This window comes from Actinacidiphila sp. bgisy145, from assembly GCF_057708125.1.
The window spans coordinates 57,672-227,646 of sequence record NZ_JBYIRL010000007.1; the positions used below are offsets into that span (position 1 = coordinate 57,672).

94 protein-coding genes (1 of these 94 running past the window's edge) are annotated in these 169,975 nt (G+C 73.4%); 43 read left to right on the forward strand and 51 right to left on the reverse strand.

The annotated features are described in order from the left end of the window. Positions 1-72: the 3' portion of a response regulator gene (locus AC3ERT_RS08555; protein WP_435173479.1), read on the forward strand. Its footprint begins 597 nt before the window's first position; 72 of the gene's 669 nt are visible here — the last part of the coding sequence; its start codon lies beyond the left edge, outside the window; its stop codon occupies positions 70-72. A 59-nt stretch (positions 73-131) separates the two neighbouring features. Here the strand turns inward: AC3ERT_RS08555 and AC3ERT_RS08560 are convergent, their stop codons facing one another. The 5 genes from AC3ERT_RS08560 to AC3ERT_RS08580 form a co-directional block, all read right to left on the reverse strand. Continuing rightward, positions 132-1,511, reverse strand: coding sequence for a sensor histidine kinase (locus AC3ERT_RS08560; RefSeq protein ID WP_435131058.1), 1,380 nt, complete (start codon positions 1,509-1,511; stop codon positions 132-134). Next, the gene (locus AC3ERT_RS08565; RefSeq protein WP_435131056.1) at positions 1,508-2,185 is read right to left on the reverse strand and encodes a response regulator transcription factor; all 678 of its coding nucleotides are present in this window, start codon (positions 2,183-2,185) and stop codon (positions 1,508-1,510) included. The genes AC3ERT_RS08560 and AC3ERT_RS08565 overlap by 4 nt, the downstream gene beginning before the upstream one ends. Then, positions 2,186-4,345 carry an MMPL family transporter gene (locus AC3ERT_RS08570; protein ID WP_435173481.1) on the reverse strand — a complete coding sequence of 720 codons (2,160 nt, stop codon included), beginning with the start codon at positions 4,343-4,345 and terminating at the stop codon, positions 2,186-2,188. It abuts the gene before it with no gap. A 114-nt stretch (positions 4,346-4,459) separates the two neighbouring features. Continuing rightward, on the reverse strand, positions 4,460-5,419 hold the full coding sequence (locus tag AC3ERT_RS08575; RefSeq protein WP_435173483.1) for an amidohydrolase family protein: 960 nt from the start codon (positions 5,417-5,419) through the stop codon (positions 4,460-4,462). Further along, on the reverse strand, positions 5,416-6,159 hold the full coding sequence (locus tag AC3ERT_RS08580; protein ID WP_435131053.1) for an SDR family NAD(P)-dependent oxidoreductase: 744 nt from the start codon (positions 6,157-6,159) through the stop codon (positions 5,416-5,418). The genes AC3ERT_RS08575 and AC3ERT_RS08580 overlap by 4 nt, the downstream gene beginning before the upstream one ends. A 293-nt stretch (positions 6,160-6,452) precedes the next feature. On the opposite strand from AC3ERT_RS08580, the gene AC3ERT_RS08585 reads away from it, so the two are divergent. Together AC3ERT_RS08585 and ssuE are read left to right on the forward strand one after the other, a co-directional pair. Continuing rightward, positions 6,453-6,542, forward strand: coding sequence for a putative leader peptide (locus tag AC3ERT_RS08585; protein WP_435131052.1), 90 nt, complete (start codon positions 6,453-6,455; stop codon positions 6,540-6,542). A gap of 192 nt (positions 6,543-6,734) precedes the next feature. Continuing rightward, positions 6,735-7,289 carry an NADPH-dependent FMN reductase gene (gene ssuE / locus AC3ERT_RS08590; protein ID WP_435173485.1) on the forward strand — a complete coding sequence of 185 codons (555 nt, stop codon included), beginning with the start codon at positions 6,735-6,737 and terminating at the stop codon, positions 7,287-7,289. Positions 7,290-7,359: 70 nt separating this feature from the next. Here ssuE and AC3ERT_RS08595 read toward each other — a convergent pair whose 3' ends face one another. The 16 genes from AC3ERT_RS08595 to AC3ERT_RS08670 all read right to left on the reverse strand — a co-directional run bounded on the left by AC3ERT_RS08595 (position 7,360) and on the right by AC3ERT_RS08670 (position 27,541). Further along, the gene (locus tag AC3ERT_RS08595; protein ID WP_435131048.1) at positions 7,360-8,463 is read right to left on the reverse strand and encodes an LLM class flavin-dependent oxidoreductase; all 1,104 of its coding nucleotides are present in this window, start codon (positions 8,461-8,463) and stop codon (positions 7,360-7,362) included. A 219-nt stretch (positions 8,464-8,682) separates the two neighbouring features. Then, entirely contained in the window at positions 8,683-9,720 is a 1,038-nt protein-coding gene (locus AC3ERT_RS08600; RefSeq protein ID WP_335976826.1) for an aldo/keto reductase, read from the reverse strand. Between the two features lie 95 nt (positions 9,721-9,815). Then, a complete protein-coding gene (locus AC3ERT_RS08605) occupies positions 9,816-10,838 on the reverse strand; it encodes an aldo/keto reductase (RefSeq protein WP_435173487.1) in 1,023 nt (340 codons plus the stop codon). A gap of 103 nt (positions 10,839-10,941) precedes the next feature. Continuing rightward, positions 10,942-12,177 (reverse strand): acyl-CoA dehydrogenase family protein, encoded by a 1,236-nt coding sequence (locus tag AC3ERT_RS08610; protein ID WP_435173488.1) that lies wholly within the window; start codon positions 12,175-12,177, stop codon positions 10,942-10,944. A 73-nt stretch (positions 12,178-12,250) separates the two neighbouring features. Next, positions 12,251-13,609 carry an NtaA/DmoA family FMN-dependent monooxygenase gene (locus tag AC3ERT_RS08615; RefSeq protein ID WP_435173490.1) on the reverse strand — a complete coding sequence of 453 codons (1,359 nt, stop codon included), beginning with the start codon at positions 13,607-13,609 and terminating at the stop codon, positions 12,251-12,253. Between the two features lie 95 nt (positions 13,610-13,704). Further along, complete coding sequence (locus AC3ERT_RS08620; RefSeq protein WP_435173492.1) at positions 13,705-14,529, reverse strand: NADPH-dependent oxidoreductase; 825 nt, start codon at positions 14,527-14,529, stop codon at positions 13,705-13,707. A gap of 95 nt (positions 14,530-14,624) precedes the next feature. Next, positions 14,625-15,713, reverse strand: coding sequence for an LLM class flavin-dependent oxidoreductase (locus AC3ERT_RS08625; RefSeq protein ID WP_435173494.1), 1,089 nt, complete (start codon positions 15,711-15,713; stop codon positions 14,625-14,627). Between the two features lie 79 nt (positions 15,714-15,792). Then, positions 15,793-16,968 carry an acyl-CoA dehydrogenase family protein gene (locus AC3ERT_RS08630; RefSeq protein WP_435173496.1) on the reverse strand — a complete coding sequence of 392 codons (1,176 nt, stop codon included), beginning with the start codon at positions 16,966-16,968 and terminating at the stop codon, positions 15,793-15,795. Positions 16,969-17,110: 142 nt separating this feature from the next. Continuing rightward, on the reverse strand, positions 17,111-18,025 hold the full coding sequence (locus tag AC3ERT_RS08635; protein WP_435173498.1) for an LLM class flavin-dependent oxidoreductase: 915 nt from the start codon (positions 18,023-18,025) through the stop codon (positions 17,111-17,113). An 18-nt stretch (positions 18,026-18,043) separates the two neighbouring features. Beyond that, on the reverse strand, positions 18,044-19,291 hold the full coding sequence (locus AC3ERT_RS08640) for an LLM class flavin-dependent oxidoreductase (protein ID WP_435173499.1): 1,248 nt from the start codon (positions 19,289-19,291) through the stop codon (positions 18,044-18,046). Between the two features lie 9 nt (positions 19,292-19,300). Beyond that, on the reverse strand, positions 19,301-20,503 hold the full coding sequence (locus AC3ERT_RS08645; protein WP_435173500.1) for an acyl-CoA dehydrogenase family protein: 1,203 nt from the start codon (positions 20,501-20,503) through the stop codon (positions 19,301-19,303). Positions 20,504-20,515: 12 nt separating this feature from the next. Then, positions 20,516-22,168 carry a dipeptide ABC transporter ATP-binding protein gene (locus tag AC3ERT_RS08650; protein WP_435173502.1) on the reverse strand — a complete coding sequence of 551 codons (1,653 nt, stop codon included), beginning with the start codon at positions 22,166-22,168 and terminating at the stop codon, positions 20,516-20,518. After that, the gene (locus tag AC3ERT_RS08655; RefSeq protein WP_335976853.1) at positions 22,165-23,064 is read right to left on the reverse strand and encodes an ABC transporter permease; all 900 of its coding nucleotides are present in this window, start codon (positions 23,062-23,064) and stop codon (positions 22,165-22,167) included. The genes AC3ERT_RS08650 and AC3ERT_RS08655 overlap by 4 nt, the downstream gene beginning before the upstream one ends. Beyond that, on the reverse strand, positions 23,061-24,110 hold the full coding sequence (locus AC3ERT_RS08660; protein WP_435173503.1) for an ABC transporter permease: 1,050 nt from the start codon (positions 24,108-24,110) through the stop codon (positions 23,061-23,063). Before AC3ERT_RS08660 ends, AC3ERT_RS08655 begins: the two co-directional genes overlap by 4 nt. A 36-nt stretch (positions 24,111-24,146) precedes the next feature. Further along, the gene (locus tag AC3ERT_RS08665; RefSeq protein WP_435173504.1) at positions 24,147-25,811 is read right to left on the reverse strand and encodes an ABC transporter substrate-binding protein; all 1,665 of its coding nucleotides are present in this window, start codon (positions 25,809-25,811) and stop codon (positions 24,147-24,149) included. A 620-nt stretch (positions 25,812-26,431) separates the two neighbouring features. Next, entirely contained in the window at positions 26,432-27,541 is a 1,110-nt protein-coding gene (locus tag AC3ERT_RS08670; protein ID WP_435173506.1) for a glycoside hydrolase family 18 protein, read from the reverse strand. A gap of 262 nt (positions 27,542-27,803) precedes the next feature. Here AC3ERT_RS08670 and AC3ERT_RS08675 point away from each other — a divergent pair, with 262 nt between their 5' ends. The 3 genes from AC3ERT_RS08675 to AC3ERT_RS08685 all read left to right on the forward strand — a co-directional run bounded on the left by AC3ERT_RS08675 (position 27,804) and on the right by AC3ERT_RS08685 (position 29,859). Beyond that, positions 27,804-28,238: a hypothetical protein gene (locus tag AC3ERT_RS08675; protein WP_335976859.1), complete on the forward strand. Its 435-nt coding sequence runs from the start codon at positions 27,804-27,806 to the stop codon at positions 28,236-28,238. Positions 28,239-28,336: 98 nt separating this feature from the next. Next, positions 28,337-28,915 (forward strand): RNA polymerase sigma factor, encoded by a 579-nt coding sequence (locus AC3ERT_RS08680; RefSeq protein WP_435173508.1) that lies wholly within the window; start codon positions 28,337-28,339, stop codon positions 28,913-28,915. 5 nt (positions 28,916-28,920) lie between these two features. Continuing rightward, positions 28,921-29,859, forward strand: a complete 939-nt coding sequence (locus AC3ERT_RS08685; protein ID WP_435173509.1) for a hypothetical protein — start codon at positions 28,921-28,923, stop codon at positions 29,857-29,859. A 64-nt stretch (positions 29,860-29,923) separates the two neighbouring features. Here AC3ERT_RS08685 and AC3ERT_RS08690 read toward each other — a convergent pair whose 3' ends face one another. Together AC3ERT_RS08690 and AC3ERT_RS08695 are read right to left on the reverse strand one after the other, a co-directional pair. Then, the gene (locus AC3ERT_RS08690; RefSeq protein ID WP_435131019.1) at positions 29,924-31,126 is read right to left on the reverse strand and encodes a S53 family peptidase; all 1,203 of its coding nucleotides are present in this window, start codon (positions 31,124-31,126) and stop codon (positions 29,924-29,926) included. An 805-nt stretch (positions 31,127-31,931) separates the two neighbouring features. Further along, positions 31,932-32,264: a helix-turn-helix domain-containing protein gene (locus AC3ERT_RS08695; RefSeq protein ID WP_335976865.1), complete on the reverse strand. Its 333-nt coding sequence runs from the start codon at positions 32,262-32,264 to the stop codon at positions 31,932-31,934. A gap of 964 nt (positions 32,265-33,228) precedes the next feature. On the opposite strand from AC3ERT_RS08695, the gene AC3ERT_RS08700 reads away from it, so the two are divergent. The 3 genes from AC3ERT_RS08700 (at position 33,229) to AC3ERT_RS08710 (ending at position 35,678) form a co-directional block, all read left to right on the forward strand. Then, a complete protein-coding gene (locus AC3ERT_RS08700) occupies positions 33,229-33,432 on the forward strand; it encodes a cold-shock protein (RefSeq protein ID WP_435131017.1) in 204 nt (67 codons plus the stop codon). Positions 33,433-33,770: 338 nt separating this feature from the next. After that, complete coding sequence (locus AC3ERT_RS08705; protein WP_435173510.1) at positions 33,771-35,303, forward strand: DEAD/DEAH box helicase; 1,533 nt, start codon at positions 33,771-33,773, stop codon at positions 35,301-35,303. An 81-nt stretch (positions 35,304-35,384) separates the two neighbouring features. Next, positions 35,385-35,678, forward strand: coding sequence for an SCO5918 family protein (locus AC3ERT_RS08710; RefSeq protein ID WP_435131015.1), 294 nt, complete (start codon positions 35,385-35,387; stop codon positions 35,676-35,678). A gap of 153 nt (positions 35,679-35,831) precedes the next feature. Here AC3ERT_RS08710 and AC3ERT_RS08715 read toward each other — a convergent pair whose 3' ends face one another. The 5 genes from AC3ERT_RS08715 to AC3ERT_RS08735 form a co-directional block, all read right to left on the reverse strand. Next, complete coding sequence (locus AC3ERT_RS08715; RefSeq protein ID WP_435131013.1) at positions 35,832-36,269, reverse strand: PASTA domain-containing protein; 438 nt, start codon at positions 36,267-36,269, stop codon at positions 35,832-35,834. Between the two features lie 62 nt (positions 36,270-36,331). Beyond that, the gene (locus AC3ERT_RS08720; RefSeq protein WP_335976874.1) at positions 36,332-36,919 is read right to left on the reverse strand and encodes a SigE family RNA polymerase sigma factor; all 588 of its coding nucleotides are present in this window, start codon (positions 36,917-36,919) and stop codon (positions 36,332-36,334) included. Between the two features lie 131 nt (positions 36,920-37,050). Next, positions 37,051-38,634: a CYTH and CHAD domain-containing protein gene (locus AC3ERT_RS08725; RefSeq protein ID WP_435173511.1), complete on the reverse strand. Its 1,584-nt coding sequence runs from the start codon at positions 38,632-38,634 to the stop codon at positions 37,051-37,053. A 121-nt stretch (positions 38,635-38,755) separates the two neighbouring features. Then, a complete protein-coding gene (locus AC3ERT_RS08730; protein WP_335976878.1) occupies positions 38,756-40,243 on the reverse strand; it encodes an amino acid permease in 1,488 nt (495 codons plus the stop codon). Between the two features lie 634 nt (positions 40,244-40,877). Further along, complete coding sequence (locus tag AC3ERT_RS08735) at positions 40,878-41,369, reverse strand: hypothetical protein (RefSeq protein ID WP_435131009.1); 492 nt, start codon at positions 41,367-41,369, stop codon at positions 40,878-40,880. Between the two features lie 93 nt (positions 41,370-41,462). Between AC3ERT_RS08735 and AC3ERT_RS08740 the strand changes: the two genes are divergently transcribed. Then, on the forward strand, positions 41,463-41,696 hold the full coding sequence (locus AC3ERT_RS08740) for a hypothetical protein (RefSeq protein ID WP_435131008.1): 234 nt from the start codon (positions 41,463-41,465) through the stop codon (positions 41,694-41,696). Positions 41,697-41,739: 43 nt separating this feature from the next. On the opposite strand, the gene AC3ERT_RS08745 is transcribed toward AC3ERT_RS08740, so the two are convergent. Beyond that, positions 41,740-42,684 carry an SDR family NAD(P)-dependent oxidoreductase gene (locus AC3ERT_RS08745; RefSeq protein ID WP_435173512.1) on the reverse strand — a complete coding sequence of 315 codons (945 nt, stop codon included), beginning with the start codon at positions 42,682-42,684 and terminating at the stop codon, positions 41,740-41,742. A 100-nt stretch (positions 42,685-42,784) separates the two neighbouring features. On the opposite strand from AC3ERT_RS08745, the gene AC3ERT_RS08750 reads away from it, so the two are divergent. After that, on the forward strand, positions 42,785-43,450 hold the full coding sequence (locus AC3ERT_RS08750; RefSeq protein ID WP_435131004.1) for a TetR/AcrR family transcriptional regulator: 666 nt from the start codon (positions 42,785-42,787) through the stop codon (positions 43,448-43,450). Positions 43,451-43,517: 67 nt separating this feature from the next. On the opposite strand, the gene AC3ERT_RS08755 is transcribed toward AC3ERT_RS08750, so the two are convergent. Both AC3ERT_RS08755 and AC3ERT_RS08760 read right to left on the reverse strand, forming a co-directional pair. After that, positions 43,518-44,111 carry a GNAT family N-acetyltransferase gene (locus AC3ERT_RS08755; RefSeq protein WP_435173514.1) on the reverse strand — a complete coding sequence of 198 codons (594 nt, stop codon included), beginning with the start codon at positions 44,109-44,111 and terminating at the stop codon, positions 43,518-43,520. A gap of 33 nt (positions 44,112-44,144) precedes the next feature. Beyond that, positions 44,145-44,798, reverse strand: a complete 654-nt coding sequence (locus AC3ERT_RS08760) for a type III effector protein (RefSeq protein WP_435130999.1) — start codon at positions 44,796-44,798, stop codon at positions 44,145-44,147. Positions 44,799-44,943: 145 nt separating this feature from the next. Here AC3ERT_RS08760 and AC3ERT_RS08765 point away from each other — a divergent pair, with 145 nt between their 5' ends. Further along, positions 44,944-45,372, forward strand: a complete 429-nt coding sequence (locus tag AC3ERT_RS08765; protein WP_335976890.1) for an Hsp20/alpha crystallin family protein — start codon at positions 44,944-44,946, stop codon at positions 45,370-45,372. 174 nt (positions 45,373-45,546) lie between these two features. Further along, positions 45,547-45,996: a DUF2267 domain-containing protein gene (locus AC3ERT_RS08770; protein ID WP_435130996.1), complete on the forward strand. Its 450-nt coding sequence runs from the start codon at positions 45,547-45,549 to the stop codon at positions 45,994-45,996. A 211-nt stretch (positions 45,997-46,207) separates the two neighbouring features. On the opposite strand, the gene AC3ERT_RS08775 is transcribed toward AC3ERT_RS08770, so the two are convergent. Continuing rightward, the gene (locus tag AC3ERT_RS08775) at positions 46,208-46,885 is read right to left on the reverse strand and encodes a Type 1 glutamine amidotransferase-like domain-containing protein (RefSeq protein ID WP_435131157.1); all 678 of its coding nucleotides are present in this window, start codon (positions 46,883-46,885) and stop codon (positions 46,208-46,210) included. 363 nt (positions 46,886-47,248) lie between these two features. Here AC3ERT_RS08775 and AC3ERT_RS08780 point away from each other — a divergent pair, with 363 nt between their 5' ends. From AC3ERT_RS08780 to AC3ERT_RS08810, 7 genes are all read left to right on the forward strand, one after another. Then, a complete protein-coding gene (locus tag AC3ERT_RS08780) occupies positions 47,249-48,538 on the forward strand; it encodes an ABC transporter substrate-binding protein (RefSeq protein ID WP_435130994.1) in 1,290 nt (429 codons plus the stop codon). A 109-nt stretch (positions 48,539-48,647) separates the two neighbouring features. Further along, a complete protein-coding gene (locus AC3ERT_RS08785) occupies positions 48,648-49,595 on the forward strand; it encodes a carbohydrate ABC transporter permease (protein WP_435173515.1) in 948 nt (315 codons plus the stop codon). Between the two features lie 13 nt (positions 49,596-49,608). Further along, on the forward strand, positions 49,609-50,436 hold the full coding sequence (locus AC3ERT_RS08790) for a carbohydrate ABC transporter permease (protein WP_435173517.1): 828 nt from the start codon (positions 49,609-49,611) through the stop codon (positions 50,434-50,436). Next, positions 50,433-51,485 carry a LacI family DNA-binding transcriptional regulator gene (locus AC3ERT_RS08795; RefSeq protein ID WP_435173518.1) on the forward strand — a complete coding sequence of 351 codons (1,053 nt, stop codon included), beginning with the start codon at positions 50,433-50,435 and terminating at the stop codon, positions 51,483-51,485. The genes AC3ERT_RS08790 and AC3ERT_RS08795 overlap by 4 nt, the downstream gene beginning before the upstream one ends. 70 nt (positions 51,486-51,555) lie before the next feature. Next, on the forward strand, positions 51,556-53,490 hold the full coding sequence (locus AC3ERT_RS08800; RefSeq protein ID WP_435173520.1) for a glycoside hydrolase 5 family protein: 1,935 nt from the start codon (positions 51,556-51,558) through the stop codon (positions 53,488-53,490). Positions 53,491-53,561: 71 nt separating this feature from the next. Continuing rightward, positions 53,562-55,796 carry a glycoside hydrolase family 3 N-terminal domain-containing protein gene (locus AC3ERT_RS08805; protein ID WP_435173559.1) on the forward strand — a complete coding sequence of 745 codons (2,235 nt, stop codon included), beginning with the start codon at positions 53,562-53,564 and terminating at the stop codon, positions 55,794-55,796. A 268-nt stretch (positions 55,797-56,064) separates the two neighbouring features. After that, positions 56,065-57,726 (forward strand): ricin-type beta-trefoil lectin domain protein, encoded by a 1,662-nt coding sequence (locus tag AC3ERT_RS08810; RefSeq protein WP_435173522.1) that lies wholly within the window; start codon positions 56,065-56,067, stop codon positions 57,724-57,726. Positions 57,727-57,807: 81 nt separating this feature from the next. Here AC3ERT_RS08810 and AC3ERT_RS08815 read toward each other — a convergent pair whose 3' ends face one another. The 3 genes from AC3ERT_RS08815 to AC3ERT_RS08825 all read right to left on the reverse strand — a co-directional run bounded on the left by AC3ERT_RS08815 (position 57,808) and on the right by AC3ERT_RS08825 (position 100,561). After that, the gene (locus AC3ERT_RS08815) at positions 57,808-60,711 is read right to left on the reverse strand and encodes a helix-turn-helix transcriptional regulator (RefSeq protein WP_435173524.1); all 2,904 of its coding nucleotides are present in this window, start codon (positions 60,709-60,711) and stop codon (positions 57,808-57,810) included. A gap of 243 nt (positions 60,712-60,954) precedes the next feature. Further along, positions 60,955-81,852, reverse strand: a complete 20,898-nt coding sequence (locus tag AC3ERT_RS08820; protein ID WP_435173525.1) for a type I polyketide synthase — start codon at positions 81,850-81,852, stop codon at positions 60,955-60,957. Positions 81,853-81,928: 76 nt separating this feature from the next. Beyond that, on the reverse strand, positions 81,929-100,561 hold the full coding sequence (locus tag AC3ERT_RS08825) for an SDR family NAD(P)-dependent oxidoreductase (protein ID WP_435173526.1): 18,633 nt from the start codon (positions 100,559-100,561) through the stop codon (positions 81,929-81,931). A 173-nt stretch (positions 100,562-100,734) separates the two neighbouring features. Here AC3ERT_RS08825 and AC3ERT_RS08830 point away from each other — a divergent pair, with 173 nt between their 5' ends. Beyond that, entirely contained in the window at positions 100,735-100,881 is a 147-nt protein-coding gene (locus AC3ERT_RS08830) for a hypothetical protein (protein WP_435130978.1), read from the forward strand. Positions 100,882-101,018: 137 nt separating this feature from the next. Here the strand turns inward: AC3ERT_RS08830 and AC3ERT_RS08835 are convergent, their stop codons facing one another. From AC3ERT_RS08835 to AC3ERT_RS08850, 4 genes are all read right to left on the reverse strand, one after another. Continuing rightward, entirely contained in the window at positions 101,019-101,927 is a 909-nt protein-coding gene (locus AC3ERT_RS08835; protein WP_335984213.1) for an alpha/beta hydrolase, read from the reverse strand. A gap of 192 nt (positions 101,928-102,119) precedes the next feature. Next, complete coding sequence (locus AC3ERT_RS08840; RefSeq protein WP_435130976.1) at positions 102,120-103,082, reverse strand: NAD(P)H-quinone oxidoreductase; 963 nt, start codon at positions 103,080-103,082, stop codon at positions 102,120-102,122. Between the two features lie 175 nt (positions 103,083-103,257). Further along, a complete protein-coding gene (locus tag AC3ERT_RS08845; RefSeq protein WP_335984215.1) occupies positions 103,258-104,331 on the reverse strand; it encodes an arylcarboxylate reductase in 1,074 nt (357 codons plus the stop codon). 31 nt (positions 104,332-104,362) lie between these two features. Continuing rightward, the gene (locus AC3ERT_RS08850; RefSeq protein WP_335984216.1) at positions 104,363-105,295 is read right to left on the reverse strand and encodes a hypothetical protein; all 933 of its coding nucleotides are present in this window, start codon (positions 105,293-105,295) and stop codon (positions 104,363-104,365) included. 446 nt (positions 105,296-105,741) lie between these two features. Here AC3ERT_RS08850 and AC3ERT_RS08855 point away from each other — a divergent pair, with 446 nt between their 5' ends. The 3 genes from AC3ERT_RS08855 to AC3ERT_RS08865 all read left to right on the forward strand — a co-directional run bounded on the left by AC3ERT_RS08855 (position 105,742) and on the right by AC3ERT_RS08865 (position 109,506). After that, positions 105,742-106,752 carry a choice-of-anchor I domain-containing protein gene (locus tag AC3ERT_RS08855; protein ID WP_435130972.1) on the forward strand — a complete coding sequence of 337 codons (1,011 nt, stop codon included), beginning with the start codon at positions 105,742-105,744 and terminating at the stop codon, positions 106,750-106,752. Positions 106,753-106,779: 27 nt separating this feature from the next. Then, complete coding sequence (locus AC3ERT_RS08860) at positions 106,780-107,973, forward strand: cytochrome P450 (RefSeq protein WP_335984218.1); 1,194 nt, start codon at positions 106,780-106,782, stop codon at positions 107,971-107,973. Positions 107,974-108,042: 69 nt separating this feature from the next. Beyond that, on the forward strand, positions 108,043-109,506 hold the full coding sequence (locus AC3ERT_RS08865; RefSeq protein WP_435130969.1) for a flavin-containing monooxygenase: 1,464 nt from the start codon (positions 108,043-108,045) through the stop codon (positions 109,504-109,506). A gap of 117 nt (positions 109,507-109,623) precedes the next feature. Here the strand turns inward: AC3ERT_RS08865 and AC3ERT_RS08870 are convergent, their stop codons facing one another. The 5 genes from AC3ERT_RS08870 to AC3ERT_RS08890 form a co-directional block, all read right to left on the reverse strand. Further along, the gene (locus AC3ERT_RS08870; RefSeq protein WP_335984220.1) at positions 109,624-110,445 is read right to left on the reverse strand and encodes a mycofactocin-coupled SDR family oxidoreductase; all 822 of its coding nucleotides are present in this window, start codon (positions 110,443-110,445) and stop codon (positions 109,624-109,626) included. A gap of 103 nt (positions 110,446-110,548) precedes the next feature. After that, entirely contained in the window at positions 110,549-112,000 is a 1,452-nt protein-coding gene (locus AC3ERT_RS08875; protein ID WP_435173527.1) for an aldehyde dehydrogenase, read from the reverse strand. Between the two features lie 97 nt (positions 112,001-112,097). Continuing rightward, positions 112,098-113,201: an NAD(P)-dependent alcohol dehydrogenase gene (locus tag AC3ERT_RS08880; protein WP_435173529.1), complete on the reverse strand. Its 1,104-nt coding sequence runs from the start codon at positions 113,199-113,201 to the stop codon at positions 112,098-112,100. A gap of 18 nt (positions 113,202-113,219) precedes the next feature. After that, positions 113,220-124,319: a type I polyketide synthase gene (locus AC3ERT_RS08885; RefSeq protein WP_435173531.1), complete on the reverse strand. Its 11,100-nt coding sequence runs from the start codon at positions 124,317-124,319 to the stop codon at positions 113,220-113,222. 27 nt (positions 124,320-124,346) lie between these two features. Then, complete coding sequence (locus AC3ERT_RS08890) at positions 124,347-139,979, reverse strand: type I polyketide synthase (protein WP_435173533.1); 15,633 nt, start codon at positions 139,977-139,979, stop codon at positions 124,347-124,349. Between the two features lie 664 nt (positions 139,980-140,643). Here AC3ERT_RS08890 and ccrA point away from each other — a divergent pair. From ccrA to AC3ERT_RS08915, 5 genes are all read left to right on the forward strand, one after another. Next, a complete protein-coding gene (gene ccrA / locus AC3ERT_RS08895) occupies positions 140,644-141,975 on the forward strand; it encodes a crotonyl-CoA carboxylase/reductase (protein WP_335984064.1) in 1,332 nt (443 codons plus the stop codon). Between the two features lie 39 nt (positions 141,976-142,014). Further along, positions 142,015-143,838, forward strand: a complete 1,824-nt coding sequence (locus AC3ERT_RS08900; protein ID WP_435173561.1) for a fatty acyl-AMP ligase — start codon at positions 142,015-142,017, stop codon at positions 143,836-143,838. Continuing rightward, on the forward strand, positions 143,838-144,848 hold the full coding sequence (locus tag AC3ERT_RS08905; RefSeq protein WP_435173535.1) for a beta-ketoacyl-ACP synthase III: 1,011 nt from the start codon (positions 143,838-143,840) through the stop codon (positions 144,846-144,848). The genes AC3ERT_RS08900 and AC3ERT_RS08905 overlap by 1 nt, the downstream gene beginning before the upstream one ends. Before the next feature lie 470 nt (positions 144,849-145,318). Next, on the forward strand, positions 145,319-146,149 hold the full coding sequence (locus tag AC3ERT_RS08910) for an AfsR/SARP family transcriptional regulator (protein WP_435173537.1): 831 nt from the start codon (positions 145,319-145,321) through the stop codon (positions 146,147-146,149). Positions 146,150-146,332: 183 nt separating this feature from the next. Continuing rightward, positions 146,333-147,004, forward strand: coding sequence for a GntR family transcriptional regulator (locus AC3ERT_RS08915; protein ID WP_335984070.1), 672 nt, complete (start codon positions 146,333-146,335; stop codon positions 147,002-147,004). 66 nt (positions 147,005-147,070) lie between these two features. On the opposite strand, the gene AC3ERT_RS08920 is transcribed toward AC3ERT_RS08915, so the two are convergent. Together AC3ERT_RS08920 and AC3ERT_RS08925 are read right to left on the reverse strand one after the other, a co-directional pair. Further along, entirely contained in the window at positions 147,071-148,372 is a 1,302-nt protein-coding gene (locus tag AC3ERT_RS08920; RefSeq protein WP_435173538.1) for a cation:dicarboxylate symporter family transporter, read from the reverse strand. Between the two features lie 182 nt (positions 148,373-148,554). Further along, a complete protein-coding gene (locus AC3ERT_RS08925) occupies positions 148,555-149,214 on the reverse strand; it encodes a GntR family transcriptional regulator (RefSeq protein ID WP_335984109.1) in 660 nt (219 codons plus the stop codon). A 187-nt stretch (positions 149,215-149,401) separates the two neighbouring features. Between AC3ERT_RS08925 and AC3ERT_RS08930 the strand changes: the two genes are divergently transcribed. The 4 genes from AC3ERT_RS08930 to AC3ERT_RS08945 all read left to right on the forward strand — a co-directional run bounded on the left by AC3ERT_RS08930 (position 149,402) and on the right by AC3ERT_RS08945 (position 153,011). Next, complete coding sequence (locus tag AC3ERT_RS08930; RefSeq protein ID WP_435173540.1) at positions 149,402-150,427, forward strand: amidohydrolase family protein; 1,026 nt, start codon at positions 149,402-149,404, stop codon at positions 150,425-150,427. Positions 150,428-150,515: 88 nt separating this feature from the next. Then, positions 150,516-151,199: a 4-carboxy-4-hydroxy-2-oxoadipate aldolase/oxaloacetate decarboxylase gene (gene ligK / locus AC3ERT_RS08935; protein ID WP_335984076.1), complete on the forward strand. Its 684-nt coding sequence runs from the start codon at positions 150,516-150,518 to the stop codon at positions 151,197-151,199. Positions 151,200-151,252: 53 nt separating this feature from the next. Continuing rightward, positions 151,253-152,119: an amidohydrolase family protein gene (locus AC3ERT_RS08940; RefSeq protein ID WP_435173542.1), complete on the forward strand. Its 867-nt coding sequence runs from the start codon at positions 151,253-151,255 to the stop codon at positions 152,117-152,119. Continuing rightward, entirely contained in the window at positions 152,112-153,011 is a 900-nt protein-coding gene (locus AC3ERT_RS08945; RefSeq protein WP_435173544.1) for a substrate-binding domain-containing protein, read from the forward strand. Before AC3ERT_RS08940 ends, AC3ERT_RS08945 begins: the two co-directional genes overlap by 8 nt. A gap of 70 nt (positions 153,012-153,081) precedes the next feature. On the opposite strand, the gene AC3ERT_RS08950 is transcribed toward AC3ERT_RS08945, so the two are convergent. Next, on the reverse strand, positions 153,082-154,125 hold the full coding sequence (locus AC3ERT_RS08950; protein WP_435173546.1) for a LacI family DNA-binding transcriptional regulator: 1,044 nt from the start codon (positions 154,123-154,125) through the stop codon (positions 153,082-153,084). 229 nt (positions 154,126-154,354) lie between these two features. On the opposite strand from AC3ERT_RS08950, the gene AC3ERT_RS08955 reads away from it, so the two are divergent. From AC3ERT_RS08955 to AC3ERT_RS08985, 7 genes are all read left to right on the forward strand, one after another. Continuing rightward, positions 154,355-155,521: a Gfo/Idh/MocA family protein gene (locus tag AC3ERT_RS08955; RefSeq protein ID WP_435136198.1), complete on the forward strand. Its 1,167-nt coding sequence runs from the start codon at positions 154,355-154,357 to the stop codon at positions 155,519-155,521. Beyond that, on the forward strand, positions 155,518-156,444 hold the full coding sequence (locus AC3ERT_RS08960) for a DUF6807 domain-containing protein (protein ID WP_435173547.1): 927 nt from the start codon (positions 155,518-155,520) through the stop codon (positions 156,442-156,444). The genes AC3ERT_RS08955 and AC3ERT_RS08960 overlap by 4 nt, the downstream gene beginning before the upstream one ends. After that, positions 156,441-157,163 carry a cupin domain-containing protein gene (locus AC3ERT_RS08965; RefSeq protein ID WP_335984089.1) on the forward strand — a complete coding sequence of 241 codons (723 nt, stop codon included), beginning with the start codon at positions 156,441-156,443 and terminating at the stop codon, positions 157,161-157,163. Before AC3ERT_RS08960 ends, AC3ERT_RS08965 begins: the two co-directional genes overlap by 4 nt. Positions 157,164-157,381: 218 nt before the next feature. Further along, a complete protein-coding gene (locus AC3ERT_RS08970) occupies positions 157,382-158,713 on the forward strand; it encodes an ABC transporter substrate-binding protein (protein WP_435173548.1) in 1,332 nt (443 codons plus the stop codon). After that, positions 158,710-159,675 carry a carbohydrate ABC transporter permease gene (locus AC3ERT_RS08975; protein ID WP_435136210.1) on the forward strand — a complete coding sequence of 322 codons (966 nt, stop codon included), beginning with the start codon at positions 158,710-158,712 and terminating at the stop codon, positions 159,673-159,675. Before AC3ERT_RS08970 ends, AC3ERT_RS08975 begins: the two co-directional genes overlap by 4 nt. Beyond that, the gene (locus AC3ERT_RS08980) at positions 159,672-160,511 is read left to right on the forward strand and encodes a carbohydrate ABC transporter permease (protein WP_435136213.1); all 840 of its coding nucleotides are present in this window, start codon (positions 159,672-159,674) and stop codon (positions 160,509-160,511) included. The genes AC3ERT_RS08975 and AC3ERT_RS08980 overlap by 4 nt, the downstream gene beginning before the upstream one ends. A gap of 9 nt (positions 160,512-160,520) precedes the next feature. Continuing rightward, positions 160,521-161,201, forward strand: coding sequence for a hypothetical protein (locus AC3ERT_RS08985; RefSeq protein ID WP_435173550.1), 681 nt, complete (start codon positions 160,521-160,523; stop codon positions 161,199-161,201). Positions 161,202-161,229: 28 nt separating this feature from the next. Here the strand turns inward: AC3ERT_RS08985 and AC3ERT_RS08990 are convergent, their stop codons facing one another. Beyond that, positions 161,230-162,261, reverse strand: a complete 1,032-nt coding sequence (locus AC3ERT_RS08990) for an ABC transporter substrate-binding protein (protein ID WP_435173552.1) — start codon at positions 162,259-162,261, stop codon at positions 161,230-161,232. Between the two features lie 361 nt (positions 162,262-162,622). On the opposite strand from AC3ERT_RS08990, the gene AC3ERT_RS08995 reads away from it, so the two are divergent. From AC3ERT_RS08995 to AC3ERT_RS09005, 3 genes are read left to right on the forward strand one after another with little or no spacing between them, the layout of a single operon-like run. Continuing rightward, positions 162,623-163,609 carry an ABC transporter substrate-binding protein gene (locus AC3ERT_RS08995; protein WP_435136222.1) on the forward strand — a complete coding sequence of 329 codons (987 nt, stop codon included), beginning with the start codon at positions 162,623-162,625 and terminating at the stop codon, positions 163,607-163,609. Beyond that, complete coding sequence (locus AC3ERT_RS09000) at positions 163,606-164,391, forward strand: ABC transporter permease (RefSeq protein ID WP_435136225.1); 786 nt, start codon at positions 163,606-163,608, stop codon at positions 164,389-164,391. The genes AC3ERT_RS08995 and AC3ERT_RS09000 overlap by 4 nt, the downstream gene beginning before the upstream one ends. Beyond that, positions 164,379-165,203, forward strand: coding sequence for an ABC transporter ATP-binding protein (locus AC3ERT_RS09005; protein ID WP_335984100.1), 825 nt, complete (start codon positions 164,379-164,381; stop codon positions 165,201-165,203). The genes AC3ERT_RS09000 and AC3ERT_RS09005 overlap by 13 nt, the downstream gene beginning before the upstream one ends. Positions 165,204-165,287: 84 nt before the next feature. Here the strand turns inward: AC3ERT_RS09005 and AC3ERT_RS09010 are convergent, their stop codons facing one another. From AC3ERT_RS09010 to AC3ERT_RS09020, 3 genes are all read right to left on the reverse strand, one after another. After that, complete coding sequence (locus AC3ERT_RS09010; RefSeq protein ID WP_435173553.1) at positions 165,288-167,234, reverse strand: hypothetical protein; 1,947 nt, start codon at positions 167,232-167,234, stop codon at positions 165,288-165,290. A gap of 377 nt (positions 167,235-167,611) precedes the next feature. Further along, positions 167,612-168,865 (reverse strand): lactonase family protein, encoded by a 1,254-nt coding sequence (locus AC3ERT_RS09015; protein WP_435173554.1) that lies wholly within the window; start codon positions 168,863-168,865, stop codon positions 167,612-167,614. Positions 168,866-168,926: 61 nt separating this feature from the next. Then, a complete protein-coding gene (locus AC3ERT_RS09020; protein WP_335984105.1) occupies positions 168,927-169,799 on the reverse strand; it encodes an ABC transporter permease in 873 nt (290 codons plus the stop codon). Positions 169,800-169,975: the final 176 nt, after the last annotated feature.

Sequence of the window (169,975 nt, forward strand, 5' to 3'; positions counted from 1 at the left end):
GGCGCCCGCGACCGCGTCCAGGCGGTGATCTTCGCCTACGACCAGGGGCTCGCCCGCCCCGGCAGCGGCTGAGCCGGGGCAACCGAACCGGGGGCGGCGGCGGGTCTGCGCGGCGCCGGCGCCGGCGGAGTTCAGCCGGCCGTGCGCGGGAGGGTGATGCGCACCAGCACGCCGCCGGCGGGCGCGTCGCCGATCGCGATCCGCCCGCCGTGCGCGGTGGCGATCTCCTGTGCGATGGCCAGCCCGAGACCGCTCGTTCCGCTCCCCCGTTCCCGGCTCGCGTCGAGGCGGACGAAGCGGCCGAACACGCGCTCGCGGTCCTCGACCGGGATGCCCGGGCCGTCGTCGGCGACCTCGATGAGGACCGCCTCCGGTGCCGAGACGTCGACGGACAACTCGACGCCCTTCCGGGCATGGCGGATCGCGTTGTCCAGGACGTTGCGCACCATCCGGTCCAACTGCTCCGCGTCGCCGAGCACGCACGCGTCCCCGTTACCGCCCCCGGCCGTGCTCGCGGCCGCACGGAACCCGACCGGTACCCGCGGCGCGGGCACCGCCGCCCGCACGTCCTGCACGAGCGCCGCGATCGGGACGGGGCTCCGTCGGTGCAGCAGGTGCCGGTCGTCGCTGCGAGCGAGCAGGAGCAGGTCGTGCACCAGGGTTTCCAGGCGCGCGGACTGGCGTACGGCGCGTTCGGCGATCTGCGTCCACGGGGCGTGGTCGGGATGGGCGAGGCCGACCTCCAGCGCCGTGCGGACCGTCCCCAGCGGGCTGCGCAACTCGTGCGAGGCGTCCGCGACGAACCGGCGCTGCCGCGCGGCCGAGTCCTCGAGACGGGCGAGCATCCCGTTCATGGTGCGGGCCAGTTCGCCGATCTCGTCACGGGCGGCGGGTTCGGGCACCCGCCGGGAGAGATCGGCGGCGCTGATTTCGGTGACGGTACGGCGAATCCGCTCCACCGGCCGAAGCGCCCGGCCCACGACGAGCCACACCGTGACGCAGGCCAGCAGCAGGATGCCGGGCACTCCGACCAGGAGCAGGCGGCTGAAGGTCTCGTTGATCTGGCTGAGCGCCCTGGTGTCCGTCCACGTGACGATGCTCACCGTCCGCCCGCCGACGACGGCATGGGTGCCGACCACACGCACCTCACCGTCGAGTGCGGGGTCGACTCCGGCCTGCCGGATCGGCGAGGCCGCGCCCGCCGGCAGCGTGTAGACGGCGGCGAACCCATCCAGCGCGGGGGTCCAGGCCAGGACGCGCGCGCTGCCGGCCTCCGTGACCTGGGCCTGGGCGTTCGCGTCCAGCGGGAAGGCCGGCAGCGGGCGGGGCCAGCCGCCGGGCCGGGTAGACCGCGCGGACTGCTCGATCTGCGCGGCGTAGGTGCGCAACTGGTCGTCGGCGGTGCGGTGCGCCGAGCCGACCTGCATCAGGTACATGATGACGAGGCCGAGCGAGACCGCGGCGGTCAGTGCCACGCCCGCCACGGCCGTCACCCGCGTCCGGACGGTCATCGCTCCTCCTCCCGGATCGTGTAACCCTCGCCGCGCACCGTTCTGATCACCTGCGGCCCGCCGCGGGTCTCGATCTTCCGCCGAAGCCGGTGGACGTGGACCTCGACCACGGACAGGCTGCCTTCGTAGGCCACGTCCCAGCAGTGTGCGAGCAGCTCCGCCTTGGATACGACACGGCCCTTGCGCCGCAGCAGGTGTTCGAGGACGGCGACGTCCCGCGCGCTCAGATCCAGCTCCCGGCCGCCGCGGGTGACCGTCCGGCTCGCCGGATCGAGGGCCAGGCCGGCGGTTTCGAGCACCGCCGGCCTGGCACCGAGCCCGCGCCGGGTCAGCGCGCGCAGGTGGGCGAGGAGCACCGGGTAGGAGAACGGCTTGGCGAGGTAGTCGTCGGCCCCGGAGTCGAGCCCCTCGGCGTGGTCGAGATCCTCGTCCATCGCGGTGAGCATCAGAACCGGGGTCCACCGGCCCTGCTCGCGCAGCGCGCGGCACAGCCGGTAGCCGTCCATCCCGGGCAGCCGCACGTCGAGGATGATCACGTCGGGGGAGGTCTCCTGCGCTTTCCAGAGGCCCTCCACACCGTCGGCCGCCACGTCGACCACATAGCCCTCGGCCGCCAGGCCCCAGGCCAGCGACTCCGCCATGTCCTGCTCGTCCTCGACCACCAGTACCCGCATCTAGCCAGCATCTCCGATCGGCATCGGCTCACGTTCCTGCCCGATGCCCTCCTGCGGGGCGTCGGGACTGATCCGCAGCAGTCGGGCCACCCGCTCGGGCATCCACCAGTTGAGAGGGCCGAACAGGGAGACCAGTGCCGGAAGCAGCAGCATCCGCACGACGACGGCGTCGAGCAGGACGCCCGCGGCCAGACCCGCCGCGATCTGCCGCACCGTGACGTCGTTCGCCGTCGACAGCGAAGCCAGGGCGAGGAACAGGATCAACGCGGCGCTGGTCACCAGCCGGCCGGTGCGCGAGATGCCCTCGATGACTCCCGCGGTGGTCGAGCGGGTGCGCTCGTAGCCCTCGCGTACGCGGGAGAGGATGAAGACCTCGTAGTCCATCGAGACACCGAACAGGAACCCGAAGATCAGCACGGGCGCGAGCGTGTCGACCGCCCCGTAGCTGCGTACGCCCCACAGCGCCTGCATGCCGAACCCGTGCTGGAACACCAGTACGAGCAGGCCGTAGGAGGCAGCCACCGACAGGATGTTGAGCAGCACGGCCTTCGCCGGGAGCACGATCGACTTCAGGCCCCGCACGAGCAGCAGGAAGGTCACGATCGCCACGACCGCGAACAGGATCGGGAACGCCCCGTACGTGGAGTGGGTCAGATCGATGTTGAGCGCGCCCTCGCCCCCGACGAGGACCCCGGAGGGCACCGTGTGCTGGATGTCCCGCAGGGAGCCGCCGCCCTGGGACGTGCCCACCTCGAAGCGCGGGATCGCGAGGACCATCGCGGAACCGTTCTGCCGCCACGTCGGGACGGACGGGGCGACGGCGCCGTGCAGGCTCGCCAGCGAGGAGAGCGTGGAGGCCACCGCGCCCGCGTCGGCGGCATGCGGGACGTAGACGGGTACGGTGGTGAGCGTGCCCGAGGGGAACCCGTCGGCCTCCAGCGCATGCAGACCGTCGGTGGGGCCGCCGCCACTGGCGAGGTGGCCCGTGGTCGGCAGCCCGACATCGATCGTCGCGGCGAACGACGCAAGCAGGCCGAGGATACCCAGACCCAGCGCAGCCGCGATCACCCGGCGACGGATCACCAGCTTCGCCCAGCGGGTCCAGAACCGGCCGACCGTGCCGGCCGACCTGCGGCGCGGCCAGTCCACCCGCGGCCCGATCTTCGACAGCAGCGCCGGCAGCAGAGTGAGCGCGACCAGCGTCGCGGTCGAGGGGATGAACAGGCCGGCGACCCCGATACCGCGCACCAGCGAGTTCGGCACCACGATCAGCGCGAACAGACCCAGTGACGCGACGACCCCGCTGAACCACACCGAATGCCCGGCACGCTGGACCGCGAGGCGGACCGCGTCAGCGTTGTCGTGCCCCGCCGCACGTTCCTCGCGCCAGCGGGTGACCACCAGCAGTGAGTAGTCGATGGACAGGCCGAGACCCAGGAGCGCCACGATGTACTGCACCGCCGGGTTCAGCGGCGAGGACGACGGCATCACGTAGGTCAGGGCCCAGATGAACAGTTGCATCGTCAGCACCGAGATCAGCGCCATGATGATCGGCAGAGCCGCCAGCAGCGAGCCGAACACCCAGACGAGCACGATCAACGCGCCCAGAGCGCCGAAGACCAGCTCACCGGTCACGGTCGAACTGCCGCCGCTGGTGCTTCCGGCCTCGAGCGCCGCCACGCTCGTGCCAGCCACCCGCAACGACGGGGCCGCCGCCTTCGCGGCATGGGTGAGGGCGCTGACCTGATCGTCCGTCATGTCGTCGTTGTCGTGCGGGGGATAGACGAGCACGACGGTGCTGGCACTCCCCCGCCCCACCAGCGCATGCGAGCCGGTCGAGGCGTAGGACACCAGCCGCAGCTGCGGACCGGTCTTCTCGATGGCCGCGTCGACCGACCGCAGTTGGGTCGCGGCAGCCGGCGCGGACACCGTCTGGCCGGCCGGCAGGCCGAGCGTGAGCACAGCGGGGTCCGAGGTCGCGCCCCCGTAGTGGGCGGCGATCCGAACGTCAGCCGTGTAGGCCGCGCTGCTCAGATGCTTCCCGCTCACCAGCCGGCTCGACACGGTCGGTGCGACGACGACGCCGACCACCGTGACTGCCAGCCAGGCGATCAGCACCGGCAACCGGTGCCTGACCACCCAGGCGCTGAGTTTTTCCACCGTCTCCTCCTCGGGTCGTTCGGTTCACCCGGGAGGCTAGAAAGCCGTGCCTTGCATGCCGCTTACATCCCACCGAAGCCCACGAGGCCCCCGCCTCCGGCCGAGCCGGCCGGGTCACGGCTCCAGACGCAGCAGCCGCTCCGCGTTGCCGTGGCTGATCTTGGCCCGGTCGGCGTCGCTGACCGGCGCCTGCTCGAGGAACCGGACGGCCTCGGCGGTGTCTTCGAAGGGGTAGTCGACGGCGAACATCACGGCGTCGGCGCCGATGGCGAGAACCGCGCCGGCGAGCGCGGCCGGGGAGCAGACCCCGCTGGTGGTGATCAGGATGTTGCCGCCGAAGTACGCCGACGGCTTCCGGGCGAGCGGCCGGTGTTCCTGCCGGGTGTAGCGGGAGTCGAGGCGTGCGAGCTGGAAGGGCAGGAACTCCCCCATGTGGCCGAGGATGAGCCGGGCGCGCGGATGCCGGTCGAAGACCCCGCCGAGGACGATCCGCAGGGCGTGTCCGCCGGTCTCCGCGCCCCAGCTCCACAAGGGCCCCTGGAGCTCGGGGCGGCCCTGGAGCACGCGCCACGGCTCGGCCGGGGGTGCGCCCGGGTGCAGGTAGAGCGGCACGTCCAGCTCCTCGAGTGCCGCCCACACCGGTTCGTGGCGCGGATCGTCGAGGTACGTGCCCGCGGTGTGGTCGTTGACGAGGGCCCCGCTGAGCCCGAGTCCGGCCACGGCGCGGTGGAGTTCGGCCACCGCCGCCTCGGGTTCCTGCAAGGGCAGGGCGGCCAGGCCGCGGAAGCGGTCGGGGTGTCCGGCGATCACCTCGGCCAAATGGTCGTTGGCCGCCTGGGCATCGGCGACCGCCTGCCGGGTGTCCGTCAGGCCCTGGATGCCGGGGGCGGTCAGGGACAGCACCTGGATGTCGATGCCGTGCTCGTCCATGTCGGGCAGCCGGTAGGCGGTGAAGTCGGCCAGCCGCTGTCCCCAGTCCTTGATCCAGCCCGCGGCGGTCCCGGTCCTGGGCACCGGGAACCTGGCCTGGAGCCGGGGGATGGCGAACGCCTCCTCCATCGCGATGACCCTCACGCGCGCCGCCCTCCGTCGACCGACAAGGCGATCCCGGTGACGTAGGACGCGGCGTCCGAGCACAGCCAGACCGCCGCCGCGGCGACCTCGTCCGGCGTCGCCAGCCGGCCGAGCGGCGTGATCGCCTCCTGACGCGCGATCATGTCGGTGTCGCCCGCGAACTGCTCGAACCCCGGCGTGCGGGTCGGCCCGGGGCAGACGGCGTTGACGCGGATGCCCTCGTTCGCGTAGTCGACCGCGGCGACCTTGGTGAGGCCGACGATGCCGTGCTTGGCAGCCACGTAGGCGGTGGCCTGCGGGATCGCGTACAGGCCGCCGTTGGAGGCGATGTTGACGACCGACCCTCCGCCGCCGAGTGCGGGCAGCTCGTACTTCATGCACAGGAAGGTGCCCGCCAGGTTGACGCGGACCACCCGCTCGAACTCGGCCAGGCTCGTCCGGTCGAGCTTCTGGTGCGAGGACATGCCGGCGTTGTTCACGGCGAAGTCGAGACCGCCGAACGCGGCGGTCGTGCGCTCGACGGCTGCCCGTACGGAGTCCTCGTCGGCGATGTCGACGCTGGCGGCGAACGCGGTCCCGCCCTCGGCGGCGATCATCTCGGCGGTCTCGGCCGCGGTGTTCTCGTCGATGTCGAGTACGGCGACCGACGCGCCGCACCGGGCCAGCTCGATCGCCGTCGCACGGCCGATCCCGCTGCCCGCGCCGGTGACCAGCCCGACCTTCCCGGACATGCCGCTCACCACGACGCCCCCGTCGTTTCGATGCCCACAGGGTACTGGTCGGCGTGGCCGGCCGATGCGGATGATTCGATGAGGTCGTGACAACCGACCTGTGGATCAAGGTTCATGGGTCCATGCTCGCGCCGTACGACGCCGGCGTCCAAGACCGGTTCGGCACCCAACGATAACCTGGAGGCATGATCGCTCCAGAGCCTCGCGAACCCGGGTACGTCCCCGCGGTCGGCGGCGACGTGGTCGAGATCACGGCGGGGGCGCACTCGACCGATGGCCCGCTAGCTGATTGAATCCTGTACATGAACCAGCGCAAGGGCCTCACGCGTCGACGCCACGTCGATCTCGTGCGTGTGTCCAGCGGTCTCTGTTCGTCCCGCGCCGCCCGCTGAGCGGGCCTTCCTCCGCGCGTTCTCCTTCGTCGCGACCCGTCGTGAGTGACTTTCAGGTGCCGGCTGCCCGGCTCTCCTCCTGACGTCCCGCCGGTCCGGCCTTCCTCCTCCGCTCAATCGCCATCGCCCGTGTCCGGCGTTCCGGCGCGGGCCGCCGCCCTGCCCTGCCCTGCCCGCTGTGAAGGAGCTCCCATGCCCACCGTGCTCTCCGTCTCGGGAAGCCCGTCCCCGACCTCGCGCACCGGCCGCCTGCTGCGCCACCTCGACGCGCGCCTGACCCGGCAGGGCCACCACGTGGTCCCGCTCGACGTGCGCACGCTGCCCGCCGAGGCGCTGTTGGGCGCCGACCCCTTGCACCCCGCGATCCAGGACGCGGCCCGGCTGTTCGAAGAGGCCGACGGCGTGCTGATCGGCACGCCCATCTACAAGTCCGCGTACTCCGGTCTGCTCAAGACCCTCCTGGACCTGCTGCCCCAGTACGCGCTCGCCGGCAAGGCGGTGCTTCCGCTGGCCACCGGCGGCAGCCCCGCCCACGTCCTGTCCCTGGACTACGCCCTGCGGCCGGTGCTCACCTCCATGGGCGCCGACCATGTGCTGCCCGGCTGGTTCGTGGTCGACAAGCACATCACCGTCGCGGCGGACGGCACCGTCACCGTGCAGGAGGACACCGCCGGCGAGGTCTACCGGGTCGCCGACGCCTTCTCCGTAGCGCTGACCGCACGTCAGCACACCGTCGTCGCCGCCTGATTCGGCGACGGGCGGCGGCAACCTGCGCTCCCGGGACCGGGTCCGTCGCGACAGTGCCGGCCACCGCCGTTCACCTCCGGGGGCGCCAGCCGAGCAGCGGCGCGACCTCCCGGGCGGTGGCGGCGAGCAGGCGGAGGTGCTCGCCGTACTCGGGCACGCCGGGGACGAAACTGACGAGCAGTTCGGTGGTCCCGGCGAGGGACGGGTCCGCGGCGAGGGACTCGGCGACGGCCTCGGACGGCCCGAGCAGTGACCGGTCGCGCTCCAGGTACTCCTCGATACCGAGTTCGGCGACGCCACCGCCCGGGGATGCCCAGGACTGCCAGCGGCGCACGCCGGGTGCGACGGCGCGGATCGCCGCGGCGCGGTCGGGATGCGGGTAGACCGCGCGCGAGATCTGCACGCGCGGCTCGTACCCCGCCTCGGCGGCAGCCCCGCGGTACGCGGCGACGATCTCCGCCTGCCGCTGGACGCTCTGCCGTCCGGGCCCGTCGCCGGCCCGGGACAGCTGCAAGCCGTCGCCGGCCCGCGCGGCGGCGACGGCCGCGCCGACGGCCCGCGTCGGCTCGCTCGTGGTCGCCTGCCACAGCCGCCGCCGCACACCGGCCCCCGGTGGGTGCAGCACCTCTCCGGCACTGTTGACCGGATGCCCTTCGAGGACCCCGTGCAGCCTCGCCACGCTCTCCTCGAACAGCCGGTACCGGTCCTCCAGGTCGCGGCCGAACGCCTCCCAGGCGGTCGGGAACGGACCCGAGCCGACCCCGAGTTCGAGCCGTCCGCCGCTGAGCTCGTCGACCACGGCGGCGTCCTCGGCGACGGTCAAGGGGTCCGCGAGCGGCAGGACCAGCACGCCGGTGCCGAGCCTGATCCGGGTGGTGTGCTCGGCGATCGCGGCCAGCAGGACGAGCGGGGCGGAGACATGCTCGTTCCCCTGCCGGAAGTGGCGGTGGATGACCCAGCCCGAGTCGTACCCGAGCCGTTCGGCGGCGACGAACAGGTCGATGGCCTGGCGGTACGCCGCGGCGGGGGCGAGATCGGAGTCGAGGTGGAGCAGGAAGCCGAGCCGGAAGGGCCGGCCGTCCGCCGCTCCGGCTCCCACCGCGCCCGCTGTCTCGGCCGCGGGCGCCGGTCCTGTGCTCGCTGGGCCGGGGAATGCCTCAGTCGGAGATGTCATGGATCGCTGTCCGTTCCGTTCGTGGGCGTTCGTGGGTGAAGGAAGCCGGCTCGGGAGTTCGGGAGGGAGGCCGTCGGCCGTCTCGTCCGCGCACCCCGTGGGCGGGCTTGCGCGAACTGGGCGGGCGGGTACGGGCCTGCGGGTGCCCCGGGCCGGGGCGCCCCGGGCCGCCCGTGGGGGCGGCCCGGAGCGCCGGGGTGCGGCGGGGTCCCGGCGGGGTCAGCTCCGCCGGCCCGTTCCGTGCACGCCGTACTCGTCGATGACGGCGAGCTCCTCGTCGGTGAACTCCGGGCCGTTCAACGCCCCCAGGTTGTGGTCGAGCTGCTCCTTGGAGCTGGCTCCTGTCAGCGCCGACGTCACGGCGGGGTTGCGCAGCACCCACTGGAGGGCGAGTTGGGCGAGCGACTGGCCGCGGCCCTCGGCAAGCTTGTTGAGCTGCGCCGTGCGCCTGCGGTAGGTCTCGTCGATCTGGTCGGGCGTGAGGAAGTCGCTGTTGCGGGCGCGGGCACCGTCCGGGATGCCCTCCAGGTACTTGTCGGTGAGCAGGCCCTGCGCCAGCGGCGAGTAGACGATGAGGCCGAAGCCCTCCTCGACAGCCAGGTCGGCGAGGCCGTTCCGCTCGATACTGCGGTCGTAGAGGGAGTAGCGCGGCTGGTGGATGAGCAGCGGCACGCCCTCGGCCCGAAGCAGCCGGGCGATGGCCTCCGCGCGGTCGGGCTGGTAGTTGGAGATGCCGACGTACAGCGCCTTGCCCGTCCTGACGGCCGTGGCGAGGGCACTCGCGGTCTCCTCCAGCGGCGTCGTCTCGTCCGGGGTGTGGTGGTAGAAGATGTCGACGTAGTCGGTGCCGAGGTCGCGCAGGCTCAGCTCCAGCGAGGACAGCAGCGCCTTGCGGCCGCCGCCGCGCAGGTTCGGGTTGGGCCCGAACACGCCGCCCGCCTTGGTGGACAGGACCAACTCGTGGCGGTAGGGCGCCAGTTCCCGGCGCAGCAGGCGGCCGAGGGTCCGCTCGGCGGCGCGGTGCGGCGGGCCGTAGCGGTTGGCGTTGTCGATGTGGGAGATGCCCAGGTCGAAGGCGTGCAGGATGATGTCGCGCTGGGTGTCGTAGGCGTAGTCGGCGCCGAACTTCTGCCACAGGCCCAGGGAGAGGGCCGGCAGGTCGAGTCCGGACCGGCCGGTGCGGCGGTAGGGCAGGGACGCGTAGCGGTCGTCGGCCGCCTTGAAGACGTCCTCGTAGTTCGGGTACTGCTCACTCATCGGGTGCTCCGTAAGTCGCCTGTCGGGCTTGTCGGTTGGGCCGGGCCTGTAGTGCCTGGTGGTCGGAACTCGCGTGCCGGGAGGGGCGGGAACGCTCAGCGGCGCAGCGCGGCCGGCAGCAGCGAGGGGGTGTCGCGACCGGTGTCGCGCTCCAGGAACTGGGTGCCGGGTTCGACGATCTCGTCGATGGCGTCCAGGATCTCCGGGCCCAACTCGACCGTGGCGGCCTTGAGGTAGGTCTCCAGGTGGGCGTGGGTGCGCGGCCCGATGATCACGCTGCTGACCGCCGGGTGGTTGAGGGCGAAGGCGACCGCCAGCTCCGGCAGCGTCAGCCCGTTGTCCTCGGCCAGCCCGGCGAGCGCGTCGGCGGCGGCGAGCTTGCGCCGGTTGCGCGCGAGGGAGATGTCGAAGCGGCCCGGGATCAGCTCGGCGCGGGCCGACCGGGGCTGCTCGCCGCCGAGGCGGTAGGTGCCCGACAGCCAGCCGGCGGCCAGCGGGCCGTAGGACAGGACGCCCTCGCCGTACTTCCGGACGGTGGGGAAGACCTCGCGCTCGGCGCCGCGGACGAGGAGCGAGTACGGCACCTGTTCGGTGTGCGGGGCGATCAGGCCGTGCTTCTCGGCCAGCCAGTGCGCCTCGACCTTCTGGTGGGCCGGGAAGACCGAGGTGCCGTAGTAGCGGATCTTGCCCTGCCGGATCAGGTCGTCGAGCGTGCGGAGGGTCTCCAGCAGGTCGGTGTGCTCGTCGGGCCGGTGCGCCTGGTAGAGGTCGAGGTGGTCGGTGCCGAGGCGGCGCAGGCTGTTCTCGACGGCCTGGACGATCCAGCGGCGGCTGTTGCCGGCGTGCTGGGGGTTGTCACCGACCTGGCCGTGGAACTTGGTGGCCAGGAAGAGGTCGTCGCGGCGGTGCCTGATGGCCTTGCCGACGATCTCCTCGCTGCTGCCGTGGCCGTAGACGTCGGCGGTGTCGATGACGGTGATCCCCGCGTCGAGCGCGGCGCCGATGACCTCCAGGCTCTCCTTCTCCTCGGCGTAGCGGCCGAAGTTCATGGTGCCGAGGGTGAGCGGTGTGACGCGGACGCCGGTGCGGCCGAGGTGGCGGGTCAGCCCGATGGGCATGGGTATCGCGGTTCCTTCCGGGGGCGGTCGTTCGTGGGGCGGTCGTTCGTGGGGCGGTCGTTCGTGGGGCGGTCGTTCGCGGGCGGGCAGTCGTTCGGAGCGGTCAGAAGAGGCCGCTGGTGGGGGGTTCGGCGGCACCGAGCCGGTAGGCGCCGGCGACGGCGAGCTTCCAGTCGCGCGGGTTGTGGTTGGCGACGACGCGGGCGTTGCGCCAGTGCCGGTCGTATCCCCACTCGCGGTCGGTGAGGCTGCCGCCTCCCACGTCGAAGAGGAGCGGCGCGGCCGACAGCGCCGCGTCGATGGCGACGACCGCGGCCTCCGCTACGGCGACCGCGGCGCGGGCGCCGGCACGGTGGGCTTCCTCGCCGTGCAGGCCGCGCACCTCGTCGAGTTCCTCCGCGGCGAGCACGACGGCCGAGCGCGCCGCGCGGGCATGCGCCGCGATCTCGCCGACGCGGCGCCGGATGTACGGGTCGTCGACGCTCCGGTCGGCCGAACTGTGCTTGATCGGCCGGGCCTTCTCCCGCACCCACCACAGCGCGTCGTCCAGGACCCGGGCGGCGATGCCCGCCTCGATCGCCGCGAGGTGCAGTTGGGGGTAGCTGCCCTGCCACGGGTTGTCGGGGACGGGCGTGTCCTGGTCGATCAGGACCGCCTCGTCGTCGCCGACGAGGACGTCGGTCAGGCGGGTGGTGCCGCTGGCGGTGAGCCGCTGGCCGACCGCGTCGAAGTCGTCAAGGCGTTCGACGCCCGCGCGGTCGACCGGCACCGTGAACCGCAGGACGGCGCCCTCGGGGGTCTTCGCGGTGCCGCCGAACCAGTCGGCGTACAGCCCGCCGGTGGAGTAGTACTTCTCGCCGTTCAGCACCCAGTGGTCGCCGCTGCGCACGGCGGTGGTGTGCACCGAACCGCTGGCGCCGCCGCTCCGCTCGTTCCCGGTGCCGGCCAGGATGTGCCCGCGCCGCAGCCGCCTCAGCGTCTGGTCGCGGTGCGGGGCGTCCGGGCGGGACACCACGGCCCAGGCGGACATGAAGGTGCCGCGCAGCGCCTGGGCGACGTTGGAGTCGGCGCGCGCGATGTCGATGACGACCTCCACGGCGTCGCGCAGCGAGCCGCCCGCGCCGCCCTCCTCGCGCGGCACCACGGCCAGGGCAGCGCCCGCGCGGGCCAGGGCGCGCACGTCGTCGAGGGGGTGTTCGCGGGTCTGCTCGCGCCGCGCGGCGGAGGCGGCCAGCCGCGCGAGGACCGGCGCGATCGCGGGACGCAGCCGGGCCACGGTCAGCGGCTCGGCGGGAGTCGACGGACTTTCCGGCACGGCGTCTGCCACATCCAGAGTCATGAGAGCCTTCCGAGGGGTGTGCGACGGACTTCGTCGAGCGGTATGCGGGGCGGATGCCCGTCGTGGGTCGCGGTCACTTTCCGGCCGTACTCGCGACAGGGCGGCGGGCCGAACGGGCCGCGGGCAGCGGCAGTCCCAGGCGGTCGCGCAGGGTGCCCTGCGGGTACTCCCGGTGGAACAGGCCGCGCTCCTTGAGGATCGGCACCACGAGGGTGGCGAAGCGTTCGAGGTCGACGCGCGTGTCGGCGAACATCACCGTGAAGCCGTCGGCGGCTCCCTGGCGCCACCACGACTCCAGGTCGTCGGCGATGTGCTCCGGCGAGCCGGCGACCAGCCGGTGGGTGCCGATGCCCGCGGTGTGGGCCACCAGTTCGCGCAGCGTGCGGGGGCCCTCGGCCAGCACCGCGCGCGTGTTGTTGTACGTACCGACCGAGAAGGCCCCGAGGTTCGGCTCGGCCGGCAGGTCCGCCGACCGGATCACGTCGTCGGGGCCGAAGGCGCCGGCCGGCAGGCCGAGCGAGGACAGCAGCGCCGAGACGAGGTGCTCGATCGGGGGCAGCGTCGCGTCGAGTTCGGCGTGCCGGCGCTCGGCGTCCTCCTGATCGGTGCCGACCAGCACGATGACGCCGAGCGAGTACTTGATGCTGTCGGCGTCCCGGCCGTGGGCCCGCGCGCGGGCGCGGACGTCGTCCCGCGAGGCCCTGGCCTTGGCGACGGTGTGGCCGGCGGCGAAGACCACGTCGGCGTACTCGGCGGCGAGTTCCAGGCCGGCGGGCGTCTCGCCCGCCTGGGAGACGACCGGGCGTACCTGCGGCGAGGCGGGCACCGGCAGCGGGCCGGCGACGTCGAAGAACTCGCCGTGGTGGTCGACGGCGTGGATGCGGCCGCGGTCGCCGAACCGGCCGGTGGCCTTGTCCGCGACGATCGCGTCGGGTTCCCACGACTCCCACAGCCGTGTGATGACGTCGAGGAACTCGTGCGCGCGGCGGTAGCGGACGTCGCGGTCGGGGTGGGCGGACGCCCCGAAGTTCGCGGCTGCCGCGGGGTTGCCCGTGGTCACCACGTTGAGCGCGGCGCGGCCCCTGGTGAGGTGGTCGAGGGTCTGGAAGCGCCGGGCCAGGCTGTAGGGCGTGCTGTAGGTCGTCGAGACGGTCGGCAGCAGGCCGATCCGCTCGGTGGCGCCGGCGATCACCGCCAGCAGGGTGAACCCGTCGAGGCCGCCGGAGGTTCCGGTCGCGATGTCGGGTCCGAGCGCGGGGCTGTCGCCCTGGAACACGGCGTCGATGCCGGCCTCTTCGGCGATCCTCGCCAGGCGCACGTAGTGGTCGACGTCCAGGTAGGCGTACGGGTCGGCGTCGGCCAGCCGCCAGGCGGCGCGGTAGTGGCCGGGCGACATCAGGGAGAAGTTGAGGTGGAACTGGTCGCTGCTCATGGAAGGCTCCGGATGGTTGCCCCGGGAACGGGCGCGGACTGGCGGAGTGGCGGGCGGACGGGCGGACGGGCCGACGTACGGCCCGGGACGGTGGTTCAGCGGGAGGGCAGCCTGCGGCGTTCGAGGCTGTCGCGCAGCGTGTCGCGGCCGGCCAGGTCGGCGGCGCCGGCGAGCCGGCCGAGGACGCGTTCCGACCACGCGCCGGTGAGCCCGTGGGCACGGTTGTAGGCGGCCAGGCGCTCGTCGTACGCCGGCAGGTCGGTGTCGGCCCGGCCGGCGTCGTAGGTCTCGCGGTGCAGTACGGCGCTCTGCGGCAGGCGGGGTTTGGTGTCGGCGTCCTCGGCGGGGTCGGGGTGCCCGACGGCGAGGCCGAAGACGGCCGCGGTGTGCGGCGGCAGGCCCAGTTCGGCGGCGAACTCCTCGGGGTGGTTGCGGACCGCGCCCACGAAGACCGACCCCAGGCCGAGTGACTCCAGCGCCACGACCGCGTTCTGGGCGGCCAGCGCGGTGTCGATGACGGCGAGCAGCGTGGACTCCAGGTAGACCGTGGCGTCCAGCGGCTTGCCGTGGCGCTCCGCCAGGCGGTGGTTGCGGTCGAGGTCGGCCACCCATACCAGGAACAGCGGCGCCTGGACGATGAACTGCTGCCGCGCCGCCAGGTCCGACAGCCGCCGCTTGCGCTCGGGGTCGGTCACCGCGACGACGCTCCAGGCCTGGAGGTTGGAGGACGTCGACGCGGACGACGCCGCCGCCACGACGGCCCGCAGCTCCTCCTCGGTGACGGGGGCGGGCAGGAACGCGCGCACCGAGCGGTGCCGCAGCTGGTGCTCGATGACGGGCGAGGTCGCGTGGAGGACGAAGCCGGGGTCGCCGTAGCGGGCGCCTGCCCGGCTGGTCGTCGCGGCGTCGGTGGGGGTCATGGAGCTCGGGGCCTCTTCCGCCGGGGGCATCGGGACAGCAGTCGGAACGGGGATCGGCGCGGGGATCGGCGCGGAGATCGGCGCGGGTCGGGCGCTCACCGGGTGCCCTCCTGTGCGCGGAGCTTGGGCAGCAGCTCGTCGCCGACGCGGATGATCTCCCGCTTGTAGGGCGTGTCCGACAGGATGAAGTGCGAGATGCCCAGCTCGCGGTAGCGCTGGAGCGCCTGCGCGACATCGTCGGCCGAGCCGACCAGCCAGGTGGTGCCCGCTCCGCCGCCGCCCACCGTGCCCGGCGTGGTGTAGAGGCAGCTGTCGAGCACCTCGCCGCGCTCGGCGAGTTCGAGCAGGCGCCGCTGGCCCACCGCGGTCCCGCGGTTGCCGACGGCGGCGTCACCGGGGCGGCCCGCCCCGGGCTTCCGGGCCATGACGGCGACCTTGGCCTCGGCGTCGCGCCACGCCTCCTCGGTGGTGTCGCGGACGAGCGTGGTGATGCGCAGGCCGAACTCCAGCGGCTTGTGCCGGCGTTCGACGCGGGCCGCCAGCTTGTTCAGCCGCTCGATGCGCCCGGCCAGCCCCTCCAGCGGTTCGCCCCAGAAGAGCTGCACGTCCGCCTCGGCGGCCGACACCCGCTCGGCGGGCTCGGACGCGCCGCCGAAGTAGAGGGTGGGGTGCCGGTCGGGGTAGCCGTCAGGGTGCGGCAGCACGGTGGAGCCGTCGACGGCGAAGTGCTCGCCCTTGTAGGTGACGTGCTCCTCCGTCCACAGGCGCCGGACCAGCTGGACGAACTCCCGGGTGCGCTCGTAGCGGTTGGCCGGGTCGGTGGTGTAGTCGCCGTAGGCCGCGAGGTTGTCGAGGCCGCTGACGATGTTGACGAGCACGCGGCCGCCGCTGAGGTGGTCGAGCGTGGCGGCGGAGCTGGCGAAGTGCGCGGGCTGCCAGTAGCCGGGCCGCACCGCGATCAGCGGTTTGAAGGTCGTGGTCCGGGCGGCGAGCGCGGCGCCCAGCGTGAAGGTGTCGGGGCGGCCCCAGCCGGTGCCCAGCAGCGCGCCCTCCCAACCGTGGTCCTCGGCGGTACGGGCCAGGTCGGTGGAGTGGTCGAGCGTGCCCCAGCCCTCGCGCTCGCTCGTGTCGTCGCCGCGGTGGCCGGGTTCGATCTGGTTGGGTATGTACCACAGGTAGCTCATGTCGGTGTCCTGTTTCGCCGGGTGCTGGTGGACGGGCTCGGGCGGCTGCTCGAGTGGCTGCTCAGGTGGCTGCTCAGGCTCAGGGGAGCCGTGGAACGCTGTCGGCGATCGAGTCGAGCTGCGCGGCGCGCTCGGTCCTGGTCTGGCCCTGTACCTGGAGGAACAGCGCGGCGCGGGCGTGCAGTTGCGCGGTGTCGTCCGCGGGCAGTCCGCGGCCGGCGCGTGCCACCACGAGTGCGCGGCTGAGCGTGGTCAGGGCCTCCCGGGCGCGGACCTTGAGCGAGAGCCGTGCCGTAAGCGAGGCACCCGGGTCGCCGCCGTCGAGCGCCGCGTCGGCCAGCTCGTACGCCCGGGCGCGCAGGCTGCGCAGGTACGGCAGCCAGGCGTCGGCGACGCCGCCACCGTGCGGTTCGTCGGCGATCTCGTCGAGGATGCGCCTGCCCAGCCCGAAGAACTGCGGGCCGGCGTTGCCGGCGGTGGAGATGTCGTCGTGCCGCCAGTCGGCCAGGGGCTTCACGGCGAGCACAGAGGCGTCCGGGACGACCGCGTCGAGGACGCGGACGCGCTCGGTGCGGCTGCCGGTCACCGCCTGGAGTTCGAGCGGCGTCGCACGGAAGTGCTCGTCGATCGGGATGAGGGCCAGGACGACGTCCTCGGACTCCGGGTCGACCGCGGCGAGGATCGCGGCCTCGCTGAGGCCCCAGCCGCTGAACCACGAGACCGTGCCGTTCAGCGCCCAACCGTCGCGGGTGCGCCGCGCGGTCAGGTGGCCGGTCGGATAGCGGCGCACGTCGCTGAGCGCCGCGCCGATCAGCACCTCGCCCCGCAGCACGGGTTCGACCAGGGGGTGGGTGCCGCCGGCCCCGGTAGGCGGTGTGCCGGCGATCCGTGCGACGGCCGGGGCGTGCTGGGCCCAGATCAGCCAGACGTTGAGATCGGCGTAGGCGAGCACCTCGTGCAGCCGGCGGTCGGCGTGGCGGTCGAGGCCGGCGCCGCCGAACCGGGGCGGCGCCAGGTGGTTGAGCAGCCCCAGGCCGCGGAGGTCCTCGACGGTGTCCCGTGAGACGCCTTCGCGGTCGGTCCGCAGTGCCGCGGGGGCCAGATGCTCCAGGGCGTACTTCTTCGTGCGCGCCACCAGTGGCTGCCCGTCGGCGGCGTCGACCGCGGCCGCGGCGGCGGTCGTGGTCCCGGTCGTCGTGGTCTCGGTCGTCGTGGCGTCGGCGGTCGTGGCGTCGGCGGCTGGTTGGGCCGGCATCAGCCGCACCTCCTGAACTGTGCGTCGGGTCCTGGTCGGACGGGTGGGGATCGAGGGGTGCGGGTCGCGACGCCTCAGGCGGGCGGCGTCCGGCGGCCAGCGGCCAGCGGCCGGCGAACGTCGTGGGCGATCCGTGGACCGGTCAGGCCGGATACGGCAGCGAGAAGGCGCCCCGCAGCGTCTCGCCGGTGCTGGGCCCGAGCGCCGGCACGGCATCGGCGATCAGGGCGAGCACGTCGTCCTTGCCGCCTGCAGGGGCGAACTCGACGCCGTCCAGGCCGTGTTCGGCCACGAAACCCGGCAGGTCGGCCGGCACCCCCCGTGCCCCGGCCACGTCGACGCGGACCACCAGCGCGACGTCCCCACGCTCCCGGCCCGCCCGTGCCAGCGCGGCGGACAGGTCGGCGCCGGCCGTCGGCGCCGCCTCCGGGCCGACCACGACGACATCGGCGTTGCGGGCGACGGCGTCCCACCCGAGGGTGTCCGGATCGTCGGCGACGAGCAGCGGGCCGCCCTGGGGCGAGGCGGGTCCGTCCAGCGGCCCGGCCACCCGGTAGTAGTCGCCCTCGAAGTCGATCGGTTTGATGAGGGTGTGCTCGGCGAAGACCTCGCCGTCCTGGTCGCCGACGAGCGCGGCGGGCGGGAAGGACGCCCACAGGCCCTTGAGTATCCGCGCGTACTCGTCCCAGCGGGCCGACCGGTCGCCGCCCGGCCGCGGCGCGACCGGGTCGCTGACCTCGTCGCCGTCGCCGGCCCGCAGCGCGAGCGCCGTACGTCCGCCGGTGGCACGGTCGAGCGAGTTCGAGCGGCGCGCGAGGTTCGTCGGCGCGTTGCCGTCCGTCCGGGCCTCGAGAATCCACCCGGGGCCCGGCCGCGGCGCGGCCTGCGTACCGGCGAGGTAGGAGGCGACGACGGAGGCGTCCAGGGTGCGGCCGGGCGCGCCGTCCCGTACGCGGATCGCGGTGACCCCGGCGTCCGCGGCGGCCTTGGTGATGTCGGCGGCCTCGGAGAGCGGAATGGTGCTGCCGATCGCGAGACCGACGATGACGATGCTCATCAGGTGTTCTCTCCTGGCTCAGCGTGCGGTGGCGAGCGCCTGCTCGGGCACGTCGAAGGCGATGGGGGCCGGCGGGATCGGGAAGCCGAGGTGGCCGCGCAGCGTGTCCGCCTGGTACTCCGTGCGGAACAGGCCGCGGCGCCGGAGTTCGGGGAGCACACCGTCGACGAAGTGGTCGAAGCCGGACGGCAGGACGTCGGGCATGACGTTGAAGCCGTCGGCGGCGCCGTGGCGGAACCAGTGCTCGATGTCGTCGGCGATCTGCTCGGGTGTGCCGACGACGATGCGGTGGCCGCTGCTGCCCGAGAGCCGGCGCAGCAGCCGGCGCAGCGTCGGGTTCTCCTTCTCGATGATCGCGCGCACGATCTTGTAGAAGCTCTGCGAGCCGCCGGCCTCGTCCGGGTCGGTCAGCAGTTCTCGCGGGATCGGCCGGTCGAGGTCGAGGTCGTCGAGCGGGAAGCCGAGCTGGCCCGCGAGCCGGGTCCGGCCGTACGCCAGCGGCAGCAGGTCGTCGAGCAGTTCGCGGCGCTCGCGTGCCTCCTGCTCGGTGCTGCCGACCACGGTGGAGAGGCCGGGCAGGATCACGACGTCCTCCGGGCGGCGTCCGAACTCGGCGGTGCCGGCGCGGATCTCGTCGCGGAAGGCCTTGGCCTCGTCGATGTCCTGGGCGGCGGAGAAGACGACCTCGCCGACCCGGGAGGCGAGCCGCCGGCCGTCGCGCGACCCGCCGGCCTGCACCACCACGGGTCGGCCCTGGGGTGAGGTGAACTCCTCGCGGTCGGCCCACTGGCGCACGACGCGCTCGGTGAAGTCGCCGGCGCGGCGGTAGCGCAGCGCGTGCTCGGGCTCCTCGTCGCGGCCGAAGTTGCGGGCGGCGGCGGCGCCGGCCGTGGTCACGACGTTCCACCCGACCCGGCCGCCGCTGACGTGGTCGAGGTCCCCGATCCGGCGGGCCAGTTCGGCGGGGTCGTTGTAGCTGGAGGAGAGGGTGCCGATGAGGCCGATGCGCTCGGTCCGGGCGGCGATGCGGGCCAGCACGGTGGAGGGCTCGAAGCTGTTGCCGGGACGGTGGCGGATGATCGGTTCGATGACCGGGCCGTCGGCCAGGAACACCGCGTCGAGGGCGGCCTCCTCGGCCTTCTTGGCGATCGAGGTGTAGTGGTCGATCGAGTAGGCGGCGAGCGGGTCGCTGCCGGGCAGGCGCCAGGTGCCGCCGAAGACACCGGAGTTGAGGATGTTGACGTTGATGTGGAGCTGCTTGGCCATGCGGACCTCTCAGTTGTCGGCGGCCGCGGACGCGCGGCCCCGGTCGTAGCCGTTGACGGGGCCGGCTCCGTTGACGACGAAGTCGCCGATCACCCGGGGCTTGTAGACGACGGGGTTGTGCGAGGCCAGCGTGCGGGCGTTGCGCCAGTGGCGGTCCAGGTGGGCCCGCTCGCGTACGGCGGAGGAACCTCCGGCGTGGAAGGCGAGGTTGGCGGCTTCCAGGACGGTGTCGACGAGCGCGACCTGCGCGGCCGAGGTGTCGACGTAGGCCTGGGCGAAGGCGTCGGGGGTGTCGGCGGCCTCGGCGGCCTCGAGTGCCTCGGAGACCTGGCGCAGCAGGGCGTCGGCGGTGAAGCGGTGGGCGTACAGGCGCCCGACCACGCCGAGTACGTCGGGGTCCGTGGCGGCCTGGCCGGACAGGGCGTGCAGGCTGGTGCGGCTACGGGCCCGCACCACTTCGGCGGTCTCGGCCACCAGACTGCGGGCGATGCCCGTCAGGTTGGCCAGGTGCACCAGCTGCACGAAGGAGTTGAGCGACCGCAGGTCCTCCTTGTAGCGGCCGAGTTCGCCGTGTTCGGCGACGGGTACCCGGTCGAAGACCGTGGTGCCGCTGCCGGTCAGGCGCTGCCCGATGCCGTCCCAGTCATCGAGGTGGGCGACGCCGGGGTGCCGGGCGGGTACGACGGCGAACCAGCGGTTCCCCTCGTCGTCCGCGACCGCGACGCGGATGTAGTCGGCGTACAGCGACCCCGTCGAGTAGAACTTCGTCCCGGACACGAGGTGCTGCCCGTCGACGGACTCGACTCTCGTCGTGGTCTCGAACGCCGGTCCGCTGTGTTCGGACTGCGCGTTGCCGAAGACGGCGCCGGCGGCGACCTTGCGCAGCCAGTGGGCCGCGGTGTCCCGGTCCTCGGCGTGCCGCAGGATCTCGACGGTGGTGAAGTGGCCGCGCAGGATCTGCGGCACGTTGGAGTCGGCCTCGCCGGCCTGCGCGAGCAGCTCGAACAGGGTCGGCAGGTCCACGCCGAAGCCGCCGAGCTCGACCGGTACGCGCAGCCGGCCGAAGCCGGTGTCCGCCAGGGCCCGGACGAGGGCGACGGGGTTGTCGCGGTTGAGGTCCCGCTCCCCCGCTTTGTCGGCGAACTCCGCGAGGACCGCGCTGAACGCGGCCCGCGCCTGCTGGAGGGAGGGTGTGGCAGCAGTGGTGTTCATGATCCTCGCTCGTTAGAGGTGGACTAGTTTCCGGCCGGCGATCGCCCCCAGCAGGTTCTGCGTGTACGGCGACGACGGCCGGCTGAAGACGTCGTCGACGGGCCCCTGTTCGACGATCCGACCGTTCCGCATGACCGCCACGTGGTCGGAGATCGCCCGCACGACCGCCAGGTCGTGCGAGATGAAGACGTAGGTCAGCCCGCGCTCGCGCTGGAGGGTGCCCAGCAGGTCGAGGATCTGCGCGGCGACCGAGACGTCGAGCGCCGAGATGGGCTCGTCGAGCACCAGGATCTTCGGCTCGACCACGAGCGCCCGGGCGAGGGCGACGCGCTGGCGCTGGCCGCCGGAGAGCTCCGCCGGTCGCAGGTCGGCGAACGACGGCGGCAGGGCGGCCGCCTCCAGTGCGGCCACGACCCGGTCGCGGTTGGCCTTCCTGCGCTTCCACGGCAGTTGAGCGGGTTGGAAGGCCCGCAGCGGCTCCTCGACGACGTCGAACACGTCGAACCGCGGGTCGAAGGACGAGTACGGGTTCTGGTGGACGATCTGGACGTCCTTGCGCAGCGGCCGGTAGCCGCGCCGGTCGAGCCGGGTGATGTCCGTGCCGAGCACGGACACCGAACCCGAGGTCGCCTCCGTGAGCCCGACGAGCACGCGGGCCGTCGTCGACTTGCCGCTGCCGGACTCGCCGACGATCGAGAACGTCTCGCCCCGGCGTACCTCGAACGACGTGCCGGCGACCGCGTCGGTGCCGCCGTAGGACTTGCGCAAATCCGTGACGGTGATGACGGGTTCGCGCTCCTCGGTCGCGGCGGCGGCGCGGACGGGCACCGCGCCGCGTCCCGGCACCGCCCCGACGAGCCGCTTGGTGTACGGGTGCCGCGGGCTGGTGAAGATCTGGTCGGGGGTGCCGACCTCCACCAGCCGCCCGCGCTCCATGACGCCGATCCGGTCGGCGCGGTCGGCGGCGACCCCCAGGTCGTGGGTGACCAGGACGACGGCCGTGCGGTTGCGGCGGCACAGGTCGCCGATGAGGTCGAGGACCTGCTTCTGGACGGTGGCGTCCAGGCCCGAGGTCGGCTCGTCGGCGATGATCAGGTCTGGCTCGCCGGCGATCGCGGAGGCGATCAGGACGCGCTGCTTCATGCCGCCCGACAGCTCGTGCGGGTACTGGCGGTACCGGAGTTCGACGTCGCGGAAGCCGACGGTCTCGAACAGCTCGTGGACCCGTCGCCGGCGCTGCGCGGCGCTGAGGCCGCTGTGCAGCAGCAGCGTGTCCTCGACCTGCTCGCCCACGCGGCGCAGCGGGTCGAGCGAGACGGTCGGGTCCTGCGGGATCAGGCTGACGGCACGGCCCCGCAGCGCGCGCCAGCCCTTCGGGGACAGTTCGGTCAGCACCTGGTCGCGGAAGGTGATCCGGCCGCCGGTGACGCGCCCGTTCGCCGGCAGCAGTCCGAGGACGGCGTGGCCGGTGGTGGTCTTGCCCGAGCCGGACTCGCCGACGAGCGCGATCACCTCGCCCGGGGCGACGCTGAAGCTGACGTCGTGCAGGGTCGGCTTGAGCCGCCGGTCGACCTGGTAGGAGACGTGGAGGTTCTCCACCACCAGCAGGCGTTCGCCGCTGGTGTCGCCGGCGCTCCCGGGGGCGGAGCCGTTGGTGGGGGTCATGCGCTGCTCCGCTTGCTGATGAAGTGCGAGATGTGGTGGGTGGCCAGCACCGCCACGGTGATCACGACGGCCGGCCAGAGCGTGAGCCAGTCGGCGGTGGCGATGTAGTTGCGGCCGTCGGTGACCAGGCGGCCCCACTCGGGCTGCGGCGGCTGGGCGCCCAGTCCGAGGAAGCTCAGCGAGGCGATCCACATGATGGCCACGCCGAACTGCAAGGTGATGAGCGAGATGGTCGGGGCGATCGAGTTGGGCAGCACATGGCGCCGCAGGATCGCCGACGAGGAGGTGCCGCTGGTCACCGCCGCCTCGACGTAGGTGCTGGCCTTGGCCTTGAGCACCTCGCCGCGGATCAGGCGGGCGAAGGTGGCCGAGGAGGTGAGGCCGACCGCGACCGCGGCCTGCATGATGCCGAAGCCGAGCACCACGACGATGACGATCGCGAACAGGAAGCCGGGGATCGACAGCACGACGTCGATGCCGCGCATGATCACCGCGTCCACCCACCGGCCGAACCACCCGGAGACCGCGCCGACGAGGGAGCCGACGACGACACCGATGGCGACGGCCAGGGCGGAGCTGGCCAGCGACGGGCGGGCGCCGTAGATGATGCGGGTGTACTCGTCGTGGCCGAGCTGGTCGGTGCCGAACCAGTGCTGGGCGGAGGGGTGGAGGAACTTCTGCGTGGGCGCGATGGCCAGCGGGTCCTGGCTGGTGAACAGGCCGGGCACGATCGCCCACAGCAGGATGAGCGCCACGATCGCGACGGCCAGCACCAGGCTCCAGTGCCGGGCGAGCCACACCAGGCCGGTCACGGCCCGGGACCTGCCGCGTTCGGCGGGAGCCGGCTTTCCGGGCCCGGCGTCGAGGAGGTCTGCGGTTTCTGTCGTCGTGGTCATGGCCTTGCCACCTCAACCGGGTCGCGCGTGCCGGACGGTTCAGCCGCCTCGGCGGGGTCTGTGCCGGGTTCCTGGGCCGTCGCGGCCCGCCTGGCGCGGGTGACGCGGGTCGTCCTCGCGTCGAGCGCGATCCGCGGGTCGATGACGGTGTAGACGATGTCGGTGGCGAAGTTGACGGTCACGTAGATGGCCGTCGTCAGCAGCACGATGCCCTGGACGACCGGCAGGTCCTGGGTGTTGACCGAGGTCACGATCAGCTGTCCCAGGCCGGCGCGGCCGTAGACGGTCTCGGTGACGACCGCGCCGGCGAGCAGTTCGCCGATGGTCAGGCCGAGAAGTGTCAGCACCGGCAGCAGCGAGTTGCGCAGGACGTCCTTGCGGAAGATGTAGCCCTCCCCCGCGCCCTTGGCGTGCATGACGTGGACGAACGGCTGGCCCCGGGTCCGCCGGACGGAGTTGCTCAGCACCTGGGACAGCGGCCCCGAGACCACCAGCCCCACCGTCGCCGCCGGTGCGATCAGCGCCGTGAAGGTGTGGTCGTCCACCGGCGGGATCACATGCAGGTCGAAGGCGAAGACGTTGAGCACGACGATGCCGATGACGAAGATCGGCACCGAGGTGAACAGGGCCGGCAGGAAGCTGAGGGCGTCCCGCAGCCAGCCGAACTTCGCGTAGTTGATGAGCAGCGCGACGATCACCGCGAAGACGAGCCCGAACACCAGGCCCAGACCGGTGAGTTTCGCCGTCGAGGGCAGGTTGAGCGTCAGCAGGCTCCACACCTTGCCGCCGTTGGTGATCGAGTAGCCGAGGTCACCGGTGAACAGGCCGTACAGGTCGCGGAAGTACTGCTCGACCAGTGGCCGGTTCGATCCGTAGTAGTCCAGGAGCGTCTGCGCCTGCTGCGGTGTCATCAGGGAGTCCGGCGCGTTGATCCGGTTCCTGATGGCGTCGCCGGGCAGCACGCTCAGGAGGATGAAGGACAGGGTGTAGGCCGCCCACAGGACGGCGAGCGCCTGTGCCAGTCGGGTGAGGAGGTAGCGTCTCATGTGCTCGTCACCGGCCCCTTCGCCGGTTTCCGGGCGTCACTTGCCCAGCCAGGTGTCGTAGAGCCAGGCGCGGGCGGTCGACTCGGTCCCGAAGCCGTGCACCTTGGACGACAGGCCGAAGACCTGCGTCTCGTCGTAGAGCGGGATGCTGTAGCCCTGCTGGTACAGGTACTCGCCGGCTTCCTTGACGGTCGCGGCGCGCTTGGCCGGGTCGAAGGCCTCGGCCTGGTCGCGCACCAGCTGGTTCAGCTTCGGGTCCGGGCTCTTCGCGTCCTGGCCCAGGCCGTTGGCGCGGGTGGTGTCGTAGTCGACACGCAGGACGTTCGGGTCGGCCGTCGAGGTCTGGGACTGGCTGAACGAGAACTTCTCGCTGCCCGTGCCGCCGGCCGCGCTGATCGCCTCGTACTGGTCGAGCGAGACGCTGTGGATCGACAGTTTGACGCCGACCTTCTTCCACTCCGACTGGAGCACCTCCAGCACCTGCTCGGAGACCTGGTAGAACGGCGCGACCCAGATGTCGAAGTGCAGCTGCTGGCCGCCCTTGTAGCGGTAGCCGTCCGACTTCGCCGCCCAACCGGCGCTCTCCAGCAGCTGCTTGGCCTTGCCGGGGTCGTAGGCGAGGTAGCTCGACAGGTCGGGGGCGTCCGGTGTGCCCTTGACGAGCGGGCCGATCGGGATGCCGTAGTTCGACGACAGGACGGCCTGGTTGATCTCCTTGCGGTCGGTGGCCGCGTTGAGGGCGAGCCGCACCTGCTTGTCGTCGGTGATGAGGCCGGGTCTGACCTGGACGGCGAGCGCGTTCGTCTCGCCCTGCACACCGAACGACTCCAGCTGGCCGCCGAAGGAGCCGACGGTCTGCTCGTCGGTGGGCGACAGGTTGCGGACGACCTGCGCCTGGCCGGACTGCAACGCGCCGATGCGGGTGCTCTCCTCCGGGACGTACTTGAAGTCGATCTCGTTCAGGTACGCCCGGCCGGTGTGGGCCGAGCCGGTCGGCCAGGAGGTGTAGTGCGGGTTCGGCTTGAGGACGACCTCGTTGACGCCGTCACCTCCGGCGTACCTGAACGGGCCGGTGCCGACCCAGTTCTGGACCTTGCTCTGCCCGGCGAGGTTCAGCTTGACGTACGACTCGGCGAGGATCGTGGAAGCCCGGTAGTTCGACAGCACCTGGAGGAAGCCGGCGTCCGGCGTGTTCAGCCTGATCTGGAACGTCGTGGGGTCGACGACCTTGGTGCCGGCGTAGCCGTTCCAGAACTGGTCGGCGGGGATGCCCAGTTTCTTGTCGCCGAAGCCGTGCTGGTCGAAGTTGTCCTTGACCACCTGGGAGGTCAGCGCGGTGCCGTCGGTGAACTTGACGTCCGGCTTGAGGTGGAAGGTGTAGGTCTTGTGGTCGGCGCTGACCGACCACGACGTCGCGAGCCACGGCAGCAGCTTGCCGGTCTTGGGGTCCTGCCAGATGAGGCGTTCGCCGATGTTGTCGGTGACCTGGCTCACCGACCACAGCGAGTTGGTGGTCTGCCAGTCCTCGTACTGCACGGGGTCGTAGAACGTCAGCGTGCCACCGGTCTGCGGCGAACCGCCTTGAGAGCCCGATGAGTTCGAGCCGCCGGCTGATGAACCGCACGCCGTGAGCAGCAGGGCGGAGGCGGTGGCAATGGCGCCGAGCACGAGCGAGGGGCGGCGCGGACGGAGCATGGTCATGGCCTGGACTGTCTTCCTTCTTGGGCCGCACGGAACCGCCACCGGTGGGCGCGACGGCGCGCACAACGGCGGGGTATGGCGGCAGGCAGGGGCGCAGCAGGAACGGGGAGTGCGTGACGAGGAGTTCACACGTGCGCGCGGTGGACGCGACGAAGACGCACACCGGCGACACGCGGCGCGGCCGCAGCCAACGCGGCGGGAAGCAGCGCAGCGGGAACGGGCGGCGCGTTACGAGAAGTTCATGACGGGGAAGCGGGTTCGCTCACGCATCAGGGCCGCGAGAACGGGGCGGCAGGGGCGGCGGAACGAAGGGGGTGGACGGTCTGACGGAATCCGGCGATCGACCGGTGAGAACGGTCGGCGGGAAGAATCGTCAGCAGAAGCGACACGCGCTGGTGGCGATCAGCATGTAATCAACCACCCGGCAGCTGGTCAGCGGGGTCCACGGCATGAGCCAGAGACTGACATCCGCGGGCAGGAACGGTCAAGAGCGGGACCAGATCGCGAGACGCGCACCCGCTCTGCCCGGCGGCCTCCCCACGGGAAAAGCACCGCCCGGCCCCCGCGCGCCGAAGGATGAACACGGGCCGGGGCCGGGCGGACGGGGGCCTCCGGGACGGTCAGTTCTGCCGGAGTGCCGGCATCGGCAGGGGGATGTCGAAGGCGGTGGCGCCGGCCCCGACGCCGCCCTCACAGGAGTCGGGCGGGGTGGTGGTGACGCCGCGGGTGGAGGGGCGCTCGGCGGCCCAGAACATGTAGCCGAGCAGGCCGTTGGTGGTACCGGCTCCCGCGGGAGCCGCGCCCTGCGTCCAGGAGCCCGTGGCGTTCGTCACCGACGACGGGAAGTCGGTGCACTCGGGGCGGACCTGGGAGCCCTCGGCGATGTAGAGGCTGCCGGTGAACTTCGCCGGGGCCAGTGGCGGGATGGCCGGGCTGTAGTTGGGCTTGCCGTCCAGGTGCTCCTGCCAGTTGGACTCCGCGCCGCTCGCCGACGGCTGCTTGCTCGGCACCATCGCGTTGGCGTAGTCCAGCACCGGGTTGCCGGGCGTGAGCCAGTGGGCGGTGGCGTACTGGTCGAGGTCGATGAGCCAGCGGTCGCCGGCGGCGACGTCGATGGTCAGGCGGGCGGTCGGGTCGGCGCCGGACGCGTCGTAGGGGTGCGCGGCCCGGTAGGCGTCGATGAAGGCCTGCAGTCCGGTGGTGTTCGGTCCGGAGCTCTGCTCGTAGTCGATCTCGATGCCGACGCCGAGTTGGGACGCCAGGGCCGCTGCCTTCTGCCCCAGCAGGGTCGCGTTCTGCGCCAGTGCGGTGTTCCAGTCGTCGGTGTAGGTGATGCCGCCGATGGAGAGCATCACGCGGATGCCGTGGCTGGTGAAGTAGTCCACCACGGCCTGGTTCATCCCGACCGGGACACCGTCGGTGTTGCCGCTGTTCGTCGTGCCGTTCAGCAGCGTCAACGGGTTGACGAAGCTGAGCACCACCAGGTTGACCGAGGGGCGTCCGTCACCGCGGTCGACCAGCCAGTGGTTCGCCTGGTCGAAGTCGGTCATGTCCCGCACCGTCGCCCACGTACACGCGTCGTTGCCGCACTGCCAGGCGCCGTAGACCTGCGGCGGTGTCGCCGCCGCGCTCGCCGAGGCGGCCGGCGCGGCCGCGGGCACGACGACCGCGGCGGCCAGCAGCGCGGCTGCCGCCGCGAAGGACTTCACATTTCCGAACGGCACACGCATGAACGCCTCCTGGCGATCAGGTGGTTCTCCGTGAAGGGGTGGCACAGGGTGGTGGATTGGTCTGGACCTTGTCAAGGAGCCGCCCACACACCCGCATACCGCGACAAGAAGGGCGGAAGGCCCGGCACCGGCAGGCTGCGGGCGCCCTGCGCAGCCCCCGGACTTCGATGCCGCCGCAGCCGGAAGGGGGTGTAACACTTTCGGCGACCGCTGCGTCCCCTGTTCGACACGCATTCCCACGTGGAGCGGCAGGGATGGGGTGGTGGACTTGGTCGCGGAGCAGGGGGCGGACGCCCTTCCCGTGGTCCCGCGGTCCGGGCCGTACTTGGCGGCGGACTTCGTGGCCACGGTGCGCGAGCGGTCGGGGCTCGCACTGGACTACTCGCCGGGCAGCCTGGCTCTGGTCGACCGCATCATCGACGGCCTGCGCCGGGGCGAACCGCAGGCCGCGCACCTGGCCCGCACCCTGCTGACCCTCGGTGCCTACACCGGTGAGGTCCTGGTGCGCAGCGCCGGCGCGGTGTGGGTGGAATTCGACACCGGACAGCGCGCTATCTTCGGACAGCCGCTCGGTGTCCGGACGCCCGACGGCCGCTTGTGGAACCCGCTGGGCAAGGCGGTGAAACGCTACGAGAACGGGTCGCGGGACAGCCTGCGCCTCTTCTGCCTCGCCGTGGCCGGCCGGACCAAGGGGTAGTTCCGCGGGGCCGGGAGCACAAGAGGGCCGGCGCCGGCGGCGGGTACCACCGTCCCGGCGGCCGACGAGCACGACGAGGACAGGTGGAAAGAGCGCAGGTGCCCCGGAGAGGCGCGACGGACGAGGCGGCGTTCGCCGCTGCCCTCGCAAAGGCGCGTGCGGGTGACGAGGCGGCGTTCGCCCGCCTCTACCGCGCGCTCAACCCTCGCTTGGTGGCCTATCTGCGCGGCCTCGTCGGCAACGACGCCGACGACGTCGCATCCGAGACGTGGCACGACGTCGTGCGCGGCCTGGACGGCTTCCGCGGGGACGGGCCCGCCTTCCGTGCCTGGACGGCGACGATCGCCCGGAACCGCGGGCTGGATCACCTGCGCAGGGGCTACGTCCGACCGCGGACCACCGAACTCGGGGACGCGGTCGCCGAACTGCGGGCCGAGAAGGACTCGGAGGGGCTGGCCCTGGAGAGCCTCGCCACCGCGCACGCCCTGTCCCTGATCGCGGCGCTGCCGCGCGACCAGGCCGAGGCCGTCCTGCTGCGGGTGGTGCTCGGGCTCGACGCCCCCATGGCCGCCCAGGTCCTGGGCAAGCAGCCCGGCGCCGTCCGCACCGCCGCCCACCGCGGCCTGAAACGCCTCGCAGAGCGCATGCGCCACGCCGGCGGCACCGAGGAGAAGTGACGACAGTGACCACGAACGAGCGCCCGGAACAGCGGAAGGGCTCCGCCCCCGACCAGCCCGCCGACCAGCCTGCCGACCTGCCGGGACCGCTCCGGGGCGCGTCGGCGGGGCCGACCGGCTGGCTCGATGCCCGGACGGCGGAGCAGTTGCTTGACGCGGGGCCCGACGCGTCTCACGACGACCCGCGCGCCGCGGACCTCGCCCGGCTGCTGGCGAGCGCCGTCGAGGAGGCGGACTCGCTGCCCGCCGGCACGAACGGCGAGCAACTCGCGCTCCAGGCGTTCCGCGACGCCCGTCGCCGCGCCCGGACACCGGCCGGCCCAGGGTGCCGGCGAGCCCGGTGGCGGCGGGCCTCCCGCCCGACGAAGGTGCTGGTCGGCGGCATCGCCGCGGTATCGGTACTGAGCGGGGTGGCCATCGCCGCGACGACCGGGACGCTGCCGGGTCCGTTCCGCACCGGTGGGGGCACGCCCGCCGAGAGCCGCTCGGCTTCCGCGGCATCGCCCTCTGCCGGCGCCTCCGGCGCCGCCGGGCCCCAGCGGCCCGTCCCCGACCCGAGCGCCACGGCGCCGACCGCCTCACGACCGGCGTCCACACATCCTGCCGCGCCCGGCGAGAGCACCGCGGCACAGCCGGGCCTGAAGGGACTGTGCACCTCCTACCTGCGGGCCCCCCAGCGCGGTGAGCACCTGGACGCGACGGCGCAGCGCCGCCTCGACGCCGCCGCGGGCGGCGCGGCCAAGGTCGCCTCCTACTGCGCACAGCTCACCGGCGAGCACACGCCCGGCCGCGGCAGACCGACGACGGCAGCTTCGCCGACAGCGGCTTCGCCCGCAGCGGCGGCGCCGTCGGCATCCTCGCCGCAAACCGCCACGCCCCGCGCCGCCCGGCCCGCGACGCCTGCCGCCGCGGCGAGCCCGACAACGTCCCACGGCCACGCGTGACCACGCAGACCGGGCCGGAAGGGGGATCTCCCTTCCGGCCCGGCGACCGGACGTGCGGCCGGCGTCAGAACGCGCCGATGCCGTTCGGCGTGCCCAGGCCCGTCGGACCGTCCCAGCCGGCGCGGGCGTTGCACCACTGGGTGGTCGTGCAGCTGCCGTTGCTGCCCGACGTGACGTCGTTCAGCGAAGAGGAGTGCGTGTACGGGTAGTTGTTGTCGATGGAGGCCGTGTTGCCGGCCAGCCCGTACACCGACGCGATGATCGGGGACGACACACTCGTGCCGCCGAAGACCATCCAGCCGACGTAGCCCTGGTAGGCGGTGCTGTCGTAGACCGCGACACCGGTCGAGGGGTTGGCGACCGCCGAGACGTCCGCCTCGGCACGGTTCGCACAGCCCGTACCGAACGAAGCGGCGCCGCTGAGCGCGGTGTTGTACGCCGAGCAGCCGCTGCCCGCGCCGCTCCACGCGGTCTCGGACCAGCCGCGGGAGTTCGACGCCGTCGTCAGGCTCGTGCCTCCGACGGCGGTGACGTAGTGCGAGGAGGCCGGGTAGCTCGCGCCGTACCCGTTGTCACCGGAGCTGGCGGTCACCGCGATGCCCGGGTGGTTGTAGTAGGAGCCGTAGCTCGCGTCGGAGGCGTCCGAACCGCCGTAGCTGTTGCTGATCGCCACCACTCCGGGGGTGGCGGCCGCCTGGTTCACCGCCGCGCCCAGGTTGGCGAAACTGGAGCTCTTCGCCTCGACCAGCAGGATGTGGCAGTTCGGGCAGATCGCCGAGACCATGTCGAGGTCGAGCGAGATCTCCTGCCCCCAGCCGCCGTCCTTGCGGGGATACGTGGTCCCGCCGCTCTGGTCGACCTTCTTGAAGCAGCCGTTCGCGGTCGTACAGGCCGGCAGCCCGAACTGGCTGCGGTACACGCCGAGATCGGCCTCGGCGGTCGGGTCGTCGTACGCGTCGACGATCGCCACCGTGCGGCCCGCACCCGCCGTCGCCGACGGCAGCGCGTACGCCGACTGGAGGCTGGACGGGCCGAATCCGGACGGCGTGGCGTTCGGCGACACCTTTTCGGCCTGCACGACATCCGTGCGGACGATCGCCTTGCAGGACGCGTATCCCGCCTTGGCCGTGGCGCAGGAGTGCGCGGTCTTCGCGGTCGGTGAGGCCGCTGCCTGTGAGGACCCGGCGGGGCCGAGGACCGCCAGCGGGATTCCCACCAGGGCCGCTATGCCCATGCCCAACAGCTTTGCGCGTGAGCGCAGTTGCATGTGACTCTCCTCAGGGGGTCATGGCCGATCGGGGTGTCGGCCTCGGCAGCCGGCCCGGCTCGCAGCCGCCTGGTGAGGCGGGGCGGGCCGGGCGCTGCCGCGTCAGGGGAGGACGGCGAAGGGCAGGGGACGCCCGGGCCGCCGAAATCGCCTCAGCAGGCGCCGCCTTCCTCGGGCCGCCCGGGCGCCGGGGCCGCGTGGTGCTGGCGCTTGTCGATTCCCGCGTTCCAGAACGACACGACCAGCTCCTCCACAGCGGTTGCCACCGACGGCATCGCGGACAGGGCGCACTACGCCGCGGACGTGACAGCGCACGCCGACAGCGGCCCATAGGAGGGAAGTTGCCGCAGGTCCCGTATGGACGCGTGCAGTGTGCGGGATTGGCAGGTACAGCGCAAGCAGCAACGCAAGTCCGGCAAATGGGAAGCCAGGGTCGCAACCGCGTGATCGATACCGGTCCGCCAGGGCGCGCCGACCGTCGCCGGCGTCCGGCGCGTGCTCGGCGACCACCGTGCGGGCGGCGCCGTACGCCGCGCTCACCTACGACGTGACCGACCACGTCGCTGTCGGCGACAGCGCCATCGGGGCCTGGCCCGCGGACGGTTGGTACCGCGGCCGCGTCCGTCTCGGCGGGAGCGCACCGGCTCGCCGGCACGGCCGCCCAGGAAGGCGCGTCGTGAGGGTACGTCGCCGCGCCGGGACACCCGTCCGCGTGGCGGCGGCCGGGCGTCTTCGGCGGCCATGCGCTCAGGTGACGAGGTCGGGGGGGACGGCGCGGCGCCGCTGCGCTGCCGCGGACCGCCCGTCAGTCGCCCTCCGTGCGCTCGGACTCGGCGCGGCGGTATTCGGCGTTGATGCGCCGGGCTTCTTCGAGCTGGTCTTCCAGGATCACGATGCGACAGGCGGCCTCGATGGGGGTGCCCTGGTCGACGAGTTCCCGGGCACGGGCGGCGATGCGCAACTGGTAGCGGGAGTAGCGGCGGTGGCCGCCGGCGGAGCGCAGCGGAGTGATCAGGCGGGCGTCGCCGATGGCGCGCAGGAAGCCCTGGGTGGTGCCGAGCAGTTCGGCGGCCCGGCCCATGGTGTAGGCGGGGTAGTCGTCGTCATCAAGCCGGTTGAACGAGTCGTCTGCCGTCATCTTGCCTCTCTGTGGAACACGCTGGAGGGGCCCTGGTGCCATACCGGCACCAGGGCCCCGAAGGAACTACAACACCATCTGTCGGCCTGGTACTGCGCCGACCTACTGTGTCCGCACCGCCGCACGGGAGCGTGGCAGCGGGTACGGGGATCGCGGTTGCTCGACCGGAGACCACCTCACTATCGATGTCCTGCGGTACCCGGGCCCAAAGCTCCACCCGGGCGATCCTGATGGCGTGTCGACTCCTCCGTTCTTCCCTCTGGGTGATTACCGAACGGGTACTGCGCGGCGGCCCCTGAGCGCTGCGGGCCACCCGGTCCGGTCGTCAGTCCCGTCGCCGTCAAAACAAGCTCCTTGGCTTCGGAACTCCACCACCGGACCGTCCTGCGTCGTGCGGTACTGCTGCCCGGCAGTTCATCTCTGCCGGGCCTTGTCGATCTCGGCTACGAGAGAAACCATAGCCACGCCGCCGTGCAATGTCTACTGCGGCCAGCATAGATTTTCGCGTGTCCGGTAGTGAGGATCGGGCGGTCCGGCGCGTCGAGGAGCCGTGGGGCGAGGCATCGGGACCGGGCACGTGCCGCAGTCGGCGCCGCACCGGTGCCGCACCGGTGCCGCACCGGTGCCGCACCGGTGCGAAGGCGACGGAGGGGGCCGACCCGGAGGCACTTCGGCTCTGCACCGGCGCGAATATCTGGTGCCGCGACAAGAGAAATTCATGCCGCGCGAAGCGAAGTGACCCGCGGATACCCCACGGAATTAGCGCCGCCCCGGGCACTGCGGCCCACCCCGTGCTACTCTGGCGAGCAGTTGCAGTAGTGGTTCCCAAAACTTCAAGCGACCTCACCGGATTTTCGTCGGGTAGGTTACTTTGCGTGCCGACACTCTCGGACGGGGCAATCATCACGGCGACACTGGGCTCGCACAGTGCGGGCACAGGACACCGCCCCGAAGGAGAGCACAAATGGCTAGTGGCACCGTGAAGTGGTTCAACGCGGAAAAGGGTTTCGGCTTCATCGAGCAGGACGGTGGCGGCGCTGACGTGTTCGCCCACTACTCGAACATCGCCGCCTCCGGCTTCCGCGAGCTGCAGGAGGGACAGAAGGTGAACTTCGACGTCACGCAGGGCCAGAAGGGCCTGCAGGCGGAGAACATCGTCCCCGCCTGACACCGACGCGTCACACCGAGCTGGGGCCCGCACCTGAGGGGTGCGGGCCCCGGCTTTTGTGCGTCACAGGATTTTCCCCGTGTCCGGCGACGGCCGCACGGGCCGGCGGGGACAGCCGATGGCACAACACCCCCGTGGATGGCGGCAGGACATATTCCGCCACCGCCTTTCGCTCCGGAATTCACGTCTTCTTCGACGACTTCCGCCCCCCGCCGCCGCGAAAAGGGAAGCCTCGCTCTTCCCCGTTTTTCTTTTCTTCGGTTCGTACGTGCGATTCTCCCAGGCGGCTCACCGCCGCGGAGGTTCCTCGATACGTGCCGTATCGAGGAAGGTTCCGCATGAACCGCACCATTCGCACGAACGACCGCTCCTCACGGACCGGCGGCTCCACCGGCTCCACCGGCTCCTCGCGGGGCGGCGGCTCCCGCGCCCGGTCCGCACGCCCCTCGGGCGCGGGCCGCTCCGGTGGCCACGGGCGCCGCCCCGCGCGGCAAGGGGAGTTCGCGCTGCCGACGACCATCACGCCGGCGCTTCCCCCGGTCGAGACGTTCGGCGATCTCGACCTGCCCGCCCCGCTGCTGGCCGCCCTCGGCGCCGAAGGCATGGCGGTGCCGTTCCCGATCCAGGCAGCGACCCTCCCCAACACGCTGGCCGGCCGGGACGTCCTGGGCAGGGGCCGCACCGGCTCGGGCAAGACCCTGGCCTTCGGCCTGGCACTGCTGGCCCGCACCGCCGGCCGGCGCGCCCAGCCCCGGCAGCCGCTGGCCCTGGTCCTGGTGCCCACCCGGGAACTGGCCCAGCAGGTGACCGACGCGCTCACCCCCTACGCCCGGCCGCTGAAGCTCCGGATGGCCACCGTGGTCGGCGGCATGTCGATCGGCCGGCAGGCCGGCGCCCTGCGCGGCGGGGTGGAGGTCGTCGTCGCGACCCCGGGCCGCCTGAAGGACCTGGTCCAGCGCGGGGACTGCCGCCTGGACCAGGTCGAGACCACCGTGCTGGACGAGGCCGACCAGATGGCCGACATGGGCTTCATGCCGCAGGTCACCGAGCTCCTCGACCAGGTGCGCCCCGGCGGCCAGCGCATGTTGTTCTCCGCCACCCTGGACCGCAACGTCGATCTGCTGGTGCGCCGTTACCTCGACGACCCGGTGGTCCACTCCGTCGATCCCTCCGCCGGCGCGGTCACCACGATGGAACACCACGTGCTGCACATCCATGCCGCCGACAAGCGCACCGTCACCCTCGAGATCGGCGCACGCGCGGGCAGTGTGATCATGTTCCTGGACACCAAGCACGCGGTGGACCGCCTGACCCGGGATCTCCTGAGCAGCGGGGTGCGCGCCGCGGCGCTGCACGGCGGAAAGTCCCAGCCGCAGCGCACCCGCACCCTGGAGCAGTTCAAGACCGGGCACGTCACCGTGCTGGTCGCCACGAACGTCGCCGCCCGCGGCATCCACGTCGACCACCTCGACCTGGTGGTCAACGTCGACCCGCCCACCGACCACAAGGATTACCTCCACCGCGGCGGCCGCACGGCCCGCGCCGGCGAGTCCGGCAGCGTCGTCACCCTCGTGATGCCCGACCAGCGCCGCGACATGACCCGGTTGATGGCCCAGGCCCGCATCACCCCGCTCACCACCCAGGTGCGCTCCGGCGAGGCCGAACTGAGCCGCATCACGGGCGCCCGTACCCCGACCGGCGTCCCCGTCACCGTCAGCGCACCCGTCACCGAACGGCCCGGGCGCCGCCCGTCCGCGTCACGTGGCCGGGGCCGCGGCACCACCCAGGCCCGACGCGCCACCGCGACGCCGCGCACGGCGCCCCGCGGCGCCGGCCGCAAGACCGCCGGTACCGCCGGCACCGCCGCCTGAGGCGGGCTGCCACCGCCCCGAACCCGCCCGCCCAGCCCACCCGCCCGTGGTCAGAGGCTCCACGTCAACCTGTGAGGCATCATGCACTGTGTCATCGCGCGTTTCTCCTTCAACCTCATCAAGAGCGAAGTGCTGGAAGCGATGAAGGGCATCAAGCCCGAACCCGTGACCGGTGCGTCTGTGACCATCGGCCGCCGCACCTACCCGGTCAAGCAGGTCGGTGAAGTGCTCACCAGGCAGGACCGCCGCGACTTCTCCGCGGACGAGGTCACCCGTGCGATGAGCCGCCTCGGCTTCACCTGCCACCCCGCCCCGGAGTCCCGCCCGGCCCCGGCAGCCCCGGCCCCGGCACCTGCGTTCGGCGGAGCCGAGTAACCCCGGGGCCCCGCCCGGCCACCGGCGGGGTGAAGGGACGGGATCGTTCACGGCGGTGGGCTTGTCGGTTCACGGCGTTGGTGGTCCCGGTTGCGGCGGGACCACCAACGCCCCTTCGTGCCGGCCGGGTTGGTCAGGCCGGCACCGCGGGTGTCATCCGGCGCAGACCGTCACGTGGATCGTGGCGCCCGCGCGGACGACCGTCGGAGCGTGCGGTGAGACCGCGATGACCGTGCTCTGCGCGCAGCCGGTCACCGGCCTCCGGGTGAAGTCGGGCGTGAGCCCGCGCCGGACGAGGGTCTCCCTGGCCTGCGCCGAGTCCATGCCGGTCAGGGGGACGGTGACGGTCCCGCCGTCGCGGGAGCGCAACAGCACCGTGGTGCCGTCGGAAGCGGCCGAGCGCGCGGCGGCCGCGTGGGAGGCGTGCCCACCGCTGCCGACCACGCCGGCCGCCAGGGCGGTGCCCGCACTGGCCACGACGAGGGCGGCGGCGATGCCCGCGATGGCCGTCGCCTTCTTCCGGCGGGCCCGGCGCACGATCGCGGCCGTGGCGAAGTGGGGTGTCTCGGTGGCGTTCACGAAGTCGTTCATGGCGTTCACGAGTTCCTGTTCGAAAGGTGTGCAGCCGGAAAGCCGCGAGTCGTGGGGAGCCATCACAGTCCTTCCGTGGTCTGCTGCGGCGAAGGGTGGGACAACGCGGGGAACTGGCCACGGAGTTTGCCGATACCGCGAGCGAGCTGGGACCGCACGGTGCTCGGTGAGATCCTCAGGTCGGCCGCGATCTCGTCGTCCGAGAGATCGTGGAAGTACCGCAGCACCACCACCGTCCGCATGCGCATGGGCAGACTCTGGAGCGCCCTGAGCAACTGGTCCCTGGTGTCGATCTGCCCGTACTGGTCCCCGGCGGCGGCGCGTTCCACGCCGTCGTCGTGCGGGACCGTACGGCGGAACCGCCGCCAGCGGTCGTTCGCCAGGTTCACCATGATCCGTCGCACGTAGGCTTCGGGGGCGTCCTTGGCCGCGATGGTGCGCCACTTGCGGCAGGCCCGCTCCAGCGTCTCCTGGACCAGGTCCTCCGCGGCCTCACGGTTGCCCGTCAGGATCAGAGCGCCCCGGAACAGTACGGCCGAGCGGGCGACGACGAACTCGTCGAACTCGTCGAAGGCCCGCTCGCTCCTCGGTTGCGCCGGTACCGGCCTGCTGCTGCCGACACAGGTGTCGTGCTCGGTTGCCAGCCTCACGTCCCCTCCCTTCCTGTCACCCCTCCTCGACGCACAAGCCGCCGCGCCTGCTGCACGCGGGTTGTGAGACGTGGGTCACATGGAGGGGGACGGCAGGGGCAGGGCCGGCAGGCAGGAGGCCGGCACCTCGGTCAGTACGGGCGCAGCCGCTTCCCCGCGGACGGGAGGTCCCCGAGCGCCGCGGCCGCGCGGCGCTCCTGCACGGCGTGGAGGCGGCCATAGCCGTAGGTGTCCGCTCCTTCACGGTGCGCCTGCGCGGCGAGCTCGCGCAGTTCGCCCTTCGCCACGACCGCGTCCTGGTGCGCGCCGAGCACCCCCTGAAGGGCCTTGGCCCGCTTGCGGTACCGCTTCGCCCGCTTGCCGGCGTAGGGCAACGCGGTCTCCGCGGCGTGCCGAGCCCGGCGGACGGCCTTGCGCGCCTGGTGCATCGCCTTGTCGCGTCCGGGCCCGTCGGGAGCGTTGACCGCGGTCTTCATCCGCTTCGCCAGACGGTCGTGGTCGCGGCCCATGACCTTGCGCAGGTGCTTCTTCGCGGGCCTGGCGCTCCTGGCGGGACGCAGCGGAGGTTCGGCCCGCAGGCCGTCGAGGGCGTCGAGCAGGGCGTAGTAGCGGGGCCGGTCGAGCCAGGCGACCGCGGCGCGGTGCGCCTCCTTGTGCCGTCCGGCTTCCTGTGCGGCGACCCGGCGGGCGAGCGCGGGATGCTCCGGCCCGGTCAGGCGGGCGGCCTGCGCGGGCAGGTCCGCGGCGAGCACCTCGTGGTCCCTGGCGCCTGCGAGCGCGCGGGTGAGCCGGCGCAGGTCGTCGGCGACGGGGTCGGTGCGCCGCCGGTCGAGCATGGATCGGTTGTCGCGCAGCAGGTTGCGCAGCCGGCGGCTCGTGGTGCGCATCCGGTGCACCGCGTCGGGTTCGTCGGCCCGTGCGGCCGCGTCGGTCTCGAGCAGGACGTCGATCTGCTCCGACAGCCGGCGCGTGAAGCACTCGCCTGCCGAGCCGGAGCGGGGGCGAGGCGGCGGGGCGGGTTGCGGCGGCAGCGCCAGCGCGGCGCCCAGCGCGTGGTCGAGCTTGCCGGACCGGGCCGGGCGGCTGCCTCCCTGGGCGCGCAGTCGGCGTTCGGCGGCACGCAGCAGCGCGTCGTCGCCGCGGTCCTTCTCGACCTCGACCTCGGACCAGTGCACCACCCGGGTGCTCGTGCCGCCCTGGGTGCCGCCGCGCCCGGCGGCCGCGCGGTCCGGGGTGGCGGGCAGGGCCGCGGTACGCAGCCGCTCCACGTCGAGGACGTGCGCGTCGACCTCGTCCTGGGCGACCTCCGCGAGCGAGCGGCCCTTGCGGTCCAGCAGCAGGTGGCGCCGCCGGTGCGTGCGCAGGTGGGCGACGGGCCCGAGCGGGCGCCCCCGGGTGTACGCCCGGACCCTGCGTTCCAGCTCGCGGGGCACCTTTCCGGGCTTGCCCGCCCGCAGCGGCGCGTGGACCTCGCGCCTGCCGCCGTCGGCGGGCAGCTTGAGGTGCCAGCCCTCGTCGTGGCCGCCGCTGCGGCGGCGCAGGGTGATGCCGCGGGAGAGCAGCCGCAGTTCGGCGGTGTCGTAGTAGACGGCGTCGAGGTCCTCGCGCGGTGCCTCCACGACCTTCTTCACCTTCGGCAGCGCGCACAGGCCGGTGGGGTCGAGCGGGCCGACGCCTTCGAGTGTCACTTCCTGTTCGAGATGGGTAGCCGTCATGGGGTTCGCCTGCCCGGTCGCGCGCCGTCCGAACACGCCGCGGCCGCCCCGGGGCGCCCTCGCCCGGGCCGCGGGGGCCACCGGGACCGCCGCCCCGGGCCGGGGGCGGCGGCCGCGGGCGTCAGGAGGGCTGGGAGGCGCTCGGGCGGCGCCGGACGACCGCCCGGGCGACGGGCTCCCGGACCAGCGCGACGAAGATCACCACGGCGGCGGCGAGCAGCGACAGCAGCACCTGCTTGCGGGCATCGTGGTCGGTGAGCATGTATCCGAGCACGAAGACGATCATCGCGATCGTCGCCCACGTCAGGTACGGGAAGAACCACATCCGTACGACGAGCTTGTCCGGGTCGTCGCGGAGGATCATCGCGCGCATCCTCAGCTGGGTGCAGCAGATGACCAGCCAGATGAACAGCGCGACCGCGCCCGAGGCGTTCAGCAGGAAGGCGAAGACGCTGTCGGGCCACTTGTAGTTGAAGAACACCGCGAGGAAGCCGAACGCCACCGACGAGAGGATCGCGACCTGCGGGACGCCGCGCGGGCTCGTACGGGCGAAGGGCTTGGGGGCGTCGCCGCGCACGCCCAGGGAGAAGGCCATCCGGGAGGCGGTGTAGAGGCCGGAGTTGAGGCAGGACAGCACCGCCGTGAGCACCACGACGTTCATCACCTGCCCGGCGTGCGGTATCCCGACGGAGTCCAGCGCCGCGACGTAACTGCCGTGCTTCGTGATCGACTTGTCGTTCCACGGCAGCAGCGTGACGACCACGAAGATCGAGCCGATGTAGAAGACCGCGATGCGCCAGATGACGCTGTTGGTGGCGCGGCTGACGGCCTTGCGCGGGTCGGCGGACTCACCGGCGGCGAGCGTGACGATCTCGCTGCCCATGAAGGAGAAGACGACCATCAGGATGCCGGTGAGGATCGCGCCCGGGCCGTTCGGCAGGAACCCGCCGTGGGAGGTCAGGTTGGACAGCCCCGCCGAGCTGTGGCCGGGGCCCGTGCTGTCACCGTGCAGCACCCCGCACAGCGCCAGCACGCCGATCACGATGAACGCGGCGATCGCCACCACCTTGATCCCGGCGAACCAGAACTCGAACTCGCCGTAGGAGGCGACCGACGCGAGGTTCGAGGCGGTGAGCACGGCCATCACGATCAGCGCCCAGCCCCACTGCGGCACCGCCGGCATCCAGCCCTGGAGGATGGTCGCGCCCGCGGTCGCCTCGACGGCGAGCACGACGACCCAGAAGAACCAGTACAGCCAGCCGATGGAGAACCCCGCCCAGCGCCCGAGCCCCCGGTCCGCGTACGCGGAGAACGAGCCCGACGTCGGGTACGCGGCCGCCATCTCGCCCAGCATCCGCATCACCAGGACGACCATCGCGCCGACCAGGGCGTACGAGATGAGGATGGCGGGGCCGGCGGCGGCGATGCCCGAACCGGAGCCGACGAATAGGCCGGCGCCGATCACACCGCCGATCGCGATCATCGACAGGTGCCGGCTCTTGAGCCCCACCCGCAGGCCGCCCGAGGACGGTCCCTCCGCACCGGGGGGCGCGGCGTCCGGGGCCGGCGGCTCGGGGCCGGAAGCGTCGGTCGTCTGCTGTGTGCTCATGGTGTCCTCAGCAATCGGTGGGGGACGGTGAGGGGCGGCCGGCCGGTGCGCGGAACGGGCGGGTGGGGGGATCGGCGGTCCGGTCCGGTCCGATGCGGTGTGGTGCGGTGCGGAGGGCCGGGGACGGATCGGGCTCGGCGACCGGGTGGGCCGGATGTGCCATGGTGGCCCGTGCGCATCCGGCTGCGCGAGACCGCCGGTGAAGTCTCCGGGCGCCGGCGGGGACCGGACCGGCTCTGGTCAGGCCGGTTCCACGCGGTACGCCGCCGAGGTCGGCGGCCGCCGGGTCGGCGGCGGGACCCGCCGCCGTGGCGCGCGTCGCGCACCGCCGCGGGTGCGGTGCCGATGCCGGCGCCGGCGCTCCGTGGCGTGCACGCCCGCACCTCCCCGCTCCGCGAACCGGACCTGGACTGCCCGTTTTTGACCGCAGGAGATTTATACAGCGACCAACGCGACCGTTGATGATCCGTGTTGATCAGACAACTGACCGGTTGTGCGTGTGTTGCGGGGAAGTCCGCACAGGTCAGCGCGGTGCTCCAGCGCAACGGGCGGCACCGCTCCCCCACGGCTCCTCCCGCGCCGCCCGGTCCGGGCAGGAGCGCTCCGGCAGACGGCCGGCGCGGGCCGCGGCACCTCAACTGCCGGACGCGGCCACGGCGCCGGCGGTCGCGGCGTCCTGGCGCTGCCACAGGGAGAGCACCACGAGGCCGGCGAAGACCTGCACGGGCAAGGGTACGGAGCCGAGTTCGGCGGTCACGCCCCGACCGGGGCGGATACGGGTGAACGTGCCCAGGTCCCGCCCCTGGCGCACGAGCCGCCACGGCCGGCGGAACCGCGAGACCCGCTCCAGACGGTATGCGGCACCGTCGCAGACCACCTCCCACGTCCGCCCGGCGCGGTGGGCCGAGGCCCGGACACCCTCGGCTGCCCGCAGTTCGTAGGACCGGCCCCATCGGGCGACATGGAACTCCGAGGTCTCCCCCGCCAGTTCGAGCGGCCCGCCGGAACGTCTGCCGCGCCGCCGCCAGTGCCCCACCGCGACGCCGTCGAGGACGATCTCGTGGTCACGGCTCCATCCGTGCTTCTGCGTGATCTCCAGCATGGCCCGCCCGCCCGGTCTGGTCACGCCCTCGGTCGAGGGCCTACCCCGAGCCTGCCCGGACCGGCGCGGCACACCCCTGCCCGCTCCGATTCCCCCGCGCCCCCGCCCCGCCCGGTGGTGTCCGCGCCGACGTGCCCCGACCGCGCACCGCCGCGCGAGGAGCCGTTCCGGGTTCCGGCCGTCCATGTGACCGCCGTGGAGGTCAACGACACCATCGCCAACCTGTTCTTCCGCGAGTACCACGGGACGGACTGGGTGGGCTTCGAGGCGTATCCGGCCGCGGCGGGCTCAGCGGTGTACGAGGAGTTCGTCCGGCAGCGCCGGCAGCCCGGGGGCAACTGGCGGGCGTGAACCGGCCGCCACCGGACCGCGGAGGGCGGCGCCACCGCGCTGCTCACGCGCTGGGCGCGCCGAGCAGTGCGGGGAAGGTCACCCCGGTGAGTTCCTCGGAGACGGCCCACAGGCGCTGCTGGGCGGCCGCGTCGTGGGAGTCCGCGCTGGAGGCGACGGGCCGGGGGTAGCCGCGGATCTCCCCGCGTCCGCCCGGGCCGTAGTACTGCCCGCCGGCGGCCTCGGGGTCGGTGGCGGCGCGCAGGGTCGGGAGCGCGCCCATCTCGGGCTTCTGGGTGAGCAGCGGCGCGAGCCAGGTGACGGGCATCCGCAGCGGCGCGGGCGTGTTGCGGACGAGTTCGGTGTTGGACACGCCGGGGTGCGCGGCCACCGCGACGGTGGTGCCGTGCGGTGCGAGCCGGCGCTGAAGTTCGTAGGTGAACATCAGGTTGGCCAGCTTGGACTGGCCGTATGCGCCGATGCGGCTGTACGAGCGCTCCCACTGCAGGTCGTCGAAGTGGACGGCGGCCCGGATGCGGTGGCCGGTGCTGCTGACCGTCACGACGCGGGAGCCGGGGACGGGCAGCAGTCGGTCCAGCAGCAGGCCGGTGAGGGCGAAGTGGCCGAGGTGGTTGGTGCCGAACTGCAGCTCGAAGCCGTCGGCGGTGGTCCGCCGCGGGGTGTACATCACGCCCGCGTTGTTGACGAGCAGGTCGATGCGCGGGTGGGCCGCGCGCAGGTCGGCCGCCGCGGAGCGGACCGACTCCAGGGACGTCAGGTCCAGGGCCTGGACGGTGACGGGGCCCATGGCACCGGCGGGGGCGCCCGCGGTGATGCGGGCCGCCGCCTGCCTGCCCCTCTCGACGTCGCGGACGGCCAGGACCACCGCCGCCCCGCGCTCCGCGAGCATCCGGGCGGTCTCGAAGCCCAGCCCGGTGTTGGCACCGGTCACGACCGCCACCCGGCCGCGCTGGTCGGGGATGTCCCGCTCGGTCCAGTTGTCACCCATGGCGCACTCCTAAAGAACCAGTGGTCTGTTACCACCGCCAACGTAAGAGACCGCCGGTCTCATGTCAAGAGACCGGCGGTCTGCAAGCTAGGCTGAGGACGTGACCTTTCAGCGGGCGAGGAGCGAGGAGCAGCGGGAGATCCGCCGCCGGGCGATCCTGGACACGGCGGCGGCAATGCTGGACGAGATGCCCGTTGCCGAGGTGAGCCTCAATGAGCTCAGCCGGCGGGTGGGCCTGGCCAAGTCGAACGTCCTGCGCTACTTCGAGTCGCGCGAGGCGGTGCTGCTCGAACTGCTCGACGACTTCCTCGGCAGCTGGCTCGCCGAGCTGGCCGACGAGCTGGCCGCGGGCATCGAGGCGGACGCCGCACCGGACGCACGGGCCGGCCGGCTGGCCGAGATCCTCAGCCGGTCACTGGCCGACCGGAAAGTGCTGTGCGACCTCTTCGGCGCCCAGGGCGGCGTCCTGGAGCACAACGTGTCGGTCGAGGTCGTCAAGCGGCACAAGCGGTCCTCCCTCGCGCGGCTCGCGGACATGACCGCACTCGTCCGCCGCCACGTGCCCGAACTCGGCGACGACACCCAGCTGTTCTGCCTGATGGGCCTGGTCTCGGCGGGCGCCCTGGCGGCCTACGTCCCGCCGCCCCCCAGCCTCCTCGCCGCTTACGCGGAGGAACCCGCGCTCGGCGTGCTCCACCTGGAACTGCGCGACGCCCTGCGGGCCTCCTTCACCTCCGCGCTCCTGGGCATCCTGCCGCGCACCTGACCCCCGCCCCGCGCCGCACCCGTTCGGCCCCGGTCCGGGGGAAGAGGGGGGTGGTACGGCCTCCCCGTCACCTGGTCAGGGGCGCTTCCGGGTCCTGCCGGCGGCGCAGCCACTGCGCCCGGGTGATCTCGTACCGTACGCCGCCGTGCTCGGCGCCCTCCACCGCCGCCATGCTCGCAGGCGTGGGGAGGGCCCCCGCGAGGGTCATGCCGACCTTCTCCATGACCGCGCGCGACCCGCGGTTGACGGCCATCGTCTCGCCCCACACCATGCGCAGCCCCAGCGCGGTGAACCCCTTGCGCAGCAAGCCCCGCGAGCCCTCGGTGGCGTATCCCCGGCCCCAGGCCGACTGCCGCAGCCGGTAGCCGAGTTCGGCCTCCTCCCGCGGGCCGTCCGGCTCGGGGCGCAGGCAGAACCAGCCGACGAACGCCCCGCCGTCGCGCTCGTACGCGGCGAACAGGCCGAGCTGGCCGCCCCACTTCGCGTAGCCGTCGACGATCGACGGCAGGTGCCGTGCGCGCACGGTCTCCGGCGCGGTCGCCTCGCCCCCGGTCAGGTAGCGCATCACCGCGGGGTCGCTGTCCAGCTCGATCAGCAGGTCGGCGTCGTCCGCGGTGAAACGGCGCAGCGCGAGGCGCTCGGTCTCCAGATACGTGTCCACGTGGCGGATGATGCACGGTCCGGGCGGGGGCGCTCAACCGCGTTTCGGTATCGGCGCGGTGGCTCCGGTGAGGGTGTCGTCGAGTTGTGCGGCGAGGCGGGGGTGGCCGTCGGCCAGGTGGGGGCGGGCGGCGGTCAGGGGGGCGAGGAGGGCGGCGGGGTCGTCCTGGGCGAGGGCCTCGTCGAGCCGGCCGAGGGGGAGCCGGGCCGCGGCCGGGAGGTCGGTCAGCGCGCTGATCCGCCCGGCGATGCGGCGCAGCTCCGCCGCATTGCGCCGGGCCCAGACGCCGGTGGCGCGGTCGGCGGCGCGGCGGTCACGGGTGGCCTGGACGCGCTGCTCCCCGGTGGCGCCGGCCGGCCCGGGGCGGTTGCGCAGGTAGCGGCGCTCGGCGGCCTGGCGGCTGGCGACGCCGAGCGGGTGGGCGAGGTCGGCCCAGCTGGCGCCGGCGCCGCGGGCGGTCTCGATCAGGCCGGTCTCCCACCCGGCGAGCTCTTCCCTGACCTGGCGCAGCAGGAGGAGGGAGGCCAGGGCCTGTTCCGGGCCCGTGCCCTGCCAGGAGGCGGCGGGCGCCTCGTCCTGGGCGGTGCGCAGCGCGTCACGGATGGCCTCCAGGGCCGCGGCGGCGGCGAGGAAGGAGGCGGGGCCCTGCTCGTCGGCGGGCGGGGGCGGTTGGTCGGTCTCCGGCATGGGCGCTTCTCCCTGTGGTCCCTGTGTCATCGGCGCGTCATCCTTTCGACGACACCACGTTTGTCATCCATTGGATGACATGGTACAACGGAATCGTTGAAGCGCATTGGCAGGTACTGCCCGAACCTTCTGGAGGTGTTTCGCGATGTTGATGCGCACCGACCCGTTCCGCGAACTCGACCGGCTCGCCCAGCAGCTGACCGCTCCGGGTACCTGGTCCCGCCCCTCCGCGATGGCGATGGACGCCTACCGCGAAGGCGATGAGTACGTGGTGTCCTTCGACCTGCCGGGCGTGAGCGCCGAGGCGATCGACATCGACGTCGAGCGGAACATGCTGACGGTCAGGGCCGAGCGCCGGCCCACCTCGAAGAGCGACGACGTGAAGATGGACCTCTCCGAGCGTCCGCTGGGCGTCTTCTCCCGCCAGATCGTGCTGGCCGACACCCTGGACACCGAGCGCATCCAGGCGGACTACGAGGCCGGGGTGCTGACGCTGCGCATCCCGATCGCCGAGCGGGCCAAGCCCCGCAAGGTCGCTGTCGGCGACGGCTCCCGCAAGCAGATCGCCGGCTGAGGCCGGGGCCGCCGACAGCCGCGGCGGCCGAAACGGCGGAGGACGGCGGAGGACGGACGCGCGCCCCCCTTCGGCCCGTCCTCCGCCCCGCCGCGCCATCCCCCTTCACCACGGGACCACGGGACCACCCCGCCCCCACCACCCCATCACCGCAGAAAGGCACGCACAGCAGTGATGTCCGACCGGCATGCACCGCTCCCCCACGACTCGTCCGCGACGATGACGTACGACCAGATGCTGGAGCGGGTCCGCTACGAGGGCGCCTACCCCACGCGGGAGCGCGCCGAGCAGGCCGTCCGCCTCGTCCTGTCCGGGCTCGGCCGCCAGGTGACCGGCGACGAGCGCGTCGAACTGGCCGCCCGCCTGCCCTTCGAGGCCGCCCGCGTCCTCAGCAACCAGGTACCCGACCTCCACCCCCTGACCGGGTGGGGCTTCGTCAAGGACCTGGCCACCCGCGCGGGCGCGAGCCCGGCCACCACCCGCTGGGACACCGGTTCCGTACTGTCCACCGTCGCCGACCTCGCCGGCCCGGACCTCCTCACCCGCATCCTGCGCCAACTCCCGGGCGGCTACGCCCTCCTCTTCGGCCGCGCCGAACTCACCCCCCTCACCCAGGCCGCCTGACCGCCCACCCGCCCCCCGGCCCCGGCCTCTCCCGGGGCCCCGGGCGGGCGCGGGGGCGGGCCGTGGCGCATCCCCCCGACCCCGGGGCATGCCTAGGACAGCGAGCTCGATGTGCAAACGGGCGCCACCCGACTGCTCTCGTCGACACGCCCGACCTCGTACTTCTGGGTCGCTCACGAACGTCGGCCGGTAGGCGGCGAGTTGCGATGGCCTACTGGCGGGCGCCCTCGAACGACTTCCAGCGCCCTTCGGAGACCACTTCCACGGCGCCGTCTACCACCTTGATAGCGGTCTGCTCGTCAATCGCATACGCGGGACCCCCGATACCGGCCGCCCACCGTTCCGCCGCAGCCGTCGTGTTCTCCGGACAGGCCGGGTGATCCAGGTGCGGGAAGATCGAGAAATCCACCACCCCCAGCGCGCTGTCGCCGCCGGCGGGCGGCTTCCAGCCCACGAAGTCCTCGCCGACACGGGGGGTCATCACCATGCTCCCGGCGCTGAGTCCCACGTAGACCGTGTCGGGCAGCGACGGCAGGAGTTCGGCCAGCCCGGACTGCCGCATCCAGTGGCACAGGTACAGCGCGTCACCACCGTTGACCAGCAGGACGTCGGCCGCCTGGACCCAGGAGACCCAGAGTGCTTCCTCGATGCTGGGCAGCGCGGTGAGTTCCAGCACGCCCACCGACTTCCACCCCAGTGCGGTCATCGGGTTCGCAGATCGTCCACTGATGAATCGCCATGGTCCGCCCGGATCGGCGCCGGGGCCCGCATACCCCGCGGTGGGGATGCACAGGGCGCTGGACTCGGCAACCGGCTTACCCAGCAGGCCGACCAGCGCATCCTGGATGCTCTCGTTCGTGATGCCGGAGTCGGTGAGGAGAAGCTTCATCATGTCCTTCCCGAAGTGCTGACCACGCGCGTCGGCAACCAGCCGTTCGTTCGCCAACACGTCACAGGCGCCACCATGTCATGGCCGCACCCGGACCATGCACACGCCGGACCTCGGCATGGCTGAGGCCGAGCTGGCGCAGGGTGGCCCCGCACGGGCGGTCCGGGACGCCGGGCGCGGTCGTCCAGGCCGCGGGCGTGGCCCGCCTTCACGTACCGGGGTGCGGGGCGGTGGGCGCTGCTCGGGTGGGGCGGTTGCCGGGCGCAAGCCCTTGACCAGAGCTTCGCGGGTCTTTAAAGTCCTCGCACCTCACGAGGTACATCGATTAACCAATCGTTAACCGCCTGGTTGGAGACCTACGCTGTGCGCTCATCGCTGACCCGGCGCGGTTTGCTCGCCGCCGGCTCCGGTCTGGCTGCGGCTGCCGCGCTGCCCGCTCTGTCCGGTTGTTCGTCGCTGTTCGCGTCGGACTCCGATCCGGACACCCTCGTCGTCCACACCCAGCTCGGCACCACCGCCACGGGCTCGCCGACCTACCTGGCCGCCGTGGACCGCTTCCGCAGGCAGAACCCGGGGATCAAGGTGAAGAACCTGATCAACGGGGACGACCTGGGCCAGGTCTACGAGACCTCGCGCCTGGCCCGCAAGGAAGCCGACGTCGTCATGGTCAACCTGTACGACAAGACGCTGACCTGGACCGACGTCGACGCCACCGTGGACGTCAAGGGCTACCTCGACGACTGGGGGCTGCGCGACCGGGTGCTGCCCGCGGCGCTGTCGGCGTGGACGGACGGCAAGGGGCGGCTGCGGGCGTTCCCGTACTTCGCCACGAACTGGCCGGTCGCCTACAACCGGGCGCTGCTGGACAAGGCGGGCGTGGACGCGGTACCCACCACCGGGGACGAGTTGATGGCCGCGGCCAGGAAGCTGCGGGCCAAGGGCATCGCCCCGGTGACGGTCGGCGGCAACGACTGGACCGGGCAGAAGCTGCTGGCGCAGATCATCCAGACGTTCCTGACCGAAGACGAAGCGCGGCACGCGTACTCCACCGGCGACTTCGGCAGCCGGGGCGCCCGCGCGGGCATCGAGTACTTCACGATGCTGCGGGACGCGGGCGTCTTCGCCGACAAGGCGCAGGGGCTGACCTCGGACATCATGTCGACGCAGTACAACACGCAGGCGGCCGCCGCGCAGTCGGCGATGTCGTCCGCGCTGGCGAAGGTCCCGGCGGACGTCGCGCGGCACACGGAGGTGGGCGGCTGGCCGCTGGCCGAGGGCGCGGCGCACGACCGGCCGACGATCATCAGGGCGTTCACCCTGATCGGCTTCTGGATCAGCCCGAACGGCGTCCGCAAGATCGGGCACGTCGAGAAGTTCCTGCGGTTCATGTACAGCGCCGACACGGTCTCACGGTTCGTGACCGAGGCGGGGCGGGACATGGCGGTGCGTACGGACACCGTGAGCAAGGGCTTCCCGCTGGTGGCCGCCGCGCAGCGGCTCGGCTCCACGGTGAGCGAGGTGCTGCTGCCCGACGTGTTCGTGCCGCCGGCCGCGACCCAGCCGCTGATCACCGCGACCAGCACCTCCTTCACGCGCGGGACGAGCCCGGCGAAGGTGCGTGCCGCGCTCGAGTCCGCGTACCGGTCCGCATGAACCGCCGCACCGCAGGCCCGGCCCCCGCCCGCGCCCACCCCGGCACACGCCCCGGCCCCTGCGCCCACCCCCGTCCCTGCTCCGCCGACCCGACCCCGGGAGTCACCGCATGACGACGCTGACGACGACACCGGACGGCGGTGCCTCCACCCGCCGACCCCGCCGACGGGTCCCGGCCCCCGCCTCCGGGCGCCGCACGCCTCGGCAGGGCGGCACCGTGCTCGCCGTGCCGGCGCTGGTCTGGTACCTGGTCTTCATGGTCGGGCCGATGCTCGCGATCTTCGTCATCGCGGCCCTGCGCTGGCCGGGCATGCTCCAGCCGGTCTCCTTCGCCGGGTTCGGCAACGTCCGCACCGTCGTGCACGACCCGACGTTCTGGGACGCGGTGTCCAACACCGCGATCCAACTGGCGGTCGCGGTCCCGGTGATGATCGTGTGCGCGTACATGCTCGGCTACTACGTGGCCCAGCGCCCGCCCGGGCACCGCGTCATCCGCTACCTGCTCTTCATCCCGGGGCTGATATCGACGCCGGCGAAGGCGATGGTCTTCTACGCGGCGCTGTCGCCGGACGGCCTGCTCAACGGGGCGCTGAAGGACGTCGGGCTGGGGTCGCTGACGGACGCCTGGCTGGCGTCGCCCTCGACGGCGCTGGCCTGCCTGATCGCGCTGGACGTCTGGGGCGGCATCGGCTTCACCGCGGTGCTCTTCGCGGCCCGGCTGAGCAGCGTGCCGGACGAACTGGGCGAGGCCGCGCAGCTGGACGGGGCCGGGCACTGGCGGACGATGTGGACGATCCACTTCCCGGTGATCCGCGACTACGTGGGCGTCGTGACGATGCTCCAGTTCCTGTGGACGCTCTTCGGCTCCGCGCAGCACGTGCTGCTGCTGACGCAGGGCGGGCCGGGGACGTCGTCCACGACGCTGTCCTTCCTCGTCTACCAGAAGGCGTTCATCGCCTCGGACCTCGGCTACAGCCAGACCGTCGGGGTGTTCCTGTTCCTGACCGGGCTGGTCGGGCTGCTGGCCATCCGCCGCGTCTTCCGCCAGACCTACTGATCGGACCTGAGCCATGAAGTTCGGCAAGCGCTGGCTCCCGGCGCACATCCTGGTGTGGACGTACGCGGTGCTGCTCGTCGTCCCGCTGTACTACTTCCTCGCGTCGGCGTTCAAGAGCAACGACGCCATCTTCGCCCATCCGTTCGCGCTGCCGAAGTCGCTGGGGCCGCACAACTTCACCACCGCGTACAGGACGGGCCACCTGGGGCTGGCGGTGGCCAACTCCGGCCTGGTGACGCTCTTCGCGCTGGCGCTGACGCTGCTGCTGGCGGTACCCGCGGCGTTCGCGCTGGCCCGCTCCACCGGCCGGGCGGCCGGGGTGATCGAGAAGGTGTTCTCGCTCGGGTTCCTGATCCCCACCTTCGCCGCGCTGTTCCCGACGTTCCTGCTGGCGGCGGCCACCGGGCTCTTCCACACCCGCACGTTCATGGTGCTGTTCCTGCCGGCGACCGCGCTGCCGCTGTCGGTGGTGGTGCTGGTGCAGTTCATGCGGACCATCCCGCCGGAGATGGAGGAGGCCGCCCGGCTGGACGGGGCGTCCACGTTCGCGGTGCTGCGGCACATCTACACGCCGATGTGCCTGCCGGGCATCGCGACGGTGCTGCTGCTGAACTTCCTGACGTTCTGGAACGAGTACCTGTACTCGCTGGTGATCATCGGCCCCGACCCCTCGCAGCGCACCGTGCAGGTGGCGCTGCCCACGCTCCAGTCGATCACCGGCACCGACTACGGCGTGCTGACCGCGGGCACCGTCCTGACGCTCATACCGGTGTGGGTGGTGTACACCGTCCTCCAGCGGCGGATGCAGCAGGCGCTGGTCAGCGGCGCGGTGAAGATGTGACCGCGCCCACCGGACGGGCGCCGCGGCGGCCGACCATCAAGGCGGTGGCCGCCGCGGCCGGGGTGTCCACGGCCGCGGTCTCCCAGGCGTTCAACCACAAGGGCCGGCTGTCCGAGCCGACCCGGCGCCGTATCCTCGCCGCGGCCGCGGAGCTGGGCTGGTCGCCCAGCGCCCCGGCGGCGGCGCTGCGCAACGCGCGCACCCGCAGCCTCGCCCTGGTCGTGCGCCGCCCCACCGACGTGCTGGGCGCCGACCCGCATTTCAGCGAGCTGATCACCGGTATCGAGGGCGAACTCGCGCCGCGCGGCTACGGCCTGCTGCTGCACCTGGTCAGCGGGCTGCGCGAGGAGAACGCGCTGTACGAGCGGCTGGCCGCCGAGGGCCGGGTGGACGGCGCGGTGCTGACCGACGCCCGCGACGAGGACGCCCGGCCGGCGCTGCTGGCGCGGCTGCGGCTGCCCGCGGTGCTGCTCGGCTCCCCCGACGACACGGCCGTGGTGCCGCGGGTGGGGTTGAGCGACCAGGGGGTGGGGGTCGCGGCGGCGGTCGAGCACCTGCTCGGCCTGGGGCACCGGCGGGTCGCCTATGTGGCGGGGCCGCCCGAGCTCCAGCACACCCGGCTGCGCCGGGCCGCCTTCGAGCAGTCGCTGACCGCCGCGGGGCTGCGGCCGTTCGCGGTGCTGCACACCGACTTCAGCGAGCGGATGGCGGTCGGCGCGACCGAGGCGCTGCTTCGCGCCCGCGACCGGCCGACGGCCGTCGTCTACGCCAACGACTCGATGGCCGTGTGCGGCATCGGCACCGCGCAGCGGGCCGGACTGCGCGTGCCGGCGGACCTGTCGGTCGTCGGCTACGACAACCTGCCGCTGGGCAGTTGGCTGCACCCGCGGCTGACCACCGTCGACCAGCAGGTGCAGCAGGTGGGCGCGGCCGCCGCCCGGCTGCTGCTGTCGCTGTGCGGCGAGGACGTCGAGGGGACGGCCCTGACCGGACTGCCCCGCCTGGTGGTCCGCGCGTCCACCGGCCCGGCCCCCGGCCGCCCCGCCTGAGCCCGCACCACCGCACCACCGCTCCACTGCTCCACCGCTCCACCCGATCCCGAACACCCCGAGAAGGACCATGCGACGCCACAGCGCCCAGCTCACCCACCAGCCCGACGTCCTGCCCTGGCTCGGCGCCAACTTCTGGTCCCGCACCGGCGGTCCGCTGATGTGGCGGGACTACGACCCGAAGACCGTGCGCGAGGAGCTGCGGGTCCTGGCCGAGCACGGGCTGAACACGACCCGCTCCTTCTTCTACTGGCCGGACTTCCACCCCGAGCCGCACCGGATCGACGAGGAGTGCTGCGCCCGCTTCGAGGACTTCCTCGACGCGCACCGGGAGGCGGGCATGGGCACCGTGCCCACCTTCATCGTCGGCCACATGTCCGGGGAGAACTGGGACCCGGTCTGGCGCGGCGGCCGCGACCTGTACGAGGACGTGTGGATGGTCGGCCGGCAGGCGTGGTTCGTGTCGCGGATGGCGCGGCGCTTCAAGGACCACCCGGCGGTCACCGGCTGGCTGATCACCAACGAGATGCCCGGCTACGGCCGGATCTACCAGGTCGACCCGCCGTCCTCGGACGTGGTGACCGCGTGGGCGCAGGCGATGTGCAACGCGGTGCGGGCCACCGGCGCCACCCAGCCGGTGTCGCTGGGCGACGGGGCCTGGGGCATCGAGGTGACCGGCCGGGACAACGGGTTCTCGCTGCGGGAGACCGCCGAGTACGTGGACTTCGTCGGCCCGCACGTGTACCGCTCCGACACCGACCGGCCGCGGCAGCACTACCGCGCGGCCTTCGAGTGCGAGTTGGCGGCGGTGACCGGGCAGCCGGTGGTCCTGGAGGAGTTCGGGCTGTCCACGGACGCGGTCTCGGCGCGCAACGCGGGCCACTACTACCGGCAGACCCTGCACAACTCGCTGCTGGGCGGCGCGACAGGCTGGATGGCCTGGAACAACACCGACTACGACGGCCTGTGGGACCGTTCGCCCTACGACCACCACCCGTTCGAGATGCACTTCGGCATCACGGACGCGACGGGCGCGCCGAAGGAGCCGCTGCGGGAGCTGGCCGCGTTCGCCGGCGTGCTCAAGGCGGTGGACTTCGCGCGCTGCTCCCGCGCCGACGCCGACGCCGCCTTCGTGGTGCCGGCGTTCCTGGAGCGCGGCTACCCCTACAGCCGGCCCGCCGACCGGCCGCTGATCTTCACCTCGCTGCACCAGGGCTACGTCACCGCGCGCGCCGCCGACCTGGCGGTGGGTTTCCTGCGGGAGGCCGACCACCTGCCCGGGCAGGCCGCGCTGTACCTGCTGCCCGCCACCCGGCAGCTGACCACCCGCACCCGCCGGGAGCTGGCCGCCCGGGCCGAGGCGGGCGCGACGGTCTACCTGTCCTTCTGCTCCGGGGAGCACCCGGCGACCCGCGGCCCGTGGTTCGACGACCTGGACGGGCTGTTCGGGGTGGAGCTCCAGCTGTCCTACGGGGTGGCCGAGCCGATCGAGGACGCCGTGCTGGAGATGACGTTCACCGAGCCGTTCGGGGACCTTCCGGCGGGCGAGGTGCTGCGCTTCCCGGTCGCCGGCAACGAGGACAGCCGCGCCTACCTGCCGGTGGAGCCGCGTACCGGCCGGGTGGTGGCGGTGGACGCGCACGGCCGCCCGGCGCTGGTCGTCCGCGAGACCGGCGCGGGCCGTACGGTGCTGGCCACCTACCCGCTGGAGCACATGGCGGCCCGCACCGCGCACGCCAACCCCGAGGACACCCACCGGCTGTACGCGGCGCTGGCGCGGGTCGCGGGCGTGCGGCGGCCGGTGACCGTGGCCGACCCGCGGGTCAGCGCGGACGTGCTGGTGCACGAGGACGGCCGCCGGTTCGTGTGGCTGGTCAGCCAGAGCGCCGAGCCGCTGACGGTGCGCCCGGCCGCCGAGGGCACCCTGCACGGCCTGCACGACGGCGCGGCCGTGGCGGACGTGGCGCTGGACGCGTACGGGGTCGCCGTGCTGGAGCTGCGGTGACGCGCCCCGGCCCGCGCTACCTCGACCCGGCCGCGCCGGTCCCCGAGCGGGTGCGCGACCTGCTGGGCCGGATGACGCTCGCGGAGAAGGTCGGCCAGGTCAACCAGCGGATGTACGGCTGGGACGCCTACGAGCGGGCCGGCGGCGGGCACCGGCTGACGGCCGCGTTCCGCGCCGAGGTCGCCGCCTTCGGCGGGATGGGCGCGCTGTACGGGTTGCAGCGGGCCGACCCCTGGTCCGGGGTCGGCTTCGACGACGGGCTCGACGCGGCCGCGGGCGCGGCGATGGCCGAGCAGGTGCAGCGGCACGTGCGGGAGCACACCCGGCTGGGCATCCCGGTGCTGCTGGTGGAGGAGATGCCGCACGGCCACCAGGCCCTGGACGGCAGCGTGCTGCCGGTCAACCTCGCGGTGGGCGCGACCTTCGACCCGGAGCTGTACGCGCAGGCGGCGGCAGCGGCGGGCGCCGAACTGCGGTCCCGGGGCGCTCACCTGGCGCTGGTGTCCGCGCTGGACCTGGTGCGCGACCCGCGCTGGGGGCGCGCCGAGGAGTGCTTCGGGGAGGACCCGCACCTGGCCGCGCGGCTGACCGAGGCGCTGGTGGACGGGACCGGGCGGGCCGGGGTCGGCGTGGTGCTGAAGCACTTCGCCGGGCAGGGCGCGACGCTCGGCGGGCGCAACAGCGCGGCGACGGAGCTGGGCGCGCGCGAGCTGCACGAGATCCATCTCGTGGCGGCGCGCGCCGGGGTGGCGGCCGGTGCGAGCGGGGTGATGGCGGCGTACAACGAGTTCGATGGGCTGCCGTGCGTCGCCAGCCGCTACCTGCTCACCGAAGTCCTGCGGGAGCGCTGGGCGTTCGAGGGGATCGTGATGGCCGACGGCGGGGCCGTCGACCGGCTGGTGCGGCTGACCGGGGACCCGGTGGCGGCCGCGTCGCTCGCGCTGGACGCCGGCTGCGACCTGAGCCTGTGGGACGCCTGCTTCGCGCGGCTCGGCGAGGCGGTGGAGCAAGGGCTCGTGGCGCAGGCCGCGTTGGACGCGGCGGTGGCGCGGGTGCTGACGCTGAAGTTCCGGCTCGGGCTGTTCGAGCAGGCGGGTGCGCCAGCCGGCGGCACGTCCACCGGCGCGGGCCCGTACGCCGCCGGGCCGCGTCCGTCTGCCGCTGAGGTGGGCGAGCGGATCGCCCGGGCGTCGCTCACGTTGCTGGCGCACGACGGCGCCGTCCTCCCGCTGTCCCCGGCCACCGGCCGGATCGCGGTGCTCGGCCCGAACGCGGACCGCGTCGAGCAGCAGATCGGCGACTACACCGCGCCGCAGCGGCCGGGCAGCGGCATCACGGTCCTCCAGGGCATCCGTGCGGCGGCCGCGCCCGGCACCGAGGTGAGCTACGCGCGCGGCTGCGCCCTGGTCGGGGACGACGTCTCCGAGGTGCCCGAAGCCGCAGCGCTCGCGGCCGGCGCGGACGTGGCGGTGCTGGTGCTGGGCGGCTCCAGCGCCCGGTCCGCCGGCACCGCCTTCGACGACAACGGCGCGGCCGTGGTCTCCTCCGGCGCCGCGCCCGGCATGACGTGCGGCGAGGGCGTCGACCTCGCGGACCTGGCGCTGCCGGCCGGCCAACTGGCGCTGCTGGACGCGGTGTCGGCGACGGGGACGCCGGTCGTGGTGGTCCTGGTCCAGGGCCGTCCGCACGCGCTGCCCGACCTCGACGGCCGGGCCGCCGCCGTGCTGAGCGCCTGGTACCCGGGGCCGCGCGGCGGGCGGGCGGTCGCCGAGGTGCTCTTCGGCGTCCACGAGCCGCGCGGGCGGCTGCCGGTGTCCGTCCCCCGCTCGGCGGCCCAACTCCCGGTCTTCTACAACGGCAAGGACCACCGCTACCGCGGCTACGTCGACCAGACCCATCTGCCCCGCTACCCGTTCGGGCACGGCCTGTCCTACACGGAGGTCCGCTACGGTCCGCCGCGGCTGTCGTGCGGCAGCGTCGGGGCCGACGCGCCGACGCTGACCTGCCGGGTCACCGTCCGCAACGTCGGCAGCCGCCCGGCCGACGAGACCGTCCAGCTCTACCTGCGCCGGCTGACCGGGGGCTCGTCCTGGCCGCGAGTGCGCGAACTGCGGGCCTTCACACGGGTGTTGCTCGCACCGGGCGCCGAGGGCGAGGCGGTCTTCGAGGTCGGCGCGCACACCCTGGCCTCGCTCGACCGCAGCCTCACCTGGCGGGTGGAGCCCGGCACCGTGTCCCTGGAGACCGGGCCCTGCGCCACCCGTACGCAGGGCGCCTGCCTGGAGATCACCGCGCCCCGGCCCTGAGGACCGTGCCGGCGGCCGGACGTATTGACGCGTGCATGTCGTGTGGCTAACTTCGATGAGCGCTCCCCCACGGCACACCTCCACCGCACCGCCTCGGCCGCCTGCGATCCGACAACGTTGCCAAGCGGCCCTCCGCACCACCGCCCCACCCCTCCGTTCCGGACACCGCTCGCGGGGAGAGCGCTTTCCGGCGGGGGCCGGCGGCCCCTGCCCAAGGGCCGCCGCCCCCGCCGGTTTCCCCCACCACCCTCACACGAGCAGGTGAGACATGAAGAGATACGCCCAGTGGGTGCTGGCGCTGGCCGCGGCGGCCGGACTGGCCGCCGCGTCGCCGGCCTCGGCCCACGCCCTGGCCGCGCCGGCCGGCGCGTCCGGCCAGGCGACAACCGCCCAGGCAACGACCGGCCAGGCGACGTCCGGCCAGACGACGAGCAGCCAGGTGACGACCGACCACGCGTGTTCCAAGCCGCTGCACCCCGGCGCCCCGGTCTGCTACGCACTGGTCCGCACCGACATCGAGGCGCTCCACGACAACGCGCTGTCGCCGCACGCGACGCCGTCCGGCTACGGCCCCTCCGACCTCCAGCAGGCGTACAACCTCGCCTCGGCCGCGGCCTCGAAGGGCGGCGGCGCCACCGTGGCCGTCACCGAACTGGCCGACAACCCCAACCTCGAGTCGGACCTGGCGACCTACCGCGCCCAGTACGGGCTGCCCGCGTGCACCACGGCCAACGGCTGCTTCCGCAAGGTCAACGGCAGCGGCCAGCAGAGCAACTACCCCAGCGGAGACACCGGGTGGGGCGTCGAGGCGTCCCTCGACGTCGACATGGTCTCCGCGGTGTGCCCGCTGTGCCACATCCTGGTGATCGAGTCCGGCGACCTGGAGGCGGCGCAGAACCTCGCCGTGTCCCTCGGCGCCGATTTCATCTCCAACAGCTGGGGCACCGGCGACGGTTCGGGCGACGCGGGCGCCGACGCGGACTTCAACCACGCCGGGGTGGTGGACGTCGCCAGCTCCGGTGACGGCGGCTACGGCGTGAGCTACCCCGCCACCTCCAAGTACGTCGTCGCCGCCGGCGGCACCACCTTGAACCGGAACTCCGGGACCACGCGCGGCTGGTCGGAGACCGCGTGGTCCGGCTCCGGCGCGGGCTGCTCGTCCTGGGAGTCCAAGCCGACCTGGCAGACCGACACCGGGTGCGGCGGCAACCGGACCGTCGCCGACGTCTCCGCGGTCGCCGACCCCGCCACCGGCGTGGCCGTCTACGACACCTACGGCGAGGGCGGCTGGTTCGTGGTCGGCGGCACCAGCGCCTCCTCCCCGATCATCGCCGCCACCTACGCGCTGGCCGGGGCACCCAGCACCTCCGCGGCGTCCGTCCTCTACAGCCACGCGGGCGCGCTCAACGACGTGACGTCCGGCTCCGACGGCTCGTGCAGCACCTCCTACCTGTGCAACGCGACCACCGGCTACGACGGCCCCACCGGCCTCGGCACGCCCAACGGCCTCGGCGCGTTCAACGGCAGCGGCAGCGCCACCGCGACCGGCCCGATCACCGCCGGCGTCGCCTCCTCGCTGTGCGTGGACGACCGCTCCTCGAACACCGCGAACTTCAACCCGATCCAGATCTGGAACTGCAACGGCAGCGCCGCCCAGCAGTGGACCGTCGCGTCCGGCAACACCCTCCAGGTGCTGGGCAAGTGCCTGGACGTGAACAACGCCGGCACCACGTCCGGCACCACCGTCGACCTCTACGACTGCAACGGCACCGTCGCGCAGGTCTGGCAGCCGCAGTCCAACGGGTCCCTGCTCAACCCGCACTCCGGCCTGTGCCTGGACGACCCCAGCAGCTCCACCTCCGAGGGCACCCAGCTCCAGATCTGGACCTGCAACGGCACCTCCGCCCAGGTCTGGCACCTCCCCTCCTGATCCGCGGGCACCGTACGGCGCCGCCCCGCTCCTCGTGGAGGGGCGGGGCGGCGCCGGTGAGCGGCGGCGGGCGGCGGGCGGTCAGGAAGCGAGGCTGGCGGGCAGCTCGCGGCGGTGGCGTATGTTGAGTTTGCGGTAGGCGCGGGTGAGGTGCTGCTCGACGGTGCTGACGGTGACGAAGAGCTTGTCGGATATCTCGCGGTTGGTGTGGCCGCGGGCGGCCAGCGAGCAGACCCGCAGCTCCGCCTCGGACAGCACGTTGGTGACCACGTCGTCGGCCGGGGGCAGGCTGCGCGGCTGCTCCGCCGGTACCGCGCCGACGGACTTCGGCATCAGCGAGGAGCACAGCCCTTCGGCGCCGCACTCCCCGGCCATCCGCCACGCCTGCCGGACCAGCAGCCGGGCCTGCGCGGCGGCGCCCTGCCGCTGGTGGGTGCGGCACAGCTCGACCAGGGTCAGCGCCAACTCGTAGTCGTCGCCCGCGGACTGGAGCATGTCCACGGCGCTGCCCAGGAGTTGGGCCTGCTGCGCGACCGGCCGGGTGGTGGCCTGGACCCGCAGCGCGACCCCGAGGGTGCGGCGCTGGCCGCGCCGCACCAGCGCCAGGTGCTCGTCGGCGAGCCGGCTCGCGCGCTCCCGCTGCCCGCGCTGGAGCCACACCTCGACCGCGCCGGTCCGCCACGGCGCCAGCGTCGGCGAGTCCAGGTCCCACGCCTGGGCCTTCTCCCCGCACTGGACGAAGTCCGCGAGCGCCGCGTCGTGGTAGCCGGTGGCCAGGTAGTGGCGGCCGCGCGCGTACAGGTAGTGCAGCCCGAAACGGGTCCCGAACAGGCCCGGTGGGACCGGGGTGTTGACCAGTTCGGCGCTGGCCGCGTGGTCGCCCATCGCGGTCCTGGCCTCGATCGCGGTGGCCAGCGGCATGCCGATCTCCACGCCCCACGCCTCCACCGACATGCTGCGCAGCGCGGCCTCGGCCGACTCCGCGGCGCTGCGCAGCGCGCCCCGGCGCAGCGCGATCAGCGCCCGCGTCGAGGTGAACTGGGCGTGCCAGGTCGGGGCGTGGCGCTCGGTCGCGGCCGTCCGCAGCCGGCCGCACCAGACGGCCGCCGACTCCAGCCGGTCGGCGTATACCAGGGCGGCCATCGCGGAGTTGAGCGAGCTGATGGTGTCGTCCTCGACCTGGAGGTGCTGGAGCACCCGCTCCGCCTCGGCGACCAGCACGTCGTCGGCGCCGCGGGTCAGCACCGCCCACAGCGTGTGGATCGCGGACAGCCGGGGGCGGCCGATCTGGTGCGAGGGCGGGGGCCGGTGCCGCCCGGCCGGCAGGTCGCCGACCAGTTGCTGGTGCACCCCGGGGTAGGTGAACGCCAGCCACAGCCGGGTCACGTCCAGTTCCAGCGCGAGCGGCCGCGCCGGGACCGGCTGCTGTGCCGGTACGCGGCCCGGCGCGGTCGCGGGCGCCGCGGGGGCGTGGTGCTGGGCGGCGGCACGGTGCGGCGCCGGTCCGGGTGCCTGCGCCGCGGGTGCCTGCGCCGCCGGACCGGGGGCGGCGGCCTCGGCGTACAGCGGCGCCATGATCTCGACGGCGTCGGCGACCCGGCCCTGCACCAGCAGCCGGTTCGCGACCTTCAGCCGCAGCGCGCCCGGCAGGTCCCCGCTCCTGGCCGGCCCCACCAGCGACAGCATGATCCGCGCGGCGGCCTCGGGCTGGTCGCGCCACTTGATCCGCGCCAGGTTCGCCTTGATGACATGGCTCTTGCGCCGGTCGTGGCAGCAGTTGTCGGCCAGTTGCAGGCACTGCTCCGCCAGCGCGACCCGGTCCTCGCGCAGCGCCTGGTCGGCCGCGTCCATCAAGAACCGCGGCGCCCACTCGTCCTCCACCGCGCCCGCCGCTATCAGGTGCTGGGCGACCACGATGACGGGCGCGCCGTCGTTGCGCAGCAGCCCGGCGACGCGGTGGTGCAGCCGGGCCCGGTCGGTGGCCGACATGTTGTCCAGGACCGCCGAGCGGATCGCCGGGTGCCTAAAGCGCAGCCCCTCGATCAGCCGGGACTCGGTGAGGATCTTCATCGCCGCGTCGACCTCGCACTTCTCCAGCCCGACGAGCTGGGCGAGCAGCCCCGTCGAACCGGCGCCGTTGGCGATCGCCAGCCCGCGGGCCACCCGCAGGCCGTGCAGGCCGCTGCGGCGGGTGCAGGCCACCGACGCCTCGCGGAACAGGTCCGCGGCGACCTGGTGGTAGCCGGTCTCGGGGTGCGCCGGGCGGGCGGTGTGGTCGCTGACCAGGGCCTGGGCGAGCAGCGGATTGCCGCCGCTCATCGCGTAGAAGCCGGGCGCGTACTGCTCGGCGGCGGCCGGGCCGAACCGGTCCGCTATCAGGTGGGCCATGCCCTCCTCGTCGAACGCGCCCAGCCGTACGTGGGCCACGCCCGGCCGGCAGGCCAGCTCGGCGAGTATCCCCGCGCAGGGGGCCGCCCCGGACGGGCCGAGGGTGAGCAGGATCGCCACCGGGTTGCGGCGGCAGCGCCGGATGAGGTGCAGCAGGCACGCCAGCGACTCGGCGTCGACGTGCTGGATGTCATCGACGCACAGCACCACCGGCTGCCGGGCGCCGAGTTCGGCGAGCAGCCCGTGGAGGGCCTGCAAGGTCTGGGCGGCCCCTGCCGCCGGCCGCAGGTGCGCGGTCTCCTCCTGCTCCTCCCGGGCTCGTTGGAGCTGGGCCTGCATGTCGGCGCCGGTACCGGCGAGTTCGGCGCTCTGGAAGAGCTGCTCCACCACCGCGTACGGAATCGCGCTCTCGACGACGGACCCGACTGCGCCGAGCACCATGTACCCGCGGGCCGCGGCTCTGGCCGCCACGGCCTCCAGCAGTGTGGTCTTCCCGAAGCCCACCGCTCCGCTGATGACACCCGTCGCGCCGTTCCCCTCGGCGCATCGGTCCAGCAGCTCGGTCAGCTGATCGAGGCATTGGTCGCGCTCCAGCATGTTACTGGGAACCCCTCTGTTGGTCGTTGCGGCGTCTCGCAAGGGTTCTTGCGCCACCCGGCGTCCGGACGCCTGTGACGCATGTGAGTTCCTGATGCTGATGGAGAGCCTGCCGAGCCCAGCTCAAAGACGGGTCAAGATCCGCGCAAGACCGGGCGGGGAGGGGGACGCGGGGGCGCACGGGCGCGGGGCGGGGACCCGGCGTGCACCCGGGTCCCCGCCGATCGGGGCGGAGCCGGCAGGTCAGTCCGCGGAGACCTGGTCGGCGCGTACGCCGTCGGTGGATACGCCGTCGGTGGATACGCCATCGGCAGGTGCGAAGGGGGCGGGTACGTAGGCAGCCTGGGTGGTCACCTCCGCGAGCCAGTCGCGTACGGCGGCCGCCGTGGACGCCGCGAACTGCCGGTCCATGATGCTGAAGTGGTCCCCCGGCACGTCGATGACCTGCGAGGCCGCCACCGGGGTCTGCCAGCCGGCGCCGTCGCCGTCCTCGGCCACCACCGGCTCGCTGGCGCGGACCAGGCACGACGGCACCGTCAGCCCCCGCGCCTCCCAGTCGAGCAGCAACTCGCCGCAGATCCAGGCCGAGGCGGTGATCTCCTCCAGCCGGAACCCCTCGTCGGCGTGACGCCGGTCCAGCGCACGGGCCCGCTCCAGCCCGACCCGGGCCATCTCGTTCTTCCAGCGCTTCAGCACCGGGCTGTTCATCGGGTACGAGTCGAGCAGCACCACGGCCAGCGGGTCGCGGCCCCGCCGCTGCAACTCCCGGGCGATCTCGTGGGCGAGCACACCGCCGGAGGAGAGCCCGGCCAGCGCGAACGGGCCGTCCCCGACGTACTCCTGCACCGCGTCGGCCAGCGTCGCGATCAGCACCTCAGCGCTCTCCGGCAGCGGGGTGCCCGCCGCGAACCCGGGCGCCACCAGCGCCGACACCTTCCAGTCGGCGGCCAGTTCGGCCGCGAACCGGTTGTACGTCTGCGGCCCGTTCAGCGCCAGCGGCGGGCAGACGCAGACCAGGTGCGGGCCGCTCTCCCCCGCCGACAGCCGCACCGGCACCGGCCGCCGCGCCTCCCGCTCGGCGTCGCCGTAACGGGGGCGCAGCCGCGCCGCGCTGAGCGCGAACGCGTCGCCGAGGTCGGCCCGGCCGCTCTCCAGCGCCCCGAGGTAGAGGTCCTGCATCGGGTCCCTCGGCGCGGGTGTCTCGGCCACCGCTGCGGCGGACGGGCCGCCGATGCCGCCGAACTTCGTCCCCAGGAAACCGGCCAGGGTGGCGGCGTCCGGGTGGTCGAAGACGAGCGTGGCGGGCAGCGGCAGACCGGTGGCCGCCTGGAGGCGGTTTCGCAGGTCGACGGAGGTCAGCGAGTCGAAGCCCAACTCGCGGAACTCCTTCGTCACGTCCAGCCCGTCGCCCGGCGCATGGCCCAGGACGAGGGCCACGTGGTCGGCGACGAGCCGCAGCAGATACGCGTCCCGCGCCGCCGCATCGGGCAGCTCGGCCAACCGGCGGGCCAGGTCGGCCGGTTCGGCGTGGTGGCTCCCGGCGGCGCGGCGGGCGGGCTGCCCGGCGAGGGTGCGCCACAGCGGGGGGAGGTCGCTGCGGGTGCGGAGGGTGCTGAGGTCCAGCCGGGTCAGCGCGACGGCTGCTTGCGAACCGGCCAGGGCGGCGTCGAACATCGCCAGGCCCTGGTCCACGGTGAAGGGCGGGGTCCCGGAGGCGGTGATACGGCGCATGTCCGCCTCCGACAACTCACCCGTCAGACCCGCACCTTGAGACCACGGGCCCCACGCCATCGACACAGCGGGAAGACCGGCGTGACGCCGGTGCTGCATGAGCGTGTCCAGGAAGACGTTGCCCGCCGCGTAGTTGCCCTGTCCCGGGCTGCCCAGCACACCCGCGAGCGAGGAAAACACCACGAAGTGCGTGAGGTCACGGTCCCGGGTCAGCTCGTGCAGATGCCAGGCCGCATCCACCTTCGGCGCCAGCACCCGGGCCAACCGCTCCGCGGTCAGGGAGGTGATCAGCGCGTCCTCGACCACGCCCGCCATGTGGACGACACCGCTCAACGGAACGCCCGCCAGCAACTCCGCCAACGCTCCACGGTCACTGACATCACAGGCCGCAACCCGGGCCCGGGCACCCAACTCGGCCAGTTCCGCGACCAGTTCGGCACCGCCACCACGACGGCTGACCAGCAGCAGATCCCGCACACCGTGCGTACGCACCAGGTGCCGGGCCACCTCCCGCCCGAGCCCGCCCGTACCACCGGTGACCAGCACCGTACCGTCACCGAAGCCCGCCGACTCCGTATCCGAGGCGTCCGGAGTGGCCGTCACCCGCACCAGGCGCGCCGCACGGACGACCTCGTCCCGGACAACCACCTGCGGCTCCCCGCCGACCGCGAGCTTGGCGATGAGATCGGTGTCCAGAGAGGTGGCCGACGCTTCGACGTCCAACAGGGTGATCCGGCCGGGGTGCTCGGCCTGCGCCGACCGCACCAGACCCCACACCGCCGAACCCGCCAGATCAGCGACCGCCTCCCCCGGCTCCGCCTCGACCGCACCCCGCGTCGCCACCACCAACCGGCTTCCGCCGAACCGCTCATCCCCCAACCACCGCTGCACCTGAGCCAACACCCAACCGGTCACCTCATGCGCCGAGCCCACCACATCGCCCGCGGCACCGTAGGCCGCCAACACCAGCACATCCGCACCCGGTTCGACGTCCTCCGACACACCGAACACCGCCACACCCGCACCCGGCACCCCCTCCTCCGGCACCGCCACCACCGACGACCAGTCCAACCCCAGCACCAGCCCGGACCGCACACCACCGGACACACCGCCGGCCGCCACCGGCCGCATCACCAACGAACCGATGCTCACCACCAACCGGCCGTCGCTGTCGGCCAGTTCGACCCGCATGCTGTCCGCGCCCGTCCGCACCAGGTGTACCCGGGAGGCGGTCGCGCCACCGGCATGCAGGGTCACGTCCGAGAAGCTGAACGGCAACCGCCCGGCCGGCGCGGGCTCCAGCCCCACGAAGGCACTCGCTTGGAGCGCGGCATCCAGCAGCGCCGGGTGCACCCCGAACCTACGGGCCCGGTCGGCCTCGTCGTCCGGGACCGCCACCTCGGCGTAGACCTCCTCGGGTCCGGCCCAGACCTCGCGCAGCCCCTGGAACGCCGGGCCGTACGCGAAGCCGTGGTCGGCGGTCAGCCGGTAGAAGTCCGAGACGTCGACCCGCCCACCGCTCTCCGGCGGCCACTGCCACCCGGCCGCCCCGGCGGCGGAGGCGTCGCCCAGTACGGCGCTCGCGTGCCGGGTCCAGGGCTCGTCATCCGTCGTCCGGGCGTACACCGCGAGCCCACTGTCGTCGTTGACCACCACCTGCACCTGCACGCTCCCCGCCTCGGGAACGACCAACGGCGCCTCCACGACCAACTCCCGCAGTCCACCGGCCCCCACGGCATCGGCACCCCGAACCGCCAGCTCCACAAAGCCCGTTCCCGGGAACAGCACCACCCCGTGCACCGCGTGATCCCGCAACCACGGCTGCGTACGGAGCGACAACCGCGACGTCAGCACCACCGCACCCGAGTCCGGCACCGACACCACCGCACCCAGCAACGGGTGTTCGGCGGACGCCAGCCCGGCTGCCGTCACGTCGCCGGCCGGCTTCGGCTGGGCCCAGTAGCGGCGCCGCTGGAAGGCGTACGTCGGCAGATCCACCCGGCCCGGTTTCCGGCCGCCCGCCAGGGTCTGCCAGCCGACCGGCACGCCCTGGACGAAGAGTTCCCCGGCCGCCAGCAGCGCGGTCCGCTGGCCCTCCCGGTCCTTGCGCATCAGGGCCACCGCAACAGCGTCCTCGGCGTTGGCCTGCGCCAACCCCGCCACGACGCCGTCCGGACCCGCGTCCACGAACGTGTCCACGCCTTGCCCGGCCAACCACGCCAGACCATCCGCGAACCGGACCGCCGAACGCACCTGCTGCGCCCAATACTTCGGCGACGTCATGTCCGCCGGCTCACCCGTCAGGTTCGACACCACGGGGATGCGCGGCTCCGAGAACTCCACGTCGGCGATCGCCGCCATGAAGTCCTCCACCATCGGGTCCATCAACGCCGAATGGAACGCGTGCGACACCCGCAGCCGCGTCGTCTTCACACCCAGCGCCTTGAACTGCTGACCCACCGCGAGGACAGCGGCCTCCCCGCCCGAAACGACCACGGAGCCGGGCGCGTTGACCGCCGCCACCGAGACGCCCTCGGGCAACTGCGGCAGCACCTCAGCCTCCGGCGCGGCAATCGCCACCATCGCCCCACCCGCCGGAAGCGCCTGCATCAAACGCGCCCGCGCCGCCACGAGCCGGCAGGCGTCCCGCAGGTCAAAAACCCCCGCCACATGAGCCGCCGCCACCTCACCGATCGAGTGCCCCAGCAGGTAGTCCGCCTTTACCCCGAACGACTCCAGCAACCGGAACAACGCCACCTCAACCGCGAACAGCGCCGGCTGCGCCCACCCCGTGGAGTTCAGCACCTCCGCATCCTCACCCCACACCACATCCCGCAACGGGACATCGAGGTGCTGGTCCAACTCCGCCACCACCTCATCGAAAGCCGCAGCGAACACCGCCGACTCCCCGTACAACACCCGCCCCATCCCCAGCCGTTGCGCACCCTGACCCGCGAACAACACCGCCACCCGACGGCCACCGGCCGCCGCACCGTCCACCACGTTCGCCACCGACTCCCCTGCCGCCAACGCCCGCAACCCCGCCGTCAGCTCACCCGCATCAGCACCCACCACCACGGCCCGGTGCTCGAACACCGACCGCGACAACAACGCCGCACCCACTGCCACCGGGTTCGCCCCGTCCACCGCCGACACCAACCGCCCGGCCTGCGCCCGCAGCGCCTCCTCCGAACGACCCGACACCACCCACACCGTCCCGGCACCGCCGTCCTCCACCACGGACTCCGGCTCCGCCTCGGGCGCGGCCTCCAGAATGACGTGCGCGTTCGTCCCCGAGACGCCGAAGGACGAGACGCCCGCGCGGCGCGGCCGGTCCGGGTCCGCCGACGGCCAGGCCACCTGCGCGGTGACCAGTTCGACGCCGCCCGCGGACCAGTCGACCTGGGAGGACGGCGCGTCCACGTGCAGGGTGCGGGGCACCACCCCGTTCTGGAGGGCGAGCACCATCTTGATCACGCCCGCCACGCCCGCGGCCGCCTGCGTGTGCCCGATGTTGGACTTCAAGGACCCCAGCAGCAGCGGCCGTTCGGCGGGGCGGCCCTGACCGTAGGTCGCGAGCAGCGCCTGGGCCTCGATCGGGTCGCCGAGCGTCGTACCGGTGCCGTGCGCCTCCACCACGTCCACGTCGGACGGCGACAGCGAGGCCGCGGCCAGCGCCTGGCGGATCACCCGCTGCTGCGAGGGACCGTTCGGCGCCGTCAGACCGTTGGACGCGCCGTCCTGGTTGACCGCGCTGGACCGTACGACCGCCAGCACACGGTGGCCGTTGCGCTCCGCGTCCGACCGGCGCTCCACGACCAGCACGCCCACGCCCTCGGACCAAGCGGTGCCGTCGGCCGCTTCGGCGAAGGCCTTGACCCGGCCGTTGGCGGCCAGCCCGCCCTGGCGGCTGAACTCGACGAAGCCGCCCGGGGTGGCCATGACGGCCACGCCGCCGACGAGCGCGAGCGAGCACTCCCCCGCGCGCAGCGCCTGACCGGCCCAGTGCAGGGCGACCAGCGACGACGAGCAGGCGGTGTCCACGCTGACCGCCGGGCCCTGGAGGCCGAGGGTGTAGGCGACCCGGCCGGACAGCACGCTGAGCAGGCCGCCGGTGAGCAGGTGCCCCTGGGCTTCGGGGGTGGCGCCGGCGACCTCGCTGTAGCCGGACGGGGCGGCGCCGACGAAGACGCCGGTGGAGGTCCCGGCCAGGGCGGCCGGGTCGATGCCCGCGTGTTCCAGGGCCTCCCAGGAGGCTTCCAGCACCAGCCGCTGCTGCGGGTCGGTGGCCATGGCCTCGCGCGGGGAGATGCCGAAGAAGGCGGCGTCGAAACCGCCCGCGTCGTCCAGGAAGCCGCCCTCGCGGGTGACCGAGGAGCCGGCGCGCTCGCCGTTCGGGTCGTAGAGCGCCTCGAGGTCCCAGCCGCGGTCGTCGGGGAAGCCCGACATCACGTCGACGCCGTCGGTGACGACGCGCCACAGGTCGGCGGGGTTGTCCACACCGCCGGGGAAGCGGCAGGCCATGCCCACGATGACCATCGGGTCGTCGGCACCGTCGGCTGTGGGAACCGGCAGGGCCGGCTGGGCGTCCGCGGTCTGCGCCGAGGTGTCGCCGAAGCGCTCGGCCAGGTAGCCGGCGATGCGGGCGGCGTTGGGGTAGTCGAAGACGAGGGTGGTCGGCAGGCTCAGGCCGGTGACGGTCTGGAGCCGGTTGCGGAACTCCACCGCGGTCACCGAGTCAAAGCCGAGTTCCTTGAACGCCTGGGTCGCGTCGACCTGTTCGCCCGAGTCGTGGCCGAGGACCGCGGCGGCGTGGTCACGGGCCGCGGCGAGCAGGTGGTCGTAGCGCTCCTGCGGGGTCATGGCGCGCAGGTGGCCGCCGCCTTCCGGCGTCTCCTCCGGTTCGGCCGCGGCCGCCTCCGGCAGCAGCGAGAACAGGCGGGTCGGCCGGGCCATGCCGAAGGTCGGCACGAAGCGCGACCAGTCCATGTGGGTGACCGCGACATTGGTGTCGCCGTCGCTCAGCGCCCGGTGCAGGGCGGCAACCGCCAGTTCGGGCCGCATGGGGTGCACACCGAGCCGCGTGAGGTACTGGGCGTAGTCGGCGTCGGCGGCCATCATGCCCGGCGCATCCCAGGCGCCCCAGGCCACGGACAGGGCGGGCAGGCCGCGGGCCCGGCGGTGCCCGGCGAGGGCGTCGAGGCAGGCGTTGGCGGCGGCGTAGCCGCCCTGGCCGGCGCTGCCCCAGGCCGCGGCGCCGGAGGAGAACAGCACGAACGCGTCCAGCTCCAGGTCGCGGGTGAGTTCGTCGAGCAGCAGCCCGCCGGTGACCTTGACCCGCAGCTGCGCGCGCAGTGCCTCCTCGGTGAGGTCGGCGACGGCGCCGCCCTCGTCGACCACGCCCGCCGCGTGCATGACGGTGCGCAGCGGCAGGTCGGCGGGGACCGCGGCGATCAGCGCCGCGACGGTCTCCCGGTCGCCGATGTCCCCGGCGGCCACGCTCACCCGGGCGCCCGCGGCTTGGAGTTCGGCGGTCAGCTCCGGGACGCCGTCCGCGGCCGGGCCGCGGCGGCTGACCAGGACGACGTGCTCGGCGCCCGCCCCGACCAGCCAGCGCGCCACATGGGCGCCGACCCCGCCGGTGCCGCCGGTCACGATCGCGGTGCCGCTGGTCCGCCAGGCCGCGGGCAGTCCGGCCGCCGGGGCGTGCACCAGGCGCCGGGCGTACAGCCCGGACGAGCGGACGGCGAGCTGGTCCTCGCCGTGCCCGCCCGCGACGACCGCGCCCAGCCGCTGCCGGACCGCGTCGTCGATGACCTCGGGCAGGTCCAGCAGGCCGGCCCACCGCTCGGGCACTTCGAGGGCGGCCACCCGGCCGAGGCCCCAGGTCGCCCCCGGCCAGACGCCGCCGATCCGCTCCTCGCCGTGGACGGCGACCGCGCCGCGCGTCACCGCCCACACCGGCACCCGCACCTGCTGCACCAGCCGGACAGTGGACAGCAGCCCTTCGACGTCGTCCCGTACCGCCAGCAGCGACACCACGCCCGGGCAGGCCGGGCTCACCTCCAGTGCCGTGCCGTCGTCCTCGATCAGCTCGCCGCCCACGGCCTCGGCCACCGCCACCGTCCACGGGTCGGCGGCGTACCCGCCGGGCACGACCACCGCCCAGCGTGCGGCGGGCGCGCCGGCGAGCCGGCCCGTCGCCGACACCGGCGCCCACGTCTCCCGATAGCGCCAGCCGTCCGCGGCGGTCGCGGACTGCCGCTGGTCGCGCCAGCGCAGCATGGCGGGCACCACGTCCGTCAGCGCGGCGCTGTCGACGCCCAGCGAGCGGGCGAGCCCGGCGACGTCGCGGCTCTCCATCGACGCCCAGAACTCGGCGTCCACCGGGTCGCGCAGCGCGGGGTCGTGGGCCGCCACGGCCGCCTGCGGCCAATACCGGCGGTGCTGGAAGGCGTACGTCGGCAGGTCCACCCACTCCGCGCCGCGACCGGTGAACAGCCGGTCCAGCGCGACGGGGACGCCGTGGGCGAAGAGTTCGGCCGCGGACAGCAGGAAACGGTCCAGGCCGCCCTCGTTACGGCGCAGGGTGCCCGTTGCCACGGTGTCCTCACCGAGCGTGTCCTGCACGGCCATGGTGAGGACGGGGTGCGGGCTGACCTCCACGAACGCGGTGAAGCCGTCGGCTGCGAGGGCCCGGGTCGCCTGCTCGAACTCCACGGTCTGGCGCAGATTGCGGTACCAGTAACCGGCGTCCAGGGTGGAGGTGTCGATGCGCTCGCCCGAGACGGAGGAGTACATGGGGACGGGGGACGTGACCGGGTTCACCTCGGCCAGATCGGCGAGGACCTGGGCCTCGATCAGCTCCACGTAGGCGGAGTGGGAGGCGTAGTCCACGGGCACCCGGCGGGCGCGCACTTCCCGCTCCTCACACCGGGCGATCAGCGCGTCCAACTCCTCCACCGGACCCGCCACCACCACCGCACCCGGACCATTGACCACGGCGACGGACACGTTCTCCGGCAACAGTTCGCGCACCTCATCCACCGGCAGCGACACCGCGACCATGCCACCCTTGCCCGCCAACTCGCCCGCGATAGCGCGGCTCCGCAACGCCACCACCCGCGCACCATCAGCCAAGCTCAGCCCACCGGCCACACACGCTGCCGCGATCTCACCCTGCGAATGCCCCACCACCGCCGCCGGCTCCACACCCCACGAACGCCACACCGCCGCCAACGACACCATCACCGCCCACAACACCGGCTGCACCACATCCACCCGCGCCAACATCGCCTCGTCATCGAGGACTTCCAGCAGATCCCAGTCCACGAACGGCCGCAACGCCTCCCCACACGCCACCATCGACCCCCGGAACACCTCCGAGGCACCCATCAACCCCGCAGCCATCCCCACCCACTGAGCACCCTGGCCGGGGAACACGAACGCCGCCCGGCGAGCCTGAGCACCTCGGGTGACGCCGTTCACGACGTTCCCCACCGGCTCACCCGCCGCCAACGCCCGCAACCCAGCCGCCAGTTCGGCCCGGTCCGCCCCCACCACCACCGCACGGTGATCGAACAGCGACCGCGACAGCAGCGCCGCACCCACACCCGCCGGCTCCCACTCCGCCGACTCCACCGCCGAGAGCAGACGCTCCGCCTGACCCCGCACCGCACCCGCCGTACGACCCGACACCACCCACACCACCGGAGACACCACACCCGGCTCCGGCTCCACCTCCGCCTCGACCGCCACCTCGACAGGAGCCGCCGGAAACTCCAGGATCACGTGCGCGTTCGTCCCAGAGATGCCGAACGACGACACACCGGCACGCCGGGGTCGCCCGGTCTCCGGCCACGGCACGGCCTCGGTGAGAAGCCGCACCTGCCCGGCCGTCCAGTCGACGTGCGTGCTCGGCTCGTCCACATGCAGGGTGCGGGGCAGCATGCCGTGCCGCATCGCCAGCACCATCTTGATTACGCCCGCCACACCGGCCGCGGCCTGGGTGTGCCCGATGTTCGACTTCACCGCGCCGAGCCAGAGCGGCCGTTCCTCCGGCCGTTCCTGGCCGTAGGTGGCGAGCACCGCCTGCGCCTCGATCGGGTCGCCCAGGGACGTACCGGTGCCGTGCGCCTCGACGGCGTCCACGTCGGCCGGCGACAGGCCGCCCGCGGCCAGCGCCTGCCGGATCACCCGCTGCTGCGAGGGACCGTTCGGCGCCGTCAGACCGTTGGACGCGCCGTCCTGGTTGACCGCGCTGGACCGTACGACCGCCAGCACGCGGTGGCCGTTGCGCTCCGCGTCCGACAGGCGCTCCACGACCAGCACGCCCACGCCCTCCGACCAGCCGGTGCCGTCGGCGGCGTCCGCGAACGCCTTGCAGCGGCCGTCCGACGCGACGCCGCCCTGCTGGGTGAAGCCAACGAAGGTGCTCGGGGTGGCCATCATGGTGACGCCGCCGACCAGCGCGAGCGAGCACTCCCCCGCGCGCAGCGCCTGGCCGGCCCAGTGCAGGGCGACCAGCGACGACGAGCAGGCCGTGTCCACCGTGACCGCCGGGCCTTCGAGGCCGAGGGTGTACGCGACCCGGCCGGACAGCACGCTCTGCGCGTTGCCGGTGAGCGCCTGCGGCTCGGCCTCGTCGAGGGCGTCGGCGATGACCTCGCTGTACCCGGACTGGTAGCTGCCGACGAAGACGCCGGTACGGCTGCCGGACAGCCGGTCCGGGGCGATGCCGGCGTGCTCCAGCGCCTCCCAGGACGTCTCCAGCAGCAGCCGCTGCTGCGGGTCGGTGACCAGGGCCTCGCGCGGGGAGATGCCGAAGAAGCCCGCGTCGAAGTCGAGTGCCCCGTCGAGGAAACCGCCCTCGCGGGTGGCCGAGGCGCCGGGGCCCGCCGGGTCGTACAGGGCCTCCAGGTCCCAGCCGCGGTCGGCGGGGAAGGGGGACATGCCGTCCTCGCCGTTGGCGATCAGCCGCCAGTAGCCGTCGAGGTCCCGCACACCGCCCGGGAAACGGCAGGCCATGCCGACGATGACGAGCGCGTCGTCGGCGACGGAGGCGAGCGGCGGCAGCGTGTCCGCCGTGCCGCGCGGGGCGTCGCCGAACTGCTCGGCGAGGTGCCCGGCCAGCCGCCGCGCGTTCGGGTAGTCGAAGACGAGGGTGGCCGGGACGGCGAGGCCCGTCGCCGCCTGGAGCCGGTTGCGCAGCTCGATCGCGCTGAGCGAGTCGAAGCCGAGGTCCCGGAACGCCTGCGTGGTGTCGATCTGCTCGCGCGACGCGTACCCGAGCACCGCGGCCACGTGGTCGGCGACCAGCGTCAGCAACTCCTCCTCGCGGTCGGCGCGGGTGCGGTGCGCCAAGCGGTGCGCCAGGTCGGCGGGTTCGGCGTGGTGGTCGCCGGCGGCGCGGCGGGCGGGCTGCCCGGCGAGGGTGCGCCACAGCGGGGGGAGGTCGCTGCGGGTGCGGAGGGCGCCGAGGTCCAGCCGGGTCAGCGCGACGGCTGCTTGCGAACCGGCCAGGGCGGCGTCGAACATCGCCAGGCCCTGGTCGACGGTGAAGGGCGGGGTCCCGGAGGCGGTGATACGGCGCATGTCCGCCTCCGACAACTCACCCGTCAGGCCCGCACCTTGAGACCAGGGGCCCCACGCCATCGACACCCCGGGCAACCCGCTTTGACGACGGTGCTGCATGAGCGTGTCCAGGAAGACGTTGCCCGCCGCGTAGTTGCCCTGACCCGGGCTGCCCAGCACACCCGCGAGCGAGGAGAACACCACGAAGTGCGTGAGGTCGCGGTCCCGGGTCAGCTCGTGCAGATGCCAGGCCGCATCCACCTTCGGCGCCAGCACCCGGGCCAACCGCTCCGCGGTCAGCGACGAGACCAGCCCGTCGTCCACCACCCCCGCCGTGTGGACCACACCGGCCAACGGCACCTCGGCCAGCAGCTCCGCCAGCGCATCACGGTCACTCACGTCACACGCCGCGACGGTCACCTCGGCGCCTTCCGCGCCCAGCTCATCGGCCAACTCCGGTGCGCCCTCGGCCGCGAGACCGCGCCGGCTGACCAGCAGCAGGCTCCGCACGCCGTGCGTACGCACCAGGTGCCGGGCCACCTCCCGCCCGAGCCCGCCCGTACCACCGGTGACCAGCACCGTGCCGTCGCCGAAGCCCGCAAACTCCGCATCCGGAGCGTCCGGGGTGGCCGTCACGCGCACCAGGCGCGCCGCACGGACGACACCCTCCCGGACGACCACCTGCGGCTCCCCACCAGCCGCGAGCTTGGCGATGAGATCGGTGTCCAGGTTGGTGGTCGACGCTTCGACGTCCACCAGGGTGATCCGGCCGGGGTGTTCCGCCTGCGCCGACCGCACCAGACCCCACACCGCCGAACCCGCCAGATCAGTAACCGCCTCCCCCGGCTCCGCCTCGACTGCACCCCGCGTCGCCACCACCAGCCGGCTTCCGCCGAACCGCTCATCCCCCAGCCACCGCTGCACCTGACCCAACACCCAACCGGTCAGCCCATGCGCCGACCCCACCACATCGCCCCCGGCACCGAACGCCGCCAACACCAGCACACCCGCACCCGGTTCAAGCTCCTCCGACACACCGAACACCGCCACACCCGCACCCGGCACCCCCTCCTCCGGCACCGCCACCACCGACGACCAGTCCAACCCCAGCACCAGCCCGGACCGCACACCACCGGACACACCGCCAGCCGCCACCGGCCGCATCACCAGCGAACCGATGCTCAGCACCAACTGACCGTTACTGTCGGACAGTTCGACGCCCACGCTGTCCGGTCCCTTGCGGGTGACCCGGACCCGGGTCACCGTCGCGCCGCCCGCGTGCAAGGTCACGTCCGAGAAGCTGAACGGCATGCGGCCGGCGGGGGCGGGCTCCAGCCCCGCGAACGTGCTCGCCTGGAGCGCGGCATCCAGCAGCGCCGGGTGCACCCCGAACCTACGGGCCCGGTCGGCCTCGTCCGCGCCGACGGACACCTCCGCGAAGACCGTGCCGTCGGCCTGCCACACCTGCCGCAGGCCCTGGAACGCGGGACCGTACGCGAAGCCGCCCTCGGCCATCCGTGCGTAGAAGTCCGTGACATCGACAGGCGCGCCCTCGGACGGGGGCCACTGCCACCCGGCCGACCCGGCGGCGGAGGCGTCGCCCAGTACGGCGCTCGCGTGCCGGGTCCAGGGGTCGTCGCCGGTGGGCCGGGCGTAGACGACCGCGGTGCCGTCGTCCACGACGACCTGCACCTGGACGTTCCCCGTCCCGGGGACGACGAGCGGCGCCTCCACGATCAGCTCGCGCAGCCCGCCCGCCCCCACGGCGTCAGCGCCGCGGATCGCCAGCTCCACAAAGCCCGTTCCGGGGAACAGCACCGTGCCCTGGACGGCGTGGTCGGCCAGCCACGGCTGCGTACGGAGCGACAGCAGCGACGTCAGCACCACCGTGCCGGTCTCCGGCAGCGACACCACCGCGCCGAGCAGCGGGTGTTCGGCGGACGCCAGCCCGGCCGCGGTCACGTCGCCCCCGGCGAGGGACGCCTGCGGCCAGTAACGGCGGCGCTGGAAGGCGTACGTCGGCAGGTCCACCCAAGCGGCGGGCCTGCGGTCGCCGAACAGGCCGTCCCACCTCACCGGCACGCCGTGCACGAAGAGTTGGCCCAGTGCGTGGTGTGCGACCTGGACCCCCGTACGGTCACCACGTTGCAGGGCCACGGCGGCGGCGTCCGCGATCCCGTTGAGGCCGACCAGTCCGGCCAGCACCGCGTCGGGGCCCGCCTCGACGAAGGTGTCCACGCCCTCCCCGGCCAGCCACGCCAGCCCGTCGGCGAACCGCACCGCCGAACGGACCTGCTGGGCCCAGTACGTGGGGGACGTCATGTCCGCGGGCTCGCCGGTCAGGTTCGACACGACGGGGATACGGGGCTCGGCGAACTCCACATCGGCGATGGCCGCGGTGAAGTCCGCCAGCATCGGGTCCATGAGCGCCGAGTGGAACGCATGAGACACCCGCAGCCGCGTCGTCTTCACACCCTGCGCCTTGAAGTGCTCGCCCACCGCGAGAACGGCGGCCTCCTCACCCGAAACGACCACGGAGCCAGGCGCGTTGACCGCCGCAAGCGACACAGCGTCGGACAGGTACGGCCGTACGTCCTCCTCCGGCGACGCAATGGCCACCATCGCCCCACCGACCGGAAGCGCCTGCATCAAACGCGCCCGCTCCGCCACGAGCCGGCAGGCGTCCGCCAGGTCGAAGACCCCCGCCACATGAGCCGCCGCCACCTCACCAATGGAATGGCCGAGCAGATAGTCCGCCCGCACCCCGAAGGACTCCAGCAACCGGAACAACGCCACCTCGACCGCGAACAGCGCGGGCTGCGCCCACCCCGTGGAGTTCAGCTCCTCCGCGTCCTCGCCCCACACCACATCCCGCAGCGGGACATCGAGGTGCTGGTCCAACTCCGCCACCACCTCGTCGAAGGCCGCAGCGAACACCTCGCACTCCCCGTACAACACGCGCCCCATGCCGAGCCGTTGCGCACCCTGGCCGGTGAACAGCACCGCCACCCGGCGCCCGTTCCTTGCCTCGCCCTGCGCCACGCCCGCACTGGGCTCGCCCGCAGCCAACGCCCTTAGCCCGGCCGTCAGTTCGGCCGCATCAGCGCCCACCACCACCGCGCGGTGGTCGAAGAGCGACCGGGAGAGCAAGGCAGCGCCCACCGCCGCGGGGTTCTGGCCCTCCACCGCGGACACCAGCCGCTCGGCCTGGCCGCGCAGCGCCTGCTCCGTACGACCCGACACCACCCACACCGTCCCGACGCCGTCCGCCGGTGCGGCTTCACCCTCCGCCTCGGGCTCCACGTCAACTTCGGGCGCCGCCTCCAGGATCACGTGCGCGTTCGTCCCCGAGATACCGAACGACGACACCCCCGCCCGCCGGGCGCGCCCCGTCTCCGGCCACGCCACCGACTCCGTCACCAACCGCACATGGCCCTGCTCCCAGTCCACATGCGAACTCGGCTCATCCACATGCAACGTCCGCGGCAACACCCCATGCCGCATCGCCAACACCATCTTGATCACACCCGCCACACCCGCAGCCGCCTGCGTATGACCGATGTTCGACTTCACCGCACCCATCCACAACGGCCGCTCCTCCGAACGCCCCTGCCCGTACGTCGCCAGCACGGCCTGGGCCTCGATCGGGTCACCCAGCGTCGTCCCCGTACCGTGCGCCTCCACCGCGTCCACATCCGCCGCACCCAACCCCGCAGCCGCCAACGCCTGCCGGATCACCCGCTGCTGCGACGGACCGTTCGGCGCCGTCAAACCATTCGACGCACCATCCTGGTTCACCGCACTGGACCGCACCACCGCCAACACCCGATGACCATTCCGCTCCGCATCCGACAGGCGCTCCACCACCAACACACCCATGCCCTCACTGAAGCCCGTCCCATCCGCCGCCTCAGCAAACGCCTTGCACCGACCATCAGCAGACAACCCACCCTGCTGCGAGAACCCCACAAACGTGTGCGGCAACGCATTCACCGTCACCCCCGCCACCAACGCCAGCGAGCACTCCCCACCCCGCAACGCCTGACCCGCAAGGTGCAGCGCCACCAGCGACGACGAGCACGCCGTATCCACTGTGAGCGCGGGACCGACCAGGCCCAGCGCGTACGCCACCCGCCCGGACAGGACGCTCTGCGCGCCGCCGGTGAGGAGTTGGGCGTTCGCGTCGGCGTCCGTCATGGCCTCGCCGGCGACCTCGGAGTAGCCGGACTGGTAGCTGCCGACGAAGACGCCGGTCGACGAGCCGGCCAGCGTGAGCGGGTCGATACCCGCGTGCTCAAGTGCCTCCCAGGAGCCCTCCAGCAGCAGGCGGTGCTGCGGGTCCGTGGCCAGCGCCTCACGCGGGGACATCGCGAAGAAGCCGGCGTCGAAGTCCATGGCGCCGTCGACGAAGCCGCCGGCGTGGGCGAGTTCGGTCAGCAGGCCGGTGTCCCAGCCGCGGTCGTCGGGGAAGCGGGTCATGGCGTCGCGACCGTGCGCCAGCAGGTCCCACATGCCGTCCGGGTCCCAGACGCCGCCGGGGAAGCGGCAGGCCATGCCGACGATGACGAGCGGGTCGTCGTCCACCGACCGGAGGACAGGCAGTGCGTCGACGGGGACCGCGGTGACGCCGCCGAGGCGCTCGGCCAGGTGGCCGGCGAGGCGTTCGGCGCTCGGGTAGTCGAAGACGAGGGTCGAGGGCAGGGCGAAGCCGGTCACGGCCTGGAGCCGGTTGCGCAGCTCGACCGCGGTCAGCGAGTCGAACCCGATCTCGCGGAAGGGCTTGGTCCCGTCGATGTCGTTGCCCGACGGGTAGCCGAGGACGGAGGCGACGTGGTCGCGGACGAGGGTGAGCAGGTGTGCGGCACGCTCCTGCGCCGGGAGCGCGGCCATGCGCGCCGCGAGGCCGTCGCCGCCCGCGTCCTGGGCGGCGGCCGCACGGCGCGGGGCGGCGGGCACCAAACCGCGCAGCACCGCCGGGAGTTCGCCCTGCGCGCGCAGGCGCGCCAGGTCGAGGCGGGCCAGGGCGAGCACGGGACGGTCGGCGGCCAGCGCCTGGTCGAAGAGGGCCAGGCCCTGCGCGACCGTCAGCGGCGGCACGCCCGAGCGCGCGATGCGGCGCATGTCGACCTCGGAGAGAGTGCCGGTCAGGCCCACGTCCTGGGTCCAGGCGGCCCACGCCATCGAGACGCCGGGCAGGCCGTCGTGGCGGCGCCGCTCCATGAGCGCGTCGAGGAACATGTTCGAGGCGGCGTAGTTGGCCTGCCCGGGGCTGCCGATGAGCCCGGAGAACGACGAGAACACGGCGAAAACCCGCAGGTCGGCGTCCCGGGTCAGCTCGTGGAGGTGCCAGGCGGCGTCCACCTTCGGGCGCATGACCCGGTCCATCTGCGCAGGGCTCAGCGAGGCCACGGTGCCGTCGTCCAGGAGGCCCGCGGTGTGCACCACGCCTGTGAGCCGTACGCCGTCCAGGGCGGCGGCCAGCGCGTCGCGGTCGGCGGCGTCGCACGCGGTCACGGTGACCTGGGCGCCGTGGCCGGCGAGTTCGGCGACGAGTTCGGCGGTGCCGTCGGCGTCGGCGCCGCGGCGGCTGAGCAGCAGGAGGTCGCGTACGCCGTGGACCGTCACCAGGTGGCGGGCGACCTCGCGGCCCAGGCCGCCGGTGCCGCCGGTGATCAGGACGGTGCCGTCGGCGGGGAACAGGGGGGCGGGCGCCGCGTCGGTGCCGGCGTCCGGGCCGCTGTCCGTGTCGGGGTCCGGGCCGCTGTCCGGGCCGGCGGGGACCCGGGTGAAGCGCGGGGCCTGGAACGCGGCGCCCCGCAGGGCGAGTTGCGGCTCGTCCGCCGCGAACGCGCGGGCCAGGAGCGCCCCGTCCACGGCGGTGCCCGGCTCGACGTCCAGCAGCAGGAAGCGGCCCGGGTCCTCGGTCTGCGCGGTCCGTACCAGGCCCCACACGGAGGCGGCGGCCAGGTCGGTGACGGTCTCGCCCGGACCGGTGGCGACCGCGCCGCGGGTCACCACGGCCATCCGGGTGCCGGAGAAGCGCTGCAACCGTTCGAGCACCCAGTTCGCCGTCGCGTGGACGGACTCCACGACCTGCTCGCCCGCCGGGGTGACGTCCAGTACGACCACGTCGGACGGCGCGGCGTCGGCGTCGGCGTCGGCCTCCGTGTGCGCGTCCGTGGCCCCGGCCGGGACGTCCTGGAGGCCGCTTTCCGGTGCCGACGCGTCCGACCACTCGAGGGCCAGCATCGCACCGGGCCGGGCCTCGGCCGCCAGAGTCTGCGCGGTCAGCGGGCGGAGCACGAGCGAGCCGATCGACAGGACGGGAGCGCCGGTCTCGTCGGCGAGCAGCAGCGAGATCGCGTCGGACCCGGCGGGGGTGATCCGGGCCCGCACGCGGGTGGCGCCGGTGGCGTACAGGGTGACGTCGTTGAACGCGAAGGGCAGCCGGCCAAGTTCGGTCGGCGCGAGGTCGGCGAAGGTGGAGGGGTGCAGGGCCGCGTCGAGCAGCGCGGGGTGGATGCCGAAGGCCCCCGCCCCGCCCCGGACGTCCGCCGGGAGCGCGATGTCGGCCAGGACGTGGCCGTTGTGCTGCCACGCCCGGGTCAGGCCCTGGAAGACCGGGCCGTACCCGAACCCGCTGTCGGCGCTGCGGTCGTAGAAGTCCGCGAGGTCGATGGGTGTGCTGCGGGGCGGCGGCCACGCGCCCGCCAGCTCGGCGGTGTCAACGAATGCGCCGTCTACGGCGGTTGCCCCAGTCGCGTGGCGGGTCCAGGGCTCGTCCTCGCCGGTACGGGCGTACACCGCCACCGTACGATCCGACCCGTCCACGACGACCTGCACCTGGACGCTCCCGGTCTCGGGAACGACCAACGGCGCCTCCACGACCAACTCCCGCAGACCACCCGCCCCCACCGCGTCCGCACCCCGAACCGCCAGCTCCACAAAGCCCGTTCCGGGAAAGAGCACCGTGCCGTGCACCGCGTGATCCCGCAACCACGGCTGCGCCCGCAACGACAACCGCGACGTCAGGACGACCGTGCCCGAACCCGGCACCGACACCACCGCACCCAGCAACGGATGCTCCGCCGACACCAAACCCGCCGCCGCCACATCCCCCGCCACCAACGACGGCTCCGGCCAGTACCGACGCCGCTGGAACGCATACGTCGGCAAACTCACCCGCCCCGACACCCGGCCTGCGAAGAGCCCGTCCCACCGGACCGGCACCCCACGGACGAACAGTTCGGCCGCGGACAGCAGGAACCGGTCCATGCCCCCTTCGTTACGGCGCAGGGTGCCCGTCGCCACGGTGTCCTCACCCAGGGTGTCCTGCACGGCCATGGTGAGGACGGGGTGCGGGCTGACCTCGACGAACGCGGTGAAACCATCGGCCGCCAGAGCCCGCGTCGCCTGCTCGAACTCCACGGTCTGCCGCAGATTGCGATACCAGTAACCGGCATCCACAGTCGCCGTGTCGATCAGCTCCCCCGACACCGACGAATACATCGGGACAGGGGACGTGACCGGGTTCACCTCGGCCAGGTCGGTGAGGACCTGGGCCTCGATCAGCTCCACGTAGGCGGAGTGGGAGGCGTAGTCCACGGGGACCTTGCGGGCCCGCACCTCCCGCTCCTCACACCGGGCGATCAGCGCGTCCAGCTCCTCCACCGGACCCGCCACCACCACCGCACCCGGACCATTGACCACGGCGACGGACACGTTCTCCGGCAGCAGTTCGCGCACCTCATCGACTGGCAGTGAGACCGCGACCATGCCACCCTTACCCGCCAACTCGCCCGCGATAGCGCGGCTCCGCAACGCCACCACCCGCGCACCATCAGCCAAGCTCAGCCCACCGGCCACACACGCTGCCGCGATCTCACCCTGCGAATGCCCCACCACCGCCGCCGGCTCCACACCCCACGAACGCCACACCGCCGCCAACGACACCATCACCGCCCACAACACCGGCTGCACCACATCCACCCGCGCCAACGCAGCCTCGTCATCGAGGACTTCCAGCAGGTCCCAGTCCACGAACGGCCGCAACGCCTCCCCACACGCCACCATCGACCCCCGGAACACCTCTGAGGCACCCATCAACCCCGCCGCCATCCCCACCCACTGAGCACCCTGACCCGGGAACACGAACACCACCCGGCGGACCTGAGCACCTCGCGAGACGCCGTTCACGACGTTTCCCACCGGCTCACCCGCCGCCAACGCCCGCAACCCAGCCGTCAGTTCGGCCCGGTCCGCCCCCACCACCACCGCACGGTGATCGAACAACGACCGCGACAGCAGCGCCGCACCCACACCCACCGGCTCCCACTCCGCCGACTCCACCGCCGACAGCAGACGCTCCGCCTGACCCCGCACCGCACCCGCCGAACGACCCGACACCACCCACGCCACCGGAGAGACCACACCCGTCTCCGGCTCCACCTCCGCCTCGACCGCCACCTCGACGGGAGGCGCCGGAGACTCCAGGATCACGTGCACGTTCGTCCCGGACATCCCGAACGCGGACACACCGGCACGCCGGGGCCGCCCGGTCTCCGGCCAGGCCAACGCCTCCTTGAGCAGGCGCACTTCACCCGTGCTCCAGTCCACCCGGGTGCTCGGCTCGTCCACATGGAGGGTACGGGGCAGCACCCCGTGCCGCATCGCCAGCACCATCTTGATCACACCCGCCACACCCGCAGCCGCCTGCGTATGACCGATGTTCGACTTCAACGACCCCAACCACAACGGCCGTTCCGCCGACCGCCCCTGCCCGTACGTCGCCAGCAACGCCTGCGCCTCGATCGGGTCACCCAACGTCGTCCCCGTACCGTGCGCCTCCACCACGTCCACATCGGACGGACTGAGCGAAGCCGCCGCCAGCGCCTGCCGGATCACCCGCTGCTGCGAGGGACCGTTAGGCGCCGTCAACCCGTTCGACGCGCCGTCCTGGTTCACCGCACTGGACCGCACCACGGCCAGCACCTCGTGACCGTTCCGCTCCGCATCCGACAACCGCTCCACCACCACCACACCGACACCCTCGGACCAGCCCGTCCCGTCCGCCGCGTCCGCGAACGCCCGGCACCGCCCGTCCGACGACAAACCGCCCTGCCGGCTGAACTCCACGAACGTGGCCGGGGTCGCCATCACCGTGACACCGCCGACGAGCGCCATGGAGCACTCGCCCGCGCGCAGCGCGTGACCGGCGAGGTGGAGCGCCACCAGCGACGACGAGCACGCTGTGTCCACGGTCACCGCGGGACCTTCGAGGCCGAGGGTGTAGGCGACCCGCCCGGAGACGACGGCGGGGGCGTTGCCCGTCAGCATGTGGCCCTGGAGGTCGTCGGACGACCCGCTCATGACGTCGCTGTAGCCGTAGGGCGCGGCGCCGATGAAGACGCCGGTCGGGGTGCCCGCGGTCTTGCGGGGGTCCAGGCCGGCGTTCTCCAAGGCGGCCCAGGACGCTTCGAGCAGCAGCCGCTGCTGGGGGTCGGTGGCCAGCGCCTCGCGGGGCGAGATGCCGAAGAACTCGGCGTCGAAGCCGCTGGCGTCGTCCAGGAAGCCGCCGCCGTTGGGGATGTCGTGCAGCAGCTCGGTGTCCCAGCCGCGGTCGGTCGGGAAGCCGCCGACCGCGTCGCCGCCGTCGGCCACCAGCCGCCAGAGGCCGTCGGGGTCCTCGACGCCGCCGGGGAAGCGGCAGGCCATGCCCACGATCGCCAGCGGCTCACCGACGGCGTCGACCAGGTCCTGATGCTCCTTGCGGAGTCGCTGGTTCTCCAGAAGCGACGCGCGCAGCGCCTCAACGATCTTATCCGAGGACTGAGTCATTTGGGCTCCGCTGTCTCTGAATCCGTGATCGTGTCGAATGAAGCGCTACAAAGGCGATCGTGGACGCCGGTCACGCTCATACTTCGCTTTCGGAAATACCGAGTTCGTCGTCAATGAAGCGGAAGACCTCGTCGGGGGTCTCCCAGTCCTCGTCCTCGCCCGTGTCCTCCGCCTCGGCGCCGCGCCAGGAGTCGAGGATCGAGCGCAGCCGGTGCGCGATGGCCTCGCGTTCCTCGGCCGCGACCTCAGCTGCGGCCAATGAGCCACCGATCAGGTCGAGTTGGGCGAGCAGGGATGCCGCGGTGCCGTTATCGGCGCCCGGCGTCGCGCCGAACTGCTCGGCGAGGTGGCCGGCGAGGCGCTGCGGATTCGGATAGTCGAACACCAGGGTCGACGGAATGGCGAGGCCGGTGGCCGTCTGGAGGCGGTTGCGCAGTTCCAGAGCGCTGAGGGAGTCGAATCCGAGTTCCCGGAAAGCCTGGGTGGTGTCGATCTGCTCGCGCGAGGCATATCCGAGCACCGCGGCCACGTGGTCGCGTACCAGCGCGAGGAGTTGCTCCGTACGGTCGGGAAGGGCCAGCGCCGAAAGGCGGTCCGCCAGGGTGCCGGCCTCCTGCCGGCGGTCGGCGGCGGACGGCCGCCCGCGCTTGCCGGCGAGGGTGCGCCACAGCGGGGGAAGGTCGTTGCGGGTGCGGAGGGTGCTGAGGTCCAGCCGGGTCAGCGCGACGGCTGCTTGCGGACCGGCCAGGGCGGCGTCGAACATCGCCAGGCCCTGGTCCACGGTGAAGGGCGGGGTCCCGGAGGCGGTGATACGGCGCATGTCCGCATCCGACAACTCGCCTGTCAGGCCCGCACCTTGGGACCAAGGGCCCCAGGCCATCGACACTGCGGGAAGACCGGCGTGGCGGCGGTGCTGCATGAGCGTGTCCAGGAAGACGTTGGCCGCCGCGTAGTTGCCCTGTCCCGGGCTGCCCAGCACACCCGCGAGCGAGGAGAACACCACGAAGCGCGTGAGGTCACGGTCCCGGGTCAGCTCGTGCAGATTCCAGGCCGCATCCACCTTCGGCGCCAGCACCCGAGCCAACCGCTCCGCGGTCAGCGACGAGACCAGCCCGTCGTCCACCACCCCCGCCGTGTGCACGACACCGCTCAACGGCACGTCCGCCAGCAACTCCGCCAACGCTCCACGGTCACTGACATCACAGGCCGCCACCCGGGCCCGGGCACCCAACTCGGTCAGTTCCGCGATGAGTTCGGCGCCGCCACCACGCCGGCTGACCAGCAGCAGGTCCCGCACACCGTGCGTACGCACCAGGTGCCGGGCCACCTCCCGCCCGAGCCCGCCCGTACCACCGGTGACCAGCACCGTACCGTCACCGAAGCCGGCCGGCTCCGTATCCGAGGCGTCCGGAGTGGCCGTCACCCGCACCAGGCGCGCCGCACGGACGACACCCTCCCGGACGACCACCTGCGGCTCCCCACCAGCCGCGAGCTTGGCGATGAGATCGGTGTCCAGAGAGGTGGCCGACGCTTCGACGTCCACCAGGGCGATCCGCCCGGGGTGTTCCGCCTGCGCCGACCGCACCAGACCCCACACCGCCGAACCCGCCAGATCAGCGACCGCCTCCCCCGGCTCCGCCTCGACCGCACCCCGCGTCGCCACCACCAACCGGCTCCCGCCGAACCGCTCGTCCCCCACCCACCGCTGCACCTGAGCCAACACCCACGCCGTCAGCCCATGCGCCGACCCCACCACATCGCCCGCGGCACCGTAGGCCGCCAACACCAGCACATCCGCACCCGGTTCGACGTCCTCCGACACACCGAACACCGCCACACCCGCACCCGCACCCGGCACCTCCTCCGGCACCGCCACCACCGACGACCAGTCGACCGCCAGCATCGCGCCCGCCTGGGCGTCACCGGCGGGGCCGGTGGATGTGACCGGCTGGAGCACCAGGGTGCCGATCGTCAGCACCAACCGGCCGTCGGCGTCGACCAGTTCGACGCGGACACTGTCGGGGCCCGTACGGACCATGTGCACCCGGGTCGCCGTCGCGCCGCCCGCGTGCAGGGCCACGTCGGTGAAGCTGAACGGCATACGGCCGGCGGGCGCCGGGTCGAGCCCGGCGAAGGTGCTCGCCTGGAGCGCGGCGTCCAGCAGCGCCGGGTGTACCCCGAACCTGCGGGCCTGGTCGGCGTCCTCGTCCGCCACGGCGACCTCGGCGTAGACCTCCTCGGCGCCAACCCACACGTGCCGCAGGCCCTGGAACGCGGGGCCGTACACGAAACCGTCGGCTGCGAGCGCCGGGTAGAAGTCGCCGATGTCGGCCTGCGCGATGTCCACCGGCGGCCACTGCCACCCGGCCGGCTCGGGGGCGGCTACCTCGCCGAGCACGGCGGTCGCGTGGCGGGTCCAGGGCTCGTCCTCGCCGGTACGGGCGTACACCGCGAGCCCACTGTCGTCATTGACCACCACCTGCACCTGCACGCTCCCCGCCTCGGGAACGACCAACGGCGCCTCCACGACCAACTCCCGCAGCCCACCAGCCCCCACGGCATCCGCACCCCGAACCGCCAGCTCCACAAAGCCCGTTCCCGGGAACAGCACCACCCCGTGCACCGCGTGATCCCGCAACCACGGCTGCGTACGGAGCGACAACCGCGACGTCAGCACCACCGCACCCGAATCCGGCACCGACACCACCGCACCCAGCAACGGATGCTCCGCCGACACCAGCCCGGCCGCCGTCACGTCGCCCCCGACCAGAGACGCCTGCGGCCAGTAACGGCGCCGCTGGAAGGCGTACGTCGGCAGATCCACCCAGGCGGTGGGCCTGCGCGAGCCGAACAGCGCGTCCCACGTCACCGGAACGCCCTGCACGAACAACTGGCCGAGCGCCTGAAGCACGGTGCCCGCGTCGTCACGGTCCTTACGCATCAGGGCCACCGCGACCGTGTCTTCGGCGTTCGCCTGCGCCAACCCCGCCACGACACCGTCAGGACCCGCATCCACGAACGTGTCCACACCCTGCGCCCTCAACCACGCCAAACCATCCGCGAACCGCACCGCCGAACGCACCTGCTGCGCCCAATACTTCGGCGACGTCATGTCCGCAGGCTCACCCGTCAAATTCGACACCACGGGGATACGCGGCTCCGAAAACTCCACGTCGGCGATCGCCGCCATGAAGTCCTCCACCATCGGGTCCATCAACGCCGAATGGAACGCATGCGACACCCGCAGCCGCGTCGTCTTCACACCCAACGCCTTGAACCGCTCACCCACCGCGAGAACAGCGGCCTCCTCACCCGAAACGACCACGGAGCCGGGCGCGTTCACCGCCGCCACCGAGACGCCCTCGGGCAACTGGGGCAGCACCTCAGCCTCCGGGGCTGCAATCGCCACCATCGCCCCACCCGCCGGAAGCCCCTGCATCAAACGCGCCCGCGCCGCCACCAAACGGCACGCATCCGACAGCGAGAACACCCCCGCCACATGAGCCGCCGCCACCTCACCAATGGAGTGCCCCAGCAGATAATCCGGCTCCACCCCGAACGACTCCAGCAACCGGAACAACGCCACCTCAACCGCGAACAACGCCGGCTGCGCCCACCCCGTGGAGTTCAGCCCATCAGCGTCCTCACCCCACACCACGTTCCGCAACGGGACATCGAGGTGCCGGTCCAACTCCGCCACCACCTCATCGAAAGCCGCAGCGAACACCCCCGACTCCCCGTACAACACCCGCCCCATCCCCAGCCGTTGCGCACCCTGACCCGCGAACAACACCGCCACCCGACGGCCACCGGCCGCCACACCGTCCACCACGTTCGCCACCGACTCCCCAGCAGCCAACGCCCGCAACCCGGCGGCCAGTTCACCCGCGTCGGCGCCCACCACCACCGCGCGGTGGTCGAACCGCGACCGCGACAACAACGCCGCACCCACCGCCACCGGGTCCCGACCCTCCACCACCGACACCAACCGCCCCGCCTGCGCCCGCAACGCCTCCCCCGAACGACCCGACACCACCCACACCGTCTCCGCGCCGTCCCCCACCACGGACTCCGGCTCCACCTCGGGCCCAACACCGACCTCAGGCGCCGCCTCCAGGATCACGTGCGCGTTCGTCCCGGAAATACCGAACGACGACACCCCCGCCCGCCGAACCCTCCCCGTCTCCGGCCACGCCACCGACTCCGTCAACAACCGCACCTCACCAGCAGCCCAGTCCACATGCGAACTCGGCTCATCCACATGCAACGTCCGCGGCAACACCCCATGCCGCAGCGCCAGCACCATCTTGATCACACCCGCCACACCCGCAGCAGCCTGCGTATGACCGATGTTCGACTTCACCGCACCCAGCCACAGCGGCCGCTCCTCCGAACGCCCTTGACCGTAGGTCGCCAGCACGGCCTGCGCCTCGATCGGGTCACCCAACGTCGTCCCCGTACCGTGTGCCTCCACCGCGTCCACATCCGCCGCACCCAACCCCGCAGCCGCCAACGCCTGCCGGATCACCCGCTGCTGCGACGGACCGTTCGGCGCCGTCAAACCATTCGACGCACCATCCTGGTTCACCGCACTGGACCGCACCACCGCCAACACCCGATGACCATTCCGCTCCGCATCCGACAGGCGCTCCACCACCAGCACACCCATGCCCTCACTGAACCCCGTCCCATCCGCCGCCTCAGCAAACGCCTTGCACCGACCATCAGCAGACAACCCACCCTGCTGCGCAAACCCCACAAACGTGTGCGGCAACGCATTCACCGTCACCCCCGCCACCAACGCCAACGCACACTCCCCACCCCGCAACGCCTGACCCGCAAGGTGCAGCGCCACCAGCGACGACGAACACGCCGTATCCACCGTCACCGCCGGACCCACCAACCCCAGCGCATACGCCACCCGCCCCGACAACACACTCTGCGCACCACCCGTCAGCAACTGCGCATCCGCGTCGGCATCCACCAACGCCGCCGAGACGACCTCCGAATAACCCGACTGGTAGCTGCCGACGAACACACCTGTTGATGAACCCGCCAGCGCGAGCGGGTCGATACCCGCGTGCTCCAGCGCCTCCCACGCCCCCTCCAGCAGCAACCGCTGCTGCGGGTCCGTGGCCAGCGCCTCCCGCGGCGACATCGCGAAGAACCCGGCATCGAAGTCCAACGCGCCCTCCACGAACCCGCCGGCGTGAGCGAGTTCGGTCAGCAGACCGGTGTCCCAACCGCGGTCGGCGGGGAACTCGCCCATGCCGTCGCGGCCTTGGGCGAGCAGGTCCCACAGCCGGTCCGGGTCCGAGGCGCCGCCGGGGAAGCGGCAGGCCATGCCGACGATGACCAGGGGGTCGTCGTCCACCGAGCGCAGCGCGGGCAGCGCCTCGGTCGGGGAGGCCGCGACGCCGCCGAGGCGCTCGTCCAGGAAGTCGGCGAGGCGGACGGCGTTGGGGTAGTCGAAGACGAGGGTCGAGGGCAGGGCGAGTTCGGTCACGGTCTGGAGCCGGTTGCGCAGTTCGACCGCAGTCAGCGAGTCGAACCCGACGTCGCGGAAGGGCTGTTCGGGGGCGACCTGGCTCGCCGAGCTGTGGCCGAGCACCGCGGCGGCGTGGTCGCGGACGAGGTCGAGCAGATGGCTCCGCCGCTGGTCGGCGGTGAGCCCGGCCAGTCGGGCGGCGAGGCCGCCGACGGTGTGGTCGGCGGTGCCCGCGCGGGCCCGGGTGCGCCGGGCCGGGCCGCCGGCAAGGGAGCGGAAGAGGGCGGGGACGTCGGCGGTGGCCCGCAGGGCGGCGGCCTTCAGCTCGGTCAGGCCGAGCAGCGGCCGGTCGGCGGCCAGCGCCCGGTCGAAGAGGGCCATGCCCTGCTGCTCCGAGATCGGGCGCATGCCCAGCCGGCCGAGCCGGTGCATGTCGGTGCCGGAGAGCGCGCCGGTCAGGCCGAGGCTCTGGTCCCAGGGCCCCCAGGCCATGGAGACACCGGCGAGCCCGGCCGCCCGGCGGTGCCGTACCAGGGCGTCGAGGTAGACGTTGCCCGCGGCGTAGTTGCCCTGTCCGGGGCTGCCGATGAGCCCGGCGAGCGAGGAGAAGACGACGAACATCGCGAGGTCCTGGTCGCGGGTCAGCTCGTGCAGGTGCCAGGCCGCGTCCACCTTGGGGGTGAGGACGCGATGGAGTTGGCCGGGGGTCAGCGTGGAGATCACGCCGTCGTCCAGGACGCCCGCGGTGTGCACCACCCCCGCGAGGCGCACGCCGTCCAGGGCGGCCGCCAGCGCGTCGCGGTCGGCGGCGTCGCATGCCGCCACGGTGACCTCGGCGCCCTGGGCCGTCAGCTCCTCGACCAGCGCGTCCGCGCCGGGTGCGGCGCCGCCCCGGCGGCTGAGCAGCAGCAGGCTGCGTACGCCGTGCGCCGCCACAAGGTGCCGGGCGACCGCGCTGCCGAGGCCGCCGGTGCCGCCGGTGATCAGGACGGTGCCGTCGAGCGTGACGGGTGCGGTGTCCGCGCCGCCCGTCACGTCCGCGCGCACCAGCTGCGGGGCGAGCAACGTACCGCCGCGCACCGCGAGTTGGGGCTCGCCGGTGCCGAGCGCGCGGGCCGGCATGTCGGAGGAGATGACAGCATCGGTGTCGGCATCGGTGTCGAGCAGGACGAACCGGCCCGGGTCCTCGCTCTGCGCCGACCGGACCAGCCCCCACACGGCGGCCGCGGCCAGATCGGTGACGGTCTCGCCCGGGTGGGCGGCGACCGCGCCGCGGGTGCGGACGACCAGCCGTTCGCCGGTGAAGTCCCGCACCTGGGTCAGCGCCCATTCCACGGCCGCGTGGACCGCCTCCGGTGAGGTGTCCGCCGCGGCGGGCACGTCGAGCAGCACGTGGCCGTCGGAAGCGGCGGCGCCGACCGGCTCGGGCACCTCGTTCCACACGAGGTCGAGCACCGTCTCCGCCGTGTGGCCCGCGCCGAGCGCCCGCTCCTGGACCGGGCGCATGACCAGCGAGCCGATCGACAGCACGGGTGCGCCGGTCTCGTCGGCCAGGACCGCCGTGACGGCGTCCGGTCCGGTGCGCGCCATCCGCACCCGTACGGCCTTCGCGCCGGCGGCGTGCAGGGTGACGTCGTTGAACGCGAAGGGCAGTCGGCCGAGTTCGGCGGGGTCCAGGCCGGCGAAGGTGTTCGGGTGCAGGGCCGCGTCGAGCAGCGCCGGGTGGATGCCGAACGCCGTGGCGGCGGTGCCCTGGTCGTCGGGCAGGGCCGCCTCGGCGTAGATCCGGCCGTCCTGCCGCCACGCCCGGGTCAGCCCCTGGAAGACCGGGCCGTACCCGAACCCGTCGTCGGCGCTGCGCTCGTAGAAGTCCGCGAGGTCCACCGGTGTGCTGCCCGGCGGCGGCCACGCGCCCGCCAGCTCGGCCGCGTCCACGGTGCCGGCCTCGTCCACGACGGCACCGGTGGCGTGGCGGGTCCAGGGCTCTTCCTCGCCGGTACGGGCGTACACCGCCACCGTACGATCCGACCCGTCCACGACGACCTGCACCTGGACGCTCCCGGTCTCGGGAACGACCAACGGCGCCTCCACGACCAACTCCCGCAGACCGCCCGCGCCGACTGCGTCCGCGCCCCGAACCGCCAGCTCCACAAAGCCCGTTCCGGGAAAGAGCACCGTGCCGTGCACCGCGTGATCCCGCAACCACGGCTGGGCCCGCAACGACAACCGCGACGTCAGGACGACCGTGCCCGAACCCGGCACCGCCACCACCGCACCCAGCAACGGATGCTCCGCCGACACCAAACCCGCCGCCGCCACATCCCCCGCCACCAACGACGGCTCCGGCCAGTACCGACGCCGCTGGAACGCATACGTCGGCAAACTCACCCGCCCCGACACCCGGCCTGCGAAGAGCCCGTCCCACCGGACCGGCACCCCACGGACGAACAGTTCGGCCGCGGACAGCAGGAACCGGTCCAAGCCGCCCTCGTTACGGCGCAGGGTGCCCGTCGCCACGGTGTCCTCACCCAGGGTGTCGTGCACGGCCATCGTCAACACCGGGTGCGGGCTGACCTCGACGAACGCGGTGAAACCATCGGCCGCCAGAGCCCGCGTCGCCTGCTCGAACTCCACGGTCTGCCGCAGATTGCGATACCAGTAACCGGCATCCAGGGTGGAGGTGTCGATGCGCTCGCCCGACACGGAGGAGTACATGGGCACGGGGGACGTGACCGGGCTCACCTCGGCCAGATCGGCGAGGACCTGGGTCTCGATCAGCTCCACGTACGCCGAGTGGGAGGCGTAGTCCACGGGGACCTTGCGGGCCCGCACTTCCCGCTCCTCGCACCGGGCGATCAGCGCCTCCAGCTCCTCCACCGGACCCGCTGCCACCACCGCCCCCGGACCGTTCACGACCGCCACGGACACGTTCTCCGGCAGCAGTTCGCGCACCTCATCGACTGGCAGTGAGACCGCGACCATGCCACCCTTACCCGCCAACTCGCTGGCGATAGCGCGGCTCCGCAACGCCACCACCCGCGCACCGTCATCCAGTGACAGCCCACCCGCGACAACGGCTGCCGCGATCTCGCCCTGCGAATGCCCCACCACCGCCGCCGGCTCCACACCCCACGAACGCCACACCGCCGCCAACGACACCATCACCGCCCACAACACCGGCTGCACCACATCCACCCGCGCCAACGCAGCCTCGTCATCCAGGACTTCCAGCAACTCCCAGTCCACGAACGGCCGCAACGCCTCCCCACACGCCACCATCGACCCCCGGAACACCTCCGAGGCACCCATCAACCCCGCAGCCATCCCCACCCACTGAGCACCCTGCCCCGGGAACACGAAAACCACTTGCCGACCCCGACCAGCAGGCGCGGCCCCACTCACCACATGGCCCACCGGCTCACCGGCCGCCAACGCCCGCAACCCAGCCGCCAGTTCGGCCCGGTCCGAACCCACCACCACCGCACGGTGATCGAACAACGACCGCGACAGCAGCGCCGCACCCACACCCACCGGCTCCAACTCCGCCGACTCCACCGCCGACAGCAGACGCTCCGCCTGACCCCGCACCCCGTCCTCGGCCCGGGCGGAGAGCACCCACGCCACGGCTGCGTCGTCGGGCTCGCCCTCTTCCGCGTCCGCGACCTCCGCCGGAGCCGCCGGGCCCTCCAGGATCACGTGCACGTTCGTCCCGGACATCCCGAACGACGACACACCCGCCCGCCGCGCCCGACCCGTCTCCGGCCACGGCTGCTGCTCGGTGAGCAGCCGTACCTGCCCCGCCGTCCAGTCCACCCGGGTGCTCGGCTCGTCCACGTGCAGGGTGCGGGGCAGCACCCCGTGCCGCATCGCGAGCACCATCTTGATCACACCCGCCACACCCGCAGCCGCCTGCGTATGACCGATGTTCGACTTCAACGACCCGAGCCACAACGGCCGTTCCGCCGACCGCCCCTGCCCGTACGTCGCCAGCAACGCCTGCGCCTCGATCGGGTCACCCAACGTCGTCCCCGTACCGTGCGCCTCCACCGCGTCCACATCGGCCGGCGTGAGCGAAGCCGCCGCCAGCGCCTGCCGGATCACCCGCTGCTGCGACGGACCGTTCGGCGCCGTCAAACCATTCGACGCACCGTCCTGGTTCACCGCGCTGGACCGTACGACCGCCAGTACCTCGTGACCATTCCGCTCCGCATCCGACAACCGCTCCACCACCAGCACACCCACACCCTCGGACCAGCCCGTCCCGTCCGCCGCGTCCGCGAACGCCCGGCACCGCCCGTCCGACGACAAACCGCCCTGCCGGCTGAACTCCACGAACGTGTTCGGCGTGGCCATCACCGTGACACCGCCGGCCAGCGCGAGCGAGCACTCGCCCGCGCGCAGCGCCTGGCCGGCGAGATGGAGCGCCACCAGCGACGACGAGCAGGCCGTGTCCACGGTGACCGCGGGACCTTCGAGGCCGAGGGTGTAGGCGACCCGGCCGGAGGCGACGCTGAAGGCGCCGCCGGTCAGGAGGTGGCCCTGGGTCTCCTCCAGCGAACCGACCAGCTCGCCGTAGCCGGACTGGCTGATGCCGAAGACGACGCCGGTGGGGCTGCCGGCGAGGGACTGGGGGTCGATCCCGGCGTCCTCGAGCGCGGCCCAGGACGTCTCAAGCAGCAGCCGCTGCTGGGGGTCCATCGCCAGCGCCTCGCGGGGCGAGATGCCGAAGAAGGCGGCGTCGAAGCCGTCGGCCGCGACGAAGCCGCCGCTGCGGGTGACGGAGGTGCCGCTGCGGGTGCCCTCGGCGTCGTGGAGCTGCTCGATGTCCCAGTCGCGGTCCTCGGGGAAGCCCGCGATGGCGTCGGTGCCCGAGGCGACGAGTTGCCACAGCTCGTCGGGGCTGGTGACGCCGCCGGGGAAGCGGCAGGCCATGCCGACGATGGCCAGCCGGTCGTCGTCGGCGAGCGCCCGGGCCGGCGCGGCACCGCCCGCGTTCGGGGTGACGCCGTCGAGCAGGCCCGCCAGGTACTGGGCGAGGCGCAGCGGCGTCGGGTAGTCGAAGACCATCGAGTCCGCGACGGGCAGGCCGGTGCCGCGCTTGACACGGTTGCGCAGCTCGACGCCCATCAGCGAGTCGAAGCCCATCTCGCGGAAGGCGGTGGTGGCGCTGAGGTGCCGGCCCGAGGCGTGGCCGAGGACGGCTGCCGCGTGGTCGCGGACGAGGGTGAGGAGGTGGTCCTCGCGCTCGGGCCCGGTCAGCCCGGCGAGCTGTTCGGCGAGGCCGCCGGCGAGTCGCTGCGCGTCGCCGGCCCGGCGCCGGGCCGGGCCGCCGGCCAGTGCGCGGAAGACGGGCAGGTCGTCGCGGGCGCGGAGGGCGGCGAGGTCCAGGTCGGCGAGGCCGACCAGGGCCCGGCCGGAGGTCAGGGCGCGGTCGAAGAGGGCCAGGCCCTGGGGCACCGACAGCGGGCGCAGGCCCGAGCGGGCCAGCCGCCGCATGTCGGCGTCGGTCAGCGCCGCGGTGAGGCCGACGTCCTGGGTCCAGGCGCCCCAGGCCATGGAGACGCCGGGCAGGCCGGCGTGGCGCCGGGCGTGCATGAGCGCGTCGAGGAAGACGTTGGCCGCGGCGTAGTTGGCCTGGCCGGGGTTGCCGAGGATGCCGGACAGCGAGGAGAACACCGCGAAGAGGGTGAGGTCGCGGTCCCGGGTCAGCTCGTGCAGGTGCCAGGCCGCGTCCGCCTTCGGCGCCAGCACCCGGGCCAACCGGTCCGCGGTCAGCGACGAGACCAGCCCGTCGTCCACCACCCCTGCCGTGTGCACGACACCGCTCAACGGCACGTCCGCCAGCAACTCCGCCAGCGCATCACGGTCGCTCACGTCACACGCCGCAACGGTCACCTCGGCGCCTTCCGCGCCCAGCTCCTCGGCCAACTCCGGTGCACCCTCGGCCGCGAGACCGCGCCGGCTCACCAGCAGCAGGCTCCGCACACCATGCGTACGCACCAGGTGCCGGGCCACCTCCCGGCCGAGCCCGCCCGTACCGCCGGTGACCAGCACCGTGCCCTCGGGGGCGGCGTACGGCGACTCGTCCCGCGGGGCGACGCGGATCAGCCGTGCCGCTCTGATCTCCTCGCCGCGCAGGGCGAGTTGGGGTTCGGCGGTGCGTACGGCCCGGGCCAGCCGGCGTACGTCGAGGGCCTTGCCGGGTTCGGCGTCCACGAGCAGGACGCGGCCCGGGTGCTCGCGCTGTGCGGTGCGCAGCAGGCCCCATACGGCGGCCGCGCCGAGGTCCGGCACCGGCTCGTCGGGGTGGGTGGCGACGGCGCCGCGGGTGAGGGCGACGAGCGTCGTGTCGGCGAAGCGCTCCTCGGCCAGCCAGGACTGGAGCTGTTCGAGGGCCCGGCGGGTGGTGGCGTGGACCGACCGCACCATGGCGTCCGGCGCGTCCTCGGCGTTCTCGGCGTCCTCCGCGGACTGCCCCGACACGGCCACCACGATGTACGGGGGCGGGTGTTCGTCAGCGAGGACGTCGTCGAGACTCGGGTAGGCGGCCTCCGGCAGCCACGCGGTGTCGGCGCCGGGTGCCTGGACGAAGGCGAAGCGTACGTCGTCCACGCCGTCGTCGGGGACGGGCAGCGCGGGCCAGTCGAGGGCCAGCTCGGTGCCGCTGCGGGCGCCGGCCGCCAGGCCGGACGCGGGCGGCGCACCCAGGGTCACAGTGCCGATGGACAGCACCAACGCGCCGTTGGCGTCGGCGAGTTCGACGCTCACGCGGTCGGGGCCGGTGCGGACCACCCGGGCCCGGGCCGCGGTCGCGCCCGCGGCGTGCAGGGTCGCGTCGGCAAAGCCCACCGGCACCCGGCCGGGGAGCGCCGGGTCCCACCCCGCGTAGGCGACGGCCTGGAGCGCGGCGTCCAGCAGCGCCGGGTGCACCCCGAACCTGCGGGCCCGGTCGGCCTCGCCCTCGGGCACCTCGACCTCGGCCAGCACCGCGCCGTCGGCCCGCCACACCTGCCGCAGACCCTGGAACGCCGGGCCGTACACCAGGCCCTCGTCCGCGGCCAGTTCGTAGCAGCCCGCGAGGTCCACCCGCGCACCGCTCTCCGGCGGCCACGGCCACCCGCCCTCACCCGAGGCGACGGCGTCACCGAGTGCGGCGGTCGCGTGCCGGAGCCACGCGTCGTCGTCGGAGCGGCGCGAGTAGATCTCCGCCCGGGAGTCCGCCACCACGACCTGGAGCTGGACGCTTCCGGCCTCGGGGACGACGAGGGGCGCCTCCACCGCCAACTCCCGCAGCCCGCCCGCACCCACGGCGTCCGCGCCCCGAACCGCCAGCTCCACCAGGCCCGTTGCCGGGAACACCACCGTGCCGTGCACCGCGTGGTCGGCCAGCCACGGCTGCGTACGGAGCGACAGCCGCGAGGTCAGGACCACCGTGTCCGAGGTGGGCACGGACACCACCGCACCGAGCAGCGGGTGTTCGGCGGATGCCAGCCCGGCCGCCATCACGTCGCCCCCGGCGAGGGATGCCTGCGGCCAGTAACGGCGGCGCTGGAAGGCGTACGTCGGCAGGTCCACCCAGGTGGGCTTGCGGTCGCCGAACAGGCCGTCCCACCTCACCGGCACGCCGCGCGCGAAGAGTTGGCCCAGCGCCCGGAGCACGGTGCGCTCGTCGTCATGGTCCTTGCGCATCAGGGCCACCGCGACCGCGTCTTCGGCGTTGGCCTGCGCCAGCCCCGCCACGACGCCGTCCGGACCCGCGTCCACGAACGTGTCCACGCCCTGCGCCGCCAGCCACGCCAACCCGTCCGCGAACCGCACCGCCGAACGGACCTGCTGCGCCCAGTACGTGGGGGACGTCATGTCCGCGGGCTCACCCGTCAGGTTCGACACCACGGGGATGCGCGGCTCGGCGAACGTCACGTCGGCGATCGCCGCGGTGAAGTCCGCCAGCATCGGGTCCATCAGGGCCGAGTGGAACGCGTGCGACACCCGCAGCCGCGTCGTCTTCACGCCCAGCGCCTTGAAGTGCTCACCCACCGCGAGGACAGCGGCCTCCTCGCCCGAAACGACCACGGAGCCAGGCGCGTTGACCGCCGCCACCGAGACGCCCTCGGGCAGCTGGGGCAGCACCTCAGCCTCCGGGGCGGCGATAGCGACCATCGCCCCACCCGCCGGAAGTGCCTGCATCAAACGGGCGCGGGCAGCCACCAGCCGGCACGCGTCCCGCAAGTCAAAAACCCCCGCCACATGAGCCGCCGCCACCTCACCAATGGAGTGCCCCAGCAGATAATCCGGCTCCACCCCGAACGACTCCAGCAACCGGAACAACGCCACCTCGACGGCGAACAACGCCGGCTGCGCCCACCCCGTGGAGTTCAGCCCATCAGCGTCCTCACCCCACACCACATCCCGCAACGGCACATCGAGGTGCTGGTCCAACTCCGCCACCACCTCGTCGAAGGCCGCAGCGAACACCTCGCACTCCCCGTACAACGCGCGCCCCATCCCCAGCCGTTGCGCACCCTGACCCGCGAACAACACCGCCACCCGGCGCCCGTTCCGCCCCACACCCTGCGCCACGTTCGCCACCGACTCACCCGCCGCCAACGCCCGCAGCCCAGCGGTCAGTTCACCCGCATCCGCACCGACCACCACCGCACGGTGCTCAAACACCGACCGCGACAACAACGCCGCACCCACCGCCACCGGGTCCCGGCCCTCCACCACCGACACCAACCGCCCCGCCTGCGCCCGCAACGCCTCCCCCGTACGACCCGACACCACCCACACCGCCCCGGCACCGTCCGCCGGTGCCGCTTCACCCTCCGCCTCGGGCCCCGCACCGACCTCAGGCGCCGCCTCCAGAATCACGTGCGCGTTCGTCCCGGAAATACCGAACGACGACACCCCCGCCCGCCGAACCCTCCCCGTCTCCGGCCACGCCACCGACTCCGTCAACAACCGCACCTCACCAGCAGCCCAGTCCACATGCGAACTCGGCTCGTCCACGTGCAACGTCCGCGGAAGCACCCCGTGCCGCAGCGCCAGCACCGTCTTGATCACGCCGGCGACCCCGGCCGCGGCCTGGGTGTGCCCGATGTTCGACTTCAACGACCCGAGCCACAGCGGCCGTTCCGCCGGCCGCCCCTGCCCGTAGGTCGCCAGTACCGCCTGGGCCTCGATCGGGTCGCCCAGCGTCGTCCCGGTGCCGTGGGCCTCCACCATGTCCACGTCGGACGGCGACAGCGAGGCCGCGGCCAGCGCCTGCCGGATCACCCGCTGCTGCGACGGACCGTTCGGCGCGGTCAGACCATTCGACGCACCATCCTGGTTCACCGCACTGGACCGCACCACCGCCAACACCCGATGACCATTCCGCTCCGCATCCGAGAGCCGCTCCACCACCAGCACACCCATGCCCTCGCTGAAGCCCGTCCCATCCGCCGCCTCAGCAAACGCCTTGCACCGACCATCAGCAGACAACCCACCCTGCTGCGCAAACCCCACAAACGTGTGCGGCAGCGCGTTCACCGTCACCCCCGCCACCAACGCCAGCGAGCACTCCCCACCCCGCAACGCCTGACCGGCGAGGTGCAGCGCCACCAGCGACGACGAGCACGCCGTATCCACCGTCACCGCCGGACCCACCAACCCCAGCGCATACGCCACCCGCCCGGACAGGACGCTCTGCGCACCACCCGTGAGGAGCTGCGCCTCCGCGTCCGTGTCCGGCAGCGCGGCGGAGACCACCTCCGCGTACCCGGACTCGTAGCTGCCGACGAACACACCCGTCGGGGAACCCGCCAGCGCGAGCGGGTCGATACCCGCGTGCTCCAGCGCCTCCCACGCCCCCTCCAGCAGCAACCGCTGCTGCGGGTCCGTGGCCAGCGCCTCCCGCGGCGACATCGCGAAGAAACCGGCGTCGAAGTCCAACGCGCCCTCGACGAAGCCGCCGGCGAGGCGGCCCGCGGTGTCGGGGCCGTAGAGGTGTTCCAGGTCCCAGTCGCGGTCCGTCGGGAAGCCGGTGATGGCATCGCGCTCGCCGATGACGAGGTCCCACATCCGGTCCGGGCCGGTGATGCCGCCCGGGAAGCGGCAGGACATGCCGACGATGACCAGGGGGTCGTCGCCGGTGGCCGGGGCGGGGGCGGGCAGCGGGGCGGCGGTGTCGGCGGCGGCGCGGGTGCCGCCGAGCCGGTCGGCGAGGAAGGCCGCGAGGCGGGCGGGTGTGGGGTAGTCGAAGACCATGCTGGTCGGGATGGGCAGGCCGGTGGCGGCCTGGAGCCGGTTGCGCAGGTCGACGGCGGTCATCGAGTCGAAGCCGGCGGAGCGGAAGGGCACGGCGGGGTCGACGTCCGTGCCGCCGCGGTGGCCGAGCAGGGCGGCGGCGTGGTCGCGGACGAGGCCGAGCAGATAGGTGTCGCGTTCCTTGGCGGACAGCGGGGCGAGAGCGCGCAGCAGCGCGTCGTCCTGCTCGGCGACCGCGGCGGGCGCGGGAGTACCGGCCGGTGCGGCGGTGAGCTGCCGGGCGGGGGCCTCGCCGAGGCCGGCGACGGTGTGCCGTTCGCGCTGGAAGGCGTAGGTGGGCAGCTTGACGCGCCGCGGCCGCAGTCCTTCGAGCAGGGCGGTCCAGGTGACGGGCACGCCGTGCACGTGGACCTGCGCGACCGAGGTCAGGAAGCGGTCCAGGCCGCCCTGGTCGCGGCGCAGGCTGCCGGTGACGAGCGCGGGGCCGGCCGTGTCGCCGAGGGCGTCCAGCGTGTCCTGGACGGGCACGGTGAGCACCGGGTGCGGGCTCACCTCCACCAGCACCGTGGTCCCGTCGGCGGCCAGTGCGCGGGTCGCGGTCTCGAACTGCACGGTCTGGCGCAGGTTGCGGTACCAGTAGTGCGCGTCGAGTTCCGCGGTGTCGAGGGGGGCGCCGGTCACGGAGGAGTACATCGGCACGGTGCCGGTCCGGGGGCGCAGGGGCGCGAGGTCGGCGAGCAGGCGGCTCTCGATCTCCTCGACGGCCGCGGAGTGCGAGGCGTAGTCGACGGAGACGGGGCGGAAGCGGATGCCGGTGTCGGCGCAGCGGGCGGCGAGTTCGTCGATGGCGGCGGACTCGCCGGAGACCACCACCGAGCCGGGGCCGTTGACGGTGGCGACGGACAGGCGGCCGTCCCAGGGGGCGATCAGTGCGGCGGCGTCGGGGGCGGGCAGGGAGACGACGGCCATGCCGCCGCGGCCGGTGAGGGTCTCGGCGATGGCCCGGCTGCGCAGGGCCACGACGCGGGCGCCGTCGGTCAGTGACAGGCCGCCGGCGACGACGGCGGCGGCGATCTCGCCCTGGGAGTGCCCGACGACGGCGGCCGGCTCCACGCCCATCCAGCGCCACAGGCGGGCGAGGGAGACCATGACGGCCCACAGGGCGGGCTGGACGACGTCGACGCGGGCGAGCAGGGCCTCGTCGTCCAGGGCGTCGGTCAGCGACCAGTCGACGAACGGGCGCAGGGCGTGTGCGCATTCCTCGAGGGCGGCGCGGAAGACCGGGGAGGCGGCTGTCAGTGCGGTGGCCATGCCGGTCCACTGGGCGCCCTGGCCGGGGAAGACGAACGCCACCCGGTGGTCGGGGCGGGCCGCGTGGCCCTGGACGAGGCCGGCGGCGGGCTCTCCTGCGGCCAGGGCGGCGAGTGCGGCGGCCAGTCGGTCCGGGTCGGCGCCGACGACGGCGGCGCGGTGGTCGAAGGTGGAGCGGGCGGTGAGCAGGGACCAGGCGATGTCCGCGGGGCGAGGCGCGGGGTCGGCTGCCATCCGGTGCCGGAGGCGTTCGGCCTGGGCGCGCAGTGCGGCGGCGGACTTGGCGGAGAGCACGAGGGCCAGTTCGCCGGGTGCGGGCTGCGGCGCGGGGTCGGGGGCGGGCTCGGGTGCCCGTAGCGGGGAGCTGAGCACCACGTGGCAGTTGGTGCCGCCCATGCCGAAGGAGGAGACCCCGGCGTGCAGCGGGCCGGCCGGCTCGGGCCAGGGTCCGGGTGCGGCGGCGACGCGCAGGTTCCACTCATCGGCGCGGATGGCGGGGTTGAGGCGTTGGAAGTTCAGGCTCGCCGGGATCTCGCGGTGCTTGAGCATGAGGGCGACCTTGAGCAGGCCGGTGATGCCCGCGGCGCCTTCGAGGTGGCCGACGTTGGTCTTCGCGGAGCCGACGAGCAGGGGGTGCCGGCGGTCGGGGCTGGTGCCGAGGCAGTGGCCGAGGGCTTCGGCCTCGACGGGGTCGCCGACCTTGGTGCCGGTGCCGTGCAGTTCGACGTACTGGACGGTGCCGGGGGCGACGCCGGCGCGTTCGTAGGCGCGGGTGAGGACGTCGCGCTGGCCGGTGACGGTGGGCACCAGGAGGCTGTCGCCGGCGCCGTCGTTGTTGACGGCGCTGCCGCGGATGACGCAGTGGACGTCGTCGCCGTCGGCGAGGGCGTCGGCGAGGAGTTTGAGGACGACGAAGCCGCCGCCTTCGCCGCGGACGTAGCCGTTGGCGCGTTCGTCGAAGGTGAAGCACTGCCCGTCGGGGGACAGCGCGCCGAGCCGGGCCTCCAGCAGGGCGGACTGCTCGGTGAGGTTGAGGTTGACGCCGCCGGCCAGGGCGAGCCGGGCCTCGCCGGTGCGCAGGCTCTCGCAGGCCATGTGGACGGCGACGAGCGAGGAGGACTGGCCGGTGTCCACCGTGAGGCTCGGCCCGCGCAGTCCGGCGAAGTAGGACAGCCGGTTGGCGATGACGGCGCGGTGGGTGCCCGCCATGGTGTGGTGGCTGAGGGCGCCGGGGCTGCGCAGAGCGGTCAGGTGGGCGTGGTCGCTGGCCATGGCGCCGACGTAGACGCCGACGGGCAGGCCGCGCAGCGTCTCCGGGACGAGTCCGGCGTCCTCCAGTGCCTCCCAGCCGAGTTCGAGGGCGAGGCGCTGCTGGGGGTCCATCTCGGCGCTCTCGCGGGGGGAGACGCCGAAGAAGGCGGCGTCGAAGGCGTCGGGGGCGTCGATGAAGGCGCCGCGGCGGACCAGGGCGCGCAGGGCCGGGTCGTGGCCGTCGTTGCCGTCCTGGTCGGGCCAGCGGCCGGCGGGGACGTCGGCGACGGCGTTGGTGCCGGTGCGCAGCAGCCGCCAGAAGCCGGCGGGGTCGGGGGCCTGCGGCAGGCGGCAGGACATTCCGACGACGGCGACGTCCGCTGCGGAGCAGCCGGGGAATTCGTGGTCCATCGATACGGCGTGGCCTTCGGCTGTCACTTCTCGCCCCTCGGTCGTACCTGATTCCGGTTCCGGCGCTGTGCCCGGCTTCTGGTGCTCCGCCGGAACGCTATGGCGGCGGTCGGGAGCGGCGTCCCCCTAACGGCCCCTGGAGATCTTCGTTTCGACCCCTAACACAGGTAGGGGTGACCGCCGGTGACATGGTGCGGTCGGTGGTCGTCGCGGTGCGCGGGTGTGGGGGTTCGGCGCTGCCGCGGCGGCTGTCGTGGCTGGTCAACGGCGGTGTGGTGGCGGCGCGTCGGGGGTCGGGGTGGTGCGGGGTGGGCCGGTAATCCGCCGTGCAATTCGGCGTTGCCCGCGGCGAGTTGTCGTGACGGGAACGGAAATGGCAACCGGGACGCCCGCGGGGGTGACGGACGTCCCGGAGTGGGAGGGGTGTTGTTTTGGGTGGGTGGTTTCCGCTGCGTGGTTACCGCCAGGCGGCGCGCAGGAAGTCGGCGGTCTGGGCGAGTGCTTCGGCGGCGGCGGGCACCATTCCGCGCATGGCGAAGAATCCGTGGATCATGCCGTCGTAGCGGCGCTGTTCGACCGGAACGCCCAGCGCGCGCAGCTTGTCGGCGTACGCCTCGCCCTCGTCGCGCAGCGGGTCGTACTCGCCGGTGAGGATGAGGGTGGGGGGTGCGGCGGCGAGGACCTCGTCGGCGGCGAACAGCGGTGACGCCCAGGGGTGGCGCGGGTCCTGGTCGCCGAGGTAGTTCTCGCTGAACCAGCGCAGGGTGTCCTCGGTCAGCAGGTAGCCCTGGCCGTTCTCGCGGACCGAGGGGTGGTTCCTGGTCTGGTCGGTGACCGGGTAGAGCAGAGCCTGGGCGCGGAAGAGGCCGGGCAGTTCGTTGCTGAGGACGGCGCCGAGGTTGCCGCCCGCGGAGTCGCCGGCGACGGCGAGGCGCTGGGTGTCGCCGCCGTAGGAGTCGCCGGTGCGCAGGGCCCACTTGGCGACGGTGAGGGCGTCCTGGACGGCGGCGGGGAAGCAGTGGTCGGGGGCGAGGCGGTAGCCGACGCTGACGACCAGGCAGTCGGCGTGGGCGCTCAGGTCGCGGGCGACGCCGTCGTAGCCGTCGAGGCTGCCGAGGACCCAGCCGCCGCCGTGGAAGAAGAGCAGGACGGGGTGCGGGCCGGGGCTGTCGGGCCAGTACAGCCGGACCGGTATGCCGTCGGCGGTGGTGCGTTCGGTGCGGGCGATCGCGGCCGGCTCGCCGCCGAGCCCGGCGAGCTGGTCGTAGCTGGCCCGGGCGAGGGGCATCGGCAGGTCGTGCAGTTGCCGGTCGCCGGCGGCGTCAAGGATGCCGAGGACGGCCTTGACCGCGGGGTCGAGGGGCATCGGGTACTCCGTTCCGGCATCGCCGGGGCGGCGATGCGTGCGAGCGAGCACCGGCCGGGTGCGGCCGGCGGGAAAGGGGGGATGAGGGAGCGGGCGGGGCGGCGCGGCGCGGGCTCGCCGCACGCGCGCGTCGCCGGGCCGCCCGCGGTGCGCCGGCCGCCGCGGGCGGCCCGGCCGCCGGCGGACGTGCCGCTACGGCAGGAGCAGGATCTTGCCGATGTGGTCGCTCGCCTCCATCATCCGGTGTGCTTCGGCGGCCTCGGCCAGCGGCAGCGCGGCGTGCACCACGGGCTTGACCGTGCCGGCCTCGACCAGCGGCCACACCTGGTGCCCGACACCGGCGACGATGCGCGACTTGTCCGCTCGCGGTCGGGCGCGCAGTGACGTGGCGGAGACCGAGGCGCGCCGGCTGAACAGCATCGCGAGGTCCAGTTCGGCCTTGCGGCCGCCTTGGAGGCCGATGACGGTGAGCCGGCCGTTCGGCGCCAGAGCCTCGATGTTGTCCGCCAGGTACGGGGCTCCGACGATGTCCAGGATGACGTCGACGCCGGCGCCGGCGGTGAACTCCTTGGTGGCCAGGACGAAGTCCTCGGTGGTGTAGTCGACCACCAGATCGGCGCCCAGGGCCCGCAGCCGGTCGTGCTTGGCCGGGCGGGCGGTCACCACCACGGACGCGCCCAGGGCCTTGCCCAGTTGGATCGCGAAGGTGCCGATGCCGCTGCCGCCGCCGTGCACGAGCAGCGTCTCGCCCTCGCGCAGGGCGTCGCGGTCGACCACGTTCGACCAGACGGTGCACGCGACTTCGGGCAGGGACGCCGCGTCCCGCAGCGACACCCCTGCGGGCACCGGCAGGGTGTGCGCGGCGGGCACCGCCACCTTCTCGGCGTAGCCGCCGCCGGCGAGCAGGCAGGCGACCTCGTCGCCGACCTGACGGCCCTTCACCCCGATGCCCAGGGCGCTGACCACGCCGGAGACTTCGAGCCCCGGGTAGGGCGGGGCGCCCGGCGGCGGCGGGTACAGGCCCTTGCGCTGGCCGACGTCGGCCCGGTTGACCCCGGCCGCGGCCACGTCGACGACCACCTCGCCCGGCCCCGGCTCGGGGTCCTCGACCTCGCGCAGCACCAACTGCATGTCCTCGATCACGATCGCTTGCATAGGTGTGGGGCGCGGGTCCCCGGCGGGGCCGCTGCCCGTCCTCCTTCGGGTCCGAGAGTCCGTGAGTGCGGGTCGGTGGGTGCGGAGTCGGTGAGGCGGGTGCGGGTGCGGCCCGGACCGTCGCCGGTCGCGGGCCGCGGGGTACGAGGTGCGGGCGGCGCGGGCGCGCGGCCGCTCAGTAGATGCCCTCCGGGGCGCTGCGGGTGACCTGGAGCGGCATCACGTTGGCGACACCGTCGCAGGGGTAGGCGTCGCCGGTGTCGTACCGGACGGCCTGGTCGCGCTCCAGGAAGTTCGGCAGCAGCAGGTCGGGGTGCAGGACGTTCAGCATGACCTGGCCCTGCCGGCCGTACTCGACGGTGCGGGTCCAGTCCTCCTTGTCGACCACGAGCGCGGTGACGTGGGGGTAGTTCGGCAGGTAGGGCAGGGTCTCGCCGTCGTCGGAGGCGGGGATGCCGGCCGAGGTGCCGAAGGTGTTGCCGTAGCTGCGGCCGACGACGGCGCCGCTGCCGCCGTTCAGGACCGACCGGAAGGCGCGGTACATCGCGGGGGTGCAGTGGGTGCCGCTGACGCGTACTCCCTTGAGTCGCGCGGCGAGTTCGGGGGCGCGCCGGATGAGGGCGTTGAGCAGCGCGGAGGTGGTGTTGAGGTAGTCGATCGGCTGGGTGCGCAGGATGTTGGTGATCTGGCCGACGACGTGGTCGGTGTACTCGTCGGCCTCGGCGAGCTTGCCGGCCCGGATGAGCCGCTTCACCCAGCGCGGGTCGATGTCCACGATGTACATCCGGCCGCCGTAGGCGGACAGTTCCTGCACGCCCAGGCCGATGACGTGCGGGCCGGTGGGGGTGCCCTGCACCCAGTTGCCGTCGGGGCGGAACCCCTCGGTGTGGAAGGACCAGTGGCGCCATGCCTGGCGGTGTTCGAGCATGGCGGGGGTGTAGAGGATGCGCTTGGGGTCGCCGGTGGTGCCGCCGGAGTCGAAGACGCGGCCGGCGAGGGGGCGGGGCACGGCCTGGGGTACCAGGTCGGCGGGGTCGAGCTTGCGCAGCACGGACAGCGGGAAGGGTCCGAGCGCGCCGAGTTCGTCGTAGCGGGTGATCTCGCGCGGGTCGAAGTCCAGCTCCGCCGCGCGCTTGAGCCAGTAGGGGCTGCCGGTTTCGGGGTCGAAGTGCCGCCGCACCACCTGCCGGGTCCACTCGTCGAGGTCCGTCCGCAGGAAACGGTCGACCAGAGCCAGTGATTCCTTCATTCCTGCCGCGCCTTTCTGAGGGGGAAAGCGGTCAGATCCGCATTTCGTACAGGGCGGTCATGGCGTCCGTGAGCTGTTCGTCGTTCTCGATCTGCACGACCGGGCAGGGCAGCGCGTCGAGGTAGATGTCGAGCTTCGCCGGGCCGAGCAGGAAAGCGATCTCCGGCTCGTTGTCGACGACGTTGCGGAACATCTCCGGGTGGCTTACCTTGTCGACCTGGTTGCCGAGGTACCACTTCCGCACGTCCGCCGCCGTGGTGAGCATTCCGCGCTCCTTGCAGGAGCACAGCGGAATCTCCGGGTCGTGGAAATTTATTTTCTCCCAGACCGGTTTGAGGTACTCGTTCTGGTCCGCGCACAGCGGGACGTGCACGGCGACGTCGATGTCCTTGATCATGTGCATCGCGCCCTCGGGGAGCTTCGCCATGAGCTCGTGCAGCGCGTGGACGTAGCCGGAGACCATGAAGCCGCGCACGGTGTTGTTGCGGCGCAGGCCCAACTCGCCGCCGACCCAGGTGCCTTCGACGAGCTGCCCGAGGTAGTCCGCGTCGTCGGCGTCCGCGGGCACCAGCAGCCCGGCGCAGCCCTGGGCGGGCCCGGTGGGCGGCGGCACCTCGGTCTTGCGGCGCAGGAAGGTGAACAGGTCCCGGCGCTCCACGGCGCCGGCCAGGCACGCGCCGACCAGCGAGCCCAGGCTCATGCCGGCGATGACGTCCGGGCGCACACCGCGCTCGGCGAGCAGGTCGGCGACGCCGAGGATGATCGAGGTCTGCCGGATCAGCCCGACCTGGTGGTACTCCTCGAGGCGGTCCAGTTCCCAGCGCAGCATCCGGTCGACGGTCAGACCGGTCCACTCGGCGGCCTGCGCGTAGATCTCACGGACCTGCGGGTAGCGCTCGTAGAGGTCCGTGCCGGCGCCCGCCACATCGCTCAGCCCGCCGTCGACCAGGTATGCGATCTTCACCTTGCTCCCCATCCCATGCGACGCCTTCTCGGGGCACGAACCTACTGAAGGACCCGCCGCGGACACCCCCCTAGCAATCCCCTAAGCGAACGGGCGGTGTGCGGTCCAGGCCCCTAAACGGCCGGCCGGCCCCCTAACGAGGCCCCTAATGTCGGGGGACCCGCCTTTTGTCCGGGGGACGCCGATACGATCCTTCGAGCATCGGTCCCGGATTCGACGCCGCGAAAACCGCCGGTCGGCGCCGCGACCGGGAAGTGCGCGACAGCACGCTACCCGCCGGCGTTTCCGCATAAGCGAATCCGCCGAATCCGTTGAACCTGTCGAATCAGTTGAACCCGTCGAGCCCGTCGAATCCTTCGAATCCGCGAGACGTTCCCGGCGATCCCCGCCCCGCAGCCGCGCGCGGGGCGGGGATCGCCGGCAGCCGCCGTGAGGAGAGCGCATCCGTGACCGACACCGAACAGATCGGCCTGCCGCACGTGGAGGTCACCATCCCGGTGGGCGAGGGGCCCTCCGCCGTCGCCCTCACCCCGGACGGCAGCCGGGCGTACGTGACGAACTACGGCCGGTGGGCGACCCACTCCCCCGGCGACACGGTGTCGGTCATCGACACCGCCACCCACGAGGTCGTCGCGACCGTGAAGGTCGGGGTGGGCCCGACCGCGCTGGAGGTCGTCCCCGACGGCTCCCGCGTCTACGTCGTCAACTACGGCTCCGGCAAGGAGCCCGGCCGCACCGTGTCCGTCATCGACACCGCCACCCACGAGGTGGTCGCCACGATCGGCGTCGGCAACTCCCCCGACGGCGTCGCGGCCACCCCCGACGGGCGGTACGTCTACATCTCCGAACTGGGCATCGAGACCGACCCGGGCAGCACCATGTCGGTCATCGACACCGCCACCCTCCAGGTCGTCGGCTCCGTGGACGTCGGCGCCGCACCGGGCGCGGTGGCCATCCACGACAACGGCGTGCACGCCTACGTCGTCAACTACGGCCGGCCCACCGATACCGAGGGCACCGTGTCGGTGATCGACCTCACCACGAACACCGTGGCCACCACCGTCACCGTGGGCCGCTCCCCCGGCGCCGTCGCCATCAGCCCGGACGGCACGCGTGTCTACGTCGCCGACCACGGCCCGTTCGGCGACCCCGGCAACACCGTGTCGGTGATCGACACCGCCACCCACACCGTGGCCGCCACCGTCACCGTCGGCGACGGGCCCGGCGGGGTGGCGCTCTCCCCGGACGGCGCGCGCGCCTACGTCGTCAACATGGGCGGCAGCAAGGCGCCCGGCCGGACCATGTCCGTGATCGACACCGCCACGCAGACCGTCGTGCGCACCGTCCCCGTCGAACGCACCCCCGCCGGCATCGCCGTCTCCGCCGACGGCCGCCGCGCATACCTGGCGAACTACGGCGCGAACCTCGTGTCCGTCGTCGACCTCGCACGGCTGTGACCCGCATCCCCCGCTGAGGAGCACGCAGTGAACACCACCTATCCGGAGCCGCTGTCCTACCCCTTCGGCCCCGACGAGGGCCTCGCGCTCAGCGAGGCCTACCGCAAGGCGCGGGACACCGAGGGCCTGATCCGCGTCAACCTCCCCTACGGCGAGCCGGCCTGGCTGGCCACCCGCTACGCCGACGCCCGGCTGGTGCTGGGCGACGGGCGCTTCAGCCGCGCGATGGCCGAGGAGCACGACCCGCCGCGGGCACGGAAGTTCAACGCCCAGCCGAAGTCCATGTTCAACATGGACGCGCCCGACCACACCCGGCTGCGCCGCCTGATCAGCAAGGCGTTCACCATCCGCCGGGTGGAGGAGCTGCGGCCGAAGGTCCACGACCTCGCGCACCGGCTGATCGACACGATGGAGGCCAAGGGCGCGCCGGCCGACCTCGTCGCGGACTACGCGCTGCCGATCCCGACGACCGTCATCTGCGAACTGCTCGGGGTGCCCTTCGAGGACCGGGACCGGTTCGGCAACTGGACCGACGCGATCCTGTCCACCAGCTCCCTGAACGCCGAGGAGGGCCGCGCCAAGCGGATCGAGCTGGTGGAGTACATCCGCGGCATCATCGAGGCGCGCCGCGCCGAACCGGCCGACGACCTCATCTCGGGCATGATCGAGGCCCGCGACGTGCAGGACCGGCTGACCGAGCAGGAGTTGCTCGACCACTGCGTCGGCCTGCTCATCGCCGGGCACGAGACCACCGCCTCGCAGATCCCCAGCTTCGTCTACGCCCTGCTGGACCAGCCGCAGCACTGGCAGCGGCTGCTGCACGACGAGGAGCTGATCCCCTCGGCGGTCGAGGAGCTGTTCCGCTTCGTGCCGCTGGGCAGCGGCTCGGCCGCCCCGCGCTACGCCCGGGAGGACATCGAGGTCGGCGGCACCCTGGTGCGCGCCGGCGAACCGGTCCTGGTCGCCCTGGGCGCCGCCAACCGCGACGGCCTGCGCTTCGAGGACCCCGAGGAGATCAGGCTCGACCGGCCGGCCAACCACCACATCGGGTTCGGCCACGGCATCCACCACTGCCTGGGCGCGCCGCTGGCCCGGCTGGAGTTGCAGGAGGCGCTGCGGGTGCTGCTCCAGCGGCTGCCGACCCTGCGGGTGGCCGGCGACATCGCGTGGAAGAGCGAGATGATGGTCCGCGGTCCGCGCTCCATGCCGGTCGCGTGGTGACGCCCGTGACGGCGGCGCGGGCGAGTACGACCGCGGCCGCCGCTCCCGCCCGCGGGAAGGGGCGCCGCCATGGCTGAGCACGTCGACGTCCTGGTCGTCGGCGCCGGGCTGGCCGGGATCGGCGCGGCCGGCCACCTGCGCCGCGCCGTCCCCGGCCGCACCCTGGCGATCCTGGAGGCGCGGGAGGCCGTCGGCGGCACCTGGGACCTCTTCCGCTACCCGGGGGTGCGGTCCGACTCGGACATGCACACCCTCGGCTACCGGGAGCGGCCCTGGAAGGACCCCAAGGCCATCGCCGACGGCGCGAGCATCCTGTCCTACATCCAGGACTCCGCCCGGGAGTACGGCCTGCTGGACGCGATCCGGTTCCGGCACCGCGTGACCGCCGCCGACTGGGACGAGGCGGCGGCCCGCTGGAGGGTCACCGTCTCCCGCGGGGCGCCCGAGAACCCCGAAACGGCCACGCTGACCTGCTCGTTCCTGTACCTGTGCACGGGCTACTACCGCTACGACGAGGGCTACCGGCCGCAGTTCAAGGACACCGACCGCTTCACGGGAACCGTGGTGCACCCGCAGCACTGGCCGGCCGGCCTGGACTGGGCCGGCAAGCGGGTGGCCGTCATCGGCAGCGGCGCCACCGCGGTCACCCTGGTGCCCGCGCTGGCCGAGCGGGCCGCGCACGTGACGATGGTGCAGCGCTCCCCCGCGTACGTCATGTCGCTGCCGTCCCGCGACGGCCTGGCGGACCTGCTGCGCCGGGTGCTGCCGGAGAAGGCGGCGCTCGGCGCGATCCGCTGGAAGAACGCGACGCTCGCGATGGCCTTCTACCGGCTCAGCCGCAGGAGGCCGGAGCGGGTCAAGGCGATGCTCCGCAAGGGCGCCGCCAAGCACCTCCCGGACGGCTACTCCCTCGACCCGCACTTCACCCCCCGCTACCAGCCGTGGGACCAGCGGGTGTGCTACGTGCCCGACGGGGACCTGTTCGCGGCGATCAGCTCCGGGCAGGCGTCCGTGGTCACCGGCGCCGTGGAGTCCTTCACGCCGGACGGGCTGCGGCTGGAGAGCGGCGAGGAGGTGGCCGCGGACATGGTGGTCACCGCGACCGGGCTGAACCTGCTACCGCTGGGCGGTATCCGGATGAGCGTGGCCGGCACCGCCGTCGACCCCGGCGCGACGGTCGCGTACAAGGGCCTGATGCTCGCCGGGGTGCCGAACTTCGCCTGGACGCTGGGCTACACCAACAGCTCTTGGACGCTCAAGGCCGACCTGGTGGCGCGGTACGTGTCCCGGCTGCTGGCGCACATGGCCGAGCACGGGCACGCGGTGGTCCGGCCGCTCGCGCCGCCGCCCGAGGACCCGGTGCTGCCGATCCTGGACCTCAGCTCGGGCTATGTGCGGCGCGGCGCGGACAGCATGCCCAAGCGCGGCACGCGCGCGCCGTGGACGGTGGAGCAGGACTACCGCAAGGACGTGAAGCTGCTGCGGCGCGGTCCGCTGGACGACGGGGTGGAGTTCGCCCCGGCGCCCTCCTGAGCCGACCTTCCTGACCCGCCTTTCCGGCGCGTCCCCCGCAAGCGGACCGCCCCTGAGCCTGTTGCCGGGCTCGGGGGCGGTCCGCCGTGCGGGGCGGGTGGTCCTACGGGGTGGTTCCTACGGGGTGGTGAAGCCCGCGTCGATCGGCAGCGCGACACCGGTGACGTACCGGGCCTCGTCGGAGACCAGCCAGGCCACGGCGCCGGTGACGTCGCTGACGTCCAGCATGGTGACGTCGAGGATGTGGCCCACCTCCGCGCCGGACGTGGGGGGCTTGGTGTGCACCTTCTTCACCGCGTCGTTGACGAGCAGCGGGGTGCGCACGCCGGTGGTGTGGATGGAGTTGACCCGGATGTCGTGCGGGCCCAGCCACCGCGTCCACGCCCGCGACAGGCCCAGCAGGGCGTGCTTGGCGGCGACGTAGCCCTCCGCGCCGCCGGTCGGGCTGCCGATCTTGCCGCTCAGGCCCATCACCGAGCTGACCACGACGACGGCGCCGCCCCGGCCGCCCTCGATGATCTTCGGCGCCGCGGCGTGCACGGTGTTCCACGCGCCGATGGTGTTGATCTCCAACTGGTCGCGGAACGCCTGCTCCTGGCTGGTCGAGGGGTGCGCCATGCCCACCCCGGCGTTGGCGACGAGGATGTCGAGGCGGCCCAGTTGCGCGGCGCCGCGCTCGACGGCCTCGCGCAGCGCGGGCGCGTCGCGCGTGTCGGCCTGCGCCGTCACCACGCGGCGGCCCAGCTTCTCCACCTCGGCGGCGGTCTCGGCGAGTTCGTCCTCGGTGCCCAGCGCGTAGGCGAGGGTGTCGATGTTCTGGCAGATGTCCACCAGGATCAGGTCGGCGCCCTCCTCGGCGAGCCGCAGGGCGTGGCCGCGGCCCTGGCCGCGCGCCGCGCCGGTGATCATGGCGACCTTGCCGTCGAGTCGTCCGCTCATGTGGGGTCCACTCCGTTTCTCACTGCGTGTCACTTCCTGGGTGTGCGTCACTGCGCGGGGCGGCCCGGCGCCGCCGGGCGGGGGGCACCGGGCGCCGCCCCGGTCAGACCTGCTGGTCGACGTAGATCGACTTCAGGGCCTGGTACTGGGCGAGTCCCTCGGGGCCCAGCTCGTAGCCGAGCCCGCTGGCCTTGCGGCCGCCGAAGGGCGCGACCGGGTCGTTGGCGTAGCCGTTGACGCCGACGGAGCCGGCCTGCACCCGGCGGGCGAAGGCCAGGCCGCGGTCGGGGTCGGTGGTCCACACCGAGCCGCCCAGGCCGTAGTCGCTGTCGTTGGCGATCGCCAGGGCCTGTTCCTCGTCCGCGTAGGGGATGACCGACAGCACCGGCCCGAAGATCTCCTCCTGCGCGATCGCGGACCGGTTGTCGACGTCGGCGAAGACCGTGGCCTCCACGTACCAGCCGCGGTCGGCGCCGGCCGGGCGGCCGCCGCCGGCGGTCAGCCGGGCGCCGTCGCTGACGCCCTTGGCGATGTAGGACTCCACCCGGTCCCGCTGCCGTGCGGAGACCAGCGGGCCCAGCTGGGTCGCCGGGTCGAGCGGGTCGCCGACCTTCAGCGAGCGCGCCATGGCGGTGACGGCGTCCACGATCTCGTCGTAGCGGGAGCGGGGCGCGAGCACCCTGGTGCCCAGCCAGCACACCTGCCCGTTGTTGAGCAACGTGGCCCGGAAGAAACGGTCCATCACCGCGCCGAGGTCGGCGTCGTCAAGGACGACCGCCGCGGACTTGCCGCCCAGCTCCAGCGACACCGGCCGCAGCAGCCGCCCGCAGGTCTCCGCGATGCCCCGGCCGACGGCGGTGGAGCCGGTGAAGGACACCTTGTCCACGCCGGGGTGGCCGACCAGGTGGCGGCCGGTGTCCGCGCCGCCGGGCACGATGTTCAGCAGCCCGGCGGGCAGCCCGGCCGCCTCGGCGGCCTCGGCGACCTGGTAGGTGTCCAGGACCGTCTCGGGGGAGGGCTTGAGCACCACGGCGCAGCCGGCGGCCAGCGCCGGGGCGACCTTCATGAAGGTGATGCCCTGCGGCACGTTCCACGGCACGATCGCGGCGACCACGCCCACCGGCTCGGGCACCACCACCGCGTGCCCGCCGAACAGGCCCGGGCGGCGGTCGTCGGCGGTCTTCGCGGCGACCAGGGAGGCGTAGTAGCGCAGCAGCGCGGCCGGGCCGACGCCCTCCAGCACGCCCGCCAGGCTGATCGGCATGCCGTTCTGGAGGCTCACCAGGCGCGCGGTCTGCGGCCCGCGCTCGGTGAGGGCCGCGGCGAAGCGGTCCAGCGTCTGCGCGCGGTCCTGCGCGCTCCACGTCCGCCAGCCGGAAGGGTCGTCGAAGGCGGCGCGGGCCGCGGCGACGGCCGCGTCCACGTCGGCCGGGTGCGCGGCCGGCACGCTGCCGGCCACCTCCCCGGTGCCCGCGGCCCGCACCTCGATGCGGTGCGCGGTGGCGGGCGCGACCCGGGCGCCGCCGATGTAGAAGTCGTCGTGGTCGATGGGCATACGGCCTCGCCTGTCCTTGCCTGTGCTCGTGGGGAGTCGCCGTCGCGAAGGCGCCGGCGGGCGTACCCGGGGCGGCGCCGCGCGGGCGCCGGACCGGTCACCGGTGCGTGAGCACCGCCTTGATCACGTCCCCGCGCACCTGCGCCGCGACGGCCTCGTTGATGTCGGCGAACGGCATCGTGCTGACCAGCCGGTCGATCGGGAACCGGCCCTGGAGGTACTGCTGGAGCAGCCAGGGCACGAACGTCTGCGGGTCGCTGTCGCCCTCCACGACCCCGACGACGCTCAGCCCCAGGATCTGGCTCAGCCCCAGGCTCAGCGGGAACACCGCGGCCGGCTCGGACGGGATGCCGAGCAGCGCGATGCTGCCCCGCTTCGCCATGGCCTGCACCACCTCGGTGAGCACCGCCGCCTTGGCGGTGGTGTCCACCGCGTGCCGCACGCCCTGCGGCACGACACCGCGGATCTGCTCGGCGAGCGTCCCGTCGGCCGGGTCCAGCACGTGCGTCGCGCCGAGGTCCTTGGCGACCAGCCGCCGCGACTCCACCGGCTCCACCACGACGATCGTCTCCGCCCCGGCGAGCACCGCGCCCATCACGGCGCTCAGCCCGACCGAGCCGCCGCCGAGCACCAGCACCGAGCTGCCCGCCTGGGCCCGCAGCGACTTCAGCACCGCCCCGGCGCCGGTCTGCACACCGCAGCCCAGCGGCGCGGCCAGCGCCAGCGGCACCTGCTCGGGGATCTTCACCACCGACCGGGCGTGCGCCACGGTGTGCGAGGCGAAGCTCGACTGGCCGAAGAAGTTCGAGCCGAGCCCCTTGCCGTCGAGGGTGAGCGGCCGGCTGCCGTCGGCGCGGGCGCCCAGCAGGTTGCGGGCCACGAACGTGTCGCAGTACGAGGGCACGCCCGAGCGGCAGTTGTCGCAGGCGCCGCAGCTGCTGAACGACAGCGCCACGTGGTCGCCCTCGGCCAGCCCGGCGACGCCCGGCCCGACGGCGGCCACGACACCGCTGCCCTCGTGGCCCAGCACGCCCGGCAGCGGGAAGGGGGTGAAGCCGTGCTGGACGGCCACGTCGGTGTGGCACAGGCCGGTGGCGTGCAGCTCGACCAGCACCTCGTCCGGGCCGGGCGCGGCCAGTTCGACCTGCTTGAGGACGAACGGGCCACCGGCCTCGTCGAGCACTGCTGCGGTGATGTCCATGTCTGTCCTACAGCTCCTTCACGCGGTTCCGAGCGCGATGCGGACGAGGTCGTCGGCGTCGGCGGTCAACAGGTCGGGCCCGTCGGGCTCTTCGTCCCCGGCGCCCCGGCCGTCCTGGCCGTCCGGGCTGTCCGGGTCCGCTTGCTCGGCCAGGGCCAGTACGGCGTCGAGCAGTCCGGCGGCCCGCAGCCGGGCCAGCGGCACCGCGGCCACCTTGCGCCGCAGCTCCTCCTCGTCGCCGTCGCCCCCGGCGCCGCCGCCGGTCAACTCATCGAGTAGCAGGGCGAGTTTGAACGGGTTGGGGTAGTCGAAGACGAGCGTGGCGGGCAGGCTCAGCCCGGTCATCGCCTGGAGCCGGTCGCGTAGCTCGACGGCGGTGAGCGAGTCGAACCCGGCGTCGCGGAAGGCGGTTTCGGGGTCGAGTTCGTCGCCGCTGCCGTGGCCCAGCACGGCGGCGGCGTGGTCGCGGACGAGGGTGACGAGGAACTCCCGCCGCTCCTCCGCGGGCACCGCCGCCAGCCGGCCGGTGAACGCGGCGGCGTCGGCCTCGGGTTCGGCCGCCTCCGGGCCCGCCTGGTCCTGGAGCAGGGCCAGCAGCCGGCTCGGCCGGGCCAGCGAGAAGGCGGGCGCGAACCGCGACCAGTCCATGTCGGAGACGGTCACGGTCGTCGCGTCGTCCTCCAGGACGCGCTGCATGGCGGCGATGGCCGGGTCCGGCCGCATCGGCAGCACACCGAGCCGCACCAGGTAGTCGTGCTCCTCGGTGTTGGCCGCGGCCATGCCCGCCTCGGCCCAGGTGCCCCAGGCGATCGACGTGGCGGTCCACCCCTGGGCGCGCCGGTACTCGGCGAGGCTGTCCAGGCAGGCGTTGCCCGCCGCGTAACCGCCCTGCCCCGCGCCGCCCCACGAGGCGGCACCGGACGAGAACAGCACGAACGCGTCCAGCTCCATTCCGGTGGTCAACTCGTCCAGCAGCAGCGCCCCTTCGGCCTTCGCGCCGAGGCTGTCGTGCAGGGTCCCCACCGGCATCGCCTCGACGGGCGTCGGTTCGTGCAGCACACCGGCGGTGTGGAACACCGACCGCAGCGGCAGGTCCGCCGGGACCGCGGCGAACACCCCGGCCATGGTCGCGCGGTCGGCGACATCACCCGCGACCACGCTCACCCGCGCACCCGCGGCCTCCAACTCCGCCCGCAACTCCCCGGCGCCAGGTGCCTGCGGACCCCGCCGCGACACCAACACGACATGCTGCGCGCCGCGTTCGACCAGCCACCGCGCCACATGACCGCCCAGCCCGCCGGTACCACCGGTGACGAGGGCCGTACCGCTGGTCGTCCACGGCTCGACCGAGCCGCGGCCCGGCGCGCGCACCAGACGGCGGGCGAACACCCCCGAGGCGCGCAGGGCGAGTTGGTCCTCGCCGTGGCCACCGGACAGCACACCGGGCAGCCGGCCGAGGGCCGCGGGGTCGGCGTCGTCCGGCAGGTCAACCAACCCGCCCCACACCTGCGGCAGTTCGAGGGCCGCGACCCGGCCCAGACCCCAGATGCCGCCCTGCCACATCTCCTTGACCACGTCGCCGGGACCGGCCGCGACGGCCGCCCGGGTGACCACCCACAGCGGGACGGCCACCTGCGAACGCCGCAGCTCCTGCACCAGGCGCAGCGTCGCGGTCAGCCCGTCGCGTCCGGCGCCGGCCAGGGCCACCACGCCGGTACGGTCGGCGCCGACGCGCGCCAGGTGCTCCGCGTCGGCCGCGCCGGCGGTGAGGACCACCGTGTCCGGGCCGAGGGCCGCGACCGCGGCGGCGGCCCAGGGGTCGTCGCCCTCGGGGACGACCGCCAGCCAGCGCGGCGGCGCGGCCGGCGCGGTGCCGTCCACGTCGACCGGCACCCAGGACTGGCGGTAGCACCAGCCGTCGGCCGCCGCGTCCCGCAGCCGCCGCTCACGCCAGCGCAGCAGGGCCGGGACGACGTCGGCCAGCGTGTCGTCCGCGACGCCGAGGGAGCGGGCCAGCCCGTCCGGGCCGCTCGCCACGGACGCCCAGAACTCCGCGTCCACCGGGTCGCGCCCCGCCGCCTGCTCCGGCACGGTCCGCGGCCAGTAGCGGCGGCGCTGGAAGGCGTACGTCGGCAGGTCCACCCGGCGGGTGGCGCGGCCGGCGAACAGCGGCGACCAGTCGACGGCCGCGCCCTGGACGTACAGCCGCGCGAGGGCCTGGAGCAGCACCGCGCGGCCGGTGCGCTCGCCGCGCTGGAGGGCCACCGCGGCGGCCCCGGTCAGGCCGTTCGCGGCCACCAGCCCGGACAGCACCGCGTCGGGGCCGGCCTCCACGAAGGTGTCCACGCCGCGCTCGGCCAGCCACGCCAGCCCGTCGGCGAACCGGACGGTGCCGCGGACCTGCTCCACCCAGTACGCCGGGTTCGCGAGGTCCGCGGGCGCGCCCGTGAGGTTGGAGACGACCGGCACCGCGGGCTCGGCGTAGGACAGCTGGGCCAGTTCGGCGGCGAAGGCGTCGAGCATCGGCTCCATGAGGGCGGAGTGGAAGGCGTGCGAGACCCGCAGCCGCCGGGTCCTGCGGCCCAGGGCGGCGAAGTGCTCGCGTACCGCGCTCACGTCCGCCTCGGGGCCGGCGACGACGACCGACTCGGCGGCGTTGACCGCGGCGACGCAGACGCCGCCGGTGAGCTGCTCGCGCACCTCCTGCTCGGTCGCGGCGAGGGCCGCCATCGCGCCGCCGGCGGGCAGCGCGTCCATCAGGCGGGCCCGCGCGGCGACCAGCCGGCAGGCGTCCGGCAGCGAGAACACCCCGGCCACATGGGCGGCGGCCACCTCGCCGATGGAGTGGCCGAGCAGGTAGTCCGGCCGCACCCCCCACGAGGTGAGCACCCGGTACAGCGCGACCTCCACCGCGAACAGCGCGGGCTGCGTCCACCCGGTGCGGTCCAGCAGCTCGCGGTCCGTGCCCCACAGCACGTCGCGCAGCGGGCGCTCCAGGTGCTGGTCCAGTTCGTCGGCGACCTCGTCGAAGGCGGCGGCGAAGACCGGCGACTGCGCGTGCAGCCGGCGTCCCATGCCGAGCCGCTGGGCGCCCTGCCCGGTGAAGAGCACCGCGAGTCCGCGGCGGGTGCGGGCCACCCCGTCCACCACCTGGGCGGCCGGTTCACCGGTGGCCAACGCCCGCAGTCCCGCGGTCAGTTCGCCGCGGTCCGCGCCGACGACGACCGCGCGGTGCTCGAACAGCGAGCGGGTGCGCAGCAGTGCCGCGCCGACGTCAGCGGGGTCGTACGGGGCCGCCGACTCGTCGGTGTCGGCCTCCTCCACGGCGGACAGCAGCCGGGCGGCCTGGGCGCGCAGGGCCGGCTCGGTGCGGCCCGACACCACCCACACCGTCTCGGCGGCGTTCTCCGCGGCGGCGGGCGCGGCCTCGGGCTCGGGCACGGGCGCGGCCTCGGGCACGTTCTCGGGCACGGCGGTCGGTTCGGGCTCCGGCGCGGCCTCCAAAATCACGTGCGCGTTCGTCCCGGAGATGCCGAACGAGGACACGCCCGCCCGCCGCGGGTGCCCGGTCTGCGGCCAGGGCCGCTCCTCCGCCAGCAGCCGCACCCGGCCGGAGGTCCAGTCGACGTGCGAGGTGGGCTCGTCGGCGTAGCGGCTGCGCGGCAGCACGCCGTGCCGGAGGGCCTGCACCATCTTGATCGCCCCGGCGACACCGGCGGCGGCCTGGGTGTGGCCGATGTTGGACTTCACCGTGCCCAGCCACAGCGGCTGGTCCTCGGGGCGGTCCTGCCCGTAGGTGGCCAGCAGGGCCTGTGCCTCGATGGGGTCGCCGAGGGTGGTGCCGGTGCCGTGCGCCTCGACGGCGTCCACGTCGGCCGGGGACAGGGAGGCGGCGGCCAGCGCCTGGCGGATGACGCGCTGCTGGGAGGGGCCGTTGGGCGCGGTCAGGCCGTTGGACGCGCCGTCCTGGTTGACGGCGCTGGAGCGCAGGACGGCGAGCACCGGGTGGCCGTTGCGGCGGGCGTCGGAGAGGCGTTCCAGCACCATGATGCCGACGCCCTCGCCGAACCCGGTGCCGTCCGCGGACTCCGCGAACGCCTTGCAGCGCCCGTCGGCGGCGAGCCCGCCCTGCCGGCTGAACTCCACGAACGTGCCGGGCGTGGCCAGGACGGTGACGCCCCCGGCCAGCGCGAGCGTGCTCTCGCCCGAGCGCAGCGACTGGCTCGCCAGGTGCATCGCCACCAGCGACGAGGAGCAGGCGGTGTCCACGGTGACCGCGGGGCCCTCCAGCCCGAGGACGTAGGAGACCCGGCCGGACAGCACGCTCTGTGCGCCGCCCGTCATCATCTGGGCCTGGGCGTCGCCGGCTTGGACGACGAGGTCGCCGTAGCTGGAGTGGTAGCTGCCGACGAAGACGCCCGCGGGGGTGCCGGCGAGAGCGGCCGGGTCGATCCCGGCGCGTTCCAGGGCCTCCCAGACGACCTCCAGCAGGAGGCGCTGCTGCGGGTCCATCGCCAGCGCCTCGCGCGGGGAGATCCCGAAGAAGCCGGCGTCGAACTCGGCGGCGGAGGCGAGGAATCCGCCTTCGCCCGCGACGGAGGTGTTCGGGCGGGTGCCGGTCGGGTCGTAGAGGCCGTCGACGTCCCAGCCGCGGTCCCGCGGGAAGGGGGTCATGGCGTCGCCGCCCGCGGTGACCAGGCGCCACAGGTCGTCGGGGCCGGTGACGCCGCCGGGGTAGCGGCAGGCCATGCCGACGACCGCGATCGGGTCGTCGGTCACCGTCCCCGGACCGGGCTGCCCGGGCCGCGCGGCCGAGGCGGAGTCCGCGTCGCCGAACTGCTCGGCCAGGTGCGTGGCGAGGCGGTGCGCGGTGGGGTAGTCGAAGACGAGGGTCGCCGGCAGGGTGAGGCCGGTCGCGCTCTGGAGCCGGTTGCGCAGTTCGACCGCGGTCAGCGAGTCGAAGCCCGCCTCGCGGAAGGCCTGGCCCGGATCGACGTCCTGGCCGCCGCCGTGGCCGAGGACGACCGCGACATGGTCGCGGACCAGCGCCAGCAGGTGCTGGTCGCGCTGCTGCGCGGTCATCCCGGCCAACTGGCGTGCCAGGCCCTCGGTCTGCGGAGTCCGGCCGGCCGCGGCGCGCGGTGCCCGGCCGCCGACCAGCGCGCGCAGCATGACGGGGAGGTCGGAGCGGCCGCGCAGGACGGCGGCGTCGACCCGGCCGAGGCCCACCAGCGGGGGACCGGCGGCGACCGCGCAGTCGAACAGCCGCATGCCCTGGGCCACGGACAGCGGCGGCATGCCGGAGCGCTCCAGGCGGCGCATGTCGGCGTCCGACAGCGCCCCGGTCAGGCCGACTTCGGGGGTCCAGGGGCCCCACGCCATCGACACGGCGGGCAGCCCCTCGTGCCGGCGCCGGGCGGCGAGCGCGTCGAGGAAGACGTTGGCGGCGGCGTAGTTGCCCTGGCCGGGGCTGCCGATGAGGCCGGACATGGAGGAGAAGACCGCGAACAGCGACAGGTCCAGGTCCCGGGTCAGCTCGTGCAGATGCCAGGCCGCGTCCACCTTCGGCGCCAGCACCGGACCGATCCGCTCCGCCGTCAACGACATGACCAACCCGTCATCCACCACCCCCGCCGTATGCACCACACCCGTCAGCGGACGCTCCGCGGAGATCCCCGCCAGCACCCCCGCCAACGCCTCCCGGTCGCTCACGTCAGCCGCCACCACCGCCGCCCGCGCACCCGACTCGGACAGCTCCGCCACCAACTCCTCAGCCCCAGGCGCCGAAAGCCCCCGCCGCGACACCAGCACCAGATCCCGCACCCCGTGCACGGCGACCAGATGCCGCGCCAACGCCCCACCCAGACCGCCCGTACCACCCGTGACCAGGACCGTGCCCCCACCCACCAGCTCCTGACGCACCGTCAGCACGATCTTGCCGACATGCTTCGCCTGGCTCATGAACCGGAACGCCTCCGGCGCCTGCCGTACGTCCCACTCGGTGACGGGCAGCGGTGTGAGGCGGCCGTCGCGGAAGAGGCCGGCCAGTTCGCGCAGCATCTGCTGGAGGCGGTCCGGGCTCGCCTCGACCAGGTCGAACGAGCGGTAGCGGACGCCGTCATGGCGTGCGGCGACCTCGTCGCTCCGCCGCAGGTCGGCCTTGCCCATCTCGACGAACCGGCCGCCGCCCGGCATCAGCCGCATCGAGGCGTCGATGAACTCACCGGTCAGCGAGTTCAGTACGACGTCCACGCCCCGGCCGCCGGTGGCCCGCCGGAAGGCGTCCTCGAAGTCCAGGGTGCGCGAGGACGCCACGTGCGCGGCGTCGACGCCGTGTTCCCGCAGCAGTTCGCGTTTGCCGTCGCTGGCGGTGCTGTACACCTCGGCGCCCAGGTGGCGGGCCAGTTGCAGCGCGGCCATGCCGACGCCGCCCGCACCCGCGTGCACGAGGACCCGTTCGCCCGACCGCAGTCCGGCCAGGTCCACCAGCGCGTAGAAGGCGGTGAGGAACGCGGTCGGCACCGACGCGGCCGTGGCATAGGACCAGCCCGCCGGGATCGGCGCGACCAGCCGCCGGTCGACGACCACGGCGGAGCCGATCCCGCCGTTGGTGATGCCCATGACGCGGTCGCCGGCCCGCAGGTCCGCCACGTCGGCGCCCACCTCGGTGACGACGCCCGCGACATCGCTGCCGAGCGGCTCGTCCGGGTCGGGGTACATGCCCAGCGCGTTGAGTACGTCGCGGAAGTTCAGCCCCGCCGCGCGCACCTCGATCCTGATCTCGCCGCCGGCCAGCGGCCGTTCAGCGGCCGGGAAGGGTACGAGCCGCAGGTTCTCCAGGGTGCCCTTGGCGGTGGAGTCCAGGTGCCAGGCACCGCCGCCGTCCGGTACGGCGAGGCCGGGCTCGACCCGCGCGAGCCGGGCGCCGTGCACCGCGCCGCCCCGCACCGCCAGTTGGGTCTCGCCGCTCGACAGGGCCGCGGCGAGGGGGCCCGCGGTGACGTCCGCGGCCGGGTCGGCGTCCACCAGGGTGATCCGGCCGGGGTGTTCCGCCTGCGCCGAGCGCACCAGGCCCCAGGCCGTGGCGGCGGCCAGGTCGGTGACCGTCTCGCGCGGTCCGGCGGCGACGGCGCCGCGGGTCAGCACCAGCAGCCGTGAACCGGCGAACTCCGGTTCGGCCAGCCAGGTCTGGAGCTGTGCCAGCAGCCACTGGACGCAACCGTGGGCGGTCTCGACCACGGGCCCGTCCTGCGCCGCCACGGCCAGCACGAGGGGGCGGCCGGGCGTCGGGCGCACCTGTGCCAGGCCGGAGTGGACGGGCACGCCCGGCAGCCACGGCACCTCGGCGCCGGGTCCGGCGGCCACGGGGCCGAGCACCGTGTCGAGGCCGTCGGCCGGTTCGTTCTCCCCTGCCGCGGGCGGCAGTTCGGTCCACTCCACGGCGAGGACCGTCTCGTCCCGGTGCTCCGCGGCGGTCAGCGTCTGCGGGGTCAGGGGGCGCATCACCAGTGAGCCCACCGACAACACCGGGCCCCCGGCGGGGTCCGCGACCTGGACCGCCAGCGTGTCCGGCCCGGTCGGCGTCAGGCAGGCTCGTACGGCGGTGGCGCCCGAGGCGTGCAGCGCCACGTCTGCGAAGCTGAACGGCAGCCGCCCGAATTCGGCGGGCGCCAGGTCCGCGAAGAGGCAGGCGTGCAGCACCGCGTCCAGCAGCGCCGGGTGGATGCCGAACGCCTCGGCCCGGCCCCACTGCTGCTCGGGCAGGGCCACCTCCGCGTACACCCGGCCCTCCAGCCGCCAGGCGCGGGACAGGCCCTGGAACGCCGGGCCGTAGGCGAAGCCGCCGTCGGCGGTCCGCTCGTACACGTCGGCGGTCGCCAGCGGCTCGGCGCCGGGCGGCGGCCACGCCCCGGCCAGGACGTCGAACCCGTCCGGGTCCGTGGCCGCGCCGTCCACGGCGCCGGCGGCGTGCCGCACCCACGGACGGTCGCCGCCGCCGTCGGGGCGCGCGTACACGGTGACCGGGCGCTGCCCGTCCTCGGGCGCGCCCAGCACCACCTGGACCTGGACGCCGCCGCGCGCGGGCAGCACCAGCGGCGCTTCCACGACGAGTTCGCGCACCCGGCCGCACCCGACGACGTCGGCGGCGTGGACGACCAGCTCCACGAAGCCGGTGCCGGGGAAGACCACCAGACCCCGTACGGCGTGGTCGGCCAGCCACGGCTGCGCGGTGGCCGACAGCCGCGAGGTGAAGACGACGCCGCCGCCCTCGGGCGAGGACAGCACCGCGCCCAGCAGCGGGTGCCGCACCTCCTCCAGGCCCGCGGCCGTGACGTCGGCCGCCGCCGTGCCGCCCTCGGGCCAGTAGCGGCGGCGCTGGAACGCGTACGTCGGCAGGTCCACCCAGCCCGGCCCGCGCCCGCCCAGCAGGTTGTCCCACGCGACCGGCACGCCGTGGGCGTACAGGTGGGCGGCGGACAGCAGCAGCCGGGCCGGGCCGCCTTCGCCGCGGCGCAGCGTGCCGGTGACCACGGCGCCCTCGCCGAGGGTGTCCTGCACCGGCACGGTGAGCACCGGGTGCGGGCTGATCTCCACGAAGACGGAGTAACCGGCCGCGGCCAGTGCCCGGTTGGCGTCCTCGAAGCGGACGGTCTGCCGCAGGTTGCGGTACCAGTAGGCGGCGTCGAGGCCGGTGGTGTCGACCGATTCGGCGGTGACGGTGGAGTACATCGGCACCGCGGAAGGCCGGGGGGCGACGGGGGCGAGGTCGGCGGCCAGGCGCCGCTCGATCCGCTCGACGGCGGCGGAGTGCGAGGCGTAGTCCACCGGGACGCGCTTGGCGCGGACACCGGCGGCCTCGCAGTGGTCGAGGAGTGCGGCGAGCGCGTCGGGCACGCCGGAGACGACGACGGAGCCGGGGCCGTTGACCGCCGCGACCGACAGCTGCTCGCCCCAGCGGCCGAGCAGTTCCCGGGCCTGCGCCACGGGCAGCGGTACGGCCACCATGCCGCCGTCGCCGGCCAGTTCCTCGGCGATGGCGCGGCTGCGCAGGGCGACGACGCGGGCACCGTCGGCGAGTGACAGCGCGCCGGCGACGACCGCGGCGGCGATCTCGCCCTGCGAGTGGCCGACGACGGCGGACGGGCGTACCCCGAGTTCCTGCCACACCCGGGCCAGCGACACCATGACCGCCCACAGCGCGGGCTGCACCACGTCCACGCGGGCGAGCAGCTTCTCGTCGTCCAGGGCGTCGAGCAGCGACCAGTCGGTGAACTCGGCGAGCGCGTCGGCGCATTCGCCGAGGGCCTGGGCGAACACCGGCGAGGCGGCCCGCAGTTCGGCGGCCATGCCGACCCATTGGGCGCCCTGCCCGGGGAAGACGAACACCGGCTTGTGGCGGCCGGGCTCGGCGACGCCCTCGGCGACGGCGGCGGACGGCTCACCCGCGGCCAACGCCCGTAGCGCGGAAGTCAGTTCGCCGCGGTCGGCACCGACGGCCACCGCGCGGTGGTCGAACTGCGAGCGGTGGTGCAGCAGCGCGTGCGCCACGTCGGCCGGGTCGGCGGCCTCGTCCTGTTCGACGTACGCCAGCAGCCGGCCGGCCTGTGCGGCCAGGGCCGCTTCGGTGCGGCCCGACAGCACCCACGGCAGGGCGCCGGTGACGGCGGGCGCGGCGGCGTCGGGGGCCTCCGGGGAGTCCGGGACGTCCGGGGCGCCGTCCTCTTCGGTGGCGGCCGGGGCGGGGGCGGCTTCGAGGATGAGGTGGGCGTTGGTACCGGACACGCCGAAAGAGGAGACACCGGCGCGGCGCGGGCGCCCGGTCTCCGGCCACGGCTGCGGCTCGGTGAGCAGCCGCACCTCACCCGTGCTCCAGTCCACGCGCTTGCTCGGCTCGTCCACGTGCAGGGTGCGCGGCAGCGCGCCGTGCCGGATGGCCTGCACCATCTTGATCACGCCCGCGACGCCGGCGGCGGCCTGCGCGTGGCCGATGTTGGACTTGATGGTGCCCAGCCACAGCGGCCGGTCGCCGGGGCGGCCCTGCCCGTAGGTGGCCAGCAGCGCCTGCGCCTCGATCGGGTCGCCGAGGACGGTGCCGGTGCCGTGCGCCTCGACGGCGTCCACCTCGGACGGGGCGAGCGAGGCGGCCGACAGCGCCTGCCGGATCACCCGCCGCTGCGAGGGGCCGTTGGGCGCGGTCAGGCCGTTGGACGCGCCGTCTTGGTTGACCGCGCTGGAGCGGACGACCGCCAGTACGCGGTGCCCGTTGCGGCGGGCCTCCGACAGCCGCTCCAGCACGACGACGCCCGCGCCCTCCGACCAGCCGGTGCCGTCGGCCGCCTCGGCGAACGCCTTGCAGCGGCCGTCGGGCGCGAGGCCGCCCTGCCGGGTGAACTCCACGAACCCGGCCGGGCTGACCGCGACATTGACGCCGCCGGCCAGCGCGAGCGAGCACTCCCCCGAGCGCAGCGCCTGCCCGGCCCAGTGCATCGCCACCAGCGAGGAGGAGCACGCGGTGTCCACGGTGACCGCCGGACCCTCCAGCCCGAGCACGTACGACAGCCGGCCGGAGATCACCGACAGCAGCCCGCTGGTCATCCGGTGGCTCTCGGTCTCCGGCAGGCCGCCGATCGCCTCCATGTACCCCGAGGAGGACGCGCCGACGAAGACACCGGTGGCGCTCCCGGCCAGGGCCGCCGGGTCGATCCCGGCGTGCTCCAGCGACTCCCAGGCCACCTCCAGCAGCAGCCGCTGCTGCGGGTCCATCGCCAGCGCCTCACGCGGCGAGATCCCGAAGAAGCCCGCGTCGAACTCCGCCACCGCGTCCACGAACCCGCCCTCGCGGGTGGAGGTGGTGCCGGGCGCGCCCGCCGGGTCGTACAGCGCGTCGACGTCCCAGCCGCGGTCGCCGGGGAAGCCGTCCACCGCGTCCGTGCCCGAGGCGACCAGCTCCCACAGGCTGTCCGGGCCGGTCACCCCGCCCGGGTAGCAGCAGGCCATGCCCACGATCGCGAGCGGCTCGTCGCGCCGGCTCTTCATCTCGTTCAGCTGCCGCTGCGCCTCACGCGAGTTCGCCACGGCCGTCTTGAGGTAGGAACGCAGCTGTTCTTCAGTGGCCATTGAAGGAAAGTCCTCGAATTCCCGTTGTCACTCGTGGTCGGCGGTGGACGAAACGTCGGACATCCAGCTGCTTTCCTGGTCGACCATGGAGAACAGCTCCTCATCGGAGGCGGCGTCGATGTCGTCGCGCCGCTCAGCGGCGGCCTCCTCGAAGGCGCCCAGCACCTGGCGCAGCATCGCCTCCAGGTCGTCGCGGACCCCCGGATCGGCGGCGAACTCCCGCAGCCGCGCCCCCAGTTCGCCCAGCCCGACCGGCGCGCCCCCGCCATCGCCGCTGCCTCCGCCCAGCTCACCGGCGAGGTGGTCGACGAGCTTGTACGGGTTCGGGTGGTCGAAGACGAGCGTCGCGGGCAGCGCGAGGCCGGTGCGCCGGCTGAGCCGGTTGCGCAGCTCGACCGCGGTCAGCGAGTCGAACCCGGCGTCGCGGAACGCCTGCGCGGGGTCGACGTCCCGGGCGCTGTCGTGGCCGAGCACGGCCGCGGTGTGCTCCCGGACCAGGGCGAGCAGTTCCTCCCGCCGCTCCTCCGCCGGCAGCGCGGCCAGCCGCCGGGCGAACCCGGCGTCCGCGGCGGCCGCCTCGGTGCCGTCCAAGGCGGCCGGGTCGGCCGGGGCCGCCTCCGGGAGCAGGGCGAACAAGTGGCTCGGGCGGGCCAGGGTGAAGGCCGGGACGAAGGTGGACCAGTCCATGTCGGCGACCGTGACCAGGGCTTCGTCGTCCTCGACGGCCCGTTGCAGCGCGGCCACGGCCAGGCCGGGCGCCATCGCGGAGACCCCCAGCCGCGCCAGGTGGTCGTGGGCGCCGGAGCTGCCCGCGGCCATCCCGACCTCCGCCCAGGTGCCCCAGGCAACGGACGTAGCCGTACGGCCCCGGGCGCGCCGGTAGGCGGCGAGGCCGTCCAGGCAGGCGTTGCCCGCCGCGTAACCGCCCTGGCCGCTGCCGCCCCACGAGGCGGCGCCGGAGGAGAACAGCACGAACGCGTCCAACTCCATGTCGGCGGTCAACTCGTCCAGCAGCAGCGCCCCTTCGGCCTTGACCCGCAGCTCGGCCGCGAGCCGTTCGGGCGTCATGTCCGCCAGCGGCGTGAACGCGTTGCCGACGCCTGCGGCGTGCACCACGGTCCGCAGCGGCAGGTCCGCGGGGACCGCGGCGAGCACCCCGGCCATGGTGGCCCGGTCGGCGGCATCGCCCGCGACCACGCTCACCCGCGCACCCGCGGCCTCCAACTCCGCCCGCAACTCCCCGGCGCCCGGCGCCTCAGGGCCGCGCCGGGACACCAACACCAGGTGCTGCGCACCCCGTTCGACCAGCCACCGCGCCACATAACCGCCCAGCCCCCCGGTACCACCGGTGACCAGGGCCGTACCGCCGGTCGTCCACGGCTCGACCGAGCCGCGGCCCGGCGCGCGCACCAGACGGCGGGCGAGCACCCCCGAGGCGCGTACGGCGAGTTGGTCCTCGCCGTGGCCACCGGACAGCACCGCGGACAGCCGGGCCGCCACGGTCGCGTCGACCTCCTCGGGAAGGTCGACCAACCCGCCCCACACCTGCGGCAGTTCGAGGGCCGCGACCCGGCCCAGGCCCCAGATGCCGCCCTGCCACATCCCGTCGACCGCCTCGCCCGGCCGGGCCGCGACGGCCGCCCGGGTGACCACCCACAGCGGGACGTCCAGCTGCGAACGCCGCAGCTCCTGCACCAGGCCCAGCGTCGCCGCCGGACCGTCGGCGCCGGTGGGCGGCAGCCACACCACGGCGCTGTGGCCGGCGCTCTCGGCGGCCAGCCGCCCGGCGTCGGCCGCGTCGGCGGCCAGCACCGTGACGCCCTCACCCAGCGCCTCCACCACGCCGAGGGCCCAGGCGTCCGCCCCGGCGGGCAGCACCACCAGCCGCCGACCCGCCGCGTCGTCCGCGCCGTCGTCCGCGCCGTCCGCGTCGTCCGCGCCCTCCACCGCGGCGGCGTCGACCGGGACCCACTGCTCGCGGTAGTGCCAGTCGTCGGCCGTCATCTCGCGGCGGCGCCGCTCCCGCCAGTCCAGCAGCGCCGGGGCGACCTCGGCCGCGACCTCGTCGGCCACACCGAGCGCACCCGCCAGCCCGCCGCCCTCGACGGACTCCCAGAACAGCGCGTCCAACGGGTCGCGGCCCGCTTCCGGCGCGGCGGCGGGCGCCTGCGGCCAGTAGCGGCGCCGCTGGAAGGCGTACGTCGGCAGGTCCACCCAGGCGGCGGGCCTGCGCTCGCCGAACAGCGCGTCCCACGTCACCGGAACGCCCTGCACGAACAGGTCCCCGGCCGCCAGCAGCGCGGTCCGCAGGCCCTCCCGGTCCTTGCGCATCAGGGCCACCGCAACAGCGTCCTCGGCGTTCGCCCGCGCCAGACCGGCCACGACACCGTCCGGACCCGCATCCACGAACGTGTCCACACCCTGCGCCCTCAACCACGCCAAGCCATCCGCGAACCGCACCGCCGAACGCACCTGCTGCGCCCAATACTTCGGCGACGTCATGTCCGCCGGCTCACCCGTCAGATTCGACACCACGGGGATGCGCGGCTCCGAGAACTCCACGTCGGCGATCGCCGCCATGAAGTCCTCCACCATCGGGTCCATCAACGCCGAATGGAACGCATGAGACACCCGCAGCCGCGTCGTCTTCACACCCAGCGCCTTGAACCGCTCACCCACCGCGAGAACAGCGGCTTCATCGCCCGAAATGACCACGGAGCCGGGCGCGTTCACCGCCGCCACCGAGACGCCCTCGGGCAACTGGGGCAGCACCTCAGCCTCCGGGGCTGCAATCGCCACCATCGCCCCACCCGCCGGAAGCCCCTGCATCAAACGCGCCCGCGCCGCCACCAAACGGCACGCATCCGACAGCGAGAACACCCCCGCCACATGAGCCGCCGCCACCTCACCAATGGAGTGCCCCAGCAGATAATCCGGCTCCACCCCGAACGACTCCAGCAACCGGAACAACGCCACCTCGACCGCGAACAACGCCGGCTGCGCCCACCCCGTGGAGTTCAGCTCGTCCGTGTCCTCACCCCACACCACGTTCCGCAACGGGACCTCGAGGTGCTGGTCCAGTTCAGCCACCACCTCATCGAAAGCCGCAGCGAACACCTCGGACTCCCCGTACAACACCCGCCCCATCCCCAGCCGTTGCGCACCCTGACCCGCGAACAACACCGCCACCCGACGGCCACCGGCCGCCGCACCGTCCACCACGTTCGCCACCGACTCCCCTGCCGCCAACGCCCGCAACCCGGCGGCCAGCTCACCCGCATCAGCGCCCACCACCACCGCGCGGTGGTCGAACCGCGACCGCGACAACAACGCCGCACCCACCGCCACCGGGTCCCGGCCCTCCACCGCCGACACCAACCGCCCGGCCTGCGCCCGCAACGCCTCCTCCGTACGACCCGACACCACCCACACCGTCTCCGCGCCGCCGTCCCCCACCACGGACTCCGGCTCCTCCTCGGGCCCCGCACCAACCTCAGGCGCCGCCTCCAGAATCACGTGCGCGTTCGTCCCCGAGATACCGAACGACGACACCCCCGCCCGCCGAACCCTCCCCGTCTCCGGCCACGGCACCGACTCCGTCAACAGCCGCACCTCACCAGCGGCCCAGTCCACGTGCGAGCTCGGCTCGTCCACGTGGAGCGTGCGCGGAAGCACCCCGTGCCGCAGGGCCTGGATCATCTTGATGGCGCCCACGACGCCTGCGGCGGCCTGGGTGTGTCCGAGGTTGGACTTGACCGAGCCGAGCCAGAGCGGCCGGTCCTCGGGGCGGTCCTGGCCGTAGGTGGCGAGCACCGCCTGCGCCTCGATCGGGTCGCCCAGGGACGTACCGGTGCCGTGCGCCTCGACGGCGTCCACGTCGGCCGGCGCGAGGCCCGCGGCGGCCAGCGCCTGCCGGATCACGCGCTGCTGCGAGGGGCCGTTCGGGGCGGTCAGGCCGTTCGAAGCGCCGTCCTGGTTGACGGCGCTGGAGCGCATGACGGCCAGGACGCGGTGCCCGTTGCGGCGGGCGTCGGAGAGCCGCTCCAGGACGACGATGCCCGCGCCCTCCGACCAGCCGGTGCCGTCGGCGGACTCGGCGAACGCCTTGCAGCGCCCGTCGGCGGCGAGCCCGCCCTGCCGGGTGAACTCCACGAACGTGCCGGGCGTGGCCATCACCGTCACCCCGCCGGCCAGCGCAAGCGAGCTCTCGCCCGAGCGCAGCGACTGGCTCGCCAGGTGCATCGCCACCAGCGACGACGAGCACGCCGTATCCACCGTGACCGCCGGGCCCTCCAGCCCGAGGACGTAGGAGACCCGGCCGGACAGCACGCTCTGCGCGGCGCCGGTGAGGAGTTGGCCCTGCGCGTCGCCGCCGGCCTCGGCGACGAGGTCGCTGTAGCCGGAGTGGTAGCTGCCGACGAACACCCCGGCGGGGGTGCCGCCGAGGCCGGTGGGGTCGATGCCCGCGTGTTCCAGGGCCTCCCACGCCACTTCGAGGACCAGGCGCTGCTGCGGGTCCATCGCCAGCGCCTCGCGCGGGGAGATCCCGAAGAACCCGGCGTCGAACTCGGCGGCAGAGGCGAGGAACCCGCCTTCGCCCGCGACGGAGGTGTTCGGGCGGGTGCCGGTCGGGTCGTACAGCCCGGCCACGTCCCAGCCGCGGTCCTGCGGGAAGGGCGACATCGCGTCCGTACCGGAGGCGACCAGCCGCCACAGGTCGTCCGGGCCGGTCACCCCGCCCGGGTAGCGGCAGGCCATGCCCACGACCGCGATCGGGTCGTCGGCCGCCGACACCAGCGCGGGCAGCTCGGGCCGCGCGGCCGAGGCGGAGTCCGCGTCGCCGAACTGCTCAGCCAGGTGCGCGGCGAGGCGGTGCGCGGTGGGGTAGTCGAAGACGAGCGTCGCCGACAGGGTGAGACCGGTCGCGCTCTGGAGCCGGTTGCGCAGTTCCACGGCCGTCAGCGAGTCGAAGCCCGCCTCGCGGAAGGCCTGGCCCGGGTCGACGTCCTGGCCGCCGCCGTGGCCGAGGACGACCGCGACATGGTCGCGGACCAGCGCCAGCAGGTGCTGGTCGCGCTGCTGCGCGGTCATCCCGGCCAGCTGCTGCGCGAGGCCGCCGGACTGCCGGCGGGTGCCGGCCGCGGCCCGCCGCTGCCGGGCGCCGACCAGCGCGCGCAGCATGGCCGGCAGGTCCGCCTGGCCGCGCAGCACGGGTGCGTCCAGCCGGGTCAGCGCCACGACGGGGAGGTCCGCGCGGACGGCCCGGTCGAACAGCGCCATGCCCTGCGGCACGGACAGCGGCGGCATCCCGGAGCCGTGCATCCGGCGCTGGTCCGCTGCGGACAGCGCCCCGGTGAGGCCGACTTCGGGCGTCCACGGCCCCCAGATCATCGACACGCCGGGCAGCCCGTCGTGCCGCCGCTGCTCCACCAGCGCGTCGAGGAAGACGTTCGCGGCGGCGTAGTTGCCCTGGCCGGGCGCGCCCAGCAGACCGGACATGGAGGAGAAGACCGCGAACAGCGACAGGTCCAGGTCCCGGGTCAGCTCGTGCAGATGCCAGGCCGCGTCCACCTTCGGCGCCAGCACCGGCCCGAATCGGTCCCGCGTCAACGACATGACCAACCCGTCATCCACCACCCCCGCGGTGTGCACCACACCCGTCAGCGGACGCTCCGCGGACATCCCCGCCAGCACCCCCGCCAACGCCTCCCGGTCGCTCACGTCAGCCGCCACCACCGCCACCCGCGCACCCAACGAGGCCAGCTCCGCCACCAAATCCTCAGCCCCAGGCGCCGAAAGCCCCCGCCGCGACACCAGCACCAGATCCCGCACCCCGTGCACCGCCACCAGATGCCGCGCCAACGCCCCACCCAGACCGCCCGTACCACCCGTGACCAGAACCGTGCCCCCACCCACCAGCTCCTGACGCACCGTCAGCACAATCTTGCCGACATGCTTCGCCTGACTCATGAACCGGAACGCCTCCGGCGCCTGCCGCACCTCCCACTCCACGGTCGGCAGCGGCTCGATCGCGCCCGCCTCGAACAGCCCGGCCAGCTCGCGCAGCATCTGCTGGACCCGGTCGGGTCCGGCCTGCACCAGGTCGTAGGTGTGGTAACTGACGCCGGGGTAGGCGGACTCGACCTGCTCGTCGGTCCGCAGGTCGGCCTTGCCCATCTCGACGAACCGGCCGCCGCCCGGCATCAGCCGCATCGAGGCGTCGATGAACTCACCGGTCAGCGAGTTCAGTACGACGTCCACGCCCCGGCCGCCAGTGGCCCGCCGGAAGGCGTCCTCGAAGTCCAGGGTGCGCGAGGACGCCAAGTGGGCGGTGTCGACGCCGCGTTCGCGCAGCGCGGGCCACTTGCCCTCGCTCGCCGTCGTGAAGACCTCGGCGCCCAGGTGGCGGGCCAGTTGCAGCGCGGCCATGCCGACGCCGCCCGCACCCGCGTGCACGAGGACGCGCTCGCCCGGCCGCAGCCCGGCCAGGTCCACCAGGCCGTAGTACGCGGTGAGGAACACCGTCGGCACCGACGCGGCCGTGGTGAAGGACCAGCCCGCCGGGATCGGCGCGACCAGCCGCCGGTCGGTGACGGCCACGGAGCCGAGCCCGCCGTCGCTCAGGCCCATCACGCGGTCGCCGACCCGCAGGTCCGCCACGTCGGCGCCCACCTCGGTGACGACACCGGCCACTTCGCCGCCGAGCGGGCCCGCCTCGCCCGGGTACATGCCCAGCGCGTTGAGGACGTCGCGGAAGTTCAACCCCGCCGCCCGCACCTCGATCCTGATCTCGCCCCCGGCCAGCGGCCGTTCGGCCGCCGGGAAGGGCACCAGCCGCAGGTTCTCCAGCGTGCCCTTGGCGGTGGAGTCCAGGTGCCAGGCACCACCGCCCTCCGGAACGGCCAGCCCGGTGTCGGCCCGCGACAGCCGCGCCGCGTGCAAGGTGCCCGCGCGGAGGGCCAGTTGGGGTTCGCCGGTGCCGCGTACGGCGGCGAGCAGCCCGGCCGTCAGACCGGTGGCTGCGTCGGTGTCGACCAGGGTGATCCGGCCCGGCTGCTCCGCCTGCGCCGAACGCACCAGGCCCCACACGGCCGCGGCGCCCAGGTCCGCCACCCTCTCGCCGGGAGCGGCGGCGACCGCGCCCGAGGTCACCACGACCAGCTCCCGGTCGCCGGACTGCCAGGTCTGGAGCTGCTCCAGCATCCACCCGGTCGCCTCGTGCGCGCCGCGCACCGGGTCCGCGCCGCCGGCCACCGCGACCACCAGCGGCAGCGCCGCGTCCGCCTGCGGGTCCACCAGGCCGGCGTGCGCGTACGGTGCCGCGCCCGGCAGCAGGTCCGCGGCCGCACCGGGCCCGGCCACCACCCCGGCGGCCACGCTCTCCCAGTCCGCCGCCTGCGGCTCCCGGACCTCCAACGGCTGCCATTCCAGGGCGAGTACGGCCTCGTCGCCGCCGCCCGCGGACGTCAGCGCCTGCGGGGTCAGCGGGCGGACGACCAGCGACCCCAGCGACAGCACCGCGTCACCGGACTCGTCGGCGACCGCGATCGACAGCGCGTCGGGGCCGGTCCTGGTCAGGCAGGCCCGGACCCGGCTCGCGCCGGAGGCGTGCAGCGCCACGTCGCCGAAGCTGAACGGCAGCCGGCCGTACTCCGCCGGCTCCAGGTCCACGAACGCCAGCGCGTGCATCACCGCGTCCAGCAGCGCCGGGTGCAGGCCGAAGCCGTCCGCCCGGCCCGAGTGCGGTTCGGGCAGGGCCACTTCGGCGAAGACATGCCCGTCGTGCCGCCACGCCCGCGCCAGCCCCTGGAACGACGGGCCGTACACGAAGCCCTGCTCGGCGATCCGCTGGTAGATCCCCTCGGTCGCCAACTCCTGGGCGCCGGGCGGCGGCCACACCCCGGCCAGCGCCTCGAAGCCGGCCGCGGCCGCGCCCGCCGCGCTGTCCACGGCGCCGCTGGCGTGCCGCACCCACGGCCGATCGGCGCCGTCGTCGGGGCGCGCGTACACGGTGACCGGGCGCTGCCCGTCCTCGGCCTCGCCGACGACGACCTGCACCTGGACGCCGCCGCGCGCGGGCAGCACCAGCGGCGCCTCCACGATCACCTCGCGGACCCGGCCGCAGCCGACCGCGTCCGCGGCGTGCACCGCCAACTCCACGAAGCCGGTGCCGGGGAAGAGCACCGCGCCCTGCACGGCGTGGTCGGCCAGCCACGGCTGCGCGGCCACAGACAGCCGCGACGTGAACACCACGCCGCCGCCCTCGGGCGAGGGCACCACCGCGCCCAGCAGCGGGTGGGCGACCGCCGCCAGCCCGGCGGCCGCCACGTCCGCCGCTCCCGTGCCGCCCTCGGGCCAGTACCGCCGCCGCTGGAAGGCGTACGTCGGCAGGTCCACCCGGCGCCGCCCGGCCCCGCCGACCAGGCGGTCCCACCCGACCGGCACCCCTTCGGCGAACAGCCGGGCCAGCGCCAGCAGTACGGTACGGCCGCCGGCCCGGTCCCGGCGCTGCAACGCCACCGCGGTGGCGTCCTCCCGCTCCACCAGCCCGGCCAGCACCGCGTCGGGGCCCGCCTCGACGAAGGTGTCCACGCCCTGCCCGGCCAGCCAGGCCAGCCCGTCCGCGAAGCGGACCGCCGAACGGACCTGCTGCGCCCAGTACGTGGGGGACGTCATGTCCGCGGGCTCACCCGTCAGGTTCGACACCACGGGGATGCGCGGCTCGGCGAAGGACACGTCGGCGATCGCCGCGGTGAAGTCCGCCAGCATCGGGTCCATCAGGGCGGAGTGGAACGCGTGCGAGACCCGCAACCGGGTCGTCTTCACGCCCAGCGCCTTGAAGTGCTCGCCCACCGCGAGAACGGCGGCCTCCTCGCCCGAAACGACCACGGAGCCATGCGCGTTGACCGCCGCGAGCGAGACCTCGTCGGACAGGTGCGGCCGTACGTCCTCCTCCGGCGCGGCGATCGCGACCATCGCCCCACCCGCCGGAAGCGCCTGCATCAAACGGGCGCGGGCAGCCACGAGCCGGCAGGCGTCCCGCAGGTCAAAAACCCCGGCCACATGAGCCGCCGCCACCTCACCAATGGAGTGCCCCAGCAGATAATCCGGCTCCACCCCGAACGACTCCAGCAACCGGAACAACGCCACCTCGACCGCGAACAGCGCCGGCTGCGCCCACCCCGTGGAGTTCAGCGCGTCGGCGTCCTCACCCCACACCACCTCCCGCAGCGGCACATCGAGGTGTTGGTCCAACTCGGCCACGACCTCGTCGAAGGCCGCAGCGAAGACCTCGGACTCCTCGTACAACTCCCGCCCCATCCCGAGGCGTTGCGCACCCTGGCCGGTGAACAGCACCGCCACCCGGCGCCCGTTGCGCGCCACGCCCTGCGCCACACCCGCAGCCGACTCACCGGCCGCCAACGCCCGTAGCCCGGCCGTCAGTTCATCGGCATCGGCGCCCACCACCACCGCGCGGTGGTCGAAGAGGGAGCGGGACCGCAGCAGCGAGTACGCCACGTCGGCCGGGTCCGGACCGCCGTCCTGCGCGACGCGCGCCAGCAGCCGTTCGGCCTGCGCGGCCACGGCGCCGGCCGACCGCCCGGAGACGACCCACACGGTCTGCGTGCCGATCGCGGTGCCCGGCTCGCCGGCGGTGCCGTCCGGACCGGCATCGTCCGGACCGGCGCCCTCCGGCTCGGCTTCCACCGGGGGCTCGGCCTCCACCGGGGGCGCGGCCTCCAGGATCACGTGCGCGTTGGTGCCGGACACGCCGAAGGAGGAGACGCCCGCGCGGCGCGGGCGCCCGGTCTCCGGCCACGGCTGCTGCTCGGTGAGCAGCCGCACCTGGCCTGCGGTCCAGTCCACATGGGTGCTCGGCTCGTCCACGTTCAAGGTGGGCGGCAGCGCGCCGTGCCGGATGGCCTGCACCATCTTGATCACGCCCGCGACGCCGGCGGCGGCCTGCGCGTGGCCGATGTTGGACTTGATGGTGCCCAGCCACAGCGGCCGGTCGCCGGGGCGGCCCTGACCGTAGGTCGCGAGCAGCGCCTGCGCCTCGATCGGGTCGCCCAGCGTCGTGCCGGTGCCGTGCGCCTCCACCACGTCCACTTCGGAGGGCGACAGCGAGCCGGCGGCCAGCGCCTGGCGGATGACGCGCTGCTGGGAGGGGCCGTTCGGCGCGGTCAGGCCGTTGGAGGCGCCGTCCTGGTTGACGGCGCTGGAGCGGACGACCGCCAGCACCTCGTGGCCGTTGCGCCGCGCGTCGGACAGCCGCTCCAGGACGAGGATGCCCGCGCCCTCCGACCAGCTGGTGCCGTCGGCGGCCTCGGCGAACGCCTTGACCCGCCCGTCGGGGGCCAGCCCGCCCTGGCGGCTGAACTCGGTGAACCCGACCGGGCTGACCAGCACGTTGACCCCGCCGGCCAGCGCGAGCGAGCACTCGCCCGAGCGCAGCGCCTGCCCGGCCCAGTGCATCGCCACCAGCGACGAGGAGCACGCGGTGTCCACGGTGACCGCCGGGCCCTCCAGCCCGAGCACGTACGCCAGCCGGCCGGAGATGACGGAGAGCAGCCCGCTGGTCATGCGGTGGCTCTCGGTCTCCGGCAGGTCGTCGATGGCCTCCAGGTAGCCGGAGGCGGCGGCGCCGACGAAGACGCCGGTGGCGCTCCCGGCCAGGGTGGCCGGGTCGATCCCGGCGTGCTCCAGCGACTCCCAGGCCACCTCCAGCAGCAGCCGCTGCTGCGGGTCCATCGCCAGCGCCTCGCGCGGCGAGATCCCGAAGAAGCCCGCGTCGAACTCCGTGGCGGAGTCGACGAATCCGCCTTCGCGGGTGATCGAGGCGCCGGGGCGGTAGCCGGCGGGGTCGTGGAGCGCGTCGAGGTCCCAGCCGCGGTCGCCGGGGAAGCCCGAGACGGCGTCCGTGCCGGAGGCGACCAGCTGCCACAGCTCGTCGGGGCCGGTGACGCCGCCGGGGAAGCGGCAGGCCATGCCGACCACGGCGATCGGGTCGTCGGTGAGCTGCTGGGGTACGGGCAGGGCGGTGCGGTCCTGCTCGGCCCCGTCGCCGAACCGCTCGGCGAGGTGGCCGGCCAGCCGGGCGGCGCTGGGGTAGTCGAAGACCAGGGTGGCGGGCAGGCTGGTGCCGGTCGCGGTCTGGAGCCGGTTGCGCAGTTCGACGGCGGTCAGGGAGTCGAAGCCGACCTCGCGGAAGGCCTGGCCGGGGTCGATCTCGTCGCCGCCGCTGTGTCCCAGGACGGCGGCGGCGTGGTCGCGGACCAGGGTGGTGAGGTAGGCGCGCCGTTCGGCGGCGGGCATGGCGGCGACCCGGGCGGCGAAGCCGTCTCCGTCGTCCTCGGACGGCTCGCCGGCGGCCGGGGCCGCCTCGGGGAGCAGGGCGAAGAGGTTGCTCGGGCGGGCCAGGGTGAAGGCGGGGACGAACTTCGCCCAGTCCATGTCGGAGACGGTGAGCACGGTCTCGTCCTGCTCCAGGACGCGCTGCATGGCCGCGATCGCGAGGTCCGGCTGCATGGCGAGCACACCCATGCGCCGCAGGTAGTCCACGAACTGGGCGTCGATGTCGGTCAGGCCGGGCCCGGCCCAGCCGCCCCAGGCGATCGACGTGGCGGTCCGCCCCTGGGCGCGCCGGTACTCGGCGAGGCTGTCCAGGCAGGCGTTGCCCGCCGCGTAACCGCCCTGCGCCGCGCCGCCCCACGAGGCCGCGCCGGAGGAGAACAGCACGAACGCGTCCAAGTCCATGCCGGCGGTCAACTCGTCCAGCAGCAGGGCGCCTTCGCCCTTGACCCGCAGTTCGAACGCGAGCTGGTCGGGCGTGAGGTCCGCCACCGGTGTCAGTGCGCTGCCGACGCCCGCGGCGTGCACGACCGTGCGCAGCGGCATGTCGTGCGGTATCGCGGCGAGGACGGCGGTCATGGCCGCCCGGTCGGCGACGTCGCAGGCGTGCACGCTGACGCGTACGCCGGACTGCTCCAGTTCGGTGCGCAGTTCGGCCGCGCCGGGCGCGTCCGGGCCGCGGCGGGAGAGCAGCACCAGGTGCTCGGCGCCGCGTTCGGCGAGCCAGCGGGCGACGTGGGCGCCGAGGCCGCCGGTGCCGCCGGTGACCAGGGCGGTGCCGCTGGTCGTCCACGCTTCGGCGGTCCCGTGCACCGCGGCGCGTGTCAGCCGGCGGGCGAGCACCCCGAAGGCGCGTACGGCGAGTTGGTCCTCACCGTGGCCGCCGGTGAGCACACCGCCGAGGCGGGCCGCGGCGGCGGGGTCGTAGGTCGCGGGCAGGTCGGCCAACCCGCCCCACAGGTCGGGCAGTTCGAGGGCGGCGACCCGGCCCAGGCCCCAGACGGCGCCCTGCCACATGCCGGCGGTGGCCTCGCCGGGGCGGGTGGTGGCGGCGCCGCGGGTGAGGACCCACAGCGGTGCCGCAAGGCCGGCCGCGCGCAGCGCCTGGACCAGCAGGAGGGTGGCCGCGGGGCCGTCTTCGCCGGTGGGCGGCAGCCAGGCGACGCCGTCGTACCGCTGCCCGGCGAGGTGTTCGGCGGTGGCGTCGGCGGGGGCGAGGACGGCGGTGTCCGGGCCGAGGGCGGTGGCGACGCCGGCGGTCCACGGGTCGGCGGGGTCGGCGGCGACCACGAGCCAGCGGCCACCGGGCGGGCCCTGGCGCAGGCCGTCGACCGGCACCCAGGTCGGGCGGTAGGTCCAGTCGTCGGCGGCGGCTTCCCGCGTGCGGCGCTCGCGCCAGTCCAGCAGGGCCGGGGCCAGCTCGGCGGCGACCTCGTCGGCCACGCCGAGCGCACCGGCCAGCCGTCCGCCTTCGACGTCGGCCCAGAACAGCGCGTCCAGCGGGTCGCGGCCCGCGGCCGGTTCCGGCGCCGCGTTCCAGAACCGGCGGTGCTGGAAGGCGTACGTGGGCAGGTCGACGCGGCGCGGGGTGTGCCCGGTGAACAGGCCGTCCCAGACGACGGGCACGCCGTGCGTGAACAGGTGGGCGGCCGAGGCCAGCATCCGGGCGGGGCCGCCCTCGTTGCGGCGCAGGGTGCCGATGACGGCCGCGTCGGCGGCGAGGTCGGGGTAGTGGGTGTCGAGGGTCTCCTGGAGCGGCACCGTCAGGACCGGGTGGGCGCTGGTCTCGACGAACGCGCCGAAGCCGTCCTCGACCATGGCGCGGGTGGTCTGCTCGAACAGCACCGGCGAGCGCAGGTTGCGGTACCAGTACTCGGCGTCGAGCGTGGCGGTGTCGACGAGGGCGGCGTCGACGGTGGAGTACATCGGGATGGTGCCGGCCCGGGGCCGGACGAAGGACAGTTCGTCGAGCAGCCGTGTCCGCAGCGGCTCCAGGGCGGGCGAGTGGGAGGCGGCCTCGCCGAGGATGCGGGCGGGCACGCCGGCGGCGGCGCACTCGGCGAGGTAGGCGGTGACGTCGGCCATGCTGCCGGAGACGGTGACCGCGGAGCCGGAGTTGACGCCCGAGACGTACAGCTCGGCGTACTTGGCGATCTGCTCCTCTACGGCGGCCTGGCCGAGTTTGACGGTGGCGATGGCGCCGGTGCCGAACAGGACGTTCTCGAAGATGTTGCCGCGTACGAGCACCACGCGGTAGGCGTCGGTCAGCGAGAGCGCGCCGGCCACGTGGGCGGCGGCGACCTCGCCCTGGGAGTGCCCGACGACGGCGGCCGGCTCCACGCCCATGGCGCGCCAGACCTCGGTGAGGGCGACCATCATCGTGAAGAAGACCGGGTGGTAGACGTCGATGCGCTTGAGCAGGTCCGCGGACTGCTCGGGGTGGCGCAGCACGTCCAGCAGCGACCAGTCGACCAGCGGGTCCAGCGCCTCGGCGCACTCCTCGACCTTCGCGGCGAACACCGGTGAGGTGGCGAGGAGTTCGGTGGCCATGCCGGCCCACTGGGAGCCCTGGCCGGGGTAGACGAACACGGCTCGGCCGCCGGTGCGGGCGGCGCCGGTGACGGCGTTCGCGGCCGGCTCCCCGGCGGCGAGTGCGGCAAGGCCCGCGACCAGCTCGTCCCGGTCGGCGCCGACGACGACGGCGCGGTGGTCGAAGAGGGCGCGGGTGTGCAGCAGCGACCAGCCGACGTCGGCGGGGTCGAGGCCGGGGTCGTCCTGGACGCGTGCCAGCAGGCGGCCGGCCTGTCCGGCGAGGGCCTTGGCACTGCGGGCGGACAGCGTCCAGGCCATGCTGGTGCGGGGCGCGAACAGGCCGGGGCCGGCGGCGTCTACGACGTCTACGGGTGCGGCTGCGGGCTCCGCCGGAGCATCGGCTTCGAGGATGACGTGGGCGTTGGTGCCGGACACGCCGAAGGAGGAGACGGCCGCGCGGCGCGGGCGCCCGGTCCGCGGCCAGGGCCGGTGGTCCGTCAGCAGCCGCACCTGGCCGGAGGTCCAGTCGACGTGCGAGGTGGGCTGGTCGGCGTGGAGGGTGGGGGGCAGCGCGCCGTGGCGCATCGCCTCGATCATCTTGATGACCCCGGCGACGCCGGCGGCGGCCTGGGTGTGGCCGATGTTGGACTTGATGGAGCCGAGCCACAGCGGCTGGTCGTCGGGGCGGCCCTGCCCGTAGGTGGCCAGCAGCGCCTGTGCCTCGATGGGGTCGCCGAGCGTGGTGCCGGTGCCGTGGGCCTCGACGGCGTCCACGTCGGCCGGCGTGAGGCCCGCGGCGGCCAGTGCCTGGCGGATGACGCGCTGCTGGGCGGGGCCGTTGGGCGCGGTGAGGCCGTTGGAGGCGCCGTCCTGGTTGACGGCGCTGGAGCGGACGACCGCCAGCACCTCGTGGCCGTTGCGCCGCGCGTCGGACAGCCGCTCCAGCACGAGGACGCCGACGCCCTCGCTGAAGCCGGTGCCGTCGGCGGTCTCGGCGAAGGCCCGGCAGCGGCCGTCGGGTGAGACGGCGCCGCCCTGCCGGCTGAACTCCACGTAGGTGCTGGGGGTCGCCATCACGGTCACGCCGCCGGCCAGGGCGAGGGTGCATTCGCCGGAGCGCAGCGCCTGCCCGGCCCAGTGCATCGCCACCAGCGACGAGGAGCAGGCGGTGTCCACGGTGACGGCCGGGCCCTCCAGGCCCAGGACGTAGGAGACCCGGCCGGAGGCGACGGCGCCGTTGGCGCCCAGGCCCGCCGAGCCGGTGCCCTCGGTGGCGTCGGGCTGGTCGGAGGCCGGGTAGTCGTGGTACATCAGGCCGGTGAAGACGCCGGTGGACGAGCCGGCGAGGGTGCGCGGGTCGATCCCGGCGTGCTCCAGGGCCTCCCAGGACACCTCCAGCAGCAGCCGCTGCTGCGGGTCCATCGCCAGCGCCTCGCGGGGGGAGATGCCGAAGAACCCGGCGTCGAAGTCCGCGGCCGCGGTGAGGAATCCGCCCTCGCGGGTGAGGGAGGTGTTCGGGCGCTGCCCGGTGGGGTCGTGCAGCTGCTCGACGTCCCAGCCGCGGTCGGCGGGGAAGACCGAGACGGCGTCGGTGCCGGAGGCGACCAGCTGCCACAGGTCGTCGGGGCCGGTCACCCCGCCGGGGAAGCGGCAGGCCATGCCGACGACGGCGAGCGGTTCCCGGGATTTCGACTCGAGTTCCGAGAGCCGGTTCCGGGTTCGCTTGAGCTCCGAAGTCACTTTCTTCAGATACTCGAAGGACTTGTCGTCACTCACTATCGCTCCCACGGCCCCGAGCCGGTCGACGTCCGATACACGGTCGGCATATCAGGAAAACGAGAAGCCGCCGGAAGAACCCGTCCTGACGGTCCGTCGAGAACCGTCGCGGATTCTCCGTGTGCTCCGTGCCAGGCGTACGCGGCATCTCGTTTCCCGGTAGGCTACCCAGGCTCCCGACCGCCCCGGTCCCCCTATCCGCCCCCTAGGAACGGGATGCGGGCGCCGGCTTTGCGGCGGGGTCCCTTTCTTACCCTCGGTAGCGTCGCAGGGTGCCGCGGCCGGGCCCGCGGGAGTGCGCGTCGGGCGTTGCGCGGTACCTCCGCACCCCGCTTGAGCTGGCCGGGAAGGGGCAGTTGGCGGCGGTGGGGCGTTAGGGGTGAGGCGCGGGCTAGGGGTGACGGCCGGGCCCGGAGTTAGGGGTTCCGGCCGTGGCGGCGGGCACGGGATGATCCGTTGCGCCGTACTGAACAGTAGCCGCCGCGCCGCCGGGCCACTATTGCCCCCGGCCCCGCGGAAATAGGCGGCGCCCATGACCGGTCGGCGCTTCTCCGGACGCCTTCGGGGACGAATGTTAGGGGTGTCGGGCCACTTGCCCGCTCCCGTAAATTCGTCCTTGTCGTCCTGCACGCCAGGAATTTCGTCCGGCCCGAGGTGAGGCTACATGGAACCCATGACCGAGGCAGTTCTCCGGGGTGCCGACCCGGACGAGTTGAGCCGCTTGCCGGTGCCCGAGGAATACCTCGCGGCGCATCTGCGGCAGGAAGACGCGGGCGTGTTCATGGGCATGGACAGTGCCGCCAAGGACGTCCGCCAGGCGGTGCGCGTGGGCCGGGTGCCGATGCCGGAACTGGCGCCCGACGAGGTGCTGGTGGCGGTGATGGCCAGCTCCGTCAACTACAACACCGTGTGGTCGGCGATGTTCGAGCCGATCTCCACCTTCGACGCGCTCAAGCGGCTGGCCAAGGGCGGCGGTTGGGACGCCCGGCACGACCAGCCCTACCACGTGCTCGGCTCCGACGCCGCGGGCGTGATCGTCCGCACCGGCTCCGGGGTGCGCCGCTGGCACGTCGGCGACCACGTCTCCGTCTCCCCCGTGCTCGCCGACGCCGAAGACCCCAGGACGCACGCCGACAGCCTGCTCTCCGACATGCAGGCGTGGGGCTACGAGACCAACTTCGGCGGCATGGCGCACTACGCGGTGGTCCGCGCCGGTCAGCTCATGCCCAAGCCCGGCCACCTCAGCTGGGAGGAGGCCGCCTGCATCCCGCTGTGCGGCGGCACCGCCTACCGGATGCTGATCGGCGAGCACGGCGCCCGGATGAAGCAGGGCGACGTGGTGCTGATCTGGGGCGCGACCGGCGGGCTCGGCTCGTTCGCCGTGCAGATGGTCAAGAACGGCGGCGGCGTGCCCGTCGGCGTGGTCAGCTCCGAGCCCAAGGCGGAACTCGCCCGCCGGCTCGGCTGCGACGTGGTGATCAACCGCCAGGAGATCGGCATCGGCTCCCAGCCGGAACCCGGGGCCGCCACGGTGAAGCTCGCCAAGCGGCTGGGCCGCGCGATCCGCCAGGAGGTCGGCGAGGACCCGCACATCGTCTTCGACTACATCGGCCGGGCCACCTTCGGCATGTCGGTGATCGTGGCCCGCCGCGGCGGCGCCGTCGTCACCTGCGGTTCCAGCTCCGGCTACGAGCACCACTACGACAACCGCTACCTGTGGATGAACCTCAAGCGCATCATCGGCAGCCACGGCATGAACCTCGCCGAGGCCACCGAGGCGATGCGGCTGAGCCGGCTCGGCAAGCTCTCCCCGGTGCTGTCCGCGGTGTACCCGCTGGCCGAAGCGGGCGAGGCGACCCGGCTGGTGCAGACGAACGGGCACACCGGCAAGGTCGGTGTGCTGTGCATGGCCCCCGAGGAGGGCCTCGGCGTCACCGACCCGCAACTGCGCGCCCGGCTGGGTGAGCACACGCTCAACCCGCTCCGGTCCGCGTAGGGCGGGCCCGCAACAGGAGGTGTGCCCCACGTGACCGCCATGGAACTCGCCTTACCGGCCGAGGTCGCCCGCACCCTGCCCGAGGCGCTGCGGGCCAGGAGCGAGCAGCAGCCCGACGCCGTCGCGTACGTCTTCCTGCACGACGGCGAGAACCCCGAGCAGACCCTGACCTACGGCGCGCTGGACCGGGCGGCCCGCGCCCGGGCGGCCGCCCTGGAGGCGGCCGGACTCGCCGGCGGCACCGCGCTGCTGCTCTACCCGTCCGGCCTGGAGTTCGTCGCCGCCCTGCTCGGCTGCATGTACGCCGGGACCGCGGGCGCGCCCGTGCAGGTGCCGACCCGCCGCCGCGGCATGGAGCGGGCCCGCCGGATCGCCGAGGACGCGGGCGCCAAGACGATCCTCACCACGCCCGCGGTCAAACGGGAGTTGGAGGAGCGCTTCGGCGACCTGCTGACCGGCCTGACCCTGATCGACACCACCGCGCTGCCGGACGCCCCGCCCGCCGGGTGGACTCCGCGGCCGCCCGCCCCGGACGACCTGGCGCTGCTCCAGTACACCTCCGGCTCCACCGGCGACCCCAAGGGCGTCGAGGTCACCCACGCCAACTTCCGCGCCAACGTCGCGGAGACCGTGGCGCTGTGGCCGGTGGGGTCGGACGGGACCGTCGTGAACTGGCTGCCGCTCTTCCATGACATGGGCCTGCTCTTCGGCGTGGTGCTGCCGCTGTTCACCGGCGTCCCGGCCTACCTGATGGCGCCCCAGGCGTTCATCCGGCGGCCCGCGCGCTGGCTGGAGGCGATCTCCCGCTTCCGCGGCACCCACGCCGCCGCGCCCAGCTTCGCCTACGAGCTGTGCGCGCGCGTCGCCGCGGACACCGTGGCGGCCGGCCTCGACCTGTCGTCCTGGCGGGTCGCGGTCAACGGCGCCGAGCCGGTGCGCTGGGCGACCGTACGGGACTTCACCGCCGCCTACGCGCCCGCCGGGTTCCGGCCGCAGGCCATGTGCCCGGGGTACGGCCTGGCCGAGAACACCCTCAAGCTCAGCGGCAGTCCGGCCGACCGGGTGCCCACGCTGCTGCGGGTCGACGCCGGGGCGCTCCAGGACGGCCGGGTGGTGCCGCTGACCGGCGCGGCGGCCGGGGACGGCGTGCCGCTGATGGGGTGCGGTGCGCCCGCGCCGACCACGCGGGTGGCCGTGGTGGACCCCGAGCGCGGCCGCGAGCAGCCGCCCGGGCGGGTCGGCGAGCTGTGGATCAACGGCCCCTGCGTCGCCCGCGGTTACCACGGCCGCCCGGCCGAGAGCGCCGCCGCCTTCGGCGCGGTGCTCGCCGGGCGCGGCGCGGACGGCACCTGGCTGCGGACCGGCGACCTGGGGTTCGTGCACGACGGGGAGGTCTTCGTCGCCGGGCGGCTGAAGGACGTGGTCATCCACCAGGGCCGCAACTTCTACCCGCAGGACATCGAGCTGTCGGCCGAACTCGGCGACCAGGCACTGCGCCCCAACTGCGCGGCGGCCTTCGCCCTGGACGACGGGAGCACCGAGCGGCTCGTCCTGCTGGTGGAGGCCGACGGGCGGGCGCTGCGCAACGGCGGCGCCGACGCGCTGCGGGCCCGGGTGCGCGCGTCCGTCTGGGACCGGCAGCGGCTGAAGGTCGACGAGGTGGTGGTGCTGCGCCGCGGGGCGCTGCCGAAGACCTCCAGCGGCAAGGTGCAGCGCCGGCTGGCCCGCAGCCGCTACCTGGACGGCGAGTTCGGCCCGGTGACGGCGGCGGCGCCCCGGCGGGCGGCCGCACCGGAAGCCGCACCCGCACCCGAACCCACACCAACACCGGCACCGGCACCGGCACCGGCACGGGAGGCGTGATGGCAGGCACGGTCACCCCGCTGGGTACGGCCACCTCGGCGGCCGGCTCGCGCATCCTGGGCGTCGGCGCCTACCGGCCCGGCCGGGTGGTGCCGAACGACGAACTCGTCCCGCTGATCGACTCCAGCGACGAGTGGATCAGGCGGCACTCCGGGATCGTCACCCGCCGCTTCGCCGACGCGGAGGAGACCGTCGTCGCGATGGCGGTCGCCGCGTCGCTCAAGGCGCTCGCCCAGTCCGGGGTGGCCGCCGAGGACATCGACCTGGTGCTGCTGGCCACCATGTCCCACCTGGAGCAGTCGCCCGCGGCCGCACCGCAGGTCGCGCACCAGGCCGGCGCCGCGGCGGCCGCGGCGATGGACGTGAGCGCGGCCTGCGCCGGCTTCGTGCACTCCCTCGCCCTGGCCGACGGGCTGATCAGGACCGGGGCCTGCCGGCACGTGCTGGTGGCCGGCTCGGAGCGGATGAGCGACATCGTGGACCCGCGCGACCGGGCCACCGCGTTCCTGTTCGGCGACGGCGCCGGCGCGGCGGTGGTCGGCCGGTCCGACACCCCCGGGATCGGCCCGGTGGTGTGGGGCGCCGACGGCGGGCAGAAGGAGACGATCACGCACTCCGCGTCGTGGCTGGAGCTGCGGGACGGCGCCACGCCCTGGCCGACGCTGCGGATGAACGGCCCTGCCGTCTACCGGTGGGCGATCGGGCTGGTCCCCGACCTGTGCCGCCGGGCGCTGGCCGCGGCCGACACCTCCCCGTCGCAGCTGGGCGCCTTCATCCCGCACCAGGCCAACCTGCGGATCGTCGAGTCGGCGGCGGCCGCGCTCGGCCTGCCACCGCACGTGGCGGTGGCCCGCGACGTGGTGGACACCGGCAACACCTCGGCGGCGTCGATCCCGATGGCGATGGAGCGCATGTTGGCGCAGGGCCGCGCCGGCAGCGGCGACCTCGCGCTGCTCGCGGGCTTCGGCGCCGGGCTCAACCACGGCGCCCTGGTGGTCGCCCTGCCCTGAGCGGGCCCTGCGGACGGCGCCTGCCGCATGCCCGCGGCCGGCGCCGAAACCATTCCTGTGAACATGACATTTTGTCATGGCACACCTCTGGCCAGGGCCTCACACGTTCGTATACCGTTGCGAATGATTTCGCCGGAATACGGCCACGGAACCCTGAAGCACAATTACCGTCAGGGATGCGTATAAATCACTGCAACGGGCGCGCTCTTCCCAAATACGGACCAGGGGCAGCAGAAAGCCAGCGACCCGGCATCCGCCGCCAAGGCCGCAGCGGTCAGCATGGACCACTGCCCGGAACGCGGCCAAGAGAAAGTCAAGAACACGCCATCACCCCGCAAAGACAGGCGCCCTTGACAGGCGATACACGGCCTGACGTATGCTCTGCGCACGAACGTCTGACAATTTACATTCACGCACCGGATATACTCGAAATCCACTCCCTATTCGCACGCGTTTTCGTGGGGGAAGCATTGGACATCGGGATTCTCGGGCCACTGGTCGTCGGCGCCAACGATAAGGACGCGGCGCCGAGCGCACCGAAGCCCCGGCAGCTGCTGGCGCTCCTGGCGGTCCGGGCCGACCGCGTGGTCCCGGTCGACGTGCTGGTCGACGAGTTGTGGGAGAGCACTCCACCGCCCAGCGCGCTCACCACGGTGCAGACCTACATCGTGCTGCTGCGCCGGCTGCTGGCGGCCGCGTTACGGGTCAGCGGCGCGGTGGTGGCGCAGCAGGTACTGACGTACACCGGTTGGGGATACCAGTTGTCGGCGGGCGAGGGCGCCCACGACGCCAGCGACTTCACCCGGCACGCCGCCCTCGGCCGCCGGGCGCTGGCCGCCGGGGACAACAGCCGGGCCTCGGCCGCCCTGCGCCAGGCGCTCGCCTGCTGGCGCGGACCGGCGCTGGTGGACGTGCGCACCGGCCCGCAACTGCTGGCCCACCGCGTCTCCCTGGAGGAACAGCGCATGGGCACCCTGGAGCAGCGCATTGAGGCCGACCTGCGGCTGGGCCGGCACCATGAGGTCATCGGAGAACTCTCCGGCCTGGTGGTCCAGCACCCGCTGCACGAGAATATCCACTCCCTTTTGATGGTGGCGCTGTACCGCTCGGGCCGCCCCGGCCAGGCGCTGGAGACTTTCCAGACGCTCCACCAGAACCTGCGCGACGAATTGGGAATGGAACCGTCGCCGCGTATACGGACGGTCCAGCAGGGAATTCTGCGCCGGGACTCGTCGCTGGAGGCCGACCAGGAGTCCAAGCTGTTCCTCCAGCAACTGACGCCCTGCCACCCCGCGAGCTGACCGCCGGCAGAAGCCGCACGCGGCGGAAAGCCGCCGCACCGCAGGTGCTCCCGGCCGGCGCCGGACCGGCCTGCGGCGGAGCGCCGGGCGCCGAGCGGCGCGTACGGCGGTGCCGCGGGCCGGATGTATTCTCCCGGCGGGGAACAGCGGCGGGGAACAGCGGAACTCAACGAGGCGGTCGCAGTGGCGCAGGACCGGAAGTCGGGGCGGGCGGGGCGGAGCGCGGTGCAGCAGGGCATCCGCCAGGCGCTCGCGGCCGGGGACATGGTGCCCGGCCAGCGGCTGGTGGAGCAGGAGCTGTCGGACGGCTTCGGCGTCACCCGCAGTTCGGTCCGCGAGGCCCTCCAGGAGCTGGCCGCCGAGGGGCTGGTGGAGTTGGTCCCCAACCGGGGCGCGCGGGTGCGCGTGGTGTCGGTGGAGGACGCCGTGCTGATCACGGAGTGCCGCTCGGCGCTGGAGGTCCTGTGCGCGCGGCGCGCGGCCGTGCACGCCACCGACGACCAGCGGCGCGCGCTCGAGGAGATCGGGGAGCGCATGCGCGCGGCCGTCGCCGAGGGGGCGCTGGACACGTATTCCGCGCTCAACCGCCGCCTGCACGACCTGGTGGCGGCCGCGAGCGGCCAGACGGTGGCCGAGTCGCTGCTCGACCGGCTCAACGGCCAGATGGTGCGCCACCAGTTCCGGCTGGCCGCCCGCGCCGGCCGCCCCGCCCAGTCGCTGCCGCAGCACCTGGCGATCATCGAGGCCGTCGCGGGCGGCGACGCGGACGCGGCGGAGAAGGCGACGCGGGCCCATCTCGACAGCGTGCTGGCGCAGTTGCGCGCCACCGCCGACAGCGGCCTGGGCGCGCTGTGAGGCGCGGCCAGGCCGGGCGGGCGGTGGCGCGCGGCCGGTTCACCAGGGCTGCGCCCCGTGGCCGGTTCACGCGGCGGTGGTGAACCCGGCGTCGAGCTCGGCGTTCAGCCGGACCCGGTCGATCGCGTTCTCCCACTTGCCGACCACCAGCGTGGCCACGCAGTTGCCCGCGATGTTGGTGAAGACGAAGGCCGCCGACAGGATGCTGTGGATGCCCAGCACCAGCGCGATGCTGTCCACCGGGATCTTGTGGGTGGAGCTGAGTGTCAGCGCCAGGACCGCGATCGCCGAGCCGGAGACCCCCGCGCCGCCCTTGGAGGTGAGCAGCAGGATCAGCAGCAGGCCGAGTTGGGCCTGCCAGCCCAGGTCGGTGCCGGTGGCCTGGGCGAGGAAGACGCTCACCGAGGCGAAGTACAGGCAGGTGCCGTCGTGGTTGAAGCTGTAGGCGGTGGGCAGCACCAGGCCGACCACCGACTCGTCGACGCCGAGCCGCTCCAGCTTCGAGGTGAGCTGCGGGAAGACGCTCTCCGAGGAGCTGGTGCCCAGCACCAGCAGCAGTTCGGCGCGGAAGTAGCGCAGCACCTTCAGCAGGCTGACGCCGGCGTACCGGGAGACCGGCCACAGCACCAGCAGGAAGAACAGCAGCACGATCAGGTAGAAGACGCCGATCAGCTTGCCCAGTGAGGTGAGCGTGCCCAGCCCGTACTTGGAGACGGTGTAGCCGATCGCGCCGAACGCGGCCAGCGGCGCGATCCGCATCACCTTGCCGATGATCCAGAACAGCGTGCGCTGCACGGTGCCGACCAGCTCCAGCACCGGGGCGCTGCGCTCGCCCAGCGAGGCCAGGCCGCAGGCGAACAGCACGGAGAAGACCAGCACCTGGAGGATGTCGCCCTGGGCGAACGCCTGCACCGCGGAGGTGTGGACCAGGCCGACGAGGAAGTCGTCGAAGCCCTCGGACTTGGCGGGTGCCGTGCCGGTGCCGCCCTGGTGTGACAGGTCGATGTGCACGCCGGAGCCGGGGTGCAGCACGTTGACCACGACCAGGCCGATGATCAGCGCGGCGGTGGTGATCACCTCGAAGTACACCAGGGCCCGGACGGCTATCCGGCCGACCTTCCCCAGGTCGCGCACGCTGGCGATGCCGTGGGTGACCGTGCAGAAGATGATCAGGCCGACGACCATCTGGATCAGGTGGATGAAGATGTCGCCGAGGAACTGCGTGTGCCGCCCCACCGCGGGGGCGTAGTTGCCCACGACGACGCCCAGCGCGACGCCTGCGAGGACCTGGACGGCCAGGTCCCGGTAGAACGGGGTAGGGGGTTTGGGCGCCGCGGGCGGCGCTCCCAGTGTGGCGGTCTCGCTCATCGTGGTATCCGGATTCTCCGTTGAAGGCCGGGTGGCCGGGTCTCGTCCGTGCGCCTCGGCGGACCCGTTGACGTCCCGACTGAATCCCACGTCGATCAGATTGTCAATAATCTTGCCGAAGATATAGTCGCCCGAAGCGCCCGCAATTCCGTACCGGCCGCGCGGCGCCACGACCCGCGCCGCTACCAGCCGTTCAGCCCGGTCGGCGGCTCGCTCGCCCGCAACTGCTCGATCACGCCCGCGAGTTGGGCCTCCGCCGCCGCGTCGGCCGCGTCCGGGTCGCCGGCCAGGACGGCGTCCACGATGGCCAGCAGCTGCGGCAGCGACTCCTGCGGGCGGCCGGGCCGCATGGCCAGGCGGAACTGGAAGCGCACCATCTGCGTGTTCAGCCGCTCCAACTGGCGCCGGGCGACGGCCTGGCCGCTGAACTCGATGACCAGGTCGTGCAAGCGCCGGTTGAGCGCCGAGTAGTCCTCGAAGGCGCCCTCGGCGACCGCCGCGCGCAGCCGCTCGCCGACCTCGGCCAGCGCGGCGCGCTGCTGCTCGTCGGCGTGCTCGGCCGCCTTGCGCGCGCACAGCCGCTCCAGCGCGGAGCGGCACTCGGTGATCTGGACCGCCTCCTCCACCGAGACCACCCTGATCCGGGCGCCGCGGTTGGGCACCAGCTCCACCAGGTCGTCGGAGGCGAGGTCGAGCAGCGCCTCGCGGACCGAGCTGCGCGTCACCCCCATCCGGTCGGCGAGGTCCTGCTCCACCAGCCGCTGCCCCGGCACGAGGTCGCCGACCCACAGCGCGCGCCGGATCTGCGCACTGACGTGCAGCCGCCCGGCCGCGCCCTTCATACGTGTACTGGTCACCTGGACCGGACTCCTCTCCCTGGCTCCCCCGCACCCGCTCGTTCGGCCGGTAACCTTACCATCGGCAATATTGTCAGCAATATGATTGACGACTACTATGCGGAGCGCAGCGCGCCCGGGCGCAGGGCCTTCTGGCCCCTGCCCGGCCACCCCGACCGCGAGGAGAACCGCGTTGATCATCGACTGCCACGGCCACTACACGACCGCGCCCGCGGCGCTGGGCGACTGGCGCGACCGCCAGGTCCAGGCGCTGGCGGGCGACGGCGAACCGCCCCGGCCCGCGGACCTGCGGATCGGCGACGACGAGATCCGCGCGTCCATCGAGGCCAACCAGCTGCGGCAGATGGACGAGCGCGGTATCGACGTGACCGTCTTCTCCCCGCGCGCGTCCTTCATGGCCCACCACGTCGGCGACTTCGCCACCTCGGCGGCGTGGGCGCGCTGCTGCAACGACCTGTGCGCCCGCGTCGGCGAGCTGTTCCCGGACCGGTTCGCGCCGGCCGCGATGCTGCCGCAGTCCCCCGGGGTCGACCCGGCCACCTGCATACCGGAGCTGGTCCGCGCGGTCGAGGAGCTGGGCGCCGTCGCGGTCAACCTCAACCCCGACCCCTCCGGCGGCCACTGGAGCGCGCCGCCGCTCACCGACCGCTCCTGGTACCCGCTCTACGAGAAGATCACCGAACTCGACGTGCCGGTGATGGTGCATGTAAGCACCAGCGACAACCCCGCGTTCCACACCACCGGCGCGCACTACCTCAACGCCGACACCACCGCCTTCATGCAGCTGCTGCAAGGCGACCTGTTCGCCGACTTCCCCACGCTGCGGCTGGTCATCCCGCACGGCGGCGGCTCGGTGCCCTACCACTGGGGGCGCTTCCGCGGCCTGGCGCAGGCGCTCGGCAGGCCGGAGCCGGCGCAGCACCTGCTGGGCAACGTCTTCTTCGACACCTGCGTGTACCACCAGCCCGGCATCGACCTGCTGCTGAAGGTGCTCCCGCCCGCCAACGTGCTCTTCGCCTCGGAGATGATCGGCGCGGTCCGCGGCGTCGACCCGGACACCGGGCACCACTTCGACGACACCCGCCGCTACGTCGAGCAGGCGGGCCTGGCGCCCGCGGACCTCGCGGCGATCACCGAGGGCAACGCCCGCCGGGTCTACCCCCGGCTCGACGCGCGGCTGCGCGCGGCCGGCCGCTGAGCCGCGCCCCCGCGCAGCGCACCAGCGCCCGCACCACACACCCCGCACCGCAGCACGTCCGAGCGGCATCCACCGAGAGGAACCCACCATGCAGGAACTCGGCGTCGTCCACACGACCATCGAGCGGGCCGACCCCGCCGCCGTGGCGCGGCTGTCCGCGCTGGGCGTGGCGACCGTGCACGAGGCGATGGGCCGGCTCGGCCTGATGCACCCGGCGATCCGCCCGGTCTACCCCGGCGCCCGGCTGTGCGGCACCGCGGTGACCGTGCTGCTCCAGCCCGGCGACAACTGGATGCTGCACGTCGCCGCCGAGCAGGTCCGGCCCGGTGACGTGGTGGTCGCCGCCTGCACCTCCGAGAGCCGCGACGGCTTCTTCGGCGAACTGCTGGCCACCTCGCTGCGGGCCCGCGGCGCGCGCGGCCTGGTGATCGACGGCGGCTGCCGCGACGTCGCCGACCTGGAGCGGATGGACTTCCCCGTCTTCAGCACCGCGATCCACGCCAAGGGCACCGTGAAGGCCACCCTCGGCTCGGTCAACGTGCCGGTGGTGTGCGCGAACACCCTGGTCACCCCGGGCGACGTGGTGCTCGCGGACGCCGACGGCGTGGTGGTCGTACCGGCCGCGCGGGCCACCGCGACCGCCGAGGCGGGCGAGGCCCGCGAAGCCGCCGAGGAGGTCAAGCGCGGCCGGCTCGCCGCGGGCGAACTCGGCCTGGACATCTACCGGATGCGCGAGACGCTGCGGGACCGCGGCCTGCGCTACGTCGACTGAACGGACCGGCCGACCGAGCCGACCGTGCCAACCGAAAGGAACCGACACCGCTCATGCTGGTGATCGACAGCCACACCCACGTCATCTCGACCGACGCCGCGCGCTACCCCGCCGACCCGATCGGCGGCCGCCGCTCCACCTGGTCGCAGGAGCACCCGGTCGACCTCGAGGGCCTGCTCGCCGCCCTGGACACCGCCGGCATCGACCGGGCCGTGGTCGTCCAGGCGTCCACCGTCTACGGCCACGACAACCGCTACCTGGCCGACTCCGTCGCCGCGCACCCGGACCGGCTGGTCGGCGTCCACTCGCTGGACGCGATGGCGCCCGACGCGGTGGAGCGGATCGCGCACTGGCGCTCCCGCGGGCTGTCGGGCTTCCGGCTGTTCACCACCGGCACCACCATGCCCGGCCAGGCCGACTGGCTCGGCCACCCCGACACCTTCCCCGCGTGGGAGTACGCCGAGGCGCACGACATCCCGATCTGCCTCCAGATGACGACCGACGGCATCCCGGCGCTGCGCGGCGCCCTCGAGCGCTTCCCGCGCACCCGGGTGCTGCTCGACCACTGCGCGCGCCCCGACCTGTCCGACGGGGCGCCCTACCGGAAGGCCGCGGCGCTCTTCACGCTGGCGCACTTCCCGGGCGTGCACCTGAAGCTCACCCACCGCGCGCTCGGCGCCGCCGCGAAGGGCGCCTCCACGGTGCCGGACTTCCTGGCCGCGCTGCTGTCGGCGTACGGCTCCGCGCGGCTGATGTGGGGCTCCAACTTCCCCGCCGCCGACGGCAAGCTCGCCGACCTGCTGGCCGAGGCCCGGTCGGCGCTGAGCGGCCTGCCGGCCGCCGACGCGGCGGCGGTCTTCGGCGGCACCGCGGACACCTTCTACTGGGGTGCGCGCCGCGCGGAGGCCGACCGTGCCTGAGACCCGCCTGAGCATCGCGCTGGACACCCACCCCGTCGGCACCCTGCTGCGCGGCGGCACCCTCACCGACCCGCGCGTGCGGCTGGACTTCGCCGACGTCGCACCGATCCACAAGGCGTTCGCGCCGATGGTGCGCGAGCAGCGCTACGACGTGAGCGAACTGGCCGTCGTCACCGCGCTCCAGGCGATCGCGCACGGCCACCCGGTCGCGGTGCTGCCGGTGGTGGTCGCCGCGCGCTTCCAGCGCAAGTGCCTGATCGCGCACCGGTCGCGGCCGGTCACCGACCCGGCGCAGCTGCGCGGCCGCCGGATCGGGGTGCGCGCCTACACCCAGACCACCGGGATGTGGGTGCGCAGCCACCTCGCGGAGGACTTCGGGCTGGCGGCCGACCAGTCGCAGTGGGTCACCCAGGACGAGGCGCACGTCCCGGAGTACGCCGACCCGCCGTTCGTGGACCGCTCGCTGTCCGGCAGCCTCGTCGAGGCGCTGCGCTCGGGCGCGGTGGACGCGGCTGTCCTCGGCAACGACCTGCCCGGCGGCGACGAGTTCGTGCCCGTCTTCGACCGCGCCGCGCAGCGCGACCGCGCCTGGTACGACGCCCACGGGTACGCGCCGGTCAACCACCTGGTGGCGGTCTCCACCGAGGTCCTGGCGCGGCAGCCTGACGCGGTCCGGGGCGCGTACGCGCTGCTGTGCCGCGCCGAGGAGACCGCCGCGCGGCAGGCCGCCGAACGGCAGCCGGACGCGCCGCGCCTGACGAGGTCGGGAGCGGACCGGCTGAGCGGCCCGATCGAGGAGATCGCCGCCGCGTGCCTGGCGCAGGGGCTGCTGCCCCGGCCGCTGACCGCCGAGGAGGTCTTCGGCCCGGCCCGCGACCTGCTCGCCGCCTGACCGCCCGGCCCGGCCCCGCCCGGCCCGCGACCTGCTCGCCGCCTGACCGGATCGGCGGCGAGCGGGGGATTCAGTCCGCGACCGGCGTGCGCCCGCCGGTCGTGGACTCCCCCACCGCCAGGCGGTAGGGGGCCAGATGGACCGCGTGGCGCGGCGCGGTCGCCGCGCCGATCCGGTCGGCGAGGGAGGTGACCGCCAGCGACGCGATGGCCGCCTTGTCGGGCACCACCGAGGTCAGCGAGGGGATGGCGTACCGGCCCTCGTCGGTGCCGTCGACGCTGGCCACCGCGATGTCGCCGGGCACCGCGAGCCCGGCCTCGTGGAAGGCGCGGATCGCGCCGACGGCCAGCAGGTCGTTGAAGCAGAAGACCGCGTCGGGGCGGCTGCCGGCCGGGAGCGCGGCGAGCGTGCGGCCGGCGTGCAGGCCGCTGCGCCGGTCGAACTCCTCGACCGGCGGCGCCAGGCGCGGGTCGAAGGGCAGTCCGGCCTCGTGCAGGGCGAGTTGGAAGCCCTCCAGGCGCTGGCGGCTGGTCGCGGAGTGCTGCCGGTCCACGCCGACGGCCGCGAACCGGGTCCGGCCCAGGGACGCGAGGTGGGCGGTGGCCTCGCGGGCGGCGGCCACGTTGTCGATCAGTACGTGGTCGGTGGCGAGCTGCTCCCGGCCGTCCTCGCGCTCGCCGAGCAGCACCAGCGGGAAGCCGGCCGTGGTGGCGGCGAGTTCGTCGAAGGGCACCCGCAGCGGGGAGAGGATCACCCCGTCCAGCAGGGCCGAGCCGAGCCCGCTGGCCAGCCGCAGTTCCTCGTGGGCGTCGCCGAGGGTCTCCTCGATGAGCACCGTCAGCCCGATCCGGGACGCCTCGGTCCGTACGTGGTGGGCGAGTTCGGCGAAGTACGGGGTGGCCAGGAAGGGCACCGCCAGCGCGATCAGCCCGCTGCGGCCGGTGCGCAGCCGCACCGCCGAGGGGTTGGGCCGGTAGCCGAGCTCCTGCACCGCGGCCATGACGCGCTCCCGGGTGGCGGGCGCCACCTTCGACATTCCGCGTACAACGTTGGAAACCGTCTTGACGGAGACGCCCGCCCGGTCGGCGACGTCCTTGAGCCTCACTGCCGTCACGTAACTCCCCTTCTGAGCGGTGCCTCATTGTAGGGCAGTTCCCCGCAGACCGGCTCCCCTTCGGCGACACGGGCGATCCGGCGGCGCCCTAAGGGTTGACCGCCCGTACGCACGCTGGTTACAACGTTGGAACAGCGAGGCGAAGGAGCCGTCGGTCTGCCCCTGCTGCGGGGTTCCGCTGCGCCTCGCGCCTTGCGTGACGTACCGCCAGCCGCACGAGAGGGCCCGTATGTCCCCGCACGAACCGCTGCCCCCGCACCTCCCGGCCACCCCGCTGCGCACCGCCGTGGTGGGCGCCGGAGCCATCGCCCGCGGCGCCCACCTGCCCGCCCTCGCCGCGCTCGCGGACGAGGGCGGGGTGCAGGTCGCCGCCGTCGTGGACGTCGCCGAGGACGCGGCCCGCGCCGCCGCCGGACAGTTCGCCGTACCCGGCGCCTTCACCGATGTCGGCGCCATGCTCGACCAGGTGCGCCCGGACCTGGTGGTGCTGTGCACTCCGCCGGCCCTGCACCGGGAGCAGGCCATCGCCGCGCTGCGGGCCGGCGCCCATGTGTGGTGCGAGAAGCCGCCCTGCCCCTCGCTCGCCGACTACGACGCGGTCGCGGCCGCCGCGGGCCCCGCGCCCGGCGCGCCCACCGCCTCCTACGTCTTCCAGCACCGCTTCGGCTCCGGGGCCCGCCATGTGCGCCGGCTGCTGCACGAGGGCGCCTTCGGCCGGCCGCTGGTCGCGCACTGCCAGACCACCTGGTACCGGGACGCCGCCTACTACGCGGTGCCCTGGCGCGGCCGCTGGGACACCGAGGGCGGCGGCCCGGCGATGGGCCACGGCATCCACCAGACCGACCTGCTGCTGGACCTGATGGGGCCGTGGCAGGAGATCCGCGCGATGGCCGCCCGGCTGGTGCACGACGTGCAGACCGAGGACGTCTCCACCGCGCAGGTCCGCTTCGCCGGCGGCGCGGTGGCCACCGTCGTCAACAGCGTGCTCAGCCCCGACGAGGTCAGCCGGATCAGGATCGACTGCGAGCTCGCCACCATCGAGCTGACCCACCTGTACGGTTACCGCAACGCCGACTGGCGGATCACCCCGGCCCCCGGCGTCCCCGCGCGGACCGCCGCGGCCTGGCACGACTTCGGCCCCGACGAGCCGAGCTCCCACCTGGCCCAACTGCGCGCCCTGGTGGCCGACATCCGCGCCGGCACCCCGCACCCGACCAGCGGCGGGGGCGGCCGCCGGGTCGTGGAGTTCACCGCCGCGCTCTACAAGTCCGCCTTCACCGACAGCACCGTCCGGGCCGGGCAGATCCGCCCCGGCGACCCGTTCTACGCCGCCATGCACGGCGGCGCCCCCGACCGGCTCCCGGTCGGCGCCCGCGAGGAGGAGCAGCCCGCATGACGCTCTCGCTGACCCACGTCCACGACGACCGGATCACCGTCACCCACCAGGGCACCGGTACCGAGCTGTTCGCGTACGTCTACCGCCCGGAGGCCGCCTGGGAGGCGCCCAAGCCCTACCTCCACCCGATCCGCACCCTCGCCGGCGGCCTCGTCACCGACTACCGCCCCAACGACCACCGCTGGCACAAGGGCCTCCAGCTGACGGCCTCGCACCTGTCGGGCCAGAACCTGTGGGGCGGCAACACCTATGTGCACGGCGAGGGCTACCTCGCGCTGCCGGAGCGGGTCGGCTCGATGGCGCACACCGGCTTCGACGAGGTGTCCGCCGGCCCGGACGGCGTGGTGATCGCCGAGCGCCTGAGCTGGCACCCGCACGACGGCTCGCTGTGGGCGCGGGAGGAGCGCCGGATCGAGGTGCGGGCCGACGCCGACGCCGGCAGCTGGAGCCTGACCTGGTCCTCCGCGGTCACCAACCGGCGGGACGAGCCGCTGCGGTTCGGCAGCCCCACCACCGCCGGGCGCCCCGACGCCGGCTACACCGGGCTGTTCTGGCGCGGCCCGCGGGCCTTCCGCGACGGGCACGCCTTCACCGAGGACGCCGACAGCGCCGAGCGCGACCTGATGGGGCATCAGGCGCCCTGGCTCGCCTACAGCGGCGAGCACGACGGCCGCGACGGGCACGCCACCCTCGTCTTCGAGCACGCGCCGGGCAACGACCACACCGGCGCGAAGGGCACCCACCCCGCGCACTGGTTCGTCCGCACCGACCCCTTCGCCGCCGTCGCCCCGTCCTTCGCCTTCCACCAGGAGCTGGTGCTCGACCCCGGCGACACCCTCGCCCGCGCCTACCGCGTCCACGTCGCCGACGGCGCCTGGGACCGGGCCGCGGTCATCGCACACCTGGAGCGTCATCCGTGGTGACCGGATACGACGGGTTCCCCGGGGCGGTCGGCGTCTCCCGGCTGAGCGTCTACGACTGGCCGACCGTCGACGGCCGCCCCGGCGGCGGCACCCCGCACCTGCACCTGACGTGCAGCGAGGGATACGTCGTCACCGGCGGCGAGGGCGCCGTGCAGACGCTGACCGCCGGCGGCTTCGAGGAGACCGAGCTGCGCGCCGGCACCGTGGTGTGGTTCACCCCCGGCACCATCCACCGGCTGGTCAACACCGGGGAGCTGCGGATCACCGTCGTCATGCAGAACGACGGGCTGCCCGAGGCGGGCGACGCGGTCCTCACGCTGCCGCCGCACCTGCTCACCGACCCGGATACCTACGCGGCCGCGGTCCGGCTGCCGGCCGGGGAGGGCGAGGCCGCGCAGGCGGAGGCGGCCCGCGCCCGCCGCGACCTGGCCACCCGCCGCTTCACCGAGTTGCGGGCGGCGGTCGCCGCGGGCGACCCGGAGCCGCTGGCCGCCTTCCACCGCGCGGCGGCCGCGCTGGTGCGGCCGCGGCTAGCCGACTGGGAGCGCCGCTGGCGCGAGGGCGCCGCAGCCGCGGCCGCCGCCACCCGCGACCAGCTCGCCGCGCTGGCCGCGGGCGACCCGGGCCACCTGGCCGCGGCCCGCACCCATGCCACCGGCCCCACCGCCACCGGGCGGTTCGGCATGTGCGGCCGGCTCGACGTCTACCACGGCGCGTAGCCGCCCCGCCCGTACGGCCCCGCCCCACCACCCCTCAACACCCGCCGACCCGAGCGCCGGACCCCACCGCGAGCCGCACCGACCGTACGCCCGCACCCACCCCTCACCCCCGCGCACCCGACGCCACCCGCCGAATCGACCGCGGGCGATACCGCCTGCCCGCCCGGCGCCGCCCGGCACCTGTCCCCCATCACCCCACCCCGTCCCGAAAGGCCACCATGCCCGAGCCCCGAAGCGGCCGGCGCCGGTTCCTCCGCCGCCGGGCGGCCACCGCGGCACTCGCCGCCGCCTTCAGCACCGTCCTCCTGGCCGGCCTCACCTCCTGCGGCGCCTCCGACGCCGGCGGCCACATCACCCTCACCTTCTCCTGGTGGGGCAACGACGACCGGCAGGCCCGCACCGAGCAGGCCGTGAAGCTGTTCGAGAAGGCGCACCCCGGCGTCACCGTCCAGATGTCCAACGCCGACTTCGGCTCCTACAAGCAGCGGCTGTCCACCCAGGCCGCGGGCGGCGGCATACCCGACCTGGCCCAGCTGGACTACCGCCAGATCTCCCAGTTCGCGGGCGGCGGCGCGCTGCTCCCGCTGGACCGGTACGTCAAGGACGGCACCCTGGACACCGGCGAGATGGACGCCTCGCTGGTCCGCACCGGCCACCTCGACGGCAAGCAGTACGCCCTGCCGATGGGCCGCGGCATCACCGGCTACGTCTACGACGCCACCGTCTTCGCCCAGGCCGGCATCCCGGCACCCCAACCCTCCTGGACCTGGGAGGACTGGGCCCAGGTCGCCGCGAAGATCACCGCCATGAAGCTGAAGACCCCCGACGGGCGGACCGCGGCGGGCGCCAACGACGGCGGCAGCAACGAGGACGTCTTCGAGGACTGGCTGCGCGGCCACGGCAAGCAGCTGTACGCCGGCCCCAGCACCCTCGGCTACACCGAGCAGGACCTCGCCGCCTTCTGGAGCTTCTGCCACCGGCTCCAGAAGTCCGGGGCGCTGGTGTCGTCAAAGGACAGCGCGCAGGCCGACGCGACCGGCATCAGCGCCTTCAGCCGCGGCCTGGACGCCCTGGACTACTCCTGGGACGCCACCTTCACCGGCTTCACCAGCCCCAGCGGGCACACCATCCGCTACGCCCCGGTCCCCACCGTCGGCGGCCGGGCCGGCTCCTACTTCAAGCCCACCATGCTCATCGGCATCGGCGCCCACTCCAAGCACCCGAAGGAGGCCGCCGAGTTGATGGACTTCCTCCTCAACGACCCGCGGGCCGGCGACGTCCTGGGCGTCACCCGCTCCCAGCCGCCCAACCGGAAGATCGCCGCCGCGGTCGACCGCAAGCTGACCGGTCCCGACCGGCAGGTGTGGCAGTTCGACGAGGAGATGGAGAAGTACGGCGTGCAGCCGCCGCCGTCCGCACCCCCCAAGGGCGATGTCGCGATCGAGAGCGCCTTCACCCGCGAGTACCAGCGGGTGGAGTTCGGGCTCGCCTCGCCGCGGAAGGCGGCCCACGAACTGATCGTCCAGGCGAAGCAGGAGCTGGAGTCATGACCGTCGCGCCGATCGAACTGCCCGAGCCCGCCGGGCGCACCGCGGCGGGAAGCACCCGGCCCGGCCGCACACCGCGCCGCCGCGAGGCGCGCTGGCCCGCGTACGTCTTCCTCACCCCGTGGATGATCGGCGCCCTCGCGGTCACCCTGGTGCCGATGGCGGTCTCGCTGTACCTCTCCTTCACCAGCTACGACATGTTCAGCGCCCCGCACTGGGTGGGCCTGCGCAACTACCGCGAGATGCTCACCTCCGACCCGCGCTTCTGGCGGTCGGTGCTGACCACCCTGAAGTACGTGGTCATCGCGGTGCCGCTGAAGCTGGCGCTGGCGCTCGGCGCGGCGCTGCTGCTCAGGCGGCTCAGCCGCGGCCGCGGCTTCTACCGGTCGGCGTTCTACGCCCCCTCGCTGCTGGGCGCGAGCATGTCGATCGCCCTGGTCTTCCGGGCGCTGTTCAACGACGGCGGCACCGTGGACAAGGTGCTGGGCACCTTCGGCATCCACATCGGCGGCTGGGTCGGCAACCCGCACCTGGCCACCTACGTGGTGGTGCTGCTGACCATCTGGCAGTTCGGCGCCCCCATGGTCATCTTCCTCGCCGGCCTCCAGCAGATCTCGCCGGAGCTGTACGAGGCGGCCGCGCTCGACGGGGCGGGCCCCTGGCGGCAGTTCGCCGCCATCACGGTGCCGATGCTCTCGCCGGTGGTCTTCTTCAACCTGGTGCTGGAGATGATCCAGTCCTTCCAGGTCTTCACGCCCGCCTTCGTGGTCAGCGGCGGCAACGGCGGCCCGGCCGACTCCACCCTCTTCTACACGCTCTACCTCTACGAGCGCGGGTTCACCGCCTCGCACATGGGCTACGCCTCGGCCATGGCCTGGCTGATGCTGCTCGCCATCGCGGCGGTCACCGCGGTGATGTTCAAGGTCTCCCGGTCCTGGGTGTTCTACGCGGACGAGGCGGAATGATGAACCAGACCCTGCAACGCCGGCTGCCCCACGTGGTGGCCCTGCTCGCGCTGATCGCCCTGCTCTACCCGCTGCTGTGGCTGCTGGTGACCTCGGTGAAGCCCGCCGACGAGGTGGTGACCAGCGTCGACCTGTGGCCGCACCACTTCGAGTGGAGCAACTACAGCACCGCGCTGGACGGCGTCTCGGGCGTGTCGGTGCCCCGGCTGCTCGGCAACAGCCTGCTGATCAGCCTGGGCGCGGTGGTCGGCAACGTGGTGTCCTGCTCGCTGGCCGCCTACGCCTTCGCCCGGCTGCGGTTCCGGATGCGCGGCCCGATGTTCGCCTTCACCGTGGCGACGTTGATGCTGCCGCAGCACGTGGTGCTGATCCCGCAGTACATCATCTTCAACAAGCTCGGCATGACGAACACCTACTGGCCGCTGGTGCTGCCGAAGTTCCTCGCGGTGGAGGCGTTCTTCGTCTTCCTCATCGTGCAGTTCATGCGGAACCTGCCCCGGGACCTGGAGGAGGCCGCGCGGATCGACGGCTGCGGCCCGTTCCGGTCGTTCTTCCACATCATCCTGCCGCTGAGCCGGCCGGCGCTGATCACCACCGCGATCTTCTCGTTCATCTGGTCCTGGAACGACTTCTTCGCGCAGATGATCTACCTGTTCTCGCCGCAGAAGGCCACGATCACCCTCGCGCTGCGGAACTTCGTCGACCAGTCGAGCACCTCCGCCTACGGGCCGATGTTCGCGATGTCGGTGATCTCGGTGCTGCCGATCGTGCTGTTCTTCTTCGTCTTCCAGCGCTACCTGGTGCAGGGCATGGCCACATCCGGACTCAAGGGCTGAGGAGGAGCGTTGACCCGCACATCCGCAACCGCAACCGCACCCGCGACCGCATCCGCGACCGCACCCGCCACCGCACCCGCGGCCGTCTCCCGACGGGCGCACCGCGAACCGGGCGAGGTGTTCGGCGCCGGCTTCACCCTCTTCGCCGACATGCTGCTGGTGGGGGTGGTCACCGCGGTGGCCTGCCTGCCGGTGGTCACCGCCCCGGCGGCGCTGTCGGCGGCCAGTTCCGCGCTGCGCCGCAGCGCGGCGACCGGAGTGCAGGTCAAGGCGGGCGACCTGCTGGCCGGCCTGCGGGAGCGGCTGACCCCTTCCGCGCTCGCCAAGGGCCTGCTGCCGCCGGCGTTCGCGGTCCTGCTGCTGCTCGACGAGCGGCTGCTGCGCGCCGGGCTGCCCGGGGCGGGCCTGATGGCGCCGGTCCTGCTGCTGCTCGCGGTCGGCGCCGCCGCGGTCGGCCTGCGCGCGGTCGCCCTGGACGGGCCGCACCGGCTCTGCGGCCGTCAGGCGCTGGCCCGTTCGCTGGCCGACCCGCGCGGCACCGCGCTGCTGGCCGCCGCCGCGGTGCTCGCGGCGGTCCTGGTGTGGGCGATGCCCGTCCTGCTGCCGCTGCTGCCCGGCCCGCTCGCCCTCGCCGCGACCGCCGTGGACGTCCGCCACCGCCCGCCGGCGGTGTCCGGGACGGGCCGCTGACGGGGGCGGCGGGCGGGCGGCCCGGCGCTCACGGGAGGTACTTGTTGGTCCACTGGCTGTCGGTGACCGCGGCCTTCTTGTCCAGGGTGACCAGGGAGTTGACGAAGCCCAGCGTCGTGGCCCAGCCCTGGGCGTCCATCGCGTCGCTGGTCGGCCAGGCCACCTGGCGCAGGCTCGCGGCGACCACGTCCGCGGCCACGCCCGGCACCGCCTTGCGCGCCGCCGCCTGCACCGCGGCCGACTCCAGGTGCGCGTGCATGTAGGCGGTGGCCTGCTGGACGGCGGCGGCGACCTTCCTGGCGGTGTCGGCATGCTGGGAGAGGTAGTTGCTGCGGGCCACCACGAACTGGCCGTAGCCGGCCTCCTTCTGCGACCACGCCGGGACCTTCACCGGGTCGGCGACCACCACGCCGTCCCCGGAGTCCTGGATCTCCAGCGGGGTCGGCTCGGAGGTGGCGAACCAGTCGATCTGGTTGCTCTTCAGCGCCGCCTTGTCGGCCACCGGGCTGGGCAGCGACACCCACTTCACCTTGCCGGGGTCCACGCCGTAGCCCTTGAGGAAGATGCTCGCCTCGCCCTTGGTGTTGGCCGAACTCGATCCCCCGGTGGAGCCGTCGAGCGCCTTGGCGACCTGCGCCGCGGGCGTCGAGGCGGTCAGGTGGTGGGCCTTGGCGAACTTGGTGCTGACGATCAGGCCGAGCGGATAGCCGCCGGCGTCGGTGCCGATCGCGGTCTCGGGGACGTTCTTGCCGAGCGCGGCCAGGAAGCCGTTGGGGCTGTCGTTGAGGAACTGCACCGAGCCCGACTGGAGCGCGGACGCCCCCGTGGAGGCGTTCAGGGTCACGTATTCGACCTTCAGGCCCTGCGCGGCGAAGTACCCCTGGCCGTCGGCCACCTCGATCGGGGTGTCCAGGATGTTCCCGCTGACGCCGATGGTGACGGTGGCGCCGGAGGAGCCGCCCGAACCGGCCGAGGAGCCCCCGCCGCACGCGGTCAGCAGCAGTGCGCCGGCGGCGGCCAGCGCCGCCGCGGCCCGTCGCCCGCGAAGTTGAGGTCGCATCAGATCCGCTCTCCCTGGTCGCCGTCGTGGATTGTCCGACAAGGTGCGAGCGACCGTAACAGCAACCTCCGACCCCCACAAGACATCAGGACGCAAGACCAGGCCCAGCCAATTGTCCGACAATATTGTCAAGTTGTTTCCCCAGTGCTACGTTCGCTAGGGCGCTGCGGTGCGTCTGGTCGCACAATCCGGGCCTGGCCGACCCGTTGATGGACCGACGCCCACGCCCCATCCCGTCGACGGGCTTCGAGGTCGCTCCACCTCCATCGCACGCGGAGAAGGGATCACCCCCATGAGATCACGCGGAATGTCCGACCATCTCCACCGCCCACGCGCACGACGTCTGCCCCTGCTCCTGACCGTGACCGTCACCGTGACCGCCGCACTCACCCTCACCGCCTGCGGCGCTTCGGGCACCTCCGAATCGTCGTCGGGCACGTCCGAAGGACGGATCACCTTCGGCGACCTGAGCCCCACCACGACCCTCACCCCGTTCTACGCGGCCGTCTACGAGGGGTTCTTCAAGAAGGCCGGACTGGACGTGTCGGTCGAGAAGTTCACCGGCGGCGGCTCCTCCTCGGTCGCGGCGCTCGCCACCGGCGCCGTCGACGTCGCCTCCGGCGGCCCCACCAACTTCATCGGCGACATCGCCAAGAAGGCCATCTCCGGCAAGATCTTCGCGCAGGCCGCCGGCGCCCAGTACGACGTGCTCGCCGCGAAGGACATCACCTCCCTCTCCCAGCTCAAGGGCAAGACGATCGGGGTCTCGGGCGGCAACTCCGCCGACGAGATCTACCTGATGGCGGTGCTGTCCCACTACGGCGTGAACCCCCACGACGTCACCTTCGTCACCGCCGGCACCCTCGCCCAGCGCTTCGGCGCCATCTCCGGCGGCACCGTCAAGGCCACCGCGGAGCTCAACACCCAGCGCTCGGTGGAGCAGCAGGTCGGCACGGTCCTGCTCAAGGCCGAGGACAGCGCCGTGCAGGTGCCCAACGTGACGTTCTGGGCGTCCGACGCGTCCTTGAAGTCCCGCCCGGCGGCGCTGAAGAAGATGGTGTCCGTCCTGGTCACCGCCGCCAAGTGGGCCGCCCAGCCGGCAAACCGCAAGGCCGCGGTGGCCGACTGCCAGAAGGGCAGCGGCGCGACCGCCGCCAGCTGCGAGGAGACCCTCACCGTCAACACCGACCCCGCACGGGCCGGCAAGTGGACCTGGTCCTCGACCTGGGCCGTGGACACCGACGGCATCACCAAGGCGATCAGCGCCACCGCCCAGGTGATCCCCGACGCCAAGGGGCTGACCAGCGCCGACGTCGTGGACACCGCGCTCACCGGGACCCGGCCGTGACCGGGCCGCGCCGGACGGCGAAGGAGTACCGGTCCGCGCTGCGCCCGCTGCTGCTGGGGGCGCTGTGTCTGCTGCTGCTGGTCGCCCTGTGGCAGCTGGCGGTGACCGGGCACTGGGTCAAACCGCTCTTCCTGCCCGGCCCGTCGAAGGTCGTGCACGCGCTCGGCACGCTCTTCTCCGACGGTCAGATCTGGTCCAACCTGCGGGTCTCCGGCGAGGAGTTCGCGATCGGGCTGGGCGTCTCGGTGCTGCTCGGCGCGCTGCTCGGGCTGCTCACCGGCTGGTACAAGGCGGCCGACGAGTTCCTCAAACCGCTGGTCGTCGGCATCAACTCGATGCCGCAGGTCGCCGTCGTCCCCGTGCTGATCCTGATCTTCGGCATCGGCATGACCCCGAAGATCGTGGTCGTGGTGCTCAGCTGCACCACCGTCATCCTGATGAACACCGCGGCCGGCGTCGGCAACGTGGACTGGCAACTGCGGCGGCTGGCGCGCAGCTTCGGCGCGAGCGACCTCCAGGTGATCAGGACCGTGGTGCTGCCGACCCTGGTGCCGTTCTTCATGACGGGCCTGCGCATCTCCATCGGGCGGGCCATGATCGGTGTGGTGGTCGGCGAGATCTTCGCGTCGAAGGCGGGCATCGGCAACGTCCTCATCTCGGCCAGCAACTCCTTCAACATGCCGGTCATGTACGCCACCGTCGCCGTCATCACCTTCCTCGGCATCGCGCTGACCCAGCTCGCGGCGCTGCTGGAGCGCCGGATGCAGCGGTGGCAGCGGTGAGCCGGGCGGAGCGGCGGACCGCCGCCGCGCCGGACCGGCCGAAGCTCCAGGTGGCCGGCGCGCAGGTCACCTACCAGGCCCGCACCGGCGGGGTGGTGGCCGTCGACGGGATCGACCTCGACGTCGCCGACGGCGAGTTCGTGGCGATCGTCGGGCCCAGCGGCTCGGGCAAGAGCACCTTCCTGATGGCGCTGGACGGGCTGGTCCCGCTGACCGGCGGGCGGATCTCGGTGGACGGCACGCCCGTCGACCGCCCCGGCCCGGACCGGGCCGTGGTGTTCCAGGACGCCTGCCTGCTGCCCTGGCGCCCGGTCATCGACAACGTTGCCTACGGGCTGGAGCTCGCCGGGCGCGGTAAGAAGGAGCGGCTGGCGGTCGCGGCCGAACTGCTCGCGCTGACCGGGCTCAAGGGGTTCGAGCGCTTCTACCCCGACCAGCTGTCCGGCGGCATGAAGCAGCGCGTCAACATCGCCCGCGCGCTGGCCGCCGATCCCGGCATCCTGCTGCTGGACGAGCCGTTCTCCGGGCTGGACGCGCAGACCCGCGAGAGCATGCAGGCGGAGCTGCTGAAGATCTGGGACGCCCGCAAGAAGACGGCCGTCTTCGTCACCCACCAGATCGACGAGGCCGTCTACCTCGCGGACCGGGTCGTCGCCTTCAGTGCGCGCCCGGCCCGGGTGGTGGCGCAGTGGCGGATTCCGTTCGCCCGGCCGCGGCCGCTGGAGCTCAAGCACAGCCGTGAGCACCGCGACCTCGAAGAGGAGATCTGGGAGGTGGTCCGGGCGCAGAAGGCGCCCGGCACCGACCGCTGACGTACCTCTCGCACCTGCGGGCTGCCGCCCCTCCCCCGGTTTCGGGGAAGGGGCGGCAGCCCGTCGGCGGTCAGCGGCACCGGGTCAGCCGGCGGTCCCGGTGAGAGCCGCCTGGGGCAGGTAGAGGGGCATCGAGTCCTCCCACTGGCTGTCGGTGAGCATCGTCTTGCCCGAGCCGTCGGCGTTCATCGCCATGATCATGCCGTAGGGCTGGAAGGTGTTGTCGTAGAGGGCGGCCTCCTCGCGGAAGCCGTACATGCCGGTGTTGTAGAGGATGCGGCCGTCGGGGTGCCACACGGCGTGGCCGTCGTTGGCACCGCTGCTGGTGAGGACGCTCAGCCCGGTGCCGTCCGGTTTGATGGTGCACACGTCGAAGTTGGTGGGGCCGGTCTTGCGGGTGAAGAGGATGCGGCTGCCGTCCGGGGACCAGTCGGGCAGGTTGTCGGACGCGGTGGTGAGCACCGTGGTGGTGCCGCTGGCGAGGTCGAGGATGCGCAGGCCGTTCTGCGCGCCCCACACCCGGTAGACGATCTTGGTGCCGTCGGCGGAGTAGCTGGGGAAGCCGGAGTTGGTGGAGTTGTCGGTGAGCGCCTGGGCGCCGGTGCCGTCGCTGCGCACCCGCCAGATCGCCGCGGTCATCACCGCGCGCTCCTGGAACCAGCCGCCCAGCCCGAACGCGATCCACTGACCGTCCGGGGACCAGGCCGGCCGGAAGGCGCCGGCCAGGCCCTCGGTGACCAGCGTCTGGTCCAGGCCGGAGGTGGTCGTGTCGAAGACCACCTTCAGGTCGCTGCCGTCGGGGTTGAGCGTGGCGATGTCGGACTTGCCCGGGCCGGTCTGCTTCTCGGTGATCGCCAGCCGGTTCTGCGACGACAGGATCGGGAAGACGTCGCAGAAGCGGTAGTCCCAGTTCGCGTCCCAGCTGTAGAGCGGGGTGTCCAGGGTCCGGCTGGTGAAGTCCTGCTTCTCGTAGATCACCGACTTGCCGTCCGGGGACCAGCAGGGCGAACGCACCCCGGCGCGCTTCACGTTCGGGATCGAGCCGTTCACGTAGACTAGGCCCTCGTCCTGCCCGTTCTTGAGCAGGTAGCCGATCTCGGTGTTGGTGACGTACTGCGGGGAGACCTTGAGGTTCGGGCCGGAGGTGTGCTCGACGCGGTCGGTGCCGGTGGCGAAGTCGACCGAGACGATCTGCGACTCCACCACGCCGATGTCCTCGGGGCGGTGCGCCTGCCAGGTGCCTTCGACGGTGATCTCGTAGTAGACGATCCGCTGCCCGTCCGGGGACCACTTGGGCGAGCCCAGGCAGTAGCCGGGCTTCGTGGCGAGCTGCCGGAAGCCGGTGCCGTCGGGCTTGATGACGTAGATGCTCAGCTCCTGGGTGTGCTCCCAGCCGGTGCCGTTGTCGTGCCCCATCCACTGCGTGTTGCGGTCGGAGGAGAAGGCGATCCACTTCCCGTCGGGCGACCAGACCGGGCGGAAGTGGCCGTCGGGGCTGCTGGGGTCGCCGGCGAGCGCCGCGGTGCCGCTGAGGTTGGTCAGCGCACCGGTCTTGGTGTCCATCAGCCAGATCTGCGACAGGTGGTCGGCGGACCGGGTGGAGGAGAAGGCCAGGGTGCGCTTGTCCGGCGAGAGGGTGGCGCTGTCGTAGACGGCCGGGCCGCCGACCACGGAGGTGACGCCGGTGCCCTGGCCGGAGCCGCCCAGGGTGGTCGCGTAGATGTTGGCGTTGCCGTCGCCGGTGCGCTCGGAGGTGAAGTAGACGGTCTTGCCGTCGAAGGAGTAGTTGGCGTGCCGGTCGAACTTCGCGTCGGTGGCCGACAGCAGCTTCCGCTCGTTGGAGCCGTCGGCGTTCGCGGTGTACAGGGTCGACGCCGAGGGGCCGATCCGGTTCATCAGCATCACCCCCTTCTTGCCGCTGCTCGCCGCGGAGACGGCGAAGGAGGGGGTGGGCAGCAGCGCGGCGCCTGCGGTCGCCGCACCGGCCACCAGGAACGCCCGACGTCCTATACCCTTTTTCTCGGATGCCATTTCTCTTCCAACTCCCGTGGTGTGAGGGATCGAGTTCTTCCGTTGGCGCGCGCTTTCCCGGAGAACGTGCGGGACGCTACTCCGCGGCTGATCCACCGTCAATTAATCCGTCGGAAATACCGCCGTCAATTGTGGGAGCCCCTGGAAGTTCCGCGTCCGGGCATGCGAAAGCCGCCCGCGGCCCTTGCGGAAAATGCGGTGGACGCGGACGGAAAAGGCGAGGGGAAAGAAAAGGGAACGGGAAAGCGCACGAAGCGCGCGGCGGGAGACAGTTCGCCCCGTGGGCGCCCGCACTCGAAGGGTGCGGGCGCCTCGGGCGGCTGCGTCGGACGTCAGGCGTCAGCCTCAGGCGTCACCCTCAGGCGTCAGACGTCAGGTCAGGCGCAGAAGAAGGTGACGGAGTCCGGGTTGGGCACGGCCAGGGAGGTGCCGGTGTCCGTCAGCTGCCCGGACCGCGGGTCGACCGCGAAGACGTTCACGCTGCTGCTCGCCTCGTTGGCGACGAGCAGCCACCGCCCGCTCGGGTGGAGGGTGAAGCCCCACGGCGTGGTGCCCCCGCAGGGGATGCGCTGGAGCACGCCGAGCAGGTCGGTGCGGGGGTCGACCGAGAGGACGACCAGGGAGTTCTCGGCCCGGTTGCCGGCGTACACGAACCGCCCGTCGGCGCTGATCGCGAGGTCGGAGGCGCTCGCGGTGCCGGTGAAGCCGGGGGTGCCGACCGCGAGGGTCTGCCGGTGCGTCAGCTCGCCGGTCGCGGGCGTCCACTGGAGGGCCTGGAGGTCCGAACTCAGCTCGCTGAGCAGGTAGACGGTGCGGCCGGCGGGGTGGAAGGCGACCCGGCGCGGGCCGGAGCCGGGCGCGGTGGCGTAGCCGGCCGGGCCGTCCTCGGACAGCACGCGGGTGCGGCGGTCGAAGGGGCGGACGAAGACGCGGTCGGCGCCGAAGTCCGGGACCAGGACGAACCGGCCGCTCGGGTCCACCTCGGCGTGGTGCGGGTGCGGGCCCGCCTGCCGGGGGTTGGGGCCGGAGCCGGTGTCCTGCGCGCGCGAGGCGACCGCGGCCAGCTCACCGCTCGGGGTGATCGGCACCGCCGCGGTGAAGCCGTCCTCGAAGTTCGTGGCGAGCAGGGTGTTCGAGGGCTGGTCGATGCCGATGTAGGACACCCCGCCCCCGTTCAGGCCGGTGCCGCCGGTGGACAGCTCGCCGGTCGGGGTCAGGGCGCCGGTCGCCGGGTCGATCCGGAAGGTGGCGACGACCCCGCCGACGGCCATGGTGGCCACGTACAGGATCGGCAGCGACGGGTGGGTGACCGCCCAGTCGGCGTTGGCCTCGCCCACCGGGCCGAGCGCGGTCAGCGCGCCGGTGCCCGGGTCGAACCACGCACCGTAGATCTCGGTGCCCTTCCAGGTGTTGAAGTAGACGAGTTCCCGCCGGCCGGCGCGCGAGCCGGCGGGGGCGGGGGCGGCGGCCGCAGGGGCCGCGGCGGCCGCGGTGGACACGGCGCCGAGCAGCGGTACGGCCGCGGCGGCGGCCACCGAGCCCAGCAGCCGTCTGCGCGAGGGGCGCCGGTCCTGGCCGGCGGCCGGCCCGTCCGGGGTGTTCCCGGTCGCGGCGGATCTGGAGTCGAACATGTCGAGAGTGCTCCTTTGCATCTCGAATGTGCGCGGAAAGGGATGGAGCAAATGATGCGATCTACTGGGAACGCTGCCCCGACGTACGGCGCTTGGCCAGGCCGAGGTGCTTCAGGGCGAACTTGTCGAGCTGGGTCAATATGCTGTTGAGGATGAGCGTGATCGCCATCAGGACGATGAGTCCGGCGAATTCGGTCGCGGCGTCGAGGTTCATCGCGGAGGTGAACAGCTCGTGGCCCACGCCCTCGGAGGAGGCGATGAACTCACCGCCGATGACACCGAGAATGGCCAGCGGCCCGCCGGTCTTGAGCGCCGCGAAGAACGGCGCGGCCAGCGTCGGCAGCGTCACGTAGCTGAGCACATGGCTCTTCTTCCCGCCCATCACCTGGATGATCTCGATGAGTTCCCGGTCCCGCAGCCGCAGGCCGAGGTAGAGGTTGTAGAACACCACGAAGGCCACACCGGTCGCGGCGATGTAGATCTTCGACCAGGAGCCGATCCCGAAGAACAGTACGAACAGCGGGGCCAGCGCGATCTTCGGCACGCCGTTGACCGCGGCGACCAGCGGCTCCATCACCCGCCCGGCGAGCGGGAAGGAGCCCAGCACCAGGCCCATCACGGTGCCGATGGCCACGCCGATGCCGAACCCGACCACCACCTCGAAGGAAGTGGTCTTGATGTCGGTCCACCCCTGCGAGGAGCCCAGCAGGTGGTGCAGCGCCGTCCACACGTCGGTCGGCTTGCTCACCGCGTACTCGGGGATCACCGGGCCGCTCATCACCTGCCACAGCACCAGGCAGAGCACGATCACGGCCAGCCGCAGCACGATCACCAAGGCCGCGCCCCGCCACCGGTGGTCCTTCTTCTTCCCTCCGGTCGCCGCCGGGACCTCGGCCCCGGTCTTCTTCTGACTCATCTCACGGGTAGCAGCCACCACCGTCTGCTCCTTCCAGTCTCATCAGCCGCGAGCGCGCGAGGCTACGGCAGGTACTTGTTGGTGTAGTTGGCGGACGTGATCTTCGCTTCCTGGGTCAGCGCGCCCAGGGAGTTGATGAACGTCGTGGTCTTGGTCCAGTCGGCGTCAGTCATGGTGTCGCTGGTGGGCCATCC

What these genes read in the sequence shown, in the direction of transcription:
- AC3ERT_RS08560 (WP_435131058.1), bottom strand. Translation starts at nt 1,511, where the DNA reads ATGACCGTCCGGACGCGGGTGACGGCCGTGGCGGGCGTGGCACTGACC.
- AC3ERT_RS08565 (WP_435131056.1), bottom strand. Translation starts at nt 2,185, where the DNA reads ATGCGGGTACTGGTGGTCGAGGACGAGCAGGACATGGCGGAGTCGCTG.
- AC3ERT_RS08585 (WP_435131052.1), top strand. Translation starts at nt 6,453, where the DNA reads ATGAACCAGCGCAAGGGCCTCACGCGTCGACGCCACGTCGATCTCGTG.
- ssuE (WP_435173485.1), top strand. Translation starts at nt 6,735, where the DNA reads ATGCCCACCGTGCTCTCCGTCTCGGGAAGCCCGTCCCCGACCTCGCGC.
- AC3ERT_RS08595 (WP_435131048.1), bottom strand. Translation starts at nt 8,463, where the DNA reads ATGACATCTCCGACTGAGGCATTCCCCGGCCCAGCGAGCACAGGACCG.
- AC3ERT_RS08600 (WP_335976826.1), bottom strand. Translation starts at nt 9,720, where the DNA reads ATGAGTGAGCAGTACCCGAACTACGAGGACGTCTTCAAGGCGGCCGAC.
- AC3ERT_RS08605 (WP_435173487.1), bottom strand. Translation starts at nt 10,838, where the DNA reads ATGCCCATCGGGCTGACCCGCCACCTCGGCCGCACCGGCGTCCGCGTC.
- AC3ERT_RS08610 (WP_435173488.1), bottom strand. Translation starts at nt 12,177, where the DNA reads ATGACTCTGGATGTGGCAGACGCCGTGCCGGAAAGTCCGTCGACTCCC.
- AC3ERT_RS08615 (WP_435173490.1), bottom strand. Translation starts at nt 13,609, where the DNA reads ATGAGCAGCGACCAGTTCCACCTCAACTTCTCCCTGATGTCGCCCGGC.
- AC3ERT_RS08620 (WP_435173492.1), bottom strand. Translation starts at nt 14,529, where the DNA reads ATGACCCCCACCGACGCCGCGACGACCAGCCGGGCAGGCGCCCGCTAC.
- AC3ERT_RS08625 (WP_435173494.1), bottom strand. Translation starts at nt 15,713, where the DNA reads ATGAGCTACCTGTGGTACATACCCAACCAGATCGAACCCGGCCACCGC.
- AC3ERT_RS08630 (WP_435173496.1), bottom strand. Translation starts at nt 16,968, where the DNA reads ATGCCGGCCCAACCAGCCGCCGACGCCACGACCGCCGACGCCACGACG.
- AC3ERT_RS08635 (WP_435173498.1), bottom strand. Translation starts at nt 18,025, where the DNA reads ATGAGCATCGTCATCGTCGGTCTCGCGATCGGCAGCACCATTCCGCTC.
- AC3ERT_RS08640 (WP_435173499.1), bottom strand. Translation starts at nt 19,291, where the DNA reads ATGGCCAAGCAGCTCCACATCAACGTCAACATCCTCAACTCCGGTGTC.
- AC3ERT_RS08645 (WP_435173500.1), bottom strand. Translation starts at nt 20,503, where the DNA reads ATGAACACCACTGCTGCCACACCCTCCCTCCAGCAGGCGCGGGCCGCG.
- AC3ERT_RS08650 (WP_435173502.1), bottom strand. Translation starts at nt 22,168, where the DNA reads ATGACCCCCACCAACGGCTCCGCCCCCGGGAGCGCCGGCGACACCAGC.
- AC3ERT_RS08655 (WP_335976853.1), bottom strand. Translation starts at nt 23,064, where the DNA reads ATGACCACGACGACAGAAACCGCAGACCTCCTCGACGCCGGGCCCGGA.
- AC3ERT_RS08660 (WP_435173503.1), bottom strand. Translation starts at nt 24,110, where the DNA reads ATGAGACGCTACCTCCTCACCCGACTGGCACAGGCGCTCGCCGTCCTG.
- AC3ERT_RS08665 (WP_435173504.1), bottom strand. Translation starts at nt 25,811, where the DNA reads ATGACCATGCTCCGTCCGCGCCGCCCCTCGCTCGTGCTCGGCGCCATT.
- AC3ERT_RS08670 (WP_435173506.1), bottom strand. Translation starts at nt 27,541, where the DNA reads ATGCGTGTGCCGTTCGGAAATGTGAAGTCCTTCGCGGCGGCAGCCGCG.
- AC3ERT_RS08690 (WP_435131019.1), bottom strand. Translation starts at nt 31,126, where the DNA reads ATGCAACTGCGCTCACGCGCAAAGCTGTTGGGCATGGGCATAGCGGCC.
- AC3ERT_RS08695 (WP_335976865.1), bottom strand. Translation starts at nt 32,264, where the DNA reads ATGACGGCAGACGACTCGTTCAACCGGCTTGATGACGACGACTACCCC.
- AC3ERT_RS08700 (WP_435131017.1), top strand. Translation starts at nt 33,229, where the DNA reads ATGGCTAGTGGCACCGTGAAGTGGTTCAACGCGGAAAAGGGTTTCGGC.
- AC3ERT_RS08705 (WP_435173510.1), top strand. Translation starts at nt 33,771, where the DNA reads ATGAACCGCACCATTCGCACGAACGACCGCTCCTCACGGACCGGCGGC.
- AC3ERT_RS08710 (WP_435131015.1), top strand. Translation starts at nt 35,385, where the DNA reads ATGCACTGTGTCATCGCGCGTTTCTCCTTCAACCTCATCAAGAGCGAA.
- AC3ERT_RS08715 (WP_435131013.1), bottom strand. Translation starts at nt 36,269, where the DNA reads ATGAACGACTTCGTGAACGCCACCGAGACACCCCACTTCGCCACGGCC.
- AC3ERT_RS08725 (WP_435173511.1), bottom strand. Translation starts at nt 38,634, where the DNA reads ATGACGGCTACCCATCTCGAACAGGAAGTGACACTCGAAGGCGTCGGC.
- AC3ERT_RS08730 (WP_335976878.1), bottom strand. Translation starts at nt 40,243, where the DNA reads ATGAGCACACAGCAGACGACCGACGCTTCCGGCCCCGAGCCGCCGGCC.
- AC3ERT_RS08745 (WP_435173512.1), bottom strand. Translation starts at nt 42,684, where the DNA reads ATGGGTGACAACTGGACCGAGCGGGACATCCCCGACCAGCGCGGCCGG.
- AC3ERT_RS08760 (WP_435130999.1), bottom strand. Translation starts at nt 44,798, where the DNA reads ATGCCGGAGACCGACCAACCGCCCCCGCCCGCCGACGAGCAGGGCCCC.
- AC3ERT_RS08765 (WP_335976890.1), top strand. Translation starts at nt 44,944, where the DNA reads ATGTTGATGCGCACCGACCCGTTCCGCGAACTCGACCGGCTCGCCCAG.
- AC3ERT_RS08770 (WP_435130996.1), top strand. Translation starts at nt 45,547, where the DNA reads ATGTCCGACCGGCATGCACCGCTCCCCCACGACTCGTCCGCGACGATG.
- AC3ERT_RS08775 (WP_435131157.1), bottom strand. Translation starts at nt 46,885, where the DNA reads ATGAAGCTTCTCCTCACCGACTCCGGCATCACGAACGAGAGCATCCAG.
- AC3ERT_RS08785 (WP_435173515.1), top strand. Translation starts at nt 48,648, where the DNA reads ATGACGACGCTGACGACGACACCGGACGGCGGTGCCTCCACCCGCCGA.
- AC3ERT_RS08790 (WP_435173517.1), top strand. Translation starts at nt 49,609, where the DNA reads ATGAAGTTCGGCAAGCGCTGGCTCCCGGCGCACATCCTGGTGTGGACG.
- AC3ERT_RS08800 (WP_435173520.1), top strand. Translation starts at nt 51,556, where the DNA reads ATGCGACGCCACAGCGCCCAGCTCACCCACCAGCCCGACGTCCTGCCC.
- AC3ERT_RS08805 (WP_435173559.1), top strand. Translation starts at nt 53,562, where the DNA reads ATGACGCTCGCGGAGAAGGTCGGCCAGGTCAACCAGCGGATGTACGGC.
- AC3ERT_RS08810 (WP_435173522.1), top strand. Translation starts at nt 56,065, where the DNA reads ATGAAGAGATACGCCCAGTGGGTGCTGGCGCTGGCCGCGGCGGCCGGA.
- AC3ERT_RS08815 (WP_435173524.1), bottom strand. Translation starts at nt 60,711, where the DNA reads ATGCTGGAGCGCGACCAATGCCTCGATCAGCTGACCGAGCTGCTGGAC.
- AC3ERT_RS08820 (WP_435173525.1), bottom strand. Translation starts at nt 81,852, where the DNA reads ATGACTCAGTCCTCGGATAAGATCGTTGAGGCGCTGCGCGCGTCGCTT.
- AC3ERT_RS08825 (WP_435173526.1), bottom strand. Translation starts at nt 100,561, where the DNA reads ATGGACCACGAATTCCCCGGCTGCTCCGCAGCGGACGTCGCCGTCGTC.
- AC3ERT_RS08835 (WP_335984213.1), bottom strand. Translation starts at nt 101,927, where the DNA reads ATGCCCCTCGACCCCGCGGTCAAGGCCGTCCTCGGCATCCTTGACGCC.
- AC3ERT_RS08840 (WP_435130976.1), bottom strand. Translation starts at nt 103,082, where the DNA reads ATGCAAGCGATCGTGATCGAGGACATGCAGTTGGTGCTGCGCGAGGTC.
- AC3ERT_RS08845 (WP_335984215.1), bottom strand. Translation starts at nt 104,331, where the DNA reads ATGAAGGAATCACTGGCTCTGGTCGACCGTTTCCTGCGGACGGACCTC.
- AC3ERT_RS08865 (WP_435130969.1), top strand. Translation starts at nt 108,043, where the DNA reads ATGGCTGAGCACGTCGACGTCCTGGTCGTCGGCGCCGGGCTGGCCGGG.
- AC3ERT_RS08870 (WP_335984220.1), bottom strand. Translation starts at nt 110,445, where the DNA reads ATGAGCGGACGACTCGACGGCAAGGTCGCCATGATCACCGGCGCGGCG.
- AC3ERT_RS08875 (WP_435173527.1), bottom strand. Translation starts at nt 112,000, where the DNA reads ATGCCCATCGACCACGACGACTTCTACATCGGCGGCGCCCGGGTCGCG.
- AC3ERT_RS08880 (WP_435173529.1), bottom strand. Translation starts at nt 113,201, where the DNA reads ATGGACATCACCGCAGCAGTGCTCGACGAGGCCGGTGGCCCGTTCGTC.
- AC3ERT_RS08885 (WP_435173531.1), bottom strand. Translation starts at nt 124,319, where the DNA reads ATGGCCACTGAAGAACAGCTGCGTTCCTACCTCAAGACGGCCGTGGCG.
- ccrA (WP_335984064.1), top strand. Translation starts at nt 140,644, where the DNA reads ATGGAACCCATGACCGAGGCAGTTCTCCGGGGTGCCGACCCGGACGAG.
- AC3ERT_RS08900 (WP_435173561.1), top strand. Translation starts at nt 142,015, where the DNA reads ATGGAACTCGCCTTACCGGCCGAGGTCGCCCGCACCCTGCCCGAGGCG.
- AC3ERT_RS08905 (WP_435173535.1), top strand. Translation starts at nt 143,838, where the DNA reads ATGGCAGGCACGGTCACCCCGCTGGGTACGGCCACCTCGGCGGCCGGC.
- AC3ERT_RS08920 (WP_435173538.1), bottom strand. Translation starts at nt 148,372, where the DNA reads ATGAGCGAGACCGCCACACTGGGAGCGCCGCCCGCGGCGCCCAAACCC.
- AC3ERT_RS08925 (WP_335984109.1), bottom strand. Translation starts at nt 149,214, where the DNA reads ATGAAGGGCGCGGCCGGGCGGCTGCACGTCAGTGCGCAGATCCGGCGC.
- ligK (WP_335984076.1), top strand. Translation starts at nt 150,516, where the DNA reads ATGCAGGAACTCGGCGTCGTCCACACGACCATCGAGCGGGCCGACCCC.
- AC3ERT_RS08940 (WP_435173542.1), top strand. Translation starts at nt 151,253, where the DNA reads ATGCTGGTGATCGACAGCCACACCCACGTCATCTCGACCGACGCCGCG.
- AC3ERT_RS08955 (WP_435136198.1), top strand. Translation starts at nt 154,355, where the DNA reads ATGTCCCCGCACGAACCGCTGCCCCCGCACCTCCCGGCCACCCCGCTG.
- AC3ERT_RS08960 (WP_435173547.1), top strand. Translation starts at nt 155,518, where the DNA reads ATGACGCTCTCGCTGACCCACGTCCACGACGACCGGATCACCGTCACC.
- AC3ERT_RS08970 (WP_435173548.1), top strand. Translation starts at nt 157,382, where the DNA reads ATGCCCGAGCCCCGAAGCGGCCGGCGCCGGTTCCTCCGCCGCCGGGCG.
- AC3ERT_RS08975 (WP_435136210.1), top strand. Translation starts at nt 158,710, where the DNA reads ATGACCGTCGCGCCGATCGAACTGCCCGAGCCCGCCGGGCGCACCGCG.
- AC3ERT_RS08980 (WP_435136213.1), top strand. Translation starts at nt 159,672, where the DNA reads ATGATGAACCAGACCCTGCAACGCCGGCTGCCCCACGTGGTGGCCCTG.
- AC3ERT_RS08990 (WP_435173552.1), bottom strand. Translation starts at nt 162,261, where the DNA reads ATGCGACCTCAACTTCGCGGGCGACGGGCCGCGGCGGCGCTGGCCGCC.
- AC3ERT_RS09010 (WP_435173553.1), bottom strand. Translation starts at nt 167,234, where the DNA reads ATGGCATCCGAGAAAAAGGGTATAGGACGTCGGGCGTTCCTGGTGGCC.
- AC3ERT_RS09015 (WP_435173554.1), bottom strand. Translation starts at nt 168,865, where the DNA reads ATGTTCGACTCCAGATCCGCCGCGACCGGGAACACCCCGGACGGGCCG.